We start from the raw sequence: 230,686 nt of genomic DNA on the forward strand, positions 1-230,686 counted from the left end.
CATCTGATAAACGCGCAGCGCATAGCGTCGATGAAAGACGGCGCGCTGCTGCTGAACACGGCACGGGGACCGCTGGTGGACGAAACGGCTCTGGCACAGGCACTGGTGTCTGGTAAACTGGGCGGAGCCGGTCTGGATGTGCTGGAGACGGAACCTCCGCTTCCGGACAATCCGCTTTTCCGTGCCCCCAATTGCCTTATCACCCCTCATATTGCATGGGCTACACAGACTGCCCGGCAATCACTGATGAGCATAACAGCCCGCAACATCGAGATGTTCAAACACGGCACACCGCAAAATGTGGTCAACGCGCACATGCTGTGATCAGAAAGAAAGGCGGGGTGCCGCAGCACCCCGCCTTCTACTGTCGTTACGGTTTGAAAGGGCTAAATTTTGCCCATGGGGTCTTCGCGCAGCATTTTCACCGCGCAGAACTTACCGCACATGGCGCACTCTTCCTCGTCTTTATGCTCGCCACGACGCTCATCGATTTTAGGCGCATCCAGAGCGTATTTTTTCATGGCATCCCAGTCGAGGTCCTTACGCGCGCGGGAAATACCCTCTTCGCGTTCCAGCGCGGCAGCCCTGCCAAGAGCAACTTCACCAGCCTGTGCGGCGATGCGTGAAGCCACAACGCCCGCATGGACATCATCCATGGTGGGCAAAGTCAGATGCTCGGCGGGAGTAAGATAGCAGAGGAAGTCAACGCCAGCCTCCACAGCAATGGCTCCGCCGATGGCACCCGCAATATGGTCGTAGCCGGGGCAGGAATCAATGGTCAGCGGCCCCAACACATACAACGGGGCATTGTTAGTCATCCGCTTGATAGTCTGAATCTGGCTGCGTACCTGATTGAACGGCACATGGCCGGGACCTTCAATCATGCACTGCGCACCGGCGGCAAGAGCTCTTTTGGCCAGCTGCCCCAGCACCATGACTTCCTCGTACTGGGCCGCGTCCCCCGCATCATGACCGGCGCCGGGGCGCAGACCGTCACCCAGAGAAAACGTCACGTTATGTCTGCGGCAGATGTCGATCAGACGGTCAAATCCGGTAAGCAGAGGGTTTTCTTTGTTGTTACGCAGCATCCAGCGCGCAAGAATGGAACCGCCCCGCGAAACTATACCCAGCAGACGGCTGCCGTCGGTAGCCAGTTCGGCTCCGCGACGGGTAAGCCCGCAGTGCACTGTAATAAAATCGACACCCTGCCCGGCCTGCTTTTCGATTTCTTCGAAAAGCTCTTCAGGATCCATTTCAGCAGGATCGCGATCTGCATCAAGATACCGCTGAGCCACGGAATACATAGGTACCGTGCCCAGAGGCAATCTGGTCTGCGAAAGCATTTCGCGTCTGATGGCGTCCAGATCTCCCGCAATGGAAAGATCCATGACGGTATCCGCGCCGGCCTGTTCGGCCACCTGCAGCTTGCGCATTTCGCAGGCCACACTGTTTTTCAGAGGAGACGTGCCGATGTTGGCGTTCACCTTTACACCGGCAGGCTGGCCGACCAGCGTAGGCAGTACATTGCCGTGTGAAGGGTTACCGAGCAGCACCATAGTGCCGTTTTCTATACCGGCACGGATTGTCTCTGCGGAAATATGTTCTTTTTCCGCGAGCATGGAAATGTGCTGGTCGAGAAGGCTCCGGAGAGCGGTGTTTGCTTCAAGAATGGACATAAAATTATCTCCCAGGCTTGGTAAGCACTGCGGGAGGGGCCAGGGAACACACACAACGTCCGGAACATAGCTTTGCACCGCCGCGTTGGCAACAGAAAAACAGCATGCGGCAGTACGCACAGGTATTGCGCGCGCCGTCAGTAATGGCTAAACAAAGGGCATGTTGACCATCTTCTGGCTGGGAAGCCCTTTTTTTGCGCCATCACTCAGCGCACTGGGATGCAATGTTATCCGGCATGACTTCAAAGGGCCGGAAACTTTCGGCTGGAACGATATTGTGCGGCTTGCGGGCTGTGTGCCCGACATGGTTGTTGTGGCAGACAAAAGCAGGCCCCCCTTTGTCAGAGGCATTGAGACATTTCCCTGCCTGACTGCTTTTTTATGTATCGATTCGCACATTCACAGCTGGTACCCGCGTTATGCACAGGCATTTGATATCTGCATGGTAAGCCTGCGAGACCACCTGCCATGGTTCCGCAACATGCGGCTGGCCGATGATTCTGTGTGGTGGATGCCCGCATTTGCCAAAGACCAAGACCTGCCCCGCACCATGACCGCGGCGTGGGATCTTTTGTTTGTGGGCACCGTGAACGCCCAGACAACTCCGCGGCGTAAAATTTTTCTGGAAAAACTGCGTGAAGAAATACCCGGCAGGCTGCATGTAACCACGGGCAGCTATCGGGACCTGTACCCGCAGGGCAAAGTAATACTGAACTACTGCGAGCACGGAGATCTGAACTTTCGGGTATTCGAAGCGCTGGGTTGCGGCTGCTGCCTGCTTACTCCGGCAGTGGAAAACGGACAGCAGGAACTTTTTCGCGACGGAGTGCACCTGCGGACCTATCCGCCCGACGATGCATATGCGGCCGCCCGGGCAGCACTTGATCTGCTGGCTGCAGATCCGCTGCGCAGAACACTTGCAGAAAACGGTCTGGCCGCAATTGATACGGGACACCGGTCACGCCACAGAGCACAGAATTTTCTGGAAAAAATTGACAAAATGGATGTGCAGAAAACCATAGACCGGAGGCTGCAGCAGGCTCCGGCAATTCATGACCGTTACCTGCGCCTGCTGTACCTGCTGCACGCCGAAACGTCTTCAGGCCCGTATCTGCGGGAAACATATCTGAAAGAAGCCTGCCGCTACCCCCGCGGAACGTAACCGCAAGCCGGAAGTCCGGCCTGCTCTGTCAGTATTTTTCCGCTCCGGAGCTGCCGTCCGACAGTCTGCCGAACGCTTCCTTCATACTCTGCAGCTTTTCCCGGCTCAGCATATCCAGAACAATAAGCAGCTCTTCAGCACTCATGGGGCTGCCGGTCTGCACTTTGTACCGTTCTACCTTTTTCAGCTGATCCGATGTAATTCCCCCGCGGTGTACCAGATAGTCAAGAAAACGCATTCCGGCTTTTTGTTCTTCAGGAGCGTCAAGATGCTCCGTGGCCTGCAGCGCCGCCATTTTTATCTGGCTGTCCAGCGCGTCCAGCGAGTCATTAAGACGCCCTTCCTCGTCTGACAGGCGGGAAAGCTGCAGATTCAGCTGGGCGTTCTGACGTTCCAGCTTGTTGATGATCTGCTGAAAAGACTGCGTCCGCCGCCGGAAAAGCATAAAAATGACTGCCACTGCGGAAAGAGAAGCCAGCAGCACAAATAAAGGATCCATCCGCCGCTCCGGGCTAATCGTGCAGAATGAATTCGGTTATGTTATCGTCATGTTCCCCGCGTTCGGGCTGGGCAGCGGGTCTTGCCGCATCCAGACTGGTGCCGTTTCTGCGTGGTGCACGGGTATCCGCCTGTGTTACCCCGGTCTGTCTGCGCATGACGGTTGTCAGCACGTCCAGCCTGTCCTCGATGGCACGCAGCTGCTCCAGCATGGCGGAACGCTCGGAACGCAGGCTGCGGGACAGGTCGTCAATACCGCGCAGCATAAAGAAAAACATTACCATAAGGCCTATGAAGCACAGCAGCATGAACACCATGAACGGTGTGAGCAGTTCTTCGAACATGAGAAAATATGACTCCCTGATTGCGGAAGCGTATAGAAGGCAGTGCGCAGTACAGAACAATTTCCCTTGCCCGCTGCTTTCGCATTCCGTATGAATTCCCGTTTAGCACAAAAGGCGCTGCCGCCACAATAGCCGCTCCGGAGGATATGCCATGGCATCATCACGCATACAGCCCAGACTCCTTGTCGCCGACAAGGATGGAAATATATACGATCACCCTGACCTGCTCATGGTATGCCGCAGAGGGCACGAGTTTGCCCAGCCGCGCCCCGACGAGCTTATGCCGCTGCCGGAAGAAAGCGACCTGTTTCTGCTGCCCGGCCGCCAGGCAGTGGGCCTTTCTGAAGAAACAGGTGAAATAGAGGTACTGGAAGAGCTGGCTGTGGCGGCCTTTGCCGCGCCAGCCCACACCCTGACCGCACATGCGGCCTATATCTCCTCGCCAGACGCCCCTACACTGCCGCTGTTTGCCTACGGCGCAGTAGGATACGCCAACGGCAGGTTCTACATCTGTGCCAAAAGGGTTGATCAGGACGAGAGACAGGTTTTCAGCAGTATTTCAAAAAAACGCATCAAGCAGAACGCGCATGCGCTTATGAAAGCCTATCCTGAAAACAGACTTATGCAGCACCTGATGAGTAACTGCGCGCTGACATACTGCTGCCCGGCAGCGCGTAACCTTGCTCTGGGCAGGTACGAGGCTCCCCTGCCCACATCGCGCAGCTGCAATGCCCGCTGTGTCGGATGTATTTCCCAGCAGGAAGACGGCTCCAGAATCTGCAGCACCCCGCAGAACAGGCTCAGCTTTACCCCCACGCCGGAAGAAATTGCAGAAGTAATGCTGCACCATGGCAAAGCTGAAACCGAAAAACCCGTATTTTCATTCGGGCAGGGCTGCGAAGGCGAACCGCTCACCGAGGCGGACATCATCGCTCAGGCCGTACACCTTTTCCGCAGCAAGGGCGGAACCGGCACCGTGAACGTCAACACCAACGCCTCTCTGCCGCAGGCTGTCATCAAACTTGCCGAAGCCGGCATCAGCTCCATACGGGTCAGTCTGAACAGCGCCAGAGAAGAAGTATATAACCGCTATTACCGCCCCCGCGGGTACACCTTTGCCGATGTGCGCAGTTCCATTGCCGAAGCGCATAAACGGGGAGTCTTTGTTTCGCTGAACCTGCTCTACTTCCCCGGAATTTCCGATTGCGAGCTTGAGCTGCAGGCTCTGGACGAACTGATCCGCACGGAAAAGGTTGACTTCGTGCAACTGCGCAACCTGAATATTGATCCCGAAATGTATCTTGAGCTACTGGACGGCATTGAGTTCGGCCCCAGCGCGGGGTTCATCAACTTCCGGCGCAGGCTGCGCAAATCCAATCCGTGGCTCCAGTTCGGCTACTTCAATCCCTATCTGCCACAAAATCCGGCTTAGATGGGCAGGACAAAACTTCCCTTTGTGGCGCCGCCTGACGACAACACGCAAAAAAAAGCCGGAGCACACGCTCCGGCTTTTAGCACCATAAAGTATCCGGCCCGATCAGCCGAAATCCACATATACCTGTTCTTCGCTTTCTTCGCGGCGTCTTTCTACAGTGCCGATGGCCCATGCGGGCTGATCAAGCGCAGCAAGCCTGCCCAGCACATCGTCTGCTTCTTCCTGCCCCACAATCACCACATAGCCGATACCACAGTTGAATATCTGCAGCATCTCAGGCCAGCTAAGCTCACCCAGATCACGCAGCCAGTGGAAAACAGGCAGAATATCCCACGCGCCAAAGGCTATGCGGGCATCTACAGAAGCAGGCAGCACACGGGGAATGTTGTCGTAAAAACCACCGCCCGTCACATGCACCATCCCTTTTATCTGAAAATCCCGCATCAGGTTACGGATGGTTTCCACATAAATTCTGGTGGGAGTCATCAGTACGTCACGCACGAGGGCGTCGGTGCCGGGCATAATATCATCGGCACCCAGCCCGCTCTTTTCAAAGAGCTTCCGGACAAGGGTGTATCCGTTTGAATGGACACCGCTTGCTCCCAGACCGATAATCACATCACCCACGCGGATATCCGAACCGTCCACGATACGGGCATTGTCGGCAATGCCTACGCAGAATCCGGCCAGATCATATTCTCCCGGGGCATACATGTCGGGCATCTCGGCAGTTTCTCCGCCCAGCAGGGCACACTGTGCCTGGCGGCAGCCTTCTGCCACGCCGGAGACAACCTGTGCGGCAGCTTCCACGTCCAGCTTGCCGGTTGCAAAATAATCCAGAAAGAAAAGGGGCTTTGCACCCTGAACCAGCACATCGTTGACACTCATTGCCACAAGATCGATACCCACGGTATCATGCTTGTCAAACATGAATGCAAGCTTAAGCTTAGTACCCACGCCGTCGGTGGACGAAACGAGTACAGGGTCTTCCATGCCTCCCAGATCAGGTTTGAAAAGGCCGCCGAAACCTCCGATGTCGGAGATCACACCCTTGGTGTGGGTGCTTGCGACCATGGACTTGATTCGCGAGACAAGAGCGTTGCCGGCATTGATATCAACCCCCGCCTCGGTGTACGCTTTTGCACGATCCTCAGGCATGTAATCTGCTCCTTACAGGTTGCGTCAAAATTCGGAAGGCATTCATAGGCTTTTAGGGTCTCAAGCGCAAGGGGTAGCCTATGCGGACAGTCATTTTTTCATGCAGCGCTCTTACCATCGCATGCGCTGCTATTTCACTTTATGTGACAATCGCTGCCGGTTCGCACTGTTATGCGGCATTTACCGGCAGGCAGGCCGAAAACAGCACAACCATGGGAACATCTGTCAACGCGACACAAATCCGGCGTAACGATCAGGGAGACCTGATCATCAAAACGACTCCGCGCCCTGCACGGCCTGCGGCCAACTCGACAGTACCTGTTCTTATTATCACGCCGGAGATTACTCTTCCGGTGAACAAGCCATAAGCAGACTTTATCACCATGCACAAGGCCATTCTGTGGAGACCCGGAAAAAACAACGCGGTGCAATGCACATTGTGCTGTCACTACTGCCTTATTCCCGCAGGAGGCAAAGGTGCCTGCGGAGTACGCCTCAATGACAGAGGCGTGCTGTATACTCTGGTGGCTGACAATGCAGCCGCCCTGAATCTTGATCCGGTGGAAAAAAAACCGCTGTTCCACTTTCTTCCGGGTACGCAGACGCTGTCGCTGGGTACGGAGGGGTGCAACATGGGGTGCGTATTCTGCCAGAATCACCACCTGTCGCAACCGGTCAGGACAGGGAAAAAGCCTGCCGGCACACCGGTTTCTCCTGACTCACTGGTCAAGTTCGCCCTGCATTCCGGCGCGCAGAGTATCTCTTATACATACACCGAACCCACGGTGTTTTCAGAGCTGGTCATATCAACTTCGGCCGCTGCAGCTGAGCATGGGCTAAAAAACATTCTGGTTTCAAACGGCTATCAGAGCCCTGAAGCACTTTCCCGACTTGACGCGACGATACATGCAGCCAACTTTGACCTGAAATCTTTTTCTGACAACTTTTACCGCGCCCACTGCGGGGCCCGCCTGAAGCCCGTGCTCCGCACATTACGTGCCGCAAAAAAATATGGCTGGTGGGTTGAAATAACAACACTGGTCATTGACGGAATGAACGACAGCATGGAGGAACTGCAGGCCATCGCAACATTCATTGCCGCAGAGCTGGGACAGGATGTACCGTGGCATGTTTCCCGTTTTCACCCGGCCTACCGTATGACCGGCACAGCCCCCACAGTACCGGCTGCCATTGAACGCGCTCTCGAAAGCGGTTACAAGGCGGGGCTGCGCTTTGTCTATGCCGGCAACATGCCCGGGCATGCAGCAGAAAATACCTACTGCCCCGTCTGCGGCCAGCTGCTTATCAGCCGGGTCGGCTTTACGGCACATTTCAACACCGCCGGTCGTTGTGCACGGTGTAACACCACTTTGCCCGGCATATGGACACGGGAGCAATTCTGATGCTGCTTATTCATACAGGAAATGGAAAAGGAAAAACAACCGCCAGCATAGGCATCGCCATACGGGCGCTCGGTCAGCAGATGCGTGTGGGTTTCGGCCAGTTCATGAAGCGCGATGGTCAGGCCGGCGAACAGAACATGCTGAAGCAGCTGCTCAACGACAATTTTCATGCCGAAGGTCTGGGCTTTTTCACCCGCGAAGAAGACAGAAAAATACATGCAGCGGCTGCGGAAAAACTGGTATCATGGGCTTCAGCGAAACTTGAAAATCTTGACCTGCTGGTTCTGGATGAAGCTCTTTACGCTCTTGGCTGCGGACTTGTTTCACAGGCACAGCTGCAGGGCCTGATTGACAAGGCGGGCGCATGCGGTACGCATCTGGTGCTCTCCGGCCGGGGGCTGCCCGGCTGGCTGGAAAAACAGGCCGACACAGTAACTGAAATGACAGAAGTAAAACACGCGTACAAAAGCGGTGTTCCGGCTACCAGAGGCATTGAGTTCTGACAACCGCAAGGAGTTTTTTGCATGACTGATATGCTGCCGGTTCTGGATACCGAATCCACCTTGCAGCGGCTGGGAGGCGATGCAAGCCTGCTGCAGATTCTTTATGCGGCCTATCTGGAAGATACGCCTCAGAAACTCTTGGCCCTTGCTGCTGCAGTCAGCACAGGTAATTTTAAAGAAGCAGGACATGTCGCGCATACATTAAAAGGCAGCTCCGCTACGGTCGGAGCCGCCGCAATGAGTGATAAGGCCCGAGAAATGGAACTTGCCTGTCAGCAAGGCAACCTGCGGGAAGCCGAATCTGCAAGACACGCTCTGGAACAACTTTTCTCTGCTGTGCGCAAAGCCATACTTGAAACCCCGGCCTGACCATTTTTCCCTTGCATGTCCTCTCTGTTTAGACTATCAGTCCTCTTCGATCATTACGGGGCGTAGCGCAGCTTGGTAGCGCACCTGCCTTGGGAGCAGGGGGTCGCACGTTCAAATCGTGTCGCCCCGACCATAAAAATTTCGGGTTGCAGCATAAGCTGTAACCCGTTTTTTTATGCTTTGCTCTGCATCTGTTATCCGGCACGCTGCACACTGGCAGAACCGCCGCAGTAGCGCAGAAACTTCTCCGCCTCGGAGAAGTCAGGGTTAAGCTCCAGCGCCCGCTGAAGGTGGCTTATGCATTTGTCCACCGCCCCTTTTTCGTAATGCACCCGGGCAACATTAAAGTGCAGGTGATCATCTTCAGCCACCTGCAAAGCCCGTTCATAAAAACGCAGCGATTCTTCATAATGCCCGTTTTTGCGCAGGCTGATGCCGAACCTGTTAAACCGGCTTTTCTGCTCTTTACAAAAAACCTGATCAAGTCCCAGCAACGTGTCGATGACACGCTTTAGCCTGCGGAAGTCCTTTTTTTCAGAATAGACTTCGCCAAGACCGTAATTGGCAGGAACATTCAGATCGTCAATCATAAGAGCCTTGATGAACATACGCTCTGCATCATCAAGCCGGCCGATATCCAGAAGAGTCTCCCCCTCCTTCAGCTTTCTGTTTAATGAATTCAGAGCCGGAACAGTATGCGTTCTGTAATAATCAGGCTCGGGAACATACATACGCAAAAAATCCAGTTCAGGATGTTCCCGCCGTATGCCCGATGGCACATGATGAGCATTCAGAGGCTGCACCTCGTAAACATCCTCTGAAAGCCTGCGTACATACCAATACGTCACCTGATGCTTGAACGACTGGGTCCCTCCAACTCCCACAGTTGTTTCCTGCTGCAGAGAGTACACGCCAAGAATTTCAGGATACAATTCGCTATCAGACACGTCTGCCCCTTTAAAAAAAAAACGGAACCGCTAACCGGTTGCAGAGTACACCGCGCCATACCCGCCGACAACATCCCTTTTTATCAGGACACATACGAGCAGCGAAGCATAGGCACATCATGCCTGCAACTCCGGACGCAGCCAGCTACATAATTCACTGTGGCACATGCCGGCAATAAAGCGCAGCGACAGAATCAGGATATTGTACAGTTATTGACAAAAGTCCAGCATACAGTAAAAATACAACAAGTTCACTTCCATAGACAGCTTGCGGCATAAAGTGGATATACACACTATCCTCCGTCAGTCATACATCTTTCGAAATAAGGAGCAGTGATGAATCTCAGAAGCATCAGCGCCCAGCTTTCGGCACTTATCACCGTCCTGATCGTTCTTACCATAGGCGCGCTGATATTTTTTGCCACGGCCAGTTCATATGAAAGCACTATAGAAAATCAGGAAGCAAATATAAAAACACTTAACAACCAGATCGTCAGCAGTACCGAGCATATCCTGGCGTCAAACATCGCATCGACACAGGCATTCGGCGAACGACGCTATGTTGTCAATGCTCTTAGATACAACAACGCCCGCTCCATCCCCATAAAAGAATACCAAAATACCGTTGAAAGTCTGGACCTTATATCTTCGCTGCTGGTCACTGACACCCAAGGCAATATTCTCGGCGGTGTGAATGAAAAAAATGAAACGGTAACCGACGGGCGGGAAGAAGATGAAAAGCTGATCGAGGCGGTAGCTCAGGGCAAAAAATATATTGCCGGTTATGCCGTCAGATCGGAAAAAACAGGGGACGCTCTTGTCAAACTTGCCGCTCCCATCATTGATCCCATTACCGAAAAAGTTCTCGGCGGAGTTATTGCCTGCCTGGACTGGTCGCGCATCAGCGAAAATTTCATTTCTCACGTAACCATCGGCAAGGCCGGATACATCGTGGTTACCGACAACGCCGGAGTGGTTATAACCCACCCGGATAAAACCGTGCAGTTCACTTCTCTTGCCGGTTTTGATTTCATGCAGCAGGCTCTGCAAAACGATGAAACAGCTATCTTTTATTCATGGAAAGGAAAGAAGAAGGCGCTGATCAGCGCGACAATTCCCGCAACGGGCTTCAAGGTACTTTCAACAAGCTACGCAGACGATCTTGCAGCAGCGGCCGCTACACAAAGAAATATGCTTATGCTGACCGGCACCGTTGCAGCTGTCACGCTTATCGCCGTTGTTCTTTTCTTTATGCAGCGCATGGTTATACGTCCGTTACGCTGCCTGCAGGACTACACCAATTCGGTTGCATCGGGCAACCTGTCTGCAGTCATGACAGGAAGCCACAGATACGAAATGGCCGCACTGTCCACCGGCCTTCAGAACATGGTGCAGGAACTGAAAGACAAGCTTGCTTTCAGCCGCAGTGTTCTGGAAGGTATAACCCTGCCCTTGCTCATTGTGGACAAAGATGAAAAGGCGACATTCATCAACACACCGTGTCTGGAAATGCTCCAGATAGACAAAGCTCCGGAACAATGTCTGGGCAGAACTCTTGCCGACCTGTTTTACAACGATCCCGGAAGAAAGACCGCTGTCGGGCGCAGCATGGCCGAAAAACAGGTCATATCAAATCTTGAGGTTACCATAACCGGTCACAAAGGCAGACAGACCGAAGTGCTGGCCAATGTCACATACCTGCAGGACATGGAAGGAACCATAACCGGCGGGATGTGCCTGTATCTTGATATGACGGAGTTTAAAAAACAGCAGAGACGTATTGCAGAACAAAATAAACGTATTGCAGAAACAGCGGAAAACGCGGGCAACATTGCGGAACAGCTGGCTTCCGCTTCCGCGGAACTTTCTTCCCAGATAGAGCAGTCGTCGCGCGGGACTGACATTCAGCGGGAACGCACGGGCGAAACAGCCGCAGCCATGGAGCAGATGAACGCGACGGTACTGGAAGTTGCACGCAATGCCACCGCCACGGCTGGCCTTTCCGAGCAGACAAAGCAGAAAGCCTTTGAAGGCGGCCGGGTCGCACAGCAGACAATTGAAAAAATTACACTGGCCCATGAACAGGCTCTGGCCCTGAAGGCGGATATGGCAGAATTGGGACAACAGGCAGAAGGAATCGGCGCCATAATGAACGTCATAGCAGATATTGCCGACCAGACAAATCTGCTGGCCCTTAACGCAGCCATTGAAGCTGCACGGGCAGGAGACGCGGGGCGCGGCTTTGCTGTGGTGGCCGACGAAGTGCGCAAACTTGCTGAAAAAACCATGAGTGCAACGCAGGAAGTGGGCCAGAGCATCAAAAGAATACAGCAAAGCACGCAGAAAAATATCCGCAACACGGAAAGCGCTGCAACTGCCATTTCTGCCGGAGCGGAAATGGTCACGCTTTCCGGAAAAGCTCTCGAAGAAATCATGCAGCTGGTGCAGGAAAGCGCTGATCAGGTGAACAGCATCGCCACAGCCGCAGAAGAACAATCGGCCACCAGTGAGCAGATTAACCGTTCCACTGAAGAGATAACCCGCATTGCCGACGAAACAGCCATGGCGATGCAGTCCTCTTCACAGGCTGTGGCCGACCTTGCCCGTCTGGCAGACGATCTGCACACCGTTATTGCACAGATGAAAAGCGATAACGCGGCATAGCGCCCCCCTGCCCTGCTCAACCCGCAAACCAAAACACGCCCCGAGAGGGCGTGTTTTGGTTATTCTGCGCAGTAATCCATTACGGAGCCCTACGCTCCGTGCTGTTTTATTTTTTCCGGCTTATGTCTCCGCACTCTGACGGCAAAGACGCAGATCAGTGCTCTGAAAAGTACCCCGCCGCAACGCGGAAGACTTCCAATCCCTCTCCTGTCAGGCATCCACAAGAACTGTGACCGCGGCAGGAGCACCAGTCCCGCCCTGTAAGGCAATAACCCCCAGAACGACAGTCGCGCCGATGGCAGGCAGTGCCCCGAGAGAACACAGACATTCCGCAACAATACCTCCGGCAGAAAGAATCATCCGGTTGCAGGTGTAGTTTGCGTCGTCGGGAGCATCTATGCCATGTGTATCAATGCCCAGACCCGCTATACCGCGCTGCTGTACAAGCAGCCTGGCTGCCGCACGGGACACGGCAGGAAAGCGCATTCCTCCGCCCGCACACCGTCCCAGAAACCTGTCAGGACTATGCCAGAAAGCATCCCAGCCTGTGTGCACGGCCACAAAAGTCCCCGCCTGCAACGGCCCGTGCCGTTGTTCCCAGTCCAGAACATCCTCCGGCTGTAACAGATAACACACATCCTGCGCAGCCTGCTGATGCACATCAATAACAGCCAGCGGAAAAACCAGCGGGGCGGAGGCAACACTGTCAATACCGTGCCCCCCCTGAAAGAAAGCCGCTGGCGCGTTCACATGGGTGCCGCTGTGCTCGCCCATACAGAAACTGCGCAGAAAAAAACCGTCCGTGTTCATGTCCGACCACGGAGTGAACACAGTGGGCGGATCTTCCGGCCAGTGCGGCATGGCGGAAGAAACAGGATGCGAGCAGCAGAAAGCAGTTCTGGTCATTTATCCTCTGCCGCTTTACGGTTCGGCAACTTTCTCGGAGCAAGCATCTTGCTCGGATCCAGCAGCTCGTTATACTCTTCGGCGGTCATAAGCCCCTGCTCGTCAAGCACCTGTCCCACGGGCTTGCGCGTTTCCTGTGCCTGTTTGACCACTTTTGCAGCCGCCTCATATCCTATGGCGGGAGCTAAAGCCGTCACCACCCCCAGAGAACCTTTGAGCAATTCAAGACAACGCTCATCATTAGCGGTTATGCCCTCGATGCACCGCTTTCTCAGGGTGTGCACACCTCTGGTCAGAATTTCCAGTGACTGAAACAGATTAAATGCGATAATGGGTCCGAAAACATTAAGCTCAAGCTGCCCTGCCTCCGCAGCCATGGTCACTGTCATGTCATTGCCGATAATCTGGTAGCATATCTGGGTGACCACTTCAGGAATGACAGGGTTGACCTTGCCCGGCATTATGGATGATCCGGGCTGCACCGGCGGCAGATTGATTTCGTGCAGGCCGGTAAACGGCCCTGAAGACATCAATCTGAGATCATTACATATCTTTGAAAGTTTCACACTGGTGCGTTTCAGCAGTCCCGAAAGAGTCACATATGCGCCGGCATCGCTGGTTGCTTCTACCAGATTCGCCGACTGAGATATGGGCAGGCCTGTCACATCAGCCAGAATGGCGCAGGCGCGGGCTCCGTAGCCCGGAACGGAATTGATGCCTGTTCCCACTGCCGTAGCCCCCAGATTGACTTCGCAAAGCAGGCGCATCACCTCTTCCAGACGGTCAATGTCTTCATTGACCGTAACAGCATATGCCGCAAACTCGGCTCCGAGCGTGATGGGAACGGCATCCTGCAGCTGTGTGCGGGCCATTTTAATGACATTGCCGAATTCTGCACCTTTGCGGCTCAAAGCGTCGCGCAGTTCGCGCAGCCCGTGCAGCAGTTCGCGGCTGTACCACACAAGCGCTATGCGCAAAGCCGTGGGGTAAACATCATTGGTGGACTGCGAAAGATTCACATGATTGAGCGGATGGATAATGTCATACCGCCCTTTTTCATGCCCGCTCAGCTCAAGAGCCCTGTTGCAGATCACTTCATTGGCGTTCATGTTTACCGACGTTCCCGCCCCGCCCTGAATGACATCCACTACAAACTGGTCATCCAGCTTGCCCTGCCGCACGTCTTTGCAGGCATGGATAATAGCTTCGCCGACGGCGGAATCGAGTTCTCCCAACTCCATATTGGCCATGGCCGCAGCTTTTTTAACCACAGCCAGCGCCTGTATGAACCTGCTGTAATGCGAAACAGGAATAGTTGTGATTTCAAAATTCTCCAGAGCCCTCAGTGTCTGAATGCCGTAGTAAGCCTGTGCGGGAACCTTGCGTTCGCCAAGACTGTCATGTTCCGTACGGTAGGTCATGCTGCCTCGCTGTTTCCGGGTGGGGTTGGATAAAAATACCGGTTTCCACGTGCCACAGCAGCTTATTGCAACACAAACACATCTGACAACCGCAAAAAAAAAGCCTGCCGGAGCAAGCCGGCAGGCGCAAAGCCGCAAGGCAGCAAAGCCGGGGCGGTATCAGTCCATGACCACAGCTTTGTTGATTACAACGGGTACCAGAGGAACATTTTCAAAAGGTCCGTAGCTGCCCGTAGGTACTCCCTTGATGGCGTCAATGGTGCTTTTGCCTTTAACCACCTTGCCGAAAACTGCATAGCCCCAGCCGGACAGGGACTTTCCGCGATGATTCAGAAACGCATTGTCCTTCACGTTAATGAAAAACTGCGCTGTGGCGGAATGCGGATCCTGCGTACGGGCCATGGCAACGGTATATTCTTCATTTTTCAAGCCGTTATCGGCTTCGTTCTGTACAGGCTCGCGGGTTTCCTTCTGCTTCATATTTTCCGTGAAACCGCCGCCCTGCACCATGAAGCCGTCCATGACACGGTGAAAAATGGTACCATCGTAAAAGCCGTCACGCACATACTGCAAAAAGTTTTCGCAGGTGGCGGGAGCCTTTTCCGCGTCAAGTTCCACAACAAAGTCACCCATGCTAGTCTCAAAACGAACCATAGATTTCTCCCCTTGGGCAAAAGCAGTACCCGCCGCGCTTACAAGCAGGCCTAACGTTAATAAAGAGCAAAAAAACAGTCTTAGGCTCATAAATCACCTGTCCTGATCTTCCCGCGTACAGCGGGACTTTATATGGAATGGGTCAGCATGTAGCAGACAACACAGCCGCACGCAACGCAGAACGGCCGCCCTGTACGGCGGCCGTCCTTTTTGTCGCATATACTGTTATTCAAAAAACAGCGTATGACCGTCGGTATCCACGGTCACCTGCTGTCCGTCACGCAGTTCTCCGGCAATTATCCTGCGGGCCAGCGGAGTTTCAAGGCGCTGCTGCAGGTACCTCTTCAGCGGACGCGCTCCGTATACGGGATCGTATGCGGACTCGGCAACGAACCGTTTCGCCTTGTCTGTCAGGCTCACGCGGATTTTGCGTTCGGCAAGGCGCCCCAGCAGGCGCTGCATGAGCAGATCGACAATATGCATGATCTGTTCAAGCATAAGAGGTTTGAAGAGCACTATCTCATCAACCCTGTTGAGAAATTCCGGTCTGAAATGCCGCCGGAGTTCTTCAAGCACCCTGTCTTCCACTCCTTCGGTAAATTCGCCCTGCGGCGAAATGCCGTCCAGCATGAGCGGGGCACCTATGTTGGAGGTCATGATGATGATAGTGTTTTTGAAATCCACTGTCCGGCCGTGACTGTCCGTCAGTCTGCCGTCGTCCAGCAGTTGCAGCAGCACATTAAACACATCAGGATGCGCTTTTTCAATTTCATCAAAAAGCACAACACTATACGGTTTGCGACGCACCGCTTCGGTCAACTGCCCGCCATCGTCATAACCCACATACCCGGGAGGCGCTCCGATAAGGCGTGCCACGGTATGTTTTTCCATGTATTCACTCATGTCCAGCCGGACAATATTATCTTCAGTATCAAAAAGCGCCTGCGCAAGGGTCTTGCACAGTTCGGTTTTTCCCACTCCGGTGGGTCCGAGGAAAATGAAAGAACCGATGGGTCTCGCAGGGTCGGACAGCCCGGCGCGCGAGCGCAGCACCGCTTCTGCCACGGCATCTACCGCCACATCCTGTCCCACAACCCGCTGATGCAGCACATCGGGCAGACGGAGCAGCTTTTCCCTTTCCGATTCAAGCAGACGCGTCACGGGAATTCCTGTCCAGCGGGCTACTATCTCTGCCACATCATCCGGACCTACTTCCTCCTTCAGCAGCCGCGGGCCGTTTTCGCCGCCGCCCTCGGTTGCCGCAAGACGTTTTTCCAGATCGTGCAGCACTGAATACTTCAGCTCCGCAGCACGGTTAAGATCGTAATTGCGTTCCGCCTCCTCTATCTGACGCCGCGTGCGCTCAATGTCTTCTTTAAGCGCGCGCACGCTGTCTATAGAGCCCTTTTCGCGTTCCCACTGGGTATTCAGTCCCGCCTGTACCTCGCGCAGTTCAGCCAGCTCATTCTCCAGCTTTTGCAGCCGTTCACGAGACGCCGCATCCGTCTCACGCCGCAAAGCTTCACGTTCAATTTCCAGCTGCATGATCTTGCGGTTGGCTTCGTCCAGTTCAGCGGGCAGCGAATCAATTTCGGTCCTGATAAGCGCAGCGGCCTCGTCGATAAGGTCAATGGCTTTGTCCGGAAGCTGCCTGTCGGCAATATACCTGTTGGAAAGCGTGACAGCCTCCACCAGTGCGGAGTCACTGATGCGTACCCCGTGGTGCACCTCGAACCGCTCCTTGAGACCGCGGAGAATCGAAATGGTATCTTCCACGGTAGGCTCATCCACCACCAGAGGCTGGAAACGGCGTTCCAGTGCCGGATCCTTTTCTATATACTTGCGGTATTCATCCAGCGTTGTGGCCCCGATGCAATGCAGTTCGCCGCGTGCAAGCATGGGTTTGAGCAGGTTGCCCGCATCCATGGCACCGTCCGTCTTGCCGGCCCCCACAATGGTATGCAGTTCGTCTATGAACATGATTATGCGGCCCTCGGCCTGCTCAACCTCTTTCAGCACCGCTTTCAGGCGTTCCTCAAACTCTCCGCGATATTTGGCGCCTGCAATAAGCGCCCCCATATCCAGTGCAAAAAGGCTCTTGTCGCGCAGACTTTCGGGTACGTCACCGTTGAGTATGCGGTGTGCCAGCCCCTCAACAATGGCGGTTTTACCCACTCCGGCCTCGCCGATGAGCACAGGGTTGTTTTTTGTGCGCCGCGAAAGAATGCGTACCGTGCGCCTTATCTCGGCATCACGGCCAATCACCGGATCAAGCTTGCCCTTGCGCGCCTCCTCCACAAGATCTCGACCGTAACGGCTGAGGGCTTCATAGGTATCTTCAGGGTTGGATGACGTTACGCGCTGTGCACCGCGGACCTGAGTCAGTACGCCCAGCAGCTTTTCCTGTGTCAGCCCGAACTGAGCAAACACTCTGCCCACCGGGCTTGAGGCTGGTTCTTCAGCCATGGCGCAGAAAATATGTTCCACACTGACGTACTCGTCCTGCAGACGACGGGCGGAATCCTGCGCTTTTACAAGCAGCCTGTTAAGCCGCTGTGTGACAAAAATCTGCCCCTGCGCCGAACCCGGACCGCTTACAGCAGGCTTTCTGCCCAGTTCCGCCTCGACAGCCGCGGCAAAAGCTTGGGGGCGCACTCCCGCCTTGTCCAGCAGACGGGGAACAATCCCATGCTCCTGCACCACCAGCGCGAGCGCAAGATGCTCGACATCAACCTCCTGATGGCCTGACCGCACAGCCACATTCTGCGCTTCGCCCAGAGCCTGCTGCGATTTTTCAGTAAACTTGCTTATATCCATTTTTTTCTCCTCCGTATCGTCAGAAAATGCAGAACTAAAGCAGTTTTTCCAATGAACTTACTTTACGCTCCAGCTGATCGATACGTTCCAGCAAATCGACGATTATCACCCCGCCCACGCTGGGCAGTTCAAAATCGTCACAAATTCTTTGCAATTTCCTCAGACGGTACACATCCAGCCTGCGGAAAAGATATTCAGCCCCTGCGGTACGCACGGGAACAAGCCAGCCGTATTCAACCAGTTCCCCCAGCCTTACGGGGGGCACGCCGGTAAGTTCAATAAACTCGGCCCATGCGATATATTCCGATCGGATAGGTAAGTCTCCGGAATGCCTGTTAACAGTCATGGCGCGTCTCCTCGTGCGTTCCGCTTTTCGTTGATCAGGGTCTTGGGTTGAAACCTGAAACAGCCGCCAGCTTTTCCCACAGTTCGCGTTCTTCCAGAGATGGGTTCTCCGGTACACGTATCTGAATCCTCACATACTGGTCCCCGCGGGATGCTGCGGGTCCCAGCCCCTTGCCGCGCAGCCGCAGTTTTTTGCCGCTGCCCGTACCGGGAGCAATTTTCAGCTGCACTTCGCCATCCAGCGTGGGTACACGCACTGCGGCACCCAGCACAGCCTCCCACGGAGCCACATATACATCCACAAGCACATCACTGCCATCAACATGAAAAACAGGATGTTCAGCCAGCCTGACACGCAGGTACAGGTCTCCTGCGGGGCCGCCGCCCATGCCGGGGTCCCCCTGGCCGGAAAGCCGGATTTTTGCACCTTCACGTACACCGGCAGGAATTGACACCTCCAGCCGTCTGGAATCACCGCCTCCCTGTCCCTGCAGGGTAAGCGATTTTTTCCCGCCTTTCAGTGCTTCTTCAAGGGTCAGGGTAAGCTGCGCCTCCACATCGCGCCCCTTGCGCTGCCTGGCTGAAAAATTACCGAACGGATCAGGCCCGAAGCCCGAAGAGTGCCTGTAGCCTCCTGCACCGGCATTGCCGAAAATCATATCGAAAAAGTCGCTGAATCCCGAGGAATCAAAACCGGCCCCTCCGCCGAAATTGGCGTACCTGTGGCCCTGCGCGCCCTGAAAGCTCTGGCCGTGCTGCCAGTCCGGTCCGAGCTGGTCATAAAGACGACGCTTTTCCTCGTCTTTCAGCACCTCGTGCGCCTCATTCACCTCCTTGAATCTGGCCTCCGCATCAGGGTCATTCGGATTAAGATCCGGATGATATTTGCGGGCCATCTTTTTGTAGGCTTTGGCTATCTCCTCTTTCGAGGCACTGCGCGACACGCCCAGCAGCTTGTAGTAGTCCTTGTATTCAACTCCCATCTCGTATAGCTCTCCTTTGACAGCATCCTGATGATGCGGCCATCCTGCGGTCTGCAACCGTCGACGGCCTCGTTATTTCAAGTAATCCGTATTAATCAGCAGTCAAGCGAAATTACTCATGACAAAGAGTCTGCCGGTACTCATGTACCATTATGTCAGCAAGTGCGAAGGCTCCATATCCGTTGATCCGCGTACATTCGAAGATCATTGCAGAACCCTTGCGGCCCGCGGCTGGCACGGCATAAGCCTGCACGAAGCAGAACAGTTTCTGCTTAACGGCACGCCCCTGCCCCGCAGATCCGTTCTGATAACCTTTGATGACGGCTATCTGGACAACTACATATATGCCTGGCCCGTTCTTAAAAAATACGGGCACAAGGCCGTCATTTTCGCGGTTACCTCTAAAATTGAAAACCACGCCACCCTGAGACCGACCATCGACGATATCCGCGAAGGAAGGGCCAGACCTGACGCTCTGCCTCAGGTAGATAAACCTTTCATTGAAATTGCAGAAGGCGTGGCGGAACGTCAGGACACATTTTTCAGCTGGAGCGAGGCGCGGGCCATGGAAGCTTCCGGCGTTATCACCATTGCAGCGCACTCGCATTCTCATGCCAACATTTTCTGCGGGCACGAATACTCAGGTTTTATCTTTCCCCGCGGCAGAGGGCGCACTTTTTATGAGGTTGAAGGTGAAAACCTGTGGGGCATGCCGGCATATCCCAAGGCTCCTGCGTTTTCCGGTAATGCATTTCTGCCTTCTGCACGGCTGATGGACATAGTGCGCAGCACTGTGCCCCAGAACAAGATTGAAGCCTATAACTTTGCACAGCAACCGGAAAACAGGGACAGACTGCAACGCAGGCTGGATGCGCTGTCCGCAACAGAGGCCGGCCGCTATGAAACAGATGAGGAGCGCGACGCCCGTTTTACAAAAGACATCGCCGCCTGCAAGGCTTTGCTTGAAAAAGAACTGGGCCATGCAAGACGGTCTTTCTGCTGGCCATGGGGCGTGGCGGGAACAGCGGCTAAACTTATGGCGGAGCAGCAGGGTTTCAGTGTTTTCTTTACCACTGCTCCCGGCGCCAACCCGCCGCACTCTGCCGGTGCAGTGCACCGCTTCAAGGTAAAAAACAGGCCCGCCCGCTGGCTGCTCTCGCGGGTCAGGCTGTATGCAAATCCCGCGGCAGCGCGGATTTATTCGTTTCTGCGCAGATAACAACAAGGCGCGGCAGCCTGACAGTCTGCCGCGCCTTGATTTTCCATCCGGACGAAAGGGCGTCAGCAAGCTGCGCGGACAGCCTGTACAAATTCGGCCACTTCGTCTTCCGTGGTGGCAAACGACGTCATCAGGCGCACTTCGCCCGTTGCGGCATCCCACACATTGAAAAGATACTCGCGCTGCAGCGCCGCAACACCGCGTGCAGGCAGACAGGCAAAGACAGCGTTGGCCTGTACCGGACGCGTTATGGATACGGCATCGATGCCGGACAGTCCCTGTGCCAGAACGGAAGCCATGGCATTGGCGTGGCGCGCATTTTCAAGCCACAGACCGTCCTTCAAAAGCTCAACGAACTGCGCACTGATAAAACGCATCTTTGAACAAAGCTGGCCCGTCTGTTTGCGCAGGTAGGCATAACCTTCTGCAAGGCGCTCATCAAAAACAACCACGGCATCGCCAAAAAAGAGACCGTTTTTAGTTCCGCCGAAAGTCAGCACATCCACTCCCGCATCCCGTGTCAGTTCCCGCAGCGTAAGCCCCAGTGCCGCGGCGGCGTTGGCAATGCGGGCGCCGTCCATATGCAGCAGCAACCCCCGCCCGTGGACTGCATCGGCAATGGCACGAACTTCGTCCGGCGTGTACACGGTTCCGTATTCCGTTACCTGCGTGATGGACACAACACCCGGCTGAGCGTGGTGCACAACTCCTATCTGCTCAAAGGCAGGCTCCAGACAGGCGGCAGTCAGCTTGCCGTTTTTTGAAGGCAGCGCCACAAGTTTCATACCGCCCATGGCTTCCGGGGCACCGGTTTCATCCACATTGATGTGGGCCACATCAGAGCATACCACCGCCTGCCACGGTTTGAGAGCTCCTCGCAATGCCAGCACATTGGCTGCCGTTCCCGCAAAAACGGGAAACACATGCGTTTCCTCACCGAAAATGCGGCGGAAGCACTCCTGCGCCTGAGCGGTGAAAGGGTCGTTACCATACGGGGCAGCATGTCCTTCATTGGCCCGGGCCAATGCATTCAGAATTCTGGGATGCGCCCCCGCCGTATTGTCACTGGCAAAGCTCTTCACTATGTATTCCTTGTCGTCGGAGATGTTATACCCTGCACAGACGGACAGACTATGCCTGTTCGTACATGGCGAGTGTCGTATCAAGAAAATCCCGTTCCCGCAGCGTCTTCATCCTTTGCACACAGGCTGCCTGCAACCAGTGACGCCACGGCTCGTCGCGCACTGTTTTTTCCAGCAGGTCTGCCAATGCCGTCACATCGCCTTCCGCACACAACGCCTCATGCGGCAGCAGGTCGGGCATAACCCCCACACCGGTCGAAACCAGCGGTCTGCCGCACGCCATTATCTCCAGTGCGGCACGGGCAATGGTTTCCGACCACAGCGAAGCAACAACACCGGCATCCATGGCGCTGATGCAGGCTGCCACATCCTCCCGTTTGCCGGTTATCACGGTAATGTCACGCACTCCGGCTTCGTCTATCCACGCCTCAACTTCTGCACGGCTGGTGGCTGTTTCAAAGCCGGCAAGCATCAGGCGGACATGACGCAGCCCCCGCCTGTGGTACAGATCGGCAACAGCGAAAATAAGTTCTTTCTGCCCCTTTACTCTGTCAAACCGCCCCAGCAGGCCCAGAACAAAATCACCGGCACCATACCCGTAGCCGGCCCGCACCCGCTGGCGTCCGGATTCGTCATAGCTGAACACGGCGGTATCAACCCCGCCGTAAATAGTATGAATTTTCTGTTCCGGCACCTGAAGCACATCGCGGAAATGGCGCGCCATGACGGAGTTTGTCGCCACAACAGCATCCGCCGCATGACAGTGCAGCCAGCGGTTGGGTATATTGTTTCTGGGCAGCCGCTGGTCGCCGCGTGTGCGCACGAGCTTGAACCGGCCACCTGCTTTACGCAGCATTCCCCACAAAACAAAAGCCTCTCCGCGGTGACAATTGACCACATCGGGCCGGAAATCGCGCACCAATGCACGCATACGCCCCCACAATGCAGCAAGTCGCAACGGGCTGGCCGTGTTCAGGTCCAGTGCCACCGGCTCAAGTCCCCATTCCTGTGCCCTGACAAAAGACTGCGTGCCGTCAAGACCTATGAACAGAGTCTCGTGACCGGCTTCACGCAACAGACGGCTGAGAAACGCGCCATACCATGCCGTGGCATTAAACCATCGTACATTCACAACTTGTATTGTTCTCATCAACAGCCTCCGGCTATGGCGACAGTAACCGGAAAAAAAAGCCGCCCGCAACCGGGCGTGCACAACACAAAAAAGCGGTCTTTCTTCCGGAAGAAAGACCGCGCATTAGCCTGTTTGCCCGCGTATGGCAACCAAATACAAAGGTCATACCCGCATGTTAAGCCCGTTCATCAGCGATGCGCTGCCCTGAAAATAATCCATCACCATGGACCCTGTGCCCATACCGTTGGAAGAAGCCGACATGAAAAAACTGCCCAGCGCTTCCATCTGAATCTGACGTTTCATATCCGCACGCGAAATGCCGTTGAACTGCCGGGCACGGTCAAGGTTGGCAATGGTCTGTATCTGCTTGAATTGTTCAACCACCTCAGGGTTGTCCTTCAGATACTGTTCCACCTTGCCCTCATCTTCATGATTACTCACCACTTCCACCTTGCCGGAAGAAGGGTCCGCCACCAGCCGGAAGTCGATGTCCTCTGCAACGCCCAGTTCGCGCAGGTCGGCCTTCACCTTTTCGGCAAATTCCTTTTCCATCGCTTCTCTGTGCTTTTCCAGCTGGGCAAAAGTAACTCTGCCGTTGCCGTCGGGCTCCACCCCTTTCAATGCCGCGTTGATCATCGATTTAATCTCGGACAGTGAAGAAGCACCGCCGGTATAGGCGCTGATGCGCCGGGGGCGTGCGCTTTCCGTGTTCTGCTGCGCGGACGTCTCAGCAGCGGCGTCGCCGGTTTTATCGTTTTGTTTCGGGGCGGTAAAGTTCATGCCATATGCGGAAGAAAGGGGGGAAGTGTACATTTTAAGGCTCCTGAATTTCCGGATTCATACGCGGGGCGGCTGCATGTTCTGCCGCCTCGCCTTTATGTGAGCATAAAGCATGCCACCAGTACAAAATCATCGTTTTGAGCATGTATCTTCCGCTATTTCAGCCATCTGGACACACATAGACTCGGTATCCGAAAAGAGGTAGTTTCTGCCAGATATAACCCCCTTACACCTGTAACAGGCCTGCTCACAGGACAGCATGACAGACACAACCGTTTGCAAAACTCTTGAATTTGATGACCCGCAGCTGGCGAATGTTCTCTTCGGCCCGCAGAACAGCAACCTCAATCTGCTGGCTGAACGCTCCGGTGCGGGTATTTCGACACGCGGCTCCATGCTGTGTGTCACGTCGCCCGAAACAGGTACAGCTGATACCATGGTCAACCTGCTCACCCAGTTGTACGGTGTGCTCAAGGCCGGCCATCCGCTTTACCCGAGAGACGTGCTGTACGCATGGACCATGCTGCAACGCGAACCGTCCACTGAACTGATCAGAATATTCAAGGAAGCGGTTTTTGTTGTCTCGCCCCGCAAGACCATCACGGCCAAAACGCTGAGCCAGCGTGACTACATTGCCGCTCTGCGCGAAAACGACATGATCTTCGCCGTGGGGCCTGCCGGAACTGGCAAGACCTATCTGGCCGTAGCCATGGCTCTTTCCAGCCTGCTGTCCAAAAAGGTCAAACGTATCATCCTGACCAGACCTGCGGTGGAAGCCGGTGAAAAACTGGGATTTCTGCCTGGTGATCTGGTAGAAAAGGTCAATCCGTACCTGCGGCCCCTTTATGATGCGCTGCATGACATGCTGGACTTTGAAAAAGTCTCTGAAATGCTTGAAAAAGGGATCATCGAGATAGCACCGTTGGCATTTATGCGCGGCCGTACCCTGAATGACGCATTCATCATACTGGATGAAGCACAGAACACGACACCGGAACAGATGAAGATGTTTCTCACACGCATGGGGTTCGGTTCGCAGGCGGTCATTACAGGTGACATAACCCAGATAGACCTGCCCGGCAGCGGCGGCAGGCAGCTTTCCCGTTCTGGACTGGTGCACGCCGAAAGAATACTCGGCAACGTCAAGGGAATACGTTTTCTGCATTTTCATGAAGACGATGTCATCCGGCACCCTCTTGTGGGCAGGATAGTTCAGGCATACGACCGGTTTGAAAATGAGCATAGTGAAAAAGCCTAACGGCGGTCCGCAGGTAAGCGGCATACGCCCCCGCAAAAAAACCGTTCCGGCAGCCGGAATAGCGTTTCTGTTCATCAGTCTGCTCTGCCTGTCCGTTGCGGCTTCGGTGCAGTTTGAAAACAGCCCCACTGTATATCTGGCAGGCGAAGTTGCCGAACGCGACATTCAGGCCGATCAGGAACTGCGGGTTGAAGATGCAGCCGCCACCGAAGCACGGCGCAACGAAGTTGCACGCACGCAGCCGCCGCTTTTTGACCTGAGCACCGCCACCATAGATGTGCTGCGCGCCAATGTGAACGCCACCCTGGAGTCTTTGCGCAACCTGTCCGCAGACAGACACGAAACCCACCGTCAGCAGCTGGCGGAAATGCTGAACAGCGATATTTCGACGCGCACCTTTGATATCTGGCGCACCCCCGTGTTCGCCACCCTGCTGCAGCGTGAAGTGCTGCCGTGGCTCGAAACACGCCTTGCCTCAGGCGTTGTGGCCGACCAGCGCATCCTGCTGCAGGAACGTAACGGCATCATCGTCCGCGATCTTTCCTCCGGTTCCGAGGTGTTGCGCGAAGACCTGCGCTATGTGCCCGACATAGAAAAGCTGGAAAAAGATATGGAAAGCTTTCTGCGGCACGACCTTAATATTCCCCTGCGCATGCGCCGCGCCGTGACAGACATGCTCTTTCCTCTGCTGGCGCCCACTCTGACTCTGAACAGAGAAGCCACAACCCGCAGAACACAGGAAGTGCGCAATGCGGTTTCGCCGGTGTATTACCGTCTGCAGAAAGGTGAAATCATTGTCAGACAGGGTGAAAAAGTAACCGAAGACATGCAGCTTAAACTGCAGGCTCTTGTGTCGCAGAAACAGGAACATCTGTCCGCACCGCGTGTTGCGGGCGTTTTTCTGACGGCACTCATTCTGGCCGCCGGGCTGCTTTTTTCACACCGTACAGGCAGTTTTTCATTCAAAAGCAGCAAAGACATCATTTTCCTTTCCTGCGTGGTACTTGCTTTTGCCGGCATGGCCAAAGGGCTGGATGTGCTGGGGGCGGCGCTGGCCGAAGGCAAAGGGGGCGACTCATTCGAGCTTCTGCCGTTTCTGCTGCCTGTGGCAAGCGCGGGCGGACTGATCGGACTCATATTTTCATTCAGGCGCTGCGTCACCACATCGCTGCTGCTGGCCTTCATCTGCATGGCAATGATGGACGGCGGCACAGATGTCATGCTCTTTTTCTTTCTGTCATCCGTCTGGGGTGCATGGGTCATCCGGCGGGCTCAGACCAGACAGGAGGTTGTCTGGAGCCTTTTGCCGCTGGCAGGCGGCATACTTGCCCTGTGGTGCGGAATGGCCTTTCTGGAAGGCTCGGGCTGGGCACGTTTCGGTTACGGACTGATGCTTGCTTCGGCCAACGCCGTTCTTTCACTGCTGCTCATTTTTGCTCTCAGCCCCATTGTCGAGCTGGCCTTCCGCTATACCACGCGTTTCCGCCTGATGGAGCTGATGAATCTGGAGCAGCCGCTGCTGCAGGAGCTTATGGTCACAGTGCCCGGAACGTATCACCACTCACTCATCGTGGCGAACATGGTTGAAGCCGGGGCAAAGGCAATCGGCGCCAACAGCCTGCTGTGCAAAGTGGCCGCGCTGTATCATGACATCGGCAAACTGGCCAAACCGGAATATTTCATCGAGAATCAGGCCGGCGGCAAGAACAAGCATAACAAGCTGGCTCCTTCCATGAGCGCACTCATTCTGCTGTCTCATGTCAAAAAAGGAGTGGAAATGGCCCGCCAGCACCGGCTGGGCAACCGGATAACGGACATTATTCAGCAGCATCACGGCACATCGCTGATCCGCTTTTTCTACCAGAAAGCCATCGATAACGGCGAAAACCCCAGAACCGAGGATTACAGCTATCCCGGCCCCAAACCACAAAGCCGTGAAGCCGCCATCGTCATGCTGGCCGATGCCGTGGAAGCGTCCAGCCGCACGCTGAACGAACCGACGCCAAGCCGCATCCGAGGGCACATTGAAACAATCATGAAAAACATCTTTGCCGAAGGGCAGCTGGATGAATCCGAACTGACTTTCAGGCAGCTGTCTATGCTGACAGACAGCTTTCACCGCATTCTGGCCGGCATATTCCACCAGCGCATAGAGTACCCCGACGCGAAACAGGGACAACGCGCAGCCTCTCAGGAAGATAAGAGCGAAAAGAAAAAACAGGCCGTTACGCAACAGCCTGAAAAAAGAACCACGCTCATCGCTGTTTCCGACAGGCCTGCCCGTCCCCAGACATCTGCGCGCAGCGGAGAACAGCCATGATTGTCATAACAACACGCACCGGTGCCATGACCGGTTTTCCTCTTTGCCGTCACGACATCAGAATAGCACTGCATAACATGCTTAGCTGTCTTGGACTTTCCGGTGCGCATGTGGAGGTCATTCTGACCGATGACGGGGAAAGCGCACAGCTGAACCGCGAGTTTCTGGGCTGCTACGGCCCGACGAACATACTTTCGTTTCCCGCCGCTGGCCCTGTCGCAGCCCCCCGTCAAGAACCGGACAGCCCCCCTGCATGCCGGAAAGACAGCAGCCACGCCGAGGACGACACAGACCTCGGGGTTCTGGCTCTTTCCACCGGTGCCGTGCACAGGGAAAGCTTTCTTTACGGACAACCACCGCACCGGCACGCCCTGCGCCTGCTTGCTCACGGACTGCTGCACCTTGCAGGTTACGACCATGGCCCGCAGATGGACGACATGACAGAAACACTGATGCAATGCGCAACCGGCAAGGCAGCAGCGGATACGGTCGTTACCGGATTCTGATTCCGAGCCGTCCGCCACTTGTCTGCCGTGCAAACTTTGCAGCCGCTGCCGGCGTCAACGGCAACTGTCCCTGATCCTGCCACCTTCCGCGCTTTGACTGCACTCCGCGGTCTGTACACCGGCAATCCGGCTTCCATCCGGCACCCGCGTGCTGATGCAGTGCAACACGGTGCGGCATGCACAGTCCGTGGCGGCGCCGGGGCTTTCAGGGTGTACGGGCAACTGTAACCGGCGACACCGGCATGCGCTGTGTCACGAACGGCGCAATTCCTCGATGATGCCCTGAAGCGCCGAGGCATTGCCCCGCAGCCCTTCCACAGACCGGGCAGACTCGTCCATGCCTTCCTCGGTCTGTCTGGCTATGCGGCTTATCTCATCCACAGTCTGTATGATGCCTTCGTTTGCTCTGGTGTGTTCTTCGGCAAAGCGGGCTATCTGCTCAATCTGTCCGCCCATGTTCACAGCCAGCCGGGCAATGACGCGCAAGGCCTCGCCCGACTCGGCCACCAGCTGTTCCGTTTCCTCCACGGCACCGGCGGCTGCTTCGGTATGCGCCATGTTTTCATCCGCAGCCTTCTGGATAGTCTGCACACTGCGGCGCACATCATTGGTGGCACTCATGGTCCGTTCTGCGAGTTTGCGCACCTCATCAGCCACCACGGCAAATCCCCGGCCGGCATCACCTGCGCGGGCGGCCTCTATGGCGGCGTTGAGTGCCAGCAGATTAGTCTGGTCTGCTATGTCACGTATGACATCCAGAACTCCTCCGATGGCCTGTGCCTGCTGCCCCAGTTCATGCATGCTTTCGCGCAGAGTGGAAGACATGCTGCTGACTCTGTGCATGGCTTCTTCGGAAGAAGTCACAATGCGCGCACCTTCTTCGGCACGGGCCACCGCGGTTTCGGCACCTGCCACGGCCTCACGGGCATATCCTGCAGATTCCTGCAGGGCGTTGTTCATGCGGCCGACAGACTCCGCCGCTTCTTCAAGCCGCATGACCTGAGTCCGTGCTCCGGAAGATACATTTTTGACCCGGTGCGACAGCTCAGCCACTTCGCCGGAAATCCCGGCAGCAATACTGTCCGCACGACCTGCAACTTCGTGCATCGTCTCATTCTGCAGACTGATATGGTATTCTTTGCTTTTTATGTCTGTAAGATCAGCAACCAGTGCGATGGCACCGATGACTCTGCCATCCAGATCATGCAGCGGCGCGGCATCAATACGCACATGGCGCATGTTGCCTTTTTCCGTACGCCATTCACGCTCCACATTGGTCACCGTCTCACCTGATTCGATGCACCACGAGGTTGTCCCCCGGCCGTCCTTGCCGTGCTGCAGCACCAGCGAGGCGGGTTTACCGCAATAGACGCAGCCTTCGCCTTCCAGCTCCAGCAGCGCCAGCAGTTGCGGATTGACAAATGAAATCACGTTGCGGGTATCCACCACCACGCACGGCACCACGATACCGCTCAGCACGCCCGAGGCAAACCCCAGCTTTTCCTTGAGCTGGCTCACCATCTGCAGAATCCCCTGCGACAACTGGCCTATTTCCGCCCTGAAACGGACGCCTTCCGTCTCCATGCGGGCCTGCAAAGCGCCTCCGGCGACATTCTGCACATACGAACGCATGGCCCCCAGCGGAGCCAGCAGTTCACGGCGCAGAAAGACAAATGTCAGCAGTATGACCACCACAGTGGTAACGGCACCAGCCATACCGGCTATAAACCGCAGCTCGCTCACCGCGGCAAAGGCTTCTTTTTCTGAAACAGAAGTAATCAGTGCCCAGGTGACCCCGGCTGCCTGCACCGGCTGATAGGCCATCAACGACCGGCCTCCGGACAGACCGTCACCCGAAGTGATGCCGCTTATGCCCTGCAGGGCGTCCTGAACGGCCCTGTTATCCACCTGCCCCTCCCTGCCGGCGGCAAAAGATGTCTGCAGGGCATGTTTTTCCGGATCCTGACGTGAATCCGAACGCATATGAAGATCCGGCCCCACAAGATAGCTGTCCCCTGTACGGCCCGTGCCGTACTGTTGTTCCATCAGGCCGGTGATGTTTCCCAGCGGCAGCCGCAAAGCGGCAACCCCCAGAATATCTCCGGTGTAGCTGTATACCGGAGCCGCAAAAAAAGCCGCAGGACGCCCTCCGGACGGAGCATAGGGAGCCACATCGGCAAAAGCTGTCTCGCCGGCCACGGCTTTACGCCAGGCCTGAGCCAGATTGGTAGCGGAAAACTGTCCCGATCTGAGGTCGGCACCCAGATCATCACCGCGCTGCACAGAAAAAAGAACCCTGCCGTGATCGTCTATAAGCAGGGCATCTTCATATCCCAGCACGTCGACATACGGGCTGAAGGCCGCCTTAACATACGTGTAGAGATCTTCATATTCAGGTGTATCCACCGGCATGGGCAGGCCTTCTTCGGCCAGCCCGATGGTATAGTCGCGCAGCATGCCTATGGCGTTGTAGACTTCCTTGACTTTGGAATACATGACTGTTTCCTGCCGCCATGTGGCAATAACGCCTGAAACAGCTTTGCCCTGTATTTCACGCACAGACTCCAGCTGACTGCGTGCTTTGCCGCGCAGACTTTCAGACGCAGTGTTCACACTGAAAACACCCATGAAAAGCAAAGGAAAAAGACCGATAAGCAGGCAAAAGCCGGCCATTTTGAAACGCAAGGACATCATTCCCACCCCGTTGTCCGATATCATGAAAAAACAGAGGCCTGTATGACTCCGGATTGTTACGGCAGTGTGAAAACGATATGACAATCAAGCGGACGGCCCTGATTATAACAAGGGAGGATGGCAGAAAACAGCCCGCTCCGGCAGCGCCTTGAAGGAACGCAGCGGGCATAAAAAAAACCGCCTTGCGGCGGCCGGTCAGATCAGGATTTGATAAAACATTCCGCGGGCAGCACAAGGCCCTCGGCACAGTACGGACATTTCACGGAGACGGAGTTCTGCCCCTCGCGCAGTGTTTTCTTTTTAAGCAGAAAAACCTTCTGGCAATAGGGGCACCGCACACGGGTTGCAGCCTCTGCAGTCATATTATGTGCCTCGTAGCATAGACAGCGGTTTGAGTTTGATAGCGGGTATCCGTAATGACAAGATGCTCATGATATCCCTCAACCGTGACAATGGCAACACAGGGCCCGCCTTGACCGGTGAGGCTATCAGGCATATGGACTACAGTTCATTGCCGTCATCCCGCGCCTGCCGGACAAGGCACAGCATGCAACCGTCTGCCGGAAAGCTCCATGACAATACCCCCGCTGCTGCGAGACAAAAATCTGCTGATAACTTTCGGAATCACTCTGACCGTGGTCATGGGGGTTTCAAGTATCATTCCCGCCCTGCCGCTGGCCGCGCACGAGCTCGGCGCACCCGTTGCCACCATAGGGCTGATAATCACCGCGTTCACGCTGCCCGGCATAGTGCTCACACCGCTGGCCGGTATTCTGGCTGACAGATACGGCAGAAAAAAAGTGCTCATCCCGTCACTTTTACTTTTTGCCACAGCCGGAGGGGCCTGCGGCTTTGCCGACAACCTGCATACATTGCTGATGCTGCGTTTTCTGCAGGGCGTGGGCGTAGCCCCGCTGGGAATACTGTATGCAACAATCATCGGCGACCTGTACGAAGGCCCCGACCGCGTAAGAGCCATGGGCTACAATGCCGGAGTGCTGAGCCTGGGGACTGCTCTTTATCCTGCCATCGGCGGCATCCTGGGCGAGCTTGGCTGGCATGCGCCTTTTTTTCTTCCGCTTGCCACACTGCCCATGGCGTTCATAGCCTGGCGCGGTCTGACCCTGCCCGCACCGGACACATCGCAAAGCATGGGGGCGTACTTCAAAAATACCCTGCGTGCCATGAAAAGCCCGCAGGCTGTCGGACTCTTCTCTGTTTCTTTTCTGACTTTCACCATGCTGTACGGCCCTGTCATCACGTTCATCCCCATTCTGGCTGACCATCGTTTCACAGCGTCGCCCGCCACCATCGGTGCACTTTTTGCCCTGACATCACTGGGCACGGCCCTCAGCGCTTCGCGCATGGGCAGACTGGCCGAACAGTTCAAACCGCACCGCCTGCTGCTTGCAGGGCACGTTTTCTATCTGGTCGCCATGCTGCTTATGCCGCATATGCCCACGTTCTGGTGGCTGCTGCTCCCGGTCTTTCTTTTCGGTGTGGCACAGGGGCTCAACTATCCCAATCTTATGACGCTGCTTACAGCCCTTGCCCCGCTGGAACAACGCGCGGCGGTCATGGCTGTAAACGGCATGGTGCTGCGCCTTTCGCAGACCATCGCCCCGCTGGCTGTCACCAGCATTTATGCCGTATCCGGATTTTCCGGAGTGTATGCTTTCGGCGGTGCCACTGCCGTTGTAATGTTCATCATTACGGCGCACAGCATCCGCTGACGCATAACTTCTCAACAACAACACCCGAGAGCTTCACCACCTACACGGACACCCTCCGCCCGCCATTCCCCGTCAACCCGTGCCGAAAAAAAATGCCACCGGAGCTGCATAAACTTCCGGTGGCACGTCGCATCTGCTTGTAGCTGTATACAGAATCAGGCTTTCAGCATGGCGATAATGGCCTTGCAAAACGCAGGCAGGTCTTTGGGCGTACGGCTGGTGATATGGTTCTTGTCCACCACCACCTCCTGATCAACCCACTGAGCTCCGGCGTTCTGCAAATCGTCACGGATGGCGTTTACCGATGTGCACCGGATACCTTTCATCACTCCCGCCGAGATGGGCACCCACCCCGCGTGGCAGATATGCGCCACAGGCTTACCGGCATCATGGATGGTTCTGGTTATTTCCAGCACTCTGGGATCACGGCGCAGTTTATCCGGAGCCCACCCGCCGCAAAGCACAAGGCCGTCGTACCCGCCGGCGTCAACGTCCGCAATGGCAACATCAGCCTCGCACGGGTACCCGTTTTTGCCCTTGTATACCTTACCGGTCGCAGGACCGGCCACCACCACCTCGGCTCCTTCCTCCTGAAGCCTGATTTTTGGGTACCACAGCTCCAGATCCTCGTAGTACTCTTCAACAAACATCAGAATTTTCTTACCGTGCAGATCGGACATATTCTTTCTCCCCGGGCGTAGCAGCCCTGTCTGGTCATACTTGGAATCCGGCTACGGCAATACCGCACCGACCCATGTCTTATCACACGTCAGACACTGTACCAAGCTCTGTGCGCCCACCCGCAGCACAAATGTCAGAAATAAAATATAGCTTTTACATAACAGCATATTGCAGCACAAAAGCAGAACCTTGCACATGCGCATGATCTGCTTTATACCTACAGCGCACGATCACATGGGGGAATCGTACTTTTCCCGCCGAGGAGCCTTTCTTTGACCACCAGCACAAATAAGATAAAATATCTTGATGGCATACGCTTCAAGCGGGCCATTAACGCCGCTGCACACCGGCTTATTGAAAAACACGGACACCTGAACGCCATCAACGTGTTTCCCGTTCCCGACGGTGATACGGGCAGCAATATGGCCGGAACCATGCGCAACATTGTGGACAACTCTGCGCAAACCAAAGACGGTTCCATCGAAGGTATGAGCAAGGTCATTGCCGAATCGGCACTGATGGGGGCCAGAGGGAACTCCGGAGTCATTCTGGCGCAGTTTCTGTGCGGTTTTTCAGAAGGCGTCAAAGATCTGAAACGTGTAACGCCGCCCGATTTCATTCAGGCCGCTTCGCTGGCAACCAGACGCGCACTCGAATCCATATCAAACCCCAAAGAAGGGACCATCCTCACGGTTATCCGCGACTGGTCCGAGCATCTTTCAAGCAACGCCGACTCGTACAAAGATTTTCAGCATATCATGTATGATTCACTGCGCAAGGCGCGGGAATCGGTGCAGCAGACCAAAGAAAAACTGGCCACCCTCAAAGCGGCAGACGTGGTGGATGCCGGGGGGCTTGGTTTTTTATATCTTCTCGAAGGCATTGTAGAATTTACTGAAAAAGGCTCGCTGAACCGTCAGGATTCGACAAAAAGCACTGTTGTCATAGAGGAAGCGGAAGAAAACGCACAGGAACGTGTGGCCGTGGATTCGCTGGAATTCAGGTACTGCACCGAATGCATGATCCGCGGAACGGACATTGACGCCGCAGCGCTGCGGGAAAAGCTGGCCGCCATGGGTGACAGCCTTGTTGTAGCGGGCACAGCCGAAACCGTACGGGTTCATGTACACACCAACAGCCCAGACGAAGTCTTTGCACTGGCAGCGGGGTACGGCACCGTGGAATGCCGCAAAGCCGACGATATGCTGGCCCAGCATCTTGCACTCACTTCCGGCCGCACCCCCCGTGTCGGCATTGTCACTGACTCCACATGCGACCTGCCCGAAGACCTGATGCAGGAGTACGGCATACGCTTCGCTCCGCTGAAGCTCTATCTGGATGAAGAGGAGTTCATTGACAAACTGTCCATCAGCACTGCTGAATTCAACAGCCGCCTGCGTGTTTCCCGTTCGGCGAAAACATCTCAGCCCTCGCCCGCCGACTTCAAACACCTGTATGACGACATGCTGGCGCTGCATGATGAAGTCGTTTCGCTGCATGTCATGGCCAAATACAGCGGCACACTGCAATCGGCAGCCAACATAGGCAAAATGGCTTCAAAGCCGGTGTACACATTTGACGGCCAAACTCTTTCTGCCGGTCTCGGGCTGCTTGTGCTTGAGGCGGCCAAGCGTGCCAGAGCCGGACTTGACGCACCCGCCATACTGGACATGGCCGCAAAAGACGTAAAAAATCTCCATGTATTTGTCGCCATGGACACGCTTGACTTTGCCGTGCGGGGCGGCCGTATGAGCAAAGGCGCCGGAGCGGTGGCAAAATTTCTTAATATCAAGCCGGTGCTTGAATTTGACGCGCGCGACCATGGCACGGTAAAAGTCGTGGAAAAAGGACTCGGAAGACGCATGGCGGAACTGAAACTGTTACGGCGTCTTGAAAAAACCATAAGCGGCAAAAAAAATATACGGATTGCCATCGCACACGTATCCGCGCCGGAAAGCGCCGGGCATCTCGGGCGGCTGATAACCGAACGTCTGGGCACTGCCCCGCTTTATACCATTGAAGCGTCACCGGTGCTGGGCACACACAGCGGACCCGGAGCATGCGCAGTTGCGGTGCTGACGGACTGATGCGAAGAACAGGTCCTGCTTGCACAGCGGGATGAGGAGTCGTTTGCACGTGAAAATGCGCCATATACCGGGCCTCATACTTCTGGCGCTGCTGTTATGTGCAGCTCCGGCAACCGCCCTGCCCGCCGAAACCGGCGGTGAACAGACCCTGCAGCCCAAATCGCCGCCTCCGGAAGGAACCCCCACCAGAGTGATCAATATAGGCGTCAGCAGGCAGGGGGAAGCTGATGTATTCTGCATCGATTTCAACAAACCGCGCATTCCTGACCTGCAGACGGTGGATAACGGCGCACCGCGCATTTATTTTGATATAACAGACATTCATGAGTGGTCCGGCGCAAAAAGGTACGATGTGAACGGTACCTACATTCAGGCAGTAAGAACGCATCATAACACCGACAAAAAAACCATGCGGGTGGTGCTTGATCTCAACGACAGGTACAACTACCGGGTCGATCCCTCATGGGTTGAAGATTATTATCTTTTCTGCATTGCCATTTCAAAACGCTGACGCATACATGCCCATATGACAGGGGGCGGCCGGAATCTTCCGGCCGCCCCCTGTTTTTATGCCAACTATAACTTCCGGTGCTCTTTTCAATCCGTACCTGCCGTGCTTATACTGTAGGGGACAAGCCGAGGAGGAAATAGACATGGCATACATCGTTTCCGACATTTCCACGTTCAGCGGCCGTGACCTTCTGGAACGCACTCTGAGTCAGAACATGCATTCCGGCAAAAAAATGGCCATCTCGGATGAACTGATAAGCTTTTATCTGCTGTCGCTGAAAGTAAGCGAGCAGTACCCCACACGGATACAGACACCCATGCCCACTGTATCACAGGAAATGCTGCGCGGGCTGTTCACCAACATATCTCTGTGATCAGAAACCCAGCGCAAGTCCGTCTGCGCGCCCGTCACTGCCGGCTTCCCAGAATCCGTTGGGCTGCCGCAGGATAATCTGCCCGCGTCCGAACAGGTCGCGGGCGTATCCGCTGACTGGCCGGACATCATGACCTCTGGCCTTCAGGCTGTCCGCCAGCCCCGCATCCATGCCCTCTTCCAGCGCCACAACACTGGCTGCACCGTCAGGCTGAATGCAGAAGCGGAGCCTGTCCAGAGCCTGCTGAGGATTGCATCCATCATCCAGCAGAGCACTGAGAATCTGCACATGCCCCTGTGGCTGCATAAATCCGCCCATAACTCCCATAACTCCGTGCAGTTCACCGTTTTCGTGCGTTGTCAGGCACGGAATTATCGTATGGTAAGGTCGTTTATACGGCGCAAGGCAGTTGGGATGATCCTGCCGCAACACAAAGTTGTGCCCCCTGTTCTGCAGAGCCAGTCCCAAAGAAGGCACAACTACTCCGCTGCCGAACGTCATGTATATGCTGTTCACCATGGAACAGGCATTACCGTCTCTGTCGGTCACGCAGAACTGTACAGTATCGGAAGAAGACTGGGGAACACCGCACACGGCCTGCGGCAAAGCCCTGCCGGAGTCTATCAATGCAGCCCGTGCGGCCGCATATTCCCCGGAAAGCAATCCATCCGCAGGAACGGCCGAAAAATCAGGGTCTGCAATATACGCTGTTCCGTCAGCGAAACCGAGCCGCAGAGACTCTATCATACAGTGCAGACGTTCTGCGGACACAGGGGCACCTTTTATCTTATCACTCAAGGCAGCAAGTATGTTGAGCGCACTCAGAGCCACCAGCCCCTGACCGTTGGGCGGGCATTCATGCACGCGTACACCGCCGTACACGGTACTGGCCGGTGTCTGCCACTGCGCCCTGCACCGGCTCATGTCATCCGCGGTCAGCACGCCGCCTGCAGCCTGAACCGCATCGGCCAGAGCCGCGGCAGCAGCCCCTTCGTACAGCGCTGCAGTTCCCTTGCGAGCTATGTTTTTCAAAAGACGGGCAAGCGCATGGTTGCGGATACGTTCGCCCGCACGGGGAGCCCTTCCGCGGACCAGCAGACTTTTTCCACCTTCGCTGCCACGCAGCAGCGCTTCTTCGGTTGCCCATAACCGCGCGGTAACGGGTCCGACGGCAAAGCCGTCACGGGCAAGGCGCACTGCAGGAGCCAATACCTCGGCAAGATCCAGCCGGCCGTATTTTCTATGCAGTTCACACCATGCGGCGCATGCCCCCGGCACAGTTACTGCCAGCCCGTGCCTTGCCGGCACTGCGTCATACCCGGCGGAAAAAACAGCTTCGGGGGTATGGCCGCCTCCGCTTTTTCCCGAACCGTTCAGCGCCGCCACATGCTGTGTGGCTGAATCGTAGTACAGAGCAAACGCATCACCTCCCAGACCGGTGCTGCACGGCTCGACAACGGCAAGCACGGCCGCCACTGCCACAGCCATATCGGCGGCGCTGCCGCCACGGGCAGCAATGCCCAGACCGGCGCTGACAGCCAGAGGCTGTGACGCAGCAACCATGACCTCCGGTGCATAAACAGGTGAACGACGTGATGCGAACTCAAAAACAGGCAAGGAACTTTTCACGATACGGCACTCCTGACGTATTTTCTGCTGACTGAAGACTCAACTACCACAAATAACGGATTTAACCTTGCGCAGCATTACAAGCTGGTTTAACAATAAGGCACAGTAAACTCTGGACGCGACGTTATATGCGTTGCCTGCGCCTGCATTCCCATGCAGACAGTGTTCACCCCATCCAACCATTTGCGGATCGGCAATGCCAAAAAAAGAAAAAGGGCAAACTCTGGTGTGCGTGTACCCGGACTGGTGTAAAGGCTGCGGCATTTGTGTAGCCTTTTGTCCGGGCAAGGTTCTTGAACTCAATACACTGGGCAAGGCTGAGGTCACAAAGATGGATCAGTGCATAAACTGCGGCTTCTGCGAGCTGCACTGTCCTGATTTCGCCATTGTGATCAAACCCAGGGTAGCAGGTGCCAGCTGTCCGGTCTACGGGCCCTCCGCACTGCCTCAAACTGAGAGTGAAGGTTGATATGGCCCAAAGAAAAAAGAAAAAAAAAGAAATTTTTGCACAGGGAAACGAAGCCATCGCACAGGGCGCACTGCTTGCGGGCTGCACTTTCTATGCGGGCTACCCCATCACCCCCTCCACTGAAATAATGGAGGTCATGGCGGCCCGTCTTCCGGCCCTCGATAACGGGGTTTTCATACAGATGGAAGACGAAATCGCCAGCATGGGTGCCATAATCGGCGCATCGCTTGCCGGACGCAAAGCCATGACCGCCACCTCCGGTCCCGGTTTTTCGCTCATGCAGGAGCATATCGGATATGCCTGCATGGTAGAGGCTCCTGTGGTGGTGGTCAATGTCATGCGCGGCGGCCCCAGCACGGGACTGCCCACCAGCCCCGCACAGGCCGATGTCCAGATGGCGCGCTGGGGCACCCACGGCGATCATTCAATCATCGTGCTTTCGGCTTCCACGGTGCAGGAATGCCTTGATATGACCATCGTGGCCTTTAACTTTGCCGAAAAATACCGCACTCCCGTCATCTTGCTTATTGACGAAGTGACGGCGCATACGCGTGAAAAAATAGAGATTCCCGACCAGAAAGATGTGGAGATACTCTCGCGCGTTCTGCCTTCCGTGCCGCCGGAATGGTTTAAACCGTTTGCGGACACGGCACGCGGTGTGGCGGCTATGCCTCCCATAGGTACGGGGTACCGCATGCATTACACGGGACTGACACACGACGTCATGGGCTTTCCCACCTCACGCCCGGAAGAAGTGAACGAAGCCATGTCGCGCATGTTCCGCAAAATTGACCAGTTTTATCCTGATATCCAGATGGTTGACGAATACCTGCTGGATGATGCCGAAATAGCGGTCATTGCCTACGGCAGTGTTGCCCGTGCTGCGCATCTGGCCGTGGAACAGGCCCGTGAACGCGGTTACAAGGCAGGTCTGCTGACCCTGAAAACCCTGTTTCCCTTCCCCAGACCTGCGGTGGAAAAGCTGACCAAACGCTGCGGGGCGGTTATCGTGCCCGAAATGAACATGGGCCAGATGTCCCGCGAGGTAAAACGGGTTAACAGCGGCAGCACGCGGGTAAAGACAATCAACCGTGTCGACGGCCAGATCATTTCCCCGTCGGAAATACTTAAAGCCATAGTATAGGTGGAGCATGTCAGACGTCACCCAACTCATCCACGAATACCTGCGGCACAATAAGAAATTTCCGCACGTGTTCTGTCCCGGCTGCGGACACGGCATAGTCCTCGGCTCGCTTATCCGCAGTGTGCACAGCCTGAATCTGTCCAAAGACGATGTGGTCATCGTTGCCGGAATCGGCTGCTCAGGCCGCATGGCCGTATATGTGGACTTCAACACCGTTCACACCACACACGGCCGCGCCCTTACCTTTGCCACCGGCATCAAAATGGCCAACCCGGCGCTCAAGGTCATCTGCGTCATGGGCGACGGCGATGCCATGTCCATCGGCGGCAATCATCTTATCCATGCCGCGCGGCGCAATATCGGCATCACCACCCTCATACTCAACAACTTCATCTACGGCATGACCGGCGGCCAGTGTTCTTCCGCCACACCCCACGGCGACCTTTCCATGACCACGCCTTACGGTTCGCTGGAACCTTCCTTCGATATCGTGGAAATGGCACAGGCGGCCGGAGCCAATTATGTCGCGCGCGGCACTACCTTTCATGCCAACCTGCTGGACAGGCTGATAACCGGTGCGCTGCAGAGCCCCGGTTTTTCAGTGGTGGAGGCTCTTTCCCCCTGCCCGACTCAGTACGGCCGCAAAAACAAATTCAGAAGTGCCGTGGACATGTATCAATGGCTCAAAAAAAACACAGTCAAACTGGAAGCCATTGAATCAGGCAAGGCGCCCAAGAGCGACCCGCGTATCCCCATAGGTCTTTTCCGCGACAGAAAGCTGGACGGACTGGAAGAAAAATACGCGGCACTCAAGACAAAACTGATGGACGGTGCCCGATGAAAAAAACATTGCAACATATCCACAGGTTTGAAATCCGTCTTTCCGGTCTCGGCGGGCAGGGCATCATCACTCTGGGCCGGCTTCTGGGGGCATCGCTTGCGCTGGGACACGGCTACCATGTAACACAGACCCAAAGCTACGGTCCCGAAGCCCGCGGTGGCTCCAGCCGTGCCGACGTGGTCATCAGTTCAAGCCCCATCAGCTACCCCAAAACAGAAAATCTTGATCTGCTGGTGGCGCTCAGTCAGGAAGCCTGCAACAACTACTACCGGTATATGAAACGGGCCGGAGTGCTGCTTGTGGACACCACGCTGGTACAGCATACCCCCACCAACCACTTTCTCGGCCTGCCCTTTACCCGCATGGCACGAGAAAAAATAGGCAACCCGCTGACTATCAACACTCTGGTGCTGGGCGCGGTGACGCACCTTCTGCCCTTCGCCGAGCGGCGGCTGATACGCAAAAGTCTGGAAGAAAACCTCCCCCCCAAGATTCAGGCCATCAACGTCAAGGCGTTCAATCTTGGACTGCGGCAGGCAGCCAAACACTTCGGCGAGGCACCGGAAATATGGAAGCTTGCCAAAGATCAGGCAAATGCGGCAGAAGAACAGGAAACAGACTGACACACTGAGGGAGCGCGGCTCCCTCTTTTTATCATCAATCCCCGAAGACATGCAGAAGCATGCCGGAGCAGTGAGGAGCGTTCATGAGTGCAACAGTGGAAGAACTGACAGTCGATTATGAAGAAGGCGGAATTCTTGTTGTCAAAGAAATTGATAAGGTCATTCTTTCCAAGGGAGCATGGGCCACAGTGCTTTTCCGGTACAAACAATGGGACAACAAGCTGGAAGACTACGGCACCGACAAGTACATCATCCGCCGCTACCGCAAAATGAACGGCGAGTACCGTGCCCAGTCCAAATTCAATATTTCCAGCCCGAAACAGGCCAGAATGATCGTAGACGCTCTTCAGACCTGGCTGGCGGAAACAGACGAAGCGTAGCCTCCTCAGGCCGGCGCCTTTACTCCGGCCCGCAGTATGCTGCGTGCCGCCCGGCGAAATACAAAAAAGCGGAGGTTCCCGCCGGAACCTCCGCTTTTACTTTCATCCGCCAGAGGCGTCTACCTGCCCATGCGTCCTTTACTGACAGCGAACTTTTTGGCATCGATACCGTACTTCTTAACTTTATAGTTAACAATACGGTAGCTTACGCGCAAATCGCGGGCAGCCTGCAACATATTGCCACGGGCTTTTTTCAGCGCGTCAACCAGTAGTTCCTGCTCAAACTTGGCCACCGCCTCGCAGAACGACAGACTGGAATCTGTTGCTGTGCTTTCTGCTGTCTGCAGCGAAGGGGGCATGTGATACGTACGGATAACCTGTTCATCACACACCAGCACTGCACGCTCTATGCAGTTTTTCAGTTCGCGGATGTTACCGGGCCAGTGATACTGTGTAAGCAGGTCGATGGCAGGGGTGGAAATACGCTTGATGCTTTTCTGATATTCCTCTGCGTATTCTTTAAGAAAATGCTCAGCAACGGGAAGAATATCTTCGCGGCGTTCGCGCAGCGGAGGAATGAACACCGGAAACACATTGATCCGGTAATAAAGATCCTCACGGAAACTGCCGCTCTCCACAAGCTCTTCCAGATGCTGGTGTGTGGCGCAGATCAGGCGGACATCAACGGAAATGGTCTGTTCACTGCCGAGCCGCTGAATTTCCTGTTCCTGAATGGCACGCAGCACTTTAGCCTGAGCCGAGGCACTCAATTCACCTATTTCATCAAGAAACAGCGTCCCCTTGTGTGCAAGCTCAAAAAGGCCTTTTTTATTCTGGACAGCACCTGTAAACGCGCCCTTCTGATAGCCGAACAGCTCGCTTTCCACCAGATCGGATGGTAAAGCCGCGCAGTTAAGCTTGATAAGCGGCATATCACGCCGGGGGCTGGCCTGATGTATGGCCTCTGCAAGAAGCTCTTTGCCGGTGCCCGATTCGCCCCGCAGCAAAGCCGTCGCCCTGCTGGGACCAACCTGAGCCACCTGATTGAGCACAAGGCGCATGGACTTGGATGCAGCCACAATATTAGCGGCCTGCACCGTGTTTTCGGCAACGTCACCGCCTATGAGGCCCTGCGTCATCATATGCTTCTGACGGGCCATTTCTTCCTGCAGGTAGGCAGCCTGGTTGGCTATCATACCGGCAACAACCTGCAGAAAACGGCACTGTCCTTCCAGAGAGGGCAGGTCAGTTATGGGCGTGTCCACGCTCAGTGTGCCGATAACCTCCCGGGGAGAGGCTTCTTCGCCCGGTCCGAGCACAGGCACGCATATAAAGCCCAGAGTTGCCAGCTCTTCTTCCGAACGGCCGAACGCTTTATTGAGAAACGAAGGATGATCTTTCATCCTCGGCACGATGACAGGCTGTCCGGAACTGAAAACCTGTCCGGTCACCCCCACTCCCGGCGAATATTCCACATCCTGCGCTTTGGTAGGATCATGCGTCAGGCTAAGCTTGAGCGTTTGTGTTTCGGGATCGAATATAACAAGGTGGGGGCGTTTGAAATGGTGATTTTCAGCCAGCGTGCGCAGTAATGACTTCAGCGAAGACTGAAACGGACGCTGCGGGCCCATGTCGGAAACAATGCGCTGCAGCGTGCCTAGATATGGCTGTAATCTGGAATCTTGGGTATTGATCTGGTTCATAATAAGTGCTGATTGCGGCGTCCGGCCACGGCGCTGAGACCTAGGTCGACTACCAGCATGGTTCAGGTCAAACACATTGTGCTGTTCACGGCAAGTCACCGCAAAAAACATAGTCGCACACAGCCGTGCCGGATGAAACCGACACACGGCAGAAACAGGGCAACAACCATGCTCCGCCGCCGGTGTCCGCTCGCCGCATGACAGGCAGGGCTAGCTGCCGCTCTGCATACGCTGTTTCAGGCTCTGGACACGAAAGGCAATATAGCCTTTTTCATCTGCTGCAACAACACCTTGCAGTGTTTCAAAAGCAGCCAGAGCCTGATCGTAGCGTCCGGCTTCAAAAGCAGCTTCGGCCAGCATTCTGTTTACGGAAACAGTAAAACTTTCAGGTGCTTCTGCTGCAAGGGCCATCAGAATATCTGTCGCCTCAGCAGCTTTATCCTGCTGCAGCAATGCCTGCGCCAGGCCGAACCTGGCCATAAACACGGGGCCTTCCCCATGCGCTATGACAGCGTTGTAAGCGGCGGCGGCACGGTCATACTGCTTCAGTTCCAAACCGGTTCTGGCAATTTCCAGATTTACGGCGGTCTGCAGTTTGCCGGAAACGCCGGAGGCAAAAGCGTCCAAAGCCTGAAGCTTTTCGACACCGCTTTTGGTGGCAACAATCATGCCCAGTTCGGCCTGCTGTTTTTTCAGCGTGGCGGCACTGTTCCACGAATAGGCAGCCGCTCCGCCGGCCAGTAAGACAACAGCCCCAAGAGAAAGACTGATCGTTTTGATATTATTAAGAATAAAGCGCAATGCAGGGTCAGCTTCCGGTGTAACTTCAGAACTCAGCTGATGCAGCAGCGACGTCTGTTCTTCTCGGGCTTGCGACATTCGTACTATCTCCTTGGGTGGAAGCCGCATAACGGTATTCCACGTGATCGTTTCTTGGAAAACGCAGTCACTTGTAAGCATGGCTTACAGAAATGTCAAAAGGGAATTAAGCGATGTAACCGTCAGGACGGTGTATTGCCACTTAGTGCAGAAACGGATAATTTGCCAGATTCATAATGCGGTTATCAAGCTAGGAGGCATCATGGATATACAGGAAACAATCAACCAGATGGGTAAAAAAGCAGCCGCAGCCGCCCGTGCCATGCGCGCTGCATCCCCTTCTGCAAAAACAAGCGCCCTGCTCAGTCTGGCACAGCTTATCCGTCAGGAAAACAAAGCCATCACCGAAGCCAATGCCAGGGATCTGGCCGCAGCGGCAGACCGGAGTCTTGATGCTCCGCGCATGGACAGGCTGCGCCTGACCGATGCTGTTATCGAAGAAATGGCCCGCGCCTGCGAATTTGTCGCCGGACTGCCCGACCCCATCGGGGCCACCGAAAAACAGTGGCAAAGGCCCAATGGACTGCTGGTGGGCAAAATGCGCATCCCGCTCGGCGTCATATCCATGATCTATGAATCACGTCCCAACGTCACGGTGGACTCGGGCATTCTGTGCCTGAAGGCCGGCAATGCCGTGATACTGCGCGGCGGTTCGGAAGCTTTTCATTCCAATATGATGCTGGCCTCGCTTATCCACAGGGCACTTATACTCGCCGGGCTGCCGCAAGACGCCGTGCAGGTGGTTCCCTCCACCGACCGCGGCGCCATCAAGGCCCTGTGTGAACTGGAAAAATATATTGATGTCATAATACCCCGCGGTGGTGAAACACTGATCCGCACTGTGGTGGCCGATGCGCGCATGCCCGTGCTCAAGCACTACAAAGGCGTTTGCCACGCCTATGTCGATGAAGGCGCCGACCTTGAGCAGGCCTGCGAAATCATCTTTAACGCCAAAGTACAGCGGCCCGGAGTGTGCAATGCTCTTGAAGGTCTGCTGGTACACCGCTCCGAAGCTCATACGCTGCTGCCCGCCGTAGCGCAAAAGCTCGGCGACGCCGGTGTCAGTTTTCGTGCCTGCCCCCGCGCCCTGCCCCTGCTGGCACCCCATGGCGTGCCTATGGCAGAGACCGATCCCGGCACGGAATTTCATGATCTGGTGATGGTCGTGAAGGTGGTGGACAGTCAGGACGAAGCGCAGGACTACATTGCACAGCACGGCTCGAACCATACGGAAATTATCTGCACCCGCAATCATCAGAACGCCATGCGCTTTGTGCGTGAGGTGGACGCTTCAATGGTTGCCGTGAATGCCTCTTCCCGCTTCAATGACGGCGGGCAGCTGGGGCTCGGGGCCGAAATAGGCATCAGCACCTCAAAGCTGCACTCATACGGCCCCATGGGAGTTGAAGAGCTGACCACGACAAAATTCGTGGTGCTCGGAAACGGTCAGATTCGTCAGTAGCCTTTTCACCTGCCGGCAGGGCATCATACCGCCCTGCCGGCAGATACTCCGGTACCTCAATGCATACTAAAGCGCTGTTCGGCGGCACATTCAACCCGCCGCATGTGGGGCATCTGCGCCTCATTATTGAAATATATGAAGCCCTCGGTCTTGAAACCGTTGAGCTGCTGCCGTGCAGTGTCCCGCCGCACAAGGATGCGGGCGGCATTCTGCCGTTTGCATTGCGCTGCAGTATGCTTGAAGCCATGGTGCAGCCTTTTGACTGGGCAAGGGTAAACAGAACCGAAGGGGAACGCAGCGGCCCCTCGTACACGTATGACACACTGCGGATGATGACACGGCATACCAAGGAAAAACCGCTGTTTGTGATGGGAGCGGGTGATTTTCCCACATTACCGGCATGGCATAAAGGAACCGAGCTTGCCGATATGGCCGACCTGCTGGTGGTCACACGCGGAACAGATACGGCCGGAGAGTTCATGCAGGCAGTACATGACTGGCCGGGCAGTGCACTGACTCCGTGTATGCCCCGGCACCCGGCCGTGGAACACGAATTCCGCACAGCGGCCAACGGACGCATTCTGTATATGCCTATCCCCGCGCTGCAGGTCAGCGCTTCTCTGATACGCGAACGCTGGCTACAGAGAAGAAGCATTCACGGACTTGTGCCGGACAATGTCATACATATTCTGAACAGCAGCGCCGCCGAAGTGCAACGCAGCTGGACATAGCGGTCAGCACGCCTTGCTCTGCAGCATGCCTTCTTCCCAGACGACAACCCCCCGGCCTGTTGTTTTGGCATGATACATGGCCGAATCGGCACGCCGCATGGCTTCGCCCGCGTCAACAACATCGGGCGGCTGTAGCAGCAGCACGCCTATGCTCATGCCCAGACGATGCTCTTCGGGCAAATTTTCAAAGGGCTTGTCCAGCACTCCGCGCATATCTTCGGCCAGACTGACGGCACGTTCCACCCCGCCTACGCCGCGCAGCAGCACACAAAACTCGTCACCGCCCACACGTCCGATAACATCGGCCGTGCGCACCCTGCTGCTCAGCCTTGCCGCCACCTCGCGCAGAACCATATCACCCACGTAGTGACCGTATTTATCATTAACCTTTTTAAAATAATTAAGGTCAATATACAGTAACGCCGAACAGATGGAGCTTTCTTTCACCTCTTCGACAGATTTTTTCAGCATATCACGAAACGCCGCTCTGTTGCTCACGCCGGTCAGATCATCCTTTGTGGCCAGCCGCAGCAGATGCAATTCGTGCTTGCGCCGCTCGGTCACGTCAATGATCATGCCTTCCAGCCGGTTTACGTTACCGGCAGCATCAAGCACGGTATGACAGCTAAGCTCCACCCACACGGTGTCACCTTTGCGCGTCATGAGCTGCAGCTGAAAACCATGCACCGACTCCTGCGAAGCAAGAAAAGGCAGGCAATGCTCACCCTGTTCCGCTCCCGTGGCAAACAAAGCGCAAAGCGAGGGCACCTCGTGCAGCATGGTTGCCGCATCGGGAAAACCGAAAAGCGCCGCCATGGATGGATTGACTTCCAGAAAGCGACCGTCTGCTCTGGCCTGAAAAATTCCTTCGTGGGCGTTTTCAAAAATTGTGCGGTACTTTGCTTCGGCTTCACGCTGCGCCGCCGCAGAAGCAACCAACTCGGAAACATCCGTCAAAACGCATACATATTCCGACTGCCGGTTACCTTCAGCCTTTCGGCAGGATACCCCCACCCGGACAGGCAGAGCCACATCGTCGACAGCCTGCAGATTGCCACCGAAAGAAGCAAATCCGCTTGTCGCTGCACTTTGTGCGGTAAGCAGAAAGCGGGAAACGCTGCCCGGATGCAGCAAAGAAGTGAAAGGCGCATGCAAAGCCACGGCACCGGTATTCTGCAGCATGGCCACCAGCTTGGTATTGCAGTACCGGATGTGGTACCCGGCATCCAGAATGGCCAGTCCGTCATTCAGGCTTTCCACAATCAGGCGGTAGCGGGCTTCGCTTTCCAGCAGCCGCTGTTCCAGCTTTTTCTTGTGAATGGCCATCTCTATGGAACGGTGCAGCGTGTCCGCCGCCACGGGCTTTGCCAGATAACCGAACGGATTGACCCGCTTGGCCCGCTGGAATGTTTCCACATCCTGACTGCTGGTTATGAAAATGATCGGCAGATTGCATCCGGCTGCAAGACGGGCTGCGGTTTCCACACCGTCCAATGCCCCGCACAGCATTATATCCACCAGTGCTATGTCCGGACGCAGATCAGGGGCACAACGCACCGCCTCTTCACCGTTATCAAACACCCCGAGCACATCATACCCTAATGACTCCAGCTGGATACGCAGAGTTGCAGCGGCAAGCCTGCCGTCTTCGACAATCAATACTCCGGGCAAATCATCTGAAGCTGTCATCGGTCCCCCTCACACCCTGCCTATCCCCCGCGGTTTCGAACGCTATTTCCTTTATCATCAAAGCAATGTAAAGGGAATCCGCTAACGGTACTCAAATAGCGTCTTTACAACAGTACTCATGAAAGCTACTGTTGCCGAATTATCGCATAAGGCATGGTCATGCTTCGTAAAACATCTCCCAGAACCGTACGCCAAAATCTTGCGCGCGCCAAGTCAGCCATACGGCGGGACAATATTTTCAAAGCAATAGAATGTACACTGGCCGCACTGCGCGCCTATGTACCGGGCGAACTGCTTGCCACTGCCCGCTTTGAAACCGAAGTCCTGCTGGAAGAGGTTATAACAGACCTCAACCGTTCTTCAGGCATCACCGGTTTTTTCCGCCACCAGAAGATAGAAACCTCCGTTCCCATACGGTATGCCCGCGGCAGAGAAGATGAGCTGGTGGACAGGCTGGAAACTATCCTCCACGGACTTATACGTCTGCAAGAAGAAACCCTGAGGCTGGAAAAAGAAGAAGAGCAGGCCAGAAAGCTGCAGCTGCTGGAAAACGGCCGTGCCTGTCTTGATAAAGGCCAGCTGCCCAGAGGAAAAAGCTACCTGCGCAGAATTGTTGACGAGTGGGGCCATGAAGAAGGCATAATGTCGTCCATCGGTCTGATCATGCTTGAATACGGGCTATATTTCGAGGCCGCCGATGTTCTGAGCCATGCCATACGGCGCTTTCCCGCAGACAGCAAAGCATGGGCCGGGGCCATTCAGGCATACAAGACTCTCAAAGAGTATGAAAAAGCGGAGTCGCTGTACCTGAAGGGTATGAAACAGTTCGGCAGGCACCCAGTCACTCTGCTGAATCTGGCAAAGCTGTACATGGACTGGCGCAAGACAGATCTGGCCTATGATTATGCACGGCTCGCTCTGGAACGTGACCCGCAACTTGCTGAAGCCTCCGACATTGTCCGGCAGGCAGAAAAAAAACTCTTTTCGCGCTAAAGCGCTGCACTGTTCAGCACCTGCCGTATCCCCTGTCTCACATCGGCAACACTGATGCTCTGCATGCAGCGCTGACCATGGGCACAGGGTTTGCTGCCGTGCAGCGAACAGGGCCTGCACGCCATATCGGCTTCAAGCACCACATCACGGGGACCCTCGGGATAAAACCCCCATGCACGGTGTGTGGGCCCGAACAGAGCCACCACAGGAGTGCCTGTTCCGCAGGCCATATGCATGGGGCCGGAATCACCCGTTACCAGCACATCGGCAGCGGCCAGCAGCGCACAGCTCTGCCGCAGGGACGTACGCCCCGTACAGTCGGCAAAGTATGCCTCCGGAAGCTGCATACCTGCAAAAGGCGACTGCCCCACCCCCACAACCACACAGCGCAGTCCGCTATGCACCAGTCCCACCGCCAGCTCGCGCCAGTTGTCGTCCAGCCATGCCTTGTGCGAATGGGTTGAGTACGGGTGCAGCGCCACCAAAGGCCTGTCAGGCGCAGACGGCAGCAGGCCGCCGGCAGCTGCAGTTTCGGCCTCATCAAGCCTGATGACGGGCAGCAGCGCATTTCTGGGCGGCGCCTTTTTTTCCACTGCCAGAGCATACCGCTGCGGAACATTGAACTGCTCCAGTGCTGCAGCGCATAAACGCCCGCCGCTGGCCAGAAAAAGCCGGCGGCAGACCGCCATTTTAGGATACCTGCGCACAGGTCCCCGCCACAGGGAACCAAGCAGCCGCGACCGCAAAGTGCCGTGCAGGTCAAGCAGCCCCCAGCCTTCATACTGTCGCGCAAGGCGTCGCAGTACCCCGGCCATGCGCGGCATGTGCAAATCCGCGTCATCCAGAGGGGCAACCCCTTCTACGGCGGGCAGCCCGTCAAATACAGGTGCCCAGGCCCTGCGCGTCAGAACGTGGAACCGCCACCCGCGGTGCCGGGACAGGTAGTCGAGCACGCCGGTGGTAAGCACAACGTCACCAAGAGCGCTGAGCCTTACAACCAGCCATTTCTGAGGTTCATTCATCCCGCATTCCTTTACGCGGACGGCGTATTGTACAGTAACCGGCCGCAAGGGCGCGACCGTAGCAGGTGGCAGCCCGAAAGAAAAGTCAAAGCCGCACTGCGACACCGCATCGCTTTGCAATTGTCACACAGCTGGCACGGTCTCCGGCGTTCCTGAACGTATAACATCCCAGCTTTACAACACAGCCTGTCAGCCAAGGGGGGATCCATGGCAAGGCAAGAAACGCTGCCGCTCTTAACAACCGGCCGGGCTGACGGGGACACAGCTCCCGACTCGGCTGTCCGGCCTCTGCTGAAGGGCGGAGTCCCGCTGCATATCATCCTGCTCATACTGCCCGAACACAGCCTCATGGGTAAACTGTACGGTCAGGAGATGGCGGACAACATCATCACCATGGCCGCAACCGCCATGCACAAAGCCCCTGCTCTGAAGGGCGCAAAACCTGTCCTGTTTTCTCCGTCAGCGGGCGAACTATGCGCCGCATTTCCCGCTGAAAACGCACAGCGCGGCAATCTTGCCGACACAGCGTACACCATCCGACTTATGGTCCAGAACAGCATCGAGCCCGAGGCTGTCCGCTGGACAGGCAGAAGCATACAGATAAACGCAGGATGCGCAGTCTGTCAGCCGGCGGCAGACAGCGTCCGGCAGGCCCGCGGATTCATGAGTGCCCTGGCCGAAGCGCGGCAGCTGGCGCAACAGGGTATGAACGCCGGTCAGTTGCATATGGCAGGCGAATTGCGCAGCATACTTGCCCGCAAATCACTGCGGACGCTTTATCAACCCATCATCAACCTGAGCACAGGCGAAACAGCCGCATGGGAGGCTCTTACCCGGGGGCCGGAGGGCACCGTTTTCGAGTCTCCTCTCATTCTGTTCGACATGGCCGAAGAACTGGGACAGCTTTTCGCCATTGAGCGCCTGTGCCGCGAAAGCGCTGTACGCGGCGCAGGCACGCTGGGACCGGAACAACTGCTGTTCCTCAACGTGCATCCCCGCACGCTTACAGACCCGGCTTTTTCCACTGGCAATACCCGTAACATGCTGGAAGCTGCGGGGCTGAGCCCGCAAAACGTGGTTCTGGAAATAACGGAGCGCCACAGCATCAGAAACTTCACCCTGTTTTACAAGACACTGGCCCACTATAGGGGCCAAGGCTATAAAATAGCCATTGACGATGCGGGAACAGGGTATTCCGGACTTTCTTCCATTGCCGAAATAACACCCGATTTCATCAAGGTGGACATGTCGCTGATACGGGGCATCAACAGAGACCCTGTCCGGCGGGCTCTGATGGAGACCATGATTTCGCTGGCAGATAAAATAGGCTCGCGGGTTATTGCCGAAGGCATTGAAACCCGCGAGGAAGCCATGACTCTGGCGGAAACAGGTGCGCATTTCGGACAGGGGTTTTATTTCGGCAGACCGTGCGCCGGCCGCAGGACAATCACAATCAGCCCTGAAAAGCTGCGTATACAGCCTTTCAGCACGGTATTGCACCCTGTGGGCTGCTCTGTACCCACCGGCAACCTTGCTCTGCCGGTCACCAGCGTAACGGGCAGCACCAGAGTAAGTACCGTACGCGAGCTTTTTGAACAGCACCATCCGATGACCAGCATAGCCGTGGTCGATGACGGGCGGCCGGTGGGGCTTGTCATGGACTATCATCTGAACCGTCAGTTGTCGGCGCAGTACGGTGTGGCCCTGTATTTCAAGCGGCCCGTGTCGTCGGTTATGGACCATACCCCGCTTGTGGTTGATGAAAACGAGCCGGTGGAATGCACAGCCCAGAGAGCCATGGCGCGGGGAAAGCTGCAGGCGTACGATGATGTTCTTGTCACCCGCGCAGGCAGACTCACCGGAGCGGTATCAGTGCAGAGCCTGCTCAACACGCTGGCAAAAGTGCAGGTGGAACTGGCAAAAGGGTCAAACCCGCTCTCCGGTCTGCCCGGCAATGTGGCACTGGAAAGAGAAATGGAGCGTCGGCTGCATTCCGGTCAGCGCTTTGCGCTTATCTATGCCGATCTGGACAACTTCAAAAGCTACAATGACAGCTACGGATTTAAAAACGGCGACAGGGTCATTCTGCTGCTGGCGCGCCTGCTTTCATGGGCTGTAAGGCGGCACGGCACAGACAGCGATTTTACCGCGCATATCGGCGGCGACGACTTTGTGTGCGCCGTGCATGCAGACAGGGCGGAAAGAATATGTCAGGCAGTGGTGCGCTGCTTCAAACGTCTGGTGCGCTCGTGCTACTGCGAAAAAGATCTGGCAAAAGGCTGGATACGCGCACGGGGCCGTGACGGGGTGGAAAGACAGTACAGCCTTGTTTCTGTATCGCTGGCAGTCATTGAATGTCACGGCAGCGTCTCGCTGCAGGAAATCGGAGAACGTGCGGCGCAGATAAAACACTTTGCCAAAACGCTGGAGGGCAATGTCTATGTGACCGACCGGCGGGCGCCGCTGGGCAGCGGCAAGGCAACGGCATGCACCTGCCAACCGGCATAGACAAACATGTGCCGCCGGTGCATGTGACGGTCGTGCAACACCGGCACCATCTCTGCCGCGCAGAACCGGCTGCCTGCCGGAGGCTGACGGCAGCGTACCTTCCTGTATCCCGCACCGCAGCATTCCGCGTATTCTGCTTAACAGACGCGGTATCACGGCATTGTGCCCCTGCCTGTTGCAACTTGCATGAAAAAAAGGCTGCGGAACAATACCGCAGCCTTACGAGTTCATATGTATACGGATGAAAGAATCAGTACCGCTCGAATTCGCGGTCGTCATCCTGCGGCGCTTTCTCCATGTCCAGCCGTATCCTTACAGGCGCCGCCGCTTTTGCCGGCGCAGCCTGCACTTGTTTTACAACTGCAGCGGAGCCGGTGCCTCCCGAAGACACCACCCCGGCCATGCCTCCGTCCAGCTGAAAAAAAGCCACGGCCTGCTGCAGCTGCCCGGCCTGAGCCGCCAGTTCCTCAGAAGTGGAAGCCACCTCTTCGGATGCCGCTGCATTCTGCTGCACAACCTGATCAAGCTGATGCAAAGCTTCGCTCACCTGCTCGGCTCCGGCACTCTGCTCCATGCTGGCTGCCGCAATTTCCTGCACCAGCTCAGATGTTTTTTCAATGGCCGGAACAAGCGAGCTCAAAAGCTCACCGGCTTTTTCGGCAACTTCCATGCTCGACGCCGAAAGACCGTTGATTTCTGCAGCGGCGGCCTGACTCCGTTCAGCCAGCTTACGCACTTCTGAAGCAACGACAGCAAACCCTTTGCCCTGCTCTCCGGCACGCGCAGCCTCAATGGCGGCATTCAGCGCCAGCAGGTTGGTCTGCCTTGCAATTTCCTCAATAATGGAAATCTTGCTGGCAATTTCACGCATGGCCGCCACGGTCTCTGCCACCGCTTTGCCCGATTCTCTGGCATCTCTGGCTGCGTCAGCGGCAATGCATTCGGTAGCTTTGGCATTTTCCGCATTCTGGGCAATCCGGGCTGCCATCTGCTCGGTAGATGCAGAGCACTGCTCCACCGAAGCAGCCTGCTCCGTTGCCCCCTGTGAAAGCGCCTCGGCCGTTGCACTCAGCTCCTCACTTCCCGCCGATACGTTTTCCGCGCTTTGCTGCACGTCCCGCACCACCGCGGTGAAACGGTTCACCATGGTCGCCAGCGAGGCAAACAACCTGTCCTCATCGGAACGCAGTGACAGGCTGACGCGTAAATCGCCCGCTGCCAGAGCATCCGCCACACCCGCAACCTTATGCTCGGCATCCACCATATCGCGCAGTGCAAGAAGCAGAGCGTCTTTATCCGAACGCGGCGTGACACTTACATCAAGACGCCCGTGCGCAAGATGTCCGGCCACGTCCGCCACCTGCTGCTGAGCGTCCACCATTCGCTGCATGGCGGACATGAGCGTGCCTATTTCGTCACTGCCACCGGCATCAATTACCACTCCGGCATCGCCGACGGCCACTGCGTCGGCCACCTGCACAGCCTGTCCAAGCCCGCGCCGGATGGAACGGATAATGAAAAACGCCGACAGAACACCAAGAAGGAGCGCCCCGGCAGCCATGCCCAGCAGCATACGCCGGGCGGCAGCCGTCTGCGCGTCCATGGATGCCTGCTGTTCTTCCAGAACAGACTTCACAATGGCAGCCACCTCATCCGCCACAGCGGTCATTGCGGCACCGTATTCCTTCTGCTGTCTGCTTACCTGTTCAAAAACAGATACACCGCTACGATAGCTCGTGACGCTATCGGCAAGAGCTTCCACGGTTTTACGTTCCTGCACGGAACCGGACATTGCGGCAAGGTCGTGCATGCCCGCCAGCACATCATCAAGAGCGGCGTAAACGTCCCGAAGCAGCGCCGGATCCTGCCGCTGCAGGAAAGAAAGCACCGCGATACGCGAACGCAGAAATCCGGCCAGTACCTGCCCCTGCACCCGTTCCTTCTCAACGGCATCCTCTGCAGTTCCCGCAGATACGGTCCCTACTTCCGGTGTATGTTCTGAAACGACCTGCAGCTTGTCCAGATCTTTGCCCAGTGTCTGTGCCACAGCGATCATTCTGGCAAGTTCCTCTTCATAGGCTTTCTGGGCTGTGATGTACTGTGCAAAAACAGAGGCGTAAGACTCATATTTCTGGCGCAGCATGATATACCGCTGCGTTTCATGCTCTGATAAAGCCTGTGCATGCAACGCAGCAAGTGCGGCATTAATGTGCTCGCCTGTATCTTTAAAATTGCCCGCATGCCCCGTATCCGCAGTCATCATGTAGTAGACCACCTGCAGACGTGACCGCAGCATATCTTCCATGACGCCGTGAACAGCACCAGTTGTTTCAGAAGCAGTCATCAAAGTGCGCTGCCCTGTAAGGGAAATCAGCGAAACAGCCCCTACAAGCAGCAAAACCCCTCCGAAGCCGAGTACCAGCTTCATGGCTATGGACATGTGTCTCAGCATACAACCCTCCCGGTAGATGGCCTGACATGACAGAAAAAAACACCCTGCGCACGGCAGAAGACGCGCAGGCTACATTAGCTGATAGAAATTCTCAATCATGTTTATGTTACAAGACCGTCAACAAAAAAGCCTCTCCGGCGACTGCCGGAGAGGCTTCACGGTAAAAAAACAGTTCATATTTTCTGCTCGACGTCCATGAAACACGGTATGCAGAGCGTACGCCCCCCGAAACGGCGGGTACGCGACTCCATCACATGCTCACCGCATTCCGCGCATTCAAGACTCGCAAGCACGGCTGCCGGTCTGGGAGCCATATCCCACCCTGAAACGCTGAACATCTCTTCCAGCGGTAACGTGTAAAACTGTTTTTCCTGCGCATCGCGCAGAGCGGAAAGCTCTGCCTGCATTTCAGAGGTCAGTTCCGCCTGCGCCCGCATCTTCATCAGTTCCGCCATGCGCAACGCACCGGCACCTCTTGCCTCCGGACGCAACACCGCGCGTATACCTCTGCCGGAAGTTCTGTCATAAAAACAAAAAGCCATCTTGCCGTAATCGCGATGGATCAAATTTCCCTTGCCCAGCGTACAACCGGTGATGAACTGGATAGCATCCACCCCGCACATGTCCGTTTCCACCACGGACACCATATCAACATCCTGCCCGCTGCCCAGAGTGTTCAGCGCAAGTTCAGCGGCGCGCACGCCGATGGCAAGCCCCGGGCAGCGGTGCCCATGAAAGGCTTCCACCCTTTCCAGCAGTTCAGTAGAAAATCCGCATGTCATCTCCGCCTCCTTACGCTTTGGGCACCACGGTAGGGTACCCGTTCAGGCTATGCACTGTCACAGGCAGGTCATACACAGCCTCAATGACCGAAGCACAGACCTCCTGCGCGGCGACCTCGGCAAACACTCTGCCTTCTTTGACAAAAACAGCTTTATCGGCATATCGCAATGCCGTGTTCAGATCATGCATCGTCATCACGGCAGCAATGCCATGATCATCAATTACATGACGCAGCATGCGCATTATTTCCACCTGACTGCGCAGGTCGAGAGAACTTGTAGGTTCATCCAGCAGAAGCAGTGACGGTTCCTGCACCAGAGCCCGCGCTATGCACACCTTCTGCAGCTCGCCGCCGCTCAGCTGGTCAATGTACCGCAATGCAAGTTCTTTCAGTCCGAGCCTGCGGATGGCTCCGTCGGTAATGCTCAGGTCATGCTCCTGCACCTTCCAGCGGATATGGGGCTTGCGGCCCATCAGCACCGCATCAAACACCGTCAGCCGCGCCGCCTCGGAGCGCTGCGCCACATAGCCTATGCCCAGCGCCACCTCGTGTGGACTCATGGCAAGCACGTCTTTTCCCTCAACCCATACCGCGCCGCCTGTGGGACGGTGGATGGCGTTGATGCACCGCAGCAGGGTGGTCTTTCCCACCCCGTTAGGCCCCAGAACGGCCACCAGTTCCCCCGGCTGCACGCCGAAAGCAATGCCCCGCAGAACGTGCCTGCCGTTATAGGCGAACGAAACATCACTTACATTCAGCACTACGGCCTCCTAGACTTTACGCCCCCTGATAATCAGCCAGATAAACACCGGTGCCCCCATGAATGAGGTAAGTACCGATACCGGAAGAACATGCGGCGCCAGAATCAGACGGGCCGCAGTGTCGGAAACCAGCAGAATCAGCGCGCCGCCCGCCACGGATGCAGGCAACAGAAAACGGTGATCGGCCCCTATGACACGTCTGACCATATGCGGCACCACCAGCCCCACAAAGCCGATGATTCCCAGAAACGCTATGATGACCGCCGTCAGCAGACTGGCCACAAGCATGCCTGTCAGCCGCACCCTGCCCACGCGTACTCCCAGCCCCATGGCAGTTTCGTCTCCGGCATCTATGGCGTTGTAATTCCATACGTTGGATAAAAAATATACACTGCATGCCGCCGTTGTCAGGGCCAGAACCGCCAGCTCTGTCCACGTGGCCCGTGCCGTATCGCCAAATGTCCAGAACACGATGGCCGCAAGCTGCACATCGTCAGCGAAAAACTGGAGAAACATGGTTCCCGCGGTAAAAAGAGCTCCCAACGAAACGCCGGTCAAGACCATGGTTTCGGGAGAAGCCCCGCGCAGACGGGAAACAGCGATAATGACCAGCGCAGCGGAAAGGCTGCATGCAAAGGCCGCCGCTGTCGTCATCAGCGGCGAAGTGACACTGACGGCACCCGCGGCTGTGGATGTCATGGCCCCGCCGCCGAGCACCATTACCGAAAAAGCCGCGCCAAAGGCTGCCGCATGCGAAATACCCAGCGTGAACGGTGACCCGAGCGGGTTGCGCAATATGGCCTGCATGGCCGCACCTGCCACAGCCAGCCCCGCTCCGGCCACAATGGCGGAAAGAGCCTGCGGCAGGCGGATGTTCCAGATTATGGCCTCGGTACGGGCATCGGCTCCCAGTCCGGCAAGGCTGCGGACAACAGAACCCAGCGGGATATCCGCCGCCCCTGAGCTGACGGAGACAACCAGCGCTGCCAGCAGCGCTGCAGAAACACCACACAGAAACACAACCTTGGCCCATATATACCGGCGGTACTCTTCGGGAACCTTTCCGTCATGAAAATGCATGTCAGTTCACCGGAACCGCTCTGTATGCAAGCCCATCAAAGGATCTGTTCAACTGGTCAAAAACGGGACTACCCACAAGAAACGTATAAATCTCATCAGCTTTTGCTGCGGGATCCACGTCGGCAAAACGTTCGGGATACAGCACGGAGCCGATATAGTAGGCATTGGCAAGTATGGAACCGTAATTCTGCGTGTACCAGTTGTACGGCAGCAGGCCGAACACACGCCCCTGCCGCACCGCACTCAGCGTCGCATATGCAGGGTCGGAACGAAGCTCTTCTATACCGTTGGCTTTGTCCGCCAGCCGGAGAGTAGACAGATCGACAAAGAGGTAGTCGGGATTCCATTGGACAATTTTTTCACGGGAAACGTCAGAATGCTGCAGCCTGCTGCCTACGGCATCCTGCCCGGCAAGGTTGCGTGCATTTACAAAACTGAAAGGCGGGTAAGCAGGCTCGGTGGACTGAAACCCGTGCGGACCCTTGAAAGCTATCCCCCCCACAAAAACAGACGGCCGCATATTTTCCGCAATGCCGGCGGTCCGCCGTTGCAGATCGGCAATGGCGTTTTCAAAAAAAGTGATTACTTCTTCGGCACGGCCGGTCTTACCCACCACATGCCCCATCATGCGCAGGCTGTCATACAGATGCTGGCGTCCGGCTCCAAGATCGCCATAATTGAGCACCACCACGGGAATGCCGGTTTTTTGCTGCAGCTCAAGGGGATCGTACCCCATGGAGCTTGTGTAGGTTTTAAAAACAACCTGCGGCTGAGGCGCAAGCATAAGAATGCGTTCCGGGTTGTCGTATCCGCGGAACTGCCCGAATACGGGAAGATTTTTAAATGAAGGGTTGGCAAGAGCGTATGGCCGGGCGTCAAAACGGTCTCTGCGGACTTCGATATCGTCCACCGCCACGGCCATATGCTGAGCCTGAAGGTATGTCAGCAAGCGCAGACAACCCGAGCCCGAACAGATAACCCGCTGCACGGGAACCGGTACGGCAAGAGCCTTTCCTGCAGCATCGTGCACAGCCGGCAGGGACAGCGCAGCCCGGGCACCTGAAAAACCGAACAGAACCACCAACAGGGCCGTGACAACCGAAATCATGCGCATACAGTCTCCTCCGGCATCCGCTTATTGTGCTACAAATTTACCTTTTTTGTTACATCTAGCCTGCCGGTGGCACAAGGTCAACAATCACTTACACAAAGAACCGGCAGTAGAAAGCCGCTCCGCCCTGCCCCTCGCAAAAGACATGAATTGCTGTTACCATCAACGCACAATCGTTTTGAAAACAATAAAAAATTATGAATAATACCATGCATAAAAAACACGTTTTTTCACTGCCCCCCGCACTGCTGAACGAACAGGGAACCATGCGCAGGGTCGGGTTCGAACTGGAGTTCACAGGCGTGGAACTGGAGGATGTGGCGCAGGATGTGGCGGCGCTGTATGGCGGTGCCGTGTCGCGCCGGAGCAGCTTTGTGTACGAAATCAGCGGAACACGCTTCGGCGATTTCACACTGGAAGTGGATGCATCGCAGCTCAAAAGCGAAAAATACAAAGAATTCCTTGCAGATCTGGGGGTCCGGCTGGAACCGGACACAGCCCGTTCTCTCGACTCGCTGCTGCTGAAGCTTGCCTCGGTGGCGGTTCCCTTTGAGCTGGTTATGCCTCCGGTACCGCTGGACGAACTGAACGAACTGCGTCCGCTGGAAAGCATGCTGCGCAGACGGGCGGCCCGGGGCACCAGAGATTCACTGCTGTACGCATTCGCCATGCAGTTCAATCCGGAACTGCCCAGTTTCCGTCCGCAGGACATACTGGATCACATGCGGGCTTTTTTTGTGCTGCAACAGTGGCTTGAACAGGAAATCGACGTGGATATTTCGCGCCGTCTTTCCCCGTTTATCGACAGTTTTCCCGAAAAGTACGTCCGCATGGTACTGCATGCGGACTATACCCCCGACCAGAACCGGCTTATTGACGATTACCTGCGGTACAACCCCACCCGCAACCGCCCTCTGGATATGACCTGCGCTTTTGCCTTTCTGGATGCCGGACGCGTCATGAGCCGGGTTGAAGAACCCCACCTTGTAAAACCGCGCCCCACATTTCACTACCGCATGCCCGACTGCCGTATAGATGAACCGGCTTGGAGCATGGCGCTGGAATGGAACCGTTGGGTCAGCGTGGAGCAGCTGGCAGCGGACAAAACAGAGCTGCGCAGAGTGTGCGACGCGTTTCTGGCCACGCCGCCCGGCCTTGGGTGCCTGCTGAGCGAACTGGGAGAATGGCTTTCGCGATGAAACGGCCCGTGATTCTGGTTTCAACTCCCGACGCCGGCGGCATTGCCGCCTGGTGGTTCATAAAGCTGGGGGTCGCGCTTGCCGGCGGCAGAGCTTTGCGGGCCACACCTGCCAAATCTCCGCCGCTGTGCACGGCTGAAGGACTGATTGTCAGCGGCGGCTCCGATGTTTTTCCCGAACTGTACGGACAACAGCCCCAACAGAAGAAAAAAACAGGCATTCTCCCGCCGCGGCATCTGCTCAAAAGGGTTGCAGGCTCCGTTATCCTGCCGGTTTTTCTTTTTCTGCTCCGGCGCCTGCTGAGCCTGAAACAGGCTCCCCGCCATGACCGCCCGCGGGATGCACTTGAAATGTCTCTCATTACTCAGGCAGAAACGCTGGGAATGCCGGTGCTCGGCATCTGCCGGGGTATGCAGCTCATCAACGTCGTGCGGGGCGGTTCACTGCATCAGAGCATCGCCGACTTTTACGAAGACGTCCGACACCCTCATACAGTGCTGCCTCACAAGCGTATTTTCATTGTCAAAGGCTCGCATCTGCAAAGCTTTTTTCCGTACACCTCGCTTAAGGTGAATGCGCTGCATCATCAGGCTGTGGACAGGCTGGGCACGGGACTTTCGGTGGCTGCCAGAGACGAAGCAGGGGTGACGCAGGCCATCATTGATGAAAAAAAGCCTTTTTTCGTCGGAGTGCAATGGCATCCGGAATACATGCCTCAGCACAATTCACAACGCAGCCTGTTCACCTGTCTTGTCCGGCACGCCCGTAACTACGGCCGGTATAAAGAAAACCATGAAACCCCTGCCCCGGACGGCAAGCAGGACAACAGATGACACAACGGTTCATCAGCAGAGACAATCCGGCCCTGAAAACAGTACAGGATACGCGGACGGGCCTGATGTGGACGCGGGACGCATGTCTGCCGGATTTTCCCATGAGCTGGGCAGAATCGCTGGAGTACATTGAAGGTCTCAACAAGCGGCAGGAAGGTGGCTTTAACGACTGGCGGCTGCCAAACCGGCGTGAACTTTTTTCGCTCATCGATACTGCAGCCAGCAACCCCGCAGTGGCTTCCGGCAATCCGTTCCTGCGCATCTGGTCCGGCTGGTACTGGAGCAGCACCACCTTTGCCGCGCTGCCGGAGTATGCATGGCGGGTGCAGTTTTCCGGCGGGCGCATGTTCTACGGCAAAAAGACAGAAGACTCTTTTCTCTGGCCTGTCAGGGGAATATCGCCAGTACTGCACGCCACAGGGCAGCAGCAGTGCCATAACACACACGGGCATCCCGTCCCCTGTGAGGGGTCCGGGCAGGATGGAAGTCTCAGGACGGGCCTGTGCTGGGACACACGCCGTTTTTCCGCAGAAGGTGGCGGAGTGTCCGATACTGTCAGCGGTCTTTTGTGGTCACGTTGCGCCGACCTGACAGGCGGAGCAACAACTTACGCCGAAGCACTGCGGGCGGTGACACGCTTTGCTCAGGAAACCGGCAGAAACTGGCGGCTGCCGACTATTGATGAACTGGAACTGCTGACCGACTGTTCGCGTGCTTACCCGGCGCTTACCAGCGGTCACCCGTTTGATGCCGTGCGTCCGGCGTACTGGTCCTGCACATCCAGCGGTTACGAAAAAGGCTGGCAGTATTGCCTGTATATGGAAAAAGGAGCCGTGGGTGTGGGGCACGCCGCTGCGCCGGAATTTCATGTATGGCCGGTCTGCTCCCTTCCGTAGTCTTCGCTTTCATCCCCCGCTCTGCCCCCTGACCGGTTACCGTCCGCCGCAAAGGCATCTGCCACAAAGGCCCTGCATTGACAGCAGGCAGCCGGAGCGTGCTATAATGCAATGTCATTCTGACACAAAACAGCACGCCGTTTACGGCAGGAGCCGGCAATGAAAAACATTCTGATACTTAATGCACATGAATATTACAGTTTTTCTCAGGGAAAGCTGAACGGATCTCTGGTGGAAATCGCCCGGAGCACACTTACTGCCAACGGATATTCCGTACAGAAAACGACCATGACGGATGACTATGACGTGGATACCGAGCTGGAGAAACACCGTACGGCGGATGCCGTCATTGTCCAGTCGCCGGTCAACTGGATGGGCATGCCGTGGAGCTTTAAAAAATATATGGATCTGGTCTATACGGCGGGAACTGACGGACGGCTGTGCAACGGCGACGGCAGAACACGCAAAGACCCTGCCCGCCAGTATGGTTCCGGCGGTACCATGACGGGGAAAAAATATCTTCTTTCCCTGACATTCAATGCTCCGGCAGACGCATTCGGTGATCCGGCGCAGAAATTCTTTGAGGGAAAAAGCGTGGATGATCTTTTCTGGCCCATGCACCTGAATTTCCGTTTTTTCGGCATGGAGCCACTGCCCACGTTCAGTTGTCATGATGTGGTGAAAAATCCGGAAATTCTGAACGACCTGTCACGCTACGAAGCGCATATCAGGACGCACTTCCCCGCCATCCGCCCGTAACGATAAGAGCACACCGGCAGCCGCTTTTCCGCCGCTGCCGGTGTGCTCTTATCAACAGCTCCGCAAGGCCGTTTTTTTCAGCCTGTTCCTGCGTGCCGTACTTTACGCTCCCGCAACACGGCTTTATTCCCGCGTTGCTCCCAGCCGCTGCCAATGACTGTACAGCGCTTCGTCATCAAGGTTTTTACCGATGACAACCACAAAGGGCTTTCCCTCAAAACCACCCAACAGTTCAAAATCCGTCCTGCCAGCCACATGCTGGACCAGCAGACTCTCCCGCAGGTCTGCGTCCTGCCCTGCCGAGGTTACTATCCCCTTGATGCGGAACGGTTGCCCCGGGCATTGCTGCACAGCCTGCCGCAGCTGCTCCCGCGAAACGGGGCGCGGCATGAAAAAACGTACAGCGCCGTAGCCTTCGTGTCTGTGGTCGGCATGCGCCGCGGGTACGGCCGGCATCAGGCCGCTGCCGCTTCTGCCTTCGCCGGCATCCATAAACAGTGCGGGATGCACGCTGCCGAACTCCGTCGTATGAATCATTGCTCTGGGGTTAAGGCCCTGCACAGCGTCCTTCAGGGCGGCAACGGCTTGCGGCCCGGCCACATCACATTTATTGCAGACGACGACATCTGCCCCCCGTATCTGGTCGCGGGCGACTTCGCTGTCAGACAGCGTCGAAATTCCGTTTGCGGCATCCACAACGGTTACCATGCATTCCAGCCGCACAAGCTCACGAAGCGAGCCCATTTCCTCCAGCAGGTTCAGCGGATTGGCAAGTCCTGTTGTTTCCAGCAGAATCACCTGAGGGTTGAAACGCGCTGTCAGATCACGCACCCCCGCAGCCAGACTGCCTGCCAGAGTGCAGCACACACAGCCTTCATCCAGTGCCAGAACAGACGCGGAATCGCCCAGCAGATGCCCGTCGACGCCGGTAGCCCCCATTTCATTCTGAATAACAGCCACAAAGCGTTCGCGGGCACGGTGGTATTCTATGCAGTTGTTGAGAAAAGTTGTTTTTCCGGACCCCAGAAAACCGCTGACCGCCACAAGGGCAGGTCGCCTGTCGTTGAGCACCGGATGCATGCGGCCGCAGGCTTCCGATTCAAGATCATGCGCCACCCAGCAGGGGGCCGCCGCCACTTCTTCCGGCATGTTTCCTTTCTGCACGTTGCAGTCAGTGCAGGCAACATATGACAACACCTCTGCGCCCGGCTGAGGGCCCGCGTCAATGTCTGCAGTCAGACTGCCGACGTTACCCCAGACAAGCAGTTCGCCGGTACGGCGCCCGGCATCGGCTCCTTCCGCCCGTTCGTCAAGCCTGACACTGCCGTCAGCCTGTCTGTGCCGCAGTCCGCAGCCATACTCCGTGCGCGAAAAAAACACAGGGGCTTCCTGCAGACATGCAGAAAGAGCCGCGCCCAGCACATCATAAATCCTTCTGGACAACAGCAGCGCAGGCAGGTCTTCTTCCAGCCCGCCCGGCTCAACCACCCAGCCGGTTTCTTCACTGTACAATCCGGCATCGCAGCGTATCCGCAGCCTGTTTTCAGCCACAAGCCGCAAACCGAAAGCCGCAGGCACGGAACCATACAGAACATCCAGTGTTCCGGTTCGGAACAGCCCCGCAAAATCAGGATCGGTGGCAAAGCCGCGCACCCGTGCCGCATAGGCCGTATGTTGCGTCAGTACAGCAGCATCAAGCCGCATGGCATCACACAGCTGCTCGTCCGCATGGGGAAAATAATAAATGCCGAAACGCGCCTGCTGAGTGCAGCCCGAAGAGCATACTTCTTCGCATGCCAGCCCGAACACTCCCGGCATATCAGCCACACGGCAGGTAAAAGCACCTTCCGCCCCCTGACAGCGGGCCAGCCCGAGCCAGCGCACCAGCCGCCTGAAGCGGTCATCACGGCAGGCTACGGCAATGGCATTGGCCGGCAGAGCACACAACTGGCCGGCTGTGGCTGCCCCGCCCGATGGCGGCATGAAAAAATCTGTAAGCATAACGAAACCCGAAAACGGGCGGAGCATATGCCCCGCCCGGTTACACAGCCTAGAAGGTAATGGTATCGCCGTTGCCCAGATAATCAGGCGAAGACGAACGGAACCGCGCCGACCCGCGTACCACGGGATAGCCGCGCTCTATGAACTTTCTGGCGGTCAGGTGGCCGGTGCAATGGTTGCAGCCGATGCGGTCGAAGTTCCACTTGCCCAGCGAGATCACCAGATCGTCGTACTTGGGATCCCAGTCTTCGAAGGGCGATATGTGCAGCCCGCCGTAGATGCCGTAGAACTTGTCATTATCGTATTTAAGGTCGGTATAGGCAAAGTCGGCCATCTGCAGAATGCCCTGATGGCAGCAACCCGAGATGAGCACAAGGCCTTTGTCCTTCACATTGAAGGCCAGAGACGTTTCGCCGAACACGCGGTTGATGATGGGCACATCGAACTTCACCACTGCCATGCCCGGCATGACCTGATGCAAGGGTTCCTTCTGTATGAAAGGTGTTCCCTTGTACCCGCTGTCCTTTATGTACTGCAGCCCTTCTTTGTAAAAGCCGTCGTGTATGTACAGCGGAATACGGTTGTCATACTTCATGGTGACGGGCAGTCCCCAGAAATGATCCCAGTGTTCATGCGAAATGAACAGCCCCTCAATCTGCCGGGCCTCAAGCATCTTGTCGATGCCTTCCCGCTTGAAGCTCTTATCCATCCATTCGTAGGACCAGCCGCTGTCCAGCAGGTAATTATGCTTTGTGCCGTCCAGAGCTTCCACTTCCAGCAGGCATGAAAAACCGCCGGGGTTTTCAGGGTGCAGAGCCAGCTTGCGCTGGATATCCCACGCTTTTTCCAGATCATGGGGAATAAGATCTTTGATGCTTGCCAGACCGGAATCATACGAACCCTTTGCAGTGCCTTTACCATTGGCAAAAGGTGCCCAGTTAAGCGTGTACTGGTTTACCAGCAGGCCGCCGGCAGCATGAATGTCTCCGATCAGGTCAGCATTGCTGAACCAGCTTGTCTCGGAAATGTTCACAACTTTCACGCTGCGCACAGCACCGAAATCATGAAACTTTCTTTCCGACTTAGGCAGTCTGTCGTAGGCCGCACCGGTATAGGAATAAAGGCCCATGGAGGCAAAGGCACCAGCGCAGACACCGGTGGCCACACCTTTCACAAAGTCGCGCCGGCTCATATTGTTTTCTTTCATCATATACTCCTGCGCTTTCCTTTATTTAATTATCTGCACGGTCTGCCCTATCCACGGCAGGACACCCACCACTACGGCATACAGCCCCACACCGCAGGCAATGCCCACGGCAAGGCCTTTTGCCAGAGCAGGCGACCAGCGAACATCACTGGCAACCTTTTCGTCTTCCACTTCCTGCAGTTCTTCAGCTGTTCTGGGCACAGCCTTCCATCCCGGCCAGCCGTCCATGAACCAGACGTTGATCAAAAAGATATTGATGAGCCAGATCATGGGAATCATGGGGAACTGCTGCGGATGAGAAAAGCCCTTCTGCGTTCCCAGGAAAAGGTGCGACGTTTTGTAGTAGACAACGTATACCAGTACGGCCAGCGCAGCGGTCAGGAACGTGCGGATGCACACCCGTACCGGACGGCTGAAGTTGTTGGGCCAGTTGCCGCAGTAGAAATTAAGAAACAGGGTGGGTACCAGCCAGAAAATGGCCATTTCACCCACATGCAGCCAGCGCCAGTCAGGTGCGGCCAGACGGCGCGTACCGCGTACGGTTTCGCCCCATACAAGATCCTGCGCGTAGTACAGGAAAAAGCACAGTGCCAGAGCTATCAGAATAATACCGAAGAAGGATGCGGTGCGGCGCAGCCAGTCGGTTTTGATCAGGTTAAAGGGATACCTTTCCCAGATGGTTTCAAACTGCCAGACAACAACAGTGCAGCACATGATCCACGCAATGTGGAAGTTGCCTGAAACCGTATTGGCAAAAGTTTCCCAGTACGGCGGGGTAATGGCTGTGTACTGCTGCCACGGGTAGAACAAGATGGCCATGTGTGAGTGCATGGTCACAAAATAGACAACCATGCTCAGGAAGAACGTCACGACCATTATGGTAAGCCCCTTGGCCGGCTGCTTCAGCTTGTTCCACGGAGCCCCCTCGCAGGCGACCACCCAGCTGGGTGAAAGCCACGAAGCAATGGCTGCAAACATCATGATGGCTTCAGTTGCGTATTCAAGGGCATAAAACTCGGTGATTCCCATTTCTTCAAGCCGCGAAGGGTTGAAATACGCTATGCCGTAGTTACCCAGCAGTTCGATGAAAAAGCCCTTGATAAGCACAAACATGGCGGCCACACTTACCAGTGTGAGCACCGTTCCCTTGACGACGGGATGCGTACGCTCCAGCCACGACCGTTTAAACGGCCAGAAGTCGAAAATATACGCAAGCCAGATGAAAAGAATGAGCATCCAGCGGCAGACCATATAGCCCACATACGGCGTATAAAGACGGAATACGCCCCGCGGGTCCTGAAAAATCCACCACGTGATGTAAAAAAACACCGCCATCACAAGCGTGTTGACCAGAGCAGGCCACGGTCCGCTCCAGCGTTTGACCAGCCTGCGGCTCTCAAGATACAGTATACCGGTGCTGTCCTTGTCCATAAGGAACTCCCCTGCGGAAAACGGCACTTGTGTCGGGGCCAGACTTGGCGGTCGCCCCGGCACTCCTTCAGCCGTCTGCCGCATCATTAGACGTTACCTCTGAAGAAAACCTTCTCACCAACTCTTCGGGTGCCAGCGTTGCGGGATCAACTCCGGCCCCCATGGCCCGCAGATAGGCCCTGCGCAACGCATCCGCATCCTGCGCTGTTCCGCCATCTGCAGACCCTGTTGCGGCAGGAGGGGCGGCTGTGCCCTTCCAGAACCGCAAAAATTTTCTGCGCGTCATCATCAGTTCCGCTCTCCGCCGTTTTTCTGCCACAGCATTCTGCCAAATGCGTCAAGGCTGCCTGCCGCGCACCGGGATGCCAGAGCCACATCGTGCCGGCGCATGGCCTGTAGCATTTCCACATGCTCTGCAAAAAACTGCTGCAAGGCCGCAGGAGCCAGTTCCGGCAGATTCTCAAACCCGCCTGCCGCGCCGGAGCGGGCAATACTGCCCATGGCCGCGCACAGCAGACTGTTTCCCGTTATTTCAGCCAGTGCGCTGTAAAATGCCGTCAGCCCCCGCCACGCATCCAGCGGGCTGCGGTCTACCAGAGCCCTGCCCAGCCGGGCCGTGATACGCTCCGCATGTTCATGTTCAGACACGCCTGCAACCCGGCACACGCGCTCCACAAGAGCCGGACCAAGAGTGACCAGCGCGTCCAGTGCTTCGCCGGGTCCGGTCCGCCCGCCGTCCGGTGACAGGTGGTTCTGCCTGCACAGGTAGGCACCGCTGCGCATGCGGATTTCCACCAGACCTCTTGCCGACAGTGCCGACAGCGCCTCACGCACGGTATTTCTGCTGCAGCCCAGCCTCTCAGCCAGTGCGCGTTCACCCGGCAGTCTTTCTCCGGGCCTGACAGCGCTGTTGCTGACCAGTTTCAGAATCTCTTCGGCAACCTGATATGCTGCTCTCTGCACCTCTGGTCCCACCAATTCTTTTTGTTGTTCTGTCGTCATGTTGTTGATTGAAAGCTACGTCTGTGATCATTCGCTGACAACAAGGAAAAACCACAAAAAACCAAACTGGCCCATCCAGTGAAACAATCTGGTACCACCGTTCATTGCCGCCTTTTCCCATACGCATAAAAAAACACCACAGACAGCATCCGTGGTGTTCACACCGGCGCCTGCCACGAAGCCGCCGGCCGCGTTGCAAAGGCAACCGCGTATAAAAGCATATATAGTCCGCCCCCGTCTGATGACAGGCTGTGCGATGCCTATATGCCTCCGCCAGCTCAGTCCAGCCGCTTCAGGGTCTGAGCAAGAAGCCTGACCACCTCCTTGCAGGCGGGTGCGCCGTCGGCGGAAAAAGCCTCGCTGCGGGTAGAACAGTAAATCAGCACATATTTCAGAGTATCCCCGGCATAGAACGGTTCAGCATAATAAGAGTGAATACCGCCGGGAATGAACAGAGCCCAGTCAATGGGCCGTATGCTGCGTGCAGTTTCATCGACCACAAGATAAGGCAGGTTGTAACGGACAATATTCTCTGCGATGGACCCTCTGTAGGGGTAGGCCGTACCGGGTTCCATGCCGTCAAAAGGAGCTCCCGCCCCTGTCACTTCAACTTTATCGTCGGCTGCGTAAATACGGGACAGCATAACCCCTTCCGCCTGCATACCCTGCGGCTGATGTTCCAGCACTGCGGTCAGGGCGGACATATCATCGGCTGCGCGGCTGAGGGCTTCGCGCAGCGCGGCGGAAACAGGGCTGGAAACGGGCGCTGCCTCTGCAGGCTGCACCGCAGGTGTAAGACTGACCCACAGATAATTATGGCCTTCACGGGAGACGGGACGCAGCTGCGCCCGGCAACACATGCGCATGCCGCCATTGCCCGCCAAGGTGAGTGCCCCCCGCCACGATGCGTGAAAAATAAGGTGCTCGTATATGCTGCGCCTGTACTGCTCTCCTGTTCCCTCCAGCATCGTTTCAAACGAAGGAAAGTCGGCAGCTGCGGCATACCCGAAGCATACACATGCCGCAGCATTGGCGGCCTGTACATTTTTGGTCGTGAAATCAACAAGAAGAGCCGGGCTGTCGAGCAATTCCATACTGCCCGCCAGCAGGCTGTCCGCCCCTCTTTCCATCATGGACTCCACCAGAGAGGTGCATTCCGCAGCCAGCCCCACGTACCCGAAAGACTCGTCAGGTGCGGGCATTCCCATCAGCACCAGCCAGTGCCAGTTGCCTGCATCGTCATGCACACGAAAGGACACTGAACATGGCTGGAGAACCCGCACCGCATCAAGCGCTCCGCGAAACACACTGAAGTCGTCAGGGTGCACCAGAGCCTGCGCCAGAGACATATTGCGCAGCATGAGAGGTATCTTGCCGTTAAGCCCCGCAACCTTATGATCATTAAAAAATATCATCTCGTTACGCACGGTATCCACATGCCACATCAGCGCCGGCAGCGCATCCAGATAGGCTGCCAGCGTCTGCTGCAGTTGTTTCACACTGCGCGCAGTCTTGTCATAGCGTATTTCCACACTGATTCTCCCGTCACATGCCCGTATGCCCTGCGGCAGCGTCCTTTTTGCCGTGCTAACCCCGGTGCAGGTCAACAGCGCCGAAAAAGAAAAAAGCCTGCAGAATCCCCTGCAAGCCGTCTATCTGTGCCGCATAACCGACCTGACCGGCGCACAGCCGCAACCGGCACAGCTGCGTCAGTAACCATTCACAGCCCACATACTGCGCCCCTTGTTTTTTGGCAACCGGCCCCCGCGTGCCCCCGCAGTGAAAAAACGAGCGATATAACCACGCAACACGCTGTTTAAAAACAGAAAATACTAAAAGAATACGGACACAAAAAAAGCAATGACCGGCCTGTATGACCAGTCATCGCACGGAGTCCGCAGACTACAGGCTTACACCTGAACAGACTGAAGCAGCAGGTCCACCAGATAAAACGCCTGCAGTCACATGCCTGCAGTGTGACGCAGGCAGTACCGGCCTTTTGACACATCTTTGGGCAATACGCCGAAATTCTCTTTAAAGATCCGGCTGAAGTGCCCGAGACTGCTATACCCCACACTGACAGCAGCTTCAGTGACGTTCATCTCGCCTGATTCGATGCACCGTCTGGCATTTTCCAGACGTTTTTTCTTTATATACGAATAAACAGAGTCACCGGTATATTCTTTGAAGCAGGATTTCAGCTTGCTTGCACTCATGCCCAGCCGGCTTGCCAGTCCGGAAATGCATGGCGGATCCTCCAGATCTTCAGCAATAATCTCCACCGCACTGGCCATTTTTCTTATTTCCGCCACAGTTAACGGCTTTCTGCCCTGCGCATTGCGGGCCACAAGAAAGCTGTGCAGCAGCTCTATGGTTTTCGCTTCCAGAAAGAGCTTGCGTAAAGCGTCCACAGAGCCGGCCATCAGCACCTGTTTCACGCCTTCCATTTCCTGCGCCGTCATCTGGCCGAATTCAAGAACAGTGGCATCGGCACCGCCTCTGAGCAGCCGGTTCAACCCTTCGTGTGTAACCAGTTCATCCTCAAACATTGAGCGCAGTGCATCAATACGCACCGAAATTCCCACGCCCTGAATGCATGTATCGGGCGGATAGAGGCTCTGCCACGAATCGCCGGGCAGATGGAACATGCCGACATTGCCCTTGCCGGTACTCAATTTGCGCCCCCCCAGAAGCACATGCCACGACCCGCTTACACAAAAGCCGACATCCAGCATGCCGTCCTGCTGAACGTAAGAAAAAGAAATGTCTCTGCCCCGCCCTGTGCGCTGGCAAAAGGTAGTCAAAGAAAAATTACTGAAGCCGGTTGTTTCAACCTTTGAACATACTCTCTCTTGTATCATTTCCGCTTCCCCTGTTCTGCTGGCCTATATACGGTCGATTAGCGAAAATGATTTTCAATGTCAACAAAGACTGAAAAGAACATTACGCGGTAACGTTTTGATTTTCAGAATATTATTTTCTGGCTCATCGCAATAAAAAACTAGCTGTTCCTTACAGCCAGTCATACGTCAACCGGCTACAGGTAACGGCAAGCTTGTCAAACCTCTTCAACGCCCAGAGGACAGTATGAACTTCGACCCTGAAAGCACTACCGGTTCCGCACCTGCGGTTTCTTTGAGCGAAAATGCACTTAAAAAGCTTCTTTCTTTATATATTAACAGCATATTTCCGCACAAAGAACCTATAGAAGAAAGCATGGCCTTTGCCCGCTACGGCCTCGCCTCTGCGGATTTGCTGAATATGACCGCAGCCATAAGCAAACAGACAGGTATGCGCCTGCCGTCAACACTGGCTTTTGACTACCCTAACATACAGCTTATGGCACGGGCGCTCTACCGCAGACAACAACCGCAGGAACGCACCACGGAGCCGGTTGCCGCAACGCTCCGGGAAATACAGCAAAGTCCGGGCTTGCCCCGCAATATCGCGGATACTGACATTGCCGTCATCGGCATCGGGTGCCGCTTTCCCGGCGGCGCAGACTCTCCTGAAAAATACTGGGAACTTCTCTCGAACAGAGCCGATGCCATCAGTGAAATTCCGGCTGAACGCTGGGATATAGAACAATTTTATGATCCCCGACAGGGTGTTTCGGGAAAAATGAATACCAGATTCGGCGGATTCATTGACGATATTTACGGCTTTGATGCAGATTTCTTCGGCATATCACCAAGAGAAGCCAAAGCCATGGACCCTCAGCAACGCCTTGTGATGGAAGTTGCCGTACAGGCCCTCGGGAGTGCCGGACTGAACTGGCAGAAACTGGCAGGGACAGCCACAGGAGTTTTTGTCGGCGTCAGCGGCAGCGATTACGGCAGGCAGGCGCTCGTGTCTGCCGACAGCATTTCATTATACAGCGGCACGGGGTCAGCATCGTCCATCGTTGCAAACAGACTTTCATACTTCATGGGACTGCGCGGCCCCAGCATGGCTGTAGACACGGCCTGCTCCTCATCGCTGGTGGCTGTACATCTGGCCTGCCGCAGCATTATAAACAATGAGTGCGAAATCGCCATAGCCGGAGGAGTAAATGCCATCCTGACTCCTGAAATGCACATCATGTTCTCTCAGGCGGGGCTTATGGCACCTGACGGACGCTGCAAAACTTTCGACGCTTCCGCCGACGGGTATGTTCGTTCCGAAGGCTGCGGTATTGTGATTCTCAAATCATTTACCAAAGCCTTTGAAGACGGTGATCACATATGGGGAATAATCAAAGGCTCAGCAGTCAATCAGGACGGATTCAGCAGCGGACTGACAGTACCCAACGGCAGCTCACAGGAAGAACTTCTGCGGCAGGCTCTGAAAAACGCACGATGCCTTCCGGATGCCATAGACTACATAGAGCTGCACGGAACGGGCACCGCTGTGGGCGACCCCATCGAATTTTCGGCACTGCTCAGTGTGTTCGGTAACGATTCTGCCCGCAGGACCCCGCTGGCTTTAGGCTCGGTAAAAAGCAATATCGGCCATCTGGAACAGGCAGCAGGAATAGCAGGTTTCATAAAAGTGCTGCTGTGCATGAAGCATGGAATCCTCGCGCCGAACCTGCACTTTACCCGCCCCAATCCTCATATTCCCCTTGCAGACATGCCTGCCGCCGTCGTGACTGAAAGCACCTCTCTTGATACCTTTCAACAGCCCTTCACAGCAGGTATAAGCGGATTCAGCTTTGGCGGTACAAATGCGCACATCATTGTGGAATCGTATCTTTTTGATGATAATGAAAATCAAACTCATACAAAGCACGACCCCAACGCACCTCATATCGTCTTTTTTTCAGGCAGCAGCCACAACACGCTGATGCAGCATGCAGAAGCGATGGCAGCGTATATCAGAACGGCAGACCATGCGACGCTGGGCAGCATCAGCTACACTTCAGCTGCGGGCAGAAACCATTTATCACATCGGGCTGCCATCATCAGCACCGACAAACAGGGCCTGACAAACTCGCTTGCTTCGCTATTGCGCAACGAGCCAGACAATATGACCTTTACCGGGGTACGCACCGCCGGTCATCTGCCTGCGGGCATGGCCTTTACCGGACAGGGTGCACAATATTTCGGAATGGGCAGAAGCCTGTACGCAACCGAGCCTGTTTTCCGCAACAGCCTGCGGCGCTGCGCAGAAGCTCTCGCTCCTCATATGCCCGCACCGCTTATCCCTCTGATGCTCGAAGACGCTTTCAGCGCAGAGCGTATCAACGAAACAATTTTTGCCCAGCCCGCGCTCTTTGCTCTGGAATATGCCCTTGGTGAATTATGGCGGCATTGGGGATTCAGCCCAACGCTTGTGCTCGGGCACAGCATCGGTGAATTTGCAGCTGCGTATTTTGCCGGAGTTTTCAGCCTTGATGACGCAGCCATGCTTGTGGCCACCCGCGGCAGGCTCATGCAGGCGCTGCCTTCTTCGGGCGGTATGCTGGTTGTGTTTGCCGCGGCCGAAGCGCTGAAAGAAATTCTGCAACAGTACACAACATTGACCATCGCTGCGGAAAACACACCGTCAAACACTGTCGTCAGCGGCAGCCGTGAAGAGCTTTCCCGTCTGGAAGATCACCTCACGGACTCCGCCATACCTTTTACCCCGCTTGCAGTTTCCCACGCGTTCCACTCGCCCCTCATGCAGCCCATGCTCGATGATTTTATGAAGGCAGCTGACAAGGTTTCTTTCAGCCAGCCGGAAATACCCTTTCTTTCCACAGTCACAGGCACGCTGCTGACGCACGAGATAGCCTGCCCCGAATATTGGGCCAGGCACATCACCAGCCCTGTTATGTTCAGGACTGCCATGCGCAAACTGCGCCACTCCGGAACAGAAGCAATCATCGAAGCAGGGCCGGGCGCGGTTCTGTGCGGCATGTCGGCGGAATCCGGACTGCTGTGGGCGCCCACCCTGCAACGTGGGATTAATGACAGGGAATGCATCTCGGAAACTCTGGCCGCCATGTTCGCCGCAGGCATCGCACTGGACTGGGAGCGTGTTTTCGGAACGGCAAAACAACGCAAAATTCATCTTCCATCATATTTTTTCGACCACACATATTACCGGCATGATGTTCCCTCCAGCGCGGCTTGCAGCCTTCCGGCAGACCGCCGGATACAGCAGCACATAGCCGGCCGTAAAAAGGAAGCACAGGCGGAACGGAATGAAAAACAGCAGACACATAATGCGCTGTCTGACGTAGTGCGTGCAGTACTGCAGTGGCCGCAGGACAAGCCCCTGCCCGAAAACAGATCTTTCCTGCGGCTGGGCATTGATTCGCTTATGGCCATGCAGTTACGCAGCCATCTGCTTAAAGAGTACGCTGCAGAAATGACCCTATCAGAAATTCTGGCAGCCCCTTCGCTGGAGTGGCTGCGCTCGCAAATCGGTTCCGGAGGACAGAGTACCTCCGGAGCCGGCACCACGGCAGCCCTGCGGCACGACCCTGCAAACCGGTTCGCCGAATTTCCCCTGACAGAAGTTCAGAAAGCATACTGGATGGGACAAAATCCGGATATGCCACTGGGGGGGACATCGTGCCACGTATATGCCGAGGTGGATGTAAATAATCTGGACATAGCGCGTTTTGAGTCTGCCATACGTCTGCTCATAAAGCGCCACGACATGCTGCGGGCGAGAATACAGAAAGACGGAACCCAACGAGTACTGCCTGAAGTTCCGCCCTTTACGCTGCGTATCGACAGCCCCTCTTCAGAGCAGGAACTTGATGATCTGCTGAGGCACAAAAGGCACAAGCTGTCACAGGGGCTGCCGCAGGAAGCTGACGGCGCGCTGTTTTTCCTCTCCGCCACCAAAAAAGATACCGACGGACTGCGCATCCATGTGGTCTTCGATATGCTTGCCGGTGACGGACACAGCTTCATGATTCTGCTTGACGAGCTGGAACAGTTGTATGCAGGCAACACACCTCCAGCACCCATGCCGGAAATAACTTTCAGAGACTATGTGGCGTACAGCCGCAGCAGTGCAGAAACAAAAAACATTGCCGCAGCGCAGGAATACTGGAACCGGAGACTGCCGGAACTGCCTGCAGGCCCCGAACTGCCGTTGGTGACAGACCCTGCCGCCATATCCTATCCCCGCTTCGTCCGGCATAAAGGAAAGCTCTCCGCCGGTGCCTGGCAGACATTATGCGACAAGGCGTCTTCATACGGACTTACACCATCGGCAACGTTACTGGCGGCTTTCAGCAGGGTGCTCGGTGTCTGGAGCAGCACCAAACACTTCTGCCTCAACCTGACCCTGTTCAACCGCCCTGAAGAAATGCCCGACCTGCGCAATGTTGTCGGCGACTTCACAACACTGCTTCTGCTCGAAACCCATAACGCGCAGGCTCTGCCATTCATCCGGCACGCCGATGCAGTTCAGCGCAGGCTGATGACGGACCTTGAACACAGGGAAGTCTCCACGCTGAACCTTATCCATGAGCTGAGAAAGCAGCATGACGGTAAAGCGCTGTTAACCCCCGTTGTCTTCACCAGCCTGCTGCCTCTGACAAGATCAGGCGGGCGCAGGGGCTTTTCTCCCCGCGGTGCCGACGCCCGCGTAGAGTTCTGCATATCCCAGACACCGCAGGTTTACCTTGATCATCAGGTATATGAAGAAAAGGGAGAGCTCCGTTTCAACTGGGACATAGTGGACGGCATTTTCCCTCAGGGCATGATAGAATCCATGCTGCAGGCCTATATAAACCTGCTGGAAACACTGGCAGCCACAACGCAAGCATGGGAGCAGGATTTTTCAGCCGAAGCATTGCTGCCGCCCCTGTTCATGCAGCGCATCCGCGAACTCAACACGCCGCAAGACGGACATTCAGACGACACGCTGCTCTCGCTGTTTGAAAAAACCGTGGCCGGCACTCCGGATGCGGTGGCCGTACAAACAACACAGCTTACACTGACCTATGCACAGCTCTCGGGATATGCGGACGCAATAGCTTCCATCCTGCACCGCAACGGTGTTGCGGCCGGTGCACCTGTAGCCGTCATCATGAAAAAAGGATGGGAACAGATTGCGGCGGTTCTGGGCATTGTCAGGGCCGGTGCGGCCTTTCTGCCTGTCAATACAAGCCAGCCCTCAAGCCGCCTTGCCGCAATTCTGCAGCAGGCGCAGGCGCAAATGGCACTGGTTCAGAAAGACTACAACGCTCCTGCAGACTGGCCTCAGCATATAGACAGGATAGAGGTATCGGCCGGACTGTGCAAAGCGGGCGGCAGCGGTCCCTTTGTACCGCCCGCCCCGTCCGACCTCGCCTATGTCATTTTCACCTCCGGCTCCACCGGCACCCCCAAGGGGGTCATGCAGGACCACGCCAGCGTTGTGAACACCATCACCGCGGTAAACAGCGGATATGGCATCACCTCCGAAGACGTCGTTTTCGGAGTCTCCAATCTGGACTTCGACCTTGCGGTATATGACATATTCGGCACCTTTGCCGCCGGAGGCACGCTGGTGCTGCCGGATGCGGAACAGCGCAAGGAACCTGCACACTGGCTTGAACTGATTGAACGTTTCGGCATCAGTGTATGGAACTCCACACCGCCCCTTATGCAGATGCTGACAACATACGCGGAAGCCGCCCCCCGGAGCTTGCCGCAGATAAACACGGTAATGCTGAGCGGGGACTGGATTCCCGTACCGCTGCCTGCGGCCATACACGCGCTGTTTCCTCTGGCCCGCATTTTCAGCATGGGAGGCGCCACAGAAGCGGCAATATGGTCCGTCAAATATGATACTGCGCAGCTGCCGCAGGGCAGCCGTACTGTTCCTTACGGAACGCCCCTGCCCAACCAGAAACTGATGGTTCTGGACGAACAGCTTGAAATTGCTCCGGCATGGGTGACAGGCGAACTGCACATAGGCGGCAAAGGGCTTGCTCTGGGGTATCTGAATGATCCGGAAAAGACTGCCGCCCAGTTTATCAGGCATCCGCGCACAGGAGAAAGGCTGTACAAGACCGGCGATCTGGGGCGCTACCTTCCCGACGGCACCATAGAATTCATTGGACGCAAGGACGCGCAAGTCAAAATACGCGGACACAGGGTCGAACCGGGAGAAATAGAACACTGCCTGTTGCGGCATCCCGCTGTCCATAAAGCTGCCGTAATCGCAGTGGGTGACGCAGGCAAACCACGATCGCTGGCAGCGTTTGTCGTGACAACGGCCCACGATGAGCTGCGTGCGTTTTTACGGAGCAACCTGCCGGAACATATGGTTCCTTCACAGATAATCGCCGTACCTGCTCTGCCGCTTACAGAAAACGGCAAACTGGACCGCAAGGCTCTGCAACGGATGATTCCGGCCAGAGAAGACCGCAATGCGGCAACGGCAGGCCCTGAACAGCAGCTTCTCGGCAGCATATGGGCCGCTGTACTTGGGCAGCAGACGGATATGGACACAAGCTTTTTTGAAGCGGGCGGGGATTCTCTGCTCGCAACACGGGTCATGGCGGATATACGCCGGCAAGCCGGCATAGAAATAAGCCTGAACACACTGTTCATGCACCCCACAATCAGAGAACTGGCCCATGTGATAGCTGAAAAGCGCGCTGAAAAAGAACAAGGCCCGGATGAGCAGCGGATGCTTACGGCAGACAGTGAAAACCGTTATGAGCCATTCCCCCTGACTGCGGTGCAGCATGCCTACTGGCTGGGCCGGAACGCTTCTTTTGAACTGGGCAACGTGGCAGCCCACTTCTATTACGAAATCGACGCCACCGGTCTGGATATCGCACGGCTGTCAGCCGCATGGAACATGGTCATCAGCCGTCATGACATGCTGCGCACCATCATTCACGACAACGGTACACAGCAGGTACTGCAAACAACCGGTGTCTACAGCTTTCCTGCAACTGATTTAAGAAAGAGCGACAGCCAGACCATAGACCGGCACCTTGAAAAAGTCCGGCAGGAAATGTCCTGCCAGATGCTGGATACCAGCCGCTGGCCGCTTTTTGACATCCGCATCACCATGATGCCCGAAGACCGGTTCCGGTTGCACATTGACATTGACAACACCATCGCTGATGCGTGGAGCCTTTTCACCGTACTGAGAGAATGGGCAGACCTGTACGCCGATCCGGAAAAAAACCTGCCTCTGGCTGCAATAGGCTTCAGAGACATAGTGCTGGCTTCGCAGGCGATTACTGACACCCAGGCCCGCAACGCAGATAAACAGTACTGGCTGGAAAGACTGAAAACTCTTCCTCTGGCGCCCGAACTGCCACTTGCCGCTGATCCTTCTTCAATAGAAAAGCCCGTTTTTTCGCGCCTTAGCGACCGCCTTGCCCCGGCAAGATGGAAAAAACTGCAACAGCAGGCACAGAAGCACAATGTAACCCCCTCTGCCCTGCTCATGTGCGCATTCGGCACAGTGCTGCGCCGCTGGAGCAAGGAAGACGCATTTTCCATCAATGTGACGTTGTTCAACAGACCGTCAGTACATCCTGACATCGAAAAAGTTGTCGGGGACTTCACCTCGCTGACACTACTGGAAATGCCCGATACACGGGAAAACTTTGCCCGCACGGCACAGGCGCTGCAGCAGCAGCTGTGGACAGACATGGACCACAGCCGGTTCGACGGTGTGGAGGTAATGCGCCATCTTGCCCAGCAGCATAATCTGGGCGGCAAAGCAGTCATGCCGGTAGTGTTCACCAGCGCTCTTATGGGGTCTGCAGGGCAGGATGCCTCTGTGCTGACCAGTCTGGGAGACATGGTTTACAGCATTTTCCAGACACCGCAGGTGTGGCTTGACCATCAGGTGTATGAACACCACGGAGAACTGGTACTCAACTGGGATTCCATTGACGGACTTTTTCCGGCCGGGGTCATGCAGGACATGTTTACAAGCTACATCGGCCTGCTGAACAGCCTTGCCGACCGACAGGAGAATTGGGGTTCTGCGGAACTTGCGTTGCCGCCGGAACAGGTCAGGCGCAGAAAGCACATGAACGATACCACGGAAAAGGTTTTGCCGGTCACGCTGCATGCCCTGTTTGAAAAAAGCGCACAGAAACACGGACAGCGCCCTGCCATCAAGGCGCATGACCGCACCCTGACATATGCCGAGCTTGACCGCGAATCGGCAGCCGTTGCGGCGCTGCTGAAAGCCAGAGGAACCGGCCCGGGGGATATTATCGCTGTCTGCATGGAAAAAGGATGGCGGCAAAGTGTCGCAATACTGGGCACAATCCGTGCAGGAGCTGCGTATCTGCCCATAGCCATGCCGCATCCGGCAAAACGCCTTGAGGCCATTCTCTGCGATGCGGGCGTAAAAGCAGTGCTTACCCGGCAGGAGCTGCAGGCAACGGCTGGCTTTGAAGCTGCTCCGGTACTGTGCCTGGAAGAGGCTGATATTTTTTCCGGAGAAAATGCCCCGCCGGCTGCGGAGTTATCTGCTGCGGCAACCGCCTACGTCATTTACACCTCAGGCTCCACAGGCCTTCCCAAAGGTGTGGTGTGCAGCCATCAGGCTGCCGCCAATACCATTCTGGACATCAATGCCCGTTTCGGCGTGTCAGAAACCGATACCGTTCTGGGTATTTCGGGTGCCGGGTTCGACCTGTCAGTTTACGACATGTTCGGCGCGTGGGCAGCGGGCGCTGCCGTGGCACTGCCCGATCAGGCCTGCGGCAACGACCCGGCAGCATGGTATGAATGCATCATCCGGACAACGGCCACCATCTGGAATTCCGCCCCTGCCCTGATGCAGATGCTGCTGTCGCATGTGACAGGCACAGCAAAAGCATTTCCTGCAAGCGTCCGCCTGACGCTGTTAAGCGGCGACTGGATATCACGCCGTATGGCGGCAGACCTGCGCAGTACGGCTCCGGACATGACTCTTGCCAGTCTGGGCGGCGCGACGGAAGCCGCCATCTGGTCGGTGCTGCACGTCATAAAAGATGTCGATTTCAGCCTCCATGCCATCCCGTACGGTACCCCCATGACCAACCAGCAGATGCACGTGCTGAATGCCGCACTGGAACCTTGCCCCGAGTGGGTGCCGGGACAACTGTACATCGGCGGCAGGGGACTGGCGGAAGGTTATCTTAACGACCGGCATAAAACGCAGGCGGCATTCATCACCCATCCTGCAACGGGAGAACGTCTGTATAAAACCGGAGACCTTGCCCGTGTAAGACCTGAAGGATTCATAGAATTTCTCGGAAGAGAAGACCAGCAGGTCAAAATAAGGGGGCACAGGGTTGAACTGGGTGAAATTGAAAACGCGCTCACACTCCATCCGCAAATTAAAGAGGCGCTGATCACGCTGCACGGCGAATCCATATCCGGCAAGCGCCTGCTTGCCTACCTGACAGTACAGCAGCAGCCACCTGCAGCAGAAGAACTGCGGGACCATCTGGCTCAGGTTCTGCCTCGTTTCATGATTCCGGACCATTTCTTTTTTCTTACGGAATTCCCTGTGACCGCCAACGGCAAGATTGACCACAAGGCTCTTCCGCTTCCTTCCGAAGAGCAGGCTACGCATGCCGTACAGACCGGCGGCAGCGATCTGGTGCAGGCGCTGCAGGGCTATCTGGCTGCGGCTCTGGAATCACAGGCGGTGCTCCCTGATGCGAACTTCTTTGATATGGGCGTCAGTTCCTTTCATCTGGTGCAGGTACAAAACGACATCCGGAACCATCTGGGCAAAGAAGTCCAGATCATGGATTTCTTTATGTACCCGACAATTACGGAATTTGCCGCCTTTCTGGAGCAGGACATCTCCGCAGTACATACGGAGCAGTCCGCATCCGCTGCCGCCGCCTCAGAAAAATCGCCGCGAAGACGTCAGGGGAAACGCCGGAACACAAGGTAGCCAGTTCCCTGCCGGACGGGAAGGAAAGCCCCCCGCCGCTTTCCTTCCCGGATTCAGGCTCTGCACACATTTTCCCAAGAACAGAAAGGAATATTATGTCTTCTGAATACATTGCAGAAAGAATTGCCGTAATCGGAATGTCCTGCCGCTTTCCCGGAGCATCTTCTCCCGACGCCTTCTGGCACAACATCCTGCTCGGCACCGAGTCACGTTCCGAGTTTACCGGAAGTGACCTTCTTGATGCCGGAATTACCGAAAAGTCCCTGAAAGACAAAAACTATATTTCTTCAGGCTGCATAATCGACGACAGCGATGTGGAAACATTTGATCCCGCTTACTTTGCCATATCCCATACCGAAGCAGAGGTAATGGATCCTCAGCAGCGGCTTTTTTTGAAATGCGCAGTGGAAGCGATGGAAAATGCCGGCTACCACGGCCGGGATGGCTTGCGCACAGGTGTTTATGCCGGATCACGCACCAGCACCTATATTCACGGTTTTTGCGGCAACCCCTATCTGCAGTCCGGCACGGGTGAGGGGTTTCAGATTCTCGTGGGCAATGACAAAGACTACCTTGCCAACCGGGTGGCATATAAGCTCAATCTCAAAGGGCCTGCCGTAGTTGTCCAGTCTGCCTGCTCCACATCACTGCTGGCAATTCATCTTGCCTGCGAAGCTCTGCGCAGCGGCGAGTGCGACATGGCCCTTGCGGGCGGCGTTGCGCTGATGATTCCGCAGCGCATGGGCTTTGAACATCAGGAAGGAATGATCCTGTCACCGCAAGGGCATTGCAGACCCTTCTGCGCAGATGCGGACGGCACTGTTTTCGGCAACGGTGCCGGTATTGTCGTCCTGAAACGTCTGGAAGACGCTCTGCGTGACAGCGACCACATAGAGGCAGTCATTGCAGGCTCAGCAGCCAACAATGACGGTGCAGCCAAGGCAGGCTATACAGTACCCAGCCACGAAGGACAAACAAGAGTCATAGAAGACGCACTGGCATACTCCGGCGTGGAAGCTGCAAGCATAGGGCTTATCGAGGCCCACGGCACCGGCACCCCGCTTGGCGACCCCATTGAAATAGCCGCGCTCTCCTCTGTCTATGCAGACAGAACAACCCGTAAGGAATTTTGCGCCGTAAGCTCCATCAAGGCGAACATAGGACATCTGGACGCGGCAGCTGGCGTTGCAAGCTTCATTAAAGCCGTCCTGTGCGTCAAACATGCCCGGATTCCTCCCGCTGCAAACTTCACCACCCTCAATCCGCGGATAAAACTGGACGGATCACCTTTTTACATCCCTCGCCGGGCGGCGCAGTGGAATCGCACGGCAACACCGCGGCGGGCAGGAATAAGCTCGTTCGGCATAGGTGGAACCAATGTGCACATGTACATTGAAGAGCCGCCCTTACAGCCGGCAATGCCGGATACAGGCAGCAATCCTGTTCTGCTGACAGTATCCGGCAATGATGCCGCTGCGTTGCAACGCAATCTCATACGTTGGGCAGACTATGTTGTTCAGGAACATACAACACAGGACTGGCGGCTGGCAGATGCATGCTATACCGCGGCCACGGGAAGAAAACACTGCCGGTACCGTTATGCTGTAACAGCCTGCACTGCGCAGGAAATGCATACGCACCTGCGTAATGCAGCGCAAAGCAGCATGTTCCGGCAGACCGGCGGAGGGCTGAAAACAGCGTTTGCCTTTACCGGACAGGGCACCCAGTACACAGGTATGGGGCAAAAAGCATACAGCACATACCCCGTGTTCAAAGAGGCTTTGGATACATGCGCTGATATTCTGGCCGATACCCTCGACTATCCCCTGCCTGAAATTCTCTTCAACCCTGCCTGCAAGGACCTCCTCTGCCAGACGCGCTACGCGCAGCCCGCACTTTTTGCTCTGGAATACGCGCTGGCTACTCTGCTCCGGTCGTGGGGAATAACTCCTGCCGCAGTGATAGGCCACAGTGTCGGAGAATATGTGGCCGCAGTCGTAGGCGGTATTTTTTCTCTTCAGGACGGTCTGGCGATAATAGCCAAACGCGGCGAACTGCTGCAAAACCTTGCTGGCGGAACCGGCATGACCGCAGTCCGGCTGCAAGAGGATCAGCTTGAAAAACTTATAAAAAAAATGGGCCTGCCTCTGGATATCGCAGCTGTGAATGCCGATTCCGGCACCGTGGTTGCCGGCACGTCAGAAGCCCTTGCACTGCTGCACGCCGAACTTGGCAGACAGAATACAGCCCACACGCCTTTGAAAGTTTCCCACGCGTTTCACTCACGCCATACCGAACCGGCAATGGACCCGTTCGCAACGTTCCTGCAGGGCTTTTCCATCAGCCCCCCTGCAATGGATTTCATATCCAACCTGACGGGAAAAAAAGAGAATTCCGCAGTGCAGTCCCCGGAATACTGGGCTTCCCACATCCGGAATACTGTCAGGTTCAAAGACGGGGTCCGCTGCCTGCAGGAGTGCGGCATCACAACCGTTATAGAAATCGGCCCCGCAGAAGTGCTCTCAACACTGGCGCAGTTCAACGCAGACGCAACGGAAGAAACCCCGCGCAACCGGCAGATGCCGCTATGGATTCCTTCTTTGCGCAGGGGAATTGATGATGAGCAGAGCCTGCTTGACATGCTTGGCCGCATATACCAGCAGGGCCACAATCCGGACTGGCACGCTGTATTTGCACACCGTCCGCACCGGCGTATTCCCGCACCGGTGTATTCATTCAGCACCGAACGGTTCTGGCGCGGCAAAACACACGCCCGCATCAGGCACACGCTCCTGCGCGGACTGAGCTCGTCGCAAAAGCCGGACAGCTCTATCCGGGATATCGATATCAGGCGCTGGTCCGCCGCCTCTGAAGAGCTGGCAGCACTGTACTGCCGGAAAGCACTCCATGAACTGGACCAGCAAGCTCATCCCCCTGCTTCCGGATATTCTGAGCTTATAACCTCACTCCGTAAGCATCTGTCAGAAAAACATGCAGACATGCTCCCTGCAGGCGATATCACCATCGGACATCTGGAACAGAAAGAAAGGCAACTTGCAGAAGAATTCCCTCAGGCGCACGTCCTTCTTGCTTTTTTAAAACAGCGGGGAAGAACATTAAAGGACGTGCTCAGCGGACGCTGCAGGCCGGAACAGGCTGTTCTGGAAATGGGAGACACCGCGGAGTTCATGCAGCAGCTGCACGCCACACCTTTTTTCCGCTTTTACAATGAACAGTTGCAGAATGCCGTCAGCACCATCATTGCCGACACCTCTCACGGCAGCAAAGCGATCAGAATTCTGGAAGCAGGCGCTCTGACAGGTGGAGCATCGGCGTATCTTGCCCGTACCCTGAAAGAAAACATTGCATTTTCCATAGCGGAAGCTTCCGCGCACGCCGGAGCACTGGCCAAACGCAACATGCCTCAGCAGACCCGGGTGCTTGTTGCAGACATCTTTTCATCCCCTTGTCCGCAACAACACGGCCTATATGACATTATTATCGCCGCAAACCAGCTGCACGGTACTCCGGATGCAGAACTGGCCCTGCGCAATGCTGCTTCTTATCTGCTTCAGGGCGGGATACTGCTCTTCAGAGAGACATACAGACCGACACTGGTCACGCTTATGGCTTTCGGTCCGCTTTTGCCTGTACGGAAAGATACGGTCCTGCGCCCCCGCTCCGCGTATTTGTCTGACGGACAGTGGATTGAGCTGTGCACACGGTGCGGCTTCAGCCACGCAGTCAAACTGTTTGCCGGACATGAAGAAAACAGCATTTTGGGAGAAATAACGCTGGCGGCACAACGCGCAGAGAACAATCCCGGCGGCACATGGGCATTTGAAAACGACCTCTCCGGTTCTGCCGCACGCACTGACAGCATAACAGAAAAAAACAGCGGGCAGCCTTACGGCGTCTATACCGCCGAATGGATTCATGCGGGAAAGACAGATTCCGCCGGCAGCACTGCGGGCGTAACGTGGAGCGTCTACCCGCACCCGTCCGCATCACCTTTTGCTGAAAGCATCATTGCTCAGCTGCGCGCAGCCGGAGCGCCGTTCAGCATCCGCTTTGATGAGGCTGACACCCCCCTGCCGCCGGATAACATACTTTTTATTCCCGCAGAGCGGACAAGCGCGGACAGCAGCGAAGCCGATACAGCGGGACATGAAACCGGACGCTTTATTGCGCTGCTGCAACGCCACAGCAAAACCGCACGCCGGATACTGCTTTTGTGCCCGGCAGGCACCGATGCCATGCCGACTCCCACAGGTGCCGCACTGCAGGCTCTTGCAGAAACAGCGGCAGCAGAACACCCCGGAATAGAAATATCTGTACGCCATTGTAGCGCGGCAACATGCGCACGCCAGCTGCAGGCCGTGCTGACAGAAAACATGCGCGAGCCTGTCGTCATCACGGAAACAGGGGAGCTGCGCGTACGCCGGATACGGCGCACACAGCTTCCCCACGGACAACCCGGCATACAGATTGGCACCGCAGCAACATGCCTTATCACAGGAGGTCTGGGCGGGCTGGGGTTGCAGCTTGCCGGCTGGCTGATACAGCGCGGAGCACGCTCTGTTGTTCTGACGGGCAGAAACGCCCCTTCGCCGGAAGCAGATGAAAAAATCCGTGCATGGGTCAGGCAGGGAGTCCACATATCCACGGCAGCGGCGGATATTACCACTGAAGCAGGCTGGAGCCGCATTGAAACCGTACTGCGGGAACACCCCGAGGTAACGTATGTATTTCATGCAGCGGGAATTGCCAGCCAGAAGCCCGTCAACACACTGGAACAGCATGAACTGCAGGCAACGCTGGCAGCCAAGACATCAGGGACAGAACGTGTTCTTGCCTTCTGCAGCAGACACAATGCACATGCTGTTCTGTTCTCATCTATAGCCACCATGTGGACTACTTCCGGATTCGGTGCCTATGCGGCAGCCAACGCGTTTATGGACGCTCTGGCAATGCGGCAAAAAGTAACCGTGCTCAACTGGGGCGGCTTTTCCGATGCCGGTATGATAGCCGGCAGCAAAACGCTGCTGGACGGGCAACGCTCCATGGGGCTCTTTCCGCTTGTATGCGCAAGGGCTTTCGATACTCTTGATCTTGTACTGGCAAATGACATTCACCATGCCGCAGTCATTGATGCAGACTGGAAAAAATTCTTTGCCTCCCTGCAAACCGTACCTGCAGTTTTCACAGAACTGCACCCCTGCGGTGCCGAAAGCAGCCCCGCGGAAAAAACGCAACACAACTCCGGCATACAGGAGCGGGGCTACGACATCACAACAATGTCTCATGCTCAGCGGATAACAGCAATTTCCGGCTGGCTGCACAACAACATTTCGGCGACACTGCGCATTGCTCCGGAAAAACTGACAAGTGACACTGATCTTCTCACTGTGGGGCTTGATTCTCTGCTGTTCCTCAGCCTTTCGCAGCAGCTCGAAAAGGAACTGGGGCTCAAGCTTTCTCCCGGTCGTATATTTGAAATGCCGACCATAGCAGAGCTTGCCGAATTTCTAGCCGGTGTGGAAGACAATGCAGAAGGACAAAAAAATACCAGAGCAGAAACACAGACCACCGGCAGCACCTGCGCCATCACACCGCAACCGCACCTGCGGCATGAACCGTTTCCCCTTACAGACATTCAGCATGCCTACTGGATAGGCAGGACCGGCGCTTTTGAACTGGGTGGTATTGCCTGCCAGAGTTATGCCGAATTTAACGCCGCGGATCTTGACCCTGTGCGTTATGAAGAAGCCTGGAACAGGCTGATTGCAAGGCACGACATGCTGCGCGCGGTATTCATGCCGGACGGGACCCAGAAAATACTGGCGGAAGTTCCCCGCCTGACCATCCCTGTAAAAGAGCTGGCAGACCTGCCGGCTGCCGAACAGCAGAAACAGCTGCTTGCAATGCGTGAGTCTCTCTCGTCCATAACGCTTGATCCGGAGTCATGGCCGCTCTTTCATGTTGAAATTTCCCATACAGGGCAGGGCCGTTACCGCATACATATGATCCTCGATCTGCTCATCGTGGACGTTTTCAGCGGCATGCTGCTGATACGCGAGCTGCAGCACCTGTACGACGCTCCTGACACTGCCCTGCCTCCGCTCGAGCTTTCATTCCGCGACTATGTCATGGCGGAAATGGCATACAGAAAAAGCACCCGGTGGCAGCAGGCGCAGGATTACTGGATGCAGCGGCTGGACACTCTGCCGCCGGCACCGGACCTGCCGCTTGCCCGACAGATCAGCGATATAGAGCGCCCCCGCTTTTTCCGCAGACAGTACAGACTCGGCAAAGAACGCTGGAGCGCCATCAAGGGAGCTGCAGCCGCTAAAGGGATCACGCCTTCAAGTGTGCTGCTGGCAGGCTATGCCGAGGTGCTGGCGCAATGGAGTGCCTCCGCCCGCTTCACGCTGAACGTCACCCTCTTCAACCGCAAGCAGTTCCACAAACAGATCAATGAAATCATCGGAGACTTCACCTCCACCACTCTTTTGGAAATAGACATCACCCGGCAGTCCGGCTTTGCGGAACGGGCTGAAAGCCTGCAAAAACAGCTGTGGAAGGACCTTGAACACAGGGATTTCAGCGGAGTGCGCCTGCTGCGCGAGCTTGCACGCAAAGGCAGCCTGCGGCTGGGGGCTGCCATGCCCGTGGTATTTACTGCAAACATAACCAGCCAGAGCACACAGGAAAAAGCCGTGCTCGACACCCTGCATTTCCAGAGCACCCAGACCCCGCAGGTGTGGCTGGACAATCAGGTATATGAGGAAGAAGGCAACCTGCTTGTTTACTGGGATGTTGTTGATGACCTGTTTCCGGACGGCATGGTGGACGACATGTTCACAGCATATTGCTCCATTATCGATACTCTTGCCTCGGAATCCTGCAAGAGCGCGTGGGATGCGCCTGTACCGCAGCTGACACCCGGGGCGCAGCTTGCCGTGCGCAACAGGCGGAACTATCCCGTTCACCCCTGCTGCCACGACCTGCTGCACACCGCCCTTGAAGTACAGGCGGCAGCTGCCCCCCGTAAAACAGCCATCATCTGCCAGAACAGACACATCAGCTATGCACAGCTATGGCGTCAGGCCGCAGCGCTCCGCAATCAGCTTGCGGATGCAGGTATACGTTCCGGCACTCCGGTGCCTGTCCTGCTGCCCAAAAGCTGGCAACAGATCGCGGCCGTACTGGGCATACTGCAGGCAGGCGGCGCATACGTCCCGCTGGATGTCGAATACCCCGACGGCAGAATACGACACCTGATCAGCGAGCTGAAAACCGGCGTCGTTGTCACTGATGCAGCAAACAGCGCCCGGATCGAAAAAAGCGCCGGCCGGACCATTCTGGTCATGGAGCACCTTGAACCTGTGGCAGACCAGCCTGAGGTGTCAGCTTCACGCAGCACTCCGGATGATCTTGCCTACATAATTTACACATCAGGCTCCACGGGTACTCCCAAAGGGGTGATGACAAGCCACAAAGGCGCCGTCAACACCGTTCGGGATATAAACAGGCGCCTCGCGGTGACGGCTAAAGACAATGTTGCGGGACTAGCCAATCTGAACTTTGACCTTTCGGTCTATGACATTTTCGGTGTTCTGGGATGCGGAGGCAGCCTTGTACTGCCGGACATCCGGGACATGAAAAATCCCGCTTCATGGATCGATATGATTGAACAGGAACGCATCACCCTGTGGAACTCTGTGCCCACATTAATGCAGATGCTGCTGGAATACCTGCCAAACGGCCTTGAAGGACGCCTGCAGACGCTGCGCTGCATCATGCTGAGCGGAGACTGGATTCCGATACAGCTTGCAAAAGAAATCAAATCACGCCTTCCCCTCGCTGCGCTGTTCAGTCTCGGCGGCGCTACCGAAGCCTCCATCTGGTCTGTGATACATGCAGTCGAACAGATCCCCCCGCACTGGAACAGCGTTCCGTACGGGCGTGCAATGGATAACCAGACGGTTCAGGTTCTTGATCATCTGCTGCGCGAACGTCCGGACAATGTCACCGGCGGCATATATCTGGGCGGAACAGGACTGGCAGAGGGCTACTGGAACGCACCGGAAAAAACAGAGCGCAGTTTTATAACCCACCCCGCTGACGGCAGACGCCTTTACCGGACAGGCGATCTGGGCCGTTACCTGCCCGACGGCAGCATTGAAATTCTGGGACGCGAGGATTTTCAGTTAAAAATATCAGGCTACCGCATTGAACCGGGAGAAATTGAAGCGCAGCTCAACAGTCATCCTGCTGTTTCGCAGAGTATCGTTTCCGCAATTACTGACAATTCCGGAAAAAAAGTCTTGTGTGCGCACTGGGCAGGTAAAAAAGACACCTCGCCCGAAGAGCTGGCACTTTTTATCTCGGAAACACTTCCACACTATATGGTGCCCAAAATATTTGTGCATGTGACTGCTTTTCCTCTGAACGCCAACGGAAAAGTAGACCGCAGTGCACTGCACGTGCCGCAAGAACACTATGCAGTACCGGAGCGGACTGCCACCTTCTCTGCCGCGGAGCAGCTGGTGGCGCAAGCCATGACAGAAGTGCTTGCCGTACAGCCTGCCGGTCCGGAAGCTGACTTCTTTGACATGGGCGGAGACTCGCTGCTGGCCATCAGGCTTATCAACAGTCTGAAAAAGAAAACCGGCATATCTGTCTCTGTTCCGGAATTTTTTCAGGATTCAACCATAAAGGCCGTGGCAGAAAAAATCGCCGCACATGGCAATACCGGCACAGGCAGCAGAGCGGAAACATGCCTGACAGCACCGGCAGGACAACAGAACGGCCCTTCCGTATATCTGGTGCATGAAGGGTCAGGCACGCATATGCGGTTGCGTGAACTGCATATGCAGCTGAGCAGGCGTTGCAAAGTAACCGGCATTATCCTGCCGCAGCACCTTCCGGCAGGGGTCAGCGCCCGCAAGCCTGATACACTTGCAAACTACTATGCTGACGCCATTGCCGCATCAGGCGAAAAAGGCCCCTGCCTGGTTGCAGGATACTGCATCGGCGGATTTCTCGCTCCCCTCATATCCCGCCGCCTGCAATACCATGGCATTGCAACTTTCCAGCCGGTGGTCATTGATCCGCTGCCCGCCAAACCGCTGCTGACCAGAGACCCTGTTGCCCTGCTCTACTGGGCGGCATCCTACTTCAAAATTCCGCCGGAAACACTCGGACTGAATTTTATCACGCTGGATGTTCTGGAACAGATACAAAACAATACACTGGAAAAGAACCACCCCGCCGGCAGTGTATATCATTCCCTGGCAGGTCTTTCGCAACAGGAAGCCGCAGCAAAACTGTTCAGCAGTCTCAATGGCAATGCAGACAGTTTTGACAACGCCACAATGGAACAGTTTTCACTGTGGGTGAACAACATCATGAATCTGCAGATGGGGACCGCAGATATCCGGTATGTTCCGCCGTTAAAAGGCATCACGGTAATCGAGGCGCAACTGCCCGAAAGTTATTCGGGAGCGGAGTTTGAAAACATCAGAGACTTCTGGACCAAATGGAGTGAAGGACCGGATTCCGTCACTGTCATTCCGCGCAGCGAAGACCATTTAGACATCATCGGACAATCAGGAAGTGCATTCATCGCCGACACAATAAAAAGCATTATGGAGCAACAGTTGTATGCAGGCTGATAAAAACAGCGTTTCCAGATGGCTTCCGGACCTTAAGGCAGAAGACGAAAACAAAGCCGGTGTGAGACTTTTTTGTTTTCCGTATGCCGGCGGAGGAGCTTCTGTCTTCAGGCACTGGCAAGTCGGATTGCCGTCACAGATACAGGTTTGCCGCGTTCAGCTGCCGGGCAGAGAGCGTCGCATGCAGGAGCCGCCGCACACAAACCTTGTACAGCTTGTCAGAGAGATGCTTGATGCTCTGCTGCCCTGCTTCGAAGAAAAACCGTTTGCTTTTTACGGCCACAGCATGGGCACCCGCATTGTTTTTGAAACAGCACTCCAGATCCGCAATCGTACGGGACTGACGCCGGTGCACATGTTCATGGCTGCCTGCGATGCCGTGGGCTTTCCGGAGCGGCCACCGGCGCACACACTTCCTGATGATCATTTTGTCGATGTAATCAGACAACTGAAAGGAACACCTGAAGAAGTGCTGGCAAATGAAGAACTGATGAATATATTCCTGCCTCTTTTACGGGCTGATTACCGCCTTAAGGAAACGTATAAGCCCGGGGAAACAGAGCCTTTTGCATGTCCCATAACAGCATTTTCGGGAGCGGACGACGCGGAAACATGTGCCGCCGGCATGCTTGCATGGAGCAGACATGGAAATGACCTGCACCTGAAGACATTCAACGGTGGTCACTTTTTTCTGCACACACATGCCGACGCCCTGTTGAGCGAAATTGGAAACAGGCTGACGCAACACGCCCCTGCAACCAGCCGGAGCACGACAATCCATGCACACCTGTAGCGGTCACAGCATGCAATGCAGGTGCAATACGGTGGCTGTGGCGCGGTCTTTATCGCCGGATATACAGGTATTCTTCAGCGATGCACGGCATAGCCGGTGGCCGGAAGACTCTTATTACAAGACACTTTCCGAGCATGAAAAAAACAGAATGGCCGCGCTGGCCACCACACAGCTCAAGGAACAATACCTTTTTGCGCATGGCGTCAAACGTCTGATTCTGGGCCGGAAAACACACTGCGCCCCCGAACGGCTTGGCTTCGGCTTTTCACGCTTCGGCAAGCCGTTTTTGGCACATCCTGCAACCTCTCTGCAATTCAACATGTCCCATTCCGGCCCCTTTTGCATGCTGGGCATCAGTGCAGAATCACAGATAGGAGTTGATATTGAAATTCACAGTCACTCAATTTCATATCACACAATAATAGAGAACTACTTTTCTCCAACAGAGATAGCCATATGGAAAAAGACAAATCCAGCAAACAGTAAAAAAGCATTTTACAGATTATGGACACTCAAGGAAGCGGTTTTCAAATGCATAGGCTCGGGCCTGCTCATTCCGCTTAACGGCATAACCATCACTCTTACAGGCGGGCATTCTGCCATTGCCCACGCAGACAACGGGCTGCCATTGCCGTTTACACTGCTTCACGGACATATACACAATACTGCTTCATGGGCTGTCGCAGTACGTAACACGTCAAAGGAGCCACATAATGTTCCAATACACTGAAAAAAGATGCAGCAAGTGCCTTCTTCAGGAAGATACTGCGCGTAATTTTTTAATTAACGATGATGGTCTGTGCAGTTTTTGTGCAAATATGACCGAAGAAGAAAAGGACTATGCAAGACTTGAAGATGTGTTCAGAAATAAAATTGAACAAATAAAAGCACAAAAAAGCAAATACGATGCCATCATTATGATGAGCGGAGGAAAAGACAGTGCTTACCTTGCATGGCTTTTAAAAGAAAAATACGGCCTGACGATGCTTGCCCTGACTATAGACAACAATTTTGAATATGAAGAGACGTTTGAAAGAGCATCTGAGCTTTGCAAGACACTCGACATTGCCCATATGCAGTTCCGTATTCCACCCAGCCTTACCAGAACATTCTACCGGTTCATCATGAGTGAACAACCGCTGAAGGAAAAAGACTTCGGGCAGTTATGCCTGTATTGCGGCAAGTACCTTCTGGATCATGGCATTGTCATGGCAGAGCAATTCGGTATTCCGGCAGTTATTGTCGGCTATAACCCCGATCAGCTTTTCGGAATGGGCAGATCCATTGAAGTTGAAACCCAGACGTTCCGCATCCGGCAACAGCAGGCGATAGCCAGAAAAATAGAATTCCAGTTTAAAAAAGCCGAAGCCCATGCAGCGCAAAACAAGCTGCATGAACTGATACCTGTTTTCAAACTGGAGCACCCCCGATGCCAGCTGATCTATCCTTTTCTTTATCTGGAATACGAGCCGCTGAAGATGATGGACACAGTCAGGCGAGAGCTGGGCTGGCGCCCCATAGAGAGCTTTTCAAAAGGCACATACATCGCGTCGGGATGCAAGCTGCTTAAGCTGATGGCTGCTCTTGCAAAAATCAACAACGTCTCAAGTTATATGGACCTTGAATTTTCGAACCAGGTGCGCACTGGCGCCCTGACAAAAGAAGCACTGGAAAAATACTATGCCTCGCTTGAAGAGGATGAATCATTTTACACCGAACTGCTTTCACAGCTCGGAATCGCAGAACCGCTGCAGAGCCTTGCGGCAATTTCGCCTGCCGGTGCAGCAGGTAACAAGGGGTAATCATGCAAATGTACAAGAAAGTAATTGTCATGACACGCGGCAATCATTTTCTGCTAGGATTCGCCGCATTTTTTGCAATTCTGGATGTCCTGTTCGAGCTCATTCCATACTTTGCAGTCTACAGCCTTGTCATTCATACCACAGAAGGAACACTTACGGAACATGCCGTCGCTGTCCATAGCGGCATTGTGCTTTGTGCAATAATACTGCGGACGTTATCGAGATGGGCAAGTGCAGTGTCGGCGCACAAGGCCGGATACAGGACACTGTATAACATACGCATCAGGCTTGCGGACCATATCGGCAAACTTCCAGGCATGTATTTCACCCGGCAGTCCACAGGCAACCTGCACAAAATAATGACGGAAGATGTCGAAAGAATAGAAAATCTTCTGTGCCATCACCTGCCGGACCTGTTTGCATCCATTGCAGCTCCGCTTTTTACCCTTGCCGTATTTTTTGCCGTCGACTGGCGGCTGGCCCTTTTTGCACTGTGCCCGCTGCTGCTGGCAGTCTTATGCCAGCGGATACTTGCCAAAGAAGCCGCAAAACACATGCACACCTATCATGCAGCCATGGGAGCAATGACAGACAGCATCATGGAGTACACACGCGGTATAACTCTTATCAAATCTTTCAACCGCACTGCACGCACATTTACACGCTTTACAGACAGCGTACACGCTGTACGCGATGTTATGATCACATGGAACAAGAACGCCAGCACGTTTTATGCACTGTTCGGCACATCGCTCATAAGCGGTATTGTTTTTGTTCTGCCTCCGGGAATATGGCTCTACTCCGGCCATGGACTGACTTTTGAGTCACTGTTCCTCTTTTTGCTGCTTGTTTCCGGCTATGCGCTGCCTCTGGACAGGTTAAGCCGCTTTGCCAGCAAATTGCGGCAGATAGAAGAAGGCGTCGGCAAAATTGATGAAGTGCTATCAACACCGCCTCTTCCTCCTTCGCGTACCAACCTGAGCCCGCGCAGCGGTGACATACAGTTCAGCAACGTCACCTTCGGCTACACACCTGATGCGCCTTTTTTCCAGAATATTTCATTTACCATCCCCTACGGCAGACTCACAGCGCTGGTCGGCCCGTCAGGAGCAGGCAAAACAACGGCAGCGCAGCTTATTGCCCGCATGCAGGACGTATGGAGCGGTTCCATTTCGCTGGGGGGGGATGACTTGCGCGACCTGAATCAGGAGCAGCTGTTCGAACACATCGCTTTTGTATTTCAGGATACGTTCCTACTGAGCGACTCGGCCATGGCCAATATCCGCGCCGCGCGCCCTGATGCATCAGACGCTGAAGTAATACACGCTGCGACCATGGCAAAAGCACATGAGTTTATTGCATCGTTGCCGCAGGGCTATGCAACACCTCTAGGTGACGGCGGTGTACCGTTGAGCGGCGGAGAAAGACAAAGAATAGCCATCGCCCGTGCGTTCCTCAAAGATGCTCCCATTGTAATTCTGGATGAAGCCACAGCGTACACAGACCCGGAAAATGAAGTTGCCATCCAGCAGGCGTTAAGCACTCTTCTGGCCCGCAAAACCGTAATTGTCATTGCACACCGGTTAAGCACCATCACTGAAGCAGACAAAATCATTGTTTTTGATAACGGCAGCGTAGCGGAAACCGGCAAACACGATTCGCTGGTTGCTAACGGCGGAGTATATTCCCGCCTCTGGGCTGCGCAGCAGGCAAGCGACCAATGGGGGTTCAACATGCCGGAGGAACAGCATGCATAACATCACAGCACGTCTTAACATATCCAATGCAAAATTTATCCGGAGCACTTTGTATGCCGTGGGTGAAGCTTTTCTTAACGGTGCACCGCTGGGGGTTATCTATGCCGTACTCATAACCCTGCTTTCACCGTCAGCGCCTTCCTTCAACGTCACCATTGCCATTGTCATGCTGCTTGCCTGCTTTACAGTACAGGCATTCTGCTCCATACGATCACACAAGCTTGTTTGTGAGTACGCCTTTGAACTGGGAAGCAGAATACGCATTGCACTGGGAGAACACTTACGCAAGCTGCCACTGGGAACAATTTTCAGCAGGGACTCCGGCCATAATGTGGAAACACTGCTGCTTGACGTCACCAATGTGGAGCTGACCGCTTCACATATTTACAACAAAATCCTCTCGTGCATAGCCGTTCCTGCCATGATTGCAGTCATAATGCTGTTCATCAACCCATTCATGGTGCTTTTACTTCTGTCAACTCTTCCGCCGGCATTGATATTCCTTTATCTGTCCCATAAAAAAATGGACATGCTTGGCGGCAGAATGCTTACCGCAAGAAAGGATAGCACGGCACGCATCATAGAGTATATTCACGGCATTCAGACATTTAAAACACTGAACATCACCGGGCGCGCTTTCAGCCGTCTTACAAACACACTGCAGCACCTGACAAGCAACAGCATCCGCTTTGAATCGTTTATCTGGCCTGTAACAGAGCTCTACGCGTTCACAGCGTCACTGGGCATAGTCTGCATTCTTTACGTGGGAGGAACGCACTTCATTGAAGGTTCGCTCCCTCTTTTTCAGTTTCTGCTCTTCATGCTTGTGGCCTTACGGTTTTACATCCCTATCAATTCAGTAGGGCCATACATCTCCACACTAAGCTATCTAAAGCACTCCGCCGACAATATCGACGCACTTCTGAGCAGCCCGGAACAGACAGGCTCCATAACCAGTTTTCCGCAGGACTTTAAAAGCATTGCATTCCGGAACGTCAGCTTTGCTCACGGCAGCAAGCAGATACTGCGTGACCTGAGCTTTACTGCAGGACAAGGCACGGTAACCGCATTGGTCGGACCGTCCGGAGCCGGCAAGACAACCATAGCCAACCTGCTGATCCGCTTCTGGGACAGGCAGTCGGGTACAATAACCATAGGCGGTACCGATACGCAGACTCTTTCGCCGGACACCATATTGCAGAATGTTTCGCTGGTCATGCAGGACGCCTACCTGTTCAACGACACTGTTCTGGAAAACCTGAAAATGGCCAGAGAAACAGCCACGGAAAGTGAAATAATGCAGGCTGTAGAAGCGGCACGCTGCAAAGACTTCATAGACAGGCTGCCCCGGGGGATACACACCTGCATAGGAGAAAACGGCGCCCTGCTCTCGGGCGGAGAACGCAAAAGGCTTTCCATCGCCCGCGCAATCCTCAGGGACGCCCCCATTCTGATTCTGGATGAAGCGACAGCAGCGCTGGACACCGAAAACGAACGACTGGTGCAGCAGGCCTTCTCAGCAGTGGGCAAGGGAAAAACCGTATTCATTATTGCCCACCGGCTTTCAACCGTGCGCAACGCGGACCAGATTCTTTTCATCGAGCAGGGCCAGATTGCCGAACAGGGAACATTTTCCGAACTGCTGAAGCTGAACGGACGCTTCGCACATTTCTGGAATCTGCAGCACGCCATAAGTCAATGGAAACTGCGGCGCAGCAACGACTGCGAAGCCTCGGCTGCCTGATGCACGACACGGGGCCAACCTCGGCTATCTTTTTGCCGCAAAAAAAGAACCGATCGCGACAGCACCCCGCAACTTACTGACATACTGAATAACTTCAAATGCCTGTACGCTGCAAGCACACTACACTACTTCCAGCTACTTGCCGGTTACCTGCCGGAACATGTTCAGAGGAGAACGGACGTATGCTTTATTATGCAAAGCAATGGGGAGGCTTCGTTGCCTTAGGCTTTCTGCTGCTTGCGACCCCGTGGGCCGCTTTGGCAGATGATGGAAAAAACTCACCTCAGACTGATAAAGAAACTCACTATCAGCTTGATACTGTCACTGTCACAGTGGAAAAACGCGAACAGAACTCTCAGGATGTGCCAGCCAGCCTTTCTGTTCTTTCTGAAACAGCCATAGAAGATGCCGGGCTGACCTCCGTTGAAGAGGCGGTTTCCTACATGCCCAACATCCACTTCATTGACTTCGGCGCCGCATTCGAACAGCGCATATTCATGCGCGGACTCGGCTCCACACATAACGCTCCGGCTGTAAACTTCAACATCGACGGCGTCACGCAGTTCCGCAGCGAATCACTGGACATGGCCCTGTACGATATTGAAAGCATAGAGGTGCTGCGCGGGCCTCAGGGCACCCTGTACGGCAGAAACAGTCTTGGCGGTGTTATCAATATTACAACCCGCAAGCCGGACAACGAACTGCGCGGGCAGATACGCACCGACTTCGGCAACTACAATCTGCAGCAGTATCAGGGTGCTGTCAGCGGGCCGGTAATCAAAGACAGTCTGTACCTCGGGCTGGCGGGCTCGTACAAAGTCCGCGACGGATTCACCAAAAACGACTTTCTCGACAACGATGTCGACAACATGGAATCGGTAGACGGCCGGGTACATCTGCGCCTTGCCCCTGCAGACAGCAACTTTGAAGCCAACCTCAAACTGTATGCCGAAGGCGACAGACACGGCACCTCTGCCCTGCAGCTTCTGGACGATGTAAAAGACAACCCTCACACCGCCAACTTCGACCATGTGTCGGATACACACAGGCAGGTGCTGGGCAGTTCGCTTTCGCTTGAATGGAAACTTGATGACGGAGTATTCACCAGCATTTCCGCTTTCCAGAAGCTGAACCTCTGGTCCGACTCCGACTTCGACTTTTCCACCGCAGACATGAACACGTTTACCAACGACAGTGAAAGCTACCAGTATTCACAGGAATTGCGGTACTCGGCCGGAACCGACAAAGATATCTTCCGCTGGACAACCGGCGTGTACGCATGGGGCAGCCAGCAGGAAGATATCTCCTCCACCACCGACGGCAAAGATATGCCGCCCATGTTCGGCTTTCCCGGCAATGCAAACCACAACAAAGCCGATCTTGAAGGTTATGGTTTTGCTCCATTCGGTCAGGCCACGGTCACCGTTTTTGACAAGCTGGACCTGACGGCAGGTATAAGGTGGGAATGGGAAAAACGTGACGGTGATTTTCACGACTATACCGAACGCGCCGACACAGGCACCACGGTGGAAAACCTGAAAGGCAGCGACAGCATCATTTCCCAGCAGTGGCTGCCCAAATTTTCGGCGGCATACCACTTTACCGATAACCTGATGGCCTATGCATCGCTGGCGTGGGGTTACCGTTCCGGCGGGTTCAACTTCATGTACGACCCTAACAATCCGGAATCCGTCAGCTTTGATCCTGAAACTTCCATAAACTATGAAGTCGGCGTCAAATCCACCTGGCTGGACAACAGACTGTACGCCAACCTGTCTGCCTACTATATCGAAATTGAAGACATGCAGGTTTCGGTGGGTATTCCCGGCAAAATGACCATGCTTGTCGACAACGCAGGTGAAGCGCATTCCCGCGGAGCCGAACTGGAAGTTGGTGTGCGCCCCTTCACAGGCATGGATATCAACGCTTCATACGGCTATACCGAAATGGAATACGACAAGTACACAGATCCTGTTAAAAACGTGGATTATTCCGGCAAGACGCCCCCGTATGTGCCCAACCATACCTACTCGCTCTCTGCCCAGTACCGCTACCCGCTTACCGATACGCTTACGCTTTTCACGCGGGGTGAAGTCATCGGCGTGGGCAAACAGTACTGGGGCAGCGACAACGCGGTAAGCGAAGACCCGTATCAGCTGCTCAATGCCAGAATCGGGGTCGAATCCGAAGACTTTGACGTATACCTGTACGGCAAAAACCTCACAGATCAGGAATACCGCAAAATCGGCTATCTGACCGGCATGGGCGCCGTCTATGCCCAGTCGGGAGATCCGCTGACCTTCGGCGTCAACCTCGTCTACCGTTTCTAGCTCCCCTTACTGCCCCGACTGTCACAGACAGTCCCCGAACAGCGGGAGGCTCTGCCTGAGAGCCTCCCGTTTCTTCTGCCGGTACGTTTGCGTCAGAATTATGCCCGATCACGATATTCCGTTCCGCACCGTTGGCGTAACTGGAATACTATATCACCCCTCAAGGAGTTTATATGTGCCTGACCCATCTGCAGGAACTGCAAAAAGCCGTTGTGACCGCCGTTAGCGGAAATCAGGAATTACTGAAACGCCTCGCCTCAATGGGACTGTGCTCCGGCACCACGGTGCGCATGCTGAAAGCACGTAAAAAAGGCCCTCTGCTGGTCGAATGCAAGGGAACATATCTGGCGCTGTCGTATGATATCGCATCCCGCATCCGTCTTGAACCTGCTCAGGCGGTGTTGTGACATGTCAGCCGGTACTCACGTAGTTGCCCTTGCAGGTCAGCCCAATACGGGAAAATCGACCATTTTCAACGCCCTGACAGGAATGTATCAGGAAGTGGGAAACTGGGCCGGAAAAACGGTCGAAAAAAGAACCGGCCAGGCAAGCAGACAGGATGGCGGCTACGCAGTGATCGATCTGCCCGGAACATACTCGCTGGATGCTCTTTCGCAGGAAGAACGTATCGCCGCTGATTTCATCAAAAACTATTCACCGGATGTCACTGTAGTTGTGGCCAGTGCGGTAAGCCCGCAAAGAACATTGCATTACGCGCTGGACGTCATCATGCTGCAAAAGCCCATGGTTCTGGTGATGAACATGGCGGATATAGCCAGAGGCAATTCGCAGCATCTCGATGTTGAAAATATCTCACAAAAAACCGGTGTACCGGTTCTGCTGCTCTCCGCCTCACGCAAGCAGGAACTCGGCCAGCTCAAGCAGGCCATCGCACAGGCCCTCAAGGTTCCTCCTGTTCCCAAGCATATCGTGCCGGAGCTTGCTTCCGGACTTCCTGAAGGACTCAATCGCAGCTTCACCGCTCTGGTACAGCAGGTCTGCGATGTTTCGGGATTTACCCGGATGCGGTCCGAAATACTTGTATGGAAAGCTATGGAAGGCGGGGAAGAAGAAAGGGACATCCTGCGCAGCACAGTGGGCGAAGATGCGGCGTGGGTACAAAATGACCTGCTTGTGCAGCCTTATGTGCAGCAGGCACGCTACGGCTGGCTGGAAGAAGCTCTGGGGACAGGCAGCACCGCACCCGCATCGTCAAAAACCGTTTCATATGACAGGTGGCTCCTGCATCCTTTTGCAGGTGCGCTCGCCATGGCAGGCATACTGCTGCTCTCCATCATCGTGGGATTCGGGCTGGGGTTCCCGCTGGCCCTCAAGATCGGGCAGACATCACAGGCACTGGAAGCAATTGCCAGTGCAGGCATTCCGCAGGATATGATTGTCACAAAGGCACTGTTCACCGGCACATGGCGCGGGGTGGGCGCGGTGCTCAGCATGCTGCCGTTCATCATGGTTTTCTACGCGGTTTTTGCCGTGCTTGAAGACATCGGCTACATGGCAAGGGCGGCGTTCATCATGGACAGGGCCATGACCCGCATAGGGCTGAACGGCAAGGTATTCATTCCTCTGCTTTTTTCCATGCCGTGCAACATTACAGGAATCATGGGCTGCAGGACCATAGACGACCAGCGCATGCGCAAACTCGCTGTTCTGCTGGTACCGCTGGTGCCCTGCGCGGCCAAACTGATAGTGCTGGTTTCTTTGGCAAGCTGGCTCTTTCCGCCTCTTCAGGCTCTTGCCGTGGTATTTTCGCTGATAAGCCTCAACATGCTTATTCTGGGGGGCTGCAGCCTTGTTTTCGGACGCTTCATTCCCCGTCAGAGCAGCATCAGCGGTCTGCTGATGGAACTGCCCCACTATCACCGGCCCAACATCCGCACCATTTCGCGTCAGGTATTCAGAAACACACTGGCTTTTCTGAAAAAAGCGTCCACATTGATTGTCAGTTTCAGTGTAATAGTCTGGTTTGTTTCATATTACCCCGGCGGCAGCATAGAAACAAGCCTGATGGGCCAGCTGGGCAAATACCTTACACCGCTGGGGGCCCCCATGGGAGCGGACTGGCGGCTGATAACCTCGCTTCTGGCTTCGTGCATCAGCAAAGAGGCGGTGCTGGCCACCATGGGCGTTATCTACAACACCCCCATCGGGGCGCTGCCCGCAACGCTCAAGGCCACAGTCAGCCCGCTTTCAGCCATTGCCTTCATGTGCGCGCAAAGTCTGTTTATTCCGTGCATTGCCACTCTGGGCATGATGTACAACGAGACAGGCTCTTACCGCACGCTTGCGGTAGTCATCAGCTATACCATTCTTCTTCCTTTCATCGTGGCCACTGCAGTTTTTCAGATAGGCAGCATGGTGGCAGCAACATACTGACGTCCGATACACATCTTCCCGCGGGCAAAACCAAACGCCGCCTGCGGGAAGATGCATAATCAGACCCCCGGGGCGGACAGCGCATAAAAGATGCTCCGTAAACGGCACACCGTATGGCATCCGCCTGCAAACATCCCAACCTGATGCTAGATGATGGGCTGACGCAAAACAGACTCTCCGGCAGGATGGAAAACAAAAAAAACGGCAACCAATCTTCTGATCGGTTGCCGTTCTGCGTTCATGGTAGCGGGGGCAGGATTTGAACCTACGACCTTCGGGTTATGAGCCCGACGAGCTACCGTGCTGCTCCACCCCGCGACATGCAGCCAGAGATGTTTCCCTGACCGAGAGGGAGTATCTAGCCCTTGCCGCGACAAGTGTCAACAAGTGATTTACATCCAATGCCGAATTGCATATGAAAGCCGAGCTATGTCTGACATTACTTTTTTCTCCGTTGTCGTTCCCGTTTTTAACGAAGAAGAAAACCTCCCTGTCCTGTACGACGAAATAAGCCGCGCTGCGGCTGTCACAGGTAAGGAGTGGGAGGTTGTCTTTGTTGATGACGGCAGCAAGGACCGCAGCCTTGATGTCATAAAGGAGCTTTCGGCAAAAAGCTCCCATGTGCGCTTCGTTGCGCTGCGAAACAATTGCGGACAATCTGCCGCATTCAGTGCGGGCTTTGAAGCTGCCCGCGGCGATGTTATTGTCACCATGGATGCAGACCTGCAGAATGACCCCGCTGATATTCCTTCCATGCTTGCGGAATACGCCCGAGGCTTTGACATGGTCATAGGATGGCGTGCCAACCGCAAAGATACCGTTGCCAAAAAAATCGCTTCGAAAATAGGCAACCGTATACGCAACTGGCTGAGCGAGGAAACCGTGCGCGATACGGGCTGCTCACTCAAAGTCATGCGCAGCAGCATGGCCAAGCGCATCCCGATGTTTACGGGCATGCACCGCTTTCTGCCCACATTGATGAAGTGCCAAGGCGCCACTGTTTCCGAAGTCAGGGTCAACCACCGTCCCAGACTGCACGGCACATCCAAATATGGCATATGGGACAGGGCAAAAACGACGTTTTTTGACCTGCTGGCCATCCGCTGGATGAAAAAGCGCTACATCTGTTACGCCATCAAAGAAAAAAACTGATCCGCCCCATGGAAACCCCGGATCTGCGGCACTGGATTCTTTTCTGGAGCGGACTTGCCGCCCAGATTCCGTTTCTGTGGTTTCTTGTACGCATTTCCTTTACGGGAAGGTATTCCAGCACATCGGCACGGCTGAAAGCCCGCTTTGCATGTGCCGTTGCAGGAGCAGCGGCCTGCTGTGTCTTTGCCGCACTGGAACAGGATCAGCTTTTATTCTGGGGACAGGCCGCGGCCATGATGTGCTACATAAAACTGGCGCAGCACCAGAGCAGAAATGAACAAAAAAAATAAAGCAGTCGCCAAAACCTTCATGATTTTTGCCGCACTGGCCGCTGTCATTTACGCGGTTCATGCCGCAGGTCTGGATACCATGTTCGATACGGCATGGGTCGATACCCATATCCGCGGACGCGGCGTGTGGGGATATGTCCTGTTTCTGCTTGTCAGCGGCGGGCTGACTGCTGTAGGCGCTCCGCGGCAGTTTGTCAGCTTTCTGGCGGGGTACGCCTTCGGTGCGCTGATGGGCACCGTATGGGGCGTGCTTGGCACCACGCTGGGCTGTGCCTTTGTTTTCGGCTGGGCCAGAGTGGCAGGACGGGGCTATGTGCTGAAAAAACACGGCAGACGTATAGAAAGACTGAATAACTTCATAGAACGCAACCCCTTCAGCATGACACTGGTCATCCGCTGCCTGCCCGTGGGCAACAACCTGCTGACCAATCTTGCCGCCGGAGTAAGCAACATCCCCGCCGCAACATTTATCGGCGGTTCGTTCATCGGCTACATACCGCAAACCCTCATTTTTGCCCTGCTGGGCAGCGGGGTGCGGGTGGACCCTGTATGGCGGACCACCATCAGCGGCCTGCTGTTTGCCGTTTCCACCCTGCTGGGCTGGATGCTGTACCGGCGTTACAGGGTAGAAAAAACACTGGACGACCCTGAAAACGGATCTGAATAGCCCGCCTGCACCAACTTGCATACTTTCCGGCTTTGCCGACAAAAAAACGCCGCCCGAGCATCTCTCAGGCGGCGTTTGTATTTTTATCCTCTGCAGGTCTGAACCGTCAAGAAGCCCGCGTACCGGCAGGAACAGGATTGGATGCCGTAAGCAACTCCATGCCGTCTTCCGTACGCAACGCCAGAATCATCCCCTGCGACTCCAACCCGCGCAGTTTGCGCGGCTTCAGGTTGGCCACAACGACCACCTGACGTCCCGTCAGCGCATCGGGAGCAAAGAATTCTTTCAAACCGGCGATGATCTGTCTGGGCTGCTCTTCGCCCAGATCGACCTCGATGCGGTACAACTTATCCGCCTTGGGATGATTTTCAACTGTCAGCACGGTGCCCACGCGCAGCTCGACCTTCTGAAAGTCTTCGAACTCGGCATACTCAACAGCAGGCACTGCCACAGGCTGTGCTTTCGGAACCGGCTGCTCGGCAGGGCGGTCTTTTTCCTTTGCCACCTCCACCCGCGGGAAAAGGCCGGAAGAAACTTCGACCTTGCCACCCGCCTGCAATGTGCCCCAGGCTTCGGCTTCATCCTGCAGCCTGGTACCGGCAGAGTCAAAGCATACATGCAGCTGACCCAGCATTGCTTCGGACGCTTCGGGCATGACAGGCCACAGATTGACAGCGACTTTCCGCATGCATTCCAGCAGCACGTACAGCACAGTGCCCAGCCGGGCCGTATCACCGGTTTTATAAAGCGTCCACGGGGCGCTGCTGTCCACATACTTGTTCAGCGCGCGCACAAGCTCCCACAATGATTCCAGCGCATTGGAAAAGCGCACGCGTTCAAACAGGCGGACATAGTTGCGGCAGGCATCCTTGGCCAGATTGATGATATCTTCATCATCCGCAGTATATGCGGCAGGAGAAGGTACCACACCGTCAAAGTACTTACCTGTCATGGAAAGCACACGGCTGAACAGGTTGCCGAGATCATTGGCCAGATCAGCATTAAGACGGGCTACCAGTGCCTCTTCGGAAAAACTGGCGTCGCTGCCGAAATGCATCTCGCGCAGCAGAAAATACCGGAAAGCACTCAGCCCGTACCGGCCGGCCATTTCAAGAGGCTCTATGACATTACCGAGCGACTTGGACATTTTGGTGTCGCGCACCAGCCAGTAACCGTGCACATTCAGGTTGTTGTACGGTTCAAACCCGGCCGCTTTAAGCATGGTGGGCCAGAACACGGCATGGGGCTTCAGAATGTCCTTGGCCACCAGATGCTGCACTCCGGGCCAGAACGTCGTAAACTCTTCTCCGTCGGGCCAGTTAAGCGCCGACACATAGTTCAGCAGCGCGTCAAACCACACGTAACACACGTAATCCGTGTCAAACGGCAGTTCCACCCCCCATGAAAGGCGGCTTTTGGGACGGGAAATGCACAGGTCTTCAAGCGCGCCGCTGTCCAGCAGCGAAAGCACTTCGTTACGATACCGCTCGGGGCGGATAAAATCGGGATTGTCCAGAATATACTGCCTCAGCCAGTCCTGATATTTGGACATTCTGAAAAAGTAGTTCTTTTCGGCAATGTATTCCGGCTTGACCTGATGCTGCGGACAAAGTCCGTTCTCCAGCTCTTTTTCGGTATAAAAACGTTCACACCCGTAACAGTAGTGCCCGCCATATTCGCCGAAATAAATATCTCCGCTGTCGTACACCTTCTGCAGGACGGCCTGTACGCATTTTTTATGCGATTCATCGGTGGTGCGGACAAAACGGTCATAGGTAATGCCCATGGAGGGCCACAGGTCACGGAAAGTGGCGCTTATGGAGTCCACATATTCCTGCGGGGTGCAGCCGTTTTTTTCTGCAGCCTGCACTATTTTATCCCCGTGTTCGTCGGTACCGGTCAGAAAAAAGGTTTTCTTGCCCAGCAGCGTATGAAAACGGCGCAGCGCATCAGCCACGATGGTCGTATATGCATGTCCCAGATGGGGCTTGGCGTTAACGTAGTAAATGGGGGTCGTGATGTAAAAAGGTTGCAACGTCTACTCCTCGTCTTTGCAACGGCGATATGATCGTTCGGGGTTAGTCGTTCTGATCGTATTCGTCGGTTCTGGTACGGCGTTTGCGTTTACGCTTGCCGCGGGTGGTCCGGCGTGATGTACCGTCGGCGCTCTTTACCTGACTTTTACGGCGTTCGGCCTGCTTGGCCGTCTTGTCATCAGCGGCAGGCTCGGAAGGTGCCGCAGACGCTGCGTCAGCAGGCTGCGGGGCAACGGCAGCCTGAGGAGCTTCAGCCGTCTGAACAGGCGCAGCAGGCTCACCCGCCGGGGCAGCTTCTTCCGGTGCGGGACGTGCCGCCTTTTCAGGCTGCGGCTGCTTCTGCGGCTGGGGAGCATCCGGCCTGTGCGGATTGATCTCACGCCAGTCATCAAGCGAAATTTCTGCTTCTTCGCCCCCCTCACGCAGCACAGTTACACTGTTGCGGAACATGTTGGCCCGCAACACTTTTGCTCCGCCTTCATCAGTCTGGTATTTTTTACCAAGCTTGGGGCAACGGCGGTGAAAATCTTCATAGTTTTCCTGCTCATAGCTCAGGCAGCACAACAGGCGTCCGCAAATGCCCGAAATTTTGGCAGGATTAAGAAAAAGATTCTGTTCTTTCGCCATCTTGATGGTGACAGGTGCAAACTTGCGCAGAAAGCGACGGCAGCAGCAGACCATACCGCAGTTGCCCACCGCACCGATCATCTGGGTTTCATGGCGTACGCCTATCTGCCGCAGCTCGATACGGGTGCGATAGTTTTTAACCAGTTCCTTGACCAGTTCACGAAAGTCTATGCGTGTGGGAGCTGTAAAATAAAAAACTATCTTGCTGCGGTCGAAAAAGACCTCCACATCCACAAGCTTCATATCCAGCCCGAGGCTGCGTATGCATTCGTTGCAATATGCCGCGGCTTCACGCTCCAGTCCGGCATTTTCTTCCGCCGCGCTCAGATCTTCTGAACCTGCCAACCTTTCCACCGGCTTCAATTCGGTGGTTTCGGCATCTTCGGGCAGGTCATCGCGCAGCGTTACCACCTCGCCCAGTCCTTCGCCCTGCTCGGTGCTGACAACAACATTGTCTCCGGGCTGCAGCTCAAGACCGGCGCGGTTAAAATAATATATCTGTCCGTATTCACGGAACTTAACGCCAACAATACTGCTCATTGAAAAAATATCCTTTGCAGCGGGCGTGCCCGCCGCCTGCGGTGCGCATGACAGGCGTTTTCACACGCCTTTTTATTTACTGTACGAAATAACCTCCTCTTTTCCGCTTTTATGAGCAAGCTGTCAATAAAGCCATTCTGTGGTTGTCAGCAGGACGATTGTGCATTATTTAACTAGCTCCGGAATAAAAATAAGTCCGGCATGTTTCCGGACGAAGACCGCTCTGAAAGGAGAACGTTCATGCTGACCAGAACCGAAGCGCTGGAGTTGCTTCGCGGTCCGGGTCCCGAGCCGCACCTTGTGCACCACGCCCTCCAGTCCGAAGCTGTCATGCGCAATGTCGCACAGCGTAAAGGCGAAGACGCAGACCTGTGGGGCCTGGTCGGACTGCTGCATGACATCGATTTTCCTCTGACCAAAGACACCCCCCAACGCCATGGCCTGGTGGCTATGGATCTGCTGGCAGAAAAACTGCCCGAATCTGCTCTGGCCGCCATACGCGCCCACAATTCAGAATGTACCGGCCATGCGCCGCAGTCCGCACTGGACTGGGCCCTGCGCTGCAGCGAAAGCGTGACCGGCCTGGTGGCCACAAACGCGCTGGTACGCCCTCAGGGTATGCAGGGCATGACACCCAAGAGCCTTAAAAAGAAAATGAAGGACAAGGCGTTTGCCGCCAGTGTCAACAGAGACAGAATACGGGAATGTGAGCAGATTGGCCTGGAGCTTGGTGATTTTCTGCAGATCGCCATTGACGCAATCAGCCCCATCGCAGCCGAAGTCGGCCTTGCCAAAGCGGGCTAGCCCAAAGGATTCGCCATGAAACTATCATTCGTTATCGTAACCCGAAACGTCAACAAGTACATCGGAAGCTGCCTCGAATCTGTTTTCGGCGCACTGGCCGACGTGTCTGCTCTGGGCGCGGAAGCCGAGATTTTTGTTGTGGATAACGCCTCTGCCGACGGCACCGCCCGCAGCGCCCGCAATGCCGGCAGCGCCGTCACTGTTATTGAAAACACCACGGACACAGGATTTGCAGCAGCAGCCAACAAAGCTCTGCGGCAAGCCACCGGTGATCTGGTATTTTTTCTTGATCCGCGTACGGAAGTACTGCCCGGCTCTCTGCGCCGCATTCTTGACCACATGGAAACACACACCGACTGTGCCATTGCCGGCGGCAAAGTGGTGGACAAAAAAGAACTCACCGTCCGCGGTGCCCGCCGTTTGCCCGGTTTTCTGACAAAATTCACCGAAGCTTTCGGCCTTGCCGCCATGGCTCCCGCCACATGCCTTAATCATGCTGCCTATGGTGGCAGACGCATGGAGCAACCCGCAGAAGTTCAAAGCGTGCCTTTCAGCTTTGCCTGCGTACGCATGGAAGCCTTCCGCTGTCTCGGCCCGCTGGACGAACGCTTTTTCGGAGGATTTGCAGATACTGATTTCTGCCGCCGCGTGCACAAAGCGCTTAATCCCGCAAGAAAAACAGCATATGTGCCTCAGGCCAGAGTCCGCCTGCTGGACGGTTTTGCCATGAAACAGGAAGTGCACGATTTTGATCTGTACGGCACGGAAGTCGTGCGCCACCGCGTGCGCAGCGAAATGATGTACGTATGGAAAAACTACTGCATTCTCACCTCTGCAGCCAATACGTTGCTTGATCTTGCAGCCCACTCTCTGCGTTTCTGTGTCAACATTCTGCCTGTGGTGGGAGACTGCACAAAAAGCCGCCATAATGCAGTGGTTATTAAAGAAACCGCACTGGCCATGATAGACACCCAGCTGGGAACACAGTATCCTGCCACTCCGTGGGAATAGCCGGTTCTCTCCCGTTTTACAAAAAGGCCGGAAGCGTTCCGGCCTTTTTTATGCGCCTGTCCGTAACAAAAAATACAGGCAGAAAGGGGCAAATCCCGCTATCGTCATGTGAGGCATCTGGAAAAGCAAACAACCATGTGATACTTTTGCCTTTGTTCATCAGCCAACCTGTATTCAGGAGGAAGCATGACTGCCACCCGTTTTGAAAGCGGTTCCATAGTTCTGGACACCACCATCCCCAATCTGGGACCGGCCAAAATTCCGTCGCCTCTGTCATACTGCCGCTTTGCCAACGAAGAGCAGGGACTCAGTCTGTTTCTTGATCACGATCAGGTTGAAGAACTGGGCGATGAAGTAGTTCCGCTCACATTCGAGCCTGCCGGCCCCCGCCGTCATGTCTACTTTGACACTTCCAAAACCAAATGCGCCATTGTCACCTCCGGCGGGCTGTGCCCCGGCATCAATGATGTCATCCGCGCCATAGTGATGGAAGCGTACCACAACTACCGCGTTCCCGCAGTGCTGGGCATCAAGTACGGGCTTGAAGGGTTCATTCCCCGCTACGGCCATGACGTGGTGGAACTGACGCCCGCCCTTGTGGGCGACATACACCAGTTCGGCGGCACCATTCTGGGTTCTTCGCGCGGGCCGCAGTCGCCGGAAGAAATAGTGGACGCTCTGGAGCGGATGAACGTCAATATTCTTTTTATGATTGGGGGCGACGGCACCATGAAGGCCGTCAGATCCATAACCGGCGAGATCAATCAGCGCAGGCTGAAAATCAGCGTGATAGGCATTCCCAAAACCATCGACAATGATATCAATTTCATCAGCCAGTCATTCGGGTTTGAAACCGCTGTGGACAAAGCCACCGAGGCTATTCAGTGCGCACACACCGAAGCTGTGGGCGCCATGAACGGCATAGGACTGGTCAAACTCATGGGGCGCGAATCGGGCTTCATTGCCGCGCAGGCGACATTGTCGCTCAAAGAAGTGAATTTTGTTCTGGTACCGGAGACTCCTTTCACCCTGCACGGTGAAGACGGTCTGCTCAATGCACTGGCCCAGCGGCTGCGCGAACGCAGCCATGCCGTCATCGTGGTGGCAGAAGGTGCCGGCCAGCATCTGCTTTCGGGTTCGCATGACACCGACGCCAGCGGCAACCCTATTCTGGGCGACATTGCAACTCTGCTGCGCACGGAAATCAAATCACACTTTGACAAACTGGGCATACCGCACACGCTTAAATACATAGACCCCAGTTATATCATCAGATCAGTCCCTGCCAATGCCAACGACAGGGTATACTGCGGTTTTCTGGGCCAAAACGCCGTACACGCCGGCATGGCCGGTAAAACAGGCATGGTTGTGGCAAAACTGATGGACAGGTATATTCATCTTCCGCTGGACCTTGTGACCAGCAAGCGGCGCAAACTCAATATCATCTCCGACTTCTGGCGTGCGGTGCTCGAATCAACAGGTCAGAGCCATCTGGCCGGTATGGTTCCGCCCGAAGCCAGAAGCTGCCCCAGAGCGTAACATGCTGCAACAGATAAAGGCGTCTGCCGGTTCCGGCAAAACGTACCGGCTTACCGGTGAATTTCTTGACCGGCTGCGCGCCGCGTCCGAAGAGTCTTCCGCCGCCTGTGCATTAGCCCCTGCGGGCGCGGCTTACTGCTGGCCTGAAATACTGGCCGTCACCTTCACCAACAAGGCCGCCACGGAAATGCAGGAACGCATTATCCGTACCCTAAAGGAACGGGCTCTGGGCATGGGCGCCAGCGGCCCCGCGGCTGACTGGCCGGCGTCCGGAGCGCGCCGCTGGGTGAACACCATGCTGCGGCGGTATTCTTCGCTCAATGTGCGCACCATAGACAGCCTGCTGCATATGCTTGTACGGCTGTGTGCTCTAGAGCTCGGCCTGCCGCCGGACTTCGAGCCGGTCTTTGACGAAGAGGAAATTTTCACCCCGCTGTACGAACGCATGCTCGAACAGGCCCGCAGCGGCTCTCATCAGCTCCGGCAACAGCTGGTGGATGCTTCGGAGTCGCTGCTGTATCACGCCGACATGCAGGGCTTTATGGCGGGCAACTCCCTGCGCGAAAGGCTGCTTCACCTTATGCGGTACCGCCTGCGCCATCCCGAGGAAGAAATGCCTTGCGTCGACGCCGCAGAGCTGAAGGCCCGCATGGCGGAACATATGCATGCACTGCAGGCATCCGCAGGTTTTCTTCTGCAGGGCATTGAACGCGAAAAACTGGCAGCCAGTGCGCACTATGTCAATTTTCTCAAAAAACTGCCGCCTCTCGGCAGTCTTTCCGTCGTTCCCGAATCAAAAATGGGAACCAAGCCGGATATTGACGACTGCCTGAACAAAAAATCAAAGGGAACCGCATCTGCAGACATGCGCCGTGCCCATGATGAACTGACCAGAGCGTACGGCTGGCTGAGCAGGGAAGGCAAACTGATGCGCCGCGCCCTGCAGCAGGCGCCGTTCATCACCCTTATCAACCTGCTTACAGAACAGGCCCAGAGCATGCTCAAGCAGGAAGGGCTGGTACCCAACGCGCTCTGGCCCGCTTATGCCCGCACCGTGCTGTCCGGCGAGGCCGGCGCGTCCGAAGCGTTCTGCCGCATGGGCACCCGCCTTACGCATCTGCTGGTGGACGAATTTCAGGATACCAGCCGGGATCAGTGGCAGGCCATCATGCCGCTGGCCACGGAATGTCTGGCCAAGGGGGGCAGCGTCACTTACGTGGGCGACGTAAAGCAGGCCATTTACAGCTGGCGCGGCGGCGATTCCGACCTGTTTGACGGCGCTCTGGAAGAACCGGAACTGCGGGCCATATGCCCCTCTCCGCGCCAGCTGCTCCTGCCGTTCAACTGGCGGAGCAGCGAAATTGTGGTGACCACCAACAACCGGCTGTTCGAGCCCCTCGGTTCCGGCCAATCAGCACTGGCTGCCGCACGCGCCATCTGCGATGACGACGCTCCCGAAGAAGTTATCCAAGAAGCAGCGTCACGCATTCTGCGCTCCTTTACCGGCACCGCCCAGCAGGTGCCGGAACACAGACAAGGCTCGGGCGGTCTGGTACGGCTGTACGACCTGTACGCCGATTCTTCGGAAGATCTGTATGAAAGTGTGAAGGAAGAACTGCACAGACTTATCACTGAAGAACTTTCCGGACGCCGCCAGTGGCGCGACATTGCCGTACTGGTCCGCTCAAACCCTGAAGCCGGACGGGTGGCCGAATGGCTTGTGGAATGGGATATTCCCATCATCACCGAAAACAGTCTGCGGCTTGCCGACCACCCGCTGATCACGCAGACCGTGGCATTTTTGCGTTTTCTCGACTACCCGCTGGATGAACTGGCGCTGTGCGAAGTGCTCTGCGGATGCGAACTGTTCGGCGGAGCAGGCGGACTCGCTCGTGCCAGCCTTGACGGGCAGCTTGCAACGCGCGGTGACAGGCCGCTCATCACATGGCTGCGGGAAACTTACCCCGACATATGGAAAACATGGTTTGCCCCGTTTTATACTCAGGCAGGCCTGATGAGCGCGTATGATACGGTGCAGGAACTTTTCAACCGGTTCATGGTCTGCCGCCGCCACCCTGCGGATACCGTGTTCATCCGCAGGTTTCTGGAAATAGTCCACGCTGCGGATGCCAGAGGACTGCGCTCGTTGTCCACATTTCTGGAATACTGGCAGCAACACGGCACGGAAGAAAAAGTGCCCATGCCCGATAATCTTGATGCGGTGCGCATCATGACCATGCATAAATCCAAAGGCCTTGAATTTCCGGTGGTCATCATCCCATTTCATCATCACACGCTGCAAAACGACAACACGCCGGTGCGCACCACTGTGGACGGGCAGGACGTCATGGTTGCAGCCTGTGCCGAACTGGGTGCGCAGTGGTACGCCGCACGGGCACGTGACGCATGTGAGCAACTTAATCTGCTGTATGTGGCGTGGACCCGTCCCGTGGATGAACTGCATGCCTTTCTCGGCTGCACCTCCCGCAACGAAAATAAAGCACCTATGCTATCCGCTCTGCGTGTCATGCTGGGAGAAGATTACCCCGCACGGGGCGAAACGGTGCAATGGGGCGAAACACCGCACGCACAGGCTGCAGGCAGCAGCCCCGCCGGCACAACCGCCGATGCCGTGCAGCAGCCATGCGCTGGCTCCGCCCCATGTTCCGCCCCTGCGGAACCGGCAGCGGCGCTGCAGAGCTGGATGCCCATGGACTGGTTGCCCACGCTCAAGATTTTCCGCAATCCGCTTGAAGATGTGGTTTTTGACGAACGCAGACGGGGAGAACTGGCGCACAGCTGCATGGAGTCACTCAAGCTGACAGGTGACACGGAAAGCGATATCCGCAGAGCTGTCAGCCATGCGCTGGAAAAATGCCCTTTTCCTGTACCGGACAAAGAAAGCACCGCGCAGGAACTGCATGGCATGCTGCGCTGGGCTGCCTCTCTGCCTGACATGCCCCGCTGGCTTGCGCACGGACAACCGGAACAAAGCGTCATGGACGCCGACGGTGCTTTGCACCGTGTGGACCTGCTGGTGGATGACGGGCACACCCGTACCGTTGTGGAATACAAAACCGGAGCACAATCTGCCGCCCACAGGCAGCAGGTATCGCGCTATCTCAACCTGCTGCGGCAGATTTCCCCCGTGCCTGCGGCAGGCGTCATCATCTATCTGGATCTGCAGCAAACAGTCACGGTATAACCACGGAAGCAACCCCCATGACTTTTTCTGACCGGACAATTCCCCCTGTGGCCATTATACCGTGGCAGAACGACTTTCTTCAGGCACTGCTGCGCTATGTGACGGAACATACCGATGGTGAAACCGGACGTGCGGTCATTGTGTTCCCGCACAGCAGACCCCGCAGATATCTGCTTGATCTGTTCCGTACATCACCTGACATCCCGAGGCCCTGCCTTATTCCCCAGATACTCCCCGTCAGCGAGTTTCTGTCCGCCGTCAGCACGGCCGGCAGCACGGCACAGCCCCGTACCATTGAGCTGCTCGACCGAGTGGGGCTGCTGCTTGAATGTGTGCGGGAACTGGGAATAGGTGAACAGCCCCCCTCTGCCGGGGAAATGCCTGCCAGTGCAACATTTACTCCTCGCGGTCCGCTGAGCGCTCTGCCCCTGACCGACGCAAGGCGCTTCTTCCCCTGGGGCATGCGTCTGGCGGCACTGCTGGAAGACTTTTACAATCAGGGTCTGGAGCCTGACGACTATCACTACATGGAAGGCGATGTGGTGGACTTTGCTGCCCGCCTGCTGGAACAGCTGGGCAGCATACACCGGCTGTATACCGGCCGTCTTGATGCAGAAAACTGGACAACACCGGGATACGATGCATTCAGGGCCGCACATGCTGCTGACAGCCTTCCCGCCATGTTCGCCGGAAAAATAATATTTATAGCAGGATTTTACGGACTGACCGGTGTGGAAAAAAAGGTATTCACCACGCTGCGTTCTGCCTGCGGGGCGCATATGGTGCTGCATACAGACCCTGCCCTTGCCGCAAAAAAACCCGTTCACTGGTCTTGCAAAGAGCATGAATCGCTGCTGGAACAATGGCAGGCCGGAACAGTTCTGCTGGAAGAGCCTGAAGACCGGCACGCAACCATCGAATACCATGAAGGCTTTGACCTGCATTCACAGCTTGACGCCCTGCAGAAAAAACTGACGCAGACCGACTCGCTGGAGCAGTCCGCCGTCGTGTTGCCCGACTCCGGCATGCTTATGCCGCTGCTGCATCATCTGCCGCGCAAAGACGTCAACATCTCCATGGGCTATCCTCTGGGCAAGTCTCCGCTGGCCCAGCTGCTGGATACCATCATGGATCTGCAGGAGGGGCGTACTCCCTCCGGCTACCCATGGCGCAGAATAATAGACCTCATCCGGCACCCGTATCTCAAGATGCTGTCGCTGCACAACGCGCGGCCCCTGCAGCAGGTTTTCCGTCATATGGAGCGCTCCGTACGTCAGGGGGCGCGCCATACCGACCCGCGGAACCTGCAAATAGAATACCTTGCGGAGGCAGACGCAACCGGTGCCGGTACGGCCGCCGTGGATGACGAAGCTCTTGCCGCGCTGGTCTCGCGTATCTTCGACCTTACACTCACACGCTGGGAACGCGTATCCACTCCGCAGCAGCTTGCCGGCGTGCTGGCAGATATGTGCACGCTGCTGCTGGAACAAGGCGCCGATATGTGGAAACGCTTTCCCGTCGATGCCGAATGCATGTACCGCCTGATGCACAGGGTCATTCCGGCCCTGAGAGAAAGTACCGTCCGCGATGCAGAACTTGATTCCGGCCTGCTGTACACCATACTGCGCGAAGTGATGAACGCGGAACGGGTGCCTTTCGAGGCGGAACCGCTCACCGGACTTCAGGTTATGGGCATGCTGGAGGCCCGCCTGTTGCGCTTCCGGCGCGTCTATGTGCTGGACGCCACCGAAAACAACCTGCCCGGAGTGCCTGCCAACGATCCGCTGCTGCCCGAAAATCTGCGGGGACTGCTGGGGCTGCCCGACATCCGCCACAGAGAACGGGTTTCGGCCTATAACTTTTTCCGCCTGATCAAAGGCGCCCGCGAAGTAACCCTGTTGTATCAGGCTGGCACAACACAATCAGGGTTGTTCGACGAAAAAAAACAGCGCAGCCGCTTTCTTGAAGAGCTCATATGGCAGGACGAACAGCGCACAGGCCGCCTGCTGCAGGCAGGTACACCGCCTCTGCATGCCGTTTCCTACTCCATTCCGGCCATCAGTCTGCATGATGCCGTTATACCGCGCTCGGCCGCCATAGACGACAGAATACGCGAACTCCTCGCCCGTCCCGTTTCAGCAACCATGCTCGACAGCTACCTACGTTGTCCCGTGAGCTTTTTTTATGAGCGCCTGTGCCGCATCGCTCCTGCTGAGCAGGTTAACGAAGGCGATGACCATCTGGGCGTGGGAGACCTGATGCACGCGGTGCTGCAGGAGTTTTTCACCCCGTATGCAGGACAAGAAATCACACGCGGACAACTGGATGCCAAAGCCCTTACCGGCCTGTTTCATCAGCGGCTGCATTCAAGCGGCCTGCAGGACACTTTGCCTTATGACTCCTACTGCATGCTCAGTGTTGCCGGTCCGGAACGCCTGACCCGTTTCTTGAATAACCAGCCGGAAACAACACGCATTCTGAAGCTGGAAGAGGCACTGGAGGCAAAAGTCGAAGCCGGAGGCAGCACGTACTGGATTGCCGGAAGGCTGGACAGGGTGGACGAACGCAACGGCTGCGACATAGTGCTGGATTACAAGACAGGCACAGCACGCAAACCCGCACAGGAGGTATGGAAAAGTGAAGACCTGTGGGAAAAAATCGCACGCTGGCATCCGGCAGCCGAAGACGACCCCCTGCCCCTTCTTTCCGATGCTCTGCGCAGTATCCAGCTGCCTTTCTATCTTTATCTGTATGCAACCGCCTGCGGCAGGCCTGCCGGCAATGCCGGCTGGATAGCCCTGCGTGACAGCGGCAAGGAAGAAATGCTCTTTACCGCCGCCGGGCGAGACGAAGTGCAACATGCAGCGGCCCACCAGATTCCCGCCATAATCGGCTTTCTTCTGCAACACATGACCACATCCTCCTGTTTTCGCCCGCGACGCGGAAAACATTGTGACTGGTGCTTTTACGCCAATCTGTGTACATTTCGCCTTGAGGGACCAACGGGATAGGTGCGTCCACCGGACGCCCTGCCCTTCCGCTGTCGTTCCCGACGGACCGGCAGCATCATCATAAGGGGCTGTTCTGCCCCACGGAGGACTGAATCATGGTTTTTCCAAACCTTAAAATCGGCGACATCGTCGCCAGAGTTCCTATTATCCAGGGAGGGATGGGTGTAGGAATCTCGCTTTCTGGTCTGGCAAGCGCCGTAGCCAACGAGGGCGGCATAGGCGTAATTGCCGGTGCCATGATTGGCATGAACGAACCGGACGTGGCTAAAAATCCGCTTGAGGCGAACATCCGCGCCTTGCGCAAAGAAATACGCAAAGCCAAAGAGATGACCAGAGGCATCCTCGGCGTTAACATTATGGTTGCGCTGACCAATTTTGCCGATCTGGTAAAAACATCCATCGACGAAAAAATCGATGTGATTTTCTCCGGTGCCGGACTGCCGCTTGATCTGCCCAGATACCTTAAAGAAGCCAGTGAACAGGGCAAGGAAGAAGTGCGCACCAAACTGGTGCCCATTGTATCCTCTGCACGCGCGGCTTCAATCATCTGCAAAAAATGGCTGAACCGCTTTGACTACCTGCCCGATGCCTTTGTGGTGGAAGGTCCCAAAGCAGGCGGACATCTGGGTTTTAAGCCCGAAGAGCTTGATGACCCCGAGTTTGCGCTTGAAAAAGTCATTCCGCAGGTCATTGAAGCTGTAAAGCCCTTTGAAGCACAGCGTAACAGACGTATTCCGGTGATTGCCGCAGGCGGTGTGTACAGCGGCGACGACATCCGCAGCTACATCGATATGGGCGCAGCCGGTGTACAGATGGGCACCCGTTTTGTGGCCACGCATGAATGCGACGCCGACGACCGCTTTAAGCAGGCGTATGTCGATGCAAAACAGGAAGATGTGGTTGTGATAAAAAGCCCTGTGGGCATGCCCGGCAGAGCCATACGCAGCCAGTTTGTAAAAGATGTGGATGAAGGCAGACGCCAGCCCGTCAAATGCGCCTTCCACTGCATACATTCCTGCAAAGTGGAAAAAAGCCCATACTGCATAGCTGCCGCACTGTTAAATGCCAAAAAAGGCAACCTCAACAAAGGGTTCGCTTTTTCGGGCACCAATGTTCACCGTGTGGACAAGATACAGTCGGTAAAAGAGCTTGTGGACTCGCTCAAAGAAGAGTTCGAGGCCTCACGGCTGTCGCACCCCCTTCCCCGGACAAGCTGATACAAAGCGCTCCCGAAAGGGGGCGCTTTTTTTTTTGCAGCCTCCGGCCCGCAGCGCAAGCTTCCCCGGCAAAACAGCAGCAGACTGGTCAGCCCCCCCGCTGCATCACAATGCGTTGTTATTTGGAGCCGCCTTTACCCGCTTTGCTTCCGGGGTGTGCCCTGTCGTATACCTCTACAATTTTACGCAACGTCAGATGCGTATAACGCTGTGTAGTGGTAAGGCGTTCATGGCCCAGCAGCTCCTGCACACTGCGCATGTCGGCACCCGCCTCCAGCAGGTGGGTGGCAAAAGAATGCCGCAGAGCATGGGGCGATACGGCCTGCGGCAGACCGGCCGCGCGGCACAGGTCTTCAATGATGCGCAGCGCCTGCCGCCTGTTCAGGCGTCCGCCGCGCGCGCCCAGAAAAACAGCCTGTTCCGCTCCGCCGGAAACATCCAGCGTTTCGCGTACATCAAGCCACAGCTGCAATGCCTGCCGGCTGGTATCGGAAAGAGGTACAATCCGCTCCTTGCTGCCTTTACCCGTCACCTTTATAAGCCCGCTTGAAGGGTCTGTATGGCACAGGTCAAGGGCAAGAGCCTCTGATATACGCAGGCCTGAACCGTAAAGCAGCTCCGCCAGAGCCAGATCGCGTGTCAGCTGCTCTCTTTTATGTGCCTGCCGCACGTGCACCTGCGCACGGGAAGCTGCCTGAGTTCTGGTATCCAGCACAGCATACGCCTGATCCACGTTCAACGCTCTGGGGCTGCGCTGCGCCTGCCGGGGGTTTGTTATACCTTCCGTAGGAACAGAACGTATAAAGCCCTTGCGGGCCAGATATCTGAAAAAACCACGCAGGGCGGAAAGTTTGCGCCCCATGGAAGACTTGCCCACATGCTGCCTGTGCAGGTCAGCCAGAAAATCATGGATAGTACGGGGCACTATGTCCGCAGGCGTATCCAGAGACATGTCCCGCCGCTGCAAAAAATCTTCAAACTGCGCAAGATCACACGCATACCCGCGCACTGTAGCTGAAGAATAGCCCTTTTCCAGCGCAAGATACCCCATATACATTTCGGCCGTATCCGGCAGAGGTGGCAGGTTGAAATCAGGCGCGCCGCCTGTCCATGACATAATTACTCCGTGGATCTTCCTTTGCTTTCTTCTTCAGAGCAGAGGCAATGGCAGACACCTCGCCATAATGCTGCAGCCTTCCGCCCGTGTTCATCACAACAGCAATGGAGATGGCCATCAACGGAAACGAACACACGTTTCCCTGCCTGTCTGTGGAAACTATACCCGAGCGTGCTCTGTCTTCCGCATCATAAAAATGCGGTACGATGGAATCGAAACTCGACACAATCCGCTGGCAGGCACTTTCGATACAATCCTCCGGCAGGCCGAAGACAAAATCATCCCCGCCCACATGCCCAACAAAGGATACCGTTCCCGCATATGCCTTTATAATGTTGACAATAATCCGCGCAGTCATCATCAGGGCTTCATCACCGCGCGAAAAACCGTATTTGTCATTGAACGACTTGAAATGATCCAGATCGGCATACCCGAAGGCATAGTCCGCTTTTTTATCGAGCTGTTCCTGAATAAAGTGAATGATGGATGTGTTGCCCGGCAGTCTTGTAAGCGGGTTGGCGTCCAGCGACCGCGAAGCCCGGCTTATGGTCAGCTCCACCCGTGCCTGCAGCTCGGCAGGACCGCACGGGCGTACAAGAAAATCATCGGCCTCCACCAGCGACCAGTCCATGCCTTGCTCCAGAACGGCAGACGGAACGAAAAGCACTACCGGTATATGGCGGTATACATTCTCGCTTTTCATCATGCGGACAAGGTCAGTTCCCTGCATGTCGGCAAGCTGCATATCCACCAGCACCAGATCAGGCGGCTCGGAAAAAAGCGATTCAAGAGCAGCGGCCCCCCGCTCAAAAACAGTCCAGCGTATGACTTCGGAAGGCCATAACGCCGACACGGTGCCGGGCAGGGCCGGATCGCACGTAAGCAGAAAGGCACGCATACAGCGGGCCATCTGTCCGTCTCCTAACTGCGGCATGTCTTGCCTATCCCAGTTTAAGATCAGCCACTTCAATAAACTTGGCGCACAATGCGTCCAGCACCTGTTCCAGCATCCGCTGGTTCAGCTTAAGCAGCTTCATGGCATGCGGCAGCATATACGGAACATTGTCATCGCCGCCGTTGCCGTATTCGAACACTCTGGTCAGAAAATTCCCCACGTGCACCACGCAGGCAAACTGGGTATAGTTCTGGGCCGACAGCGGTTTGTGATGATAGGCTATGGCCTCACAGATGTTGGGGGGCAGATTCCAGTGTCTGCCCAGCCACAGGTTGACCCTGTCGTGGCCGAAGCCCAGCACCCTCTTTTCCGCCTCCAGATAGGTGATATCTTCTGTGCGGACCAGCACATCCAGCGCTTTTTTGGCCTGCGGCAGCTGCACGGCAGTCACAACCTTGCCCAGATCATGCAGCAGACCGGCCACAGCATACTCTTCCGGATCTTTAAAACCGAGCACACGGGCCACCTCGCCGCAGGCAAGGGCACACCCCACGCTGTGATCCCACAACCCCACCATGGTTTTATTCATATCATCAAAAACCGAAGTGGAAATGATAAGCCCGCGGATGACATTGAACCCCAGCAGCACAAGGGCATGTTGCACAGACGATATGCGCCCCGGAAAACCGTAGATGGGTGAATTGACCATCTTGAGCACTTTTGCCGAAAGCACCTGATCATACGCTATGACTCGGGCTATCTGCTCGGTGGATGAATTCGGGTCTTCCACAAGGCGGGAGACTTCTTCCAGTGCCGTGGGCAGCGTGGGCAGATTTTTTACAGCCAGAATCTGACCTTTATATTGCGTTGCGAGATCCTGAGTCACTGTTCCACCTTTCAGGCATCCGCCTGCACAGAGTCATCGGCATCATTTTCTTCCAGAGAGCGCAAAGCTGCGGCCTCGGCAGCGGCTTCGGCGGCTTTGGCGCGAAAATATCTGTCAAATGTGCCGTGCAGAGCCGCCATGAATCTGTCGTCGCGGTGCTTACGGAAAAGATGCTCCAGACGCCCGCGGATTCTGCCATAGTCGGCACCGCCTTCCAGCCCGTCCATATCCACGGGGCTGCCCTGAACCACTATGGATGAAACCCCGGCCTGTCCGATTCGCGTAATAAGCGGGTCACTCAGTTCCGTGCCTTCACCCACCAGAACAATGCCGTCGGCACGTTCCACACTTTTAGCCAGCTTCATACCGGCAGCGGCAAGTTTAAGCGGTATTTTCTGCATATATTGTCATCCGTCCTGTCAGAACAGCATCATTACGCCGGGCAGTAAAGCATGCCGGGAGCCTGCCGCACGCTGCCGGCTATTTCCAGAAGCAGCAGGGCGGCACTTACTCTTCCCGCATCCCAGTCCAGTTCCCTGCACAGCACATCTATATGAAGCCCGCCCCGACGTGCAAGTACTGCAAGAACCTTCTGCCCGTCAGCATCTGCCGGAGAAGCTGCAGGTTCCGTACCTGCCGCGCCGCCATCTGCCGGTGCGGCCGCAACTACAGACGGCACATCGGAGTGGCAACATGCACCGGCAGACTGCAGCACGGAGTGTGCCGTATGCGGATGCATCGGTTCCTGCACGGCGGGTGACGACGGGTTTTCCGCAGCAGCCCTAAGCAGCGGGGCCAGTTCCAGCAGGATGTCCTCCGCACCGCACACGGTACGGGCCCCCTGCTTTATCAGCTCGTGGCAGCCGGAAGAAGTCTGGGCGGTAATCCTTCCCGGAACGGCGAAAACCTCTCTTCCCTGCTCCAGAGCCAGACGTGCGGTTATCAGGCTGCCGCTGCGGGCGGCCGCCTCAACAACCAGAATGCCCAGCGACAAACCGCTGATTATTCTGTTACGCACGGGAAAATTTTTGCTTTCAGGGGGTACTCCCGGAGCAAACTCCGTCACTACCAGCCCCCGGCCCGCAAGAGAAAAAAGCACATCTCTGTTTTCCGGCGGATAAATCTGGTCCGGCCCGTTGCCCAGCACCGCCACAGAACTGCCTATACCCTCCAGAGCGGCAATATGTGCCTGCCGGTCTATCCCCCTTGCAAGCCCCGACGCAATGGTGATTCCTCTGCGTGACAGTTCGCGGCTGATGCAAGCTGCCACATCCAGCCCGTAGCGTGAACAACGCCGCGCACCCACCACACCCACCATGGGCGCCGACAGCAGCGAGGCATCTCCCAGATAATAAAGAAACAGCGGCGGGTCGGGAATCTCTTTCAACCGTTCAGGATAGCGGGGATCGTTCCACAGCAGAATTTTGTAGCCTGCCTTGCCTACCGCATCCCATTCAGCACGGGCCTGCTCTCTCCAAAGCCCGCGGCGGCATGAATCGGCCCGGGTGGCAGGCACACCGGCAGCAGCCCAGTCCGCAACATCCATCACGGCAGCATAGGGCGATCCGTACCACGTAAGCAGGCGCTTCCATGTACGGGGACCAATCCCGCAGGAATACCGCAACGCCAGAGAAGCCCAGAAGTTACGACGTCCGGCTTCGTCCATCCGCTTCAGCGTGTATGCGTCGGGGTGTTCAGATATCGTTTCCATCTGTGCACCCGCACATGAAGAGCCTCTGCGGCAGGAAGAAGACACGGAAAGCAACCCCTGTTGTTACAGCGATTTCAAACGCTTGCGCGCAAGGGCAGCAGGTTCTGAAGCGGAATATTCATCCACAAGGGTCTGCAGATAAAAACGGGCATTGCTTTTATCGCCCAGCATTTCGTACGCATAGCCTGTTTTCAACATGGCTGCGGCGGCTTTCTCGTGCTTGGGATAATTGCGTACCACCTCTTTAAAGGTAAGAATGGCTTCGGCGTAACGCTTTTCGTGGTAATAGGTTTCACCAAGCCAGTAGGACGCGTTGGGGGCAAGGCCGCTTTTGGGAAAATCAGCCAGAAAAGCTTCCAGAATGCTGCGGCCGGTCTTCACATCTTCATTCATCACCGCTTTTACACCGGCCTGATAGCGAGCCGTCTCATCAGCCGGCTGTGAAGCAGGGGCCTTCTTTGCAGAGGCTGCATGCCCTGCGGCCTGTACCGGACTCTGCTGCGGCGCTGCAACAGGAGCAGGCGCCGATGCAGGTGCAGGTGCAGGTGCCGTTGAGGCGTACTGCTTCGCATTCTCCGCGGCTTTACGGGCTTCAGCATCCGCCTGTGCAGCGGCATTCATGCTGCCGGTATCTTCCAGCTTCTTTTCCAGACGTTCCAGTCTGTTTTCCAGCGCCTGAAGCCTGCTGCGCATTTCGGCACCGGCAGCGCGGTCTTTTTCCTGCATTTCAAGCTGATTCGCTTCCAGATTCTGCAGCCGCCATTCACTGCTGGCGGCAACGGTATCTCCGCCGCGCGGAGCACAGCCAGCCAGTACCGTCGCTGCCACCACACATAATGCCAATGCCATACTCTGCCGAACGTTCATTCTAGCGCCTCCGGATACCCGTGAATCTGTACTTGCAATGCATCTGCTTTAAATAGGCGACATGCGGCTATTAATCAAGACAACCCTTGCAGGACGAACGCTTCTCATACCCCCGAAACTTGCATGAAACGGCTTTTTAAGGCAAAAGACCCATGCCGCACCCTGCGGCGCGCCAACACGGTGAACGCCACCAAGGAGCCTGTTTCATAATGACCCCGCTTATAACCGACCCGCTTCAGCCGGTGTTTGTGATTGCCGGAGCCGCCTTCTGCGTATGTCTGATGGCCACCATATGCTCACCTGCACTCACCCTTTTCAGTCAGATACTGGCTTCTGCGCAAAAAAAAGTTTTTTACGATAAATTTGCCCGCCAGCTTGCCACCATGGCCACTACGCTGGGGGTTTTGTGCTTCACCACCATGGCCGCAGGCATCCTGCACACCGCACTGGAAGAACCGGCTTTATTCGAAGGTCCGCTACGCCTGCCGCTCATGGCGGCTCTGGGCACCCTCACTCTGGCGTTCGCGCTGCAGGTCATCTATTCCCTCACATGGAATTCCCTTAAAAAGAACAAAGCCCTCCACAGGCTTTTCGGGCTGTTTGCCGGTCTGTCCATGTTCACGGCGGTCTTCCTTTCGCTGGGGCTCAAGCGCACAGTACTGGCCGCAGGGCTCAGTATTCCTTCCAGCGCTCCCGCGCTGGACACGTTTCTCGCTGTCTACTCCATTCCTGCACAATCTGTTTTCTGGCCCCTGCTTGCTCAGGCCCTTCTTGCCGGTACCGGGGCAGCGGGCGCGCTGGGACTTTGCTATCTGCTGCTGCGGCGCGAGGCAGACAACTACGGGCGCGATTACTACAATTTCAGCACAGCCTACTGTGCCCGCTGTGCGCTGATTCCCTCCCTGCTGCAGACCATACCTGCAGCGCTCCTGCTGTGGATGTCGCAGCCGGTGCTTTCCCCTTTTGCACTGGAAAATCCTTTTGTGCTGCTGTGGGCGGCAGGCATAGCAATACCCCTGCTGGCCTGCGCGGGGTGGATGATTGTTGCGGTCAGCGCCGCCCCGCTGCGTCATAAACCGGCCATGATAACAGCGCCTGTGCTGCTGGTGGCAGGTTATGCCGTCCAGATGTTCGCCGCATTGCGTGTTTACGCGCTTATCTAGTCCGGACATTGAAACAACACAAAAGCCGGTGCAGCGTTTGCTCACCGGCTTTTGTGTTGCTGAGCATCCCCGTGCGGGCCGCTGCTCAGCTGCAGACCATTGCTGCAACGTCCCGCAGGCCATATCTCCCGTGCCGGAGCAGGCCTGCAGCAGGCTCTTTTCAGACGGCACACTGCGGGTGCGCCGCTGCGTGTAACCGGTCTTTTTCCCTGCCCGCGTACCCCGCCGCGCTCTTCTGCCCCGTCACGGTAGCCGGAATGCAAAAAACCTATCAGAACAACTTCCGGCAAAACGGGCTGCCGGCAAAACTAAAGCCGCCCTCCCGGCAGGAGAGCGGCTTGTTTATCCATTTCGGTTATACAGCCTTGGATGTGGCCATCAGATATATTTCGTGCGGATCAAGGATCAGCACAACGCTGCCGTCCCCCATAATGGTGGCGCCGGAAATCCCCCTCAGATCCCCCAGATATTCACCCAGCGGCTTGATGACTATTTCCTGACGTTCCAGCAGCCTGTCCACCACAAGCCCCAGACGGCGGTCATTATCATGGATGACAACCACAGAAAGCACTTCGTCATCTTCCGTGGTACCTTCCAGCCCGAGCAACTCGGACAGGGTGACTATGCCGAGCACTTCGCCGCGCAGGGTCACCGCCTTGCGGTTGTTCACATCAGTCAGACGCTCGGCCTCTATCTTGGTGGTCTCGGACACCGCATCAAGCGGTATGGCGTATGTCTCACCTGAAACATTGACCATAAGTGCATCGATAATTGCCAGCGTGAGCGGCAGGGAAAGAATGAACCGCGTTCCCTTGCCTATCTCGGACTGGATACTGACACTGCCCTTGAGATTTTTAATGTTGGTGCGCACCACGTCCATGCCCACACCACGACCGGAAATATCCGTAATGGTCTCTGCAGATGAAAATCCCGGGGCAAAAATCAGCTCCATGGCTTCACGGTCATCCAGAGACTTGGCTTCCTCCGGACTGATGATGCCTTTATTCACTGCGACTTCGCGCATTCTTTCAGGGTCAATGCCTTTACCGACATCTTCAATCTCAATGGCGACCGAGTTGCCTTTGTGGTATGCCCGCAGCCATACCCGCCCTTTAGGACGCTTGCCTTTGGCTATACGGTCTTCTTCGGGTTCAACGCCGTGGTCCATGGCATTACGGATAAGGTGAACCAGCGGGTCACCGATGACCTCAACCACGCTTTTATCCAGCTCTGTTTCCTCGCCTTCCATGATGAGTTCCACTTCTTTCCCGCTTTTGCGCGAAAGATCGCGTACCAGTCTGGGAAAACGTGAGAACACAGAAGAAACAGGCACCATGCGCACTTTCATGATGGTGTCCTGCAGGTCATCGGAAATGCGCGCCATGGCATAGGTGGTTTCAGTCAGATTCTGCGCCACGTCCGCCACGTTCACATCTGTCTCGCCTTCAAGTCTGCGGGCCAGCATAGTGTATCTGTTACGGTTGATTATCAGCTCACCGATGAGATTCATCAGGTGATCAAGCTTTTCGTGGTCAACGCGTATGGTGGAAGAGGACTTCCCCTTGTGTACTGCCTGCTGGTCATTGCCGGCCGGAGGCTGGGCCGCCCCGCCTGCCTGCGGTGCGGCAGCCGGCTTGGCCGGAGCGGCAGGCTTTGGAGCAGCAGGCTTGGGTGCCGGCTTGGCAGAAGGCCGGGGCGCAGGAGCCGGTTTTGCTGCGGGAGCAACTGCAGGTGCTGCCTTTTCTTTCTGCACGGGCGCCGCGGGGGGGTCTGTTTTTCCGGCCTGTCTGGCGGCCGGACTGTCGCCCGCCGGTTCTGCCGCATCGTCAGCGCCTGTTGAGGCAGCAGGAGAACTGAGCTGCGTCAGCTGGGCGTCAACCATATCTTTCAGAATGGCACATTCCTGCTCAAGCAGGTCTGTCATAAGAGAAAAATCAAGATCACTGGAGCGGGCCTGATCAACCAGCTTAGCCGTGCGCTCGGCGTACACCTTTGTCTCTTCCAGCCCCATGTATCCGCAGGAATTCTGCACGGTGACCAGCGAGCGGAACAAGGCATCCACAAAATCTTTCTGGCTGCTGTCTTTGCTCAGTTCAGCCAGCGCGATGCGGATACTTTCAAACTGCTGTGAAACCGTATCACGGAAAACATTCAGATCGTCAGGATCAACACCGGGTGCCACAGCGGATGAAGGCTCCTGCTGTGCAGGAGCGGACTCCTGAGGGGCTTCCGGCTGTGCGGCCGCCTGCTGACCGGCAGGTCGGGCAGGGGCATCGATAATGCCTTCGGTAACCGCCTTCTGCAGCCTTTCCAGCAGGTCGTCGATGCGCACGGGCGTGGCTACCCCCGTGGTCGCATCAATGCGTTCCACCATGGCGTCAATATAGTCCACGACCACAAGCAGCAGATCAACCAGCGCATGCGAAGACGGCATCTCGCCTTTACGCACTTTATTGAGCAGGGTTTCCGCTTCGTGCGTCAGGCTGTTCAACTCGGCAAAACCGATAATTCCGCTATTACCCTTGAGATTATGAAAATATCTGAACAGGTCGTTAACCAGATCACCTTCCGCATGAGGGTTGGTTTCCAGCTCCAGCAACCCCGCATTCAGGTTTTCAGATATATCTCTGGCTTCTTCGACAAAATCACGCAGATGCCCTTCACCGAAGGCTGTCAGGGCATAGGGTTCCAGATTCACAAAGACACGCTCTGCCGCACTCTGTGCAGCAGAAGAATCTGCGCTGTCATCGTCAGACGACGAGTCTTCCTGCTGCTCGCGGGGCTGTTCTTCCTCAGAAGCAGACGGCGCAGGCGCGGCTATGCCGCCTCCTGCCATAATGGCGTCAATGATTTCAACAATAGACGCTATCTCAACATCGCCTTCCTGCCCGGTAACATCCAGATTATCAATCATCTGGCGCAAAGCATCTGTCGCAGACAGAATCACATCCATGATTTCCGAAGAGACAGACATCTCTCCTTTGCGCAGTTCATCAAGAATATTTTCGGCCTTATGCGCAAGGGAGTTTATTCTGTTCAGCCCCAGAAATCCGGACGCCCCCTTGAGAGAGTGCATGGGCCGGAAAATTTCATTAAGCAACGAAAGGTTATCGGGAGAATTCTCAAGCTCAAGCAGATTCGGCTCGATAGTCTCCAGATGCTCTTTCGCTTCCAGAATAAAGTCGGCGAATATTTCCGGATCCATGAAATCCTGACTCATGTCATAACCTCTGTTCTAGTCGCCGTGAAAGGCATATAAATAATCCGCACCAATTGTTGAAACTACTCTGCAACAGCTGATCGGCACTTTACCATAAAAGCTTTAGCCCAGCAGCATTTTGATGTTTTTAACCATCTTGTCAGGCTGGGCAGGTTTAACCATATACAGATTGGCCCCCAGACTCATACCCATCTGAATATCTTTCTCCTGCCCTTCCGTAGAAAGCACCACAATGGGCAGATCGCGGTATGTGTCCTGCTCACGCACAGTCTTGATAAAGGTAAAACCATCCATACGCGGCATATTAACGTCTGAAATGATAAGATCCACAGTTTCTTCGGCAGAATAGAGTTTTTCCAGTCCGTCCAGCCCGTCTTCCGCCATGGTCACCCTGAAGCCTTCTTTCTTCATAATGAAAGCAACAAGGTTGCGTACTGTTTTGGAGTCATCGACTATCAATATATGTTTACTCATGACGCACTCCTTTAACTTTGCAGAACCCGCGCGACAATGCGGTCGACAGAGATGATGCTTACCAGACGCTCGTTCGAATTCATCAGTCCCGAAACAAAATCGACAGAGGTTCCCAGCCGGGATTCAATGTTCCAGTCAATGGTGCGTTGCGGTACACGGTACATGGTGTGCACTCTGTCTATAATAAGCCCCACCTGCAATCCCTTGCGCTTGCAAATGACAATGAAACGGCCGTCGTCTCCTTCTCTGGCGACAATACCCAAAAGATCACGCAGATATACCAGCGGAGTCACCCTGCCGCGCAGGTTCACCATACCGGCGATAAAACGCGGAGCCGCGGGCAGTTTTGTGGGCTGCATAAAGCGGATCACTTCCTGCACAGCCATAATGGGCACCGTAAATTCCTGTTCGCCCAGATAAAAACTGACCATCTGGACTTCTTCCAACGTCTTCAGCTGGTCTTCCAGCTCTTCATGCAGCAGACCGGAAGCCGGCTGTGCATCGTGGCCCTGCGTCGCAGGTTCCGCCGCCGGCGCGCTCTGCGGCGGGGCAAGCGTCATCACGGCATCAGGTTCCTGCTCTCTGCCCATCCGTTGCAGCACATCCTGTTCATCCATGCCCAGATATTTCTGCATGAATGCACGCTCGGCATCGGTAAAACGGCGGTCTTCCACCTTGCTGTCCGTGCCGAAGTCCTGCTCCTGAAAGTATTCTTCGGGTGTTTTCACCATAGTGTCGCAATCTCTTCTGCCAGGGCTTCGTATGCCTTCGCCCCTCTGCTGTTACGGTCGATATCGTAAATCACCTTGCCCTGTGCGCTGGCTTCTCTGAACTTGGTATCAATGCCTATGACCGACCTGAACATATTGTCGCCCATTTTACGGCCGATAAGATCAAGCACTCTGTTACAGGCCCCCGCCCGCTTGTCGTACATGGTGGCCAGCGCTTTGTACCGCACGGGTTCCGGCATGGCCTTATTGAGCACCCGTACGGTGTCAAACAGCAGCTTAAGCCCGTGCAGTGCCAGAAAATCTGTCTGTATGGGAATTATCAGCAGATCAGCTGCCACAATGGCGTTGACCAGCAAAATGCCCACATGCGGCGGACAGTCCAGCACGATATAATCATAATCGTCCTCCACCGCCTTCAATGCCTGCTGCAGAATGGTTCCTTTTCCTTTTCTGCTCCGCAGATCAACTTCAAGCTCTGAAAGCCGGATGTGGGCAGGAACCACATCAAAGGGCTGCATTTCATGCCGGTGCCTGATCTGTTTCCACAGCGCTGCGGTATCCTGTCCGTCGCCTGAAAACAGATCATATGCCGTGCCCACCAGTTCTTCAGGGTAATACCGCAAGTGCACGGAAGCACAGGCATGCGGGTCAAGATCCATTATCAGAACTCTGTTTCCCCTGTCTGCCAGTGCAGCGGCCAAGGTAAGCGTAGTCGTGGTCTTGCCCACTCCGCCTTTCTGGTTTGCAACTGCCAGCACCCGTGCGCCCACTATATGTCTCCCTGCTTTCGTACTATTCTGACTGGTTCGGCCCGCACGCACGCGTTATTCAAGCTTTCTGTATACGATGGCACCCTGATGATGCTCCGGTTTGAAGGCTCTGGTGATATTATGCAGCGATTCAGAGTGCCCGATAAGCAGATATCCGCCCGGTGTCAGGTTATCATAAAACGAACTGATCACCTGTTTTTTCATCTCGTCATCAAAATAGATGATCACGTTTCGGCAAAAAACAATCTGCGAGCGCTCCACACGCTTAAGCTGCATCCTGTCGCTCAGGTTTATCTGCCCGAAATTGACAAGCTTCTTCAGTTCCGGCTTGATCTTAAAATTGCTGCCTTCCTTGATGAAGTATTTCGAAATGATTTCCGGCGGCGTGGTGCGCAATGCATACTCGGTGTAAATGCCTCTTCTTGCGGCATGCAGCACGGCTTCGGAAAGATCATTGGCGGTTATTTTAATATCCCACGATGCGATTTCAGACCGCAGGATTTCATGCAGAATAATGGCCAGCGTGTAAGGCTCTTCCCCTGTGGAACAGCCGGCAGACCATATGCGCAGCCGCTTCGAGCGGGACGCACGCAGATCGGCCAGTACGGCGGAAAGAACTTTTTCCTCAAAAACCTTGAGCTGCGGCGGATTACGGAAAAAGCTTGTTTCGTTGGTGGTAACCACTTCAAAAAGTCGTGAAAGTTCCTGCTTTCTGCCGGCATCGTACCGCAGATAATAAAAATACTCGCCATAGGTCTTCAGATTCAGCTCTTTGAGCCTGTTGGCAAGCCGGTTTTCAATCAGATACTTCCTGTTATCCGCAATATAGATGCCGCACTGATCATAGATGAAATCCCGCAACTGCGAAAATTCTTCATCGGTGATCTTCTGCTCTTTACGTAGCGTGATCGACTTGGAAAACAGTGACGACATCTATGCGTCCTCTCCTTGTTCCTGAATACGACCGATAGCCTGCTCTGCCGCTTCCTGAATCTCGATGCTGTCCGAATCCATCATGGACATGAGAGCCCGGAAAGCAGTCTTGCCACCGGTGTTGCCCAGCGCTTCAATGGCTTTGATGACAACAAGGGGGCTCTCATCTTGCAGCATGTTCACCAGTGCAGGCAGAGCCTCTGCAGTCCGCAACCCGCCCAGAGCTTCAGCCGCCCGCATCCGCACCCAGTCGTCCTGATCGCCCAGCGCCTGCAGTAACGGTGCGGTAACGTCGGCACAACGGCATTTGCCCAGCAGTTCAACAAGTGCAAGCCGCACTTCGCTGTTTTCATCATGCAGGCGCGGCAGCACCATATCAAGCCGTGAAGAAATATCACTGCACACGTCAGCCACAGCTTCCAGCGCCACCTTTCTTATGTCCGGAACGGCGTCTTCCAGCGCGCCTTCAAGCAGGTCGATGTTATCATCAACACCCAGCCTGCCCAGCGCATAGGTAGCCATCATCCTGTTCAGCGCATCTTCACTTTCAAACAAAATGCGGAAGCGCCGCATCATATCATCGCCGCCGAGCGCTATGCAGGCATCCAGCGCCGCCTCTTTCACGTCATCGTACGGATGTTCCAGCAGGGCAAACAGCGTGCCGCCCACAGCGGCCACATCGCCTTTGTCCCCCACAAACGCCAAAGCGCTTTTCAGCACATTGCCGTCGTTATGCTTTTCAAGAATTTCCAGGAAAAAAGCTGAATCTTCGGCACCGCACACCGAAGCAAGAACGGTCATAAGCGCACGCTGCACATCGCGCGGCTTGTCCCAGAATATTTCTTTAAGCACCGGTATGACGGAAGAGGCATCCTGCATGCCCGCTATGGCTTCCACAGCTATGCGCACACGGTATTCATCATCGGAATGCAGTTCGTTTTCCAGAGCGTGATTCGGCCCCACAGCAGCAAGGCACTCCACGGCACGCACCAGACGTTCGTGGTCTCTGTCCGCGTCCAGACGGGCTGCCACATCCATGACGGCTTTTGTGGCCTGCTCGCCGCCCATAAAGCCCAGCCCGACCACTGCAGCATCCTGAATGTCTTCTTCTTCATCCTGAATGGCCACAAGCAGATACTCGCGGAACCGCTCATGCTCCTTGTCGGAAAGCAGTTTAAGCAGTTTTCCGCCAAGCAGCTGCACAACAGCCTTGACTATTTTATTTCGCAGCGGCGCAGGGGAAGATTCGAGCCGTTTAAGCAACAGGCTGACAGCCTTTATGTTGCCCATCTCGCCCAGCGCATCCACAATCATGGATGCCACCAGATCAGACGAATAATCGAGAGCGCGCACCAGAGCATTGACAGAAGATTCCGCCCTGATTTTTGTAAGCGCCTCAATTACGGAAAACTGAACCCACTCCTCATCATGCAAGGCACTGTTCAGGCATTCCGCAGCCTCGGAAAAGGCCAGATTGCCCAGACTGACGGCGGCCTGATAGCGCACGTTGACTTCCGGGTCGCGCAGCAGGGCTTCGCACAGAGGACGCACAGCCTCAACCCGTGCGCATGATCCAAGAATATCCGAAGCAAAAATACGCATATCCGGATCTTCATCATGCAGAAGCCGGGTAAGCGAATCGAAATCGTCGGCGCCGATTTCGCGCAGGATGTCCATCGAAATGTTACGGGCAGGGGCATCGTCGGAACGCAGCAACGGAATAACCGCACGCACAGCGGCCGTGCCGCCTATCTTTCTTATCGCCTGCTCTGCAGCTTCCTGAACTCCCAGATTGGCGCTTTGCAGATGCCCGGCCAGCAACGGCACGGCATCTTTCAACCCCATATCTCCGGCAGCAAAGGCTGCTTCGCGCACCAGTTCCGTATTATCACTGCTCAGCTGCTCAAGAATCTGACGATGCTCAGCCATGGTTTATATCCTTACTCGTTATGATTTCAGCAAAGCGGCACTATCTACTGTCACCAGCATAACAGAGACCTTACGCTGATATCACTTATAAACAGCATTCATAATGGCCTGCGCCATATCGTCGATATCGACGACACTGTCAGCCAGACCGGCGTCGACAATCGCTTTGGGCATACCGTACACAACGCAGGTGGAGTCACTCTGCGCCAGAGCATGCCCACCTTTCTGCTTGAGCACCTTGATACCTTCCAGCCCGTCACTGCCCATACCGGTAAGAATGACACCGAGCGAACGTCGCCCGAGAGCAAGACCGGCAGATTCCATAAGCTCATTGGCGGAAGGCTTGTAAAGCGCCTCTGCCGGTTCGGCAGACACTTCCAGAGTCAGGCGGCCGCGGGTGTTTCTGACCCGCACATGTTTGCCGCCGGGCGCAATGTAGGCCTTGCCCGGCATCAGCATCTCGCCGTCTTCGGCTTCTTTGACGGCAATGGCGCACACCCCGTCAAGCCTTTTGGCAAACGGCCCGGTAAACGCAGCGGGCATGTGCTGAGCAATGACAATACCCACGGGAAAATCCTGCGGCAGACGTGAAAGCACTTTCTGCACAGCCGGAGGTCCCCCTGTGGACACCCCGATGGCCACCACATCGCGCACCGGCTTGCCACCGGCAACCTGCAGCGTTCCCGTTGAAGAAGCAGCGGATGAGGGAGCAGCGGAAGGCCGCGGCGTGGCACGCAGAGCGGCAGGGGCAGCAGGACGGACCGCGGGGGCAGGACGGAAAGGCCGGCCCGGAACCCTGCGACGGGAAATGGCCTTTACCTTTTCCTGCAGGTCTTTTTCAATTTTAACGATATCGAGCGACACAGTGGAAAGCTGTTTGGGAATAAAATCAACAGCGCCCAGCTCCATCGCCTTCAGGGTCGCTTCCGCCCCTTCCACGGTCAGCGAGCTGACCATGAGCACCGGGCGGGGCATTTCCATCATTATATGGCGCAGTGCCGTCAACCCGTCCATGCGGGGCATTTCAATATCAAGCGTGACCACATCAGGGTCATGTTTACGTATCTGCTCCAGCCCTTCTTCACCGTTGCGTGCCGTGGCAACCACGGAAATACCGGGGTCTTTCTCCAGCATGCTGCTGAGAGCCTTGCGCATAAAGGCGGAATCATCAACAACGACGACTTTTATCACCAGGAACTCCTGCAATTCATGACAACGCTGTCCTGCATACCAATTGATTCAGATTCATAACATAATGTCCGGACAGCCTTAGTGCCGGATGACAGCCGGCGGACACATCAGACGCATCCGCATATACAAAACAGCCATCACCTGACAAGTTTAGTCTTTTAGCAAGCATAAGGAAACACCCTTTTTTTGCAACTAAAACTAAAAAAGTGCTTGCATTTATCTTTTGACTCCGATAAATACTGCCTCCTCACGGGATGTGGCTCAGTTTGGCTAGAGCGCAGCGTTCGGGACGCTGAGGCCGAAGGTTCGAATCCTTTCATCCCGACCAGAACACCAAGGACTTGCAATTTCGATTGCAAGTCCTTTTTTTATTGCCCCCGTTCCCCGATCCGCACCACATGCAGAGTCCCCTGCCCTCGACATGCCCTCAAACACTTTGACATAACAGAGTGTTACAGTAAAAAATATTTTTTATTCATTCGAAGCCTAAAGTAACGCCGCACGCCGCCGATAGGAAAAGCGAGTGGGGAGGGGAGAACCTTTTGGTCAGAAGAGCGTGACTTCAGCTGACCGCTCCCCTACTGAGGCAAGGAAGCCGTGACTCATTCAAGGAGGAATGGTCATGTCTCTTATTATCAACCACAACTTGATGGCCCTTAATGCGGCGAACAACCTCGGCAACTCGTACAGCAAGCTTGCCACCTCCATCCGCCGTCTTTCATCGGGGCTGCGAGTGGGAACAGCAGCCGACGACGCCGCCGGTCTGGCAATCCGCGAAATCATGCGTTCGGACATTGCCGCCCTTAATCAGGGCATCCGCAACGCCAACGATGCAATTTCGCTTATCCAGACGGCCGACGGCGCTCTGCAGGTCATCGACGAAAAACTCATCCGTATGAAGGAGCTGGCCGAACAGGCCGCAACGGGTACATACACCTCGGCCCAGCGTCTGATAATCGACTCCGAATATCAGGCCATGGCCTCGGAAATCACCCGAATAGCCAACTCCACAGACTTCAACGGCATCCATCTGCTCAACGGGCACCTTTCCGGCGCCACCCATGATGGAAGCGGCCTTGTGGCAACCGGTAAACTCAAGGTGCACTTCGGCACAGCCAACGACTCGGCGGAAGACTATTACTACATCCAGATCGGCGCCTCCACGGCATCTGCACTGGGCGTAGGCACGCAGGCGGGCACCTCTGCCAAAGCGGCCAGCATTTCCACCCAGTCCGCGGCACAGGCTGCACTGGCAGCCCTTGAGGACGCCATCGTGTCAAAGGATAAAATCCGGGCAAACCTCGGAGCCATCCAGAACCGGCTGGAAAACACCATAACCAACTTGCAGATCCAGTCCGAAAACCTGCAGGCGGCGGAATCACGTATTTCCGACGTGGACGTCTCTCTGGAGATGACAGAATTCACACGCCAGCAAATTCTGTCACAGTCCGCGGTCGCCATGCTGTCACAGGCCAACACGCTCCCCAGACTGGCCCTGAATCTTCTCGGGGCCTGATTACGACACATCGGGAGAGGCCGTAGCAGCAAAACAATCACAGGCTTCCGCATTGCCGGAAGCGGCACGAAGTCATTACTTCAGGGAAAGACCATCCTCCTCACTCAAAGCGCCAGAAAAAAGGGCCGCCCCGCAAAGGGCGGCCCTTTTAAATGGCATCCGGATAAAACTATTCGCTGTGCGAGGAGTGCCTTGTCACTTCGATGACGGCATCAAGATGACGCAGCCTGTCGATGGTACGGTACAGATGAGCCACATCGCGTACCTCCACGGTCACATCCAGCTCCGAACGTCCGTCAACATTGGACCGCATGTGGCATGCATCGATATTCACCTGCTCTTCCGCCAGCAGTGTGGTAATCTTGGCAAAACCGCCTATTTCATTATGGCAAAGCATGTGGATGCGTGCCGGATAGGGTTTGCCTTCGGTGCCGTCCCAGAACACACTGATAAGGCGTTCCGGTTCCATGGCCTGCACGTTGACACAGTCCGACGTATGCACGGTCACCCCACGCCCGCGGCTGATATACCCCACAATGGCATCACCGGGCACCGGATTGCAGCATTTGCCGAAACGCACCAGCACATCGTCAACGCCCTTGATGCTCACACTGTCAGACTCACGACGCGACTTCTGTGGTTCCGGAGCTTTTACCTCCGGCTGACGTGCGGGTTCCTCTTCTTTGGGCAGCAGCTTGCGCAGCACCTTGCGCGGAGTAAGGCGGGCATACCCCACGGCAGAAAGCAGCTCTTCTACCTCGCGGTAAGAAAATTCTTCCGCCACAGGCATCAGACCGCCTTCCTTAAGCAGCTTGGGCACATTCAGCCCCATGCGCCGGCCCTGCTTTTCCAGCATTTCCCGGCCCAGTGCAATGCTGCGGCTGCGTTCTTCCGTACGGATATAGTTGTTGATACGGGTACGTGCCTTGGCTGTTTTGACAAACCGGAGCCAGTCGCGGCTGGGATGGCGGTTGGCATCGGTTATTATCTCAACGGTGTCGCCATTATGCAGCTTGGTCGAAAGCGGAACCAGCTTGCCGTTGACCTTGGCGCCGGAACAGTGGTCTCCCACCTTGGTATGTATCAGATAGGCAAAGTCGATGGGGCTTGCGCCTTCGGGCAGTTCCTTCACCTCGCCGCGCGGGGTGAAGACATAAACTTCTTCCTTGAAAAGATCGAATTTCAGCGACCGCATGAATTCGCGCGAGTCGCTTTCCATCTTCTGCCAGTCCAGCATTTCACGCAGCCAGGCAAACTGCCTGACGTCCTTGGATTTTACGCGCTGCCCCTCTTTGTACAGCCAGTGCGAAGCAACCCCGTGCTCCGCCATTCTGTCCATTTCCTCGGTACGTATCTGTATTTCTATGCGCTCGCCCCCGGGGCCCACAACAGTGGTGTGCAGGCTCTGATACATGTTGGCTTTGGGCATGGAAATGTAATCTTTGAACCGTCCGTGAATGGGCTTCCATGCGGCGTGTACAAGCCCCAGCATGGCGTAGCAGTTTTTTACGTCATCCACGATAACGCGGAACGCGATGACATCGGGCACCTCGTCCAGAGCAAGGTTCTGATGCACCATCTTGCGGTAGATGCTGTTGATATGTTTGATACGCCCTTTAACCTTGCCGGGAATATCGTTTTCATCCAGCATACCGCGCAGCAGACTGATGACATTGTCAATGTAGTCGCTGTCTGCAACCCGCTTTTTTTCCAGCCAGTCAGACAGCTGACTCCACACATCAGGACGCAGATACCGCAGCGAAAGGTCTTCCAGCTGCAGTTTAATGCGGTGCAGCCCCAGCCTGTTTGCCAGCGGGGCATAAATGTCCATGGTTTCCTGCGCGATGAGCTTCTGCTTGTGCGGTTTCTGAAAGTCCAGAGTGCTCATGTTATGCAGCCGGTCCGCCAGTTTGACGATGAGCACGCGGATATCTTCCGCCATAGCCAGAACCATCTTGCGGATGTTTTCGGCCTGCGCCTCTTCCTTGCTTTCAAACGTCATCTGGCTGATTTTAGTGACACCGTCCACGATATCAGCCACTTCTTCGCCGAAAAGCGAATCGATCTCTTCAATGCCGGTGCTGGTATCCTCCACCGTGTCGTGCAAAAGACCGGCAGCGATGGAAGCCTCGTCAAGACGCATCTTTGCCAGACTGTGCGCCACGGCAAGCGGATGCATCAGGTACGGTTCACCGGAAAGACGCGTCTGTCCGGCGTGCGCGGCGGCAGAAAAGACATACGCTTTCTGGATAAGCGCAATGTCGGCGTCCTGCCTGTATTCGGCAATGGTATCGAGTATGTCCTGAATGCGGATCATTTATTTCTTCTTTGTCCCGTCTTCTGGTCCGGATGAGGAATAACGCTGCAGCCCGGCAGGAACCCACCAGCGGATGAAATTATGCATTATGCCCTTGGGCGCGGGTTCAACCCCTTTGAACCGGCTGTGCACAATAGGCAGAGCATAAGGTACATACAAAAAGGAATAGGGCTGTTCTTCGTGCAGGATGCGCTGCACTTCATCATACAACGGCTTTCTGCTGTCGCGGTCAAGCTTTGAGCGAGCCTGCTCAAGCAGCGTATCCACCCTGTCGTTACGGTATTTTGTCAGGTTCAACCCGCCGGCAACCGCCTGCGAGGAATGCCACACCATGAATATATCCGGGTCTTCCAGAATATTCCAGCCGAGCAGGATGGCATCAAAACGCCCTTTTTCCACAAATTCCTTGATAAAAGCCGCCCATTCCACAGTGCGGATGCGTACATCCACGCCAACCTGCTTAAGCTGGCTCTGGATGATCGTAGCCGCCTTCACGCGCTGATCATTTCCCTGATTGGTCAGTATGGTAAATGAAAAAGGCTTGCCCCCGCGCTCCAGTATGCCGTCCCCGTCGGCGTCGGCAAAACCTGCCTGCGAAAGGAGTCTGCGGGCTTCCTGCGGACTATAGGGGTAATCCGCAAGCTTGTCATTATATACCCATGTTCCCGGTTTGTAAGGCCCTACGGTGGCACGACCTTCCCCCAGCAGCACACCCGCGATAAGCGCATTCCTGTCTATGGCGCAGGAAAGCGCACGGCGCACTGGTGCTTCGTCAAAGGGGCTGCGCTCCATATTATACCCCAGAAAAGCATAGCCGAAAGACAGGTAGCGGAATTTATGCCACTGTGTGTCCCAGTCACCGCCGGTTGTCTGAAATTTATACTGCTGCGGGGTAAGCGACATCATATCGAGCCTGCCCGCTTTTAATTCAAGGAACATGGTAGCCAAATCAGGAATGTTGCGGTAAACCACCTCATCAATATACGGGCGCCCTTCAAAGTAGGTGTCGCTGGCTTCCAGCACCACCCTGCTTCCGGGCACCCATTCTTTCAGCCTGTAGGGCCCAGCCCCCACGGGCTTTCGCAATAACGGCGTCGTCAGCAGATCCTGCCCCTCCAGCCGGTGCCTGGGCAGTATGTCACTCATCCACGTGATGAGGGAACGCGCAAAAGGTTTTTCGTAGCGCACCTCTACGGTGTACCGGTCTACTTTACGGAATTCCTTTACCGCCAGAAAATCACTAGCGTACGCCGTGGGGGTTTTGGGGTCAATCATCAGCCTGTAGGTAAATTCGACATCGTCTGCTGTCAGTTCCGTACCGTCCTGCCATTTTATTCCTTTACGGAGTCGAAAACGCAACAGCGTTCCGCCTTCTTCCACGTCATAGGATTCGGCAGCCCACGGAACAATCTCCAGATTTTTGTCGTATTGCAGCAGGCCTATGTAAAGCCAGCTGGTTATCTCGCGCGAGACACTGTCTGACGCAAGCGCGCTGATAAGGTTGGTGGGTTCGCCTATGGACCCTATGATTATACGGCCACCGTAGGCTGGTTCGCCGTCATTCTGCGTTCCGGAGGGGGAACCTGTGACGGCAGAAACCACAGTGGCGTTTCCGGCGGTTCCGCCGGAAGGCTTGTCACCGGCACTGTTGTCACATGCCGTGACAGTCAGCAAAAACAGCATGCTGACAAAAACAACATAAACACGATTCATGAAAACCTCGCAGGCTATTGCCAATTCCGGCGGATACGGTATTCTCGGTCGATGGGGCACAGGTCGCACGACCTATGATAAACATCTACCAAAGTTCCGTTGCGTTGAAAACAGTAAGGTTTTCACCTAGTACTAGAAACGGCCTTGCACCGCATGCAATGCACACTCGAGGCGGGAGCTGCTGCAGCAGACATAAAAAGGCCGCAAAGGAGCTAGATCACACCATGGATAGAAAAGAGGAGACGACCGTAAAGACGATGTTGCAGGAATTCGTGACGGACACGATTCCGGAATACATCATCGACGGTTCGCATAATATCCTCAACAGCGGGGGAGTCCTTAAACTTAGCCTGAAAAAAGGTGAGGGCTACTGGGATGTTGAGGCACATATCCAAGGCGATGACTTTCAGAACTATTCGCCCAAACTTTCTTTGAGCATCGGTGAAGAAACCGTAAACTACATGTGCAACTGTCCGGATTCTTTTTCCGGCGTGTGCAGACATGTGGGGGCTGCGGCTCTCAAGCTGCTGGCTTCGCTTGAAACATCGGATGATGCGGAACCGGTTGCCCCGAAAACCGAGTGGCGCCAGAGCTTCCGCAATTTTTTCTCCACCGAGCTGGAGCCGGAAGCGGGCAAACACTATCTGATATTCCGCTTTCATCCCGAACCGGGCAGACTGCAGGTTTCGCTGTTCCGTGCTCGGCAGAACAAATCCGGTCTTTCCACCGTTCACAACGAAATCACTCTGGAACAGATCATCCGCAATCCGGACTGGTGCGAGCTGTCGCCCGATCTGCCGGCAGTGGCCCATCAGATAGGTCAGTACCTTGACTATCACGGGCACAGAATCGAAATACCCGACGGACTGCTTACATGGTTTCTGTGGACCATACGCAACGAATATTACCTTTTCTGGCAGGAAACGGAAAAGCCCTGCCACATAGACAGCTCGACCATGAGACTCAAGCTGCAGCCCCGCCTTGCGGAAGACGGCCTCGGCTTTGACGTCCTGCTGCACCGCGAGGGCAAGCCGCCGCAGTCCATTCTGGACTCGGAAGTGACCTTTCACGGACAGCTGCCGCTCTGGGTATGCTGGCGCCGCGGTTTCTACCCCGTGCACACCAGCCTCAGTTCCGGACTGGTTCAGGAAATGGTGCAGCATCCGCCGGCTATCCCGCAGGAAGACATTTCCGAATTTCTGGACAGGGTCTGGACACAGCTGCCGGCTTCCGACCTGTATGGGCAGGAAGAGTTTCTTGAGCATATGGAGCCGATTTTCGTCCCCGCCAGCTACAATCCCAAACTGTATCTGGACGAGGAAGGAAGTCTGCTTACACTGCAGATCCAGAACATCTACGAAACAATACACGGCGAATTCCTGCTGCCCGGTCCCAATCCCGAATTCCAGACAGGCAGTTATCCTTTTGAAGGACATACGTTCCTGCTGCGCCGTCAGCAGGAGGAAGAAGCAGCGCTCACTCAGAAGCTCATCGAAATGAACTTCCAGCCGCGTAACAACCGTGTCTGGTTTCTCGAGCCTGAAGAAGCCATCAATTTCCTGCTGGATGCCTACCCTAAGCTCATTGCGGAATACCGCGTGTACGGCGAAAAAGCGCTTTCGCGTTATAAAGTGCGCCTTTCACAGCCGGTCATTTCTGCCAAGGTGGAATCCAACGAGGAAGAAAAATGGTTCTCGCTGGATCTTAATGTGGAATATGACGGCCAGAGTGTACCCATTGAAAAAATCTGGAAGGCATGGACACAGGGCAAGCGCTATGTGCAGCTGAAAGACGGCTCTTACACCAGCCTGCCCGAGTCATGGCTGAAGACTCTGGGGCACAAACTGCGGGCCATGGGACTGGACCCTGAAAAGGCTCCCAAAAAGCGTTTTGAACAGTACGAAGCCCCGCTTCTGGACAATCTTCTTGAAGATCTGCCCGAAGTACAGACCGATTCTTTCTGGAACGCACTGCGTGAAAAAATTCATACCTTTAAAGAAATCACTCTCATTGAGCCGCCGCAGGGACTGAATGCAACTCTGCGCGGATATCAGCAGCAGGGACTGAGCTATCTCAACTTTCTGCGGGAGTACGGTTTCGGCGGTATACTTGCAGACGAGATGGGCCTTGGCAAAACCATCCAGACCCTTTCTTTCATCCAGTATATGGTTGAAACAGGCCGCACGGGTCCCAACCTGATCGTGGTGCCCACATCGGTGCTGCCCAACTGGGACCGCGAAGCGGAAAAATTCGTTCCGGGGCTGCGCAGGCTTATCATCTACGGCACCCGCCGCGAAAACATGTTCAGCCATATCTCGGAATCAGATCTGGTCATCACAACCTATGCCCTGCTCCGCCGCGACCTGGAGGAACTGCAGGAACACGAATTCAATTCGCTGATTCTGGACGAAGCGCAGAACATTAAAAACCCGAACACCATCACGGCACGTTCCGTGCGCAAAATCAACGCCGGACTGCGCATATGTCTCTCGGGTACGCCCATTGAAAACAACCTGTTCGAACTCTGGTCGCTCTTTGAATTCCTTATGCCGGGCTTCCTTGGTTCGCAGCACAGCTTCCAGCGCGGTATCATAAAGCCCATCAAGGACGGTGATCCCGAAACTCTGGAATATCTGCGTACGCGGGTTAAACCGTTCATTCTGCGACGGACAAAATCGGAAGTGGCCAAGGACCTGCCGCCCAAGGTGGAAAACGTTTACTACTGCGCCCTTGCAGAAGAACAGCAGGAACTTTACGGCGCACTGGCCAAAAAACTCAAAGATCAGGTCATGGCCGACGTGGACGAAAAAGGCATTGCCAAAAGCCAGATGTCCATACTGGACGCCCTGCTCAAGCTGCGTCAGATATGCTGCCACCCGCGTCTGCTCAAACTGGACATGCCGGGCCTGACCACCAACCTGCCTTCCGGCAAGTTCGATGCCTTCAAAGACATGATCACCGATATTGTCGAAGAAGGTCACAAGGTGCTGGTCTTCTCGCAGTTTGTTCAGATGCTGCATATCATCCGTTCATGGCTGCAGATAAACGACATGCCGTTCTGCTATCTGGACGGCACCAGCAAAGACAGGTTCGATCAGGTTGACCGGTTCAACGATTCGCCCGATATTCCCATCTTCCTCATTTCACTGAAGGCAGGCGGCACCGGGCTGAACCTGACCAGCGCCGACTATGTCATCCATTACGACCCGTGGTGGAACCCGGCGGTGGAAAATCAGGCAACGGACCGTGCACACCGTATCGGCCAGAAGAATCAGGTGTTCGCATACAAAATGATCTGCCAGAACACCGTGGAAGAAAAAATCCTCAAGCTGCAGGATATGAAACGCGGCGTGGCCGACGCCATCATCCCCGGGCAGGACAGCTGGAAATCGCTTACCCGCGATGATCTCGAAATGCTTTTCGACGTCTGATGCCCTTTTTGCAAACATCAGCCCCGCTGCGGAGGATTCCTCTGCAGCGGGGCTTTGTTATTTATACCACATGCTACGGCAGTACATCTATGCGGCCGCGCAAGATACACCGCTACTCGTGCATTGCCCGTCCGAAGCGCCTGCTTCGCCATTCCTGATACCCCATAAGCAGATGCCACTGCACCGGTACGACAAAAAGGGTAAGAAAAGTAGCCGTGCACAGGCCGGTTACAAACGTGGAAGCCATGGACCCCCAAACCAGTGAATAGCTGGGGATACCTACCGCCATGGGCAGCAGCCCCAGCATGGTTGTAAGGGTGGTCAGCAGTATGGGCCGCAAGCGGATGCGCATGCCCTCTATGGCTGCGGCAGTTCTGTCCAGTCCGTCACGGTAGAGTTTGTTCATGAAATCCACCAGCACCAGTGAATCGTTGACCACCACGCCGGTAACCCCCACAGTGGCCACAAAGCTGTTTACCGTAAACAGTGTACGGGTGAAAAACGTACCGAAAACAACACCGGTCAAAGCAAAAACAACAGCCGAAAGGATAATGAGCGGCTGAACGTATGACTGAAACTGTGTGGCCAGAATCACATAAATGATCAGCACCGCCAGCACAAACGCCATCATCAGAGACTGAAAAGAGCGTTGCGTACTGGCAAATTCACCGCTGAAGTCAAGAGTGGCTCCGGGGAAATCATTTTCTATTTTTCTGTAGTGTTCCTGCACGGCATGAATGACAAACTGGGGCGATATGGCCGCATCAGGCCTGATGTTGGCTGTCAGGGTAACCGCACGCTGCCGCTGATAACGGTTCAGCTGGCCTACCTCTCTGTATGAAGAGACAGTGCACAAATCTCCCAGCCGCACCGGCCCGCTGCTGTGTTCCAGCACCGGTACATCCAGCGCGTCCTCAGGCCTTTCCAGAAACACGTTGTCTATTTTCAGCCGCAGGTCCACATCTTCATCAGCCAGACGGAATTCCCCGACAAAACGCCCGTCAAGAACAGAACCGGCCAGTCCGGCCACTGTACGGGTGTCCAGCCCGTATTCTGCCGTACGCTCTTCGCGCGGGCGGAACCGGAAGACATAGCTTGGCTGACCGGTGTCATCGCCCAGATCCATAAGGTGCGGAGCTATGTCGGCACGCTGTTCCAGAAAGGTCTGCATGGCCGCCGCAAGACCAGAAACCGATGCGGGGTCGCTGCCCAGCACGCGCACGTTGACGTCTTTGCCCACGGGGGGACCGTCCTTTTCGGCGCGCACACGCACGCGCCAGCCTGCCGGCGTGTGCTGTGCAATGCGGCTCCGGACATCATCAAGGTGTGCCTGCGGATCGTTACGGGGATAATCGGCAAAGTGCTGCTGACCGGTCACGGGCAGTTCCACCGTCACCATACCCAGATTCGACCCGTGGACTGTCTGATAGTCATCGTCCAGATAATAACCTGCCACGCCCGAGGCAGAACGCGTCATGCCCGCGCCGAGGCTGTCCATAAACTGAGCAAACCCGCGTATGACACGGGATGTTTCACTGATAGGAGTGGCTTCCGGTGCTTCCACGGAAATGTAAAAGGTGGTGTAGTTATCAGGAAAGAACTTAATGCGCATGAGCGGCATGACTCCGCTCATGGAAACGCCGAAAATGAATACAGCCACGGAAAAAGCGGCAAGCACCGCCCCCAGAGTAAGCCAGCGGAAACGCATGCTGAACCGCAGAAGCCGCTCTGCCAGATTGCGCAGAGCAATCATGAAAGGCTTTTCACGGGTATGGTCAGCATCACCGGATGCCAGCCGGCCTCTGCCCGGCCAATCCAGAAAATGCAGCGGCAGAATGAACAGACACTCCACCAGTGAAGCAACCAGCGCAAAGCTGATGGCCTTGGGAATAAGCGCAAAAAACTGGCCTGTGGAGCCGGTCATGATAAGCATGGGCAAAAAGGCGGCCACCGTTGTGGCTGTGGCCGAGACAATGGGCAGGGCGACTTCGGCCGTTCCGTTGACCACGGCCTCGCGCAGCCGGCTTCCGGCCTGCACGTGGCGGTAGATGTTTTCCACCACCACCACGGCGTCATCCACGATGATGCCCGCCACCAGCACAAAGGAGAAGAGTGTTATTTCGTTCAGCGAATTGCCGGTAAGCTTCATCAGCACCATGGTGACAAGAAACGCAAAGGGAATGCCCACTGAAGTGACCATGGCGTTTCTGAATCCCATGAACAGCCATATGACGGCGCATACCAGCACAATACCAAGCAGCAGGTTGGAACCCAGCGTGCTCATGGCCTGATCAATATGACTGCGCTGATCACGGGTTATAACCGCTTCGACACCTTCTCGTTCCAGCACCGGAGCATATTCCGCCAGCACGGCTTCCACAGCCTTTCCGATGTCCAGCGCATTGCCGTTATCCAGTTTGATTACATTAACAGCCACGCTGTCGCGCCCGTTGACTGAGGCAATTACCTCCGGCTCGCGGTACGAGACAAAAGCACCGCTCATCACGTCACCCACGCGGACAAACGAACCGTCACCATCCCGCCGGATGATTGTTCCGGCAATATCGTCGCGCGAACGGAACCGTTCATCCACCAGCAGGGCGTATTCCTTGCCATGGCTGGAAAAATCGCCCGCCGGCACAGAAACATTGCCTGCCGCAAGCGCCGCGGCAACCTCGTCGAATGTCACCCCGTAACGGCTCATACGGTGCGGGTCCAGCTCCACATGGTATTCACGGGTGTATTCGCCCTCTATGGTCACTTCCTTTACGCCGGGCAGCCGCTCAAGATAAATCTTCAGTTCTTCCGCCATCAGCGTCAGGGCCCTGTTGGAGCGGTCGCCCACCAGATTTACGGACATCACCGGCATCCATGTGTCCATATCTATCTTGATGAACTGCGGCGGGTCCATCTCGTCGGGCAGATCATTCTGGACGGACAGCACCCGGAAGCGCAGTTCGTCATACTGTGCGTCGTAGTCCGTATCGTCCAGAAACTTCACAATGACATCGGACCGCTGGCGGTAAGATGTGGCCCTGACAAATTCCACATTCTCCAGACCGTCAAGCGCATCTTCTATCTTTGTCGTCACCAGCGCTTCAACCTCCTGCGGCGAAGCACCGGGCAAAAAGCCCACCACGACAACCTTGCCCATATCCACGTTGGGATACCGTTCGACAGGCAGCGAAAACGTGGCAAACACGCCCACCACCATCAGCAATACAAACAGCAGGTTAAGCAGCACCGTCTGGCGCAGGGTAAAGCGTACTACAGATTTCATATACGGCTCCGCTACCCTGCCTCGGGGGTGACAAGAAAGACATCACCGGCATGCACCTGCGCGGAACGCACACGCATGGTACCTGCCTGTTCACCGGGGCCCAGTACCAGCACGCGGACACGCTCTCCGTCGGGGCGCACCAGAAACCAGTCCTCGTACGCCCTTGTCAGAGCAGACTGAGGCACCGCCACGGCGCCCCCTTCATCCGGCATACGCAGGGCAAGCTCTGTCCGGATGCCGCCGCGCAGGACGCCGGTTTCTCCGGTTACCTGCAGGTCGACGTTGATCTTGCGTGTGGCGGGGTCAAAGTCGGGCGAAACTCGCTCCACAACGGCAGAAATACGCGTACCGCTGTCGGGCAGAGTCAGTTCTATGCGCTCCATTGCCTTCAGGGCTTCAAACTCGCGTACGCTGAGCGCCAGCGGCACAAGCAGGGTATCAAAGTCGCCGATTACGGCCAGCTTCTGCCCCTGCGTCACCCACTCTCCCGGCTCCACGCTGCGTTCGATGACGCGCCAGCCCGAAGGCGCACTGATGGTATGCCGCCGCAGACGTTCTGCCAGTGTCATTTCATCAATGCGCAACCGTTCCAGCTGCTGTCTGGCGGTCACCAGATCGCGCACAATACCGTCCAGCTGCGACTGCGCCGCGTGTTTGCCGCCCACAAGATTCCGGTACCTTGAAGTTTCCTTGTCAAAATACGCCACATCACTTTTCAGGCGCTGCTGATCGGCCCTGTTGGCCTGCAGTTCCAGCCTGATAAATGTGGTGTCCAAGGTCGCAAAAACACCTTTTTCACCTATGGGGTCACCCACGTCGGCGTACACCTGCGTGCAGCGCGCCGGAACTTCGCTCACCAGCGCAAGGCGGGTACGCGGCCGCGTAAAACCGGTCAGGGTGACCACTCTGTGCGCCGGTTCCACCACAAAAACAGCCGCCGCACTCTGTGCGGCGGACGGCAGACAACACGCCTGCCACACTCCCAGAAATGCGGCAAGCAACAGAATTTTCTTCAGCGCCGGAGCGCCTTTTCCCTCAATCATATTCCTCCTCTGGCAGCCCGTGCCAGACCGGCAATAAAATCCGGTACCCTGTCAATCATCGCATGTGTATCCAGCGCCCCCATCATCAGCGGAGCCCTGCCATTCAGTATCAGACTTACCAGCCCGTGCACCAGAGACCACATGCTGCTGACCACGGTTGTCACATCGCTTCCAGCAAAATACCCCAGTTCCAGACATTCCGCTGCCGTCGAGTGCAGCAGCACAAGAGCATCATCGGGCAGACCGTCCGGCAGCGAGCCGGCATCGAATTCGTAAAACGGCGTACGAAACATAAGCTCATAATATTCCAGATTATCAAGCCCGAAAGACACATACGCCCTGCCAAGCTGCTGCAGCCTGAGCAAAGGGTCGGCGGCATCTGCCGCCCCCATGAGGGCATCGTTCAACAACACGATACCTTCACACCTCAGTTCCCACAGAATGGATTCCCTGCTTCCGAAATACCGGTACAGCACCGCGGCACTGCATCCGACCTCACGTGCCAAATTACGCATGGAAACACTGCCCGCACCGTCGTGTGCGAACATCCGGCGGGCGGCATCAAGAATAATCCTGCGCTTTACATCATGCTTGATGCTCTTTGCGCTATGCGGGGGGGTATGTGCCTGCTGCATCCGGCATGGGCTACATCGCATTATAAAAAAAGTAAACAGTGTTCACTTTTTTTATAATGCGATGCCGGCACTACGGCAGAGCGGATTGTTCCGGCACCCTGCGGGTTGCAGTCAGAACGCGGTTTCTTCAATGCGGCGGCGCAAAGCGTCCAGCAGGGCCGTGGCCCTGCGCACATCAGTGCCGTCTGTACCGCTGAAAATCGTCTGGATCATTTCGTTTTCTTTGCAGACTGCCGCATTGTACGCCTGCTGTCCGGCAGCAGTAAGCACCGCCAGTCTGGACCGTTTATGCTTGGGATTATCTCTGAATTCCAGCAGTCCGGTAAGGTGCAAGTCGTTGCATACTGTCTGAATGAACTGCCGGGAAACACCCAGAGCAAAGGCGATATCAGGAACTGTAAGCGGTCCGGATTCGGCAATCTGCGTTGCCACACGCTTCTGCGGGGTAGTCATGCCGCTTTGCTCGTGCACACTGTCCATAATAATACCCAGCGCCGCATTCAGCCTGACAACCTGCCGGAAAAGATCGTGCAACTCCGCGCCGCAGGCGCATGCATGCGGCTTCATTACAGCCACCTTCTGACACTGAGACAAAACTCTTCATATCTGTTTCCAAACGCGGCACGGAGGTAGGCTTCTTCCCGCGGGACAACATGCAGATGCAGGTACAGTAACAGCATAAACGCAGCACCCAGCAGCCACAGGCTTGCCATCATCACGCCTATACCGGCCATAATGGCCACCCCGCCGGTATACATGGGGTTACGGCTGTAACGGTAAGCCCCTTCAGCCACCAGCATATGCGAAGGGCTGTCGGTGCGTACCTGCACCTTTCGGCTTGTAAACAGGTTATGCCCCCACATCATGAACGCGCCTCCTGCCAGCACCAGAAAAAGCCCCGCCGGCACATGCAGAAAACGGCCGCTTAACGGCAGTGAAGTAGGAAAGACAAACTCAAGCACGCCTCCAGCCACAAGGCAGGCATAAAAAAACAACGGCGGAAGAATCCATACTTGCGGCGGCTGCAGCGCAGCGGTTGATTTTGCGGGCATAAGCACCTCCCTGTCATATTGACAATAAAAATGTCATATTGACAACCAAATTGTCAATATATCGATCAGGTAACGCCCGCTCATAAAAAAAGCCGCCCGAAGGCGGCTCAGCAGACTCAAACACAGCGGAAATACAAGCACAAACGGCCAGCCTGCATATTCCGGCAACAAGGGGAAACAAAAAAATATGGCCGGCACTGCACCCGCTACAGATACCAGAGCACCGGAAAGGCCCCCGCAGCGCAGCATGCACGGCCGACACAAGGACCACAGTAATCAGCGACCGGAGGCACTCCTCAACCTGCCGCGCAGACCGGCGACGGTGGCTGCTATGTCATCTGCTCCCGTAATGGCAGAAACGAGCGCGCAGCAGCGCGCCCCGTGAGCCGCCACTTCCTCGATATTATGTTCCTTGATGCCGCCTATGGCCACAAAGGGCACAGTGTGGTTTGCAGCCACATAATCAAGGTATTCAAACCCCACAGGCGCACAGACATCTTTTTTGGTACGGGTGAAAAAAACAGGCCCCACCCCTATATAATCAGCGCCCTGTGCAACAGCGTCACAGCACTGCTCCGGCGAATGGGTGGAAAGCCCGATGATTTTTCCGTCGCCCACAAGACGACGCACTTCCGGTACGGGAATGTCTTCCTGCCCCACATGTACGCCGTCCGCATCGCACAGCATGGCCACATCAATATGATCGTTGACAATAAAGCAGCAACCGGCATCTCTGGTCAGCTTGCGAATCCCCATGCATTCACGCAGCATTTCACCGGCTTTTTTGTCTTTTTCACGATATTGTATCACTCTGGCGCCGCCCTGCAGCATGGCACGGACAACCTCCACGGTATCACGCCCGCGTGAAAGTCCGGCATCGGTCAGACAATAGATATCCCAGTCAGCCATATTATTCTTCATCACTCCTGCTCCCTGATACAATCTGCCGTCACGCAGGGGCCCAGAATCCGGCAAAGAACTGCGTCCGCCTGCATGGCGGCAGCCATCTGTACCCGCGGTGCCATGGGGGGTACCCCAGGGACCACGGCAGTCTGCATGTCTCCCACCACCACGCCGGCATTCCGCACCCCGCGCACCTGCATACCGGGGCCGCCCCAGCCGCCCATGCCCGAAGCGCTTACAAAAAAAATCCCGTGCTCCATGCAGTAGGAAACAATCATGCTCTTGGTTGCGGCATCATCCACAGCCTCCACCACTACGGAGCAACTGCCGAACAAATCATGCAGTAATGTGCGGTCAATACGCACCTGATGCACGCTCAGAACCAGTTCCGGTTCCAGGGCATACAGGTTGTCGGCCAGCGCGCGCACCTTGGGCTTCCCGACCTGCTGCGGCGTGAACCACTGTCTGTTCAGATTGGAAGGTTCCACATGGTCATGATCGGCCAGCACCAGATTACGAATGCCGCTGCGCACCAGCATGGCCGCACAGTTGGAACCCAGTCCTCCGGCACCGGCAATCCCCACCACAGCACCTGCCAGAAGCTCAAGCTGATGCTCCTTCAGGTGACTGCCCAACCCCCTGCGCAACATACCCGTCATACCGCGCAGCTGTCTTCCAGCGGATGCCAGTCTTTAAACACGGCCTGATAACCGACCCGGCTAACGGCTTCAACCACCTCGTCCACACTGCGCGGGTCAGAAATTTCAAACTGCCCTACAGAGGAATGTTCGTTTTCCGCATGTCCGCCCACAGCGGTGGATACACCGGCACTCATGCGGGTCACTCCCAGCGGTATCAGATTATCGCGGAATGCAGGCCGTTCGCGCGTGGAAATGGTAATGCCGCACCGCGGCAGAAAAAGCCGCATGGCCAGCAGTATTTGCACCAGCGCACGATCATCCACGTCACACACCGGCTGAAAACTGCCGGCATAAGGACGCATACGCGGCAGCGAAACAGCAATATCCACTCCCGGATACCTGTGCTGCAGCCAAAGGGCATGCATACCCGTCATAAAAGCATCACGCTGCCACTGATCCAGTCCGAGCAACGCACCTATATTCACATTGCGCATTCCGGCACGGCATGCTCTTTCCGGCGCCCCCAGCCTGAAATGATAATTGCTTTTGGGACCGGCAGGATGCAATGACGGGTACAAAGCCTCGTTATATGTTTCCTGAAAAAGTGTCATGCCGTCCACACCGGCAACGGCAAGTGTGCGGTACTCAGGCTCGGTCAGGGCGTACACTTCAATACTCAGTGACGGAAACAGAGGACGCAACACGCGCACACAGTCGCGGATGTAGTCAACGGAAGCCTTTGCCGGAGCCTCGCCGGTCAGCAGCAGCAGATGGCGCAGTCCTGTGGCGGCTATGGCCTGCCCTTCGCGCAGCACGCCCGCAGCATCCAGCTGCATGCGGTCTATGCCACTGCAGGCATTGAAGCTGCAATACACGCACCTGTTTGTACACCAGTTTGAAAGGTACAGCGGAGTAAACAGCTGGATGGTGCGGCCGAACTGGCGCACCGTGACATCACGGGCCTTATGCGCCATTGATTCCATGTACGGACGGGCCGCGGGTGAAAGCAAAGCCAGAAAGTCTTCCGGAGAAAGGGTATCCTTTGCCAGAGCCTGCCGCACTCTGTATCCGTCAGCCGCCATGCAGGCGGCCTGCACATCCACATCCTGCAACTGGCGGACAACTTCGTAAAAACCTCCCGCCTGTGCGGTTCTCACACTCATGTCAGCGCTGATTTCACTCATCACGCTCCCCGTCATTTTCTCATGGCTGCACATCATGAATCCAGAAAGCCCAGCAAAGGCGAAGAAGCCTGCGCCTGCCCTTCCAGCACGGCGCCTGTTCCGGCCAGCCAGGCTCTGCGCCCGGCCCGCACTGCAGCGCCGAATGCCGATGCCATAAGAACAGGATCGCCCGCAGAAGCTATGGCCGTATTGACAAGACAGGCTGCAGCGCCCATTTCCATTGCCTCGCAGGCCTGCGAAGGACGCCCTATTCCGGCATCGACAATGACGGGCAGTTCAATCTCTTCAATAAGAATACCTATCATCTCCTGCGTGCGCAGCCCTCTGTTGGTTCCTATGGGGGCCCCCAGAGGCATGACCGCAGCGGCTCCCGCACTGACAAGATCGCGCGCCACATACAGGTCGGGATTCATGTACGGCAAAACCACAAAACCGTCCCGTGCCAGTATCTCAGTGGCTTTTGCAGTTTCATACCCGTCCGGCAGCAGATACCTGCTGTCCGAAATCACCTCGATTTTAATCCAGTCGCCGCATCCTGCGGCGCGGGCCAGCCGGGCGATGCGCACGGCTTCTTCAGCCGTGCGCGCCCCGGATGTGTTGGGTAAAAGCTGCATATGCTGCGGAATGTGCTGCATGACGTTGCCTGCGGCAGCCTGCATGTCCACACGCCGCAATGCCACCGTAATCACCTGTGCGCCGCTGGCTTCTGCCACCCGGGGTATGAGACTGTCGGAGCCGTACTTGCCGGTGCCTATGAAAAGACGACTTTCCAGAGCACGTCCGCCAAGTACCAGTGGATCGTTGTTGTGTGTTGTTGTGTGTTCCATTAGCCCCCTCCTACAAAGTGCAGGATTTCCAGTTCATCCCCTTCGTGCAGCACCGTTGCCGCAAATGCGTCCGGCGGTATGATGGCGCGGTTGCATTCCACAACCACCGCAGCTGCATTCAGACCTTTACCCTTCAGCAGTTCGCTGACGGTGAGTCCGGAAGGTATCTCTTCCTCTTTACCATTCACCCTGATGTTCATTGTTCCGCCTTTTGTTCTGCACCCGACAGGCCGCAGCGTCCGGCAACGCCGGAATCTTCCGGCGGGCGGCGCGCTGCTGTCTTTCATACATCGGACATAAAAAAAGCGGCCTGCCCGAAAGACAAGCCGCAGCATTTCCGCAATGAAAATATCATGGCTTCCCTTCGGCAGTGTTAACTGCATCAGGTTCAAGGGGTCAGAAGCTTTGCGCTTCAATCTCAGCCTGACAAGGCCCCCCCAGCACTGGCGCATACGCGCCCTGGTCATACATACAAAAAAAACCGGCTCCGGCCGGCTGCATATGTATGATATGTCTGCCAGCTTCCCTACGGCGGTTACCCGCATCAGGTTCCAAGGGTCAGAAACTCCTGTTTCAATCTCAGCCCGTACGGGCACCCCTAGCTGTTTGACCGCACAGTAGCCGACCGGCCACATGCTGTAAAGCACTTATTTGTAAAAAAAGCACCGGCCGGAGTCTTCCGGCCGGTGCGACTTTTGCTCACGGCTGCAGGCACCCGACACGCTGTCAGGATCATCTGCCTGTTTCTACAGAAACTTTTCCACTCCGGCGTAGGGCATATCAAATGCTTCAGCCACACCTTTATATGTGATTTCGCCATCGATCACGTTGGCACCCAGCGCAATTTCACGGCTGTCCTGCATGGCTTTTTTCCACCCTTTATCCGCCAGAGTCACGGCATAGGGCAACGTGGCATTGGTCAGAGCCAGTGTGGAGGTTTTTGCCACGGCGCCGGGCATGTTGGCCACGCAGTAATGCACCACATCGTCCACCACAAACGTGGGATCCTTGTGTGTTGTGGGATGAGAAGTTTCAAAACATCCGCCCTGATCAATGGCCACATCCACCAGTACGGATCCGCGCTTCATGGTTTTTATCATCTCACGTGTTACAAGACGCGGAGCCTTGGCGCCGGCAACCAGTACGGCACCCACCACCACGTCAGCCTCGCGTACCAGCTTGCGCAGCGTGGCGGGAGAAGACATCAGAGGAAAGCAGTTGGCCGGCATGATATCGCTGAGGTGACGCAGCCGGTCAAGATTCATATCAAGAATGTACACCTTTGCGCCCAGACCGCATGCCATCTTGGCGGCATTGGTACCCACCACTCCGCCGCCTATGACTACAACTGTACCCGGATCAACCCCGGGAACGCCGCCCAGCAGCACGCCGTGCCCGCCCTGTGTCATCTCCAGATATTTGGCACCCTGCTGAATGGCCATCCGCCCGGCCACTTCGCTCATGGGAGTAAGCAGCGGCAGGCTTCCGTCCGGCTTCTGAATGGTTTCATACGCGATGCATACCGCCTTGCTGTCCACCAGAGCCTTGGTAAGCTTTTCATCTGCGGCAAGGTGCAGATAGGTGAACACAATCTGTCCTTCACGGATAAGGCCGTATTCAGAAGGCAGAGGTTCTTTGACGTGCATAACCATATCAGCGCGGGCATAAATCTCTGCAGGAGTCTCTACAATTTCCGCTCCGGCTCTGGTGTAGGCCTCGTCCAGAAATCCGCTGCCCGTCCCCGCATTTTTCTCCACCAGCACGGTATGTCCATGATGCACCATCACTTCCGCACCGGCAGGCGTCATGGACACCCGGTTCTCTTCGGACTTTATTTCTTTGAGAATGCCTACGATCATATTGCTTTCCTCCACGCTGAAATATGCAAAGCAGCAGACACCATGCCTGCGCCCTTTTCATAAGAAAGCAAACACCTTGCCAGAATGCGGAGCTAAAAAACAACGGAAGAAAAGTAAAACTGAGGCCGGAAAAAAGATGTTTAAAAACAGAACATTATTTTGATGAAAATATCAAAAAAGACTGTACTGCTATTGCAGAAATGAGTGATTGAACAGCTAGAAATGGTAAAAAAACAAACCAGCGAAACAAAGTATACGCACTATCTATCTGTTTTAAATAACCATGTGCATGATGGTCAAAAATCAAACCATTTGGACATAAATCAAACCGAACCGACACCCAGTTTGCGCATTTTTGCCAGCAGTGAGGAGTGAGAAACCCCGAGAGCCTGCGCCGCCTTGCGGATACTCGGCGTTCTTGTCAGAGCATCGCGTATGACACCGCGTTCAAAGTCGGCCACAGCATCGCGCAGTCCTGTACTGGCAACACGCGCCCCCTGCCGTAACGCCTGCCGCGACATGCCGGCTTCGATTTCATGGCTGAAAAGTATATGTGACTGGCGCACTATCTGCCCCTGACACAATATGGCCGCACGCTCCACAACGTTTTTCAACTCCCGGACATTACCCGGCCAATGATGCGCGCGCAGCTTGTCCAGCGCATCGGGGGTAAGCGAACGCGCCGGCTTGTCCAGCCGCGCCGCGAGATTCAGCAAAAAATGCTCCACCAGCAGCGGGATATCGTCCAGCCGCTCTTTTAGCGGGGGTATGTGGATAGGCAGCACATTGATGCGGTAATACAAATCCTGCCGGAAGCGCCCTTCTTCCACCAGCCGCTCAAGAGTTCTGTTGGTGGCGGTTATAATGCGCGTGTCCACCGCCACTTCCTGCGAACCTCCCAGCCGGCGCATTCTGCTTTCCTGTATGACGCGCAGGATTTTCACCTGCGATGCAAGCGGCATATCGCCTATCTCGTCCAGAAAAAGAGTTCCGCCCCGGGCCACTTCAAACAGCCCCTGTTTGCCCTCGCGCCTGCCGCCTGTGAACGCCCCGCGCTCATAGCCGAAAAGCTCGCTTTCCAGCAGCTGCTCGGGCAGTGCAGCACAGTTTACAGGAACAAAAGGTCCGCTGCGCCTGCTGGCTGTATGAATGGCACGGGCAAAAAGCTCTTTGCCTGTACCGCTTTCTCCGCGGATGGAAATGATGGAGTCTGTTGCCGCAACCTGCTCTGCAAAGCTGATGGCAAAAGCGATGGCAGCATCCCTGCCGACAATATCGCCAAATCCGATCTGTTCCGGATCGGTTATGGAACGGGCCAGCTGCCGGATTTCACGCATATCGCGGGCCAGTTCCACAGCCCCGACAATGCGGTCATTGGAGTCGCGTATGGGACGGCGGGTCACAAAGTACTGTACCCGCCCGTCAGAGGTGGCTATCTCACGCTTGGCATTAAGCAGCTCCTTACCCTCAAGGCACTCCAGAAGCCCGTTATCCGGCAGTCCCAGAGAAGCAAGCGGCTTGCCCGCCGCATCTGGGCCGCAGCCGTAAACCTGACGCAGAACGGCATTGATGGCTGTCACCCTGCCCCGAGCATCGATGGACAGCACTCCGTCACTGATATTGTCCAGCACGACCTTGAAACGCTTTTCACGTTCTTCACCGGGCAATGTTTCCACAATGCGGAATTCCAGCAGGTCGGGAATTCTGCTGAGCACTTTAAAAAGCGCCGCCCGCTCCACGGCCTCGTCCCACTTTTCCGCCTCGATATATACAAAGGCTTTGTCAGTCTTACGTTCCACCTCCATGGAAGAAATGGAAAATGCATGGCCGGCCAGCAATGAAGAAAGGTCGGAAACAACACCCACGCGGTCTTTGAAAATAAGTTCAAGCTTGAGCTTCATACCATGCCGTTTACGGATACAGAATTATCAGCCGCCACCAGGCGGCTCAGGAAGTGCCCGCTGCAGAGCAAAGCCAGTAAAACACCGTTTTACCGGACAAACAAGCCTGCAAAGCTGTTCCGCTCCGCAGGCTTTTGCACGCCGGATATACGGTTTCCGGACGACCTGTTCATTTTTTTTCAAACGATTCAAAAGGATTCAGACATACCCGCGAAGGTCCGTACACGGCAAAATCTTCACCTTTTTTCAATGCCCAACGCTGGGTGCCGTACTCGAAGTGCCACCATTCACAGGAATAATTGACAAATCCGGCCCGGACCATCACGCCGTACAGCAGCCGGCGGTTGCTCAAGGCCTCTTTTTCCTCAGGCTGCAATGCGATGCCCCGCTCAAGACGTTCTTCCAGATGCCGCGTGTATGAGATGTCTCTGGGATAATCAAAGGGCGAACCGAAAAACAGCTGCCTGCCGGAACGGGTTGCCAGAGTAAGGTCAACCGCCCCTCCTGTCACATGCGGCGACGGCGCGGAAGCGTCAAAGCCGGGGCGTGCCACATACTGCTGGGTCAGCGCGTGCAGTTCATCTTCATCCGCCTGCGGGTTGGCTCTGGCCAAAGCACTGCGGCAGCGCTGGAACAGCACAGTCTGGACCTGCGGGCTGCGCCATCCGTCCAGCACCACCATACGCAGATCAGGCGGCAACATTTCGGCCGCCAGCAATAATTTTTCAAACACACTCCGGCGGGCATAACATTCCGGCAAGGCTCCGCCTATACCGGCGGCAAAATAGGCCGAACGCACCAATATCTTCTCCGGAACCAGCGACAGCGGAACCAGCGGTTCATTATTTTCGGCAATGGACACGGAGTAGACTTCTTCCCAGCTGTGGGAACGTACAGCGGGAATGGGGGCGCTGTAGTGTTTATACATTATGTTCTCCGCAAAAAACGACCGGCGCGGCATCGGCCCGCACCGGTCAGCAATGTTAATAGCCCAGCATATGCGGCAGCCAGACAGATATCCCGGGAACAAAAATCAGCAGCAGCTGACAGGCCAGCGCCACCAGAACAAACGGCCAGATGTGCCTGAACATTTTTTCCAGCGACACATTACCCACGGAGGATACGATGTACACGCAGGCTCCCATGGGCGGAGTGATAAGCGCAATGGTGATGTTCAGTGTCATCACGATGCCGAAATGATACGGATCAATTCCCGCCGCCACAGCCAGCGGCGCGAACACCGGAGTAAGCAGCACCAGAGCCGCAATTTCTTCCATGAACATGCCCACCACAAACACAATCAGGCTTATCAGCAGCAGAACCTGTTCAGGACTCGAGGCATAACTCATGATCACCGGAGCCATGGACTGCGGTACTTTTTCGGCAGACAGAATCCAGCCGACAATAGTCGCCGCCCCGATAACCACAAAAATGACACTGGTAAGCCGGACCGTGTTCGACAACGCCAGCAGCACGCCCTTCACCGTCAGCTGCCGTGTCCAGACAAAGCCCACGATGACCACATACAGACTGGCTATGGCACCGGATTCGGTGGGGGTCATGAACCCGAACAGGATACCGCCGATAATGATACCCGGAGCAATGAGCGCAGCCATGGCTCCGCCGGTGGCCCTCCAGAGATCAGGCATGGAAAAGGCCGTATTGACCGTAGGCAGGTTGAGCCGCGCGGCACTGATGCGGTGCATGACCATAAAAGCGACACCAAGCAGCAACCCCGGCACCACACCCGCCATAAACAGCCCGCCCACATTCGTCTTTGTCATGGCGCCGAACAAAATCATAAAAATGCTCGGCGGAATGATGGGACCGATAAGCGAACTGCCGGCAGTAAGGCCCGCGGCATACGAGTCGGGGTATCCGCCTTTTTTCATGGCGGGAATCATGATGGAGCCTACTGCGGACGCATCCGCCGCGGCAGAGCCGTTGACACCGGCAAAAATGATGCTGGCCACCACTGTCACATAGCCCAGTCCGCCCTTGAGGTGTCCCACAAGAGCCTCGGCAAAACGCAACAGTCTGCTGGTCAGTCCGGCGCAGCCCATCAGTTCGCCCACCAGAATAAAGTACGGTATGGCCAGCAGGGAAAAAGGTTCCATGCCGCCATAAAACTGCTGCACCATCAGCCGCAGTTGACCGGACTCGCCGATGTAGGCAAACCCGGCCAGCGCTGTACACAGCATGGCCACAAACAGCGGCAGCCCCGATGCCAGCATGGCAAAAAAGACAAGCAGCAAAAGAATGCTCATGACGCGTCTTCCCCCTCTGATGCACCGCGCACGGGGCGGGCGGCCAGCGCATCAAGTGCGATGAACTGCTGCAATGCGTATTCTGCAAGCATCAGCGCCATGCCTACGGGTACCGCCAGCAACGGTATCGTTTTTTTCACTCCCAGCGTCATAATGGTGAACAGACGCATTTTGTAAGCATATGCACCGCCCAGCCAGATCATAAGCACAAGGATGCCCGCAAACACCAGTGTACGGAATATCACAGCCGCCCTTCTGGCGCCGGGAGACAGCCTGTCGACCAGAATGTGAATGGCCATGTGCTCGCCGCGCTTCAAAGCAGGAGCAGCAGCCAGCATGACCATCCAGACAAGCGTGACCTTTGCCAGATCAGTTGTCCACACGGGCGCACGATAAAAACGGGAAAACACACCAAGCATAACCGACAGCAGGTTGACCACGAGGAGAGCCCCCGCCCCCATAAGGCAGAGGCGCTCCAGCAGGTCGGAAGCCTTATAACAGACGTCCGCCACACGGCCCATCTATTTCACTGCCTCATTGGCCTTGCGGGCGTCTTCCATGGCATGGTCTATCCATGCCGTGTCAATCTGTCCGCTGAGCCACTTGATGTAGGAAGGACTGCCAAGTTCCTTGAACTGCGCCAGCTCTTCCGCGGTGGGGGTGTAAACGGTCATGCCCTTGCCGGCCAGAAACTTCACACGCTCGTCTACCTGAGACTCCACAAACTGGCGGGTCTTGACGTTTGCCTCGTGCGCCGCCTTACGGATTACCTGACGCTGGCTGTCGGGAAGAGAGTCAAGCAGTTCACCGTTAATCAACAGGAACTGATCGGAATACTGGACGTTGGCAAGGGTGAGATGGTCCTGCACCTCGTACAGGCTGCCGATGATGATATAGGTGGGGGGGTTCATCTGGCCGTCTGCCACGCCGGTTTTAAGCGCAAGATACACCTCGGTCCACGGAATAGGAGTTCCGGAAGCTCCGAAGGCTTCGTACATGGCTACCTGGCTGGCATCCATGGCGCGGAATTTCATACCCTTGAAATCAGCCGGAGACCTGACGGGCTTTTTGGAAGTAAAGGCAATGAAGCCCCCCTCTTCCACCACGGCCAGCAGCTCGATGCCGGTGCGCGAACGCAGCTCTTTTCCGGCTTTATCCATAAAAGAGCTGTTGTCGAAAAATTCATGTGCCGCAGCGTAGCTTTCAAACATGAAGGGTACGTTGGTGGCGAACATTTCAGGAAACACGGTCTCCATACCGCCGAAAGAAGCCACATTGATCATGGGACCGGTCATCACCTGTTCCATGCGCTGCTGCTCATTACCCAGCTGACTGTTGGGATACAGGTCGATGACAATGCCGCCTCCGGACTCTTTTTCAACCAGTTCCTTGAAAGTGGTGGCAAAAGCATGCACGGCGTTGTCTTCCAGACTGGGCGGCCCGTTGTAACTCATCTTGACCGTCATGGCGGCCGCAGCCAGCGCCGGAACAGCCAGCACGACCAGTGCGGCGGCCATAAAACGCTTCATGCCTCTGAAAAAATGTCCCGATGGTTTCATAGACATCCTCCGATAGGAATAAGGTTGAACCGCCCCGCCTGCGGCGCACTGCCGTACGGACAGGGGAAGCACCAATCCCGCGGCGCCGCCCGGCGCAAGCGGGTCATTACTCTGCGTTTTCCACATAAACCCGCGGCACACGGGCAAGTATGCGGGAGACAACCTCATAATTAATAGTGGAAGTCAGACGGGCGTGATCGTCTGCCGTCACGCTTTCGGCGCCCTGCCTGCCCAGCAGGACAACCTCGTCCCCCTCCTGCACTCCGTCAATGTGCCCCACGTCAATCATGGTCTGGTCCATACACACCCTGCCGGTTACTGCGGCCGGGCGGCCGTGAACCAGCATGGTGCCGCAGGACGAAAGCAGGCGGCTGTACCCGTCCGCGTACCCTGCAGGCACTGCCGCAATGACAGTTCCGGCGGCCGTCACGTGGGTATGCCCGTAGCTTACCGTAAATCCGGCAGGAACACGTTTGACGCTGGCTATACGGCCTTTGAGGCTCATCACCGGACGCAGATCGAAACCGGCGGTGTCCATCTCTGCCGAGGGGCGGAGCCCGTACAGGATGATGCCCGGGCGCACCATGTCAAAACGGGCATCGGGCATGACCATGGTTGCCGCGCTGTTGGCCGCATGCACACACAGCCTGTCGCGCATACCGGCAGGCAGCTCTGACAGTGCCTGTTCAAACACGGCCAGCTGCCTGCGCGCCGTAACAGGGTCGGCGGCATCGCTGGCGGCAAAGTGGGTGAACACACCGCACACATCCAGCATGGTGCGGGAAGAAAAACCGGCAAACACCTGTCCCAGCGGAACATCACCGCCGTTTCCCGTGGCGATATACCCAAGACGCCCCATGCCGGTGTCCACCTTTATGTGCACCTGTACCCGCCTGCGGGGCTGCTGGGCCAGCAACGCCGCCTGCAGCGCCTCTGCATAGGTATCGGAATGCACGGTCTGTATGATGCCGTAGCGGGCAAGCAGCGGAGCCTTCTGCGGCGGGGTGGGCCCGAAAATGAGCACAGGCCGGGTGATACCGTTCTCGCGCAGTTCCACTGCCTCATCCAGTCTGGCCACTCCGAAGGCATCAGCCCCCTGACGCAACAGTTCGTGTGCCACGGCCACAGCCCCGTGACCGTAAGCGTCGGCCTTGACCACTGCCATAATGCGTACACCCTTTCCGACGTGCGACCGTACAGCGGAAAAATTGTGCCGCAGGGCGCAGAGATCTATCTCCGCCCACAACGGCTCGGGAAATGCTTCATATCCCACAGCGACAGCTCCTGATTCTGCAAAACAGTATTGCAATGCAATACTTTTTATCATAATACAATTGTACATATTGCAGTTGCACTGTCAACAACAACATCAATAACGACAGTTGTGCAACCAAACAACATCATACTTCCACGCAGCACACGACAAACACAAAGCAGCACAGCAGGGAGGCCTTCATGGCAGAAGAACCGGCCGTTACTGACAGACGCCCTGACCCGCTTTTTGTACATTCACTTCAACGGGCTCTGATGGTTCTGGAGGCCTTCGATTCCACTGCCCGCAATCTGAGTCTGTCGGACCTGAGCCGCAAGACAGGGCTGAACAAAAGCGCTGTTCAGCGCTTTCTCTTTACATGGGAGGCCCTTGGCTATCTGGAAAAAGACACAGATACCAAGCGTTATTCTTTAAGTCCAAAGGTAATGTCGCTCAGCTATCATTATTTGAAGGACAAACGACTTGTGGAAATTGCCACACCGGTGCTGCTGGAAATGCGTAAAAGAACAGGATGCGCCAGTTATCTGGGTATTCTGTACGAGCAAGATGTTATGTATCTTATACGCCTGCCCCAGCGGTTCATATTGCTTGAAAGCACGCTGGCGGGCAGAAGGGTGCCCGCATTCTGCGGCGGCAGGGCTCTGCTTTCGTGTCTGCCGCAAAACAGCGCCCGCAGCCTGATAGAACAGAGCGTCAGAACGCAGCTGACTCCGTTCACCATCACTGACAGCGAGGCAAACATGCGGGCCGTACGGCAGGCGGCAGAACTGGGGTATGCGGTTTCGCGTCAGGAGCAGCTCATAGGTGAAGTTTCCGTTTCAGCACCCGTACTATCGTCCGGCGGTACACTGCTGGCCGCTGTCTATATTTCTGCAGACAACAACGAATGGGACGACAGCCGCATTGCCGCCGAGCTGGCACCGGTGGTACTCAAAGCCGCATCAGACATCGGCCGCCAGTTCTGATGGCACGCCGCGTGCCGGTGGAAAGCTGCATAAATAGTGCGGTGCACCCGGTCCCGCTGCGCACCGGAGAATCATACAGAATACAAAAGCCCCGCAGGCAAGCCTGCGGGGCTTTAACATCACGAATAAACACGATGTGCCTAGAACGGCACGTCGTCCATTCCGCTGACTTCCGAAGGAAATGCCGGACCGAGATCATCGAATCCGTCATCGGCAGGAGGAGCCTGGCGGCCGCCACGCTGCTGTGACTGCTGCGGCTGCTGGAAAGAACGGCGCTCACCGCCGCCCTGTGCAGGCGCACCGGGACCATCGCCTTTTCTGTCAAGAAACTGGACGCGCTGGCCCTTGATCTCGGTGGTGTATCTGTTCTGTCCCTGCTGATCCTGCCACTGTCTTGTCTGCAGGCTGCCTTCCACATACACCATGCTGCCTTTGGAAAGGTAGTTGGCGCAGTTTTCGGCCTGACGCTGGAACACAACCACGGTATGCCACTCCGTGCTTTCCTGCCGGTTGCCTTCGCGGTCCGTATAGGTTTCGCTGGTGGCAATGCGCATACGCGCAACAGGGGTTCCTGATTGGGAATATTTAAGCTCGGGGTCGGCACCCAGCCTGCCTATGAGCATAACTTTATTAAGCGACATGAGACGTCTCCTTTTGTATCTCGGCTCTTCCTACGCTTTCGCCAGCTCTTTTTCAAGCTCGGAAAGTCCTTCCTCTATTCTCTCGCTCAGCGAGTTTGCCTGCCGGGGATCCCAGTCCCCCAGAGCGGTTTCAAGCTGCTGCATAAGAGCCGAAAGGCTGCGTACTCCCGGTTCGAGCACCTTTTTTACACGCCCGTCCCACGGCTCAAAGCGCAGACCGTCATCCAGAGCCTGAACCAGCTCCGCCACACCGCGCATTTCGTCGGGCCGGGGGGAGCGTTCACCCCATACCTGCGTGTAAAGCAGCGGCCAGGTGCGCCTGACATCATCGGGGTCAAACGTATAGGCCATAACCCGTACCTGAAGCACTTTACCCATCGGTCACTCCTTTTCCACCCACTCCGTCTGCACGCGCATGACCACCTCTTCTATGGTTTCCAGCTGATCCGGCGGGCAGATGCCTATCAGCGGCTGGCCGGCGTCCACGTTTTCGTTATGCTGAAAGTACACCGCGTAAATCAGACCTTCGGGGCCTTCGTAATGCAGCGGCGTTTCGCGCTTCATACGCGACATGATGAAAAGTTCCATGCCGTTCTGCACAGTGACAGATCTGGAACCGGACACCTTGACTTTTTTGTCCACATCCGGCGTGAAGTAGTATTTGGCCCGCTCCGGCGCCTTGAACAGATGCAGCGCCTTACGCAGAATGATCCCCAGCACTTCCTCCTTTGACAGATAGTGCCGGATGCTCACAAGCGGTGTTCCGGCTTCGACAAAGGTTCCTTCGTACTGGCGGAATATATCCTTCACCTTGCCTTTTTCCGTGGCATGAATGGGTTTGGGGTTCCTTTCCCGTTCAATGGTGGCAAGCAGTGTGCCCTTCACTTCTTTCCACACACCGGAAGGCCCGCGCACACGCTTGCCTTCCTTGATGGGAGCAAAGGTCACCACCCCCGTGTGGGGGGCCACTATTGTCTCCTCCTGATAAGGAGACGCCTTAATCTCTTCAAGCAGTTGTGATATATCAAGCACGGTTTTTCACCCGTTTCCTTGCTTCGTTCGGCCCCGCGGCCGGTTGACGGCTAGCGGTAATAAAGATTGCGTCCGCCCATGGTCAGCAGTGCCTGGCGCAGATTCTGCCGCGCCTCTCTGCGGTCCCATATGCCCTGAATATGTCCTCTGCTCAGTGCCTTGAAGGCATTGTGGTAGTCAGGAGGAATATCCATACCGGTCGTTTCCTTGATAACCCCTCTGCCCGCAAAGCCTATGTTGGCAGAACGGATGGCAAACTGATACGGCGAACAGCCGAGAAAGCTTGCCAGAGGGCCGGCGTAGGAATTGGTGTCATAAACCACAAGGTACAGCCCGCCTTCTTCGATGTACCGGCGCACGGCCATGGTGCAGCGGGGCATCTGGATGACTCCGTTGGTGCCTTCCTGAATGCGGATACCGGCAGTGCCGTGCACATAGGCAAGAAACGGAAAACGCTTTTTCTTGGCCCGCTCAGCGGCGCGGATAAACTTTTCGCCTTCGGCGGCACCCACCGACCCACCGCGGAACGGTGCGGTAAGCATGGCCACCACTATCTTGATATTATCGAGCCGCGCTTCGAACGTGACGCAGCCGGACTTCTGGCCGGTTTTCTGCTTGGCCTGATCCAGCTTCACGTCCAGCCCTTCAAAACCCAGCGGGTTGGCGGCTTCCAGCTCGGAGTTGAACTCGAAAACAGAGCCGTTATCAAAGATATTATGCACGAACCACTTGCTTTCCATCGGAAAATGATGACCGCAATAGTTGCACACACCGGCAAATTCGCCAAAAAGATCAGGGGCCCACAGGTCAAGGCAGCCATGAGAATCCGCATTGGGGCAGGTAATGGTGCGGTCTTCCTTGGCACGCGGGCTTACATAGCGCCATTCGCCGTTGCGCTGGTCTTCCTGATCCCACTGCGAAAGCATGGTCAGCTCTTTTTCTTTGTCCTCGGCAGGCTTGCCGGAACCGGGCAGTGACCCGCTCAGCTTACGCCACGGGCTCAGCAGGCGGTTCATCAGCACACGCGCTTCAGCGTCCACCTCTTCCACCGCATAAACAATGCGCTGCTGATGCTTACGCCACAGGTCGTACTTGAAATAAGAATAAACATCCCAGCCGAGATCATATCCCCATTCCCATATTCTGCGGTGCACGGCGCGTCTGTCCAGGCAAGCCTGACGTGACAGGCGGCGGAACTTGCGGTGGCGTTTCATCACCAGTCTGTCACGGGCGTTGGAAGAAAGATTCCAGCGGACATAGATATTGTCAAAGTCAGGCGTCACACCCTTTTTGCCGTGCCGCCTGCGCAAAGCCATGGCGCGGAAAGGAGCAAATCCCTTGACCCCCAGCACAACCTCATCCGTCGCGCGGATAACTTCCTGCCGCAAAGAACGGAAAAAATCGTAATGGTACGGTCTGGCTCCCAGCGGCGGCTCGTCTATAACGTGATCAATGTACCCCATGCGGCGGTTATCCGCTGCGGTGATACGCAGCTGGCGCGCGCATTTTTCAATCAGTTCCGGCGTGGCACGCTGGCCTTCTTTGAGCCTGCCTTCGATGGCGGCCGCCCCTTCGGGAGAAATAACAGAATAGTACCCGTGGGAGAGCATGAGCCGGGTATCGGCCAGCCCGATGGCTTCGGCACCGCCGGAGCCACCTTCGGAAAACACGGCCACAACAGGCACACGCAGCCCTGCCATTTCGTACAGGTTGCGGGCTATCTGCTGGGCAGCTCCGGGAGCATCCTCCACCGGATATGATCCGGGTGTGAACACATATGTATGGATGGGAATATTTTCTGTTTCGGCAACTTTCATATAGTGCAGGGCCTTGGCATTGCCCCAGGGCTTTACAGAACCGCCGTTGCGGAATTCCTCTCCATGGCCTTTTTCCTGCCCTATGACCATCACCGGCTGGTGGTACACCTTTTTACCGCTGCGCCTTGTGATGTAGGCACGCGCAATAAGCATGCTCGGATCGATACTGTTCTCGTCCTTGCCGCCTATCTCGGTGTAGTTGTCGTACACGTTTTCAAGCACGTCGCGCAGGCAGACCCGCTGCGAATGACGTACGATACGCACCCTGTCCATGGGGGTAAGATCTTCTTCAAGCTTGCGCTCCACAAAGTCGAACAGATCGTCAACCGTGGCTGCGGCAGCCTGCTGTTCCGAAGCGGAAAGGTGCTTTTCCCTCAGCATCAATTCATTCAGCTTGCTCTCAAGCAGGCGGATATTTTCTTCCTGCTTGCCGGTAAACACGTCCCGGATGTAGTTGAGACGGTCGTTAAGCTGATGCAGTTTCTTATCAAAATCCATATCGCTCCTCCCCGCTTGCGGGGATATTGCCTTGTTGGGCTACGGCAGCCGCATACGGCATGCCGTGCAGAGTCCGCACAGCGCGGGCAACCGCGCGGCGGCTACACACCGGAATACCTGCCGGAAAAGAACAGCTGCCTCTGTACCGCAGAATAACGGACAAAAACGGCCGCACCCGACACATCAGAAACGGAGAACATCAGCCGTCTTTCTGCGCAGAAAAGCAATGTTGGTGCGCATGGGACCGGCCTGATTAACGCCCTCCAGCGTGATGGTGTCCAGCAGTTCCAGCCCCCGCTCCCGGACCTGTGCAAGGTCTTTGCCCCACACAATGGCAAGGGCAAGGTTGGGGTCGAACTCAGTGGGAATGTCATACGGACTGTCAGTGGGCACATGCGTATGCATGGAAAGCCAGTCACGTTCATCCCAGCGGAAGCCTTCTATACGTCCCACCCAGGGGGTGAAACGGTTGTCAGGATCTTCCGCGATGATGCGGTATTCAATGCCCACACCTTCGAATGTGATATCTTCCTGCGTGTAACCCAGCGGCTCGCCCAGCCCCACACGGATCTGCTCGGCGATTATGTCGACACCGCCTTTACCGTGAATGCGCGCTATGGCGGCAGAAACGCCGTTTTCCACCTGAATGCGGGTGTTCACCTCCATCAGAAAGGGACGCCCGTCGCGCGAGACAATCCACTCCCATGTGCCCACATTGTCGTAGCCGACCTTGCGGGCCATAGCCAGAGAGTGGTTGGTGATGTCTTCCAGCAGTTTGTCTGCGTCAAACGCATAGGAATACGACGAAGAGTCGAACCCCGGAGCAATTTCCACGCGCTTTTGCAGACCGGTGGACTGTATGGAGCAGTTTCTCGTGCCGAAATGCACGGGATTTTTGCCGCTTCTGTCAGAAACGATCTGAACTTCCAGATGGTTGAAGTCGTTGACACGCTGCTCGATAAGAACACCCTCGTCATTGAACTGACGCAGGGCGTAATTGCGGATACGGCGATACACGGAGCGGAACAGATCAAGGCTGTGCACTTCCTCTATACCCATTCCGCCGCCTCCGGCGGAGGCCTTGACCAGAACCAGAGGGCGCTCGACGCCCTGCTCTTCCTGAAACTCGAAAAGCGACTGGGCCACTTTTTCGGCTTCCATCTCGTCGTAGATGGGTTTGTCTGAACCGGGCACAGTGGGCACGCCGAGACTGCGCGCAAGACGTTTGGTATTTATCTTGTCACCCAGCTCGCGGATAACCCGCCATGACGGACCTATGAATATCAGTTTGCGCCCGCGCTGCGATACCCGCCGCGCGAACCTGTAATCTTCGGCAAAAAAGCCGTAGCCGGGATGCACGGCGGTGGCGCCGGCCTCGTCTGCTACGGACAACAGTTCGTTCGCATCATGATATGACGATACACGGAACAGGCTTTTTTCGCCGCCAAGCTGACGGGCGATGCGTACATGCCCCGACTCAGCGTCTTCCGCCGTGTATACACATACAAAATCCAGACCCAGCTTGCGGCAGGCCTGAACGATACGGATGGCGATTTCCCCTCGATTCGCCACCAGCACCTTATGTTCGGTATTCTGCACCAATGTCCCTCGACTGTTTATTTTTCCAGTTCTTCATCACACACAGTCGCCCTTTTCATGGCGATCTGCCGTTTCTGCACTTCCAGAATAAGCTTGTCCAGCCGCGCTTCCTGTCGCCGGTCAAGCTCTTCAAAGCTGCAGCCAAGGCCGCCGTCAGGTAACAGCCGCACAACTCTCAGCAGGAGTCCGGCTATGAACAGCTTTTTATTGACAAAAAGGTCAATGCGGAAGTCGTCGCCTATGCCAAAGCCCTGCTCGTCTCCGTCCACGGAGCAACCAGTGGCACTGATGTCCCTGACGGGCAGGAACGTACCGCGTTCTTCAAGAAAGGCTTCAAGCCCCCTGATACGCGTGCGAAAAGCCCGGCGCTGTCCGCCGGTCCCGGTAAAAACAATATCAAATTCTTCATTCATGACAGCTACTTACCCACACGGCGCTCCAGAACAAATTCAACCCTTCTGTTCTTTGCGCGGTTTTCTTCGCTGGTGTTGGGAAAAAGCGGATCAAGATCACCGAGTCCGGTCGCTGTCAGCCGTCCGGGCTCTATACCAGACTTGAGGAAAAAACGAAGCACATTCACCGCCCGCAGGGCGGAGATTTCCCAGTTATCCCTGAAGCGGCTGCCGGCAGCCGGCACACTGTCGTCGGTATACCCCCGTATATTGATGGACTGATCCTTTTTTTTCAGGAAAAAGTCATTCAACCCTTCAAGCATGGAAAGCCCGTCTGCGGAAATATCCACGGAGTTCTTTTCAAAAAGCACTCCAGCCGGCACTTTGATGGTGATCACGCCTTCGTCAAAAACCGCCCCGATCACGCCTTCCACTCCTTTGCGGTTCAAAAAGGTCCGCACATCTGAATACACCTTCCGCTGAGCCTCGATGAGCTGTTTCTGCAAACGCACGCTTTCAAGCAGGGCCGCATCGTCCGAACGCACAGATGACGTGAACAGCGTGCTTTCCTTGCCGCCGAAAACCGTCCGTACGGAAGTGAACGAGTCGGTGAACCGCTGTTCGTCGATGACTGACATGGAAAAAAGCAGAATGAAAAAAACAAGCAGCAGCGTGGCGAGATCGGCAAACGTGACAATCCACTCGTCGGTGCGGTCCTCTTCTTCCTGCTCTATCAGGGAAAAAGGCAGATCCTTATCGGACACTCCGGCGCTCCTGAGGTGAAAGGAATGACGAAAGCTTTTCATGCACCAGACGCGGGTTGTTATTCTCCAGTATGGATTTTGCCCCTTCGAAAATGATAAAAAGGTGCACTTCTTCCTGCAGGGTGCGGGCTTTCAGTTTGCCGGCGATGGGTAAAAAAAGCAGATTGGCCATCAACGCCCCGTAAAACGTGGTCAAAATGGCCACAGCCATGGCCGGACCGATGGCGGCAGGGTCGTTGAGACGGGTAAGCATCTGCACCAGACCGATAAGCGTGCCTATCATACCGAACGCCGGTGCAAACGCCCCCAGCCGGTTGAACACGGCTATGGACACGTTGTGCCGTCTGCGCATGGTGGCGATTTCAATCATCACAGTATCGCGTATAAGCGCATGGTCGGCATTGTCGGCTATCAGCTGGCAGGCTTTTTTCAGCAGGCTATTTTCGGTTTTTATGTGTTCCAGAGCGGTCAGCCCCTCACGGCGGCTAATTTCAGCCACACGTACCATGGTATTGACCACATCACGGTTTTTCACGTTTCTGGCGCCGAAAACCTGCAGCCCCCCTTTCACGGCCTGCACCACTTCTTCAAAAGGAAAAGTGACCAGAATGGCGGCTCCCGTGCCGCCGAAAACGATCATCAGCCCCGGCAGGTTGACAAAGTCGGCAAAATTGCCCCCCATAAAGATAGCGCCGACCACAAGGCCGAACCCGGCAATAATCCCGAAAAGAGTTGCTATATCCATATGTTCGGTCTAAGCTCCGCAACTGGTAAAAAGGCAGGAAGACCGGCCATGAAGGCACAGGCCATCCATGAACCGATCGCAGAAGTATGATCGCGTCCCTTTTCTACACTCAATCAATACAATATTCTGGAGAGTTATGCAAAACCCGAAAAAAGTACAGAACGCTTCGGAATTTCTGAAAAAAAAGTTATCAGGGCACCCCGACCCCAAAGTTGGAATCGTTCTGGGCACCGGCCTTGGCGGACTGGTTGATGCCGTCAGCATTCATACCGTGATTGATTACGGTGAGATTCCCGATTTTCCGCGTTCCACAGTCGCTTCGCATCAGGGCAGATTCATAGCCGGCAGCATCGGCAGCACCCCCGTGCTGCTCCAGCAGGGCCGCTGCCACCTGTATGAAGGCTATTCAGCAGGTGACGTATGCACCGGTGTGCGCACCATGGCCGCATGCGGAGCTGACACCCTGATAATCACCAACGCGGCAGGCGCTCTGAATCCCGCATGGTCCGCGGGTGATCTCATGGCCATAACCGACCACATAAATTTTACGGGACAAAGCCCGCTGACCGGCCCGAACAATGACCTGTGGGGACCGCGCTTTCCTGACATGAGTGCCCCCTACGACGCACAACTTATCTGTGCAGCCATGCAAAAGGCTTCGGAGCTGGGCATCCGTCTGGAACGCGGCGTCTACGCCGGAGTGCGCGGCCCGCAGATGGAAACCCCCGCGGAGACCCGCATGTACAAAGCGGCAGGAGCGGATGCCGTGGGCATGTCCACCGTGCTCGAAGTTATCGCCGCCCGCCACATGGGTCTGAAAGTGCTGGGCGTTTCATGCCTGACCAACAAAAACCTGCCGGACTGCATGCAGGAGGCTCCTCTGGAGGAAGTCATCCGCGTGGCCAGTCTTGCCGGAAACAGGCTGGCAAAGCTCATTGCCGCGGTTACCGCCGACCTGCCTGTCTGACAGACACGCGTTTTATGAAAAACGGAAGCTCCGGCACCGGTGCATCTGCACCGGTGCCGGAGCATTTTTTGTCAGCAAAAATGCGGGCAGACAACAGCCCGCTCGCTAGCCGTCCAGAGAACCGTCCGGCGCGGCGGCGCCCTGCACCTCGCGCAGGAGGGCCGCTGCGTCATTGATTTTCTGCACAAGCGCCGGATCATCGACGCGCTGCACAAGCCCTTCAAGCCTGTGCAGCACATCTGCCAGCACGGCGTTATTCAACTCGTCGCGCACCAGCTTTGCCGCATCATCTTTTCTGACAAGCTGCTCAAGGCCCGCTATCTTCTTTTCCAGAGCCTGAACCGTTTCCGCCTCTGCCGACAGGTGGCTGTTCACTCCGGAAATATTGCCGGACAAGCCGAACGCAAACACCGAAGACACGACGACCGCCAGAACGGACAAGACAAAAGACCACCTTCCTGCCGCACTTCCGGGTCCCTGCGCCGTTGTGGTGCAGCCCTGCTCTTCAGCACAGCCATCTTCGCGTTTACCACCGGAATCCTTCATACATCCCCCTGTCAGATATCGCCATGTTCGGCTATTTTACGGTCTTCATACGGCGCCAGCCGTTTCCTGTACCACTCAAGCTTTGCGTGCTCCATGGCACTGGAACACATGCTCAGGTTCGCGTAGCTTTCACCTGTCTTTTCAATAAGCAGCGTTGCCAGCTTATAAAAACAATAGTTCAGCTCGCCTTCGTTCTGCACATGCCCCGCACATTGCCGCAAAAGATTATCAAAGAATTCTCTACGGTTCTCAGGTATATACGGCATGGAGTCTCCTTTTACACAGCCGCAGCCCGCCTCCGCATCCGCGGATTTGCGTTGCGTGCGGCCTTCGTCTATACATAGTGTATCTGGAATCGCCTTATAATTCACACAAGTAACTTTTATCGCTACCTGCCGCAAGACACCGGACATATCACACCATGAGCATGCGAAACGCAAGCATATCCATAGCCATATCCGAAGACGGCCTTTCGGCCGTCATTTCCGACTGGTCTGCGGCGCAGGAAGGCGGTGCGCTGATTTCTTCTTCGGGCCTCAATGACGCACTACGGCAGGCGGGCGTCATCACGCCCCCGCTCGTGGGCGTGCTGACCAAGATAAACACGGTGCTGAAAAAAGGGGAAGACCCGCGCGGCATAACAGTAGCCCGAGGCACCCTGCCGGAACCCGCCAAAGACGCAGCACTGCAGCCTGCGGGCGATTTCCGCATGCCTGTCTTTCCCGGCGACGTCATAGGCACCATCACGCCCGCACGCAGCGCAGTCCCGGGCAAAGGGGTCAACGGCACCGTAGTCAAATCTGAAGGCCCCGAGAAAGGGCAGGAAATTAGTTTTGCCGAAGATTGCGGCTGTCATCTGGACACGACGACACTGCAGGTGCGCGCTTCGCGCTACGGCATTATCGGCATCACCAGAAACCGCATACACATGCGGCCGCTCATAGCCGTGACCCCCGACGCCATGGTAGCCATGGGCAGTGTGTTCGCCAGGGATTTCAAAGGGCGGGAAGTCACCCCCCTGCAGATGGAAAGCGCGCTGAAGGCGGAAGACATCACCCAGCCGCTTGAAACGGCCGTGCTGCAGGCCGCACTTAAAAACGCACAAAAAAGCAATGCAGAAATTCCGAACGTTCCGCTAAGCCGCGGCGTGCAGCCCCAAAGCGGTAAAGACGGCTGGTTTGAGCTTTACATCAAGGACGAACGGTCCAGCATCGGCATAGAAGCGGCTGACGGAAGCATAGACTTCCGTGCACGCGGAATGATCAAAGCCGTAACCAGCGGCACAAAGCTGGGCAAACTGCACGCCCCCACCAGAGGACGCCCCGGCAAAGATGTTTTCGGCAAGCTTATTCCCGCACACGACGGCGCTGTTTTTCTGCTGCAGACGGGCGAACATGTGGACGCGCTGGAAGGCAGCGAGTTTGCCGCCGCCATCGAAGGCATGGTCATATACAAAAACAACAGCCTGTCCGTAAGCGAAGTGTTTCAGACCCGCGGCGATCTGAATATGAGCGTGGGTAATATCAGTCTGGAAAAAGGTTCCGCCCATATCCGCGGTGCCGTGCTGGCCGGATTCCGCGTAAGCGCACCGCGCCATGTGCGCGTGGACGACATAGTGGAAAACGCGGAAATAGAATGCGGCGGCGATGTGGAAATAGGCGCGGGAATTCTGATGGACCGTACAGGGTTCATCAAAGCGGGCGGCACCATATCGGCGACCTTTGCCAAAGGTGCCCGGCTGGAATCAGGGGCGGACATTATAATAGCGCACGAGCTGTCGAACTGCACCGTCTTTGCCGCAGGCAGCGTTGAAGCTGTCAAAGGGCGCGGCAAAATAGTCGGCGGCGAAGTGCACGCGGTAAAAAACATTCTGGCAAATGAAGTCGGGTCTGATCTGGGTGTGCTCACCACCATTATTCTGGGCACGGAACCCCAACCCAAAGACAATACCCGCAGCGCCCGGCGCAAAGAACTGAACAGCCTTATAGAGCGCATTGACGCGGGCCTCGGTCAACGGGATCTGCGTACCCTGCTCGAACAGACCCCGCCGGAAAAACGCCCCGCCGTGGCATCTGTCATCAAGACGCGCATTGCCGCGCAGGAAGAGCTGCGGGCACTGGATGAAGAGGAAAAACAGGAAAAGGAACGGCTGCTCAACGCCCCCAAACCCAGGCTCAAGGTGCTGAAGACGCTTTACCCCGGCACCAGCATCAAAGCCGGCGGGCTGACCCTGTGCATCACCGACCCTGTACCCTACAGTCAGATATACTTTGACCCGCAGGCCGGAGAAATAGTCATAGCGTCGCTGTAGACTGCGAATATAACACTTGCCTTTGGGCAAAAACAAGGCTATTCAACCCTGTTCACCAATTTTCCGCCTCTCCGATTCTGTCGCAATCCGGAAACGATATGCGCCAGCCATCGAAAGGCGTTTCTTTTTTTGCTTACCTGCCAAGGATATAACAGTGACCACAATCGTAAACGAAAAGCTGCGTAACGTAGCTATCATTGCCCACGTTGACCACGGTAAAACAACCATGGTCGACGCCATGTTCCGTCAGGCCGGACTGTTCCGCTCCGATCAGGAAGTTCAGGATCGCATAATGGACAGCATGGATCTTGAACGTGAACGCGGCATTACCATTGCAGCCAAAAACTGCGCCGTGAACTGGAAGGGCACAAAGATCAACATAATCGACACCCCCGGTCACGCCGACTTCGGCGGCGAGGTGGAGAGGTCTCTTTCCATGGCCACAGGTGCCATCCTGCTGGTCGATGCTTCTGAAGGCCCCCTGCCCCAGACCCGCTTTGTGCTCAAAAAAACGCTGGAGGCGGGACTCAAAGTCATCGTGGTCATTAACAAGATCGACCGTAAAGACGCCCGCGTGGAAGAAGTGCTCAACGAAGTGTACGACCTGTTCATCGATCTTGACGCCAGCGAAGAGCAGATAGAATTTCCGGTGCTGTACGCCATCGGCCGGGACGGCGTGGCCATGCGCGACCCGCAGGATCCGCGGCAGGATCTCGCCCCGCTTTTTGAAACCATCCTCGAGGTCATTCCCGGCCCGGCGCACAATCCCGAAGAACCCTTCCAGATGCTTGTTTCCGACCTTGCCTACTCCGACTATCTGGGCAGACTGGCTGTGGGCCGCATCATACACGGAACGGCTCAGGCCAAAGAAGAAATGCTCTGCGTGGGTGAAAAGGAAAACCAGACCCTGCGTGCCACCAAGCTGCAGGTGTACGACGGGCTTTCGCTCAGCGAAGTGCAGTCTGCCGAAGCCGGCGACATTCTGGTGCTGGCCGGTATTGAAGACGTGACCATAGGCGACACCATCTGCACCAAAGCCGCCCCCCGCAAGCTCAAGCGTATTCACGTGGACGAGCCGACGGTGGCCATGCGTTTTTCCATCAACAGCTCGCCCCTTGCCGGCCGCGAAGGAAAAATTGTCCAGTCCCGTAAAATCGGCGAGCGGCTCTTCAAGGAAATGCTGCGCAACGTGGCCATCCGCGTGGAAGAAACCGACGACAAGGACAGCTACCTTGTGAAAGGCCGCGGCGAATTCCAGATGGCCATACTCATCGAAACCATGCGCCGTGAAGGATTTGAACTCAATGTGGGCCGTCCGGAAGTTATCTTCAAAAAAGACGGCAACACACTGGTGGAACCCATTGAACGCCTGTGGGTGGACTGCGACGAACCCTTTATGGGCGTTGTCACCGAAAAACTTTCCACCCGTAAAGGCCGCATGGTCAACCTGATCAACAACGGCACCGGCCGTGTGCGTATGGAATTCAGCATTCCTTCGCGCGGGCTCATCGGCTACCGTGATGAATTTCTCACGGACACCAAGGGTACCGGCATCATGAACTCGTATCTTGACGGATACGAACCGCACCGCGGCGATTTTCCCACCCGCTATACCGGTTCCATTGTGGCCGACCGTGCGGGCACCACTGTTGCCTACGGTCTGTACAACCTGGAACCGCGCGGCCGTCTTTTTGTGGGTGCGGGCGAACCGTGCTATGAAGGCATGGTTGTGGGTGAACACAACCGCGATAACGACATCGATGTGAACCCCACCAAAGAAAAGAAACTGACCAACATGCGTGCTTCCGGCAAAGATGAAAACGTGGTGCTTACTCCCGTCAAACCCATGACGCTGGAACAGGCACTGCACTTTGTGCGTGATGACGAACTGGTCGAAGTCACCCCCGTATCCATCAGAATCCGCAAGGCGGAACTCTCGGCACAAAAGCGGCACGCCGCTCAGGGGGCCAAGAAAAAAGCCTCGTTGCTGAAAAAATAACCGGCCAAAGAACACGGCGCGGCGGATGCATATCCTGCCGCGCCGTTTTTTTGGCTCTGGCCGTCAGCGCTGGCAACATATTCTTATAAAAACAACACCTTAAAGCTTCCGGCCTGTATTTTGCTTTGGCTGCAGCATAAAAAAACAGCCAAAGGATAAACCATGTCCGGAAAAACCCCGCCGCTCTCCGCTGCCGAACAGGCCGAACTGCTTGCCCGCGTGCGTCAGGCGCTTGGCGACAGACGCACCGAAGATCTGCTGCACATGCCGCTGCGGCAGGCGATGATTGAAGAATATCAGCGCATGGGCGCAGCTTCTCTGCAGCTGCTTAACATGCTGGGCAGGTACGGATTTGCGCAGCACCTCACCGGGCCGGACCATGCGCGGTATCAGGATATAATGAACACGCTGGCAGAATCGGCCACACGCTGCACCACCCTTGTGGGAAAATCGCGCAGGCTGGACGAGGATGCCCTGCTGGCCGGGGCAGATGCCGGATGTCCGGTACTGAACTGACACACAGGCATTACAGCCCCTGTTCATCCATAAAGGACAGCAGACGCTCTTCGGACCAGTAGATGTTCTGCCGGTTAAACTGGACAAACCCCACATGACCTCCGGTCACAGTAGTTTCAAAAAACAGGCTGCCGCTTTGCCGGGCTTCGCGGTACGGATAGCAGGAAGCGGAAAGAAAAGGGTCGTTCAGCGCGTTGACAAGCAACGCGGGCACCCTGACAGAAGAAAGAAACTGCCTGCACGAACTTTTTGTCCAGTAATCAAGGGCACCGGAAAAACCGTGCAGCGGCGCGGTATACCGGTCGTCAAATTCCGCAAAGGTACGTATGGAATCCAGCCCGTCCATCTGAATCGTATCCGGATACATGGCGTGCTTGGCTTTGATTTTTTGCCGCAGCGTGCGCAGAAAGTACCGCATGTATACGCTGTTCTGCGGTCTGCCCAGCACCTGAGCCGCCCCAACCAGATCGCACGGTACAGAAAAAACAACAGCCCCGCATACCCTGCTGTCGACACGGTCCGGATCTTCACCAAGATATTTCAGAATCTGATTACCGCCCATACTCACTCCGGCAAGCAGAATACGGCGGTAGCCTTTTTGTGCGCATGCTGTCACTACGGTATGCAGATCCTGCGTATCACCGCTATGGTACATGCGGGGCAACCTGTTGGGCTGGCCGCTGCACCCGCGGAAATTCCACGCTGCGGCATCCCAGCCCCGGGCATTTAGCACCCGTGCCATCCCCTGCACATAGCGCCGGCGGGAATGACCTTCCAGTCCGTGAGAGATCACGGCAATGCTTTCAGACTGCGCAGCTGCTGCGGCAGAAGAAAAATCCACATCCAGAAAATCACCGTCCGGCGTTTCCAGTCTTTGACGACGATACTCCACCACCGGCATAGGACGGAACAGTACCGGAAACATGGTCTGAACATGGCCGTTTGCCAGCGGGCCGCTGCCCTTGTATGAAGAAACGGGTAAAACAGGCATTTTTTCTCGCAGGGCGGCGCGTGACAAAAAGCGCGGAACACGATAGTGCAGCGTTCCTGCAACGCCACGGACCAGCCAGTTATGATAACAACAGATATACTTATTATAGGAGCCGGAGCCTCAGGTCTGACCTGTGCAGCCCGGGCCGCCTCCGGCGGACATTCCGTAACGCTTATTGAAGGCGAAGAAAAGCCCGCCCGTAAAATTCTCGTTTCGGGCGGCGGCAAGTGCAACTTCACCAATATGGAAGTCACACCTGCAAACTACATCTGCGAAAACAAGCACTTCTGCAAATCAGCACTGGCCCGCTGGTCGCAATGGGACACCATATCGGCGTTTGCGGAATGGGGCATACCCTACGAAGAACGGGAAGAAGGACGGCTTTTCTGCCTGCGGAGTGCCGCCGATGTCACAGCCATGCTTATGCAGCGCTGCAAAGAATCAGGCTGCAACCTGCATACCGGCACAAAAGTGACAGAAGCCGGCCGGAAAGACGGATATTTCCATGTTGTGACCAGCCGCGGCCTGTACCGGTCAAAAGCGCTTGTGCTGGCCACGGGCAGCCCGGCATGGCCGCAGACAGGGGCAGACGACACAGGCCACAGAATTGCGGCACGCTTCGGACACCGCATTGTTCCCGTGCGTCCCGCGCTGGTTCCTCTTGTCATGCCCGCACACTGGCCGCTGCATGGCCTCAGCGGCATATCGCTGCCCGCCGCCGTCACATGCGGCGGAAAAACATTCACAGAACCGCTCCTTTTTACACACAAAGGAATCAGCGGACCTGTAACCCTGCAGGCATCTTCCTACTGGAAGCCACGCCAGCCGGTCTGCATCAATTTTCTGCCGCACGAAGACACGGCGGCGCTGCTGCGCAGAGGCGGCAAAGGCAAAACAGGCAACCTGCTGTGCAGGCTGCTGCCGGAAAGGCTGGTCACAAGTCTGCTGGACGAGCCGTTGCGCCACAGAAACATTGCTGAACTCAGTGCGCCTGTCATTGAAGACATCGCCACGCGCGTCCACCGGCATACAGTCGTCCCCGAACGCACCGAGGGCATGCGCAAGGCAGAAGCCGCCTGCGGCGGTGTGGATACGGCCCATGTATCTTCAAAGACGATGGAAAGCACGCTGGTCTCCGGCCTGTACTTCACAGGTGAGATACTGGACGTTACTGGCCATCTGGGCGGCTACAATCTGCAATGGGCCTGGGCGTCCGGCCATGCAGCAGGAACAGCGCTGAAAGAGCAGAAATCCTGACGCGAATGAACGCGGCCTGCTGGCGGGATGTTTTCTGCCGGACACCTCGGCGGCAATCCAGAACTACAACGCGGCATGCAGCCACAGCGCAAGCAACCAGAGAACCCACGCCCCCAGCACACAGGAAAGGCGGACAAGCCGCAGCAGCATGCGGATGTCCTCAGCCCGCCACACGCCGGTGACAGGCCCGAGCAGCGGTTTGTTCACCGTCACCCCGTCATAGACAGCAGGTCCGCCCATACGGCGGGAAAGAAGCCACGCGGCCATGGCCATGGGCCAGCCGGCATTGGGGCTGTCCATAAGTCCGGCATCAGATGCAGCCCTGCGCCATGTTCCGCGCAGGTCAAACGCGGTGGGAACCAGCATCAGCCGGGCTGCCGCCAGCATGAAAAACGCGGTGATACGCGCCGGAACGTACGCCAGAACATCATCAAGGCGTGCCGCTGCACAGCCGAAACTGGCCCAGCGTCCTGTCCTGTAGCCCCACATGGAATCCAGCGTGCTGACAGCCTTGTACACCCACAGCACCACAGGGCCCCCTAGAACCAGATAAAAGAAAGGTGCCACAAAACCATCATTGCTGTTCTCGCTTACCGACTCGGCAAGAGAACGGTACAGTTCATCACGGTTCATGGCAGAAGTATCGCGGCTTACCAGCATGCCCACGGCATGCCGGGCCTCTTCCAGTGTGCCGTGCTGCACTGCAGCAAGAGCGGCCTCACCTTCTTTCAGCAGGCTGCCCAGTGCAAGTCCGGCATAGGCAAAATACAACGTGGCCAATGCTCCGGCCACAGGCAGTGCGCACAGCCCCCAGACAACCACAGCCACAGGCAGCACCACCAGTCCGGCCGCCAGCGCGCCCATACGCACCGAACTGCCGTACCCGCGCACGCGCCGTTCCACCATGTCGGCCAGTCTGCCCACCGCCCGTACCGGATGCGGCAGACAGGCGGGGTCGCCCGCCAGCATATCCAGCAGTACCGCCACAAAAGGAACCAACATCAACCACCAGTCCATAACGCCAGCCTCTCTTCTTTTCCCGCATCACATCAGGCACAGCATGTGTGCATAACCACATCAAAGCGGCATGTCCCATGCCGCGCCGCAGGCTTCCGTTATCTGCCAGCCAGTTCACCGGAAGCCGCAAGTGCCTGATACAATACGATACCCGCCGCTGTCGACATATTAAGGCTGCGTACTTCACCCCATATGGGAATACGCACAACATGTCCGCTTCCGTCCAACATATGGGCAGGCAGCCCTCTGCTTTCCGGCCCGAACACCAGCGCATCATTTTTGTTGAACCGGAAATCCTGCACAGCTGTGCCGCCGCGTGCACTGGTCATCACAAGACGGACTCTGCTGCCCACCTCGCGCATAAAGGCATACCAGCCCGGCCACACGGTCAGGTCCACCTGCGGCCAGTAATCCAGACCGGCCCGACGTACATGTTTGTCATCCACACTGAACCCCAGTGGTTCGATAAGATGCAGACTGGTCCGCGTGGCCGCGCACAACCGCGCAACGTTTCCCGTATTGGGCGGAATTTCCGGCTGAAAAAGAACTATATGCATATACGCTCCTCATAAAAAAAGCCGGTTCAGGTCATACCTGAACCGGCAGGAGAATCAAGCCGGTACCGCAGGTGCTGCAAGGGTACGCACCGGCGGCTACAGCCCGCGCACACCGGAGCTAGAATGTATATCCGATGGTCAGGCCGTAAATATGGGCATAGCTGTCCTTGGAATAGCTGTTCTGCACCACGCCGTCGGCAACGCTGTCGGCATAGGAACGGCCTTTCATCCACAGATACGTGTACGAAACGTCCGCAGTCCAGCTGTTCCACTTGAAGCCCGCACCCAGATTGAACAGGTGACGGTCGTTACCGGGAACAATGTAGTCCGCGTATTTGGGATCAAGCGGGGATTCGTCAAAGACATAGCCCGCGCGCAGGTCAAGCCAGTCGGTAATGCCGTATTCAACACCCACACTGTAACGCATCACGTCGTCCCAGTTTTTTCATCAACCTTTTCAGTGGAAAAGGCCACAGGATCATCGAATTCCAGCGCGAACTCGTTGTAGGTGCTCCAGCGGGTCAGCATAGCGCCAACTTCAATGCTGAGGTTGGGCATGGGGTAATAGGTAACACCGGCCGCTATCATGTCAGGCAGTACAACAGTGCCGCTGACGCCGGTCTTGGCAGGCAGCACGCCCGGTATGGCAGGGTTGAACTTCTGGGTGCCGGAAGCACCGATTTCCACCTGGCTTTTGTAGCTGAGGCCCACACGCCACTGGTCGTTAGGCTTCCAGTGCACACCAAAGTTGAAGCCCACACCGTCACCGGAGGCATCCAGTCTGCCGTCGGGACCGGCAGGGCTGCCGACATGCTTGCGCATATCCAGCCCCACATGGACAAATTCAATGCCGCCGCCGATGGAGATGGTGTCTGTAAGACGATACGAAAGCACCGGAGCAAACGAGACAGTTTCTATGGCAGCGTAATAAATATTGGCGGCACCGGGCCATCTGGCTTTTTCATATTCCGTGCCCAGCCCGAAACGGCTGTACACGCCAAGACCTATGGCCCAGTCGTCATTGAGTTTATGAGCAATGTAGGCATGCGGAGGCAGCCATGTGTTGTCGGCGCCTTTGGTGCTCTGCCCGTTGTAGACCAGATCGGCCATAGGGCTGATGGCGCTGAAGCCGACCTGAATCTGGGTGCCGTCAATCTGTGTGATACCGGCCGGGTTGAACGCAACGGCAGAAGCATCGTCGGCACGTCCCACAAGGGTGCCGCCCAGAGCGTTACCGCGGGCACTCCATTCGTACAGAGCAAAACCGGCAGCCATGACCGATTGCGCTCCGGCCAGCAGCAGACACAGGCCGAGAGCAGCAGTGAGAAAATGTCGCTTCATTTTTCCCCCTTACAGAGTAACGCCGCTGGAATGCACGAAAAAAGCGCACAAAAGCACTCTCCCCGCGATTCCCCTCGCGCGGCAGCAAAAAGCGCAACGGTATTATCCCTCGCGCGTTGTACAAAAGCACAACGCAACCGTGCGCCCGTTCCTCAATACATCCGTGGGGATTTACGTAAGAAAACCGCAAAAGGCAACCTCTGCGCGGCATGGCCCGGCGCAGAAAAGACACCTGAAGGTAAAACAAATGTAAGATATTCAAACAAAATACGTATGATATGGCGGCCTGAGGAAAGGTTCAAAAAATTGCACTACAGCTTCGATTGCTGCTGCGAAAGAGCTTCAATGCGCTGCATCAGCGCAGGAAAGTCCACCGGCTTTGAAACATATCCGTCCATACCGGCAGTAAGAAAACGCTCTTTGTCGCCCTTCATGGCATGGGCCGTCATGGCAATGATGGGGATATCAGATCTGATTCTGCCGCCCTGCGCGCTGCGGATGGCGCGGGTAGCCTCCACACCGTCCATATCCGGCATCTGGATATCCATGAGAATCAGATCAAAAGGTTCCTGCGCAAGCGCCTGCAGCACTTCTATACCGGTGCCCACAGCCCTTACGGCATGACCCATTTTTTCAAAAAAGAACACGGCAAGTTTACGGTTTATTATATCGTCCTCCGCCAGCAGAATACGCAGCGGCTTGGACGTTCTCGCAAGCGGACATGTTTTTTCGGCTGCCACAGGCGCTTCTTCTTCACATTTACGCAGCTCGACGATGCACTCAAACAGGCTGCCGCCTTCGGCGCAGCGTGACGCGTGCACATCCCCCCCCATTTTACGGGCCAGTTCGCGCGAAATAGCCAGCCCCAGCCCTGCTCCGCCGCTCTTTTTGGTCATAAAACTTTCGCCGAGAACAAACGGCTCAAATATGGTCTCGCGCTTTTCCGGATCAATCCCCACTCCGGTATCCTGCACATAAAAGCATAACCTGACTGTATCACCGGCAGTGCACGGTGCAGAAGAGACGCGCAGCGATACGCCCCCTTTATCGGTATACTTTATGGCGTTGACCAGCAGATTGCTCAGTATCTGCTTCAGCCTGCCTGCATCACCCACAAACAGATCGGGAATCCCGTCATCAAAAAACACTGCAAAATCGAGGTTTTTCCATCTGGCCTGAATTTCGAGAATGCGCTTGACCTCGCCCACGCTTTCGCGCAGCGAAAAAGGCGTTTCGCGCAGCACCAGACGGCAGGCCTCAATGCTGGACATATCCAGAAGATTATTGACAATGGTCAGCAGTTCCTGACCCGCCTGCTTTACCATTTCAAGATATTCACGGTGGTCGCCGCCGGCGGGGGCGCACAGCAGCAGATCGGTAAGCCCGATTATCCCGTTAAGCGGTGTACGCAGTTCGTGGCTCATGTTGGCAAGAAACTGCGACTTGGCCCTGCTGGCCAGTTCCGCCTCTTCCTTGGCCATGGCCAGTTCCCGGGTTCTTGCCGCCACCTCCCGTTCAAGATGCTGGTGGTAGCCCCGCTTGCGGCGTTTGCGGTCCGCCCGTTCGCGGGCGGATTCCACGGCCTTTCTGAGCACTTCAAAATCTTCGACAGGCTTGGAAATGAAATCCCACGCGCCGCTGCGCATGGCTTCAAGAGCCTGTTCAAGCACGCCCACGCCGGAAACGGCAATGGCGGGAGTATCGGGAAGTTCGGAAGAAAGCCTGCGCAGCACCTCTATGCCGTCAATGCCGGGCATGCGCAAATCTACCAGAATGACATCGGGCCGTTCACGCAGAGCGGTTTCAATGCCTTCATAGCCGTCAGACGCCTCCAGCACCTCGTAACCGCAGTCTTCAAAAAAAATCGCCAGACTCTGCCGGACGGAAGACTCGTCATCTATAGCCAGCACGCGGGGAAGAGCACACTCAGCCATCCTGTGTCTCATTTTGCCAGCAGGCGATCAATGCCCCGTACCAGCATATCCATATTCTGCAAAGGCTTTATATAGATATCTTCATGGGTTACACCGACATTCATCACCTCTACCGGCAGCTTGTAGTTGGTAGAACCGGTATGGATGAGGTACCGTAACGCAGGATTGACGGCATGGGCTTTGATAATGAAGTCGTTGCCGCTCATGCCCGGCAGCCGCATGTCTATGATGCCCACATGCGGAGAGACAGAAGCCAGCAGTTCCAGAGCTTCTTCGCCGCTTCCGGCAGTAGCCACCTTAAAGCCTTCGTCCTCAAGGTAGGCCTCCAGATTTTCACGCACCATCTCTTCGTCATCAACGACAAGAACGGTGACAGACTCGTAAGACATGAAGGCTCCGGTAATTCGGCCGCACAGACACAGGCATAGCCGCCAGTGCCGGCGGTTTGGTTAAGTGCGTCCCGCGAAATACCCCATTTACGATATCTGATAGTAGCCAACTACAGGCAGGTATGCAACGGTTGGAAGGCCGCTAACGGCCGAGACGGATTATAAACCGCTCTCTGCGCAGCACACACCACGAGGGACGGACCTCGTCGTCGGCCATGGGACGCAGACGCGGAGTAGCCACGGCGCAGCGTCTTTTATCCTGTTGCTGATGAAAAGGACACTGCGCACATTCCCTGTCGTCCACAGCCACCGGACCGGCATCAAGCGGACACCACTCGGGTCTGCTTTCGGGCTGCCCGTCAACGGCACGCGGCTGCAGGGCGTCGGCACGACAGTAAGAAATCTCACCACGCTGATAAAACGGGCAGCCGGAACATATTTTTACGCTACAGATCACAGCGGAACTCCTTTTATACGGTTACAGCATATTCACGGGATCAAGGTCGAGACTCAGGCGCAGCCGGGACGAGGCAGGCACCCCCTGACGGGCGGCATGAAAGAGCATGCGGATGGTCTTCCAGTCGGACGCCTTCAGCAGACACTGAAACCTTCTGCGCCCCCGCAGCACAGGCAGCGGCGCCGGAGCAGGCCCCAGAACAGAGACTCCCAGCTCGCGGCCGGAAGCCCGCACTGCGGAAGCCAGCGCATTCACACGGTCCTGCCCCTGCGGCCAGTCCATGGGATAGCTCAGACGGATAAGCGCCAGTTTGACAAAAGGCGGATATCTGCGTTTGCGTCTTGCTTCAAGTTCTTTTTCAAAAAAACCTTCATAATCGCAGTTACGTATATAATCCCAGCAGTAGTGTGCAGGGTCGCGGGTCTGTATGATGACACTGCCGGGACGTTCTCCTCTGCCTGCTCTGCCGGCAGCCTGTACCAGCAGCTGAAACGTTCTTTCAGTGGCTCTGTAGTCCGGCATATTAAGCCCGATATCGCCGTCAGCCACCACCGCCAGCGTGACGGAGGGAAAGTGATGCCCTTTGGAAAGCATCTGGGTACCCACCAGAATGCTGGACTCTTCTCTGGCAAATGCCGCCAGAATCTGCTCCATCCGGCCGGGCCTGCGGGTGCTGTCTCTGTCCAGCCGCAGTACCTTTTTCCCGTGGGGAAGCATGGTGGAAAGAGTTTCTTCCAGTTTTTCGGTACCTTCCCCCATAGGCAGATAGTGAACGCCTCTGCACTTGGCGCATGGCGAAGGAAACGGGACAGAATGTCCGCAGTAGTGGCATACCAGCCGTTCGCGTCCCTTATGATAGGTCAGTCCTATCTCGCACTCCGGACAGCGGGCCACGCTGCCGCAGTCCAGACAATACATCAACGGAGCATAGCCCCGCCTGTTGAGCAGTATGACCGCCTGCTCTCCCCGGGTCACAGTCTCTTTGATGCGTGTCAGCGTCTGCGGTGCCAGAATGGTCTCTTTAACCGCGTTATCTTTGATGTTAACAAGTTCCACGGCCGGCAGCGTACCACCGCCCACCCGCTCGCTGAGGACAATGCCGGGCATGTGTCCTTCGCGCACGGCGTGAAAGGTCTTCACGTCCGGAGTCGCAGACCCCAGCACCAGCGCCCCTTTTGACTGGGCCACACGAAACCATGCCACTTCCTTGGCCTGATACGACAGCCGTTCATCCTGTTTGAACGAGGCATCATGTTCTTCATCAAGCACCACGGCCCCGAGCGACGCCACCGGCAGAAACAAAGCGGAACGCGTTCCCGCTATGAGCACCGGACGGCCTTCGCGCGCCTGTGCCGCTAGGTTGAGAAACTGCTGCTCCCGTTCATGCGCGGACTGGTACCCGTGATACAGCACAGCAGGCAGACCGGGAAAGCGCAGCTGCACATCGCGGTACAATTTACAGGCCAGCGCCACTTCAGGCGCAAGCAGCATGACGGACAGCCCTTTTTCCAGACAGGCCCGGGCCAGTTCCAGATACACGGCGGTTTTACCGCTGCCGGTGATGCCGAAGAGCAGACGGGTTTCCGCGCTGTCTGACTCCACAGCGTCAGTGCAGGCCCGCAACGCCGCCTGCTGCGCATCAGTCAGCTCAAAAAGCTGATTCTCAAACGCCTCAGTGTGACACGCGCTGTCAATACCGCATCCGCAAACTTCCGCCTGCTCTGCATCAAGCGGCCCCACATGCACAAGACCCCGTTCCGCCAGCGTCAGCAGAGGCGTCTGTGCACCTGTACCCAAATCATGCAGCATGCGTCGCCGCGAAACAGGTCCGTTCTCCCACAGATATTCGAGCACTTCTGTCTGACGTCTGGCCGCCGGACGTACCGGCCACGGCGGATCTGCAGTCACATGGCATATGTCATTCTCCGCCTCGTCAGTTTCCGGTTCCAGCACTTCCACCCTGCCCGCACTCCAGTGCGAGGCCAGCACATGGCGCTCGGAGTCAGCCATTTTTGCAATATCGCGCAGCCGCAGCGTACGGGGTCTGCCTCCGGCACGCACGCGCAGACGCACACCGGCGCTGCGCAGCCCTGCAGGCAGCAGCATGCCCAGAATCTGTCCGGGGGGCACCATCTGGCGCACGGCAAGCTGGCGGACCATTTCCAGATACTCTTCGCCCAGCAGAGGAACAAACTCCAGCGGCCAGAGTACCGCCTTCAGCTCAACGCCCTGCGGCACGGTGTCCGGAGCGCAACCGCATGCAGCGATAACCCCCGCACGCAGGGTACCGCGCGCCCCCAGCGGCACAGCCACCCGCAACCCCGCGCACCACATATCTTCGGGCAGCCACTCCGGCAGCCTGTAATGCAGCGTGGTATACGGCGGAGCCATAAGCGACACTGAAACTATACGCAGATTTTCATTCATAACGAGTTGCCGGTTGCCGGAAGTGACGAAAAAAAGCGGGCGACACCGCCGCCCGCACAGAATCATAAAAAAGCCGCCCCTGCGTCAACATTTGAAGGGAAGCAAAGGACGCAGCCGCTCCACCAGTTCATCGCGCAGGTCTTCCTCCTGCAACGCAAAATATATGTTGGCAGTCAGATATTCAGCCCAGTCGCCTGCGTCAAACCGCATACCACGCAGTTTAACAGCCAGCAGACCGCGCCCCTGTGCCAGCACCTTAAGCCCGTCGGTGAGCTGTATCTCGCCGCCATGCCCCGGAGACAGATTCTCCAGCACCTTGAAAATATCAGGAGTCAGAATGTAACGTCCCACAATGGCAAGACGCGACGGAGCTTCGCTGACGGCGGGCTTTTCCACAAGATCGTGCACTCTGAAAATACCGGGGGAGATTTCCTCGCCGGAAATAATGCCGTACCGGCTCACTTTGTCAGCCGGAACTTCCATAACCCCCACCACGGGCAGCCTTTCGGCCACCGCCACATTGATAAGCTGCTGGATTCCCGGCTCCATGCCGAACTGCAGGTCGTCTCCCACCATCACGGCAAAAGGCTCGTTATGCACCACTTCGCGGGCGCACAGCACCGCATGCCCCAGCCCGAGCTGGCGCTTCTGGCGCACGGAATGGATGTTCACCATTTCGGCAACTTCACGCACCTGCCGCAGCATTTCCGTCTTGCCGGCGCGCTCCAGCACACTTTCAAGCTGCAGGTTATAGTCAAAGTGATCTTCGATGATGGTTTTGTCACGGTTGGTCACAAAAACAACATCTGTCAGGCCGGAGCGCATGGCCTCTTCCACCACATACTGCACCACGGGCTTGTTATAGACGGGCAGCATTTCCTTGGGAATGTTTTTAGTGGCAGGCAGCGAACGCGTGCCCCAGCCGGCAACGGGAATGACTACTTTGCGTATCAGCATGACAGTCTCCTTAGACTTGCATCCTTCAACCGGTCAGCGCAGATGCTGCTGAAGGGTTTCCGCCAGACCGGCGGCCAGTCTGCCCACCAGAGCATCATCTTCACCTTCCACCATCACCCGCGCCACAGATTCGGTACCCGAATAGCGCAGCAACACCCGGCCGCGGCCGGCAAGTTCTTTTTCGGCCTGCTCAACGGCCCTGCCGATTTCGGGGCACTGTTCAAAGGGAATCTTGCGCTGGACGTGGACGTTGATGAGCTGTTGCGGAAACGGTGTAAGCAGCCCCGCAAGCTCTGAAAGCGGCCTGTTCTTTTCGCGCATGATTCTGAGCAGCTGCAAGGCGGCCAAAAGGCCGTCGCCGGTGGTTCCGTATTCCATAAAAACAAGGTGTCCGGACTGTTCACCGCCCATGGCGGCACCTGTCCGGCGCATGGCTTCCACCACATGCCGGTCGCCCACGGGAGTGCGCAGCAACGAACCGCCGCGCTCTTTCATAAACACCTCAAGCGCCATATTGCTCATGACGGTGGCCACCAGTCTGTTTTCCGGCAGGCGGCCTTTTTCCATCATATCCATGGCACATATGGCCATAATCTGGTCACCGTCCAGCACTGTGCCTTTTTCATCCACCACAATCAGCCTGTCCGCGTCACCATCAAGGGCAAGGCCGATATCCGCACCCGTTTCACGCACGCGCTGCGCGGCAAGTTCGGGGTACAGCGAGCCGCATTTGTGGTTGATGTTCAGCCCGTCAGGACTGGTGCCTATTCTGATGACTTCGGCACCCAGCTCTTCCAGAGCCAGAGGAGCCACGCGGTAGTTGGCGCCGTTGGCGCAGTCAAGCACCACCTTCATGCCGTCCAGAGTCAATGTGCTGGGAAAGCTGTTCTTCAGGTACACTATGTACCGGCCGGGTGCGTCCTGAATCTTATGGGCTCTGCCCACACGTTCCGGCTCCGGGTAGTCCCAGCGGTGGTTCTGGTTAAGAACCATTTCAGTTATGGCATCTTCCTGCGAATCCGGCAGCTTGAATCCGTCTTTATCAAAAAATTTTATGCCGTTGTCATGGAAGGGATTGTGCGATGCCGAGATAACAACACCGAGGTCAGCCCGCATGTTGCGGGTAAGAAACGCCACGGCGGGCGTAGGCAGGGGTCCCACCAGAAAAACGTCCATACCGGCAGCGCACAGACCTGATGTGAGCGCCATTTCAAACACATAGCCGGAAAGACGCGTGTCTTTGCCAATAACAACCCGATGCCGCTTATTGCCGTTGCGAAAAAAAGTACCGGCCGCCAGCCCCAGACGAAGAGCCATATCCGGCACCATGGGATATATATTTACCTGCCCGCGCAGGCCGTCAGTTCCGAAAAGACGTGTCGTCATACTGTACGACTCCTCATTGTGGGTGCTCCGCAACATGCGGACACGCATGAAAAAGCAGACAAGCCGCGCTGAAGAGCGCTACCTGCCGCTTATGCTGATATCAAGTGCAGCCGGTTTCGCCCCGACCAGCAGGGCATTTTCCGGCAGTTCCAGTCTGTATTTAAGCGCATGCCTGCCCGGAGCGATGTTGTCGGGCACAGCCAGCACCACGCGCGCGGCGTTAAGGTATTCCTTGCTTCCCGCCTTGGAGCGCGGCACCTGCACAGTCAGGGTTACATACCGGCTATGCAGCTTTCCCGCAATCCCTTCAGGCAGTTCCAGCGACACCTTGCGCTTAAGAACCACCTCGGTGGTCACCAGCCTTGTGGTCACACGCACGCGGCCCTGCGGCGGTGTAACTTCCACGCCTTCGGGTACGGTGTACACCGCCGGAAAATCGGCAACCTTGGGCATGGTTCCGTTTGAAAGCCGTACAGTGGCATTGACCGACTCGATGGCGGAAACCAGAGACTGTGCCCCGCGCACTTTTACGGTTTCCGGCTGCGGAAGCAGTGCGCCTATTTCAACATCGGGCGCCAGAGCACCCTGCGGAAGCACTTCCACCGGCAGTGTTCTGGTAATCAGCGAATCCGCCTGCAGCTGCAACCGCGGAGGGTTGATTTCCACCACCTGAAATGCACCTTTAAGCGGAATATTGTCGGGCAGAACGGAAATCACATTCTCGCCCTGCTTCAACTGGCTTAAATCCAGAGGATACGAAAATTCGCGGCCGTTCAGCCCGCGGATAAGCCCTTTGGGGCCGCGTATGCGTGCGCTTATCTTGCTGGGCAGGCCGTCCAGAACAATCATGTCCGGCGGCATGCCGGTCATTTCGATACGCATGTCCACCCAGGTTTCCACCCGTTCACGGCCGGTCACCATAAACCAGAGCGTGGTGGCGATGAACACCGAAAGCAGCACAAATTGCCAGTGTCGCTGCATAGTCTACTTCTCCAGAGCGTTACGGAGAACGCGCTTCAACCTTACGGCGTCCAGTTCGCCCGTCAGCCTGCCCCCCACACTCACCGATACTGCTCCCCGCTCTTCAGAAACCACAACCGCCACGGAATCTGTTTCTTCCGTTATGCCCATGGCGGCACGGTGCCGCGTGCCGTAGTCTCTGCGTTCCTGCACGCCCTGTGAAAGCGGCAGAATACAGCCCGCAGCCACAATCTCGTTATTGCGCACAATCACAGCACCGTCATGCAGCGGCGTGTTGGGGTAAAAAATGGTGACCAGCAATTCCTTGGTCAGGCGGGCATCCAGACGCACACCGCCGCCCACCATGTCGCCCAGCGGTACGTTCTTTTCCAGCACGATAAGTGCCCCTATGCGCCGCTGTGCAAGGTAAAGAGCCGTCCCCACAAGTTCGCTGAACGCTTCGTCGGCCACAACCTTGCGCCGGAAAAAACTCCGCGCGCCCATGGCGGAGAGGGCATTGCGGATATCGCGCTGAAACAGAATGATAATGACAAGAAACAGCGAACCGAGGAAGTTTTCGAGCAGCCAGTTAAGCGTGTACAGACTGAGTTCCTGCGACAGAAAATACGCCAGCAGCAGGATGATAAGTCCGTATACGGCCGTCACCGCCCGTGTGCCCCGTATCATCACAATGACACGGTACAGCAGCAAAGACACCAGAGAGATGTCGAGCACATCCCGCCATGTGATGCTCAGATCCGCCCAGAAAGTCATGCAGCGCCTCTATGCGTTGTACAGTTCCGCAGCCAGGTTAAGGGTCTGTGCCGCAAGCCGCACCTCATGCACCCTGTGAAAACGCACACCCCGCGCCGCCAGCAGCGCCGTTGCTGCCTGCGTGGCATTCTGTCTTTCATCGGCAGCCAGCCCCAGCAACTGCCCGAACATGGATTTGTTGGACAATGCTCCCATGACCGGCCGCCCCAGCGACATAAATCTGTCGATGTGGCGCAGAATGTCCAGATTGTGCTCCAGCAGCTTGCCGAAACCGATACCGGGATCAAGAATGATGCGTTGCTCCGGTACACCGGCCACGACCAATTCTTTCAGCTTTTTCTCGAAAAAGTCCAGAATTTCCTCGACCACATTTCCATATGCCGGTTTGTCCTGCATGGTTTCCGGGCGGCCGGGGCTGTGCATCAGCACATAGCCCGGTTTGTACTGCGCGATGACGTCTTTCAGAGCGGGGTCAAAAGAGCAGGCGGAAATATCGTTGATAATACCGGCACCGGCCTCCAGCACGGCTGCGGCCGTGCCGCTTTTGTAGGTATCGACGGAAAGCGCCCAAGGCAGGCCGTTGCCGCCGGTGCGGTCCCTCAGGGCCTTCACCACGGGCAGCACCCGCCGGATTTCATCTTCCTGCGATACAGGGTCGGCATAAGGGCGCGATGATTCACCGCCGATATCCAGCACATGTGCGCCCTGTTCCGCCAGTTGCAGGGCATGAGACACAGCACTGTCCGGTCCGTCATGTCTGCCGCCGTCATAAAAAGAATCAGGGGTGACATTCACAATACCGAAAATGAAAAAGGGGGCAGGCCCGATGGCTCTGCCCCCCGCTATTTCCCAATGGATGGGGGGAAGCATTGCTACTTCTCCCTCCGGTCAGCGGTATCTTCCTCCTGCCCGTCCGGAGCATCCTCCCCGTCCTTTGCGGCGGGGCGTGCAGCCTCGTCCGATTCCAGCAGGAATTCGTCTCCGGCATGCTCAGCCGGTGCGGCGGCCACGGAATCCTCCGGCCCGGCATTTTCTGCGTCGCCTTCAGGATGTGTGGCCGTGATTTCAGGAACAGGCAGCAGGGGCCGTCCTTCGATAAGACGCTCAAGATCATCCGCATTAATGGTCTCGCGCTCCAGCAGAGCCTCTGCGATACGGTGCAGTGTATCCAGATTCTCCTGCAGCAGCGTGCGGGCCTTTTCACGGGCTTCGTCAATGATGCGTTTTACTTCGGCATCCACCATGCGGGCGGTCTCTTCGCTGTAGTTGCGCGAATGAGCCCATTCGCGGCCGATGAAGACTTCTTCACCCTGCTCGCCGATGTTCATGGGGCCGATGGCGTCGCTCATGCCCCATTCACACACCATCTTGCGGGCCATTTTGGTGGCGCGTTCGATGTCGTTACCGGCTCCTGTGGTAATCTCTCCGAAGACGACTTCTTCGGCCAGACGCCCGCCGAGCAGCACCACAAGATTATTCAGCAGATATGTGCGCGAATAGCCGTGGCGGTCTTCGTCGGGCAGCTGCATGGTTACGCCCAGCGCCCTGCCACGGGGAATGATGGAAACCTTGTGCACGGGGTCTGTGCCGGGCAGCAGACGCGCAGTAAGGGCATGACCGCCTTCGTGGTAGGCTGTGACACGCTTTTCCTTGTCGCTCATCACCAGACTGCGGCGTTCCTTGCCCATCAGCAGCTTGTCTTTGGCCGTCTCGAAATCAAGCATGTTCACCTGATCCTTGTTCATCTTGGCAGCTTGCAGAGCCGCTTCGTTGACAAGGTTTTCAAGATCGGCACCGGAAAAGCCCGGAGTACCTTTGGCCAGCATTTCCATATCCACGTCACGCGCCAGCGGAGTACGCTTGCTGTGTACTTCCAGAATGCGCTTACGTCCGCGCAGGTCGGGCGTCGGCACCACCACCTGCCTGTCAAAACGTCCGGGCCGCAGCAAAGCCGGGTCCAGCACGTCAGGTCTGTTGGTGGCGGCTATCAGAATAACGCCTTCGTTGGATTCAAAGCCGTCCATTTCGACAAGCAGCTGGTTCAGAGTCTGTTCACGCTCGTCGTGTCCGCCGCCAAGACCGGCACCGCGCTGACGCCCCACCGCATCAATCTCATCGATGAAGATAAGGCAGGGAGCGTTTTTCTTGCCCTGTACAAACAGGTCGCGCACGCGCGAGGCACCGACCCCGACAAACATTTCCACAAAGTCCGAACCGGAAATGGAAAAGAAGGGCACGCCGGCCTCACCCGCCACGGCACGGGCCAGCAGCGTTTTACCGGTGCCGGGAGGCCCCACAAGCAGCACCCCCTTGGGGATGCGCCCGCCAAGACGGGTGAATTTTTTAGGATTACTAAGAAAGTCAACAACTTCAGTGAGCTCTTCTTTGGCTTCGTCCACGCCCGCCACATCGTCAAAGGTGACCTTTGCCGATTCGTGCGAGATCATACGGGCCCGCGAACGGCCGAAAGACATGGCTTTTCCGCCGCCACCCTGCATCTGGCGCATGAAGAATATCCATACACCGATAAGCAGCAGCATGGGGAACCACGACACCAGCAGCGTCATGTACCACGGAGCTTCTTCCTTGGGCTCTGCCTTTACCTGCACACCCTTTTCCAGCAGGCGGTTGACCAGGTCGGGGTCATTGGGTGCTATGGTCTGGAACGACTGCCCTTCGGCGGTCTGTCCTTTCAGCTTTTCGCCCTGAATAGTTACCTGAACGACTTCCCCCTGAGTGACTTTGTTAAGAAACTCAGTGTAGGACATCTGGGCCTGCGGCCCGGGGGGCTGGCTGAACAGGTTGAAAAGAACCACCATCAGCAGTGAGATGACGGCCCATAAAACCAAATTGCGCGAGAACTGATTCAACGCTAGTAACCTCCATTCCGTGCAGGACGGATATTGCTTTCGAGCTAAGAAGTTTAAGGTCGTGCGCACGGTTTGGCAATGTCTGCAACACGCTTTTTCGGGCTTTTCCGAAAGTTGCACGACCTGCACTCTAAAAACGCATAAACGGGCGGAGACGTCAACAGCATAACAAGCCTTGTGCCCTATGGAAAAAACTGATACATCCCGAAACCTGCAAGCAGTTCTGCATATAGCGCAGATTTCAACGGAAGCGTATCGTCACCGGTGTGGCGCCCGGTCTTCAAAACCGGTGGACGGCTGAGAGGTCGTCGGTAGGTTCGACTCCTATACGCTTCCGCCATTTTTTTCTTATCCCCATCATTTTCTTTTTGCATACCTGCAGCCGTTCAGGGGTTGCCTGCGCCCGTGCAGTGATTATATGCTGCGCAGAAACCGCGCCTGCGGGCGTGCAGTCATTCACAAACACCGGCAACGACAACAGGAAGTCAGCGATGCCTCTTTTTGAATTTGAATGTACCGAATGCGGCAACCGTTTTGAAGAACTTGTACGGGACAGCTTCAGCGAAATCACCTGTCCTGTCTGCGGAGCCGCCAATGTGCAGAAAGTGATGTCCATGCCCTGTCAGATTCCCGGAACAGGCCCCAACAGACTGCCGGGCGCTCTGGCAAAAGGCGGAGGCGCCCCCAAAATGCAGTATGTGCCGCATGTTCCCCGCCCGTCCAAACCATCGGGCGGATGCGGCGGATGCAGCAACGGCAGTTGCGGCGGCAATTGAATTCATACGGGATTGCGCCCGCACACAAAAGCCGGTCTCACCACAGACCGGCTTTTGTGTGCGCAAGGCACCGGACACATCTTTCAGGCCGGTACTGCAACGCCCGCACGCCGCAGCCAACCGGCCGGATATCGCCGCCGCAGTGCTCCAGCCGGAGGCTGACAAACCGCAAGACAGTCCGGCTGACATTCTGCAGCGCTCCTGCTTTTACACCTGATGCTTTTCACCGTCCGCACCGGCCCGCGGTGCCTGTTCCGGCAGCCACGGGTCCACATGCACCAGCACATCATGAATATGCGGCCCCAGCGCGTACAGCGCATCCTCCACAGCCAGAGCCACGGCATGCCCCTCGTCAACCGTTATTCTACCGTCAACCTTGATATGCATGTCCACCTGCAGGCTGTTGCCCATGAAACGTGTCCGCAGTGAATGCACATCCTTCACTCCGGACACGGAACAGACCACCTGTTCCAGTTCAGCGCGGGTCGTTTCATCAGCACCTTTGTCCATCAGGGCTTCCAGTGCGGGACGGCAGATATTCCACGCGGCGTACAGAATGAAAACCGCTACAACCAGTGCACCGGCCAGATCGGCCACCCCCCATGCGGGTACAAACCATGCCAGCCCCACGGCCGCAGCAGCAGGTATGGAGCTCAGCGCATCAGTGCGGTGATGCCATGCATTGGCTTCCAGCGCCGAAGATCTGGCCTTTCTGGCCGCACGCAATGTCCAGCGGTACAGTCCTTCTTTTACCACAATTGAGAGTACCGCAGCCCCGAAGGCAACCGCACCGCGGCGATGGGCGCTCTCGCGGCCCATGGCTGCAATGGCGTCCCACGCTATCCCCACAGCGGCTCCCGCCAGCAGCAGGCCGATGACCACCGTGACCATGGTCTCCATACGCTGGTGTCCATGCGGGTGTTCTTCATCGGCAGGGGCGCTCCAGAAACGCACCCCGACCAGCACCACGACATCAGTCACCAGATCGGAAAGAGAGTGGATACCGTCTGCCACCACAGCCCTGCTGTGTCCGGCCGTACCCGCCATTATCTTGAACGCGGCAAGCGCAAGATTGAGCCACAGCCCTATCCACGTCACGCGGCTTACCATGGCTATGGTCTCCAGCTGGCTTCCGCCTGCATGTTTATTCATGGTCACACTCCTCTGACTGCACAATAAAAAATGCCGTTTGAAGAGTCCATGTGTGAGAATGACTATCCTCTTCGTGCACAGTGTGGCCGCTACTGCCGCAACCTTATCCGCATCCGCCAGTGTACGCACAGGTTACCGCAATGCAGCAGGAGGCATGCGACATACTGCGGCGTATGACAGCCCTGCGGCAAGCATACACCAAAAAGCCCGCCGGACAGCAAAAAGGCCGTCCGGAGACGGCCTGTAAAGCTGATATCGGCAGGCGGAGCTATTCCGGCTGCACACCGGCCATCATCAGACCGATGGCTTCGACTTTTTTTTCATCCGTACGGGGAAACACGTCAACAAACCTGCCGCGGTACATGACTGCTATTCTGTCAGCCAGTTGCAAAGCTTCGTTGAGTTCGCTTGTGATAAGCAGAATGCCCGCACCGGAACGCGCCTCAAGCAGCCGGTTCCAGACTTCTTCCGTGGCAGAAATATCCAGCCCCTGAGTAGGGTTTTCTGCCACAATGATAGCCGGTTCGCGAAAAAATTCGCGCCCTATGACCAGCTTCTGCAGGTTGCCGCCGGAAAGCGCGCGTGCAGGAGCATCAACATGCCCCGGCTGGACATTGTATTCCTGCACGATACGGCGCGTCACTTCTTCAGCCTGAGCCCTGTCCAGCAGACCGCGTCTGCTGAAGGCGTGACGGGTGGTAAGCAGAAAGTTGTCCACAAGGTCAAGGTATTTGCAGGTGGCAAGCCCCTGCCGGTCTTCGGGAATATAGGCCAGCGATCTGCCCCTTCTGGGCGGATGCGGATAAAATGCGTTCCACGGGCGGCCGAGAATCTCCACACGACCGGCGGCGGGACGCCGCAGTCCGCAGACAACCTCTACCAGCTCTTTCTGTCCGTTACCGGCAACGCCTGCCACAGCAACAATTTCGCCTCTGCACAGCGCCAGCCGGATGTCATCCAGTCCGTCTCCGCCAAGGCCTTCTATCTCAAGGACCTTTTCACACACAGGCACCGGCGGTGCATCGACACTTAGCACAACATCACGACCGACCATACGGTTGGCCAGCACCTTCTGGTTAGGTACGTCTGATTCGTGGAACTCGTCCACTATCTCACCGCGGCGCAGAATGGCTATCTCGTCGGCCACACTCAGCACTTCCTGCAGTTTGTGGCTGATGAACACAATGGATTTGCCCTGATCCGCCATACGCCACAACGCCTCGAAAAGCTGTTCGGTCTCCGACGGGGTAAGCACCGCTGTGGGTTCGTCAAAAATAAGCACACGGCTGTCGCGGTACAGCAGCTTGAGAATCTCCACACGCTGCTTTTCACCCATGGAAAGCCCCGAAACCGGAGCCGAAGGCGATATTTCCAGTCCGTATTTCTCTGCCAGACGGGCAACAGTCTCTTCCATCCTGCGCGGCGAAAGCAGAAAACCACCACGCTGTCCCAGCATGACGTTTTCCGCCACGGTCATGGACTCCACCAGCATGAAATGCTGGTATACCATACCTATTCCGGCGGTAAGGGCATCCGCCGGCGAGGTGAAGCGTACCGGTGCGCCGTCTATATATATCGTTCCGGAATCCTGCGGAAAGCGTCCGGACAGAATGGACATGAGCGTGGACTTTCCGGCGCCGTTTTCGCCCAGCAGGGCCTTGATCATGCCCGGCCGGATATCCAGCGTGATATCGTGGTTGGCGCGTACTCTGCCGAAGGATTTACTTATTCCCTCCAGCCTGACCACAGGCGGAAGGTGGGTATATCTGTCCCGCGCAGTGCGTTTGTTGAGCGGTTTCTGTTCTGTCACGGCGTCCCCCTATTCGTCCGGCTCGATGTTGACGCCGAGAGCGGCAGGCGCATTTCCGCCGCCTCCCCTGAGCGAAGATACCAGCAGCACGACAACCGTAAGCGCGTACGGCAGCATGAGCAGCAGCGAGGAAGGCAGCGTGGCCCCCATGGCCTGCAGGCGCAGTTGGAAAACCATGACCCCGCCGAAGAGATAGGCACCCAGCACAGCCCTTCCGGGTCGCCAGAAGGCGAAAATGACCAGTGCCACGGCAATCCATCCGCGACCGGCCGTCATGTTGTTTGTCCACAGATGGGTGTACGCCAGCGAAAGATAGGCGCCTCCCACCCCCACAAGAAAGCCCCCCGCAAAAATGGCCATCCAGCGCAGGCGCACAGGGTTAAGCCCCACAGCGGCAGAGGCCGCTGGATTTTCACCGGCACTGCGCAGCGCCATGCCTGCACGGGTGCGACAGATGAAAAACCAGAACAGCAGCGGCATGACATAAGAAAGGTACACAAGGGCGTCGTGGCGGAAAAAGATATCGCCCGCCAGCGGTATGGATGAAAGCACGGGTACGGCAAACGGCGTGAAGCCTTCTGTGATCACGCCGACATAAGGCGTTCCCAGATAATCTGCCAGCCCTACCCCCAGAATGGTCAAAGCCAGTCCGGAAACAACCTGACTGCCCAGAAAGACCTGACAGACAAGGCCGTGCAACAGCCCCAGCATTCCGGCCGCTGTACCGGCCATAAGCACACCTATCCAGGGATTGCCTGTCCAGTGCGTGAACAGAAAACCGAAAAAAGCCCCCAGAATCATCATTCCTTCCACGCCCAGATTGAGCACGCCCGCCCTTTCGGTGAACATTTCGCCCAGCGTGGCAAACAGTATAGGCGTGCCGGCCTGAATGGTGGCGGCCAGAACGGGGATGACAAGTTCCGCATACATGGCTAGTCCTCCCCTTTGCTGCGGGGCTGCAGCGTAAACCAGACAAAAAACTGCCCGGCCAGCACTGTCAGCAGAATAAGCCCTTCGATAATGCCGCCGAATGCGGCGGGCACCTGCAGTTCCAGCTGCAGGTTTTCCACCCCTACCCGCAACCCTGCAAGCAGAAAGGAAAACACCGCGATGGTCGGAATGCGTAACCGGGCAAGCCACGCCACAACAATGGCCGTAAATCCATAACCGGCCATGACGTTGGACTGCAGCCTGCCAAGTGTGGTGGATGTTTCCAGAACGCCTGCCCAGCCGGCAAGAGCACCGCATAACACCAGCACAAAAACAACCAGAAAGTTGTACGGCATACGTGCGTAGCGCGCCGCTCTGGGGTTTTCTCCGCCCGCCAGCAGCTCAAACCCAAGCCGCGTACGATACAGAAAAAACCACAGCGCCACGGCCACCACGGCGCATAACACTATGCCCCAGTGTATTCTGCCGACAACAGGGGCAAAAACCGCGGCCACGGGAAACATGGGGGTCATGGGAAATCCGAAACTGGCCGGGTCTTTCCACGGCCCGTAAACCATGTATTGCAGCAGCAGGATGCCGATATAGTTAAACATCAATGTTGTGATGATTTCATTCATACCCAGCCGCAACCGCAGCAGTGCCGGCACAAGCGCCCACAGGCCTCCGGCCACGGCACCGCACACCAGCATGAGCGGAATAAGCACCCACGCCGGAGCAGCAGGAAAAGTCAGCACGGCCCATGTGGCCCCCACTGCTCCCAGCGCGAACTGGCCCTCGGCGCCGATGTTCCATATCTGCATGCGAAAGCAGACGGCAACGCCCAAGGCGCACAGAAAAATGGGTATGGTTTTGAGCAGCGTATCTTCCAGCGCATACAGCTGGCCGAACCCGCCGTCCCACAACAGATACAGTCCCTTGAGAAAAGGTTTTCCCTGTACGGCCAGCATGGCGCCGCTCAGTGACAGAGAAAGAACAAGGGCAACCAGAAAAATGAAAAAGGAGCCCCAGTTAAGGGGCTCCTGTCGTTTAACGACTCTGTAACCCATCATCGGGCAATGTCTCCAGCGATGCAGGGTCTATTCGGTGGTGCCTACCACGCCTTCGACAAACCAGTCCATGCCGAGCAGCGCGGCATCACCGGCCTTTTCACCTTCGGCAATGCGTATCTTGCCGCTCTGGTCTTTAACAGGACCGGTAAACACGGCAACCTTGCCGGAAGCTATGTCAGCCTTTTTGGCCAGCACTTCGTCACGCACGTCCTGCGGAACCATGTCGCCGAAGGGAGCGATATCGACAATGCCGTGTTCAAGTCCCCACCAGTACTGACCGGACTGCCAGCTGCCGTCACGCACGCTGTCCACCACATGATCATAGAAGATCTGCCAGTTCCAGACAGCGGAAGTGAGGTGTGCCTTGGGTGCAAAGGTGCTCATGTCGGAGTTGTAGCCCACCGAGTACACACCGCGCTCCTGCGCTGCTTCCTGCGGGCCGGGAGAATCCTGATGCTGCGCAATGACATCCGCGCCCACATCCAGCAGCGACTTGGCGGCTTCTTTTTCTGTGGCGGGATCATACCAGGTCTTGGTCCAGACCACGCGCACCTGTGCGTCGGGGTTCACCGAACGCACGCCGAGAGCAAAAGCGTTGATGCCGCGGATAACTTCGGGAATGGGGAAAGCCGCCACATAGCCGAGCACGTTGGATTTGGTCATGCGGCCTGCCACCATGCCCGTAAGGTAACGGGCCTGATACACGCGGCCGAAATAGGCGCTCATGTTGGGGGCAGTCTTGTAGCCGGCACAGTGCATGAAGGTGATGTCAGGGTACTGTCCGGCCACTTTCAGGGTGGGGTCCATGTAGCCGTAGCTGGTGGTGAAAATCATGTCATAGCCTTTGCGGGCCATGTTCAGAATAACACGTTCCGCATCAGCACCTTCCGGAACGGACTCCACAAAAGAAGTGGTCACGCCGGGGCGTTTTTCCAGTTCCATACGGGCCTGATCGTGTGCATACGACCAGCCGGCGTCACCCACAGGGCTCACATAGACAAAGCCGATTTTAAATTCTTTTTCAGCAGGTGCTTCTTCCGTTGCGGCAGGCGCGGAATCCTGCTTGGCCGCAGATTCGGCCGTGGCGGTTTTTTCCGCCGGTTTTTCCTTTTCGCAGCCGGTCAGCCCGCCGAATACCAGCAGGGCTGCGGCAAGCAGCAGCATAAGCTTGCGCATCTAACGTTCTCCCTCGATGATGCAGACCATCCCAATATACATAGCGGGCAGCGTTCCCCGTGAACGCCGCCCAAGCCAGTAAACACTCCGGTTCGCACCGGAAAAAAACTATCTACCCTTCTTGTCTGCGGTTGACAAGAGGCTGAACATATTGAATCTCGGAGTCCCAGGGGAACAAAATCCATGTATCCTGACTGACTTCGGTAATATAGGTATCAACCACCGGACGGCCGGAAGGTTTTGCATACACGGTGGCAAAGTGAGCCTTGGGCAGCATTTCGCGCACTGCGCGCGCCGTGGTTCCGGTATCCACCAGGTCATCCACTATCAGCCAGCCCTCGCCGTCACCTTCCACCCCTTTCAGGACAGAAATGCCCCCCTGCGACTTCCAGTCGTAACTGGCTATACAGATGGTATCCACCAGACGCACTTCAAGTTCACGCGCCAGAATGGCAGCGGGAACCAGACCGCCGCGGGTGATGGCCACTATACCCTTGAAAGGCCCCCGTTCCATGAGTCTCCATGAGAGCGCTCTGGTATCGCGGTGCAGCTGCTCCCACGAAACGGGAAACATTTTATTGTAACGATCAGGATCTGCCACGTATTCCTCCTGTCACACAGGCTTGTAGTAACGTGCAGCGCCGTGCGGGGTTGCACATCCGGCGCTCAGCGGAACAAAGCGAAACACCCGCCGCATGATGCGGCGGGCGGTAACCACGGGTATTATTTTTTGTGGTTTCCGTTTTTGCGTTCCCACCATGATTTGTCGGGTCCCAGAAACCACCAGTCGGTATGATCTGTATGCGCCACGGTCTGCGCCAGTGCGGCGCCCGCTTCGGTGCGCAGGCGCTTCAGGGCGCCTTCCATCCATTTGCCCGCATATCTGTTGCCCAGATCAAGCTCCTGCTTCAGGTTCAGAATCAGGTCTATCTGGTCGGCATCCTGCGCCAGACGCGCCTCCACGGAGCCGGCTTCTTCCAGCTCGTCAAAAAGCGGCAGCACACGGTCTTCCAGACCGGTGCCTTCCAGCGCATGTTCCAGCGCGATGCGCTGGTTGCAGGTATTATATATGCGGTTCACATAGTTGAAGTCACCGATACGGCTTTCATGAAAATCATGAAAAAGGCACATGAGCGCGGTCCGCGCAGGATCGGCTCCGGCCTCGCAGGCCAGCACATAACCGATGACCGCGGTACGGAAAGAATGTTCCGCCACGTTCTCGCTGCCGGTACCCAGAAACTGGTACCCGCTGCGGGGAGTTTTGCGGAGCATTCCCGCTTCAAAAAGAAAATCGGCAAGACGTGTGAGCCTGTCACGCCCCTGCAGATTGTGCTGCGGGTTGCAGTGCGTCATAAAAGAACGCCTCCGGACATTTCTCGCACCGTCAGGCGCGGAACGACTCCATACGGCATTTCCGCACTCAAGTACACCCCCGCCGCACCGCCGCGGCGCATACACGGCAACGGCAGCGGACAGCCTGCGGCGCTGCCGTCAGGGCCGGCTGCCCCATCGTCTGCCCATGGTCCAGAACAGCAGCAACGAAAAAACAGCCCCCAGCGTGTCGGCCAGCATGTCTTTCTGCGCGTCCCACACGTCGCCCTGACTACCCAGAAAAGCAACCCCGGCATCACCACCTTCCGCCGCGGCATACCACCATTCGATAATTTCGTATCCGGCCGCCACGGACATGATGAAAAAGAGGGCAAACAAGGTGGACACCACCGGACCGGCCAGTCTGCGGCGCATAAAAAGCTCGCACATGGCATAGGCATAAAACCCGACACTGAAATGCCCGATGCGGTCAAAGTGATTGCGTCCGCCTCCCAGCAGTTCCGTTACCGCACCGAAAGGCACCTCGCTGAAGGTGAAATGCGCCCCCACCGTATGCCAGAAAAGCCACACAGCCATAAGCCCGTAAGCAATATTGGAAAAACGGAAAAATCTGTATGTGACCACCAGCAGCACAAACACGCTGACAAGCGGAATGACCTCTGCAATCCACACCGCGCGGGAAGCGGGCGCAATGCCCAGCAGTGCAAAAAAAACAGTAAACACGGCAGCAAGCACCACCGGAAAATTCTCGCGGGTAACATTGATGCGCATAAGGCTCCTCCTGAGCGAAAAAACGGCTTGCAGCACAATGCCGCAAACAGGCGGAGTGTGCAAACCGTTGCGCATGCAAAAGGCCGGAAAGCCTTTCGGCTTTCCGGCCCGTTTTCTCCGATTCCCCGGTCTGGCGACTATTAACCGCCAAGCAGCTGCATGGCCATTCTGGGCAGCGAGTTAGCCTGCGAAAGCATGGCCACTGCCGACTGGGTGAGGATCTGCTGCCGCGTGAACTCGGTCATTTCCTGCGAAACGTCCACGTCGGAAATACGGGATTCGGCAGCCTGCAGGTTTTCAGACTGAATCTGCAGGTTGGTGATGGTGTTTTCCAGACGGTTCTGGAGAGCACCGAGGTTTGCGCGGATCTTGTCCTTGGAGACGATGGCATTTTCAATGCCGACCAGCGCGTTCTGTGCGGCGGACTGGGTGGAAATGGTGTACCCTGCTCCGCCCACGGTGGACTGGTTGCCCAGCCCCAGAGCCGATGCCGTGGAAGTACCGATCTGGATGTAGTAGTAGTCTTCCGCGGAGTCGTTCTTGGTACCGAAGTGCACCTTCAGCTTGCCGGTGGACACAAGGCCGCTGCCGTCATGCGATGCACTGGAAAGGTTGCCGTTCAGCAGCGCGATGCCGTTAAAGTCGGTAGCGTTGGCGATACGGGTGATTTCCGAAGCCATGGCCTGATATTCGGAGTCGATGATCAGACGCTGGTCGGAAGTGTAGGTACCGGTTGCGGCCTGTTCCGCCAGTTCCTTCATGCGGATGAGCTTTTCGTCGATAACGGAAAGCGCACCGTCTGCAGTCTGGATAAGCGAAATAGCGTCGTTGGCGTTACGTACCCCCTGATTCAGCGCGGCGATGTCGGCGCGCATGATTTCGCGGATGGCAAGACCGGCTGCGTCATCCGCAGCGGTACCCACGCGAAGGCCCGAAGACAAACGGCGTACGGACGTGCTCAGGTTGCCATAAGACTGGCTCAGGTTACGGGCAGCATTCGTCGCCATCAAGTTGTGATTGATAACCAGAGACATAATATTCCTCCATGAATATTAGTGCTTTTTAGAAACACTCTGCTCCGGCCGCTTCCCTGCGGCCGCAAAGTGATCTTCCTGACTATCTATTCGACCGCGAACCGGCTTTCATTAGCCCTCCAGTCCATTTTTTTCGGACTGCACACAGCAGAAAAACATAACATGCTGTATTACATAAAAAAAGCCGGAGCAGCAAACTGCTCCGGCACATACCCCAACGGTCTCTGCATCAGCCGCCGAGCAGCTGCATGGCCATACGCGGCAGCGAATTGGCCTGCGACAACATGGCCACCGCAGACTGGGTAAGAATCTGCTGGCGGACAAACTCGGTCATTTCATTGGAAACATCGACATCTGAAATACGGGATTCAGCGGCCTGCAGGTTTTCGGCCTGAATCTGCAGGTTGGTGATGGTGTTTTCCAGACGGTTCTGCAGCACCCCGAGGGCCGCCCTGATATTGTCTTTGGATACAATAGCCTTGTCGATGGCAACAAGGGCCTGCTGGGCTGCTGACTGGGTGGAAATGGCAAACCCGCCGAAGGTGGCATCGGCCTGATTGCCCACCCCAAGTGCCGAAGCCGTGGCGGTGCCTATCTGTATGTAATAGTAGTCTTCGGCAGAATCATTTGCCGTGCCGAAATGTATCTTCATTTTCCCGCGCGAAACGACCCCGCTGCCATCATGAGTGGAGCTGGAAAGATTGCCGTTGAGCAGCTGGATACCGTTGAAATCAGTCGAATTGGCAATACGGGTGATTTCCGAAGCCATGGCCTGATATTCGGAATCAATGAGCAGACGCTGATCCGAGGTGTACGTGCCGGTTGCGGCCTGTTCGGCCAGTTCCTTCATGCGGATGAGCTTTTCGTCAATGACTGAAAGCGCGCCGTCTGCCGTCTGCAGCAGCGAAATGGCATCGTTGGCGTTTCGTACCCCCTGATGCATGGACGCTATGTTGGCACGCATGAGTTCTCTGATGGCCATACCTGCCGCGTCGTCGGCTGCTGTCCCCACACGCAGCCCCGAAGAAAGCCGCCGGACGGATGTTGACAGATTGCCGTACGCCGTACTCAGATTGCGCGAAGCATTCTGCGCCATAAGGTTATGGTTGATGACCATCGACATATATATTCCTCCTCGTCTGCTCACATGCCGCAACTGTCAGCAACTTGACACGTTTTTCCCGCAGCTTACGCAGCAAGACAGGAAAAACACGCCGGTCGCCCGTTCCGGCCAAAAAACAAGCATAAATCGTGCCAGATGCCCGCAAGTGCAGCACCGAAAGGGATTGGCGACAGACACGCTTTGCCTTATGGTACAGACAAAACACGGAGGAACCGTAATGAGCACACATGCCGAAACCCGCGCCATAACCGCGGCGGACATACGGGCGGCAAAAAACACAAGACGTCTGGCCATGCTGACGGCATACGACTACCCCACGGCATCCATTGCCGATGAAGGCGGCATGGACATGCTGCTGGTAGGCGATTCGCTGGCCATGGTGGTGCTGGGGCATGAGGACACGCTGTCCGTGACGCTGGACGAGATGATCCACCACTGCCGGGCCGTTACGCGGGGCGCCTCACGCGCGCTGGTGGTGGGCGACCTGCCCTTTATGACCTATGAACAGGGGCCGGATCAGGCCATGCACAGCGCGGCGCGACTGTTCCGCGAAGGCGGTGTGCGCGCTGTAAAGCTGGAAGGGGGCAAAGAAGTCGCTCCGCAGGTGGAGGCTCTTGTGAAGGCGGGGATTCCCGTCATGGGGCACATCGGGCTTACTCCGCAGCGTGTAGCGGCGCTGGGCGGCTTTAAAGTGCAGGGGCGTTCGGCTGCCGCCGCCCGCAGTCTGGCGGAAGATGCGCGCATACTGGAAGATGCGGGCTGTTTTGCACTGGTACTGGAAGCCATACCCGCCCCTGTGGCCGCGCACATTACCCGCACGTCAGGCATTCCCACCATCGGCATAGGGGCCGGAGCGCAGTGCGACGGACAGGTGCTGGTGGTGCACGATATGCTGGGCCTGTTCGACCGCTTTACCCCGAAGTTTGTGAAACGCTATGCAGAGCTGCGCGGGCATGCCGTAAAAGCCGTGCAGCAGTATGGTGATGAAGTGCGTCAGGGAGAATTTCCCGCGGCGCAGCACTCCTTCGGCATGCCGGAAGACGAACAGCGCCGCTGGGAAGAAAATGTCAGCGGCGCGGACGACTGATGCTCATCCCCCGAGGCGGCGGAGCATCCAGTCCCTGCAGCAGCAGGCAGGACGAGGGAATAATCCGCACAAAGCGTTCCTCGTTCACACGTTCACGAAAGCAGGTTACCTGATGCCGCAAAAGCACGTGCAGCGCACCGGAGTCTCTGCTGGAATCGAGCAGAAAAAGCGAATCGCCCAGCAGACGGTCGGCGGCTGTCCAGTGGCGTACCACAGGGGCATCCTGCCCGGGCACATAGCGCATGAACCGCAGCAGCATTGTTCTTCTGGCACCCGCGGCAAGCCAGTCTGCAGCCATGCTCCAGAAATCGCTTTCTCCGGCCGGCTCATCGGCAAAAGCGCTCTGCACATGCAGCGGGAAAAGACCGGCCCCGTACCATTCCAGCATATCATGCACTATGCCGGTGTAGTCAGTGGCGGCGGTAACCGCCGCGGTAAAAACCTCGTCGTCCTGTGCAAGCCTGAGGAGCGTGTCATGAAACATGCGTCTGGCCTGAAACGCGGTAAGCGCGTGCGTGCGGCAAAAAGCATTGACCACCGCATACAGCGCGCAGAAATTATCCAGTGCTCCCTGATGGAAAGCCGTTCCCATGACGCCCGCCTTGTTATACTCTGTCCGCCTGACATCGCTGCGACGCCCTGCGCGGCACAGTATGTTCCGGATTTTGCTTTACAACAAGGGCCACTAAGTTTACAACCAGAACAACAACTATATGCGGATACATTGATATGCAGATAATCACATCTCCCGAAGAGCTTCAGCGGCTTTGCCTTGACTGGCGCTGCGGCGGTGTCAAAACCGCGCTGGTTCCGACCATGGGTTACTACCATGCAGGGCACGAAAGCCTTATGGCCTATGCCCGCGAACGTGCGGACAAGGTTGTGGTGAGCCTTTTTGTCAACCCCGCGCAGTTTGCTCCCGGAGAAGATCTGGCAGCCTACCCCCGCGACCTTTCCGGCGATGCCGAGGTTGCCCAGCGGGCCGGTGCCGATGTGCTGTTCACCCCGCAGCCGGAAGCCATGTACCCGCAGGGATTCGACACATGGGTGGAAATTCCCGGACTGTCTTCCGGCCTGTGCGGCGCCGACCGTCCCGGTCATTTCCGCGGGGTGTGCACCGTGGTCATGAAGCTGATGCTGCTCACCCTGCCCCGTCTTGCCGTTTTCGGCGAAAAAGACTGGCAGCAGCTGGCAGTGCTCAGACGCATGGCAAAAGACATGCATCTGCCCGTAACCATAGACGGTTGCCCCATTGTACGCGAAACCGACGGTCTGGCCATGAGTTCACGCAATGTGTATCTGACTCCGGAAGAGCGCAGACAGGCACCTGCCCTGTATCAGGGGCTGATCCGTGCACGCGACATGGTTGCCGGCGGAGAGCGCGACACGGCCGTTCTGCGGGCTGCGGTTAAAGAATACTGGAAGCAGCACCTGCCGGAAGGCAGGGAAGATTATCTGGAAATTGTTCACCCCGACACGCTGCAGCCGCTGGAACGAGTGGGGGGCATGGCCACATGCGCAGCCGCCGTACGTCTGGGCAGAGCACGCCTGATTGACAATCTGGCTCTGATATGAACGGCAGGCACGGATAATGACCGCTCAGGATTCTTCAGGCGGCTTTATGGCGTCGCTGCGCCGGTTCATCAAGGCAAACCTGTTTGCCGGCATACTGGTGCTTACCCCGCTGGTGGCGACTTTTCTCACACTGCGGGTGGCAGTGCGCTGGGTGGACAAACTGCTGCTGCTCCTGCCGCCGCAGTACCGTCCGGAGGCTTTTCTGCCTTTTGCCGTGCCGGGGCTGGGGTTTCTGCTGCTGATCGTGGTGCTGCTGGTCACAGGGCTGCTTGTGCGCAATTTTCTGGGGCGCCGCCTTGTAGATCTGGGCGACGCCATTCTGGCACGCATACCGCTGGTCAGCTCGCTGTACTCCGGTATCAAGCAGCTGGTGGAAACCATATTCACCTCTTCGCGCGATTTTCAGCGGGTGGTGCTGATAGAATATCCCCGCAAGGGGCTGTACACCATGGCATTTGTCACAGGCGTTGCCGTGGGTGAAATTCAAAGCAAAACAGCCAGCAAAGTGCTGAACGTGTTTGTGCCCACCACCCCGAACCCCACTTCGGGCTTTTACCTCATGGTGCCCGAAGCGGATGTCATTCCGTTGGAAATGAATGTGGAAGATGCATTCAAACTGCTTATTTCCGGCGGAATTCTGAGTGCAGAGCACGAAAAGTCGAAAAACAGAAAAAAGAAAACAGCCATCAAGGCGAAGAACACATCCCAGGAGGAAACGCATGATCCCTTATAAGGGTAAATACCACTTCACTTCCGAATCGGTTACCGAAGGCCATCCCGACAAAGTCGCTGACCAGATTTCCGACGCCGTGCTTGATGTGCTGCTCGAACAGGATCCTGATTCGCGCGTGGCCTGTGAGACCATGGTCACCACCGGCATGGCCATCATCGCCGGCGAAATAACCACCAGAGGCTATGCCGACCTGCCGCAGGTGGTGCGGGATACCATCAAAGAAATCGGATACAATAACTCCTCCATGGGATTTGACTGGCAGACATGCGCCGTGCTGTCTTCCATAGACAAACAGTCTCCTGACATTGCTCAGGGCGTTGACCGCCAGGACCCCGAAAATCAGGGCGCCGGTGACCAGGGCATGATGTTCGGTTTTGCCTGCGACGAAACCCCCACGCTGATGCCCGCCCCCATATTCTGGGCACACCAGCTTTCGCAAAAGCTTACCGCTGTGCGCAAAGACGGCACCGTGGATTTTCTGCGCCCCGACGGCAAAACACAGGTGTCCTTTGAATACGTTGACGGCCGCCCGGTACGCATCAACAATGTGGTTGTTTCCACACAGCATGCGGAACAGGCCAGCCAGACAGACATCATAGACGCCATCAGAACCCACGTCATACGTCCCGTTCTGGAACCTTCCGGCTTCTTCAACGAAAAAGACTGCGAAATTTTCATCAACACCACCGGCCGTTTTGTTATCGGCGGCCCCATGGGTGACTGCGGTCTTACCGGCCGTAAAATCATTCAGGACACTTACGGCGGCATGGGCAGCCACGGCGGCGGCGCATTCTCCGGCAAAGACCCCTCCAAAGTGGACCGCTCCGGCGCATACATGGGTCGCTACATTGCCAAAAACGTTGTGGCAGCCGGACTTGCTCCCAAATGCGAAGTACAGATCGCGTACTGCATCGGCGTGGCCGATCCTGTTTCCGTACTGTGCACCTCTCTGGGCAGCAGCGACATTTCCGACGAGGTGCTCACTCAGGCCGTGCGCGATGTGTTCGACCTGCGCCCGTACCATATCTCCAAACGACTTGACCTGCGCCGGCCGATCTATAAAAAATCAGCCTGCTACGGACACTTCGGTCGCGAGATTCCCGAATTTTCGTGGGAACGCACCGACGCTGTGGACGATCTGCGTGCAGCGGCCCGCCGCTAGCCCTATCCCGCCCGTCAGCTTATTCCGGCCGGAGCTTCTTGCTCCGGCTTTTTTTTAGGCCCGTATCCGGACACCACAAACAAAAGGCGCATCCGCCACATGGCGGATGCGCCTGAAAAGAGCCTTTCCGGCAATATGCGGTTACAGCGGAATAATAAGAGTACGGTCGGCCACCAGTTTGCCCACACGGTACAGATACACCACATATGCAAGACCAAACGTGATGACAGCCAGTATGATCCATAAAATAAGATGACCAAGCTGACTGCCGAGATCAAGGTCGCACTGCAGCCTGCCGACTCTGCGCCCGCCGGAAACAACATATGTCCGGCTGACAACAAACCGCGCCAGTGCATAGGGGTAGATAAATGCTCCTATACCCAGAGTAAGCACGGAAATAATGATCCACAGCACAGCATGTCCGATGCATTCGGCCATGCTCAGGTCGCAGTCAAAACGCCCGTTGAACATCAGAACTCCTTACGTTTCAGGCAGGTGATCGGCACACATCCACAGGACGCACAGCCGCATGCGCCCCGGCGTCATGCCGTGACGTTTGCCGTCCTGTTACCATAACTTTTCCAGAAACGGTAGAGTTCATCCACATTTTGTGAGGTCAGCAGCGGCATGGCAGCACTCAGCATATCCTGCGGCCACTCCCACCACGCCATTTCAAGCAGCATGGCCACATTTTTCTCATCAAACCGGACACGCAGCTGTCTGGCGGGCATGCCGGCCACCACGGCATACGGAGGCACATCAGAAGTGACCACGGCACGCGAAGCAATGACAGCCCCGTGCCCGATACGCACTCCCGGCATGATCATGGCTTCGGCTCCTATCCACACATCGCTGCCCACCACCGTATCTCCGGCCGGCCTGTAGCCGTCACGGGCACCGGAAAATTCGGCATTGCCTGCGTAGTAGAAGGGAAAAGTGCTTATCCAGTCGGTACGGTGCCCCTGATTGCCCGCCATGACAAAGCTGGCGCCCGTTCCGATGGAGCAGAAGCTGCCTATGATCAGCCTGTCCACGGTATCCGGTTGCGGCATAAGATAGCGGACACAGTCTTCAAACGGGTGGTTGTGGTAATACCCGGAATAATAACTGTAACGGCCGACTGTTATGTTCGGATTGCTTACCTGCTCATGCAGGGGAATGCCCTTGAACGGACTGGTGAAGATGCTGTCTTTAGTCATAATGTCCACAGCGTTATACCATACTGCGGGCAAAAGCTAGATACCGAAATAAGAAGTGATCAGCGCACGCGCACGCGAAGTAAGCGACGGCAGGTCGGGTTTTGATACCTGATCATCAGCGCCGACGGCCTCGCCTTTGTGCCGCAGCGCTTCAGTTATCAGCGAAGAAAACAGCATTACCGGCAGCTGTTTGAGCACAGGGTCATCCTTGATGCGCCTTGTCAGGTTGTGGCCGTCCATTTCCGGCATTTCAATGTCGGATACCACAAGCACCACAAAATCGCTCAGCGGGCGTCCCTGTTCCTGCGATTCCTTTTTCCAGGCTTCCAGCTGCTTCCACGCTTCCAGTCCGCTGCTGGTGGCCGTCACGTCAAAACCGGCTTTTTTCAACGTCGCACCTATCATGTTGCGGATCGAAGAAGAATCGTCCGCAATAAGCGTTTTCAGATTATCACCGGAAACACTCTCTTCGATGCGTTCTGCGTGGGCTTTCAAATCAAGATGCGGATTCATTGAAGCAACAATGCGCTCCATGTCCAGCAGAAAGACGATGCGATCTTCAAAACGCACAACGCCTGTTATGGATTCATTGCTGAACCGGTGCAGGTACGCATCCGGAGCTTCGATCTGACTCCAGCTGAGACGGTGAATGCTGGTAACCGAAGACACCAGAAAAGCCGTGATAGTGCCGCTGAATTCCGAAACAATGACTTTGGCTCCGGGGGAATCCAGACTGCCCTTTTCCAGCCACCGGGCAAGGTCGATGAGCGGCAGCACCCTGCCCCGCAGCGAAAAAGTACCCAAAGCCGCAGGATGATGCGTACCCGGCAGACCCACCACATCAGGACGCCGTATAATTTCAAGCACCTTTGCCACGTTCATGGCATAGTGGCCTTTATACAGAGTGCCCTCCGCATCCTGCTCTTCTATGATAAACTCAATTATTTCTAACTCGTTTGTGCCCGATTCCAAAAGGATGTTGCTCTGTGACATAAGTCACCCCCTATCTTCATACTATGCACGGGGAAGAAGGGAGTTACAAGCCCCGCCGCGTTATTCCTTTCACACTATCAAAACATTGCGCCGGACCAGGCTTCGCGCAGGGCGTGCGGGGAGGCACGGAAAGGATTGGGCGCCACCGGCGGCACGGACAAAGCTGCCGTCTGACTGAAAGGCGTGCCTGCAAGGTGCCTGTTGTAGGCATGATACATAAGAGGCTCCAGCGTCAGCACATCTTCGGCATTGTAGGCCAGCAGGGTTTCAAGAACACGCTCGTCGCCTGTTCTGCGGAAAAGATTCCACAACAGCACGGCCATGTACCCGTCCACGCCCTCCAGTTCGCCTCTGTCAAACCCAAGGCAGTGCTCGATATGCTTCAGGCCGCCCCCCAGTCCGAGCGCTCTGAATACATAACGCAGATCCACGTGCCCCGCTGTCATGCGCATATCAAGCGCCCGCTCCAGAAAAGGCACATCAAAGCATTTACCGTTGAACGTTATCAAAAGGTCATAGGCAGCCATGTCTTCTGCAAAATCATGCAGATTGCGCCCGTGCACATATGTACGCACCTGCCGCCCGTCGTACAGGGCGATGGTGGTCACATGTGCCGACGGCCACGACAATCCCGTTGTTTCAATGTCCACGTAGGCGGCATTGCAGCGGAACGGATCAAAAAGGCGCCACTGCATATTGGCGGGCAGACTGCCCCCGAACCACGCAGCGTCGGCGGATTCCAGCCGGGCAAGCGATTCTTCGGCACCGCGGCGCAGCCGGTCGCCGTTTTTTCCCAGCAGCTTCTGCGGCGCATCCAGCGCATCTTCCCAGGTCAGCACACCCTTGTCCCACAGGCTGCGTTCAGTGCCTGCACCGACTCCCGGCAGATGACAGAACGTATTTTTAAGCATCAGACACCGGCCTTGCGGGCAGACGCACGCGCTGCCGTTTTTTTTCCCTGCACCCCTTTGCGCGGGCAGAAATCAAACATTTCACACTCATGGCACAACGGTTTGCGGGCATCGCACACATGCCGCCCGAACCACACCATGCGGTGGTTCACGTCGCCCCACTCCGCACGGGGAAAAAGGGGCATCAGGTCTTTTTCAACCACAACCGGATTATCCGATGCGGTGAACCCCATGCGGAAGGCTATACGCTTCACATGCGTGTCCACCGCCAGCCCCTCGTTAATGCCGTATCCGCCCCAAAGCACAATGTTAGCCGTTTTGCGGGCCAGCCCGGGCAGCGCCGTCAGCTCATCCATGGTACGCGGAACCTGCCCGCCGTGCAGGCGGGTTACCATATCTGCCGCGGCTATGAGATTTTTTGCCTTGTTGCGGTAAAAACCGGTGGAATGCACAACTTCTTCCACCTCTCCCTGCAATGCCTGCGCAAGCTCGGCAGGGCCCGGCCAACGCCGGAAAAGCCCGGGGGTGACTTTATTCACCCTTTCGTCCGTGCATTGTGCGGCAAGCACAGTAGCCACCAGCAGTTCCCACGGGGTACGCGCATCAAGATGTGTGGCAGGAGCCGGATACCTTTTTTTCAGCAGCGCCAGAAAAGCCGCCGCACGTTCTTTCTTTTTCATTTACATGACCACCTGAGGATGAAAATCATACTGTGCAAAGCATACGGGCATACAATATCCCCGAAAAGAATCCGCGGCACAGGGCTTTGCACCCCGAAATTATTGCCGTTACCGCAGCTTTGCTGTACATAAGCTGTCGCGCGACGCACCACACCGTAACTCCGGAGGACACCATGGCAAAAATACTGTACATGACCGCCCCCGATGAACAGGAAGCACGGCGCATAGGCCGGATTCTTGTAGAACGCAGACTTGCAGCCTGTGTCAACATTCTCGGACGGATCGAGTCCATTTTCCGGTGGGACGGCCAAGTGCAGAATGAAAGCGAAGTCGCTTTCATCGCCAAGACATCGGACGACAGAGTCGAAGATGCTCTTGCCGCCGTGGCGGAACTGCACGGCTACGATGTGCCGTGTGCTGTCGCACTTGCCGTTTCAGAAGGGCTTCCCCCTTTTCTCAACTGGATAGACAACGAAGTACGAAAGGAGCGTTGAGCACATGTCCATTTTTATTTCCGGATCGCTCGCATACGATCGGATAATGAACTTCCCCGGCAAATTCAGCGATCATATTCTGCCGGATAAAATCCATATTCTCAACGTCTGCTTTCTTATCGACAGGCTGGAAGAAAAACGCGGCGGCACGGCGGGCAACATTGCATACTCACTGGCTCTGCTGGGCGAAAAGCCGACCATACTTGCCACTGTGGGCAAAGACTTTGACCGCTACGAAGAAGTGCTGACCGGTCTGGGACTGCCGCAGGACGGCATCCGGAAAATGGACGACCAGTTCACCGCCGGAGCCTACATTACCACCGACCAGAGCGACAACCAGATCACCGGATTCAACCCCGCAGCCATGAGCCACCCTTGCGGGTACCAGTTTAACGGCGTCACCCCCGAAAACGATCTTGCCATCGTCTCTCCCGGAAACCTGCAGGATATGGTGGAACTGCCGCGTAAATTCCGCAGCATGGGCATGCGCTATATTTTCGACCCCGGCCAGCAGATCACTGCGCTTACCGGTGACAGCATGCTGGAATGCATCAACGGTGCACACATGCTGGTAAGCAACGACTACGAACTGGAAATGATAATGAAAGCCACCGGCCGCACCAAAGCCGAACTGCTGACCATGACCGATTACATCATCACCACCCTCGGTGAGAACGGTTCGCGCATAGACAACGGCGAACCTGTCATGGTGGGCATTGCCAGACCGCGGCAGGTGCTTGACCCCACAGGCGCAGGCGACGCATTCCGCGCCGGTCTGCTCAAGGGTCTAACCGACGGGCTGGATGTGGCCGGAGCCGCAAAAATAGGCGCCACTTGTGCCAGCTTCTGCGTAGAGCATTACGGCACACAGGAGCACACCTTCACCCCTGAAGAGTTCAAGGCCCGCCATCAGGCGGCATTCGGGGCGTAACAGACCGTCTTGCATAAAAAAAGAGGCTGCCGCGTATGACGTGGCAGCCTCTTTTTTTATGGCGGTTGCGCGGCAGTACCCCTGCGGCGTCACTGATGGTCCGCATGCTTTCTGCTGCCGGAATACAACTCGTATTCCAGCAGGCGGCATTCTATTTTGGCACTGTGAAAAGGAATGCGGCGCGAAGTGCGCAGTCCCACGTTACCGGCCAGTTTCATGTTGCCGGTAAAAACATACCCCGTGTATCCGCCGCAGCGCTGTTTGAAAAAATCACCCACGGCCCGGTAGACACCCTCCAGCTGAGCAGCATCTCCGAGACGGGCGCCGTACTCCGGATTCATGATGATCACATCGCGCCCTTCAGACGGCTGAGGAATGTCGGTCTGCGTAAAATCACAGACGCCGAACTCGATAAAACCGGCAACACCGGCCCGTACCGCGTTTTCCTGCGAAGCCTTTACCGCCTCGGGCACAATGTCGGTTGCAATGACCCGCCCCGGTATCTCTCCTGTTTCCTGCGCTTCCGCCCTGTCAAGCAGGGCGTCCCATATCTCCGGTTTATAACCGGGCAGATGCATGAAGCAGAAAGAATCACGCAGCAGCCCCGGTGCGGAGTTCATGGCCATGAGCACGGCTTCCACAGCCAGAGTACCCGAACCGCACATGGGGTTGATCAGATGCCCACCGCCCGGCCAGCCGGCAGCCATCAGAACAGCGGCCGCCAGAGTTTCCTGCATGGGGGCCTTCCACGGATTTTTTCTGTACCCCCTGCGTGAAAGCGGCTCGCCGGAGGTATCGACATACAGCCGGCACCAGTCATCATGCCAGTGCAGAAACAGCACTACCCCCGTCTGCAGCGGTCCCGAATCGGGGCGTCTGCCCGTACGGCTCCGTATCCTGTCCACCACCGCATCCTTCAGCCGCTGATTGGCAAAACGGCTGTCACGTATTGTGGGGTTGTCAACGGAAGACGCTATGCTCACGTACCCTTCAGGGGCGATAAACAGTTCCCAGTGAATGCGCGAAGCCGCCCTGTACAGCGCATCGGCATCACGGGCACGAAACGCGGCTACCTGATACAGCACCCTGTTGGCCGTGCGCAGGTGCAGGTTCATCCGCATGCAGTCATTCAGGTCGGCCTGCACCTCCACACCGGCGGGCAGTTCATTGCGGGGCGTAAAACCCAGCGCCTTCAGTTCCGTCGCCAGCAAGGCCGAAGCCGCCAGCGGACACGTTACAAGCACAGTGCTTTTATGTGAAAAATCAGCCATCAGCTGCAAAATTCCTTACGTATTGCTCCGTCACGCCACGCTCGCGGCAAGCGCTGCGGCCTTGCGCAGCAGGTCCTGCTTCAATGCGGCATAGTCGTGACGGCGCATGGTTTCAAATTCATCTTTTGTATAGCGCATCTGCAATTTATACATATTGGCAGAGGCATTCCCCTGCGCTTCGGGCTGCTGCAGCGCCGCCTTGCCGCTGCGTTTCATATGACGCACGGCAAGATGCCCCTGATAGACCGGCAGTCGGCCCTGCAATACCTGCCGCAGGTCATGCTCCAGATCGTCATACTGTGAAGGGGAGTAACGCAGGTCAAATCCGCCGCCGGAGCGCAGGGCATCCAGCAGAAAAAGATGGCAGCATCCGGTCACCGTGGCACAGGGCCGCATGTAGGTGAACTGCCCGAAATCCATATCCTGATGCTGCAGCATGGAAACCGCAAAGCGGCGCTCACCTTCGGCAGCCACCTGTTCGGCCGACTGCGGCTGCGGAGCGTCGAGATGCATATCCACCGACTGTATCAGCGCGGGGTTGGCATGGTCCACCACTCTGCACCCCCACGCGGCTGCATGGGGATAGCGCTGCATGGCCGCGCCCATGCGCCCCAGCCAGTCGGCGGGCAGTTCAACGTCGTCGTCGCAGTAAGCCACCCAGCGGCAGCCGTCAAGTTCCGTAAGATGCATAAGCCAGTTGCGGGCTGCAGGGGCCCCCACATTGCAGGGCAAGGTGACAGTCAGCAATCCGTCGCCAAGGTGTTCCTTCCAGCGGGCAAGCACCCCGGGTGTTGCATCGGAAGAACCGTTGTCCAGCACGATAATGCGCGCATCATCCAGCCGCGAAGCGGCAAGGCTGCCCAGCGTGATGTCAAGACAGGCTGCCTTGTTGTATGAATAAAGCAGCACAGCCCCCCTGCCTTCGGGCATCCGGCATGCCGTATGGGTTCCGTCAGCCACGTCAGACAGGCGCAGCAGCAGATTGCTGTCCCAGCCGCGCAGCGCAAAGGCCGTCTGCCACAGCCGCAGTGCGGTATCGTCGCGGCCGCAGCGGTACAGGGCCTCTGCGGCGCGGGTCAGGTGTTCCGTCATTCCGGCGGAATGCGGCCAGACGGACTCATAAAGCGCCGCAGCCTGCTCCGCATCACCCCGCATCAGGTGCATGTCGGCAAGCAGCCGCGTACGCACCGGCAAAGGCAGGGAAGTTGCTCCGGCAATGACGGCTTCCACGCGGCCGGTGTCGCCTTCGTAACCGGCCAGCGCAAGCCGCTGCTGCAGCCAGTAGGCGTTATCCGGCTCCCGTGCGGTCTGCTTTTCAAGAAACCCCATGGTCAGGGCTGTGTCACGCTTCTGAAGCAGACGCTGATAATACCGCTGATCCTGCGGTACGCTCCACCCCTGCCGCATGTGCTGTGCAACACTGCGCACAGAATCCGGCAAAAAAGGCTGCATGTCGTCAAGAGCAAGCAACTGCGCGGCGGTGCCACCGTCCAGCGGATCCGCGTCCCATGCCGCACAGATAAGGCTTCTGCCGGTTTCAAGCAGCATGCCGCCCACTCCGGCCCTGCCGGCCTTCTGCGCTTCCATGGCCTTCTGCAGGGCCATATCTGCCAGATAAAGCCGGTGCATCTTGCCGGTGCCGCCTTTGGCAAGCTCATTCATCATGTCCGTGCCGCCGGCCGCTTCCATGGCATTCCAGTCAAAAAGCACAGTGCCTCCTTTTCTCCAGACCGGAGTTGACATACTATACAAAGGGTTACAAGATGATCAGATACAGTGCGCACGTCTTTTGCGCAATCATTTTAGCCGCGCGGTGCAGCCCCGTCCACCGTGTTACACCGCTTCTGCGCGCGTACTGCGCATACTCTGCAATATGATGAATGATCACCGCACCGACACGTTGCTCCGGCTGTGCGAAACAATGCCGCTGTGGCAGCTGGGAGTCGAAGGACTGAACATACGCCTGATGCATGCGGAACAGGGGCTGCGGACACTGACCGCAGCGGCGCCCGACGCCCTGCCCGTCACGGTGTCCGGCGCTGTTGCCGCCCACATTTTGTGGTCATGGCAGAAGCATCCCCTCGACCGCCGTCTGTGCGGCTATGTGACAGCGCTCTTTGCAGGACACCCGTCCCACGACCGGACGGTTGCACTGGCACACGCCGTGCTGCAGCGCAGTGCAGTCCCCCCGGAATATGAGGCATGGCGCGCTCTGGCAGATGCCGATCCGCAAGGCGCAATGCTCCGGTGCATCAACCATATCGCGGACGAAAAACATGCATGTTTCTGGCTGGGGCAGGCCTTTGAGCTCTGCCTTGCGCAGCCGCATGACGGCTTGTGGGAAAAAGCAGCGCAGGCACTGCCCGTCTTTGCCGGAGCGGACATACTGGCGGCCCGCCTGCAGGCCGAATACCGGGTGTGCATGCTGGAACAGAACCACGCGGAACATGCGGACAAAGTCCGCAGTCTGCTGCGCCGGCTGGAAAAAGAAGCCGGACCGCTTTTCGGCCTGTGGGTAGCAGAAATGCAGGTTGAAACCGCATTGAAGTGTGCCGATACCCGTGCGGCGCACAGTGTGCTGCAAGCGCTCTGGCGGCAGCACCCGTGGCATCCGTCCCTCACTCAGGGGCTGTACAGCCTTATGCACCCCGCGCCACTGCAGCACCGGACCGTGCATGACAATCCGCCTGCCATCCTGCTGTATTCATGGAACAAGCCCGGACTGCTGCGGCGCACGCTGCAAACCCTGCGTGATTCGGACATGGGCAACGCCCCCGTATTTGTGCTCGACAACGGCTCTGACCGGCGCCCCGCCGCAGAGACTGCGGAAGATATGCAGACCATGCTGGAAACCATGCGCGGTCAATGGCCCGCGCAGCAGCTGCACACCCTGCGTCTGCCCGTGAACATAGGGGCCCCTGCCGCCCGCAACTGGCTGCTCTCACTGCCGCAGGTACGCCGGCATCAATGGGCTGTATTTCTGGACGATGACATTCTGCTGCCGCCGCAATGGCTTGTTCCGCTCATGAGCGCGGCACTGGAGAATCCGCGCACGGCCACGGCCGGATGTACGGTACTCGACCACACCCCGCCCTATGCCGTGCAATGCGCCGATTTTTTCCTCATCCCGCCGGATATGGGCACCCGCAGTTTTTCCGACATTGAAGAACAGATGCATGTATACTGCAATGCGGCCGGAAGCCGGTCGGTGCTGGCAGGCATGCACACCCGCCCGTGCCTTTCCGTTTCCGGCTGCTGTCATGCACTGAACATGCGTGCTGTTGAAGAATGCGGTCCGTTCGACATCCGCTTTTCTCCGACACAGTTTGACGACCTTGAACGCGATATCCGATGTGCACAGGCCGGCTTCGCCACGGTGTACACAGGCAGCGTGCGCATTCCGCACATGCAGCATTCCAGCATGCGGCAGGCCGGTGCTCCGGCCAAGCTGGGGCACATCATGGGCAATAAAATAAAACTGGAACACCTGTATCCCGCCGGTTCCGTACAGGCCGTACGCGAACAGGCGCTGGAAACGGCACGCAGCGACCTGCTGCGCAAGCACTCCACCCTATGCAGAGATATTCCCGCAACATGAACACTACCACACCCCTTTCAATCATCATACCTGTCTGGAACCAGTGGCATCTGACACGGGCCTGTCTGGAAAGCCTGCGACAGCACACTCCCGGCGACTTCTTTGAAGTCATCGTGGCGGACAACGGCTCGGGAGACGAAACAGCCGTCCAGCTGGCTCCCCTCGGAGAGAAACTGTTCGGACGCATGTTCCGGCGCATAAGGCTGGACACCAATCAGGGCTTCGGACCGGCCTGCAATCTGGGTGCAAAGAGCGCCCGCGGTGAAAAGCTGCTGTTTCTCAACAACGACACGCTGCTCACCTCAGGATGGCTGCCTCCGCTGATGAAGGCATTTGACGAAGACGCCAGGCTGGGCGCGGCGGGACCGCTGCTGCTCTATCCCGAATCGGACAGGGTGCAGCACGCGGGTATCGTTTTCACCCCCGCACTGCGCACACAGCATCTGTACGCCAACTTTCCGGCAGACCATCCCGTGCTGCGCACCCGCAGAACGCTGCAGGCCATCACCGGTGCCTGTCTGCTCGTTCCTTCCGGACTGTTCCGGCAGTGCGGCGGTTTTTATGAAGGCTACAAAAACGGCAGCGAAGACCTTGAGCTATGCTGCCGCATCCGCGAGGCGGGCAAAAAGCTGCGCTGCGTCACTGAAAGCAGGGTCTACCATCTGGAAAGCCAGACGCCGGGCCGGGGCGACGATGACGATACGAACGCGGCCCTGCTCAACCAGCGCTGCAAAGGCTGCTTCGGGCCGGACATGCACAGGCATGCGGTACGGGACGGCTACCGGTTTGCCATCACGCCATGGCTGGAATCGTACATAACGCTTGCAGAAGAGCGCGAGACTGCGCTTACATCATCCATGACCGGCGCCGGAGCAGGCGCAGGCGGAGAGTTCAACGCGGCGGCCTGCTGGCAACTGCTGCAGCAGGAACCGCTGTGGCAGACAGGATACGCTCTGCTGGCCGGTTTTCTGGAACAGAACCGGCTGTACGCCGAAGCCAGCGGGGTACGCCTGCTTCAGACGTACTTTTTTCCCATGCTTCCCCATTACCGCCAGCTGGCCGTCACGGCAGCCATGGCCGGAAATGAAAGTCTGGCAGCACAGGCGCAGGAAAAAGCAGCCCATATCAACGGGCTGCTTGAAGATGTGGGCGCACTGACCAAAAAAGCGGCAGGACTGGCAAACTGGGCCAGAAAAGCTGGAGAACAGGAGTTGCAGCACCTGTATGAAGGCTGGCTGAAAGAACTGGGCCTGTTATAGCTTCCCCCACAAAAAAAACCGGCCGCGGTCATACCCGCGGCCGGTTTTTTATCGCCTGAACCTGCATGTCACGCGGCGGCTGATTGCGTCCGTCAGAGTCCGCCCCCACACACGGGCCGTGTCTATACGCAGCACAACCAGCAGAAAGCTGAAAACTTATTTTGCCAGCCACTCTTCCAGCACCGCAGCGTATTCTTCTTCGGTATATGTGGGAGTCTCGTATTTACCCGCCTGCTGACGCTGCCGCGAAGCCTCGGACAAAATAACAGCCGCAGCCACCGAGACATTGAAGCTCTGAATCATGCCGAACATGGGGATATAGACTTCACCGTCCACTATTTCCATAAGCTCGGCGTCCACCCCGCGGTGTTCGTTGCCCATAATGATCGCCGTGGGACCGGTCATGTCCCATTCGCGCAGCGGCCGGGCCGAGGGCGAACAGCTGGTGGCAAGAATACGGCATCCTTTTTTTCTGAGCGCAGCGGCCAGCTGTGCCGGATCTTCGTGCCTTTCAGTCTCCACCCATTTGCGGGCAGATGCCGAAGAGCGTCCGCTGAGCGGGGGAAAAGGGGTATCCGTATAGTACAGATGGACTCTGGAAACGCCGAAAGCGTCGCAGCTGCGGTAGATGGCCGACACATTGTGCGGATCGTGTATATTTGCAAGCACAAGAGTAAGGTCTTTCTGCCTCAGCGACAGCACCCTCTTGATTTTCTCCACCCTTTCTGAAGTACGTTCTCTGGTCATATCATTTTCATCCGTTCATATCGTTCTGACTTTTCGGTTCCGTGCATAAATCCAGCGTTACATACAGCGGAACGGGCCTGCTGTCACCCCGTGCCTGCGGCACAGCAGCGCCAGGCCGGACACTGCATAACGTGATGCCTGCCGCGGGGTTGTCAGCCAAAAGATGGCACAACCTGCTAAAAAAGCGAGCCTTTGTTCCAAGCCACTGACTTTTTTTCATATATTGCCGCCATGCTCTATTGAAAAGTCCCGTTTCGTCCGGTAGAACGGCAAAGGCATTCGCGACAGCTTCGGGCTTGTGCGCGAACAGCGCCCTGCTGTCAGGAAACGGCACAGGCTGCAGCTGTCTGCCATTGACCTTTTTCCCCAATAACGGCCTGAAACCCCGATATTTTTCAGGCGTGTTTCCGACACAACAAGGAGGCAAGGAACGGTGAACCGTTGGAGTTTTTCTCAACTTATGACCGCAGTGTTCACACTCACGGCGGTTTGTCTGCTGCCCTGTCTGGCGCTGGCTGCAGGCGGGCATGGTGCTCCTCATCTTGACGGGGCTGAACTGGGCGTCATGTGGGTTATTCCCTTTGCCTGCATGCTGCTCTCCATCGCCATATTCCCCCTCACCGCACCCCATTTCTGGCATCACAACTTCGGCAAGGTGGCTGCGTTCTGGGCATTGGCATTCATCATTCCCTTCACTGTAAAATTCGGTTTTTCACTGGCGCTGTACGAAGTTATTCATACTCTTTTCCTTGAATACATACCCTTTATCATACTGCTGCTGTCTTTGTTCACAGTTGCAGGCGGGGTACGCCTGAAAGGTTCTCTGGTGGGCACCCCTGTGGTCAACACTGGCCTGCTGCTCATCGGTACCGTACTGGCCAGCTGGATGGGTACCACCGGTGCCGCCATGCTGCTCATCCGTCCGCTGCTGCGCGCCAACGCACACCGCAAATACAAGGTGCATTCCGTCGTATTCTTCATTTTCCTTGTGGCCAACATCGGCGGTTCGCTGACTCCGCTGGGTGACCCGCCTCTGTTCCTCGGCTTCCTGAAGGGCGTGTCCTTCTTCTGGACCACCATCCATATGCTGGTCCCCATGCTGTTTGTGGCTGCAATCCTGCTGGCACTCTTCTTCGTTGTCGACACCATGCTGTTCGCCAAGGAAGGCAAGCCGGTTCCCCCCACCGACGCATCCGGTGAAAAGCTGGGACTGGAAGGCAAGATCAACCTGCTCCTGCTGGTTGGCGTTGTCGGCGCGGTACTGCTGAGCGGTCTGTGGAAGCCCGGCATCAGCCTTGATCTCTACCACGTGCCGGTTGAACTTCAGAACATTGTCCGCGATGTCCTGCTGCTGGTCATCGCCGGTCTGTCTCTGAAGCTTACCGATCCTGAAAGCCGCAGAAAGAACGACTTCAACTGGTTCCCCATCATCGAAGTCGCCAAGCTCTTCTCCGGCATTTTCATCTCCATGATTCCGGCCATCGCCATTCTGAAGGCCGGAGAATCCGGTGCACTGCGCAGTGTTATTGAAATGGTGAGCCACAACGGCCAGCCTGTGAACGTGATGTACTTCTGGCTCACGGGCCTGCTGTCCAGCTTCCTTGACAACGCGCCCACCTACCTTGTGTTCTTCAACACCGCAGGCGGCGACGCCGTGCACCTGATGAACGACCTGTCACACACGCTGCTGGCCATTTCCGCCGGTGCTGTGTTCATGGGGGCCAACACCTATATCGGTAACGCTCCCAACTTCATGGTACGTTCCATCGCTGAAGATCAGGGCGTCAAGATGCCCAGCTTCTTCGGCTACATGATGTGGTCGGGCGGTATCCTTATCCCCGTCTTCATCCTTGTGACGTTCGTTTTCTTCTAGTCGGGCCTGGAAGAAAGCAGAAGCATGATGTGGGTGCCCTAGGGCTGGACTCCTCCTGGGCACCCATTCATGGCGGACAATCGGGGACGGAAGCTGCACTCTTCCGTCCCCGAATCTTTCCGGCGGCTCCAGTTACGCCTCATGTGACGGACACATGCAGTGCGTCCCGCCTCCGCCGCCCTTCAGTGCACCGCACTCAGCCAGCCTTCTGTCCCAACGCCCCCCATACAGCAGAACAAACCCGTCTGTGCATCCGTAAGCAACAAAGCATAGCGTTCAACGCACATACAGCAGGTCAGACTGACGACCGGCAGCCGCCCCCCCCGCAACACAGCCGGTAAAAACAAAACGCGAACAGCAGTCTGGTAAGACCGCCTAAGCCGCAGCCGACGGGTTTACCCGCGGGCGGACACACCCGCTCATCACGCTCCGCGCAGCACGGGCAGAAAGCACAAAAAAACGCCCCGCGTAACCGCAGGGCGCCGTCGCCGTCATCATCTCCACATCCAAAAGCATCATGTGCGGAAAAGCTTGCGCTCCACATCCGCCCAGACCATGCCGGGAGTCACCTCAGCCATACAGCGGTGGTGCCCCTGCGGGCATTCCTGCGGGCCATGCAGGCCGCACGGACGACAGGAGACATCGGCCTCCAGCACCGTGGACCGGCTGCCGCGGGGGAAAAAACCCAGACGCCGGACGGTAGGGCCGAAAATGGCCGTCACCGGAGTATGCTGCACCCATGCAAGATGCATGGGGCCTGAATCATTGGTCACATAACAGTCCAGACGTCCCAGAAAGGCCGCAAGCTCGGGAAGCGAAAGACTGCCCGAAAGATCAAGCACAGCATGGCGTCTGCCCCCGGTATCAATGCGGCTGATCACATCCTGCGCCATGGCTTCTTCTCCGGGACCGGCAAAAATCATCACCTGCGCCCCCGCGGCAACTGCGTGCGAAGCAACCTGCGCATACGAGGCGGCAGGCCATCGTTTTGTTCCCCATACCGAACCGGGATGCAGCCCCACAACCGGACCTTTCACATGGCTGGCAAAATATCCTTCGGCTTTCTGGCGGGCATCCTGCGGCAGCACCAGCCGGGGCCATGTGTGCAGTTCGCTGATTCCCAGTGGCTTTACCAGTTGCAGCAAGCGTTCGATTTCTTCCATGGAGTCGAAGCAGCGCGGAACGGTATGCGTATAAAAATATCTGTTCAGAAAAGGTCTGTCATACCCGATACGCGTCTTGGCGCTTGACCAGCGGGCCATCAGGCCGCTGCGGACACTGGTATGGGCCGATACAAAAAGCGAATACCCCTGTGCCGCCATATGCCTGCCCAGAGCGAAAGTTCCGCCCGGACCGCCCTGTGCTCCGTTCTTGTCATACCCGTACACCCCCGCCAGCTCCGGCTGGGATGCGAACAGCCCCTCAAACCCCTTGCGCACCCAGAAATCAATGGCGGCATCAGGATAGGCAGCCTTCAGCGTGCTGATAAGCGGCAGCGTCAGCACGGCATCGCCGAGAAAAGCGGTGTTCCAGACGGCTATGCGTCGCATTATTTCTCCTCCAGCACAGTTCTTACCCAGTCGAGCGCGGCACGCACATCGCATACCACAACATCCGGCAGCACGCCTGAGCGTTTATGCACTTCAACCCAGCCTTCCTCACGCAACGCCATATCAGCTTCCGCTTTCAATCCGGCCTTTTCCGCCTCTGCCCGCCCTTTGCCGGTAAGTACCAGCACAGAAGCCGCCAGACAGGCGTTGCGCCCGAAGCCCACATCAGCCAGCTTGTCGCCCACCATCACGCAGCGCTCAGCCTTCAGCCCGTAGGCATCGCGCAGGGACTGCCACATGCCTGTCTCCGGCTTGCGGCATATGCAGGAACTGTCAGGAGCATGCGGACAATGGCGCGAAGCAGTGACCGACGCGCCGCAGGATTGCAGCATGGCGTCAAGCTGCATCCTGCACGCCTCGTAGTCGTTTTCCGAAAACATTCCCCGCCCGATACCGGACTGATTGGTCACGATGAACAGCTTTCTGCCTTCGGCACAGGCTCCGGCCAATGCTTCTCCGGCCCCCGGCAGCAGTTCAACGCCCTGCGGGTCGCTCAGATAATGCTTGTCGACGATGACCGTACCGTCACGGTCAAGAAGAATACAGTCAATACGGGGCACTGAGCCTCCTTCATGCAGCTGGGTCAGGGGCGAAACAAATTGAATCGCGGCGGACAGCATAATCCTGCCGCACACACCACGCAACAGGCGTGTCTAGATGGCACGGCAGTTATGTTTTTGCAAGGCGCACGGCGGCCGCAGGCCCCGCACACCGGCGGCAGAAGCCCCCGATAAACTTCCCGCGCAGCAGGGGCTGCCGCGGCCGCAGGTACAGTGTTGATAATCATTTCCCGCATTGCTATACTTGCGGCATATGTCATACGCTTATCCGGTCTTTCCGGCCGTCCGTGGGTGCAACGTCCCCTCCTTTTTCATAACAGGATCATTCATCCGTCATGATTGAATTTATTCTGGCGGTTTCCTTTGCCGTCATCATATCGGCTTCTTGTTCCGTGGCAGAAGCAGTGCTGTATTCCGTTCCATGGAGCCATATCGAGCAACTGCGCAAAAAGGGTCGCCGTTCGGGCGAACTGATGTTCACCCTGCGTTCCAACATTGATAAACCCATTACAGCGGTGCTCACCCTGAACACCGTGGCCAACACCGCCGGCGCATCCATTGCCGGTGCAGCCGCGGCCAATGTGTTCGGCGCAGAACATATGGCCACCTTTGCGGCATGCTTCACGGTCATCATTCTCATCTGTTCGGAAATCATACCAAAAACGCTGGGCGTCACGTACGCACGCCCGCTGACTTCAGTGGTGGCCGCTCCGCTCAACATGCTTGTGTGGCTGCTTTCGCCTGTTATCATCATCGGCGGCTGGATAACCAGACTGATGACTCCGGCAAAAACGCGCCCCGAAGCCTCGGAAGAAGATATCAGAGCGCTGGTCAGCCTGTCGCGCAAGTCCGGCATCCTAAAACCGTATGAAGAAATTTCTATCCAGAATATCCTGTCACTGGATAAAAAGCGGGTCGAAGACATAATGACCCCGCGCACTGTGGTTTTTTCGCTTCAGGCGGACATGACCGTGGAAGAGGCCCACGAGCGCCCCGGATTCTGGAACTACAGCCGTATCCCCTTGTGGCAGGACAACAACGAGGACATGGTGGGCATAGTCATGCGCCGCCACGTTCTGCAGGAAGTCGCTGCGGACAGGCATCTGACGCGCCTTTCCGAAATAATGACTCCGGTGACTTTTGTGCTTGAATCGCTGACTCTTGACAGGCTGCTCACTCAAATGCTGGAAAGACGGGTGCATCTGGCCGTGGTGCTGGACGAATACGGCGGCGTTGCCGGCGTGGTCGCACTGGAAGACGTGCTGGAAGAAATTCTGGGCAAAGAAATCGTGGACGAATCGGACCAGTTTGCCGACCTGCAGCAACTGGCCCGCTCGCGCAGGGCCAGACTTACGGGCGGCAAAAGCGTGTGAAGCCTTGATTCCCGACCGGAAAGTCCGTATTCGTAAAAACAACAATTCATCATTATTCGCGAGCAACGAGCCACACGTGCCCGCGGTGACCATACATACCGTTCGGAAACCGTAACACATGGAGCATCCATGCCGAAAAAAAACAGCAAGACCATCTACATAGCCGCCCTGCTTCTTTTTGTGGGCGGGGTGGGATATCTGCTCTTTTCCGGCTTGTCCCAGAACAGCGTTTATTTTCTGAATGTATCAGAAGCGCTGGCCATGCCGTCCGGCGACCTGAAATCGGCGCGGCTGTTCGGCACGGTCAAGGCCGAAGGCCTGCAGCGCATAGACGAGGGACTGGGCGTCCGGTTCCAGATTGAAGACAAAGACAACAAAACGCGTACCATGTGGGTTGAGTATAAAGGCGCTGTGCCTGACACATTCAAACCCGGTGCGGAAGTAATCATAGAAGGCGGCGTTGCCCCCCAGACACAAATGTTTGCAGCACGCACGCTCATGACCAAGTGTCCCTCGAAATACCAGAAGGAAAACCGGGAATAGACACAGGGCTGAAACAAGGCCGGCAGCCAGCTGGCCTTTTTTACAGGCAGGTTCTTCCCGCGGGCCTTCTTTTTTTACGCTCACTCACGGCTGACGCCGTATGAAATAGTCCTGTAAAGGAGACCACATGCACCTTACGGGGTACTTTATTCTCTCCGCCTGTCTGCTTTTGTCGCTCACTCTGGGCGGCCTGAGCATGGCGCAGGCCTGGCAGGGACGCAGAAACGCACTGCACCTGCTGGAAAAAGGGCAGATACTTGTCACGGGGCTCATGACCGCAGCTTCGCTCATCCTGCTTTACGGCCTCGTGATATTTGATTTTTCCAACGCATACATCGCCAGCTACACCGACAGGCTGCTTCCTGTCTTTTACCGGCTGACGGCATTCTGGGCAGGACAGGCAGGCTCGCTGCTGTTCTGGGCGCTGTGCGTATCGCTTTCGGGCGTGTATTTTATGTGCACACAGGGCTACAGGGTGATGTCAGACGGTACAAAAACGTACTTCTGGCTGTTTTTCATGATCATTCAGGCGTTTTTCGCCCTGCTTCTGACCACATGGAGCAACCCGTTCATCACCGTTAATCCGGCACCTGCCGACGGCAACGGGCTTAACCCGCTGCTGCAGAACCCGGGCATGATATTCCACCCGCCGCTGCTCTTTCTGGGCTACGGCGGATTTGCCGTACCGGGCTGTCTGGCACTGGCGCAGGCACTTAACAGAAACTCGGGTAATGAGGTTTCGTGGATCGAAGCCGGCCGCAATATGACCCTGCTGGCCTGGGCCACACTTACGGCAGGCATCATTCTGGGGTGCTGGTGGTCCTATATGGAACTGGGATGGGGCGGCTACTGGGCATGGGACCCTGTGGAAAACGCATCTCTCATCCCGTGGCTTGTGGCTTCGGGCTATCTGCACACATCCATTTTGGAACAACGCCGTAACAAGCTGCACAGAACAAACATATTCCTGATGGCGCTCACGACCATCTCGGCATTTTTCGCCACTTACCTTGTCCGCAGCGGAGTCGTGGACTCGCTGCATGCCTTCGGTGACGGCGGAGTGGGGGCGCCTCTGCTCGTGTTCATCATCGCCTTTACAGCGATTTCCGTCATCATCCCCATGCTGCACAAGGTGGAAGGCGCCCGTCCTCTTTCGGGCATTGCCAGCCGCGAAGGTTTTCTTGTCATTGTGGCGTGGGTGCTTATGGCGCTCAGCATCATCATACTGCTGGGCACCATGTGGCCGGTGTTTTCCAAATTCTGGAGCGCCAACCCCATGGGGTTGGAACCCGCCTTCTATAACAGAGTCTGTCTGCCGCTGTTTGTCATGCTTTCGCTGCTGCTGGTCATCTGTCCCTGGCTGGGATGGAAAGAAGGCCTGCGCAGTACAAAAGCAGCAGCGCTGGCGGGGGGCATTTTTCTGGCCCTGCTTGCAGGCTTCTTTGTGACCGGCATACGCATTCCGGCCGCGCTGCTGGGTGCCGCCAGTGCCGTGGGCGCCATTGCGGGCATAGGCATACTCTTTGCCACCCAGCCGCATCTGCGGCGCAACCGCTCATCCGTTGCGGCCTACGGTGTGCACATCGGGCTGCTGCTCATGGTGCTGGGCGTGGCTTTTTCCGGCCCGTACAAGGTGGAAAAAGAAATAGAAATCGCCAAGGGTGAAACAGTGACTCTGGGCGACTACGCCATGACCTACAAGGCGCTGTACGAAGGCGAAGGCCCCGGTATGATTTTTATCGAAGCCGAGCTGGAAGTAGCCAAAAACGGTAAAAAGATAGGCACCCTGCACCCGCAGCGGCGCATATACAGCAAGTTCAGCAGAAACCAGTATGCCGAAGCGGCAACCATCCCTACGCTGGGTGATGAACCGTACGCCACGCTGCTCGGTATCTCGCAGGACAACAAAGCCGTGCTGCGTGTCAGCATCAACCCGCTGGTCAACTGGCTGTGGATAGGCGGCACGCTGGCCAGCCTGTTCCCCTTCCTTGGCATGCGCGCCGTGCGCTCCCGCAGGAACAACGCCGCCATGGTGCAGGAAGATGCTGCTTAAACTGGAAAAGATAGCCAAATTCTACGGCACGAGACTGGTCATAAAAGATGTAAGCCTGAGCGTGACCTCCGGCAGCATCACCCTGCTGGCCGGTGCCAACGGAGCTGGTAAATCCACTCTGCTGCGCATCATGGCCGGACTTGCCCGTCCGAGTGCGGGCAAGGTGCTGTGTCATGCGGCCGAAGATAAAATTGGCTATCTGGGCCATCAGACGTTCATTTATCCGGATTTGTCCGCTCTGGAAAACCTGTCTTTCTGGGCAGGGCTGCACGGACGGCGGACTGACGAGCAGGCCCTGCTCGACATTCTGGACCGCGTGGAACTGAAGCGGTTCGCCTTTGAAAGGGCGGGCAGTTTTTCGCGCGGAATGGCTCAGCGGCTGAATCTGGCCCGGATTTTCCTGTTGCAGCCCGACCTAATTCTGCTGGACGAGCCGGGCACAGGACTGGATGTACGTTCCATGTCCATGCTGCGGCGCGAAATAGAAGAAGCCCGTAACCGCGGTGCAGGCCTGGTCTGGATCAGCCACTCCGTGGCGGAAGATCTGGCTCTGGCCGATGCGGTGGTTGCCATAGGGGACAGACGCGTGCTCTACAACGGCCCCGCCGCCGGTTACATTCCGGAGGCAGCATGCTGAACGCAGCCATGCGCATAGCCGCCAAAGACCTGCGACTGGTTCTCACCCGCGGCACGGGACTCACACAGGCACTGCTGCTCGGCCTGCTGCTCATATTCGTGTTCAGCCTGTCGCAGCAGATAGGAGAAGTAATGTCACCGCAGGGCGCCGCCGCCATATTCTGGCTGGCTTCCGCGTTCTGTCAGGTACTCATATTCAACACGCTGTACGGTCTTGAAGAGGTAAACGGCGCACGCTTCGGTCTGCTGCTGGCACCGGTGCCGGTGCAGTCCGTCTGGCTTGGCAAAGGGCTTGCCGGCCTTTTGCTGCTGCTGTGCGCGCAGCTCGTGTTTGTTCCCGCAGCGGTGGTTTTTCTGGGGCAGTCGGTCTCTGCACTATGGCCGGCAGGTCTGCTCGCAGTCTTTCTGGTAGACCTCGGCATCATGGCACTGGGCTCTTTGCTCGGGGCGTTGTCGCAGGGGCAGGCAGCCAGAGAATCCATGCTCAGCATTATCCTGTTTCCCCTGCTTATTCCTGCGCTTCTGGCCGGAATACGGCTCGGGGCGGCAGCGTTTTCCGGCCAGCTGCCGGAAGGTGCACAGTCGTGGATAGGCATTGCCGCGGCGTTCGACGCGCTCTTTCTGGGTGCGGGGCTGGTGCTTTTCCCCTTCATTTACAGCGGAGAAGGCTGATCCGACGGCAGACCCGCAGTCTGCCCTCATCCACAAAAACGATACGAGGTCCACATGCGCGATTCCATACGGCCCCGCAGCCCCCTGCCCCGCTACGCAGCGGCCATGGCAGGACTGGCTCTGGCCGTCAGCCAGTACTTCATCTTCGTATACGCCCCTGAAGAACAGACCATGGGCATCGTTCAAAAAATTTTCTACATCCACCTGCCGCTGGCATGGTGGGCGTTGATCAGCTTTTTTGCGGTGTTTGTAGCCAGCGCCATGTATCTGAACAAAAGAACATGGTTCTGGGACAATCTGGCCGGTGCAGCCGCCGAAATCGGCGTGCTTTTTTCCGGCCTTGCTCTGGTCACGGGTTCCGTATGGGGCAGGCATTCGTGGGGAGTCTGGTGGACATGGGACCCGCGGCTGACCACCACGCTGGTCATGTGGTTCGTGTATGCAGGATACCTGATGCTGCGTTCCATGGGACTGGCCCGCGAACGGCGCGCCGTGGTGTGTGCGGTACTGGGCATAGTGGCATTCATAGATGTGCCGCTGGTGTTCTTTTCCGCTCGACTGTGGCGGTCCATACACCCTTCCGTATTTGCCAGCCGCGGTGGCGGACTGGAGCCGGAAATGCTGACCACAGCGGTTGTCTGTGTGCTGTGTTTCGGCTTTCTGTGGTATGCGCTGACTGCCATCAGAACACGCCAGCTGGCGGACACGGACCGGCTTGATTCACTTGCAACCACAGACGACCTGTAAGGAGGCCCGCATGGACTCTAGCAACTGGCTGCTTATGGCCAATGCCGCTGTATGGCTCGGGGTGGGCGCCTATCTGTTCTTCATGGCACGCACACAGCAGCAGCTCGACAAGCGTATCCGCCAAATGGAGCTTATGAACGATGACTAATCACAATCCGGGGCCTGCTTTCGGCCCGAGGCACAACATAACCAAGTATATTCTGGCAGCACTGGGCGCCGCTCTGGCTGTCATGCTCATCACGTCGTTCATCTACAGGATGAACCATCCTTCTCTTGTCAAACAGGGCCGGGCGCCGCAACAAAACGCTGCAGCCCCGGAACAGGGCATGTCGGCCGCCGCAACCGGCGAACTGACTGAACTGATGCGCATGATGCAGGAAAACCCTAACGATCCTGAAGTTCTGCAGACGCTTGCGCAGCATTTTATGGACACAGGGGACTGGCAGCGTGCCCAGACGTTCCTCAACAAGCTTGTGGTGGCAGCTCCCGCTGATTCCCGCCCGCTGTATATGCTGGGTATTTCGCAATACCAGCTGGGCCAGCATGCCGAAGCGGCCACAACCTTTGAACGGCTCATAAAGCTGGAAGACGACCCCATGGCGCGGTACAATCTGGCCGTGCTGTACGGTCATTTTCTGGGGGCACCTGAAAAAGCCCGGCCGCATCTGGAAGCCATACTCGCTTCCGGCACTGCCGGCGAAGAACTGAAAGCC

The 230,686-nt window shown here is 56.3% G+C and carries 188 protein-coding genes, 4 tRNA genes and 2 riboswitches (2 of these 194 only partly in view); of the genes, 78 read left to right on the plus strand and 114 right to left on the minus strand.

Annotated features, from left to right (window positions below):
• Positions 1–324, plus strand: partial view of a D-2-hydroxyacid dehydrogenase gene (locus H586_RS0103125; protein ID WP_011367625.1) — the end only. It extends 645 nt beyond the left edge of the window; 324 of the gene's 969 nt are visible here — the last part of the coding sequence; its start codon lies off the left edge, out of view; its stop codon occupies positions 322–324.
• A 62-nt stretch (positions 325–386) separates the two neighbouring features.
• Here the strand turns inward: H586_RS0103125 and thiC are convergent, their stop codons facing one another.
• Complete coding sequence (gene thiC, locus H586_RS0103130) at positions 387–1,676, minus strand: phosphomethylpyrimidine synthase ThiC (RefSeq protein ID WP_011367624.1); 1,290 nt, start codon at positions 1,674–1,676, stop codon at positions 387–389.
• Between the two features lie 160 nt (positions 1,677–1,836).
• Between thiC and H586_RS0103135 the strand changes: the two genes are divergently transcribed.
• Positions 1,837–2,838, plus strand: coding sequence for a glycosyltransferase (locus tag H586_RS0103135; protein ID WP_027181345.1), 1,002 nt, complete (start codon positions 1,837–1,839; stop codon positions 2,836–2,838).
• Positions 2,839–2,866: 28 nt separating this feature from the next.
• On the opposite strand, the gene H586_RS0103140 is transcribed toward H586_RS0103135, so the two are convergent.
• Positions 2,867–3,337: a hypothetical protein gene (locus H586_RS0103140; RefSeq protein WP_027181346.1), complete on the minus strand. Its 471-nt coding sequence runs from the start codon at positions 3,335–3,337 to the stop codon at positions 2,867–2,869.
• Between the two features lie 13 nt (positions 3,338–3,350).
• On the minus strand, positions 3,351–3,680 hold the full coding sequence (locus H586_RS17955; protein WP_011367621.1) for a hypothetical protein: 330 nt from the start codon (positions 3,678–3,680) through the stop codon (positions 3,351–3,353).
• Between the two features lie 151 nt (positions 3,681–3,831).
• Here H586_RS17955 and H586_RS17960 point away from each other — a divergent pair, with 151 nt between their 5' ends.
• Complete coding sequence (locus tag H586_RS17960; RefSeq protein WP_034618508.1) at positions 3,832–5,112, plus strand: radical SAM family protein; 1,281 nt, start codon at positions 3,832–3,834, stop codon at positions 5,110–5,112.
• A gap of 105 nt (positions 5,113–5,217) precedes the next feature.
• Here the strand turns inward: H586_RS17960 and purM are convergent, their stop codons facing one another.
• Positions 5,218–6,273 (minus strand): phosphoribosylformylglycinamidine cyclo-ligase, encoded by a 1,056-nt coding sequence (gene purM / locus H586_RS0103155; protein ID WP_027181347.1) that lies wholly within the window; start codon positions 6,271–6,273, stop codon positions 5,218–5,220.
• Positions 6,274–6,353: 80 nt separating this feature from the next.
• Here purM and H586_RS0103160 point away from each other — a divergent pair, with 80 nt between their 5' ends.
• The 5 genes from H586_RS0103160 (at position 6,354) to H586_RS0103180 (ending at position 8,681) form a co-directional block, all read left to right on the plus strand.
• Positions 6,354–6,641, plus strand: coding sequence for a hypothetical protein (locus H586_RS0103160; protein WP_027181348.1), 288 nt, complete (start codon positions 6,354–6,356; stop codon positions 6,639–6,641).
• A gap of 15 nt (positions 6,642–6,656) precedes the next feature.
• Positions 6,657–7,676, plus strand: a complete 1,020-nt coding sequence (amrS, locus tag H586_RS0103165) for an AmmeMemoRadiSam system radical SAM enzyme (RefSeq protein ID WP_027181349.1) — start codon at positions 6,657–6,659, stop codon at positions 7,674–7,676.
• Positions 7,676–8,179, plus strand: a complete 504-nt coding sequence (locus H586_RS0103170) for a cob(I)yrinic acid a,c-diamide adenosyltransferase (protein WP_011367616.1) — start codon at positions 7,676–7,678, stop codon at positions 8,177–8,179. Before amrS ends, H586_RS0103170 begins: the two co-directional genes overlap by 1 nt.
• Before the next feature lie 21 nt (positions 8,180–8,200).
• Positions 8,201–8,548, plus strand: a complete 348-nt coding sequence (locus H586_RS0103175; protein WP_027181350.1) for an Hpt domain-containing protein — start codon at positions 8,201–8,203, stop codon at positions 8,546–8,548.
• A gap of 56 nt (positions 8,549–8,604) precedes the next feature.
• Positions 8,605–8,681, plus strand: a tRNA-Pro gene (locus H586_RS0103180).
• Between the two features lie 61 nt (positions 8,682–8,742).
• Here the strand turns inward: H586_RS0103180 and H586_RS0103185 are convergent.
• Positions 8,743–9,495 (minus strand): tetratricopeptide repeat protein, encoded by a 753-nt coding sequence (locus H586_RS0103185; protein ID WP_011367614.1) that lies wholly within the window; start codon positions 9,493–9,495, stop codon positions 8,743–8,745.
• 336 nt (positions 9,496–9,831) lie between these two features.
• Here H586_RS0103185 and H586_RS0103190 point away from each other — a divergent pair, with 336 nt between their 5' ends.
• Complete coding sequence (locus H586_RS0103190) at positions 9,832–12,159, plus strand: methyl-accepting chemotaxis protein (RefSeq protein WP_027181351.1); 2,328 nt, start codon at positions 9,832–9,834, stop codon at positions 12,157–12,159.
• A gap of 210 nt (positions 12,160–12,369) precedes the next feature.
• On the opposite strand, the gene H586_RS0103195 is transcribed toward H586_RS0103190, so the two are convergent.
• The 6 genes from H586_RS0103195 to H586_RS0103220 form a co-directional block, all read right to left on the minus strand.
• Complete coding sequence (locus H586_RS0103195) at positions 12,370–13,065, minus strand: cyclase family protein (RefSeq protein WP_027181352.1); 696 nt, start codon at positions 13,063–13,065, stop codon at positions 12,370–12,372.
• Positions 13,062–14,486 carry an aspartate ammonia-lyase gene (locus tag H586_RS0103200; protein WP_011367611.1) on the minus strand — a complete coding sequence of 475 codons (1,425 nt, stop codon included), beginning with the start codon at positions 14,484–14,486 and terminating at the stop codon, positions 13,062–13,064. Before H586_RS0103200 ends, H586_RS0103195 begins: the two co-directional genes overlap by 4 nt.
• A 159-nt stretch (positions 14,487–14,645) precedes the next feature.
• Positions 14,646–15,140 (minus strand): peptidylprolyl isomerase, encoded by a 495-nt coding sequence (locus tag H586_RS0103205; protein WP_011367610.1) that lies wholly within the window; start codon positions 15,138–15,140, stop codon positions 14,646–14,648.
• A 225-nt stretch (positions 15,141–15,365) separates the two neighbouring features.
• Entirely contained in the window at positions 15,366–17,957 is a 2,592-nt protein-coding gene (gene clpB, locus H586_RS0103210; protein ID WP_027181353.1) for an ATP-dependent chaperone ClpB, read from the minus strand.
• A 34-nt stretch (positions 17,958–17,991) separates the two neighbouring features.
• Positions 17,992–18,303, minus strand: a complete 312-nt coding sequence (locus H586_RS0103215) for a chaperone modulator CbpM (protein ID WP_011367608.1) — start codon at positions 18,301–18,303, stop codon at positions 17,992–17,994.
• A 34-nt stretch (positions 18,304–18,337) separates the two neighbouring features.
• Positions 18,338–19,285, minus strand: a complete 948-nt coding sequence (locus tag H586_RS0103220; RefSeq protein ID WP_027181354.1) for a DnaJ C-terminal domain-containing protein — start codon at positions 19,283–19,285, stop codon at positions 18,338–18,340.
• A gap of 118 nt (positions 19,286–19,403) precedes the next feature.
• Here H586_RS0103220 and H586_RS0103225 point away from each other — a divergent pair, with 118 nt between their 5' ends.
• Positions 19,404–20,504: a polysaccharide deacetylase family protein gene (locus H586_RS0103225; RefSeq protein WP_027181355.1), complete on the plus strand. Its 1,101-nt coding sequence runs from the start codon at positions 19,404–19,406 to the stop codon at positions 20,502–20,504.
• 62 nt (positions 20,505–20,566) lie between these two features.
• Here H586_RS0103225 and H586_RS0103230 read toward each other — a convergent pair whose 3' ends face one another.
• The 3 genes from H586_RS0103230 to H586_RS0103240 form a co-directional block, all read right to left on the minus strand.
• Complete coding sequence (locus tag H586_RS0103230) at positions 20,567–21,586, minus strand: threonine aldolase family protein (protein ID WP_011367605.1); 1,020 nt, start codon at positions 21,584–21,586, stop codon at positions 20,567–20,569.
• A 49-nt stretch (positions 21,587–21,635) separates the two neighbouring features.
• Entirely contained in the window at positions 21,636–22,736 is a 1,101-nt protein-coding gene (locus H586_RS0103235) for a glycosyltransferase family 4 protein (RefSeq protein WP_027181356.1), read from the minus strand.
• Between the two features lie 144 nt (positions 22,737–22,880).
• Positions 22,881–23,531: a hypothetical protein gene (locus H586_RS0103240; RefSeq protein WP_027181357.1), complete on the minus strand. Its 651-nt coding sequence runs from the start codon at positions 23,529–23,531 to the stop codon at positions 22,881–22,883.
• Between the two features lie 226 nt (positions 23,532–23,757).
• Here H586_RS0103240 and H586_RS0103245 point away from each other — a divergent pair, with 226 nt between their 5' ends.
• Genes H586_RS0103245 through ybeY form a run of 3 tightly spaced genes read left to right on the plus strand, consistent with a single transcriptional unit; the run spans position 23,758 to position 27,582 of the window.
• Complete coding sequence (locus H586_RS0103245; protein WP_011367602.1) at positions 23,758–24,756, plus strand: PhoH family protein; 999 nt, start codon at positions 23,758–23,760, stop codon at positions 24,754–24,756.
• Positions 24,734–27,076, plus strand: coding sequence for an HD family phosphohydrolase (locus tag H586_RS0103250; protein ID WP_027181358.1), 2,343 nt, complete (start codon positions 24,734–24,736; stop codon positions 27,074–27,076). The genes H586_RS0103245 and H586_RS0103250 overlap by 23 nt, the downstream gene beginning before the upstream one ends.
• Positions 27,073–27,582 carry an rRNA maturation RNase YbeY gene (gene ybeY / locus H586_RS17965; RefSeq protein WP_034618515.1) on the plus strand — a complete coding sequence of 170 codons (510 nt, stop codon included), beginning with the start codon at positions 27,073–27,075 and terminating at the stop codon, positions 27,580–27,582. The genes H586_RS0103250 and ybeY overlap by 4 nt, the downstream gene beginning before the upstream one ends.
• A 252-nt stretch (positions 27,583–27,834) precedes the next feature.
• Here ybeY and H586_RS0103260 read toward each other — a convergent pair whose 3' ends face one another.
• Entirely contained in the window at positions 27,835–30,276 is a 2,442-nt protein-coding gene (locus H586_RS0103260) for a methyl-accepting chemotaxis protein (protein ID WP_162147944.1), read from the minus strand.
• A 572-nt stretch (positions 30,277–30,848) separates the two neighbouring features.
• On the opposite strand from H586_RS0103260, the gene H586_RS0103270 reads away from it, so the two are divergent.
• The gene (locus tag H586_RS0103270) at positions 30,849–32,009 is read left to right on the plus strand and encodes an MFS transporter (RefSeq protein ID WP_034618517.1); all 1,161 of its coding nucleotides are present in this window, start codon (positions 30,849–30,851) and stop codon (positions 32,007–32,009) included.
• Between the two features lie 155 nt (positions 32,010–32,164).
• On the opposite strand, the gene H586_RS0103275 is transcribed toward H586_RS0103270, so the two are convergent.
• Positions 32,165–32,689, minus strand: a complete 525-nt coding sequence (locus H586_RS0103275) for a type 1 glutamine amidotransferase domain-containing protein (protein WP_011367596.1) — start codon at positions 32,687–32,689, stop codon at positions 32,165–32,167.
• A 273-nt stretch (positions 32,690–32,962) separates the two neighbouring features.
• Here H586_RS0103275 and H586_RS0103285 point away from each other — a divergent pair, with 273 nt between their 5' ends.
• The 3 genes from H586_RS0103285 to H586_RS0103295 all read left to right on the plus strand — a co-directional run bounded on the left by H586_RS0103285 (position 32,963) and on the right by H586_RS0103295 (position 35,661).
• On the plus strand, positions 32,963–34,777 hold the full coding sequence (locus H586_RS0103285; protein WP_027181361.1) for a DAK2 domain-containing protein: 1,815 nt from the start codon (positions 32,963–32,965) through the stop codon (positions 34,775–34,777).
• Between the two features lie 55 nt (positions 34,778–34,832).
• The gene (locus H586_RS0103290; RefSeq protein WP_234702931.1) at positions 34,833–35,288 is read left to right on the plus strand and encodes an AMIN domain-containing protein; all 456 of its coding nucleotides are present in this window, start codon (positions 34,833–34,835) and stop codon (positions 35,286–35,288) included.
• Between the two features lie 142 nt (positions 35,289–35,430).
• On the plus strand, positions 35,431–35,661 hold the full coding sequence (locus H586_RS0103295; RefSeq protein ID WP_011367593.1) for a hypothetical protein: 231 nt from the start codon (positions 35,431–35,433) through the stop codon (positions 35,659–35,661).
• On the opposite strand, the gene H586_RS0103300 is transcribed toward H586_RS0103295, so the two are convergent.
• Entirely contained in the window at positions 35,662–37,290 is a 1,629-nt protein-coding gene (locus tag H586_RS0103300; protein WP_027181362.1) for a gamma-glutamyltransferase family protein, read from the minus strand.
• A 196-nt stretch (positions 37,291–37,486) separates the two neighbouring features.
• Here H586_RS0103300 and H586_RS0103305 point away from each other — a divergent pair, with 196 nt between their 5' ends.
• From H586_RS0103305 to H586_RS0103325, 5 genes are all read left to right on the plus strand, one after another.
• Entirely contained in the window at positions 37,487–37,759 is a 273-nt protein-coding gene (locus tag H586_RS0103305) for a 4Fe-4S dicluster domain-containing protein (RefSeq protein ID WP_011367591.1), read from the plus strand.
• A 1-nt stretch (position 37,760) separates the two neighbouring features.
• On the plus strand, positions 37,761–38,903 hold the full coding sequence (locus tag H586_RS0103310) for a 2-oxoacid:acceptor oxidoreductase subunit alpha (RefSeq protein ID WP_011367590.1): 1,143 nt from the start codon (positions 37,761–37,763) through the stop codon (positions 38,901–38,903).
• Positions 38,904–38,910: 7 nt separating this feature from the next.
• On the plus strand, positions 38,911–39,744 hold the full coding sequence (locus tag H586_RS0103315; RefSeq protein ID WP_011367589.1) for a 2-oxoacid:ferredoxin oxidoreductase subunit beta: 834 nt from the start codon (positions 38,911–38,913) through the stop codon (positions 39,742–39,744).
• Entirely contained in the window at positions 39,741–40,367 is a 627-nt protein-coding gene (locus H586_RS0103320; protein ID WP_011367588.1) for a 2-oxoacid:acceptor oxidoreductase family protein, read from the plus strand. Before H586_RS0103315 ends, H586_RS0103320 begins: the two co-directional genes overlap by 4 nt.
• A gap of 83 nt (positions 40,368–40,450) precedes the next feature.
• Positions 40,451–40,747 (plus strand): hypothetical protein, encoded by a 297-nt coding sequence (locus tag H586_RS0103325; RefSeq protein WP_011367587.1) that lies wholly within the window; start codon positions 40,451–40,453, stop codon positions 40,745–40,747.
• A 119-nt stretch (positions 40,748–40,866) separates the two neighbouring features.
• Here H586_RS0103325 and H586_RS0103330 read toward each other — a convergent pair whose 3' ends face one another.
• Positions 40,867–42,450, minus strand: a complete 1,584-nt coding sequence (locus H586_RS0103330; protein ID WP_011367586.1) for a sigma-54-dependent Fis family transcriptional regulator — start codon at positions 42,448–42,450, stop codon at positions 40,867–40,869.
• A gap of 210 nt (positions 42,451–42,660) precedes the next feature.
• On the minus strand, positions 42,661–43,329 hold the full coding sequence (locus H586_RS0103335) for a tetratricopeptide repeat protein (protein WP_034618523.1): 669 nt from the start codon (positions 43,327–43,329) through the stop codon (positions 42,661–42,663).
• Between the two features lie 202 nt (positions 43,330–43,531).
• Between H586_RS0103335 and H586_RS0103340 the strand changes: the two genes are divergently transcribed.
• Positions 43,532–44,791, plus strand: coding sequence for a glutamate-5-semialdehyde dehydrogenase (locus H586_RS0103340; protein ID WP_027181364.1), 1,260 nt, complete (start codon positions 43,532–43,534; stop codon positions 44,789–44,791).
• A 59-nt stretch (positions 44,792–44,850) separates the two neighbouring features.
• Positions 44,851–45,522, plus strand: a complete 672-nt coding sequence (nadD, locus tag H586_RS17970) for a nicotinate (nicotinamide) nucleotide adenylyltransferase (RefSeq protein ID WP_034618524.1) — start codon at positions 44,851–44,853, stop codon at positions 45,520–45,522.
• Between the two features lie 3 nt (positions 45,523–45,525).
• Here nadD and H586_RS19865 read toward each other — a convergent pair whose 3' ends face one another.
• A complete protein-coding gene (locus tag H586_RS19865; protein ID WP_011367582.1) occupies positions 45,526–47,211 on the minus strand; it encodes a diguanylate cyclase in 1,686 nt (561 codons plus the stop codon).
• 159 nt (positions 47,212–47,370) lie between these two features.
• On the opposite strand from H586_RS19865, the gene H586_RS0103355 reads away from it, so the two are divergent.
• A complete protein-coding gene (locus H586_RS0103355) occupies positions 47,371–48,204 on the plus strand; it encodes a tetratricopeptide repeat protein (RefSeq protein ID WP_011367581.1) in 834 nt (277 codons plus the stop codon).
• Here H586_RS0103355 and H586_RS0103360 read toward each other — a convergent pair.
• Positions 48,201–49,226: a glycosyltransferase family 9 protein gene (locus H586_RS0103360; protein ID WP_027181365.1), complete on the minus strand. Its 1,026-nt coding sequence runs from the start codon at positions 49,224–49,226 to the stop codon at positions 48,201–48,203. The genes H586_RS0103355 and H586_RS0103360 overlap by 4 nt on opposite strands.
• Before the next feature lie 207 nt (positions 49,227–49,433).
• Between H586_RS0103360 and H586_RS0103365 the strand changes: the two genes are divergently transcribed.
• Entirely contained in the window at positions 49,434–51,734 is a 2,301-nt protein-coding gene (locus tag H586_RS0103365; RefSeq protein WP_027181366.1) for a GGDEF domain-containing protein, read from the plus strand.
• 250 nt (positions 51,735–51,984) lie between these two features.
• Here H586_RS0103365 and H586_RS20990 read toward each other — a convergent pair whose 3' ends face one another.
• The 5 genes from H586_RS20990 to H586_RS0103390 all read right to left on the minus strand — a co-directional run bounded on the left by H586_RS20990 (position 51,985) and on the right by H586_RS0103390 (position 57,925).
• A complete protein-coding gene (locus H586_RS20990) occupies positions 51,985–54,186 on the minus strand; it encodes a methyl-accepting chemotaxis protein (RefSeq protein ID WP_027181367.1) in 2,202 nt (733 codons plus the stop codon).
• A gap of 173 nt (positions 54,187–54,359) precedes the next feature.
• Positions 54,360–54,968, minus strand: a complete 609-nt coding sequence (locus H586_RS0103375) for an FmdE family protein (protein WP_027181368.1) — start codon at positions 54,966–54,968, stop codon at positions 54,360–54,362.
• 10 nt (positions 54,969–54,978) lie between these two features.
• A complete protein-coding gene (locus tag H586_RS0103380) occupies positions 54,979–55,731 on the minus strand; it encodes an ABC transporter ATP-binding protein (protein ID WP_011367576.1) in 753 nt (250 codons plus the stop codon).
• A gap of 9 nt (positions 55,732–55,740) precedes the next feature.
• Positions 55,741–56,811: a FecCD family ABC transporter permease gene (locus tag H586_RS0103385; protein ID WP_027181369.1), complete on the minus strand. Its 1,071-nt coding sequence runs from the start codon at positions 56,809–56,811 to the stop codon at positions 55,741–55,743.
• Position 56,812: 1 nt separating this feature from the next.
• Positions 56,813–57,925 (minus strand): iron ABC transporter substrate-binding protein, encoded by a 1,113-nt coding sequence (locus tag H586_RS0103390; RefSeq protein ID WP_027181370.1) that lies wholly within the window; start codon positions 57,923–57,925, stop codon positions 56,813–56,815.
• A gap of 206 nt (positions 57,926–58,131) precedes the next feature.
• Here H586_RS0103390 and H586_RS17980 point away from each other — a divergent pair, with 206 nt between their 5' ends.
• From H586_RS17980 to H586_RS0103410, 4 genes are all read left to right on the plus strand, one after another.
• Positions 58,132–59,121, plus strand: a complete 990-nt coding sequence (locus H586_RS17980) for an amidoligase family protein (protein ID WP_162147945.1) — start codon at positions 58,132–58,134, stop codon at positions 59,119–59,121.
• A gap of 8 nt (positions 59,122–59,129) precedes the next feature.
• A complete protein-coding gene (locus H586_RS17985) occupies positions 59,130–59,954 on the plus strand; it encodes a gamma-glutamyl-gamma-aminobutyrate hydrolase family protein (RefSeq protein ID WP_162147946.1) in 825 nt (274 codons plus the stop codon).
• Entirely contained in the window at positions 59,951–60,850 is a 900-nt protein-coding gene (locus H586_RS0103405; protein WP_027181371.1) for an Lcl C-terminal domain-containing protein, read from the plus strand. Before H586_RS17985 ends, H586_RS0103405 begins: the two co-directional genes overlap by 4 nt.
• 159 nt (positions 60,851–61,009) lie before the next feature.
• Positions 61,010–61,609, plus strand: a complete 600-nt coding sequence (locus tag H586_RS0103410) for an NAD(P)H-dependent oxidoreductase (protein ID WP_027181372.1) — start codon at positions 61,010–61,012, stop codon at positions 61,607–61,609.
• A 123-nt stretch (positions 61,610–61,732) separates the two neighbouring features.
• Here H586_RS0103410 and H586_RS17990 read toward each other — a convergent pair whose 3' ends face one another.
• The 7 genes from H586_RS17990 to H586_RS19870 all read right to left on the minus strand — a co-directional run bounded on the left by H586_RS17990 (position 61,733) and on the right by H586_RS19870 (position 69,985).
• Positions 61,733–63,610, minus strand: coding sequence for a CobW family GTP-binding protein (locus tag H586_RS17990; RefSeq protein WP_034618571.1), 1,878 nt, complete (start codon positions 63,608–63,610; stop codon positions 61,733–61,735).
• 49 nt (positions 63,611–63,659) lie between these two features.
• On the minus strand, positions 63,660–64,817 hold the full coding sequence (locus H586_RS0103420; protein ID WP_011367568.1) for an MBL fold metallo-hydrolase: 1,158 nt from the start codon (positions 64,815–64,817) through the stop codon (positions 63,660–63,662).
• 21 nt (positions 64,818–64,838) lie between these two features.
• Positions 64,839–66,248 (minus strand): hypothetical protein, encoded by a 1,410-nt coding sequence (locus H586_RS0103425; RefSeq protein WP_027181373.1) that lies wholly within the window; start codon positions 66,246–66,248, stop codon positions 64,839–64,841.
• 67 nt (positions 66,249–66,315) lie between these two features.
• On the minus strand, positions 66,316–66,537 hold the full coding sequence (locus tag H586_RS17995; protein WP_011367566.1) for a hypothetical protein: 222 nt from the start codon (positions 66,535–66,537) through the stop codon (positions 66,316–66,318).
• Positions 66,537–67,211, minus strand: coding sequence for a FadR/GntR family transcriptional regulator (locus H586_RS0103435; protein ID WP_027181374.1), 675 nt, complete (start codon positions 67,209–67,211; stop codon positions 66,537–66,539). Before H586_RS0103435 ends, H586_RS17995 begins: the two co-directional genes overlap by 1 nt.
• Before the next feature lie 317 nt (positions 67,212–67,528).
• Entirely contained in the window at positions 67,529–68,782 is a 1,254-nt protein-coding gene (locus H586_RS0103440) for a hypothetical protein (protein WP_051363837.1), read from the minus strand.
• A gap of 429 nt (positions 68,783–69,211) precedes the next feature.
• On the minus strand, positions 69,212–69,985 hold the full coding sequence (locus H586_RS19870; RefSeq protein WP_162147947.1) for an AraC family transcriptional regulator: 774 nt from the start codon (positions 69,983–69,985) through the stop codon (positions 69,212–69,214).
• A gap of 352 nt (positions 69,986–70,337) precedes the next feature.
• Between H586_RS19870 and H586_RS0103455 the strand changes: the two genes are divergently transcribed.
• The 10 genes from H586_RS0103455 to feoB all read left to right on the plus strand — a co-directional run bounded on the left by H586_RS0103455 (position 70,338) and on the right by feoB (position 100,596).
• Positions 70,338–80,096 (plus strand): hybrid non-ribosomal peptide synthetase/type I polyketide synthase, encoded by a 9,759-nt coding sequence (locus H586_RS0103455; protein ID WP_027181376.1) that lies wholly within the window; start codon positions 70,338–70,340, stop codon positions 80,094–80,096.
• A 95-nt stretch (positions 80,097–80,191) separates the two neighbouring features.
• Positions 80,192–89,776 carry a hybrid non-ribosomal peptide synthetase/type I polyketide synthase gene (locus H586_RS18005; protein ID WP_034618526.1) on the plus strand — a complete coding sequence of 3,195 codons (9,585 nt, stop codon included), beginning with the start codon at positions 80,192–80,194 and terminating at the stop codon, positions 89,774–89,776.
• Positions 89,766–90,569 (plus strand): thioesterase II family protein, encoded by an 804-nt coding sequence (locus H586_RS18010; RefSeq protein WP_051363839.1) that lies wholly within the window; start codon positions 89,766–89,768, stop codon positions 90,567–90,569. Before H586_RS18005 ends, H586_RS18010 begins: the two co-directional genes overlap by 11 nt.
• Positions 90,570–90,600: 31 nt before the next feature.
• Positions 90,601–91,299, plus strand: coding sequence for a 4'-phosphopantetheinyl transferase family protein (locus tag H586_RS0103475; RefSeq protein WP_162147948.1), 699 nt, complete (start codon positions 90,601–90,603; stop codon positions 91,297–91,299).
• Complete coding sequence (locus H586_RS18015; RefSeq protein WP_051363840.1) at positions 91,283–92,371, plus strand: adenine nucleotide alpha hydrolase family protein; 1,089 nt, start codon at positions 91,283–91,285, stop codon at positions 92,369–92,371. The genes H586_RS0103475 and H586_RS18015 overlap by 17 nt, the downstream gene beginning before the upstream one ends.
• A gap of 2 nt (positions 92,372–92,373) precedes the next feature.
• Positions 92,374–94,128: an ABC transporter ATP-binding protein gene (locus tag H586_RS18020; RefSeq protein WP_051363841.1), complete on the plus strand. Its 1,755-nt coding sequence runs from the start codon at positions 92,374–92,376 to the stop codon at positions 94,126–94,128.
• Positions 94,121–95,872: an ABC transporter ATP-binding protein gene (locus H586_RS18025; protein WP_051363842.1), complete on the plus strand. Its 1,752-nt coding sequence runs from the start codon at positions 94,121–94,123 to the stop codon at positions 95,870–95,872. Before H586_RS18020 ends, H586_RS18025 begins: the two co-directional genes overlap by 8 nt.
• Positions 95,873–96,054: 182 nt before the next feature.
• Entirely contained in the window at positions 96,055–98,202 is a 2,148-nt protein-coding gene (locus H586_RS0103495; RefSeq protein WP_027181378.1) for a TonB-dependent receptor, read from the plus strand.
• Positions 98,203–98,375: 173 nt separating this feature from the next.
• Positions 98,376–98,609 carry a FeoA family protein gene (locus tag H586_RS0103500; protein ID WP_011367554.1) on the plus strand — a complete coding sequence of 78 codons (234 nt, stop codon included), beginning with the start codon at positions 98,376–98,378 and terminating at the stop codon, positions 98,607–98,609.
• A gap of 1 nt (position 98,610) precedes the next feature.
• On the plus strand, positions 98,611–100,596 hold the full coding sequence (gene feoB / locus H586_RS0103505) for a ferrous iron transport protein B (RefSeq protein WP_027181379.1): 1,986 nt from the start codon (positions 98,611–98,613) through the stop codon (positions 100,594–100,596).
• Positions 100,597–100,837: 241 nt separating this feature from the next.
• Here the strand turns inward: feoB and H586_RS0103510 are convergent.
• Positions 100,838–100,914, minus strand: a tRNA-Met gene (locus tag H586_RS0103510).
• A 111-nt stretch (positions 100,915–101,025) separates the two neighbouring features.
• On the opposite strand from H586_RS0103510, the gene H586_RS0103515 reads away from it, so the two are divergent.
• The 3 genes from H586_RS0103515 to H586_RS0103525 are packed head-to-tail and all read left to right on the plus strand — an operon-like array spanning position 101,026 to position 102,705.
• Complete coding sequence (locus tag H586_RS0103515; RefSeq protein ID WP_027181380.1) at positions 101,026–101,748, plus strand: glycosyltransferase family 2 protein; 723 nt, start codon at positions 101,026–101,028, stop codon at positions 101,746–101,748.
• A gap of 8 nt (positions 101,749–101,756) precedes the next feature.
• Positions 101,757–102,038 (plus strand): hypothetical protein, encoded by a 282-nt coding sequence (locus tag H586_RS0103520; protein ID WP_011367551.1) that lies wholly within the window; start codon positions 101,757–101,759, stop codon positions 102,036–102,038.
• A complete protein-coding gene (locus tag H586_RS0103525; RefSeq protein ID WP_011367550.1) occupies positions 102,022–102,705 on the plus strand; it encodes a TVP38/TMEM64 family protein in 684 nt (227 codons plus the stop codon). The genes H586_RS0103520 and H586_RS0103525 overlap by 17 nt, the downstream gene beginning before the upstream one ends.
• A 106-nt stretch (positions 102,706–102,811) precedes the next feature.
• On the opposite strand, the gene metG is transcribed toward H586_RS0103525, so the two are convergent.
• Both metG and H586_RS0103535 read right to left on the minus strand, forming a co-directional pair.
• Complete coding sequence (gene metG, locus H586_RS0103530) at positions 102,812–104,740, minus strand: methionine--tRNA ligase (protein WP_011367549.1); 1,929 nt, start codon at positions 104,738–104,740, stop codon at positions 102,812–102,814.
• A gap of 43 nt (positions 104,741–104,783) precedes the next feature.
• Positions 104,784–105,908 carry a PSP1 domain-containing protein gene (locus H586_RS0103535; RefSeq protein ID WP_027181381.1) on the minus strand — a complete coding sequence of 375 codons (1,125 nt, stop codon included), beginning with the start codon at positions 105,906–105,908 and terminating at the stop codon, positions 104,784–104,786.
• 240 nt (positions 105,909–106,148) lie between these two features.
• Between H586_RS0103535 and H586_RS0103540 the strand changes: the two genes are divergently transcribed.
• From H586_RS0103540 to H586_RS0103570, 6 genes are all read left to right on the plus strand, one after another.
• On the plus strand, positions 106,149–106,712 hold the full coding sequence (locus H586_RS0103540) for an HD domain-containing protein (protein WP_027181382.1): 564 nt from the start codon (positions 106,149–106,151) through the stop codon (positions 106,710–106,712).
• Positions 106,713–106,727: 15 nt separating this feature from the next.
• Positions 106,728–107,723, plus strand: a complete 996-nt coding sequence (locus H586_RS0103545; RefSeq protein ID WP_027181383.1) for a glycosyltransferase — start codon at positions 106,728–106,730, stop codon at positions 107,721–107,723.
• Positions 107,724–107,909: 186 nt separating this feature from the next.
• Positions 107,910–109,262 (plus strand): ATP-dependent 6-phosphofructokinase, encoded by a 1,353-nt coding sequence (locus H586_RS0103555; protein ID WP_027181384.1) that lies wholly within the window; start codon positions 107,910–107,912, stop codon positions 109,260–109,262.
• Between the two features lies 1 nt (position 109,263).
• On the plus strand, positions 109,264–112,467 hold the full coding sequence (locus H586_RS0103560; protein WP_027181385.1) for a UvrD-helicase domain-containing protein: 3,204 nt from the start codon (positions 109,264–109,266) through the stop codon (positions 112,465–112,467).
• A gap of 17 nt (positions 112,468–112,484) precedes the next feature.
• Complete coding sequence (locus tag H586_RS18030; protein WP_051363843.1) at positions 112,485–115,478, plus strand: PD-(D/E)XK nuclease family protein; 2,994 nt, start codon at positions 112,485–112,487, stop codon at positions 115,476–115,478.
• A gap of 95 nt (positions 115,479–115,573) precedes the next feature.
• Entirely contained in the window at positions 115,574–116,695 is a 1,122-nt protein-coding gene (locus tag H586_RS0103570) for an NAD(P)H-dependent flavin oxidoreductase (protein WP_027181386.1), read from the plus strand.
• Positions 116,696–116,813: 118 nt separating this feature from the next.
• Here the strand turns inward: H586_RS0103570 and H586_RS0103575 are convergent, their stop codons facing one another.
• From H586_RS0103575 to ybgF, 6 genes are all read right to left on the minus strand, one after another.
• Entirely contained in the window at positions 116,814–117,812 is a 999-nt protein-coding gene (locus tag H586_RS0103575; protein ID WP_011367541.1) for a tyrosine recombinase XerC, read from the minus strand.
• Positions 117,787–118,746, minus strand: a complete 960-nt coding sequence (locus H586_RS0103580; RefSeq protein ID WP_011367540.1) for a GGDEF domain-containing response regulator — start codon at positions 118,744–118,746, stop codon at positions 117,787–117,789. Before H586_RS0103580 ends, H586_RS0103575 begins: the two co-directional genes overlap by 26 nt.
• A gap of 7 nt (positions 118,747–118,753) precedes the next feature.
• Positions 118,754–119,593 carry an HDOD domain-containing protein gene (locus H586_RS0103585; protein ID WP_011367539.1) on the minus strand — a complete coding sequence of 280 codons (840 nt, stop codon included), beginning with the start codon at positions 119,591–119,593 and terminating at the stop codon, positions 118,754–118,756.
• A gap of 11 nt (positions 119,594–119,604) precedes the next feature.
• Positions 119,605–119,994 (minus strand): hypothetical protein, encoded by a 390-nt coding sequence (locus tag H586_RS0103590; RefSeq protein ID WP_011367538.1) that lies wholly within the window; start codon positions 119,992–119,994, stop codon positions 119,605–119,607.
• A gap of 32 nt (positions 119,995–120,026) precedes the next feature.
• A complete protein-coding gene (dprA, locus tag H586_RS0103595; RefSeq protein ID WP_051363844.1) occupies positions 120,027–121,304 on the minus strand; it encodes a DNA-processing protein DprA in 1,278 nt (425 codons plus the stop codon).
• A gap of 63 nt (positions 121,305–121,367) precedes the next feature.
• Positions 121,368–122,171, minus strand: coding sequence for a tol-pal system protein YbgF (gene ybgF, locus H586_RS18035; protein WP_155891342.1), 804 nt, complete (start codon positions 122,169–122,171; stop codon positions 121,368–121,370).
• Between the two features lie 209 nt (positions 122,172–122,380).
• On the opposite strand from ybgF, the gene H586_RS0103610 reads away from it, so the two are divergent.
• Positions 122,381–123,334 (plus strand): hypothetical protein, encoded by a 954-nt coding sequence (locus H586_RS0103610; protein ID WP_011367535.1) that lies wholly within the window; start codon positions 122,381–122,383, stop codon positions 123,332–123,334.
• A gap of 355 nt (positions 123,335–123,689) precedes the next feature.
• Here the strand turns inward: H586_RS0103610 and H586_RS0103620 are convergent, their stop codons facing one another.
• The 7 genes from H586_RS0103620 to H586_RS0103650 all read right to left on the minus strand — a co-directional run bounded on the left by H586_RS0103620 (position 123,690) and on the right by H586_RS0103650 (position 132,582).
• Entirely contained in the window at positions 123,690–126,554 is a 2,865-nt protein-coding gene (locus H586_RS0103620; RefSeq protein ID WP_027181389.1) for a chemotaxis protein CheA, read from the minus strand.
• Positions 126,555–126,656: 102 nt separating this feature from the next.
• Entirely contained in the window at positions 126,657–127,028 is a 372-nt protein-coding gene (locus tag H586_RS0103625; RefSeq protein WP_011367533.1) for a response regulator, read from the minus strand.
• An 11-nt stretch (positions 127,029–127,039) separates the two neighbouring features.
• Complete coding sequence (locus H586_RS0103630; RefSeq protein WP_011367532.1) at positions 127,040–127,759, minus strand: chemotaxis protein CheW; 720 nt, start codon at positions 127,757–127,759, stop codon at positions 127,040–127,042.
• The gene (locus H586_RS0103635; protein WP_011367531.1) at positions 127,753–128,529 is read right to left on the minus strand and encodes a ParA family protein; all 777 of its coding nucleotides are present in this window, start codon (positions 128,527–128,529) and stop codon (positions 127,753–127,755) included. The genes H586_RS0103630 and H586_RS0103635 overlap by 7 nt, the downstream gene beginning before the upstream one ends.
• A 54-nt stretch (positions 128,530–128,583) precedes the next feature.
• Positions 128,584–129,462 carry a CheR family methyltransferase gene (locus tag H586_RS0103640; RefSeq protein ID WP_011367530.1) on the minus strand — a complete coding sequence of 293 codons (879 nt, stop codon included), beginning with the start codon at positions 129,460–129,462 and terminating at the stop codon, positions 128,584–128,586.
• Positions 129,463–131,391: a HEAT repeat domain-containing protein gene (locus tag H586_RS0103645; protein ID WP_011367529.1), complete on the minus strand. Its 1,929-nt coding sequence runs from the start codon at positions 131,389–131,391 to the stop codon at positions 129,463–129,465.
• A gap of 81 nt (positions 131,392–131,472) precedes the next feature.
• Positions 131,473–132,582: a protein-glutamate methylesterase/protein-glutamine glutaminase gene (locus H586_RS0103650; RefSeq protein ID WP_027181390.1), complete on the minus strand. Its 1,110-nt coding sequence runs from the start codon at positions 132,580–132,582 to the stop codon at positions 131,473–131,475.
• A gap of 250 nt (positions 132,583–132,832) precedes the next feature.
• Between H586_RS0103650 and H586_RS0103655 the strand changes: the two genes are divergently transcribed.
• Positions 132,833–132,910, plus strand: a tRNA-Pro gene (locus H586_RS0103655).
• 294 nt (positions 132,911–133,204) lie between these two features.
• Entirely contained in the window at positions 133,205–134,098 is an 894-nt protein-coding gene (locus H586_RS0103660; protein ID WP_011367527.1) for a flagellin N-terminal helical domain-containing protein, read from the plus strand.
• 169 nt (positions 134,099–134,267) lie between these two features.
• On the opposite strand, the gene H586_RS0103670 is transcribed toward H586_RS0103660, so the two are convergent.
• Together H586_RS0103670 and H586_RS18040 are read right to left on the minus strand one after the other, a co-directional pair.
• Positions 134,268–136,415: a RelA/SpoT family protein gene (locus tag H586_RS0103670; protein WP_011367526.1), complete on the minus strand. Its 2,148-nt coding sequence runs from the start codon at positions 136,413–136,415 to the stop codon at positions 134,268–134,270.
• On the minus strand, positions 136,416–138,128 hold the full coding sequence (locus tag H586_RS18040) for a peptide-binding protein (protein ID WP_051363845.1): 1,713 nt from the start codon (positions 138,126–138,128) through the stop codon (positions 136,416–136,418).
• Between the two features lie 224 nt (positions 138,129–138,352).
• On the opposite strand from H586_RS18040, the gene H586_RS0103680 reads away from it, so the two are divergent.
• Complete coding sequence (locus H586_RS0103680) at positions 138,353–141,559, plus strand: DEAD/DEAH box helicase (RefSeq protein WP_011367523.1); 3,207 nt, start codon at positions 138,353–138,355, stop codon at positions 141,557–141,559.
• Between the two features lie 112 nt (positions 141,560–141,671).
• Here H586_RS0103680 and H586_RS0103685 read toward each other — a convergent pair whose 3' ends face one another.
• The 17 genes from H586_RS0103685 to alr form a co-directional block, all read right to left on the minus strand.
• Positions 141,672–144,839 carry an efflux RND transporter permease subunit gene (locus tag H586_RS0103685; RefSeq protein ID WP_027181391.1) on the minus strand — a complete coding sequence of 1,056 codons (3,168 nt, stop codon included), beginning with the start codon at positions 144,837–144,839 and terminating at the stop codon, positions 141,672–141,674.
• 11 nt (positions 144,840–144,850) lie between these two features.
• Positions 144,851–145,882, minus strand: coding sequence for an efflux RND transporter periplasmic adaptor subunit (locus H586_RS0103690; protein ID WP_011367521.1), 1,032 nt, complete (start codon positions 145,880–145,882; stop codon positions 144,851–144,853).
• A complete protein-coding gene (locus H586_RS18045) occupies positions 145,879–146,538 on the minus strand; it encodes a TetR family transcriptional regulator (protein WP_081701757.1) in 660 nt (219 codons plus the stop codon). Before H586_RS18045 ends, H586_RS0103690 begins: the two co-directional genes overlap by 4 nt.
• Before the next feature lie 90 nt (positions 146,539–146,628).
• Complete coding sequence (locus H586_RS18050) at positions 146,629–147,084, minus strand: MarR family winged helix-turn-helix transcriptional regulator (RefSeq protein WP_051363847.1); 456 nt, start codon at positions 147,082–147,084, stop codon at positions 146,629–146,631.
• Entirely contained in the window at positions 147,084–147,569 is a 486-nt protein-coding gene (locus H586_RS19875; RefSeq protein WP_011367518.1) for a methyltransferase family protein, read from the minus strand. The genes H586_RS18050 and H586_RS19875 overlap by 1 nt, the downstream gene beginning before the upstream one ends.
• Before the next feature lie 276 nt (positions 147,570–147,845).
• Complete coding sequence (gene thiE, locus H586_RS0103710; protein ID WP_027181392.1) at positions 147,846–148,490, minus strand: thiamine phosphate synthase; 645 nt, start codon at positions 148,488–148,490, stop codon at positions 147,846–147,848.
• Positions 148,490–149,131: a sulfur carrier protein ThiS adenylyltransferase ThiF gene (gene thiF / locus H586_RS0103715; RefSeq protein ID WP_027181393.1), complete on the minus strand. Its 642-nt coding sequence runs from the start codon at positions 149,129–149,131 to the stop codon at positions 148,490–148,492. Before thiF ends, thiE begins: the two co-directional genes overlap by 1 nt.
• The gene (gene thiH, locus H586_RS0103720; protein WP_267878764.1) at positions 149,128–150,297 is read right to left on the minus strand and encodes a 2-iminoacetate synthase ThiH; all 1,170 of its coding nucleotides are present in this window, start codon (positions 150,295–150,297) and stop codon (positions 149,128–149,130) included. Before thiH ends, thiF begins: the two co-directional genes overlap by 4 nt.
• Positions 150,298–150,329: 32 nt before the next feature.
• Positions 150,330–151,124, minus strand: coding sequence for a thiazole synthase (locus H586_RS0103725; protein WP_011367514.1), 795 nt, complete (start codon positions 151,122–151,124; stop codon positions 150,330–150,332).
• The gene (gene thiS / locus H586_RS0103730; RefSeq protein WP_011367513.1) at positions 151,124–151,324 is read right to left on the minus strand and encodes a sulfur carrier protein ThiS; all 201 of its coding nucleotides are present in this window, start codon (positions 151,322–151,324) and stop codon (positions 151,124–151,126) included. The genes H586_RS0103725 and thiS overlap by 1 nt, the downstream gene beginning before the upstream one ends.
• A gap of 142 nt (positions 151,325–151,466) precedes the next feature.
• A riboswitch (TPP riboswitch) is annotated at positions 151,467–151,573 on the minus strand.
• Between the two features lie 57 nt (positions 151,574–151,630).
• Positions 151,631–151,734: riboswitch (TPP riboswitch) on the minus strand.
• A gap of 136 nt (positions 151,735–151,870) precedes the next feature.
• Positions 151,871–152,983 carry an alanine dehydrogenase gene (ald, locus tag H586_RS0103735; RefSeq protein WP_027181395.1) on the minus strand — a complete coding sequence of 371 codons (1,113 nt, stop codon included), beginning with the start codon at positions 152,981–152,983 and terminating at the stop codon, positions 151,871–151,873.
• A gap of 323 nt (positions 152,984–153,306) precedes the next feature.
• Complete coding sequence (locus tag H586_RS0103740; RefSeq protein ID WP_011367511.1) at positions 153,307–154,884, minus strand: sigma 54-interacting transcriptional regulator; 1,578 nt, start codon at positions 154,882–154,884, stop codon at positions 153,307–153,309.
• Between the two features lie 169 nt (positions 154,885–155,053).
• Positions 155,054–155,812: a M15 family metallopeptidase gene (locus H586_RS0103745; protein WP_034618593.1), complete on the minus strand. Its 759-nt coding sequence runs from the start codon at positions 155,810–155,812 to the stop codon at positions 155,054–155,056.
• Positions 155,813–155,867: 55 nt separating this feature from the next.
• Positions 155,868–157,151, minus strand: a complete 1,284-nt coding sequence (locus H586_RS0103750; RefSeq protein WP_011367509.1) for a TRAP transporter large permease — start codon at positions 157,149–157,151, stop codon at positions 155,868–155,870.
• Positions 157,148–157,672, minus strand: a complete 525-nt coding sequence (locus H586_RS0103755; protein ID WP_027181397.1) for a TRAP transporter small permease — start codon at positions 157,670–157,672, stop codon at positions 157,148–157,150. The genes H586_RS0103750 and H586_RS0103755 overlap by 4 nt, the downstream gene beginning before the upstream one ends.
• Complete coding sequence (locus tag H586_RS0103760) at positions 157,673–158,710, minus strand: TRAP transporter substrate-binding protein (protein WP_034618536.1); 1,038 nt, start codon at positions 158,708–158,710, stop codon at positions 157,673–157,675. It lies immediately after the preceding gene.
• Between the two features lie 106 nt (positions 158,711–158,816).
• Positions 158,817–159,983, minus strand: coding sequence for an alanine racemase (alr, locus tag H586_RS0103765; protein WP_027181399.1), 1,167 nt, complete (start codon positions 159,981–159,983; stop codon positions 158,817–158,819).
• A gap of 182 nt (positions 159,984–160,165) precedes the next feature.
• On the opposite strand from alr, the gene H586_RS0103770 reads away from it, so the two are divergent.
• Entirely contained in the window at positions 160,166–160,948 is a 783-nt protein-coding gene (locus H586_RS0103770; RefSeq protein ID WP_027181400.1) for an IclR family transcriptional regulator, read from the plus strand.
• Between the two features lie 140 nt (positions 160,949–161,088).
• Here H586_RS0103770 and H586_RS0103775 read toward each other — a convergent pair whose 3' ends face one another.
• The 8 genes from H586_RS0103775 to H586_RS0103815 all read right to left on the minus strand — a co-directional run bounded on the left by H586_RS0103775 (position 161,089) and on the right by H586_RS0103815 (position 168,436).
• Positions 161,089–161,589: a single-stranded DNA-binding protein gene (locus H586_RS0103775; RefSeq protein WP_011367504.1), complete on the minus strand. Its 501-nt coding sequence runs from the start codon at positions 161,587–161,589 to the stop codon at positions 161,089–161,091.
• Between the two features lie 30 nt (positions 161,590–161,619).
• Positions 161,620–161,967 (minus strand): hypothetical protein, encoded by a 348-nt coding sequence (locus tag H586_RS0103780; RefSeq protein WP_011367503.1) that lies wholly within the window; start codon positions 161,965–161,967, stop codon positions 161,620–161,622.
• Between the two features lie 3 nt (positions 161,968–161,970).
• On the minus strand, positions 161,971–162,621 hold the full coding sequence (locus tag H586_RS0103785) for a biotin/lipoyl attachment domain-containing protein (protein ID WP_011367502.1): 651 nt from the start codon (positions 162,619–162,621) through the stop codon (positions 161,971–161,973).
• Between the two features lie 50 nt (positions 162,622–162,671).
• The gene (locus H586_RS0103790) at positions 162,672–164,936 is read right to left on the minus strand and encodes an acetyl-CoA carboxylase carboxyl transferase subunit alpha/beta (RefSeq protein ID WP_011367501.1); all 2,265 of its coding nucleotides are present in this window, start codon (positions 164,934–164,936) and stop codon (positions 162,672–162,674) included.
• A gap of 183 nt (positions 164,937–165,119) precedes the next feature.
• A complete protein-coding gene (locus H586_RS0103800; protein WP_011367500.1) occupies positions 165,120–166,535 on the minus strand; it encodes a biotin carboxylase N-terminal domain-containing protein in 1,416 nt (471 codons plus the stop codon).
• Between the two features lie 17 nt (positions 166,536–166,552).
• On the minus strand, positions 166,553–166,948 hold the full coding sequence (locus H586_RS18060) for a PilZ domain-containing protein (protein WP_011367499.1): 396 nt from the start codon (positions 166,946–166,948) through the stop codon (positions 166,553–166,555).
• Between the two features lie 5 nt (positions 166,949–166,953).
• The gene (locus H586_RS0103810) at positions 166,954–167,691 is read right to left on the minus strand and encodes an OmpA/MotB family protein (RefSeq protein WP_011367498.1); all 738 of its coding nucleotides are present in this window, start codon (positions 167,689–167,691) and stop codon (positions 166,954–166,956) included.
• Complete coding sequence (locus H586_RS0103815; protein WP_011367497.1) at positions 167,681–168,436, minus strand: motility protein A; 756 nt, start codon at positions 168,434–168,436, stop codon at positions 167,681–167,683. Before H586_RS0103815 ends, H586_RS0103810 begins: the two co-directional genes overlap by 11 nt.
• Positions 168,437–168,572: 136 nt before the next feature.
• Between H586_RS0103815 and H586_RS0103820 the strand changes: the two genes are divergently transcribed.
• On the plus strand, positions 168,573–169,403 hold the full coding sequence (locus H586_RS0103820) for a purine-nucleoside phosphorylase (protein WP_027181401.1): 831 nt from the start codon (positions 168,573–168,575) through the stop codon (positions 169,401–169,403).
• A 105-nt stretch (positions 169,404–169,508) separates the two neighbouring features.
• On the opposite strand, the gene H586_RS0103830 is transcribed toward H586_RS0103820, so the two are convergent.
• Complete coding sequence (locus H586_RS0103830; RefSeq protein ID WP_011367495.1) at positions 169,509–169,949, minus strand: hypothetical protein; 441 nt, start codon at positions 169,947–169,949, stop codon at positions 169,509–169,511.
• 11 nt (positions 169,950–169,960) lie between these two features.
• Positions 169,961–170,215: a DUF6899 family protein gene (locus H586_RS0103835; RefSeq protein WP_011367494.1), complete on the minus strand. Its 255-nt coding sequence runs from the start codon at positions 170,213–170,215 to the stop codon at positions 169,961–169,963.
• Between the two features lie 155 nt (positions 170,216–170,370).
• Between H586_RS0103835 and H586_RS0103840 the strand changes: the two genes are divergently transcribed.
• The 3 genes from H586_RS0103840 to H586_RS0103850 all read left to right on the plus strand — a co-directional run bounded on the left by H586_RS0103840 (position 170,371) and on the right by H586_RS0103850 (position 174,775).
• The gene (locus H586_RS0103840; RefSeq protein ID WP_027181402.1) at positions 170,371–172,260 is read left to right on the plus strand and encodes a FapA family protein; all 1,890 of its coding nucleotides are present in this window, start codon (positions 170,371–170,373) and stop codon (positions 172,258–172,260) included.
• Between the two features lie 154 nt (positions 172,261–172,414).
• Entirely contained in the window at positions 172,415–174,259 is a 1,845-nt protein-coding gene (typA, locus tag H586_RS0103845; protein WP_027181403.1) for a translational GTPase TypA, read from the plus strand.
• A gap of 162 nt (positions 174,260–174,421) precedes the next feature.
• Positions 174,422–174,775: a hypothetical protein gene (locus H586_RS0103850; RefSeq protein WP_027181404.1), complete on the plus strand. Its 354-nt coding sequence runs from the start codon at positions 174,422–174,424 to the stop codon at positions 174,773–174,775.
• A 10-nt stretch (positions 174,776–174,785) separates the two neighbouring features.
• Here the strand turns inward: H586_RS0103850 and H586_RS0103855 are convergent, their stop codons facing one another.
• A complete protein-coding gene (locus H586_RS0103855) occupies positions 174,786–175,766 on the minus strand; it encodes a YheT family hydrolase (protein ID WP_027181405.1) in 981 nt (326 codons plus the stop codon).
• 81 nt (positions 175,767–175,847) lie between these two features.
• Between H586_RS0103855 and H586_RS0103860 the strand changes: the two genes are divergently transcribed.
• Positions 175,848–177,023 carry a BaiN/RdsA family NAD(P)/FAD-dependent oxidoreductase gene (locus H586_RS0103860; protein ID WP_027181406.1) on the plus strand — a complete coding sequence of 392 codons (1,176 nt, stop codon included), beginning with the start codon at positions 175,848–175,850 and terminating at the stop codon, positions 177,021–177,023.
• Between the two features lie 63 nt (positions 177,024–177,086).
• Here H586_RS0103860 and cbiB read toward each other — a convergent pair whose 3' ends face one another.
• The 14 genes from cbiB to ftsH all read right to left on the minus strand — a co-directional run bounded on the left by cbiB (position 177,087) and on the right by ftsH (position 192,092).
• Positions 177,087–178,040 (minus strand): adenosylcobinamide-phosphate synthase CbiB, encoded by a 954-nt coding sequence (gene cbiB / locus H586_RS0103865; protein ID WP_027181407.1) that lies wholly within the window; start codon positions 178,038–178,040, stop codon positions 177,087–177,089.
• Between the two features lie 98 nt (positions 178,041–178,138).
• A complete protein-coding gene (locus H586_RS0103870) occupies positions 178,139–178,597 on the minus strand; it encodes a tRNA (cytidine(34)-2'-O)-methyltransferase (RefSeq protein ID WP_027181408.1) in 459 nt (152 codons plus the stop codon).
• A gap of 118 nt (positions 178,598–178,715) precedes the next feature.
• Positions 178,716–179,024 (minus strand): OmpP1/FadL family transporter, encoded by a 309-nt coding sequence (locus H586_RS21115; protein ID WP_051363849.1) that lies wholly within the window; start codon positions 179,022–179,024, stop codon positions 178,716–178,718.
• Entirely contained in the window at positions 179,024–179,938 is a 915-nt protein-coding gene (locus H586_RS18065; protein WP_051363850.1) for an OmpP1/FadL family transporter, read from the minus strand. Before H586_RS18065 ends, H586_RS21115 begins: the two co-directional genes overlap by 1 nt.
• A 311-nt stretch (positions 179,939–180,249) precedes the next feature.
• Positions 180,250–181,872: a response regulator gene (locus H586_RS0103880; RefSeq protein ID WP_148204124.1), complete on the minus strand. Its 1,623-nt coding sequence runs from the start codon at positions 181,870–181,872 to the stop codon at positions 180,250–180,252.
• An 8-nt stretch (positions 181,873–181,880) separates the two neighbouring features.
• On the minus strand, positions 181,881–182,261 hold the full coding sequence (locus H586_RS0103885; protein WP_011367485.1) for a response regulator: 381 nt from the start codon (positions 182,259–182,261) through the stop codon (positions 181,881–181,883).
• Positions 182,262–182,403: 142 nt separating this feature from the next.
• Entirely contained in the window at positions 182,404–182,718 is a 315-nt protein-coding gene (locus H586_RS18070; RefSeq protein ID WP_011367484.1) for a hypothetical protein, read from the minus strand.
• 21 nt (positions 182,719–182,739) lie between these two features.
• A complete protein-coding gene (priA, locus tag H586_RS0103895) occupies positions 182,740–185,145 on the minus strand; it encodes a replication restart helicase PriA (RefSeq protein ID WP_027181409.1) in 2,406 nt (801 codons plus the stop codon).
• Between the two features lie 84 nt (positions 185,146–185,229).
• Positions 185,230–186,102 (minus strand): UTP--glucose-1-phosphate uridylyltransferase GalU, encoded by an 873-nt coding sequence (galU, locus tag H586_RS0103900; RefSeq protein WP_011367482.1) that lies wholly within the window; start codon positions 186,100–186,102, stop codon positions 185,230–185,232.
• 33 nt (positions 186,103–186,135) lie between these two features.
• Positions 186,136–187,488, minus strand: a complete 1,353-nt coding sequence (glmM, locus tag H586_RS0103905; RefSeq protein WP_011367481.1) for a phosphoglucosamine mutase — start codon at positions 187,486–187,488, stop codon at positions 186,136–186,138.
• A gap of 78 nt (positions 187,489–187,566) precedes the next feature.
• A complete protein-coding gene (locus tag H586_RS19885) occupies positions 187,567–188,469 on the minus strand; it encodes a CdaR family protein (protein ID WP_011367480.1) in 903 nt (300 codons plus the stop codon).
• 3 nt (positions 188,470–188,472) lie between these two features.
• Positions 188,473–189,222, minus strand: a complete 750-nt coding sequence (cdaA, locus tag H586_RS0103915; protein WP_011367479.1) for a diadenylate cyclase CdaA — start codon at positions 189,220–189,222, stop codon at positions 188,473–188,475.
• Between the two features lie 9 nt (positions 189,223–189,231).
• Positions 189,232–190,092, minus strand: coding sequence for a dihydropteroate synthase (gene folP, locus H586_RS0103920; RefSeq protein ID WP_011367478.1), 861 nt, complete (start codon positions 190,090–190,092; stop codon positions 189,232–189,234).
• Between the two features lie 2 nt (positions 190,093–190,094).
• Positions 190,095–192,092 (minus strand): ATP-dependent zinc metalloprotease FtsH, encoded by a 1,998-nt coding sequence (gene ftsH, locus H586_RS0103925; RefSeq protein ID WP_027181410.1) that lies wholly within the window; start codon positions 192,090–192,092, stop codon positions 190,095–190,097.
• 246 nt (positions 192,093–192,338) lie between these two features.
• Between ftsH and H586_RS0103930 the strand changes: the two genes are divergently transcribed.
• Positions 192,339–192,432: transfer RNA gene (locus tag H586_RS0103930), tRNA-Sec, on the plus strand.
• 151 nt (positions 192,433–192,583) lie between these two features.
• Positions 192,584–192,868 (plus strand): FmdB family zinc ribbon protein, encoded by a 285-nt coding sequence (locus tag H586_RS20355; RefSeq protein WP_081701759.1) that lies wholly within the window; start codon positions 192,584–192,586, stop codon positions 192,866–192,868.
• Between the two features lie 207 nt (positions 192,869–193,075).
• Here the strand turns inward: H586_RS20355 and H586_RS0103945 are convergent, their stop codons facing one another.
• The 10 genes from H586_RS0103945 to H586_RS0103990 form a co-directional block, all read right to left on the minus strand.
• Positions 193,076–194,020, minus strand: coding sequence for a cation diffusion facilitator family transporter (locus H586_RS0103945; protein ID WP_027181411.1), 945 nt, complete (start codon positions 194,018–194,020; stop codon positions 193,076–193,078).
• A gap of 268 nt (positions 194,021–194,288) precedes the next feature.
• A complete protein-coding gene (locus H586_RS0103950) occupies positions 194,289–195,830 on the minus strand; it encodes an ABC transporter ATP-binding protein (RefSeq protein WP_011367474.1) in 1,542 nt (513 codons plus the stop codon).
• A gap of 9 nt (positions 195,831–195,839) precedes the next feature.
• On the minus strand, positions 195,840–196,760 hold the full coding sequence (locus tag H586_RS0103955) for an ABC transporter permease (RefSeq protein ID WP_011367473.1): 921 nt from the start codon (positions 196,758–196,760) through the stop codon (positions 195,840–195,842).
• A gap of 2 nt (positions 196,761–196,762) precedes the next feature.
• Positions 196,763–197,830, minus strand: coding sequence for an ABC transporter permease (locus tag H586_RS0103960; RefSeq protein WP_011367472.1), 1,068 nt, complete (start codon positions 197,828–197,830; stop codon positions 196,763–196,765).
• Positions 197,831–197,857: 27 nt separating this feature from the next.
• Positions 197,858–199,006, minus strand: a complete 1,149-nt coding sequence (locus tag H586_RS0103965; protein ID WP_011367471.1) for a BMP family ABC transporter substrate-binding protein — start codon at positions 199,004–199,006, stop codon at positions 197,858–197,860.
• A gap of 112 nt (positions 199,007–199,118) precedes the next feature.
• Entirely contained in the window at positions 199,119–199,580 is a 462-nt protein-coding gene (gpt, locus tag H586_RS0103970; RefSeq protein WP_148204223.1) for a xanthine phosphoribosyltransferase, read from the minus strand.
• A 149-nt stretch (positions 199,581–199,729) separates the two neighbouring features.
• The gene (locus H586_RS0103975; RefSeq protein WP_011367469.1) at positions 199,730–200,359 is read right to left on the minus strand and encodes an HD domain-containing protein; all 630 of its coding nucleotides are present in this window, start codon (positions 200,357–200,359) and stop codon (positions 199,730–199,732) included.
• Positions 200,360–200,497: 138 nt separating this feature from the next.
• Positions 200,498–201,109 carry a DUF2238 domain-containing protein gene (locus H586_RS0103980; RefSeq protein ID WP_011367468.1) on the minus strand — a complete coding sequence of 204 codons (612 nt, stop codon included), beginning with the start codon at positions 201,107–201,109 and terminating at the stop codon, positions 200,498–200,500.
• Positions 201,110–201,249: 140 nt separating this feature from the next.
• Positions 201,250–202,143, minus strand: a complete 894-nt coding sequence (locus tag H586_RS0103985; protein ID WP_011367467.1) for a flagellin N-terminal helical domain-containing protein — start codon at positions 202,141–202,143, stop codon at positions 201,250–201,252.
• Between the two features lie 229 nt (positions 202,144–202,372).
• A complete protein-coding gene (locus H586_RS0103990) occupies positions 202,373–203,266 on the minus strand; it encodes a flagellin N-terminal helical domain-containing protein (protein WP_011367466.1) in 894 nt (297 codons plus the stop codon).
• A gap of 217 nt (positions 203,267–203,483) precedes the next feature.
• Between H586_RS0103990 and panB the strand changes: the two genes are divergently transcribed.
• Positions 203,484–204,353 carry a 3-methyl-2-oxobutanoate hydroxymethyltransferase gene (panB, locus tag H586_RS0103995; RefSeq protein ID WP_011367465.1) on the plus strand — a complete coding sequence of 290 codons (870 nt, stop codon included), beginning with the start codon at positions 203,484–203,486 and terminating at the stop codon, positions 204,351–204,353.
• Here the strand turns inward: panB and H586_RS18085 are convergent.
• The gene (locus H586_RS18085) at positions 204,334–204,945 is read right to left on the minus strand and encodes a hypothetical protein (protein ID WP_011367464.1); all 612 of its coding nucleotides are present in this window, start codon (positions 204,943–204,945) and stop codon (positions 204,334–204,336) included. The two genes, panB and H586_RS18085, sit on opposite strands and share 20 nt — an antisense overlap.
• Positions 204,946–205,082: 137 nt before the next feature.
• Between H586_RS18085 and panC the strand changes: the two genes are divergently transcribed.
• The 3 genes from panC to metK are packed head-to-tail and all read left to right on the plus strand — an operon-like array spanning position 205,083 to position 207,823.
• Positions 205,083–205,928 carry a pantoate--beta-alanine ligase gene (panC, locus tag H586_RS0104005; protein ID WP_011367463.1) on the plus strand — a complete coding sequence of 282 codons (846 nt, stop codon included), beginning with the start codon at positions 205,083–205,085 and terminating at the stop codon, positions 205,926–205,928.
• A 16-nt stretch (positions 205,929–205,944) separates the two neighbouring features.
• Positions 205,945–206,661, plus strand: coding sequence for a DUF502 domain-containing protein (locus H586_RS0104010; protein WP_027181412.1), 717 nt, complete (start codon positions 205,945–205,947; stop codon positions 206,659–206,661).
• The gene (gene metK, locus H586_RS0104015) at positions 206,648–207,823 is read left to right on the plus strand and encodes a methionine adenosyltransferase (RefSeq protein WP_011367461.1); all 1,176 of its coding nucleotides are present in this window, start codon (positions 206,648–206,650) and stop codon (positions 207,821–207,823) included. Before H586_RS0104010 ends, metK begins: the two co-directional genes overlap by 14 nt.
• 141 nt (positions 207,824–207,964) lie before the next feature.
• Here metK and H586_RS0104020 read toward each other — a convergent pair whose 3' ends face one another.
• The 5 genes from H586_RS0104020 to nth all read right to left on the minus strand — a co-directional run bounded on the left by H586_RS0104020 (position 207,965) and on the right by nth (position 211,606).
• Positions 207,965–208,294, minus strand: a complete 330-nt coding sequence (locus H586_RS0104020) for a DUF6693 family protein (protein WP_011367460.1) — start codon at positions 208,292–208,294, stop codon at positions 207,965–207,967.
• 71 nt (positions 208,295–208,365) lie between these two features.
• Positions 208,366–209,022, minus strand: coding sequence for a type B chloramphenicol O-acetyltransferase (gene catB, locus H586_RS0104025; RefSeq protein WP_027181413.1), 657 nt, complete (start codon positions 209,020–209,022; stop codon positions 208,366–208,368).
• 36 nt (positions 209,023–209,058) lie between these two features.
• A complete protein-coding gene (locus tag H586_RS0104030; protein WP_027181414.1) occupies positions 209,059–210,015 on the minus strand; it encodes a chemotaxis protein in 957 nt (318 codons plus the stop codon).
• A 77-nt stretch (positions 210,016–210,092) separates the two neighbouring features.
• Positions 210,093–210,926: a ribonuclease H-like domain-containing protein gene (locus H586_RS0104035; protein WP_027181415.1), complete on the minus strand. Its 834-nt coding sequence runs from the start codon at positions 210,924–210,926 to the stop codon at positions 210,093–210,095.
• Entirely contained in the window at positions 210,926–211,606 is a 681-nt protein-coding gene (gene nth / locus H586_RS0104040; RefSeq protein ID WP_011367456.1) for an endonuclease III, read from the minus strand. The genes H586_RS0104035 and nth overlap by 1 nt, the downstream gene beginning before the upstream one ends.
• Positions 211,607–211,779: 173 nt before the next feature.
• Between nth and cutA the strand changes: the two genes are divergently transcribed.
• Both cutA and H586_RS0104050 read left to right on the plus strand, forming a co-directional pair.
• Entirely contained in the window at positions 211,780–212,100 is a 321-nt protein-coding gene (gene cutA, locus H586_RS0104045; RefSeq protein ID WP_011367455.1) for a divalent-cation tolerance protein CutA, read from the plus strand.
• Between the two features lie 4 nt (positions 212,101–212,104).
• A complete protein-coding gene (locus tag H586_RS0104050) occupies positions 212,105–213,031 on the plus strand; it encodes a carbohydrate kinase family protein (RefSeq protein ID WP_011367454.1) in 927 nt (308 codons plus the stop codon).
• Positions 213,032–213,120: 89 nt separating this feature from the next.
• Here the strand turns inward: H586_RS0104050 and H586_RS0104055 are convergent, their stop codons facing one another.
• Both H586_RS0104055 and H586_RS0104060 read right to left on the minus strand, forming a co-directional pair.
• Positions 213,121–214,302 (minus strand): THUMP domain-containing class I SAM-dependent RNA methyltransferase, encoded by a 1,182-nt coding sequence (locus tag H586_RS0104055; RefSeq protein ID WP_011367453.1) that lies wholly within the window; start codon positions 214,300–214,302, stop codon positions 213,121–213,123.
• 30 nt (positions 214,303–214,332) lie between these two features.
• A complete protein-coding gene (locus H586_RS0104060) occupies positions 214,333–216,012 on the minus strand; it encodes a glycosyltransferase family 2 protein (RefSeq protein ID WP_051363851.1) in 1,680 nt (559 codons plus the stop codon).
• Between the two features lie 163 nt (positions 216,013–216,175).
• Between H586_RS0104060 and H586_RS18090 the strand changes: the two genes are divergently transcribed.
• Together H586_RS18090 and H586_RS0104075 are read left to right on the plus strand one after the other, a co-directional pair.
• Positions 216,176–217,900: a glycosyltransferase family 2 protein gene (locus H586_RS18090; RefSeq protein ID WP_162147950.1), complete on the plus strand. Its 1,725-nt coding sequence runs from the start codon at positions 216,176–216,178 to the stop codon at positions 217,898–217,900.
• Positions 217,897–219,159: a glycosyltransferase family 2 protein gene (locus tag H586_RS0104075; RefSeq protein WP_011367450.1), complete on the plus strand. Its 1,263-nt coding sequence runs from the start codon at positions 217,897–217,899 to the stop codon at positions 219,157–219,159. Before H586_RS18090 ends, H586_RS0104075 begins: the two co-directional genes overlap by 4 nt.
• A gap of 156 nt (positions 219,160–219,315) precedes the next feature.
• On the opposite strand, the gene H586_RS0104080 is transcribed toward H586_RS0104075, so the two are convergent.
• Entirely contained in the window at positions 219,316–219,906 is a 591-nt protein-coding gene (locus H586_RS0104080; RefSeq protein WP_011367449.1) for a TrmH family RNA methyltransferase, read from the minus strand.
• A 460-nt stretch (positions 219,907–220,366) separates the two neighbouring features.
• Here H586_RS0104080 and H586_RS0104085 point away from each other — a divergent pair, with 460 nt between their 5' ends.
• Positions 220,367–221,779: a sodium:proton antiporter gene (locus H586_RS0104085; RefSeq protein WP_027181417.1), complete on the plus strand. Its 1,413-nt coding sequence runs from the start codon at positions 220,367–220,369 to the stop codon at positions 221,777–221,779.
• Positions 221,780–222,294: 515 nt separating this feature from the next.
• On the opposite strand, the gene H586_RS0104090 is transcribed toward H586_RS0104085, so the two are convergent.
• Positions 222,295–223,329: a glycosyltransferase family 9 protein gene (locus tag H586_RS0104090; RefSeq protein WP_027181418.1), complete on the minus strand. Its 1,035-nt coding sequence runs from the start codon at positions 223,327–223,329 to the stop codon at positions 222,295–222,297.
• A complete protein-coding gene (locus tag H586_RS0104095; RefSeq protein ID WP_027181419.1) occupies positions 223,329–223,949 on the minus strand; it encodes a D-glycero-alpha-D-manno-heptose-1,7-bisphosphate 7-phosphatase in 621 nt (206 codons plus the stop codon). The genes H586_RS0104090 and H586_RS0104095 overlap by 1 nt, the downstream gene beginning before the upstream one ends.
• A 335-nt stretch (positions 223,950–224,284) precedes the next feature.
• Between H586_RS0104095 and H586_RS0104105 the strand changes: the two genes are divergently transcribed.
• From H586_RS0104105 to H586_RS0104140, 8 genes are all read left to right on the plus strand, one after another.
• Positions 224,285–225,322 carry a hemolysin family protein gene (locus H586_RS0104105; protein WP_027181420.1) on the plus strand — a complete coding sequence of 346 codons (1,038 nt, stop codon included), beginning with the start codon at positions 224,285–224,287 and terminating at the stop codon, positions 225,320–225,322.
• 129 nt (positions 225,323–225,451) lie between these two features.
• Positions 225,452–225,865: a cytochrome c maturation protein CcmE gene (locus tag H586_RS0104110; RefSeq protein ID WP_011367444.1), complete on the plus strand. Its 414-nt coding sequence runs from the start codon at positions 225,452–225,454 to the stop codon at positions 225,863–225,865.
• A 127-nt stretch (positions 225,866–225,992) separates the two neighbouring features.
• Positions 225,993–227,918 (plus strand): heme lyase CcmF/NrfE family subunit, encoded by a 1,926-nt coding sequence (locus H586_RS0104115; RefSeq protein ID WP_027181421.1) that lies wholly within the window; start codon positions 225,993–225,995, stop codon positions 227,916–227,918.
• On the plus strand, positions 227,908–228,555 hold the full coding sequence (locus tag H586_RS0104120) for an ABC transporter ATP-binding protein (protein WP_011367442.1): 648 nt from the start codon (positions 227,908–227,910) through the stop codon (positions 228,553–228,555). The genes H586_RS0104115 and H586_RS0104120 overlap by 11 nt, the downstream gene beginning before the upstream one ends.
• Positions 228,549–229,226, plus strand: coding sequence for a heme exporter protein CcmB (locus H586_RS0104125; RefSeq protein ID WP_027181422.1), 678 nt, complete (start codon positions 228,549–228,551; stop codon positions 229,224–229,226). Before H586_RS0104120 ends, H586_RS0104125 begins: the two co-directional genes overlap by 7 nt.
• A 54-nt stretch (positions 229,227–229,280) precedes the next feature.
• The gene (gene ccsA / locus H586_RS0104130; protein ID WP_011367440.1) at positions 229,281–229,973 is read left to right on the plus strand and encodes a cytochrome c biogenesis protein CcsA; all 693 of its coding nucleotides are present in this window, start codon (positions 229,281–229,283) and stop codon (positions 229,971–229,973) included.
• A 10-nt stretch (positions 229,974–229,983) separates the two neighbouring features.
• Complete coding sequence (locus H586_RS20360; RefSeq protein ID WP_011367439.1) at positions 229,984–230,121, plus strand: CcmD family protein; 138 nt, start codon at positions 229,984–229,986, stop codon at positions 230,119–230,121.
• Positions 230,114–230,686, plus strand: the 5' portion of a protein-coding gene (locus H586_RS0104140; protein WP_027181423.1) for a tetratricopeptide repeat protein. The gene runs 45 nt beyond the window's last position; the window shows 573 of its 618 coding nt (coding positions 1–573); the start codon lies at positions 230,114–230,116; its stop codon lies beyond the right edge, outside the window. Before H586_RS20360 ends, H586_RS0104140 begins: the two co-directional genes overlap by 8 nt.

The organism is Oleidesulfovibrio alaskensis DSM 16109, from assembly GCF_000482745.1.
GTDB lineage: Bacteria > Desulfobacterota > Desulfovibrionia > Desulfovibrionales > Desulfovibrionaceae > Oleidesulfovibrio > Oleidesulfovibrio alaskensis.

Coding starts and splice junctions, on each gene's coding strand:
- thiC (WP_011367624.1), bottom strand. CDS start 1,676: ATGTCCATTCTTGAAGCAAACACCGCTCTCCGGAGCCTTCTCGACCAG.
- H586_RS0103135 (WP_027181345.1), top strand. CDS start 1,837: ATGTTGACCATCTTCTGGCTGGGAAGCCCTTTTTTTGCGCCATCACTC.
- H586_RS0103140 (WP_027181346.1), bottom strand. CDS start 3,337: ATGGATCCTTTATTTGTGCTGCTGGCTTCTCTTTCCGCAGTGGCAGTC.
- H586_RS17955 (WP_011367621.1), bottom strand. CDS start 3,680: ATGTTCGAAGAACTGCTCACACCGTTCATGGTGTTCATGCTGCTGTGC.
- H586_RS17960 (WP_034618508.1), top strand. CDS start 3,832: ATGGCATCATCACGCATACAGCCCAGACTCCTTGTCGCCGACAAGGAT.
- purM (WP_027181347.1), bottom strand. CDS start 6,273: ATGCCTGAGGATCGTGCAAAAGCGTACACCGAGGCGGGGGTTGATATC.
- H586_RS0103160 (WP_027181348.1), top strand. CDS start 6,354: ATGCGGACAGTCATTTTTTCATGCAGCGCTCTTACCATCGCATGCGCT.
- amrS (WP_027181349.1), top strand. CDS start 6,657: ATGCACAAGGCCATTCTGTGGAGACCCGGAAAAAACAACGCGGTGCAA.
- H586_RS0103170 (WP_011367616.1), top strand. CDS start 7,676: ATGCTGCTTATTCATACAGGAAATGGAAAAGGAAAAACAACCGCCAGC.
- H586_RS0103175 (WP_027181350.1), top strand. CDS start 8,201: ATGACTGATATGCTGCCGGTTCTGGATACCGAATCCACCTTGCAGCGG.
- H586_RS0103190 (WP_027181351.1), top strand. CDS start 9,832: ATGAATCTCAGAAGCATCAGCGCCCAGCTTTCGGCACTTATCACCGTC.
- H586_RS0103195 (WP_027181352.1), bottom strand. CDS start 13,065: ATGACCAGAACTGCTTTCTGCTGCTCGCATCCTGTTTCTTCCGCCATG.
- H586_RS0103200 (WP_011367611.1), bottom strand. CDS start 14,486: ATGACCTACCGTACGGAACATGACAGTCTTGGCGAACGCAAGGTTCCC.
- H586_RS0103205 (WP_011367610.1), bottom strand. CDS start 15,140: ATGGTTCGTTTTGAGACTAGCATGGGTGACTTTGTTGTGGAACTTGAC.
- clpB (WP_027181353.1), bottom strand. CDS start 17,957: ATGGATATAAGCAAGTTTACTGAAAAATCGCAGCAGGCTCTGGGCGAA.
- H586_RS0103215 (WP_011367608.1), bottom strand. CDS start 18,303: ATGACTGTTAACAGGCATTCCGGAGACTTACCTATCCGATCGGAATAT.
- H586_RS0103220 (WP_027181354.1), bottom strand. CDS start 19,285: ATGGGAGTTGAATACAAGGACTACTACAAGCTGCTGGGCGTGTCGCGC.
- H586_RS0103225 (WP_027181355.1), top strand. CDS start 19,404: ATGACAAAGAGTCTGCCGGTACTCATGTACCATTATGTCAGCAAGTGC.
- H586_RS0103235 (WP_027181356.1), bottom strand. CDS start 22,736: ATGAGAACAATACAAGTTGTGAATGTACGATGGTTTAATGCCACGGCA.
- H586_RS0103240 (WP_027181357.1), bottom strand. CDS start 23,531: ATGTACACTTCCCCCCTTTCTTCCGCATATGGCATGAACTTTACCGCC.
- H586_RS0103245 (WP_011367602.1), top strand. CDS start 23,758: ATGACAGACACAACCGTTTGCAAAACTCTTGAATTTGATGACCCGCAG.
- H586_RS0103250 (WP_027181358.1), top strand. CDS start 24,734: ATGAGCATAGTGAAAAAGCCTAACGGCGGTCCGCAGGTAAGCGGCATA.
- ybeY (WP_034618515.1), top strand. CDS start 27,073: ATGATTGTCATAACAACACGCACCGGTGCCATGACCGGTTTTCCTCTT.
- H586_RS0103260 (WP_162147944.1), bottom strand. CDS start 30,276: ATGATGTCCTTGCGTTTCAAAATGGCCGGCTTTTGCCTGCTTATCGGT.
- H586_RS0103270 (WP_034618517.1), top strand. CDS start 30,849: ATGACAATACCCCCGCTGCTGCGAGACAAAAATCTGCTGATAACTTTC.
- H586_RS0103275 (WP_011367596.1), bottom strand. CDS start 32,689: ATGTCCGATCTGCACGGTAAGAAAATTCTGATGTTTGTTGAAGAGTAC.
- H586_RS0103290 (WP_234702931.1), top strand. CDS start 34,833: ATGCGCCATATACCGGGCCTCATACTTCTGGCGCTGCTGTTATGTGCA.
- H586_RS0103295 (WP_011367593.1), top strand. CDS start 35,431: ATGGCATACATCGTTTCCGACATTTCCACGTTCAGCGGCCGTGACCTT.
- H586_RS0103305 (WP_011367591.1), top strand. CDS start 37,487: ATGCCAAAAAAAGAAAAAGGGCAAACTCTGGTGTGCGTGTACCCGGAC.
- H586_RS0103310 (WP_011367590.1), top strand. CDS start 37,761: ATGGCCCAAAGAAAAAAGAAAAAAAAAGAAATTTTTGCACAGGGAAAC.
- H586_RS0103315 (WP_011367589.1), top strand. CDS start 38,911: ATGTCAGACGTCACCCAACTCATCCACGAATACCTGCGGCACAATAAG.
- H586_RS0103320 (WP_011367588.1), top strand. CDS start 39,741: ATGAAAAAAACATTGCAACATATCCACAGGTTTGAAATCCGTCTTTCC.
- H586_RS0103325 (WP_011367587.1), top strand. CDS start 40,451: ATGAGTGCAACAGTGGAAGAACTGACAGTCGATTATGAAGAAGGCGGA.
- H586_RS0103330 (WP_011367586.1), bottom strand. CDS start 42,450: ATGAACCAGATCAATACCCAAGATTCCAGATTACAGCCATATCTAGGC.
- H586_RS0103335 (WP_034618523.1), bottom strand. CDS start 43,329: ATGTCGCAAGCCCGAGAAGAACAGACGTCGCTGCTGCATCAGCTGAGT.
- H586_RS0103340 (WP_027181364.1), top strand. CDS start 43,532: ATGGATATACAGGAAACAATCAACCAGATGGGTAAAAAAGCAGCCGCA.
- nadD (WP_034618524.1), top strand. CDS start 44,851: ATGCATACTAAAGCGCTGTTCGGCGGCACATTCAACCCGCCGCATGTG.
- H586_RS19865 (WP_011367582.1), bottom strand. CDS start 47,211: ATGACAGCTTCAGATGATTTGCCCGGAGTATTGATTGTCGAAGACGGC.
- H586_RS0103355 (WP_011367581.1), top strand. CDS start 47,371: ATGCTTCGTAAAACATCTCCCAGAACCGTACGCCAAAATCTTGCGCGC.
- H586_RS0103360 (WP_027181365.1), bottom strand. CDS start 49,226: ATGAATGAACCTCAGAAATGGCTGGTTGTAAGGCTCAGCGCTCTTGGT.
- H586_RS0103365 (WP_027181366.1), top strand. CDS start 49,434: ATGGCAAGGCAAGAAACGCTGCCGCTCTTAACAACCGGCCGGGCTGAC.
- H586_RS20990 (WP_027181367.1), bottom strand. CDS start 54,186: ATGCTGAGACACATGTCCATAGCCATGAAGCTGGTACTCGGCTTCGGA.
- H586_RS0103375 (WP_027181368.1), bottom strand. CDS start 54,968: ATGACATGCGGATTTTCTACTGAACTGCTGGAAAGGGTGGAAGCCTTT.
- H586_RS0103385 (WP_027181369.1), bottom strand. CDS start 56,811: ATGCATTTTCATGACGGAAAGGTTCCCGAAGAGTACCGCCGGTATATA.
- H586_RS0103390 (WP_027181370.1), bottom strand. CDS start 57,925: ATGCGCATGATTTCGGTTGTCACGGCCCTGTTGGTGGTTCTGTTCGGT.
- H586_RS17980 (WP_162147945.1), top strand. CDS start 58,132: ATGCATAAAAAACACGTTTTTTCACTGCCCCCCGCACTGCTGAACGAA.
- H586_RS0103405 (WP_027181371.1), top strand. CDS start 59,951: ATGACACAACGGTTCATCAGCAGAGACAATCCGGCCCTGAAAACAGTA.
- H586_RS0103410 (WP_027181372.1), top strand. CDS start 61,010: ATGAAAAACATTCTGATACTTAATGCACATGAATATTACAGTTTTTCT.
- H586_RS17990 (WP_034618571.1), bottom strand. CDS start 63,610: ATGCTTACAGATTTTTTCATGCCGCCATCGGGCGGGGCAGCCACAGCC.
- H586_RS0103420 (WP_011367568.1), bottom strand. CDS start 64,817: ATGAAAGAAAACAATATGAGCCGGCGCGACTTTGTGAAAGGTGTGGCC.
- H586_RS0103425 (WP_027181373.1), bottom strand. CDS start 66,248: ATGGACAAGGACAGCACCGGTATACTGTATCTTGAGAGCCGCAGGCTG.
- H586_RS17995 (WP_011367566.1), bottom strand. CDS start 66,537: ATGATGACGCGCAGAAAATTTTTGCGGTTCTGGAAGGGCACAGCCGCC.
- H586_RS19870 (WP_162147947.1), bottom strand. CDS start 69,985: ATGCTGGATGTCGGCTTTTGTGTAAGCGGGTCGTGGCATGTGCTTCTG.
- H586_RS0103455 (WP_027181376.1), top strand. CDS start 70,338: ATGAACTTCGACCCTGAAAGCACTACCGGTTCCGCACCTGCGGTTTCT.
- H586_RS18005 (WP_034618526.1), top strand. CDS start 80,192: ATGTCTTCTGAATACATTGCAGAAAGAATTGCCGTAATCGGAATGTCC.
- H586_RS18010 (WP_051363839.1), top strand. CDS start 89,766: ATGCAGGCTGATAAAAACAGCGTTTCCAGATGGCTTCCGGACCTTAAG.
- H586_RS18015 (WP_051363840.1), top strand. CDS start 91,283: ATGTTCCAATACACTGAAAAAAGATGCAGCAAGTGCCTTCTTCAGGAA.
- H586_RS18020 (WP_051363841.1), top strand. CDS start 92,374: ATGCAAATGTACAAGAAAGTAATTGTCATGACACGCGGCAATCATTTT.
- H586_RS18025 (WP_051363842.1), top strand. CDS start 94,121: ATGCATAACATCACAGCACGTCTTAACATATCCAATGCAAAATTTATC.
- H586_RS0103495 (WP_027181378.1), top strand. CDS start 96,055: ATGCTTTATTATGCAAAGCAATGGGGAGGCTTCGTTGCCTTAGGCTTT.
- H586_RS0103500 (WP_011367554.1), top strand. CDS start 98,376: ATGTGCCTGACCCATCTGCAGGAACTGCAAAAAGCCGTTGTGACCGCC.
- feoB (WP_027181379.1), top strand. CDS start 98,611: ATGTCAGCCGGTACTCACGTAGTTGCCCTTGCAGGTCAGCCCAATACG.
- H586_RS0103515 (WP_027181380.1), top strand. CDS start 101,026: ATGTCTGACATTACTTTTTTCTCCGTTGTCGTTCCCGTTTTTAACGAA.
- H586_RS0103520 (WP_011367551.1), top strand. CDS start 101,757: ATGGAAACCCCGGATCTGCGGCACTGGATTCTTTTCTGGAGCGGACTT.
- H586_RS0103525 (WP_011367550.1), top strand. CDS start 102,022: ATGAACAAAAAAAATAAAGCAGTCGCCAAAACCTTCATGATTTTTGCC.
- H586_RS0103535 (WP_027181381.1), bottom strand. CDS start 105,908: ATGAGCAGTATTGTTGGCGTTAAGTTCCGTGAATACGGACAGATATAT.
- H586_RS0103540 (WP_027181382.1), top strand. CDS start 106,149: ATGCTGACCAGAACCGAAGCGCTGGAGTTGCTTCGCGGTCCGGGTCCC.
- H586_RS0103545 (WP_027181383.1), top strand. CDS start 106,728: ATGAAACTATCATTCGTTATCGTAACCCGAAACGTCAACAAGTACATC.
- H586_RS0103555 (WP_027181384.1), top strand. CDS start 107,910: ATGACTGCCACCCGTTTTGAAAGCGGTTCCATAGTTCTGGACACCACC.
- H586_RS0103560 (WP_027181385.1), top strand. CDS start 109,264: ATGCTGCAACAGATAAAGGCGTCTGCCGGTTCCGGCAAAACGTACCGG.
- H586_RS18030 (WP_051363843.1), top strand. CDS start 112,485: ATGACTTTTTCTGACCGGACAATTCCCCCTGTGGCCATTATACCGTGG.
- H586_RS0103570 (WP_027181386.1), top strand. CDS start 115,574: ATGGTTTTTCCAAACCTTAAAATCGGCGACATCGTCGCCAGAGTTCCT.
- H586_RS0103575 (WP_011367541.1), bottom strand. CDS start 117,812: ATGTCATGGACAGGCGGCGCGCCTGATTTCAACCTGCCACCTCTGCCG.
- H586_RS0103580 (WP_011367540.1), bottom strand. CDS start 118,746: ATGCCGCAGTTAGGAGACGGACAGATGGCCCGCTGTATGCGTGCCTTT.
- H586_RS0103590 (WP_011367538.1), bottom strand. CDS start 119,994: ATGCAGAAAATACCGCTTAAACTTGCCGCTGCCGGTATGAAGCTGGCT.
- dprA (WP_051363844.1), bottom strand. CDS start 121,304: ATGGAAACGATATCTGAACACCCCGACGCATACACGCTGAAGCGGATG.
- ybgF (WP_155891342.1), bottom strand. CDS start 122,171: ATGAACGTTCGGCAGAGTATGGCATTGGCATTATGTGTGGTGGCAGCG.
- H586_RS0103610 (WP_011367535.1), top strand. CDS start 122,381: ATGACCCCGCTTATAACCGACCCGCTTCAGCCGGTGTTTGTGATTGCC.
- H586_RS0103620 (WP_027181389.1), bottom strand. CDS start 126,554: ATGAGTCAGGATTTCATGGATCCGGAAATATTCGCCGACTTTATTCTG.
- H586_RS0103625 (WP_011367533.1), bottom strand. CDS start 127,028: ATGAGTAAACATATATTGATAGTCGATGACTCCAAAACAGTACGCAAC.
- H586_RS0103630 (WP_011367532.1), bottom strand. CDS start 127,759: ATGGTGAAAACACCCGAAGAATACTTTCAGGAGCAGGACTTCGGCACG.
- H586_RS0103640 (WP_011367530.1), bottom strand. CDS start 129,462: ATGTCGTCACTGTTTTCCAAGTCGATCACGCTACGTAAAGAGCAGAAG.
- H586_RS0103645 (WP_011367529.1), bottom strand. CDS start 131,391: ATGGCTGAGCATCGTCAGATTCTTGAGCAGCTGAGCAGTGATAATACG.
- H586_RS0103660 (WP_011367527.1), top strand. CDS start 133,205: ATGTCTCTTATTATCAACCACAACTTGATGGCCCTTAATGCGGCGAAC.
- H586_RS0103670 (WP_011367526.1), bottom strand. CDS start 136,415: ATGATCCGCATTCAGGACATACTCGATACCATTGCCGAATACAGGCAG.
- H586_RS18040 (WP_051363845.1), bottom strand. CDS start 138,128: ATGAATCGTGTTTATGTTGTTTTTGTCAGCATGCTGTTTTTGCTGACT.
- H586_RS0103680 (WP_011367523.1), top strand. CDS start 138,353: ATGGATAGAAAAGAGGAGACGACCGTAAAGACGATGTTGCAGGAATTC.
- H586_RS0103685 (WP_027181391.1), bottom strand. CDS start 144,839: ATGAAATCTGTAGTACGCTTTACCCTGCGCCAGACGGTGCTGCTTAAC.
- H586_RS0103690 (WP_011367521.1), bottom strand. CDS start 145,882: ATGATTGAGGGAAAAGGCGCTCCGGCGCTGAAGAAAATTCTGTTGCTT.
- H586_RS18045 (WP_081701757.1), bottom strand. CDS start 146,538: ATGCGATGTAGCCCATGCCGGATGCAGCAGGCACATACCCCCCCGCAT.
- H586_RS18050 (WP_051363847.1), bottom strand. CDS start 147,084: ATGAAGCCGCATGCATGCGCCTGCGGCGCGGAGTTGCACGATCTTTTC.
- H586_RS19875 (WP_011367518.1), bottom strand. CDS start 147,569: ATGCCCGCAAAATCAACCGCTGCGCTGCAGCCGCCGCAAGTATGGATT.
- thiE (WP_027181392.1), bottom strand. CDS start 148,490: ATGAAGAATAATATGGCTGACTGGGATATCTATTGTCTGACCGATGCC.
- thiF (WP_027181393.1), bottom strand. CDS start 149,131: ATGACGGGTATGTTGCGCAGGGGGTTGGGCAGTCACCTGAAGGAGCAT.
- thiH (WP_267878764.1), bottom strand. CDS start 150,297: ATGAGTGAAATCAGCGCTGACATGAGTGTGAGAACCGCACAGGCGGGA.
- H586_RS0103725 (WP_011367514.1), bottom strand. CDS start 151,124: ATGGAACACACAACAACACACAACAACGATCCACTGGTACTTGGCGGA.
- thiS (WP_011367513.1), bottom strand. CDS start 151,324: ATGAACATCAGGGTGAATGGTAAAGAGGAAGAGATACCTTCCGGACTC.
- ald (WP_027181395.1), bottom strand. CDS start 152,983: ATGATCGTAGGCATTCTCAAAGAAATAAAGTCCGAAGAGAACCGGGTG.
- H586_RS0103740 (WP_011367511.1), bottom strand. CDS start 154,884: ATGAAGCTCAAGCTTGAACTTATTTTCAAAGACCGCGTGGGTGTTGTT.
- H586_RS0103745 (WP_034618593.1), bottom strand. CDS start 155,812: ATGTATAAACACTACAGCGCCCCCATTCCCGCTGTACGTTCCCACAGC.
- H586_RS0103750 (WP_011367509.1), bottom strand. CDS start 157,151: ATGAGCATTCTTTTGCTGCTTGTCTTTTTTGCCATGCTGGCATCGGGG.
- H586_RS0103755 (WP_027181397.1), bottom strand. CDS start 157,672: ATGGGCCGTGTGGCGGACGTCTGTTATAAGGCTTCCGACCTGCTGGAG.
- H586_RS0103760 (WP_034618536.1), bottom strand. CDS start 158,710: ATGAAACCATCGGGACATTTTTTCAGAGGCATGAAGCGTTTTATGGCC.
- H586_RS0103770 (WP_027181400.1), top strand. CDS start 160,166: ATGGCAGAAGAACCGGCCGTTACTGACAGACGCCCTGACCCGCTTTTT.
- H586_RS0103775 (WP_011367504.1), bottom strand. CDS start 161,589: ATGTCGCTTAATAAAGTTATGCTCATAGGCAGGCTGGGTGCCGACCCC.
- H586_RS0103780 (WP_011367503.1), bottom strand. CDS start 161,967: ATGGGTAAAGTGCTTCAGGTACGGGTTATGGCCTATACGTTTGACCCC.
- H586_RS0103790 (WP_011367501.1), bottom strand. CDS start 164,936: ATGGATTTTGATAAGAAACTGCATCAGCTTAACGACCGTCTCAACTAC.
- H586_RS18060 (WP_011367499.1), bottom strand. CDS start 166,948: ATGAATGAAGAATTTGATATTGTTTTTACCGGGACCGGCGGACAGCGC.
- H586_RS0103815 (WP_011367497.1), bottom strand. CDS start 168,436: ATGGATATAGCAACTCTTTTCGGGATTATTGCCGGGTTCGGCCTTGTG.
- H586_RS0103820 (WP_027181401.1), top strand. CDS start 168,573: ATGCAAAACCCGAAAAAAGTACAGAACGCTTCGGAATTTCTGAAAAAA.
- H586_RS0103830 (WP_011367495.1), bottom strand. CDS start 169,949: ATGAAGGATTCCGGTGGTAAACGCGAAGATGGCTGTGCTGAAGAGCAG.
- H586_RS0103835 (WP_011367494.1), bottom strand. CDS start 170,215: ATGCCGTATATACCTGAGAACCGTAGAGAATTCTTTGATAATCTTTTG.
- H586_RS0103840 (WP_027181402.1), top strand. CDS start 170,371: ATGAGCATGCGAAACGCAAGCATATCCATAGCCATATCCGAAGACGGC.
- H586_RS0103850 (WP_027181404.1), top strand. CDS start 174,422: ATGTCCGGAAAAACCCCGCCGCTCTCCGCTGCCGAACAGGCCGAACTG.
- H586_RS0103855 (WP_027181405.1), bottom strand. CDS start 175,766: ATGCCTGTTTTACCCGTTTCTTCATACAAGGGCAGCGGCCCGCTGGCA.
- H586_RS0103860 (WP_027181406.1), top strand. CDS start 175,848: ATGATAACAACAGATATACTTATTATAGGAGCCGGAGCCTCAGGTCTG.
- cbiB (WP_027181407.1), bottom strand. CDS start 178,040: ATGGACTGGTGGTTGATGTTGGTTCCTTTTGTGGCGGTACTGCTGGAT.
- H586_RS0103870 (WP_027181408.1), bottom strand. CDS start 178,597: ATGCATATAGTTCTTTTTCAGCCGGAAATTCCGCCCAATACGGGAAAC.
- H586_RS21115 (WP_051363849.1), bottom strand. CDS start 179,024: ATGCGTTACAGTGTGGGTGTTGAATACGGCATTACCGACTGGCTTGAC.
- H586_RS18065 (WP_051363850.1), bottom strand. CDS start 179,938: ATGAAGCGACATTTTCTCACTGCTGCTCTCGGCCTGTGTCTGCTGCTG.
- H586_RS0103880 (WP_148204124.1), bottom strand. CDS start 181,872: ATGGCTGAGTGTGCTCTTCCCCGCGTGCTGGCTATAGATGACGAGTCT.
- H586_RS0103885 (WP_011367485.1), bottom strand. CDS start 182,261: ATGTCTTACGAGTCTGTCACCGTTCTTGTCGTTGATGACGAAGAGATG.
- priA (WP_027181409.1), bottom strand. CDS start 185,145: ATGAATGAAAATCTGCGTATAGTTTCAGTGTCGCTTATGGCTCCGCCG.
- galU (WP_011367482.1), bottom strand. CDS start 186,102: ATGCTGATACGCAAAGTAGTCATTCCCGTTGCCGGCTGGGGCACGCGT.
- glmM (WP_011367481.1), bottom strand. CDS start 187,488: ATGACGACACGTCTTTTCGGAACTGACGGCCTGCGCGGGCAGGTAAAT.
- H586_RS19885 (WP_011367480.1), bottom strand. CDS start 188,469: ATGCAGCGACACTGGCAATTTGTGCTGCTTTCGGTGTTCATCGCCACC.
- cdaA (WP_011367479.1), bottom strand. CDS start 189,222: ATGACTTTCTGGGCGGATCTGAGCATCACATGGCGGGATGTGCTCGAC.
- folP (WP_011367478.1), bottom strand. CDS start 190,092: ATGCTTCCCCCCATCCATTGGGAAATAGCGGGGGGCAGAGCCATCGGG.
- H586_RS20355 (WP_081701759.1), top strand. CDS start 192,584: ATGCCTCTTTTTGAATTTGAATGTACCGAATGCGGCAACCGTTTTGAA.
- H586_RS0103945 (WP_027181411.1), bottom strand. CDS start 194,020: ATGAATAAACATGCAGGCGGAAGCCAGCTGGAGACCATAGCCATGGTA.
- H586_RS0103955 (WP_011367473.1), bottom strand. CDS start 196,760: ATGTATGCGGAACTTGTCATCCCCGTTCTGGCCGCCACCATTCAGGCC.
- H586_RS0103960 (WP_011367472.1), bottom strand. CDS start 197,830: ATGATGGGTTACAGAGTCGTTAAACGACAGGAGCCCCTTAACTGGGGC.
- H586_RS0103965 (WP_011367471.1), bottom strand. CDS start 199,006: ATGCGCAAGCTTATGCTGCTGCTTGCCGCAGCCCTGCTGGTATTCGGC.
- gpt (WP_148204223.1), bottom strand. CDS start 199,580: ATGTTTCCCGTTTCGTGGGAGCAGCTGCACCGCGATACCAGAGCGCTC.
- H586_RS0103975 (WP_011367469.1), bottom strand. CDS start 200,359: ATGACGCACTGCAACCCGCAGCACAATCTGCAGGGGCGTGACAGGCTC.
- H586_RS0103980 (WP_011367468.1), bottom strand. CDS start 201,109: ATGCGCATCAATGTTACCCGCGAGAATTTTCCGGTGGTGCTTGCTGCC.
- H586_RS0103985 (WP_011367467.1), bottom strand. CDS start 202,143: ATGTCTCTGGTTATCAATCACAACTTGATGGCGACGAATGCTGCCCGT.
- H586_RS0103990 (WP_011367466.1), bottom strand. CDS start 203,266: ATGTCGATGGTCATCAACCATAACCTTATGGCGCAGAATGCTTCGCGC.
- panB (WP_011367465.1), top strand. CDS start 203,484: ATGAGCACACATGCCGAAACCCGCGCCATAACCGCGGCGGACATACGG.
- H586_RS18085 (WP_011367464.1), bottom strand. CDS start 204,945: ATGGGAACGGCTTTCCATCAGGGAGCACTGGATAATTTCTGCGCGCTG.
- panC (WP_011367463.1), top strand. CDS start 205,083: ATGCAGATAATCACATCTCCCGAAGAGCTTCAGCGGCTTTGCCTTGAC.
- H586_RS0104010 (WP_027181412.1), top strand. CDS start 205,945: ATGACCGCTCAGGATTCTTCAGGCGGCTTTATGGCGTCGCTGCGCCGG.
- metK (WP_011367461.1), top strand. CDS start 206,648: ATGATCCCTTATAAGGGTAAATACCACTTCACTTCCGAATCGGTTACC.
- H586_RS0104020 (WP_011367460.1), bottom strand. CDS start 208,294: ATGTTCAACGGGCGTTTTGACTGCGACCTGAGCATGGCCGAATGCATC.
- catB (WP_027181413.1), bottom strand. CDS start 209,022: ATGACTAAAGACAGCATCTTCACCAGTCCGTTCAAGGGCATTCCCCTG.
- H586_RS0104030 (WP_027181414.1), bottom strand. CDS start 210,015: ATGTCACAGAGCAACATCCTTTTGGAATCGGGCACAAACGAGTTAGAA.
- H586_RS0104035 (WP_027181415.1), bottom strand. CDS start 210,926: ATGCTTAAAAATACGTTCTGTCATCTGCCGGGAGTCGGTGCAGGCACT.
- nth (WP_011367456.1), bottom strand. CDS start 211,606: ATGAAAAAGAAAGAACGTGCGGCGGCTTTTCTGGCGCTGCTGAAAAAA.
- cutA (WP_011367455.1), top strand. CDS start 211,780: ATGGCAAAAATACTGTACATGACCGCCCCCGATGAACAGGAAGCACGG.
- H586_RS0104050 (WP_011367454.1), top strand. CDS start 212,105: ATGTCCATTTTTATTTCCGGATCGCTCGCATACGATCGGATAATGAAC.
- H586_RS0104055 (WP_011367453.1), bottom strand. CDS start 214,302: ATGGCTGATTTTTCACATAAAAGCACTGTGCTTGTAACGTGTCCGCTG.
- H586_RS18090 (WP_162147950.1), top strand. CDS start 216,176: ATGATGAATGATCACCGCACCGACACGTTGCTCCGGCTGTGCGAAACA.
- H586_RS0104075 (WP_011367450.1), top strand. CDS start 217,897: ATGAACACTACCACACCCCTTTCAATCATCATACCTGTCTGGAACCAG.
- H586_RS0104080 (WP_011367449.1), bottom strand. CDS start 219,906: ATGACCAGAGAACGTACTTCAGAAAGGGTGGAGAAAATCAAGAGGGTG.
- H586_RS0104085 (WP_027181417.1), top strand. CDS start 220,367: ATGACCGCAGTGTTCACACTCACGGCGGTTTGTCTGCTGCCCTGTCTG.
- H586_RS0104090 (WP_027181418.1), bottom strand. CDS start 223,329: ATGCGACGCATAGCCGTCTGGAACACCGCTTTTCTCGGCGATGCCGTG.
- H586_RS0104105 (WP_027181420.1), top strand. CDS start 224,285: ATGATTGAATTTATTCTGGCGGTTTCCTTTGCCGTCATCATATCGGCT.
- H586_RS0104110 (WP_011367444.1), top strand. CDS start 225,452: ATGCCGAAAAAAAACAGCAAGACCATCTACATAGCCGCCCTGCTTCTT.
- H586_RS0104115 (WP_027181421.1), top strand. CDS start 225,993: ATGCACCTTACGGGGTACTTTATTCTCTCCGCCTGTCTGCTTTTGTCG.
- H586_RS0104120 (WP_011367442.1), top strand. CDS start 227,908: ATGCTGCTTAAACTGGAAAAGATAGCCAAATTCTACGGCACGAGACTG.
- H586_RS0104125 (WP_027181422.1), top strand. CDS start 228,549: ATGCTGAACGCAGCCATGCGCATAGCCGCCAAAGACCTGCGACTGGTT.
- ccsA (WP_011367440.1), top strand. CDS start 229,281: ATGCGCGATTCCATACGGCCCCGCAGCCCCCTGCCCCGCTACGCAGCG.
- H586_RS20360 (WP_011367439.1), top strand. CDS start 229,984: ATGGACTCTAGCAACTGGCTGCTTATGGCCAATGCCGCTGTATGGCTC.